Source organism: Treponema parvum (genome assembly GCF_017893965.1).
Taxonomy (GTDB): domain Bacteria; phylum Spirochaetota; class Spirochaetia; order Treponematales; family Treponemataceae; genus Treponema_D; species Treponema_D parvum.
Genome location: NZ_CP054142.1, coordinates 2421260 through 2651945, shown reverse-complemented (window position 1 = coordinate 2651945; position 230686 = coordinate 2421260). Strand labels below are relative to the sequence as shown.

The following is a 230686-nucleotide window of genomic DNA, read 5'->3' as shown; positions in this document are numbered from 1 at the left end:
AAAAATCATCTTCCGTAGGTTTTCAGCAGTTCTTATTATGCCAACTCTGTCAGCTTTTATATAATTGTATTGGTTTTGCAACAGTCGACGATATTTTACATCGGGAATATTTGTAATATCAATTTCTATAAGTACGGAATCCAGTACCGGAACCATATTATTGAAATTAATTGCCCCATAAATACCGTTATTTATTTTTCTGAAATCTTTTCCGTTCTTCATTTTCTTGTGCTTCGCTTTGGAGATGAGAATGGCGCATAATATTTTATGTCTTCTATCTGAAGCACAATCCCGACATAAGGACGGGATTCATTTTTATTTTCAGCGACTTTGGAATCAAACTGCCGTAAATAAGCAATAAAGATGTCCTTTATATGATAAAATTTCATAAATCCCTCAAAAACAGAAAAAGGAGCCATTTCCGACTCCTCTATAAAAACTTGCGTTTTTGGGTTTTCACTTAATGGCAGAAACTCGCCGCTTTTTTGACATTTCACTTTTATGGTAGAAATTCACCGCTTTTTTAGGGCTTCATAAATATGGTAGAAGCTCACCGCAACTTCAATATAACAAGAATTATAATTGCCGTCAAGTTTTTTTAATCTGAAATTAATTTTATTTCTTAATTCTATTATTTCTATCTTTAACAATTAGAATCTTTTCACCGTTGTTTTTTCTTCAGAATTTAAGGGTTGTCATCGCAAGATATTTGTAATTAATATAAAGTTGTAATTATTATAGTATAATCGATAGTTCTGGAACCGTAATTTTAAGAGCGGAACCGGCAGCGAGACTTACCGCAGCCGAACCCGATATTTAAATCAATTCTTCCAGATCTATCTCGCCGGCGACGCACGGAACGTTTATAGCCCAGTTTTCAAGGACGGCCGGGTGGATTTCGCCGAATACGCCTGCTTGTTTACCGTTTACGATTACGGCCGCCTGTCGGCCTTGTATAAAGCGCGGATCGCAGCTTTCTTTTACTTCATACTTATGGTCGAGATAATACAAAAGAGCGGAAACTTCGCCGGCGGCGCCGTTAAAATTGGCATTGTTCGCGGCGGTCAAAAATCCCAGGCTTTGTCTTGTCCTCGTTCCCGTGTTTTCTTTTTCACAGATATAGGCTATCTTACCGATTTCGAAAATTTTATGAGGAAAGACGGCGTTTGCTGAAATACTTTCGGCTTTAAGCAGGGACGGAATTACGGAGGATCGTATGAACTGATAGTTTTCGCTCATGGGATTGGCAATTTCTATCACATTCGAACCGTCCGTGTTCATTTTTTCAATATAGTCCTGTCTGCTGCCCACGTAGTTAAAGATCATTTCCTGATAGCCGAGTCCCACCATAAGAGTTTTGGTTTTTCTGGAAAATTCCGTAAGGGGCAAAAGGCGGCCTATCGTAAAGTCGCCCGGTTTTTCGGGTTTAAAAGTCGTAAGATCAAGCCCGATCATAACGTCTTCGATTACGTCGACTTCGTGTAAAAAATCGTTGCGGTAGGGCGGCGGATTTAATATAAATTCGGTATCTTCGTTGCCGTCTTTGTCTTTTATGTCTTTTACGTTTACGGCGTTACCCATGCGCTCAAGAGCCGCCGTAACTTCCTTTTGTGTTAATTCCAATCCCAAAAGCTTATTTATGTGTGAAAGAGAAGTCGTTGTGGGAAGCTGGAAATAATACGGCGCGACTATGTCTTTTCCCAGCCCGGTATCGTAAGGATGGCAGACTTTTACGGGCAAAATTTCATATCCACAGTCGGCAAAATCGCAGGCGACCATGTTGGCCGAAAGTATGAGATTTTCGATATTGTCGCCGGTAAGCTCTACCATTAGATCCTTTTCTCCGACTTGTACGGCGCCCAATGTGGCGCTGTTGATTATAGGCGCCATGGACAAGATTTCACCTTTGTCGTCTACCAGCAGGGGAATTTTTTTCATGTCTTTTAAAATCCAGCCGTAGTCTTTTCCCTTTGGATGATCCGTAAGGATCTGCCTGCATGTCATGGGCTCGGTAAACTGCAGTGGAACAAAAGACGTTTTATCGGGATCTACAGCCTTATAGTGAACAGGGAATTTTATTTGCGACACATTGTATATTCCCATGGAAATGGATTTTCTCTTTCTTCCGAAATTCCAGGCAAGTTTTTCCTGTGTCTGGATGATATCCAAGAGCATGGGTTCGTCGATAGCCCTGCCGGAAATTACAAAGGCTACCATGTAAGGCCGAATGTTTTTTAATTCCGGATCGACGGTCGCGATTCTGTTTCCACTGTCTTTAACGTCTCCTTTTTTTGACATAAAAGACGAATAGTCGACGCTTTTTTGTCCGCCGTAAAGGCTTATCTGCCTTGCGATTCCGTTTGTAGACCAAAGATCCGGGCGGTTGGTATCGTTTAGTTCGATTTTTATGGTGCGCAGGTCTTCCGGTAAAGATTCATCGGGTTTTTCATCAAGCTCGGCCTTTCCGCAGGTCAGTATTTTTTCAAGAGATTCATAATCATATTTTTTACCGATCTGTTTAAAAAACAAAGATTCGTTCACTTCTATTTTGGGCATATAAGACCTCGCAGATTTTCGACATTTTCGTTGTTCAATGAAATGGCGTGTTTTGAAAATGAGGTACTCAAGGCGAGGTTCAGGCAGCGTGACGCTTCGAGCGTTATGCTTACGGAATTCTACTCTAAAAGCTCGACCGCGGCTAAGCGGACGGGTTTTCGCCGAAAGTACATTTCTTATTATGTCTTGCTTTCAAAGCTCGACATTCAGACTATTGTAGTATAACAAAATAGGTTTATGCTGTCCATAATTCGGAAATTATCGGCATTCCGGCCGGAATAGATGACCTATCTATAAGACTTCAGTCAACCAACATTTCTTTTAGAATGTTTTTCACTGCCGAAATTTCTTTTTTAGTTATTTTTCCCAAATGCTTTACAAGTCTGGTATTATCAACAGTTCTTATCTGATCCAAAACAATCCACCCGTTTTTCCCCTCAAACTTCAAAGGAATTCTGGTCGGATATTGGCGGGATTTACTCGTCATGGGCGCAATGATAACGGTATCGATATGATGATTCATCTCATCGGGGGAAATGACAAGGCACGGTCTTGTTTTCTTTATCTCGTGTCCCACGGTCGGGTCAAGGCTCACGAGATAAACATTATACTGACTCGCTACCATTCCCATTCAAACGCTCCCGAAACCGGAATATCGTCCAAAATATCTTCCTTGTTTTGATGCATGGCGCAAAAGGCCTCTGCCCAACCGGAACGAGGTTGTTCTGTTACAGGCGTAAGCCATATTCCCTTTTCCGTTACTTCCATATTCATTTTGTCTTTTACGAAAAATTTATCCAGAACGGGTTTCGGAAATCTTACTCCGCGAGAATTGCCGATTGGAACTATGGAAACCAACATAAAGCACCCCTTTATTGATGTAATTATTATGTAATAACATGGTTTTGTCAAGGAGATTGTTTCTAAAGAGAACCTCTAAAAACTGCAGTTTTTAGAGCTGCCCTAAAACAACGGAATGTTCGGCAGTTTTTTATAAAAGCAACGGAGGTTTAAGAATGGTTCGCCTATAAAACAGTTCGTCATCTCATCGCATTATCAGATGCTTGGCTGCGGGATTATTATCGTTCAAACTCGACGATTTTATGCCGCGTTTTATTGATCATACAAAGTAAACTCAATAATATAGGGATCATGAATATAAACATACTTGAAGTGCCGCTTGATTTTGGGGCAAGCCGGCACGGATCGGATATGGGACCTGCAGCGATAAGGCTTGCGGGCCTTCAAAGCCGGCTGGAACGGCTCGGTCACAAAATTGTAGGTTACCGTTCGATAGTAAAAATAGAATCCGAAGATTACAAAAAAGAAGGCAATCCTAAGGCAAAATACCTATTACCCATAGTCGCCGCTTGCACACAGCTTGCAAGAGAAGTTGAAAGCATTGCAGAAAGGGAAGAATTTCCTTTGATTTTAGGAGGAGATCATTCCATTGTGCTGGGGTCTCTGGCGGGAATGGCCGCCGCCTGCAAAAAAAAGCAAAAGAGGCTCGGCGTTTTGTATGTAGACGCTCACGGGGACTTTAATACGGCGGATACTACGATTTCAGGAAATGTGCACGGCGAATGCCTTGCGGCTTCCTGCGGATACGGATTAAAAGATTTGACGGATTTGTATTTTGCCGGAAGAAAAGTGGATCCTGCAAACGTATGCTTTGTAGGAACCCGCGATCTTGATCCCGGTGAAAAAGCTCTTATGAAAAAAGCCGGGGTTACGGTCTTTAGCATGAGCGACATAGACAAGCAGGGTTTTCCGGTGATATTGAAAAAGATAATGGAGTTTTTTAGAGAAAGAGCGGACGCGGTACACCTGAGTTTCGATATGGACGTTCTTGATCCCATGTTCGCTCCGGGCACGGGAATCCCGCTGCAAGCTGGTCTTTCAAACAGAGAAGGTCTTCTCATAATGGAAGAGATGTGTAATACGGGAATGGTAAAATCGGCGGAAATCGTAGAAGTGAATCCCGTATTGGATATAAGGAATATGACGGCGGCGTTAGCCGTAGATCTCATAGCAAGATTATTGGGAGATAAGATCTATTAAACGGCTTTGCTTTTTGTTCGCCGGAATATTCATTTTTATTTTTTCCTTACCGGCGTTGCAGATACAGACAAAATCTTCTCTTATGAATATGAGCTGGACTATTGAAAAGACGGCGGGAACTCTGAGCATAATAAATGAAATAAAAGGCAATTCGGGAGAAGCGGACAGGACTTTTGAAAAATTCATGAATTATTCCGGAGCCTTAATCGTAGTAGAAATAAACGATTTTTTTCTTATAAAGTCGTTGACAAATTTCGGAGTGCTTTATCACCCGCAGGGAATCGCCTGGTCGGACATAATGAATAAGACAAACGACATATATTCGGTCTTTACACAGGAAACTATAGGAATCCCGATCCGCATAGATTACGGGATAACCGCATATCCGTTCGTGGGGTATTCTTATTTAAAACTTGATTATAAAAACGGCTATGAGTTTTTACCGCGGAATTTTTACGGACATACGATATATCACGATTTTTTATTTGGAGTTGAACATAGGTTTTATTTAAAAAAATGGTTTCAGATGGATATAAAAGGCATGTTTACTCCTTTTTCTTATTATTATCCTTTGCAAAACACTTATTCTTTTTGTTTTGAATGGGGTGTCGATTTGTTTTTTGAATATGAATATTTCGGTTTGCATCTTTATGTTTCACGCCGCAATACGCTGGAAAAGGGGGACTATTACGAACGCTATTTTTCTTCCATAGGCGATATTGGAATTACATTCCGCATCGGAGCGAAACGAAGCGATCAACGCGGTGCGAAATTGGCGCAGCTCGGACTTTGAAAAATCTTGCCGCCGAAAGCGGTTTTTTATTATATTTTTATAAGTGGTCAAAGTTCGACCGGTTTGTAAAAAATCAATATATGCGGTAAAAAGCACGTAAAGAAAAATTGTGCGCGCAAACGCGCACTAATTGCACGAGGAAAAATTATGGCAAAACACCAATTTCAGACAGAGGTTAATCAACTCTTAAAACTCATAATACATTCCATGTATTCGAACAAAGATATTTTTTTAAGGGAAATAGTTTCGAATGCGTCCGACGCCATCGATAAACTTAAGTATTTGACGGTTTCGGATGATTTATATAAGTCTATAAAATTCGATCCGAGGATAGATATTTCTTTCGATGAAAAAGAAAACGTACTGACAGTGCAGGATTCGGGACTTGGAATGGATGAAAAAGATCTCACCGAAAATCTCGGCACAATCGCCCGCTCGGGAACAAAGGCCTTCCTTGAAAAACTGGGTAGTGACGCGGCAAAAAATTCATCGTTAATAGGGCAGTTCGGAGTAGGTTTTTATTCGGCGTTTATGGCTGCAAAAAAAATAGACGTCTATACGCGCAAGGCCGGCGATAAATCTGGAAAAATATGGCATTGGTCTAGCGACGGAGTCAATTCTTATGAAATAGAAGAAACGGACGCCGCCAGTGAAATTTCAAAAAAATTCGGATTCGACGATAAAGAAAAAGTCGGTTCGGTAATAGAAATGCATCTTAACGACGAAAGCAAAGAATATGCGAGCCGTTGGAAAATAGAAGAACTTATCAAACGATACAGCGATCACATAGCCTTTCCCATCTTTTTGCACTATGTTCAAAATAAATACGACGACAAAGGAAAGATAACCGGTTCCGAAAATAAGGTCGATCAGGTAAACAGCGCGAGCGCTTTATGGAAGCGTTCCAAGTCCGAACTGAAAGAAGAAGACTATAACGACTTTTATAAGACTTTAAGTCATGACACCCTTGATCCTTTGATGTATGTGCACACGCATGCCGAAGGGACACAGGAATACACGACGCTGTTTTACGTTCCTCAGCAGGCTCCGTTCGATATGTATCAGGCGGACTATAAGAGCGGAGTAAAGCTTTATGTAAAGCGCGTTTTTATTACGGACGACGACAGGGAACTGTTACCGGCATATTTAAGATTTGTCCGCGGTATTATCGATAGTGAAGATCTGCCGTTGAACGTAAGCCGTGAAATTCTCCAAAAAAACAGAATTTTGGAAAATATCCGTACCGCATCCGTAAAAAAATTACTCGGCGAATTTAAAAAGATGGGAGACACCGCCGACAAGGCGCGAAAGGCGGAAAAACCCGGCGATGACGAAAAAAAGGCTGTTGAAAACTGGAATAAATTCGTTTCCGCTTTTAATCGTCCCATAAAAGAGGGGCTTTATTCCGATTATGCGAACCGCGAAGAACTTGCGGATATAGTACGGTTTAAAAGCACGGATGAGAGCGGAACAGGAGACGATAAGTGGACGAGCTTTGCGGACTATGTGCAACGCATGAAACCAGAGCAAAAAGCTATTTACTATATAACCGGAACGGATGAAAAAAATCTGCGTTTAAGTCCGCTGCTTGAAGCCTACAGAAAAAAAGGCTTTGAAGTTCTTATTATGTTTGACGAAATCGACGATATTGTAATTCCCGCCTTCGGCAAATATAAGGATTTTGAATTAAAAGCCGTAAACCGCGCAGGAAGCGACGAAGAGTTGGGCGTAGATAAAAAAGAAGCCGAAAAAAAAGACAAGGAATTCAAACCCGTCGTTGAAAAAATAAAAAAAGCTTTGGGAGACAGGGTAAAAGACGTGCGCTTAAGCAAGCGGCTTTCCGACAGTCCGGCGTGCATCGTAGTTGATGAAAACGATCCTTCTTTGCAGATGGAACGCATGATGAAAGCGATGGGACAAAAAAGTTTTGCGGAGGTCAAACCTATTCTGGAAGTAAACGCCGACCATGCGATACTCGCAAAGATCCGTGAATCCGAGGACGAACAATACATTGAAAAGATTTCTACGGTACTGCTGGATCAAGCCATGCTGATGGACGGAGCTGAGATAAAAAATCCTGCTGATTTCGTTAAAAAACTCAACGATCTGCTTAGCGTTTGATTTTTTCGATGAGACGTCCGGAACAAGTAAAGTTCTTATGACCGGACTTAACGGCGATAAAAAGGCGGCTTGAAAATTTTCGGCTGCCTTTTTTTGTATATTTGACAACAGAGTAAACTCAAAGGTATAATTTTCTGAAATGAATGTTTTTACCGGTATTTCGGCCTCCGGCGGCATAGGCTTGGGGACGGCCTTTATTATTCCCGAAACTGAAAAAAGAATTGTTCCAAAAAGATCGATAAAACCCGAAGAAATAGAAATCGGATGGGGCCGTTTTAAAGCGGCCGTCGAAACGGTTTCCGCGCGCCTTAAGACACAGATAACCGAGACTGCGGCAAATAAGGTACAAAAAGAAATATTTGAAACATATCTTGCCATGTTGGCGGATTCTGTCTTTATAAAAGAAATTAAAACTTCTTATGAAAAAGAGCTTTACAATATCGAATACGTTCTTGACAAAAAGACCGACGAATACGCTCAGCGCTTGCGCGACTCCAAAAACGAATATTTGATCGAAAGAGCCAAAGATATCCGCGATGTGTTCGATCAGGTTTTAAACGAACTTTTGGATTATCATCCGTTTAACCCAGATTCCGTGCCCGACGGAGCCGTCATAATTGCAAGACTCATGAATCCTACCGATGCCATAGTCCTTTCAAAAAGAAAAATAGCGGCTCTTGCTTTGACGGAGGGAGGAAAATCAAGCCACGTTACGATCCTTGCAAGGAATTACGGAATACCTAGTGTTTTTGCCGTTGCAGGAATTACCTCAGGAATACGGTCGGGAAGTAAGGTTATTGTCGACGGTGAAAAAGGAAAGGTGATTGCTGACCCGGATGAAAAAACGCTTTCGCTTTATCGCCAAAGAATAAAAGACGAAGAGGAGCGCAAAAAAGTCTTGAACGTATTTAGGGCAAAAGAAGCTTTGACGAAGGACGGCGTAAAGTTTTTTGTTTTTGCGAATATCGGAACGCCGGAAGAAGCCCGAAGCGTATTAAAAGAAGGCGCCGACGGAATAGGCCTGTTCAGAACGGAATTTCTCTTTATGACCGAAAATCAAAGCTTTTCGGAAGAAGCCCAGTTTGAAGCATACAAAGATGTTTTGGAAATAATGGGCGACAAACCTGTGACTATACGAACGCTCGATGCCGGAGGCGATAAACTGATAAAAGGTTTGAACGATGTGACGTTTGCAAAAACTTTTGCGCCGACTTCCGTATCGGACGCAAAAATTTCCGACGGATCCGATCAGTCAGATCGATCCGATCAACCCGCTCAATCCTGTTTTAAAGAAAAAAATCCTCTGATGGGATTGAGGGCTATACGGTTCAGCCTGGCGCATCCTGAAATTTTAAAAACGCAGCTCCGCGCTTTGTATAGGGCCGGAGTGTACGGCAATCTAAAAATAATGCTGCCGCTTATTTCGAGCGCGGAACAGATCGAAAAAGCAAAAATTATAGCAGATACGGCGCAGAAAGAACTTGCCGCCGAAGGCGTGCCTTTTAAGAAGAATGTTCCTTTGGGAATCATGGTTGAAACGGCAGCAGCAGCTCTTATTTCAGACAGACTTGCAAAGACGGCGGATTTTTTTTCGATAGGGACAAACGATCTTACGCAATATACGATAGGTATAGACAGAGAAAATCCTTTTGTGGCGGAGCTTTACGATGAATGTCATCCTGCCGTCTTGCGTATGATACAAAACACGCTGCAAAATGCGGCTGAAGCCGGTATATCCGTTTCCGTGTGCGGTGAAATGGCGAGCCGGCAAAACGGAGTTCTTGTTCTTGGCGGAATGGGAATAAGAAATTTGAGCATGACGGCCAAGCAGATATCGACGGTAAAAGAGATACTTTCAAAATTTACGATAAAAGAAATGCAGGATATTTCATCAAAGGCCTTAAACAATTTAATTTAAATGCGGAAAAACATGTATAAAAAAACCGGAAAAACCGGACGAAATTCTTTTAAATCCTCAAAAAGAAAAAATGAAGGCATTGCGGAAAATGCGATTTTAAATCCTGAATTTCCGGCGCAGAAAGAAAAAAGCGGTTTGAATTTCGATCCGGAAAAAACATATCACAATCTTCCTCTCATAGTAATAGCCGGACGGCCCAACGTGGGAAAATCCACCTTATTTAACAGGTTTATGAAAAAAAGAATTTCCATCACGGATCCTACGCCGGGAGTTACCAGAGATCCCGTTGACGGAACCGCCTTTATATGCGGAAAACCCGTTCATCTGACAGATACGGGCGGATACAAGCTTGATCATGCCGAAGGAACAAAGGAAGCTCTTTTAGATAAACTTGTCGTAAGCAAAATGCTTGAAACGCTTAAAAAAGCCGACCGCATTTTACTTTTGCTTGAAGCCGGGCAGATAACGGGCGAAGATGAGGAATTCATAGCCTTGCTGCGGCAATATTGGGACAAAGTCATAGCTGCGGTAAATAAGACAGAAGGCGGCAGAAACGAAGGTTCCGCATGGAATTATATGAAATACGGATTTAAAGAAATTATCTTTATATCCGCGGAACACGGGGACCGCATACCGGAACTTTCCGAAGCTATAGTCAAAGGTCTTGATTTTTCCAAGGTTACGGAAGGAGAAGAAAGAAACCCGATAAGGATTGCGGTTTTGGGAAAACCGAACACGGGGAAATCCACATTGACCAACCGGCTCACCCATACGGAAGCATCGATTGTAAGCGATTATGCGGGAACTACCCGCGATGTTGTTGAAGGTTCGTTCAGGTACAGCGGCCGTGATTTTCAAATTCTCGACACTGCGGGTATAAGGCGTAAAGCGCGAGTGACGGAGGACATAGAATATTATTCCGTGAACAGGGCTATAAAAACGCTTGATGATTGCGACATCGTTTTTTTAGTGATCGACGTTCGCACCGGCCTTGCGGAACAGGATAAAAAAATTTGCTCTTTAGCCTATGAGAGGGGACGCGCTATTATTTTTGTTATGAACAAATGGGACGCCGTAGACAAAAAAGAGACGAAATTCAAAGACATTGAAAAAGACATCAGAATAATGTTCGCTCATATGAATTTTGCGCCCATACTTCCTCTTTCCGCGAAGGAAGGAGACGGCATAAAACTTCTTATGGACACAGCCATTGAATTATACGGACAGCTTTCCAGAAAAATAGACACTTCCGCTTTGAATACGGCTCTTAAAGATTGGCTTTTCAAATATCCTCCGCCGGCTTCAAAAACCTTACATTTTCACATAAGGTACATGACGCAAAAAAGCGTAAATCCCGTAGGATTTATTATATTTGCAACTCGGCCGGAAGTTGTTCCTCAAACTTATATAGCTTATCTTAAAAACCGGATCAGGGAAGACTTGGGGTTCTCTAAAATTCCCGTTCAGCTGGAAATGAAGGCCAGCCGAGTCAAATGGGAAAAACGGGAAAAAAACTGATGGCACAGTATACGATCGGGGATGTTGAAGAGTTAACGGGATTAAAAGCTCATGTTCTTCGTTACTGGGAAGAAGTCATTCCGGGCATAAGACCCAAAAAAGATTTGGGCGGAAGACGCGTTTATACGCAGAGAGAAATAGACGTCATACAGCGCTTAAAATATCTGATATATGAAAAAAAATTTACGATAGAAGGCGCAAGAGATAATATTATCGCCGACATGAATGTGGAAAGTGAAAATGCGGAGCTTATGCAAAACATTCGCGAAGCGAGAAAAGAACTTACGGATATTTTTTTGACAGTAAGGAAATACCGTGTTGACGACAGGGCGGACGGTAAAGATGAAACGCAATAAAGCGCAGACGCCTGGCGGAAGTGAAAAATGGTACGATAAATTTTCAAAGAAAAAACCGTCGGATCGCTGTAAAACTTTAAAAGAAGAAAAATCCGGTAAAATTTATAAAAAAACTCTCAAAAATAAAAATACCGAAAACGCCGAAAGTGTGAAAAACCCGATTTCCGGCAGTCAAAGGAAAATAAGAGTTTCCGTGTCGGCAAGAACAAAAATGTTTTCCGACGAAAATATTCCTGAGGATGCGAAAAAAATACTTACGGAATTTTTATCCGTGATACAAAACATACGGCCTTTAAACAGCCGTCAGCTTGCGAAGATTCCCATGCAGATAAGAGAACTGTCTCATGAATTGACAGATGAAAGACCCGACAGGCGAAAAAGCTATATGAACGAAACGGTTAAACTTTCTTCATACGTGCGGTATTTTATGTGGTGGAACCTTATAAGGCTTACAAAACTGTTTTCAGGCTTTTCTCCCGAAAATTTTTGCCTTGAAGACGGAGACGTTTGTCTTGATGCGGGAAGCGGACCTTTGACGGTAGTGATCGCTTTGTGGCTTTCAAAACCGGAGCTCCGTAAAAAAAAATTGACATGGTATTGTCTTGATATTTCTCAAGCGGCTCTTACGCTTGGCGAAGAAATTTTTTTGTCGATTGCCGCGAAAACCTTACCCGAAACGGATTCTTTTCCGTGGAAAATCATCCGCTTAAAAGGCGAAATGGGATTGCCGGTAAAACAGAGGGTCTCGTTTATAACTTGCGCCAATATGCTCAACGAATTGCTTCAATATACGGCGCTGAGCGCAAGATCGAAATTTGACTTTTTTGCGAAAAAATTCTGTGAAGACTTGCTAAGCTACGCGGATGAAAAGGCAAGCATTCTCTTGATAGAACCCGGCGTTCCGCAGTCCGCCCGATTGATAAGTTCAATGAGAAAAAATTTTATTGATAAAGGGTATGAACCCGTTTTACCTTGTCCGCATACGGGCGAATGCCCTATGACGGGAAAAGGCGGCCAAAAATGGTGTAATTTCGCATTTACGACAGAGGATTCACCTTTGCCGCTTTTAAAACTCTCGGCTGACGCGGGCTTACCCAAGGACAGGGCTGTTTTAAGTTTTGTATTGGTTTCTAACCGTCTTAAAAAACAAGAAGGCTCCGAGACGGACATTTTAAGGATAGTATCGGATCCTATAAGGCTTCCTAGCGCAAAGAAAGGATATTACGCCTGTTCTGAAAGAGGAATGCTGCTTGCTATAAATGAAGAGGGGCGCGACATAAATTCCGGAGACAAAATATCAGTGGAAAAACTGCCGCAAAACGGCGTGTACAGCCGCGATAAAAAAACAGGAGCCGCCGAAATATTTTTAAAAAAGTAAGCGAACCCGGACAATGCCCTCCCGTTGAAAGCCTGAATGTTGCAAATGCCGCTTCCGTAACACTTTATGAAATTAAATTTCTACGTTGCCTTCGTATACCAGTTCCGTCGCGCCCGTAAGGAAGACAGTCTTTCCCGTGTATTTTACTATCAATTCGCCGCCGCGAACTTTTACCGTAATATTTTCGTTTAATTTGCAGTATCCGTTAAGAACGGCCGCTACGACCGCCGCGCAGGCTCCCGTTCCGCAGGCTGGGGTTTCGCCGTTTCCTCTTTCCCATGTACGCATTTTTAATTCGTTCGGGCCTGCGACGCGCACAAATTCGGTGTTTACCCTCTGCGGGAAGGCTTTGTTGTTTTCAAACAAGGGGCCGACTTTAAAAATGTCTACCTTATCGACGAAGTCGCAAAAAACCACGCAGTGAGGAACTCCTACGGAAACACAGGAAACTTTATACTTTTCATCGCCTACAAAAAGGCTTTCGTTGACGACGGCCCTCTTGGGCAAAAGTGGATTATTCTGGGTTTCGTTTGACGGAGGAGAAAACGGCGCGTCTTTCAGCGTTGTCGGTAAAGAATCCGGTGAAAATTCCGGTTTTCCCATATCTACGGTTACGGACGATATTTTTCCGTTTTGTTTGTATAAAACCAAAGATTTTATTCCGCTCGCTGTTTCTATGGTTATCGTCGCCGTAGGATCCGTAACGAGCGCATGCCGCGCGGCAATACCGTTTATGTTGTTGTCGAAAAGATACTTTGCCACGCTGCGTATTGCGTTTCCCGCAAGCCTTCCTTCGGAGCCGTCCTGGTTAAAAAATTTCATGTAAGCGTCGGCCTTATCGCTCCTTTCTATGAGGACTAAAGAATCCGCTCCTATTCCCGTGCGGCGGTTGCAAAGTCTTACGCTCAGACCGGCGGGATTGTTGATTACCTGAGCCATCGCGTTGATGACGATAAAATCGTTACCTGTGCTGTGCATCTTGCTGAATCTTATTTTTTGTTTTGAAGATCTTAAGTCGTTTATGTTTACAAGTTCTACGTTTTCGGCCGAATAATGGCTCATAAGGCAATTGGCAATGGCGTTGGCGGTGTCTATGGATGTCAGACACGGAATATCGCGCTCTATGGCGTGCCTTCGCATTTTTACGCTGTCGGCGGCCGGATTTCGTCCCTTTGCGCTTGTGGAAACGACGTAGTCGATCTTTTCCGAATCCAAAAGTGTAAGAAAATTATTTTCGGAATTTTCATGAATCTTGTTTACGGTTATCACTTCCATTCCGAAATCGCGTATAACCTTTGCGGTTCCTTCCGTTGCATATAGGGTAAAGCCCATGTCGTAAAATTTGCGCGCCAGATCGGGAATTTCGTATTGATCGGTTTTGCGTACAGTAAACAGAACCCCGCCGCCTCTTTTCATTTTGTAGCCGGCTGCGATGAGTCCCTTAAAAATTGCTTCTTCCATAGTGGAAGCCAAGCCTAAAACTTCTCCCGTAGATTTCATTTCCGGGCCCAAGTGGGTATCCACATCCATGAGTTTTTCAAAGCTGAATACGGGAACTTTTACAGCGAAATACGGAGGAATTTTATAAAGTCCTTTGCCGTAGCCCATTTCTTTTATGCTTTTACCCAGCATGGCCTGTGTGGCAAGTTCTACCATGGGAACGCCCGTGACTTTGCTGATGTAGGGAACAGTACGGCTTGAACGGGGATTTACTTCTATGATGTAAAGAGAATTGTTGTAAACCAGGTACTGAATATTGATAAGGCCCCGCGTTTTAAGGGCGAGAGCGAGTTCGCGGGATTGATTTATGATTTTTTCACGGAGAATATCGTTTAAGTTCCAAGAAGGATAAACGGCTATGGAATCTCCGGAATGAATGCCCGTCCTTTCTATGTGTTCCATTATTCCCGGAATAAGAATGTCTTTTCCGTCACAGATAGCGTCGACTTCAAGTTCCGTACCCATCATGTATTTGTCTATTAAAACAGGGTTTTCAATTTCTTGAGCGAGTATAATGGACATGTACTCTTTTATGTCCGCCGGTGTAAAGGCGATGATCATGTTCTGTCCGCCGAGAACATATGAAGGGCGAAGTAAAACCGGATATCCTATCCGTTCCGCCGAAAGAAGAGCCTGTTCGGTCGTAAAAACGGTTTCTCCTTTGGGTCTGTTTATCTTTAGTTTTTCACAAAGCTGTTCAAAACGTTCGCGGTCTTCGGCAATGTCTATCGAATCGGCGCTGGTTCCCAGAATTTTAATTCCCTGCCTATCAAGAAATTTTGTAAGTTTTATTGCGGTTTGTCCGCCGAAGGCGACGACAACCCCGAAGGGCTTTTCCGTGTGTATCACGTTCATAACGTCTTCCGGCGTAAGAGGTTCGAAATAAAGCCTGTCGGCAGTGTCGAAATCGGTAGAAACGGTTTCGGGGTTATTGTTTATAATCGCTACTTCATAGCCCAGTTTTTTCAGCGACCAAACGCATTGAACGGAGGCGTAGTCGAATTCTATTCCCTGACCGATCCTTATAGGGCCGGAACCTAAAACAATAATAGTACCTTTTTTGCTTTCCGTATTTTTCCTGTTTTTAAGGAATTCGGCGGCTTCGTTTTGCTCGTCGTAGCCTGCGTAAAAATACGGAGTTTCCGCGTTGAATTCTCCGGCGCAGGTGTCGACCATTTTATATGTTGCGGGAATGTGCGCCAGCTTGCCTTCTTTCCGCAGTTTTTCCGCCGCTTTGGAGTCTTGTAAAATTCCCGAGCCGCCTGGAATTTTCACTTTCGACAAAGATTCTATCACCTTGTCCGGAAAGCCTGATTTTTTTGCTTTTAAATAAAGTTCGTTTGAAAGCGTCGAATTTTTGTTTTTTACGCTTTCAAGTTCATCTTCAAGGGCTGCTATATTTTCCAACTTGGAAATAAACCATGCGTCTATCTTTGTAATTTCACTTATCTGTCTTACAGATAAGATTTTGCGTCTCAGGGCCTCGTAAACGGCAAAGATGCGTAAATCCGTTATTTCACCGACTCTTTTTTTTATTTGCTCGTCGGTTTCTTGGGAAAAAGCTTTTAGGCGCAAAGAAAAAACGCCTATTTCCGCCCCGCGGACGGCTTTCATCAAGGCTTCTTCGAAAGAGCGGCCGATCGACATTACTTCTCCGGTCGCCTTCATCTGAGTGCCTAAGGTTCTTTTGGCATAGACGAATTTATCGAACGGCCATTTCGGGAATTTTACGACAATGTAATCCACTACCGGTTCGAAACATGCCGCCGTTTTTTGAGTGACGGCGTTAGGAATTTCGTCCAAATTGTACCCGATTGCGATGAGGGTTGCGACTTTTGCTATAGGATATCCAGTCGCTTTTGACGCAAGAGCCGAAGACCTTGAAACGCGGGGATTTACTTCTATAACTGCATATTCAAAAGAATCGGGTTTTAGGGCGAACTGACAGTTACAACCGCCTTCGATCTTGAGAGCTGAAATTATATTCAGCGCGGAAGAACGCAACATTTGATATTCTTTGTCCGCCAGAGTGACGGCCGGCGCTACTACGATGGAATCTCCCGTGTGAATTCCTACAGGATCGAAGTTTTCCATGGAACAGACGGTTATGACATTGCCCGAATGATCCCGTATGACTTCAAATTCTATTTCTTTCCAGCCGGAGATGCATTTTTCAACTAAAATTTGATGTATGGGAGAGCGATGAAGACCGTTGTGTGCGATTTCTTCCAGTTCTTTGCGGTCGTTTGCTATTCCTCCGCCCGTTCCGCCTAAGGTAAACGCAGGTCTTACGATCACCGGATATCCGATTTCGTTATCGGCAAAATCCAAAGCTCCTTCGAGGGTTGTGACCACTTTGGAAGGGATGCAAGGCTCTCCGATGGAAAGCATGGTGTCTTTGAACATCTGGCGGTCTTCGGCCTTGTCTATAGTTTCGGGATTCGCTCCGAGCAGTCGTACGTTGTGTTCTTTTAAAAATCCGGACTTTGCCAATTCCATGCTTAAAGTGAGCCCTGTCTGTCCGCCGAGCGTTGAAAGCAGGCTGTCGGGCTTTTCTTTTTCAATTATGCGCTTGACGGTTTCAGGTATCAGAGGTTCTATGTAAATTGAATCCGCCATGGAATGGTCGGTCATGAGGGTTGCCGGATTTGAATTTACCAAAACTACGTTTATGCCCTGTTCTTTTAAAACCTTGCAAGCCTGTGTTCCTGCATAATCGAATTCCGCAGCCTGTCCTATGACGATGGGGCCGGAACCTATGACCATAATCTTTTTTATTGATGTGTTTAGCGGCATTAAAGACTCCCGGATTGTTCGGATATACGAGCGTTTTCTTTTATAGCGTCGGCAAAATATGAAATTGAATCGATGAGGGCGTAAGGCGTTTTAAAATTCTTAAAATGATCGGGATTGTTTATAAGAGAAATAAATTCGTCAAATAAGAAATTCGTATCCAAGGGACCTCCGGCAGCTTCCGGATGAAATTGAACGGAAAAAGCGGGAATATCGGTATAGGTAATCCCTTCGCACGTTCCGTCGTTTGTATTTGCAAAACTCAGTAAGGCACCTTTAGGCAAAGAAGCGTTTTCTACGGCATAGCCGTGATTTTGGCTTGAAATATAAACGCGGCCGGTTGAAAGATCTTTTACCGGATGATTTGATCCGCGGTGTCCGTATTTTAACTTTGAAGTTTTAGCTCCGCGGGCAAGGGCAAGGATTTGGTGTCCCAAACAGATACCGAAAACGGGAATACGTTTTTCACACAGTTTTTTAAGCTGGTCGATGATTTCTTGATTATCCTTAGGATCTCCGGGGCCGTTTGAAAGCATCAATCCGTCCGGCTTAAGATCGATAATTTCTTTTGCGGTGGATTTTGACGGAACGGAAATAACGGAAACTCCGCGTTTTAAAAGCTCCCGTCGGATATTGGCTTTTGCGCCGAAATCCCAGAGAACGACTTTTTTATTTTTTCCGTTTTTCATGGCTATTGAAGCGTCGTTTATTTTAAGTCCGTCTTTTGTTACGGGAAGCGCACGATATTTTGCGGCTTCGGCGAACACAATGTCCGCAGGATCTTCGATTTTAACGGCGTCGCAGCTTACCGATTCGACGGCTTTTTCAATTTTGTGAGCGCGGATTTTTTCAAGCAGTTTTTTCTTTTCTTCCGGAATATCGAGGGCGTCGAATTCCTTTTTTGCCTCCGGAGAATCGCCTGAAATTAACATGGCGTTCATGACGCCCGCTTCTCTTAAAATTTTTGTGAGCGCGCGGGTATCAATGTCGTACAAGCCTACAATGTTATTTGATTTTAAAAAAGAATCTATAGAACCCTGGCTTCGGAAATTGGAAGGAGAATCACAATACGAGCGAACGACGTATCCTCTCAAGTGAGGCCGCGAGCTTTCAAAATCCTGCCGAATCAAACCGTAATTTCCGATTAAAGGAAAAGTCTGCATGACGATTTGACCGTAGTAGCTGGGATCGGAAAGCGTTTCAATGTATCCGGTCATTCCCGTTGTAAAAACCGCTTCGCCTGTCACGCAGCCGGAAGCGCCGAAACTTTTTCCTTCAAAAACTTGTCCGTTTTCAAGTACAATACAGGCTCTAATACTCATTCTAAAGCCTCATTATACATTTTTTTAAAGAGAATGACTAGACAGCCTGAAATGTTGAGTTTCAAAAGTATTTCTAGATAAAGCTTTGCTTTCGGCGAGAACGTCGTTTGGCTTCGCCTCACTACGAGTTTGCTCTACAAACTCGTAGTACATGCCGCGGTCGAGCTTTTAGGATTGTATATTGCTCAGTCAATAAAACACATTGCTTTTTCATTACTTTTGTATTATATTATAAACATGGAGGTTCATATGAAAACAGCAGTAGTTCAAACAAGAGTTGATGCAGCTCTAAAAAATGATGCAGATGCATTTTTTGAGTCTATCGGAATGGATACGACTACGGCAATACGTATATTTTTGAAACAAACCTTAATTCAGCGTAAAATTCCGTTTGAAATTATTCAAGACGACTCTTTTTATTCTGAAAAAAATATGAAAGCATTGGAACATTCGAAAAAACAAATGGAAAACGGGCAGCATTCAATACATGAACTTGTTGAGGCATAAAAGTGCATAAGGATTTTTCAGATGATGCATGGTCGGATTATACATATTGGATAATGCAAGACAAAAAAACGCTGAAGAAAATTAATCGACTGCTTACTGATATTGAACGAAACGGCAATGACGGCATAGGACATCCTGAACCATTAAAAGAAAATTTAAGCGGATATTGGTCACGGACAATAGACGAGAAAAACAGACCTGTATATAAAATAGAGGATGGACTCATAAAAATTATTCAATGCAAAAATCATTATGATGATAAATAGGAAAACAATTCAGAAAAAATTCATACAACTGAAATGGGTATTGACCGAATAAAACGTAATTTTGAGAAAAAGACTCTATGACAATAACAGAATTCGAGAATAAATATTGGTACATGAGTGAACTCAAAGCATTGGCTAAATCGCTTGAAATTCCCTTTGGTACAAAAATACGAAAGGATCAGCTTGAAGACATTATTATTCAATTTTTGAAAACCGGAACGGTGAATAAAAAGAATAGTTATCGGAGTAAAAGCCGGAATATAGACACGTTGAATAGTCATACTTATTTTGAAAATTTTAGCAACAAAAAAGAAACATGGGAATTCATACATAGTGAAATGGATAAACGGATTTCGGGACTAAAACCGAAATCAGGCGCAAAATATTGGCTTAATCGCTGGATTGAAAATAAACTTTCTGATGGTGAAAAAATAACTTATAATGATGTCATTTGTGAATATATTTGTTTAAATAAAACTGAAGGAAAGCTTCCGCAAATTCCATCCTGTAAATTTAATAACTTTATCAGTGATTATCTGGCAAATGAAAAAAATGCAACAAGAGAAGCGGCTTTGGAAGCATGGAATAAGCTAAAAGCTATGAAGGCAAAAAAAGATTATATAACTTGGAAAAAGAATAAACATATATAGCAAATTTCATCTAAAATTGCTTTAATCGGACAACAGTGGTACGCTCCGTTATAGGTTCAGCGAATATTAGACGGATTACCCAGCATGCAACTTTTTTCCTTTTAACATTTGATTTGTGCGGTTTACTATCCGTGATGTTTTTGTTGTTTGGGGGGGACTGATTCAGACTGAAAATAAATTTAGGAGGTTTTTATGTTTATTGAAATTAAGCCTTATGAACAAGAAACTTTAGCGGTACGTTTTAAAGCAGGCAGAGAAGATTTTTCTAAAATCTTGCAAGCGATAAAAAAAGTACCAAACAGAGCTTGGGTTCCGGATCGGTGCATTTGGACTATCCCCGCTGATCGTAATTCTTGTGATATTTTATTGAATAGTATTTATAGTGAGGGTTTTTGCCGTGCGGATTCCGATTTTATCGAGAAAATTTGTGAAGGCGCTGATAGCGATCCTCATGATGCTATAGGCTTGAATACAGGAATGATTGAGGAAAGTAATCTGCCTACTGCATCGGATATTCAGGATATTTTAAGAAAACTGGATGCAGTGATTACTGCAAAACACTACAGCAAACGTACACGGGAAGCATACAGCTATTGGATAAGTCGCTTTATACGAGAACATCAAAATAAAAATTTTAAAACATTTTCCGCTGCAGAGATAAATTCCTTTGTGAGCCGTCTTGCAATAAAAGAAAAGGTTGCCGCTTCAAGTCAAAATCAAGCCCTTGCCGCTCTTTTGTTTCTGTATAAAAACATATTAGGCTTAACTATACAAAGTCCCGAGAATATCATCCGTGCTAAAAAGTCTCAAAAGTTGCCCGTTGTATTGAGCCGTGAGGAAACGGCAAAGATATTTTCGCTTTTACCAGATAATGATTACGGTCTTTGTATCCGCTTGCTCTATGGAACGGGAATGAGGCTGATGGAAGGCTTGCAATTACGGGTACAAGATATTGATTTTGATAAAAATGAAATTACGGTACACTGCGGAAAGGGCGCAAAAGACCGTAAAACGATGCTGCCGGTATCTCTGAAATTTCCGCTGCAAAAACATTTGGAAAATGTTCGCCGCATCCATGAGGTAGACTGCAAAGACGGTTTCGGTTTAGTGTCGCTGCCGTCTGCCCTTGCGAAAAAATATCCCAATGCCGGTAAAACTTGGGCATGGCAGTGGGTGTTTCCCCAAGTACGCCGATGGCAAAATAATAAGACAGGCGAGCAGGGGCGGTACCATATTGATCCTTCGGTTATTCAGCGCACCCTGCATGAAGCTGTTTTACGGTCGGGTATTCCGAAACCGATCGGCTGCCACACGTTCCGCCACTCATTTGCAACACATCTACTGGAATCCGGTTACGATATCCGCACCATCCAAGAACTTCTCGGTCACAGCGATGTTTCAACCACTATGGTTTACACCCACGTCCTCAACCGCGGCGGTCTCGGCGTTCAAAGCCCTATCGACCGAATGTGATTCGTTTTAGCTTGTTTAGTGAAGATAGGCCTAATCTGACTATTGATGATGTGTTCCGGGTAGTATTATGGTAGAAAGATGTAATTTCTTGTCTTGTAGTAGTTTAGATTGCAAACGAGTAGTTTTATGGTATTATGAGGAAAGGTCGAAAAGATGTTATGCTGACACCCGCACTGGGATACCTAGTAAGAAAAAGAGGAAAAAATGTTAATTGGAAGAATTTTGTTTGCACTTGCTGCTATTTTTGTAATTCTATTTTTTGTATTCATTATAGTCGCAATTGTAAGACTTATAAAAAAGAAAACGGTAAAAATCTATTTTTTATTATCCATAGTAAGCTTATTAGCTTGTATCGTATCCATTTATTTAGGAATTACACTTCTAGAACAAGCGTATCAGGATGACTGTGATGTAGTAAGGCTTCAACATCTAAGTTATTATGGAAATTTAATTGAAGAATATAAATTAAAAGTCGGAAAATATCCATTTGAAGGTGAAAATCAACAAGTTTATGCATTTATATACAATAATGAGCAAAAAGAATATTGCGATGATACAAATCCATATTCTCACATACAAAAAACTCCTAAAGAATTCTTTTCACAATTGGAAAAAGGATTAGGTCGTCAAATTGATCAATTATTTGATCCTCAATATGTTCCAAGTGGAAGACCTGTTTTTTATATCTACATGACTGATGGAAATCAATATTTCTTTGCAGTTCACCTTTCTAAAAAATATCCATTTTCAAAAAAAGTAGCTTCAAAATATTATAAAGCAGAAATTTCAAATATTTCTGATGAAGAATATCAGTTTTATAAAATAGAAGAGTTAGAAAAAAATGAAGATTTTAAAAAAGCTACAAATAAGAATTTCGGCGGATATTTTGAATTAAGAAAAAATCAACATATACGAGAGTATGAATAAATAGCCTAACAAAGGTTCGTAGCCGACAGCGGGTCGAGCCCGCTGCGGTACAACCCATTGTTAGGTTGCCCCTACGGACTCAATAAGAAGGAGAAAAGATGTCACCTTTAGAATTATTACAAAAAATTTTGGAAACTTCTGAAAATGATAGTAAAAAACTAGTAACATATTTTACAGTATTAATCTGTGTAACTTTAATATCTGTAATAGTGAATCTAATGGTTCAGGTATATATTAATAATCGTGTTTTACGAAATGATATAAAGAAAATGAAATATGAAAGAAAACTGAAATATATTGAAAATGTTTATAGTTGGTTGTTTTACATATCGAACCTGATGTTTTCTGCTCAAGATCAGAGTATACAAAAAAAGATTAGTCAATTACGAACTCAAATAAGTAATAATCGCATACTCTTAGGAAAAGCCATTTTTGATATTTCAAATGAAATCCTTGATTACTATGTTATTGTTATATCAAATCCTAGATCAAGAGATATAACAAAAGAAAACAAGCTATTTGCAGATTATATTAAGGAATATGAGCAGTTATGACTATAGTTTTTCCAAAGAACTTTGGCATTGAAAGTGTGGATGAGTTCCTTAAGATTTCAGAGATTATTTTTTCTTTAAAACATAAACACGAACAAGATTTCGAATTAAATCTATCAAAAATAAATAGTATTTGTTTACTCGGACAATTGCTTATTTACAAATTTATAAGCTACACATCAGAAAATGAATGTTTTATAAAACCTCGATTAACTTTTAATCTTAATCATGAACTTGAAAAAACACTCATTCAGTATGGATTTTATCCAATTATTAAAACATATATTGTTTCACCAACCAATGAAGGAGAAATTTTAAAAGCATATAAAAAGTTAAAATACTTTGAACGGGATAATGTTTTAATCACTCCACAACGTCTGCTTCGCTCAGAAATTCATCTAAAAAGTATTTTTGAAGAAGAACTATTTAATCGAATTTTCTTGTTTTATCAGTGTAACGATAAATCACGATTAGTATGTACTGCAATAAGTGAATTGTTATCAAATTTTTGGTCTCATGCGACAGATGACAGCGGAACTGTTATGGTAGCCATGGGGAATAAGCATTATATGGAAATTTGTTTTGCTGATAATGGTTGTGGAATAATTACAAATTTACAATCATCAAATGAAAAATATAAAAAAATGTCAAAAGAAATGATTTTAAGACAATCTCTTATGCAAGGAGTTACATCAAAAGCAAATAGCAATCACTTAGGAATGGGGTTATATTTAATAGATATGATTGCTAAAAAAAATAATGGTTATTTTCGTGTGATTTCAGAAGGCTATGAATATATTTCTGGCCGAAACAAAGAAAAAGTTAGGAAGTCTGGTTTTTGGAAAGGTACAATTGTTTATTTGCGTCTTGAATTAGATAAAATTGTTTGTATCAAAGATATTAAAGAATTACTTGTGGTCAATAAATTACCGATTACTTGGAGGTAGATATATGGAATATCAAATGGATAAATACGGAACTAATATTACAAATGAAGAAGTTACATCAAAACTTTCAAACGATATAATGAAGATTATTAATGATACTAAAGATGAAATAATTACATTGAACTTCGGTAATATTAAGTTGCTTTCTACTATTGCGGCAAGAAGCATTTTTAAACCTATTGCAGATAAATATAATTTAGAAAAAATGTTTCAACGAATTGAAATGCTAAATGTTGAAAAGGATTTGAGGGTAATACTTAATCATGCACTTAATAGTCTTGTGTCAGAAACCTAACACCGTTTTCAAAGCCGACAACGCAGACAAGCTGCGTTGCGGTTTAAAACCATGTTATGTGGACGCCCGCACTGGGGCGCAGGAGGTAATGATGAAAAAAGCATTTTTAATTATTCCATGGTTTATATTTTTTACTTTTATTGCTCATGCTCAAGGTGATACAAAAAGAGAAACTTTTACAACATTTCCTGAAAATGGTAAATATGAAATTATAACAAGCCCTATTACAATGCGTGATACTTATATGCTAAATCGAGAAACTGGAGATACTTGGCAATTGGTTAGCACAAGTTACGGATATGCTTGGCAAAGAATTTATCGAAATAAAAACTCAGATGATAAAATTCCAGATGGTTACAAAGGTGCTGTATATCAAATTACTATGTCAGGAATAGCTGCAAAAGGAATATATTTAACAAACACATTAACAGGTGCATCTTGGACTTTATATTCTGATAGCGATACAGGAGAATTGTTTTGGGGTGTAATAAGCTCCCCTGAATGAAAAAGGCTGTTTCTTAGAACAATATGAGTATTTTTCCTATTGTAATATACGCAATTATTGGTATATGTTTTTTCGCAGTAATAGTTTATCTCGGTCTTAATGCAACCAAAATAAAGGGTTGGTTTGGTGAGAAGAATATATCAAATCGTTTAGAAAAACTTGTTGGGAATTTAGACGGATTTTATTCAATCAGAATAAATGATCAATGGAGAATTGTCTTTAAGTTTGAAAATGGAGGTGCAGAAAATGTTAGAATCACAGATTATCACTGATGAAGATGAAAAATTACCCAATATTCATCCTGGAGAAATTCTCAAAGAAGATTTTTTAGATGCGATGAATGTTTCTGCATATCGTCTGGCAAAAGAAATCAATGTTCCTGAAACAAGAATCTCAGAAATAATTCACGGAAAGCGTTCAATTACTGCGGATACCGCTATCAGGTTTTCAAAATTCTTTGGAACGACAGCTGAATTTTGGCTCAATCTTCAGAATCTGTATGATTTAGAAGAAGAAAACAATAATCACTCCCGAGAATTTGAAACAATAAAAATGTACGCATATGCCTAAATTGTCTAACACCCGATTTAACGCTGACATTTGTTTTGTCACGAAAGTTGCTTGACGGTCGCCTCATTAAGAATGAACATCCGTGTTCATTCTTAATGGACGAGTTTTCCTACGAAAACTCGCTACTGCTTATACCACGGACATCCGTGTCCGTTTTTGTGCAACTTTCGCGCCAACTTTGCCTTACGCTTCGGCAAAGGCACAACTGCAGGTTAAGCGAATGTTGAACGGACGCTGCTAACGCGCATGTTAAATAAGACTAATGTATGTTTTCTAAATTTTATACCTCAAGGAAAGAAGGTAAGGAGGCTTGTAAGATGAAAAAAATAATATTAACTATTCTAATCATTTTTATCGTCTTTTCTGGAAATATATTTGCAGAGGACTTAGATAATCAGGAAAAAATCATAAGCATCGATTTTGATTTTACCAGAAAATTCGGCTTAGCAAGTAATCAATTTGCTGTATGGGTTGAAAACGAAAAAGGTATTCTCGTAAAAAATTTATTTGTTACGGATTTTACAGCAGGGAATGGTTGGGAAAAAAGAGCGGAAAGCCTACCTTTATGGAGAAAAGCGGTAAAAGATACCGGCATAGACGGAATAAGCAGTGCGACTCCTAAATCCGGAAAGGTTCAATTGGAATGGGATATCAAAAATGAAAATGGAGAATTTGTAGAAAAGGGAACCTATAAAATATGTATTGAAGCAAATATAAAATGGGAAAATACCGTATTATTTACATGTGAGATAAAAATAGATGATAAGATTACAATAGGTGAAATTACCGAAAAAATATCGGGCAAAGGTTATGATAAACAAAACCTAATAAGTAATGTAAAGATAAAATAAATTTTACTTTCATGAGGTAATTATGAACAAAATTGCCATCATCTACGCTTCGATCCATCATAAAAATACCGAAAAATTGGTAACAGGAATTTCAAAAGAGATAGAAATCGATATCTTTAATATTAATAAAGTAAAAGAAGTAGATTTTTCAAAATATGAAACAATAGGTTTTGCCTCAGGAATATATATGGGGAAATTCCATCAATCAATTTATAAATTTTTAGAAAAGCAAGAAGCAGATATACCGAAGAAAACTTTTGTACTCTGTACCAGCGGAATTGGAAAAGGACGATACGCAAAAAAATTCTATTCTTATTTACAAGACAGAGGTTTTGAAGTTTTAGGAGCTTTTGAATGCAAGGGATTCGATACCTACGGCTTATTTAAATTCTTTGGAGGTCTAGCCAAAGGACATCCCAATACTAAGGATATTGAAAATGTAGTTACATTTATGAAAAGTATTGGAGCAAAAATACTGCTGTAAGTGGAAAATTTCTCAATGATTATTTATACACACTAGCTTATTAGAACTTTAATATAAGCAATGTAAAGAAAAAAGTAGTTATTATAATGTATCTATTTTATGCGAAACATGATTATGGAAAATTATTATAAGCATCTAACACCCGCTTTAACGCTGACATTTGTTTTGTTACGAAAGTTGCTTGATGGTCGCTGCAAAAGCAGACCCCGCATATCCTAAAAGCCGTAACATTGCACTTCTCTCATCCAACATCTACCATTCTGAAACGAGCCAGTTCTCCTCATCCATACCTGGAACAGTGGAGTTACGGACTATTAACCGACCTTCCATCCTGAAACCAACAGGTTCATGAATCAAATCATCTTTGTTGCGATCCATCAGAGAGAACAGAAGGTTTGCAGCCTTAACGCCAGCACTCACCTTAGGAACATGGATAGTGGAAATGGAAGGTTCCGTAATGGTTGAAACGAATGAATCGTCATAACCTATTATCTTCACATCTTCAGGGATATGCTTCCCTTTTTGCTTCAGAGCTTTTAGAGCCTATATATCTCCCCGGTCATCTCACGCATTACGTTATTGTCAATCCCGGGGATTTCATTTTCGGAGATGATGACGGTTTGCAAATTATTCCTGAGCCGTATGTTGACTCTGTTTTATTAAAAGCAGAAGAAATATTAAGCTTTGAAAATGAGGAACGGAAGATGATAGCAGATGGTTTGCCGATAGAAGAGGTATACAAGAAATTCGGCGATCTGTAATAGATTTTTGCTTGTCGGTTTTATGGCAACCATTGCCACTGCTGGCGAGTAGGCGGTTTAACTTTTATTTCTAAAATGCGAAATATAAGCCGATGGATCTCTAGGTACATCGGCTTATGGCGAATTTTGTCAGGACCGAAATATAGCTTTTAAGATTTTGCCGCGATATGCAGGCAGTACTTAAGAGCCTAAATTTGGGGAACGTTGAAACGTTGTTGGTTATATTTCCGGTTATATGCAAGAGCTCATAGCCACTGTGTTATAGCACTTATAAAGCCGGATATCCTGTAAAATCTTGTAAGCTAACGACAACAATAAAATATGTATGTAAGCTTATAATCGCAATCCCCGCCCGGCAAAAATCAATCGTCCTGCTCGGAAGGCGTAGCTTCGGCGGGGCGGTAGACTATAGCCGTATTGCCTATGATTCTGACAAGGGATGCGGAGAGCGCTTCACAAAGTTTTTGAGACAGAATTTCTTTTTCGTCTTTAAAACTTATGAATTTAATTTTTATAAGCTCGTGGCAGATGAGAGACAGATCTATCTTTTTGATTACGGCGTCCGTCAGCCCGTTTTGCCCTATTTGTACGACAGGCTTTACGGTTTGAGCCATGCGGCTTAAAATTTTTCTTTGATTACTGCTCAGTTCGCTCATAAAAATCCTATAGTAAATGTATGCCGGCTTTTTTGCATTCTTTTCGCATAGTTTCCGGCCAAATGCTTACCTGCGTTTCTCCTATGTGCGCCTTTCGCAAAAAATACATGCAAAGGCGCGACTGACCTATTCCGCCGCCGACGGTTTGAGAAAGGGTTCTTTTGAGGAGTTTTTTGTGAAAATCAAGTTTTGTTTTTTCCAAGCAACCGCGCTCTTGCAGTTGAAGAAAAAGACTTTCAGGGGAAACGCGAATACCCATAGAGGACAGCTCAAACGCAGAGCCTAAAACGTGATTCCATACGATGATGTCTCCGTTTAATCCGGTGTGCCCGCTTTCGTCTTTAGTGATCCAATCGTCATAATCGGGCGCCCTGCCGTCATGTACGGTTCCGTCGGGAAGTTTTCCTCCGATTCCAGTTATAAAAACGGCGCCGTATTTTTTTGCAGCGTTTAATTCCCGCTGTTTCGGAGTGAGCGAAGGAAATTCTCTTTGCAAGTCATCCGCATATAGAATTTTGATTTCTTCAGGCAGCACGGGTTTGATTTTAGGATAATGATCGTAAATATAAAATTCGGTTCTTTTCAAACATCGGTATATCTTTGACACTATACCGTGCAAAAACGATAAATTTCTGTCGGCTTCGTTCATCGCCATACACCAGTCCCACTGATCAACGTATAAAGAATGTATTGCGTCAAGGTCTTCATCGGGGCGAATGGCGTTCATGTCCGTATAAATTCCGAATCCCGAAGACAATTTCATTTCCGTTACCTTGAGGCGTTTCCATTTTGCAAGGGATTGAACGATTTCAAGTTTTTCGTCGTTCATGTCTTTAACGGGAAAAGAAACGGGCCTCTCGACACCGTTAAGATCGTCGTTAAGGCCTTTTCCCGATTTTACAAAAAGAGGAGCCGTAACGCGTTTTAAATTCAATTCGGTAGAGAGCGCAATTTGAAAAAAGTTTTTTATTGTGATAATGGCGTGTTCGGTTTCCGCAACGGAAAGAAGAGCTTTATAGTTTTTCGGCAATGTAAGATTTGACATAGATACCTCGTAAATGTTTTTTTATTTTAACGACAGAATGTTTATTCGTCCATAGAGGTTTTGCTTTTCTTCAGGGCAATTGCGGCGTCTTTTTCAGGATGGACGCGGCGCCTGCAGTGAGCGCGAAGAGTGAAGTTTTCGGCATACATAGTAAGGCGAAACTCGAGGGTTTCCGCACAGCGGCAGCCTTCTGCCTCGCTTTTCGCCGCCTTTTTCGCGCCGAATTTACTTGTCTGAGAAAAAGATGTTGAGTAAATTTCAATATATAAGGTGAATTTTATGGGACAAAAAGAAAATATGCTCGATGCGGCTGTTATAGGAACGGGTCCGGCAGGAGTTTCTGCGGCGTTGACTTTAGCCGCCCGCGGAAAGAAGTTTAAAATTTTCGGAAGTCCTGAGCTTAGTCCGAAAATTTCAAAGGCTCATGCGATAAATAATTACCCGGGACTGTACGGAAAAACCGGCGCCCAAGTTGCCGAAGAATTTAGAAAGCATTTGGAATTTCTGAAAATCGAAATAACGGACGCGCGCATAACAAATATTTACGATATGACGGATCACTTTACTCTTTTGTCCGGACAGGAACAGTTTGAAGCAAGGACGATTATAATTGCTACCGGTGTGGATTTCGGCAAAGCGCTCCCCGGCGAAGAAAATTTTTTGGGACGGGGAGTGAGCTATTGCGCAACTTGCGACGGAATGCTTTACAAGGGAAAGACGACGGCCGTTATCGCTTATGCAAAATCGGAGGAAGCGGAAGCTGAGTTTTTGGCTTCGATATGCAAAAAGGTTTACTTTATACCTATGTATAAAGAAGACGTTTCTCTTGCCTTAAATTCCGTAATTGATATAATTAAAGACGTTCCCGAAGAAATAAAAGGACAATTAAAAGCGCAAAAACTTATTTTAAAAAAACAGGAACTGGAAACGGACTGTATTTTTATACTGAGGGAGAGCATTTCTCCTTCGGCGCTGTTGCAAGGCCTTAAATTGGACGGTACGCATATAGCCGTTGACAGAAATTGCAGAACGAACATACCGGGCTGTTTTGCCGCCGGAGACATTACGGGAATTCCGTATCAATACGCAAAGTCCGCCGGTGAAGGAAATGTAGCGGCTTTGGCGGCCGTATCTTATTTAAATGCAAAGGATAAATTATGAAAAAGTTAAAAATAATCGCAGCAATTTGTTTATCGGTTTTGTCGGTTTCATGCTCGAAGAATCGTAAAACTGCCGGTGAAATTCAAAATACAAGCGTAAGAAAAATATACGTAGCGCATTCGCAGTCTTATATTCCCTACGCCTTTGTAAACGAAAAAAACGAATCCGACGGATTTGAAGTTGCGCTTTGGAAAGAAATAGACAAGCGTCTCGATCAGTATGAGGTGGAATTTGTTCCCACTTCAAGCGAAGACCTTCTCATAGGCGTGGAAACGGGAAAGTACAATGTGGGCATAAAAGGAATTTGGTCTACGGAACAGCGCCGTCAAAAATACTTGTTTCCGAAAAATTATCTAGGCGCGAGCGTCATAGGTTTGACATTCAGAAAAGAAAACGCAAATGTCATACACGACTTGGAAAGTTTTGCGGCTTTCAGCGGAAAACTTGTTCCCATATCTCCGCAATCTGCGCAATATGCGATCATTACCGATTTTAACAATAGACATCCCGACAAACCTATTAAACTTATTCCGGCGGACGTCTTTGACATCCCCGAATCTTATTCGTGGGTTTTGGAAGGAAGATATGACGGTTTTTTCGACCTTCAAGTGGCTTATAAACGCAATATAGAAGCCGAAAACGGCTCTTATCATAAATACGCGGATAAGCTTTCGTATGTAGTATACGAAGCTGTTCCCACGTGGCCGCTGTTTTCTAAAAATGAAACGCAACTTGCCGACGACTATGACAAAACAATAGTTCAAGTTTTTGCCGACGGTACGTATGCCATGCTTTCGAAAAGTTTTTTTGGAGAAGACGTATCAAAATACGTAAAAAAATAGTATCTTCTATTTATGCGGCCCTTTGATGTAAGTTATATTTGGAAATACATGGTGATCCTTTTGCCGTTTATAAGGATCACCTTACAGGTAACGTTTCTTTCAACTTTGTTCGGGGCCCTGTTCGGATCTTTTTTGGCCTTGGGAAGGCTTTCTCCTTCAAAGACGGCGCGTTTTTTTTCCGTTTTATACATACATGTTATAAGATGCACACCTTCAATCGTTTTATTGTTTATTGTTTTTTACGGACTTCCTGCAGTTTATAAAGCTTTTACGGGTATTACGCTCCACGCCGGCAATACGGAAAGATTTTTTTCCGTGGTTACGGTTCTTTCGTTATTGTCCGCCGCATCCATGTGCGAGCTTATAAGATCGGCAGTTTTATCGGTAGACGACGGACAAAGGGAAGCGGCTTTTTGCTGCGGTATGTCCAAGCTACAAACTGCTTTTCTCATAGTGATTCCCCAAGCCGTTCCCGCCGCCATTCCGAATTTTTGTAATACCGTTACCGGCATCTTAAAACAGGGAGCCCTCGCTTTTACCATAGGGTTTATAGACATAATGGGACAAACGCAGATCGTGATAAACCGCGCCTACGGAGCGCACGGGCTTGAAGCGTATATTGCGCTGGCTGTCATATATTGGTCTGTAACGCTTGTAATCGAAAAATTGCTGAACATTGCGGAAAAATATTCTTCTAAGGGAAAAAATTCTTTGGAAACGGCGGCCGAACGGGAGGATTCGTGGAACTGAATTTTCCCTTTTTAAAAAATACTTTCTTTGCCGTTCTTCACGGAATTCCGACTGCGTTGGCAATAACATTTTTTTCTTTAACGCTTGCGGCCGTTCCCGCTTTTTTTATGGCGCTGGCAAGAATTTATAAAATAAAGCTGTTTTCAAATCTCGTAAAAATTTACGTATCGTTTATACGCGGAACGCCGATGGTGATTCAGATCCTTATCATATACAGTTTGCTGCCCAGCCTGATAAATCGGACGATATTGGCCTTAGGTCTTCCTGTGAGTGTGTTTGACATAGATCCGCTTTTTTATGCGATCGTCGTTTTTACGCTGCATTCGGCGGCGGCCTTTTCGGAAATTATAAGGTCTGCGATTTTGACGGTTGACCGCGGCCAAATGGACGCCTGCCTTGCGCTGGGAATGAAGCCGCTTAAAGCGTTCCGTCTGGTGGTAATTCCGCAGGCAGCGGTAAACGCTGTAGCAAACGTGGGAAACTTAACCGTGAATCTGTTTAAAGAGACGTCTCTTGCTTTTTTGATGACCGTAAAAGATATTACGGCTATAGCCAAAATAGAAGCGTCCTTCGGCTATAATTATATTGAAGCGTATCTTGACATATTTGCCGTTTATTTAGTGATCTGCTCGCTTTTTCAGTTCGCTTTTTATTTGCTGGAAAAAAAGGTCTTTGTGAGGAAATGACCGATTGCGAACATAAATTAAGGAATGGTTTGCTGCCGCGGCCGCTCGGCATTATTGCAAGGTTTTATCGTCGCTGTCGCTAAATAGGCACGGCGTCTTTACGTGTTTTTACTGCCCGAAACATGATATTAAGCGAATGTCTTAAAGCGTGAAAATCATTTTAAGTCGGATCGTCTTCAGTCCATATTTCAAGAAGCCTTTTATCAAGAGAAGATATAATCGATCCCGGCTTAAATGAAATATTTTTTTCAGTCAATCTGTCAAAGTATATGAATACACGGCTTAAAAAAAAGCCGATCCTTCCGGGAAGGTGCAGCTTAGGCGAAACGGCGAATTGGGACAAAAACACCATACCGCAAAGAAGCCCCGATCTGTGAAGACCGTTTTGCAGAGCGCCGTCCGTCACTGAAAATCCGCCTATTGAAAACATAACCCTGCCTGCAGGTGATAAAAGCGAAAAGAAAACTATTCCCGCAGTGATAATAACGGAAGGGAAAACAAGAATTTTTCCTTTTTTTAAAAGATTCAAGACAAAGAATAAAAAAACAAACGCCCACAGAATCTTTGAAGAGGGTAAAAATATAAAAAAAAGCAAAAGACACATCGAAAGAATGAAGAGAATTTCAGGGCGGCAAACTTTGTTAAAAAAATATCCAGTGCGGCGAAAGACGGGATCAGGAAGCTTCATATCGGCCTCGTATAAGTGAAAACCACTTTGATTTTGACGTAAAAAATTCGGCAAAAATTCCTATAAGAACGCCGGTGACCAGTCCGCTTGCGAGCAGCACAGGAGCTATAAAACGCGTGTTTTTTCCGAAGATTATGAGCCGCGCAAGAGCGATTTGCGAAAGATTGTTTGCAAGGGATCCGGCGAGCGACAAGCCGATTACGGAAATATATTTTGATTTTTTTAAAACCGTATACAGGGCCAGCATGGTAATTCCGCTTGCAAAAGAACCCGCCGCTGAAAAAAGAAATATATATGAAAACAAGGTGCCCGAAACAAATCCCTGCGCAAGGATCTTAAGAAGGATCAAGAGCAGGACGTCCCGTTTTTTTAGCACGGAAAGCGATAGTAAAACGGGCAAATTTGTGAGTCCCAACCGCAAAAACGGCAAAGGCTTGGGAATTGCGTATTCTACGGCGGAAAGGAACATGCACAGCGCCGTAAAAAAAGAAATGAGCCGGACTTTATCATCGCGGGAATTGTAAGCCGTATCGGTCTGCATGAAAAACAGTCTAGCATAAAACGGCACGATTGTCTTGATAAGCGTAGTTCCTTAAACTGTCGTTTTATGGTAAAGTCTTGTCTATGTTAAAAACTTTCAATAGAAACAGAACCATTACCGGAATAGTTTTAGCCTTGATAAGCATATTTTTTTGGGGCATAACTTTCGTTTGCACGAAGTATTTATTGAGAACCTTTTCTTCTTTGGAAGTGCTGATTTTTCGTTTCTTTTTAGCTTACTGTATTTTATGGTGTATATATCCGCATCCTTATCCCTCTCAGAAAAAAAAACATGAGCTTTTGTTTGCTTTTGCGGGGCTTTTCGGCGTAACGGTCTATCAATTTATGGAAAACATCGCCATAGAATACACGTCCGCTTCAAATGTGAGCATAATAGTTTCGATTTGTCCGATTTTCACGGCGGTGATAGCGCAGATATTTTTACATGAAAAGCATCTGTCTTTTAAATTTTTTGCAGGCTTCGCTTTGGCGATCTGGGGAATTGCCCTTGTAAGCTTTAACGGAAAAATCACGTCGGGCCTCAATCCTAAGGGGGACGTCCTTGCTCTTATAGCATCGGTTTCATGGGGTTTTTATTCTCTGTTTATGTCAAAGATAAACGAATTGGGGTACTCTTCCGTTCCTGCTACAAGAAAGATATTTTTTTACGCGCTGCTTTTTATGCTGCCCATCGCCTTCGCACGGTTTTTTGGAATCGGTACGGCGAGCATGGACGTTTCGCTTTCTCTTAAATTGAACGCCTTAAGGTTTTCCGATCCGCTCAACTGGTTCGGTCTTTTATTTTTAGGCATCCTTGCTTCGGGATTTTGTTTTGTCGCATGGAGTATCGCCTGCCGGTTTTTAGGCACGGTGAGAACTACGGTCGGACTGTATCTCATACCCGTCGTAACCATAACGGTTGCGTTTTTTGCTCTGCATGAGCCTATTACGGTTATGGGTTCGATCGGCGCGGCGCTTACCATAACGGGACTTTTCGTTTCCGAGTGGAAGGCAAAGACTAAGAGCAGTTAAGTTTCAATTGGCCGGTAGAACTCGCTTGAAATCTTGAAAAAATGGCTAACGGCGAGTTTCGGACAAAGCCGAAACATCGCTTATTAACTGTGCGCCGCTCGAAACTTCGCGCTTACGCGCTCGTTGCGGGGCACGCGCACGAAAACGGCATTAAAATTATTTCCGAAAGCTTTACCATTACAGGCAGGGTGGAAACACATACTGCAGAAGATATTGCAACCAAAAGACTGCTGTAAGATTCTTCTTTTCCGTAAAGGACGGAAAAGCTGGCAACGGTCATTCCTACGGGGCAGCTTGCCGCTATAAAGACTATTAAAATTATTTCTTTTTGTAAGTCCGAAAAGTCAAAAAAGTTGATTGTCAACTTGAGCAGGATCAGAAGAAAAACGGGAATGATGATCAGCCTGAAAACGACAACCCTTGCGATGCGGAAAAAAGGAGTTTTTTCGCCTTTTACCGGTCTTTTAAAATTTGCAAATAAAATACCCAAAATAATCATGGAAATCGCAGTGTTAAGATCTCCGAAGAATTTTATTGTTTGGCTCAGCATTGACGGCAGCTGAAACGGTATCACAAAAAGCAGAAAACCTAAAAGAATCGCAATAATGTTGGGATTAAAAAAAATCTGCCTTATGCTTATCTTACGGGAAATCGTATAGACGCCGTTTGTCCATAAAAATAAGTTAAACATGACTATGTATCCCATAAGAAAAAAAATTCCTTGGACGCCGAGAATACCGTTTATAAGAGGAATGCCTATAAAACCTGCGTTGGAATAAACGAACGACATTTTATCAAGCCCGTCGCGGCTTTTTCCTATTTCGGTTTTCGAGTGAATAAAAATTTCTGCGATTACTGTCATAAAAAGTAAAACCGCAAAGCTTATCGCCATAGAAAACCCGAAGGATTTTATTTTTTCCGAACCGTAAGGAATATTGAAGGTATTTAAAATAAGGCACGGCGTAATTACAAAAAGCAATAAATTGCTTAGATAGCAAGACTCCGCTTCGCCGTATTTGTATTTTTTCGAGAATACAAAGCTTACGACAGATATCAGCGTCATAATGATAAGCTGCTTAGCTACTAAAAGGTACATATAAAATCCTTACAAAAGAGCGATATATTCCCAATAAGATTATACATTTTCTGAATATCAGTGTCAAAAAAAGAGCCGTCTAAAAATTTAAACGGCTCTTTTGTGTTTTAAACGCTCTCCTGCTCGGCCGGCGATTTTTTCACCTGCTATCCGGATCGGATTTTGCATACGCGCACGGCGCGCCTTTTTAGTAAGAAATGACGCTCGGAAGCCATGTTGTAAGAACGGGGAACAAGCTTATTGCAAGTAAAACAATTACGTTGCAGATGATAAACGGCAGGGCGCCTTTAAAAATTTCAATGATAGGCATGCGGTTAATCTTATTACAGGCGTTTAGACACATACCTACGGGCGGCGTAACCAAACCTATCGCAAGACCTGTAATAATCATCGCGCCGAACTGTAAATCGCTTATACCTATTTCCTGCATAATAGGAAGCAAAATAGGCGTTAATAATAAGATGGCCGGTGAAACGTCGATGAACGTTCCGATCAAAAGGATAAGTACGTCAAAAAGCAAAGCATAACCCCAAACCGGAAGGTGCATGCTTAAGAAAAAACTTGCGATTGTAGACGGTACGTTTGCCATCGTTAAAAGCCATGTAAAGATTGTGGTAAAGCCGATGATGATCATCACGGAACTCGAAGAAATCAATGTCTTTTTTAAGGCGACTATGACGTCTTTTACCGTAAGTTCGTGATAAACGAAGAACCCTAAGACAAGAGAATACAAAACGGCGATACCGGCGGATTCGCTTGCAGTACAAATTCCGAAACTTACAAACAGGACAATAACCAGCGGCATCAGTATTGCAGGAAGACCGAAAATTACGCTATGAACAAAATCTCTAAAGTTAAAAGGTTCTTTTTTGGGGTGATAGCCGTGTTTGACCGAAAGGACGTAAACCGTTGTCAGTTGCGAAAGCCCTATGAGAACTCCGGGAACCAGACCTGCGATAAACAGCTTTCCGACGGAAGCACCCGAAATCATTGCGTAAACAAGCATCGGCACGCTGGGCGGGATTATCATTCCCATCGTGGACGACGCAACCGTAACGCCCGCCGCAAATTTCGGAGGATAGCCGCGCTGTTCCATAGCCGGAATTTCAATGGATCCTAGGGCGGAAGTATCCGCGACGGAAGATCCTGAAATTCCGCCGAAGATCATGCTTGCGATGACATTTACTTCGCCGAAACCGCCGTTAATGGGGCGTACCAAATACATGCTGAAATCCACGATTCTCTTTGTAATTCCGCCCGTGTTCATGAGCTCTCCTGCAAGCATGAATAAAGGCATCGCTACCATAACAAAGCTGAAAACTCCGCCCCAAACTCTCTGAGGCAGCATTTGAAGAAAGTTCGGGTTAAACGAATTGATATATGTTAAACACGAAGCCCCGATTGAAAACGCAAGCGGCGTACCGAGAATGGCAAAAATGATCAGAAAAACTAAAAGAAATATCATTGCCATAGTAATCAGGCCTCCTTAGTTTTTTTACGGAATAAGGATTTTATAAATTCGATAAATTGCAAAATTACGACAATTAATGAAGTAAAACATCCGACGGGAATAATTCCATACAGCCATACGTACGGAATTTCCATTCCCGAAGAAATTTGATGACCGAATTTTATTGCATATCTGTAACCGAATTTCATCATTATAAATAAAACACAGATAGTAATTATAAAACTGATAAATTTGGATATTTTTTTTATAGAAGACGGAAACAGATTATAGAATGAATCGATCCAGACGTGTTCGTTTTCAACGAAGCAAACAGTCATTCCCCAAAATGTGGTAAACGCAAAAACCGTTGTTGTAAATTCTTCAAGTTCTTTAAACGAAAGGCTGAAAATGTAGCGGGCAAAAACGGAAAAAATAACACAGCCCGCCATCAAGGCGACGGAAAAAATTCCTATGCCTATAAAAACTTTATATACGGCAAAACGAATCTTTGTAAACATCTGTGCGCTCTCCTGATTTATTACGTTAAAATCCAACCCTGCGCCGTCCAAAAGCTGAAGCTCTGGACAGGCTCAGGTTTGGAAAATCAATTTATTTTCCCGCAACAATGGCACGCATTTTATCAAGTTCGCTTTGCGTCAGCATTCCGGACGAAAGGTACTGCTTGTAGACGACTTCCGTCGCTTTTTTGAATTCGGCCATTTCTTCCGCAGTAGGAAAGTAAACTTCCGCATTCGCTTTGACCGTGTCGAGCGCGGATTGCTGCATATCGGCGATTGCTTTGTTGTTTACCTTAAAGCTTTCGTTAGCCGCTTCCTGAATTACTTTTTGATAATCGGCCGGAAGAGAATTCCACCATTCGAGGTTTACGTAAAAAGGATCCGGATGGAATTGATAGTTAATGACAGTAAAATATTTTTGTACTTCATAAAATTTCATGCCCTTTACGTTTACCCACGGATTTTCCTGTCCGTCGGCGACGCCCGTTTTAAGAGCCATGTAAAGATCCGCATAGGGAACGGCGACGGTTGAAGCTCCCATAGCTTTAAATGTCTTGTCGATCGTGTCCATGCCGTTTGTGCGCATTTTTAACCCTACGAGGTCTTTGGGGCTTTTAATCGGGCGCTTATTGTTTGAAAACTGGCGGAACCCGCCGGCGTCGCAAAGGCCTAAGATAAGAACGCCGTCTTTTTGTGAACCTTTGCACATTTCACGCGCAAGGTCGGAAGACATAAGGCGCGTAATCTGATCGGAATTTTCACAAAGGAAGGGAAGAGAGAAAACGAGCAGCTTGGGCAAAAAGTCCATCTGTCCGCCGCGGAAGCCCTGAATTACGCCCGAGCAGGCTTGTTCGAGCATTTCTTTTTCCGTTCCAAGCTGTCCTGCCGGATAAAGTTCTACTTTAACGCCTCCGTTTGTTTTTTCTTCAACGATTTTTTTGAAAGCCGTAAGGGAAACATGGCGGGGGTTTTCTACCGGCTGCGCATGTCCGATCTGCATAGTGTAAACTTTGTTTTTTGTCGTTTTTTCCGACTTTGCGGAATCGCTCGATCCGCTCGAGAAAACAAGAGAAGTCATAGCTGCGGCAAAAAGCGTAAACCATAAAATTTTTTTCATAGATTCCTCCTAAATAAAAGCTTTTATGAATTTTATGGTACAACGGAAATTTCAATTTCACACTATAAGATATTGCGGAAAGTCTATAATTTTTTGCTTAAAAAGCGCAGGGTGGTTGAGGCGGGACAAAAATCTCAGCTTTCGGCGAAGACACGTCAGCTTTTGGACAGTTTGATCGCTCTGTATTGCATGGGAGAAACGCCTTCCAGTTTTTTAAATGTCCACGTAAAATAGTTCGGATCGGAAAATCCGACTTGAGCGCTTATCTGTTTAACGCTGTCGTTTGTGTCTAACAATAACTTTTTTGAAATTTGTATGCGTTGAGAAATAAGATAATCTATGACGGTAATATCTTTGTTGGCTTTAAATATTCTGGACAGATGAAATTTACTGTAGCCGCAATGATCGGCGATATCATTTAAACTTATCTTTTTTGAATAGTTGGTTTCTATATATGCGCAGACCTTTTTTACCATATCCGGTTCGTTTATTGTGGCGCCGTCCGTGTTGTCTTTTGTGTTTTTTGCCGTGCTTAAGTTTTTTTCATCGTTCAGGGTTTCTATTGTCTTTTTTAGACTTTCAATAAAGATTTGCTGCGATACGGGCTTGATCAGAAAATCCACTACGCCGAGATGAATGGCGTCGATGGCGTTGTCGATTTTGCTGAAAGCGGTTGAAACGATTACTTTTGAATGATTTTTTTGTTCGCGGATTATTTTTAAAGCTTCAAGCCCTGTCTTTCCCGGCATGTTTATATCAAGAATAATGATGTCGGGCTTTTCATTTAAAGCTTTGTCTACTATCATGTTTCCGTTTTCAGCTTCGATGATCTTGTTTATAGGAAGCTTTGCTTCTTCTATAAAAAGCTTCAGTGCTTCGCGTTCAAGTTCTTCATCGTCCGCCAAAAGAATACTGTACGTCATTTTTCTTCCTGCATAATTTTAAGTCTGATTTGGATCATTGTCCAAGATTCTTTTTCAGTTTTGCGGGTAAAAATGTCAAAAACTCTGTTCCCGCCTTTTTGCTCTGCAAATATTTCCAAACGTTTTTTTGTGTTTGCAAGGCCTATCCGTTTGGAGCTTACGGGATTTGCGTTAAGGGCTTCGTTAAGTTTTTCTTTCGACATTCCTATTCCGTTGTCAAAGATCCGCAGCAAAGCATAGCCTTTTCGTTTTGAAACGGAAATAACGATCTTTCCTCCTTTTTCTTTAGGTTCAAGGCCGTGGATGATCGCGTTTTCTACGAGCGGCTGTAATGTTAATTTGGGCAGCAGAAGATTGTAAGCGATTTCTTTAGAAACATTTGATTTATATGTTATACGGCCGCCGAAACGAAGTTTTTGAATTTTTATGTACTCTTCCGTAATTTCAAGCTCTTCCTGAAAAGATACGGGTGTTCCGCTTTCCGAAAGGCTGTATCTTAGCAAAAGCGAAAGAGATTCTATCATTTGTAAAGCGATTTCTTTTTTGTTTAAAGAAATTGTTCTGCTTATGCTGTTCAGCGTATTGAATAAAAAATGAGGATTGGTTTGCGCTTGTAAAGCTAAAAAAGTTGCCTGGCTGAGAAGTTTTTGATATTCGACGTTCTTTTTTACATCGCTGACCATATTGTTAAAGGCCGTTATCAAAACTCCGACGGAATTTTTAGGATTTTTAACAGGAACCTGAATATCGAAATTGCCGGACGAAACCCCTTGCGCCTGTTTTACAAGTAAAGACAGCGGTTTTGTCAAAGCTGAAGAAACATACCAATGAAATAGAATGTCCACGGCGATAATTATAAAAATAAAAAACATTGTGTAAATTTTAAGAACTTTTATGTTGCGGATAATAGTTTCGGTTTTTTCCGAAGTGTTTGTGAGAGACAGTTTTAAAAGTTCGTCCGCATAGGACTGCAGATAAGCCTGTATTTTTTCCGAATAATACAGTCTGCCGTAGTAGTCGTAGTTTCCCATGTTATAAAAAAAAGACGCCCGGCAGCCTTCGCTGAAATAAATATTGTGAACCTTCCTCATGCTTTGCAGCAAAAAGTAAGATTCGTCGTCCTGAGATCTGTCGCTTAATTCAAGAATTATTTTATTTGTCAGCGTTATCGAATCGTTGTATTCCGAAAGCTGAGAGCGGTTTCCCGTTTTTAAATAATTTGAAAGGGAGCGTCTGCTTTTTGAAAAACACTCTTTCATTTCTTGGATAGAATAAAAATAAGAAAGCTGATTATCGTATGAATTTGAATATGAGTCGAAATAATATTGATTTATTACGGTTGAAATAAAATAAAAGACCATGATCCCTGCGAGGATAATGTTTATTTTTAAACCTACTGAAAAAACAAGTCTTTTGAAGATTTTTTTAACATTCATTTTATAAAGTCCTCATAAACGGTTTTTTCTTTTTCCAACGCGGGAAGTTTGTTTTCTAAAAATTGTTTTTGTCGATAAACATAGTACTTACCCGCATCTTCGGCGCATTTAATTAAAAGATCTTTGTCCGTGCTTGAAAAATCCGAAAAAACTTCGGCGCTCATTATAAAAAGATCCGGAAGCGAAATATACGGCGTTATAAGAACATAGTTAATAAACGGATATTCGTCGCCGATCAAAAAATCGCAAAGGGCGGCTTCCCTTGCGTCCATATAGCCGTTTATGAGAGAGCCGTATATGTCCGCCGATATTATATTTACGGGAACGGCTTCAAGTTTTTTTATTGCAAAAGTTAAAATCCTGTTTTCAAAAATGCCTATTCGTCTTTTCTTTAATTCCGAAACCGAAGGAATAAGCGTAGAATCGCTGTAAAAACATCTTAAATCCGGATGCAGTGTTCCCAAGGGGATCAGTTTTTCGGTTTGACACTCGAAAGTCAGAAAAGTTTGATTTTCCTGAAAATAAGAAGCGATTTCCTTCGGCGACGCATACATAAGCTCTTGAAATTTTAATGAAAAAGATTGAACTTTTTCAAGTAAAAAAGAAATATTAACGCGCCCTATGTCAATTCCCGCAAATTGTATTTGATCCAAAACTTCTTCTTGAGTACCGAGCTGACCGTTAAAATAAATTTTTATGTTTATTCTTTGGCCGCTTCTTTGTTTTACGATGTCCGCAAAATATGAGCTTGCTGCGGCGCTTGGGTGCTCGGAAGGCATGGGTTCTGAAAATCTAAGCACAATCTGTTTGCCGTTTTCAACTGTTTCTTTTTTACAGGAAATAAATCCCGTTAAGGTAAAAACGAATATTATATAAAAGAAGAGTTTTTGCATTGTTTCAGTATATCATTCAAAAAGCCGCATTGACAAATGTCAAGTAAAATGTAATATTTATCATAATTGGTACTATATCCTCAATACTAAGTACCGCGGCAAATTACTGCTTGTAAAAGCAACGATAAAAGGACTTATAACTATGGCAACACGAAGAGGCCCTCGTTTTAAGGAATGTCGCCGATTGGGCGTAAACACATGCGGTCACCCTAAAGCTCTTGACAGAGCAAAAGATCCCGCTTTTCAGAAAAGACACAAGGAATCGGAATACGGCAGACAACTTATTGAAAAACAGAAGGTAAAAGCTTATTACGGAATTTTTGAAAAACAATTGCGTAACTATTATGACAAGGCAAAAATAAAAAAAGGACAAAGGACGGGCGACCTGCTTTTGATTACTCTGGAATGCCGTCTTGACAACCTTGTTTACCGCATAGGTTTTGCCAATTCCATCCGCATGGCTCGTCAGGTGGTAAACCACGGACACGTTCTTGTAAACGGGAAAAAAGTGGACATCCCTTCTTATTTGGTAAAAGAAGGAGACGTGATCTCTTTGCGGGAAAAATCGCAGAAGATCGAAACTTTTAAAACCAACTTTTTGGGAACGGCGCGTTTTAATCTTCCGTACATCGAAAGAGACGAAGAAAAGCTCAGCGGAAAATTGGCAAGAATGCCGCTGAGAGCGGAATTGCCGGTAGAAATAAACGATCAGCTGGTCATAGAATACTATTCCCGCTAATTATTATTTCTTATTTGAGCTTGAAAAGGCTGTCTTGAAGACAAAAGAGTTCTTCAAAGACGGCCTTTTTTTGTTGCGTTATATCTAAAACCGTGTGATAATAATTTCAGAAATACTTGCAATCGAATTCAGGAAAAATATGTCGGAAGTGACGATCTATAAAATTGCAAAAATGGCGGAAGTTTCGGCCTCGACGGTATCAAGAGTAATAAATAATTACCCTTTTGTTAAAAAAGGAACAAGGGCAAAGGTATTAAGAGTCCTCAGCGAATGTAATTATGTGCCTAATGAAACGGCCAGAAACTTGGTAAATCAGGCTACAAAGATGATAGGCATTCTTATAGCGGATATAAGGACTACCCATCACACTGACGGAGTATATTATGTGGAACAGGAATTTTCTAAAAACGGCTATTCCTGTTTAATATACAATACCGGCACCGATCCTGAAAATCAGGCTGAATATATCCGCCTTTTAGGTCAAAAAAAAGTTGAAGCCGTAGTGTTAATGGGATCGATTTATCAAAATGAAACGGTTCAAAATGCAATAATGGTAAACATTCCTCATGTTCCCGTTGCGATATGCAACGGTTATCTTGACGGGCAAAACATATACGGAGTTATAGCTGACGAGCGTTCGGGGGTCTGTGATTGTGTAAAACTTTTTGCGGATAAAGGGTGCAAAAACATAGCCTTTATAACCAACCATTATACTCCAAGCAATTATAATAAACTTGCAGGATTTAACGAAGGTTTTGATAAATTTATCGGTAACGGCAGTAAGACGGTCATAGAAGCGGGAGATGCCATAGAGGATATTTTTAAAGCGACCGTAAAACTTCTTAAGGAAAAACCCGAAACGGATGCGCTGCTTTATGCGGAAGATTTTCTTGCCCTAATAGGATTGCACGCGCTTTATGATATGAAAGTGGAAATCCCGAAAGATGTAGCCGTTGTAGGGATCAATAACTCAAGGCACGCGGAGATAAGCAATCCGGCCCTCACTTCTTTGGATAATATGCTTTATGACACAAGTCTTATAGCCGTGCGTAATCTTATTGAAGTTTTAAAAGGCGAAAGAGTAAATAAAAAAATAATGATCTGTCCTGCGATCGTAGAACGAAGCACAACTTGATATTTTGTCTTTGCGGCTTGAGAATTTTTACCGGGCAATTAGTGTGTTCTTTGCGCGCAGCTGATAAGCGGCGTTTGTGCAGCAAACTCGAAATTCAAGCACCGCCATGGACGGCGGCAAAATATATAAAAGCGACTATTTAGCGGCGGCTTTTAAACCTTGACATCGCTTATTTGTGGGTCATAATAGTACTAATGAAATCATATCTGGAGGATATATGAAAGTCATAAAAAACACGGGGAAGGTGTTTGCCGTATTTGCGGCGGCGGCGCTGTTTTTTACCGGCTGCGCAAGCTCAAAGATCTCTTCCGGGGCCGAGCAAAAGCTGGTTATACTTCACACTAACGACCATCACGGATCCGTTTTGTCGCGTAAAGACAAAGAGGGAATAGGACAAGGCGGTCTTGCAGAACGCGCTACTTTTATTAAAATGCAGCGCGCCGAAGCTCAAAAAACGGGAAGCGACATCCTTGTTTTGGATGCGGGCGACGTGAATACGGGAATGGCAGTTTCAAATATGTTTGCCGCTGAACCCGACATAATGGCCTATAACGCTATGGGCTACGACGCGGTAGCTTTGGGAAACCACGAGTTCGACGGAACGCTTGAAAAACTCTTAAAGCAGATAAAAATATCCAAATTCCCGTGGCTGAGCGCAAATATAAAGCAGGGTAAAAACTATCTCGTTAAACCTTACATAATAAAAAATTTTAACGGCCTTAAAGTAGGTATTTTCGGGCTGACGACGCTGCGGACAAAGGTAATTGCAAGTCCCGATAAGTCGCTTACGTTCTATGATGAAATAAACACCGCAAAAGAGATGGTTTCTCTCCTCAGGGACAAGAAAAAAGCGGATATCGTTATTCTCGTTGGACATTTAGGAGATGTTTTGGAAACATCGGATCAGGAAACTTCAGTTAGAGTAGCCGAAGCCGTTTCGGGAATAGATCTGATCGTTGACGGGCATTCGCACAGTTATTTTGCCGAGCCTAAGTACGCAGGAGGAACGCCCATTGTTACTTCCAACGAATGGGGAAAATACATGGGCAAGGCCGTGCTTACGATTAAAGACAAAAAAGTTACCAAGCTGGAGTGGACGCCCGTAAAGATTAACGATAAGGACTTCCCTCCCGATGCTGAAATGGTTGCTCTGCTTAAACCGTATGTGGATAAGGCTGTTGCGTCCTTAAAAGAAGTGGTAATGAAAACGACTGCGGAATTCGAATTCGGAAGAAAATGGCCGCGCTATAAAGAGATGGCAAGCGGCGATCTCTTGTGCGACGCGACGGTCGGCTATGTGAAATCCACGGGAGTTGACGTTGATTTTGCCATTCATAACGGCGGTAACATAAGAACTTCCTTGCCCAAGGGAGATGTCACTAAAGAAAACATTGTTACCATGCTTCCGTTTGAAAACTATGTTTATGTTCTTACCTTAAAGGGAGCGGATGTAAAAGCTCTGTTTAATTTTATTCAAACGCAAAATCAGGGCGCAGGCGGATTCCCGCAGGTTTCGAAAGAAGTAAGATATACTTTGACCTATGACAGCGACGGAACCAACGGCAGAATTTCAGATATTACGATAGGCGGTAAGCCTATCGACAACAATAAGCTGTACCGCATTGCTACAAACGACTATATGGCCGGCGGCGGAGACGGTTATGTTGTGATGAAAAATTCCGTGGACACATACAATACTTCAATGCTGGTCAACGATGTGTTTATAGAATATGTAAAATCACTGCCTCAGCCTATTACGCCGATGACGGACGGACGTATTACGATTGTAGGAGGAGCGCCTCTTCCGTAAAGGCTAAGCGGCTTAAGCAATGCCGGAGCCGCTTTAAATGAATTTAATCTCCGAAGTTTATCCCGAGCGAACGTCCCGTAATAAGAAGAGGATCGTCGTTCGGGATCTTTTTTATTTTATCCGCTATATCTTCCAGGGGAACGCCGACGATCTGCCCGTTTTGAATAGCTACGAGTTTGCCGAATTTTCCCTTTGCAAGAAAATCAGCCGCTGCAACTCCGAACTGTGTTGCAAGAACTCTGTCGTAAGGAGAAGGCGTTCCTCCGCGCTGTAAATAGCCCAAGACCGTGACGCGGGATTCCAACTGGGTCAAAGATTTCAGTTCCCGTGCAACCCGGTAAGCTATGGAATATGTCATAGCTTCCCTTTTGCTTTTTAATTCTTTTTTAGACAACAGCGCCTCTTCTTTGGATAGAGCGCCTTCCGCTACGACGATGATGGAAAACTGTTTACCTTCATCGCTTCGACGTTTAACTTCTTTTGCGACGGATTTTATATTGTACGGAATTTCAGGAATTAAGATAACATCCGCACCGCCTGCTACTCCGGAGTAAAGAGCAAGCCAGCCGGCTTTGTGACCCATAACTTCTATGAGCATTACGCGGTTATGGCTGTGCGCGGTTGTATGTATGCGGTCTACAGCTTCGGTTGCCACCTCAAGCGCGGTATGAAAACCGAAAGTTATATCCGTATGAACTATGTCGTTGTCTATTGTTTTGGGAAGGCCGATAATGTTGACGCCTTCTTTTGCAAGCAAACTTGCCGTCGTGTTTGTTCCGTTTCCGCCCAACACGACAAGAGCGTCAAGATCCCACTTTTTTATATTTGCTTTTATAGCTTCAAGCGGCAAAAGTCCCGTTTTGGGATCTTTTACGGGATTTTTCAAAGGCTTGTCGCGCGATGTCCCTAAGATAGTTCCTCCCCTTGTTAAAATCCCTGAAAAATTATTTACGTGAAGTTCTTCGGCGTCACCCTCTACAAGACCTCTGTATCCATTGTGTATACCCATAATCTTCATGCCGTATTGGGTTATGGCCGCTCTGCACACTCCTCTGATGGCGGCGTTAAGACCCGGTGCGTCGCCGCCGGATGTCAAAATACCGAACTTCTTCACTTTTATTTTTTTCATGGTGTAAGTATATCAGACGGAAATACAAAAGTCAGTAACGCATACAACCTTTAAGAGTTTTATTTTTTTGCCGATATTATAAGGAGCGGTGAAATTTTTGCTGTGAGAAAGTATAAGATGAAAAAAAATGAGATAATAAATATTTGTTCTTCGATACTGCTGGTTTTGCTGGCAGCCTTTTTTTCCGTAAGCCTTTTGTTTCGATTTTTAAATTTCGGAAGCGGCTTTTCGGAAAAGACGATTTTATTTTTTAAACTCGGCCATATATTAGTCTCCGTTTACGGACTTACCAGCATTTTTATTCCGGTTTTTTTACTTTTCAGTGCTATTTTGTCTTTGTCGTCAGGATGGAATTTAAAAAAAGGAATATCGCTGTTGCTCAGTTTTTTTCCGTTTTTTACGGCCGTCATCATAGAGCGGATATGCCGTTTAATTGCACAATATGAAGAAGGCCCCGTGCTTACCGTAAAAGTTTTATTTACGATTTTAATGGGAATATGCATCATCATAATAGAATATTTGTTTTTCGGAATTATCGGGCAAAAATATATTTCTTCGTTGCAAGGAAGGCAAAAAAACTTCGGAAAAAAATTTGACAGTAAAGACGCCGGAGAAAAAAGGCCTGCTAAAAGAGAACCGGAACGGGAAGTCGGCGACTTTGTGGGCGTAAACAGTTCGGTCGGCAGCGGCTTGGCTGACGGCAACGGGGGCGCTGTCGGCAGTTTGTCCGCCGGCGGTTTAACTCCGGACGGGCGCTCCGCCGATGACAGTAATTCGGCTGTCAATAGGATCGCCGATACAAACTTGGCTTTTGACAGCGGCTTTGCTTATGACAGTGGTTCGGTCGCTAACGGCGGTTTAATCGGCAACAGGATCGCCGATACAGACGCAGATGCGGACACAAAAATCAGTAAAGAAGTCACAGACGAAAGTACGAAGGATTCCTATGAAAAAGACCCTGCGTCCAATGAAGGATGCGAGCCCGGTGCCGAATTTGAGTCCGGCGCAAGTTCCGAATCCGTCACAAATTCCGAGCCCGACGCAACATCCGATTTGCTTGAAACAAGGGACGTGTCGGCGGTCATCACTCCGGAAGAATTTGATGCGCTCATTCAGCCGTTGCCGGAGGAAACTGAAGACGCCGGAGATAAAGAGAAAATGTTGGATCCCGACTTTTTTGACATGGATCCCAACGACGAAACGGAAGATGAAAATGACGAAGTTGAAATAAGGGCGAAAACTTCGAATTTCGAGGGGATAACTGATGTCTTTGCGGAAATGGAAGAAGACGCCCGCCGCAATATTGAAGACGATGAAAGCGACGATTTGACTTCTTACGATATTGACGATCCCGAAGATCAGGAAAATACGGTCGCCTCCGATGTCGGCACTGAAGACCTTGATATAGTAAAACAGGAAAATGCGGAAAAAACGAAAAAATCATTATTCGCCGGACGCAGAGCGGGCAAAGCATACAGTATACCGGTAAAAAACTTGCTTACGGAATATGACGACGAGCCTTACTGGGTGATAGACGATGAAACAAAGGCCGCTTCCATTCAATTAAAAGAAACTTTAAGCGAGTTTAAGATCGATGCTGAAATAATCGGCATAAGAAAGGGGCCTGTCGTCACAATGTTTGAAATACTTCCCGCTCCCGGCGTAAAGTTAAGCAAGGTTGTCGCTCTGCAGGATAATATCGCTTTACGGCTTGCTGCGAGCAGCGTGCGCATTGTGGCTCCGATTCCGGGAAAGCAGGCCGTAGGTATTGAAGTTCCCAACAAGGACAGATCCATTGTCAGTTTTCGGGAAATAGTAGAACAGGATATTCCTCCTTTTAAAAAAATGCAGGTACCGGTTATTTTGGGAAAAGACATAGAAGGAGACCCTCAGATAATCGATTTGGTAACTACGCCGCATCTTTTGATAGCGGGAGCTACGGGATCGGGCAAATCCGTCTGCGTAAACAGTATGATTCTGTCCATATTATACAAGCGTGCTCCCCAGGATGTAAAACTCATCCTTATCGACCCCAAAATAGTGGAACTGAAACTTTATAACGACATACCGCACTTGTTAACGCCTGTGATAACGGAATCTAAAAAAGCTTTTCAGGCTTTGCAATATTGTCTTTGCGAAATGGAAAGACGTTACGCTTTGCTGGACGGAATGGGTGTTCGCGACATTGCAAACTATAACAGGCGTATTGTCGACAGACACATCGCTACGGAAAAACTTCCGTACATAGTCGTCATAATCGACGAATTTGCGGATCTCATGGCGACAACGGGAAAGGAACTGGAATCCACCGTAGCGCGGCTTGCCGCAATGAGCCGAGCCATAGGAATTCACATCGTTCTTGCGACGCAGCGGCCGTCCATAGACGTTATTACCGGTTTAATAAAGGCGAATATTCCTACAAGGATTGCTTTTATGGTTGCATCGAAAATGGACAGCCGAATCATCATAGACCAGGTAGGAGCTGAAAAACTTCTAGGACGCGGCGACATGCTCTATGCCAGCGCGGTAGACCCTTTCCCCATCCGCATACAGGGAACCTTTGTAAGCGACAATGAAGTTGAAAACGTAGTGGAATACGTAAAACGCTACGGTCCGCCGGAATACATAGACGATGAAATTTTTGTGGATACGGACGAAGATTCGGACGGATCGCCGGATTTATTCGGCGACGGGGCGGATCCCATGTATGATCAGGCCTTGGATATAGTCCTTCAAGCGGGAAAGGCCAGTGCTTCGTATATTCAGCGGCGTTTGAAGATAGGATATAACAGGGCTGCAAGATTGGTAGAAGAAATGGAAGCGCGGGGAATCGTAGGTCCTCAAAACGGCAGCAAACCCAGAGAGATAATACACATGCCGTAAAATAATCGGCTAATTAAACGCAAGTAAAAAGGCAAGGAGAAAGGCTGTCATTTTTAAAGTCTTTAGCGCGCTTAAAAAGCCGATGTATGCTACTTGGATGTTACTACTACGGAGTTATCGGAATTCGAATAGGGGGCCGGTACGTATTTGTCGGCTTTCCAATCGTTTTCCCATTTTTGCCCGTCGATCAAGTAACGGAATTGATATTCTTGATTTGCTTCGAGGGTAACTTTTACCGAAAAGGAACCGTCGGCAGCCTTTTTAAGCGGGGTGTCGGTGCTGCTCCAGCTGTTAAAATCGCCTGCAAGATTGATGGTTTTTGCATTCTGAGCCGCATCTGCCGTCACTATAAAAGTAACGACGCAGGTTTTCTTGTCCTTAGAAAAACTCTTCTTTAAAGCCATAAACATTCTCCTTTGATTTTATCTTGGGCAATAAATTCTCATTTATTGCTCATAATAAACTTTTACTGTACTATAAATATATTATCATATGGAATTCTAAAAATCAAATTTTTGGTTATATAAGGCGGCGGGATTTTGAATGCAGCTGAACGATACCGCGCTTTTCAACTGACGCTTATAAAAGCGCCTAAAAGTTTTAATAGGGGAATTTATGAAAAAAGAGAAATATTTGTTTACTTCCGAATCGGTCGGTGAAGGACACCCGGATAAACTGTGTGATCAGGTTTCCGACGCTATATTGGACGCTTGTTTAAAAGACGATCCTGAAAGCCATGTCGCTTGTGAAACATTCGCTTCAACAGGGCTCGTATTGGTAGGCGGCGAAATTACTACGTCAACATATGTTGACGTTCAAAGCGTCGTCAGGGATATAGCTCAAATGATCGGCTATACGGACGCGGATTACGGACTTGACTGCAATTCCATGGCCGTCATGAACGCCATACACGCCCAGTCTCCGGATATAAACCAGGGCGTCGTGGGTAAGGGGCTTAACGAATATGCGGGACAGCAGGGAGCCGGAGACCAGGGAATTATGTTCGGTTTTGCCTGCGATGAAACGCCGGAACTTATGCCCGCCCCGATCATGTATGCCCATACTCTGCTGCGGCGTGCGGCGAAACTCCGCAAAGATAAAATCCTTGATTGGCTTCGCCCCGACTCAAAAAGCCAAGTTACGGTTGAATATGAAGGTTACAGACCCGTGCGTATCGATACGGTTGTAATCTCTCATCAGCACAGCCCCGACGTTCCTTATGACGTGATAAAAGACAGCGTCATCAAAAACATTATAGAACCTGTTTTGGAACCCACAGGCCTGCTGGATAAAAACACAAAGTATTTTGTAAATCCCACGGGGCGGTTTGTCGTCGGGGGCCCTTCCGGAGACACAGGGCTTACCGGCAGAAAGATAATTGTAGATACCTACGGCGGAATGGGGCGGCACGGCGGCGGAGCTTTCAGCGGTAAAGATCCTTCAAAAGTAGACCGCTCGGCGTCATATATGGCGCGCTACATTGCAAAAAACATCGTAGCTGCGGAACTTGCTTCCCGCTGTGAAGTCCAGCTTGCTTATGCGATCGGAGTGCCGTTTCCCGTTTCCATAATGATAGATACTTTTGATACCGGAAAAGTGCCTAATCATATCATTTCCGCCGCAGTAAAGAAGCTGTTCGACTGTTCTCCTGCGGGAATCATAAAAACGCTTGATTTGAAAAAACCGATATACCTTCCGACAGCGGCCTACGGTCATTTCGGACGAAAAGAATTCAGCTGGGAAAGAACCGATAAGGCGGAAGCCTTAAAAAAGGCAGTTGGCGAAGCCCTATGATTTTGCTTTCGCCTGAGGAAATAGACGAAGTTTTTGCGCGCTTCGAGCGGCAAAATCCCAGTCCCAAATCGGAACTTAAATGGAAAAATCCGTACACTATGCTGGTTTCTACGGTTCTTTCCGCTCAGGCGACCGATAAAAGCGTTAATAAGGCAACGGAGCCTTTATACCAAATTGCCGACACGCCTGAAAAAATGCTTGCCCTCGGAGAAGAGAGGTTAATACCTTACATAAAAACCATAGGTCTTTACAGGAACAAGGCAAAAAATATTATACGCCTTAGCAGGATGCTCATCGACAATTTCGGCGGAAAGGTTCCCGAAACGCGGGAAGAAATACAAAAACTTCCCGGAGCGGGCAGAAAGACAGCGAACGTGGTTTTAAATGTGGTTTTCGGGCAGCCGACTATGCCGGTAGACACGCATTTGCTTCGCATCTGCCCCAAAATCGGACTGGCGGAAGGCGACACGCCCGTTGAAGTTGAAGAGAGCCTTGTTTCGCGTATTCCCGCAAAGTATATGCAAAACGCGCACCATTGGCTTATATTGCACGGGCGCTATGTGTGTACGGCGCGTAAACCCGATTGCGAAAATTGTATTATTTCGGATATATGTAAACATAATATTAAAGAAGGCGGTTAAAGTATGAACGAAGAGATCGACGTTGAAACTGCACAGGCTGCTGCGCAGAGCATAGCGGCAAATAATTTCGATCCCACAAAGATAATAACGCATCATACGGAACCTATCGTCAACGCGATAAAGCAGTATTTGAACGTTCCATTTTTGATGAAATTGGCGGGAACTGTAATTATGCTGCTGATAATCTATATAATCTATCGTATTTGCCGTTCTATGATTCTTCGCTTGCCGGAAAACAAGCTTAAAGCGCAGCATTCGATGATGATCCAAAAGACGCTAAAGTATATTTATTACGTTTGCGCGGCTATGTATGTGCTGGGTCTATTCGGTATAAAATTTTCGGCCATTTGGGGAGCTGCCGGCGTTGCGGGCGTCGCCATAGGATTTGCGGCTCAAACGTCCGTAAGCAATATAATAAGCGGGTTGTTCGTTTTGAGTGAGAAGGCCATGAAGATCGGCGACTTGGTTACGATAGACGGTGTTACCGGAGTCGTAGACTCTACGGATTTACTTTCCGTTAAAATACATACTTTGGACAACCAGCTTGTGCGCGTGCCTAATTCCACGATCATAAATAAAAATTTTTTGAATACGTCTTATTTTCCTCAAAGGCGCATGACGATAGGCGTTTCGGTCAGTTACGACACGGACATGACGCTTGCGCTTGAAACTTTGAAAAAGGCGCCGGCTTTTTGCCCTACCGTTCTACGCGAGCCCGAACCGGCTGCGTGGTTTGACAAATTCGGTGAAAAAGGGATAGATCTTGTTCTTGCAGTCTGGTTTAAAAGCGAGGATTTTTTACAAACAAAAAACTCCGCTTTTATCGCCATAAAAAAAGTGTATGACGAGGCCGGTATAGAAATCCCGTATTATAAGCTGAACGTTAAAATGCTGTCCGGCGGAACGGAATAAAAAAGATCTTAGCACAAAACTTCGGGTTTTATGCTAAGATTATAAGGAATTTTTAATTTTCCAAACCCGACAGATCCAGTTTATCAAAACCGGCCGTAAGGTCTTTTACGACTTCTTTTATTCTGTTTAGATCGCCTTTTCTTGCGCCTTCGATATTAAGCGGCATTACAGGATCGTGCAGAGAAAGCCTTAAAAGCGCCCAGCCTTGAATTTTATCGTCATTGAACGAAATTCGGATGCCTTCGAAAGATTCGGGCAATTTGTAACCGGCTTCGGCTGCGTTTTTTTTGAATTGATCCAAGACGCGGTTTCCGTATGTTTTAAAATCTTCCGTGAGAATTTTAAAGCGGTATTCTTTTGCTTCGACGGGGGAGGGAAGTTTTTCGATCAAAAAAGAAAGTTCTTTCCCGTTTTGCTTTGCATTCGCCAAGGCGATTACAAGCTTAACCGCTAAAAAAGCGCCGTCGTCCAAATAATAATTTTCTTTTAAAGCGCCGTGCCCCGACGTTTCCATTGCAAGAGGAGAAACAATGCCTTTTTTATTGAGTTCTTTGCATTTGTTTATGACGTTTTTGTAGCCTCTCATATAGCGCAGATGTTTCAATTTCAGCACGTCCTCTAAAAAATAAGTGAGCCGGTCTGAGGTGACCGAGTCGGTTACTATAGTACTTCCGGGATATTCCGGGGCTAAAATCGCCGCCGTAATTGCGATTATCGCGTCGCGGTTTACTTCCGTTCCGTCGGAAAGGACGGCTGACATTCTGTCGACATCGGTATCGAAAATCAGTCCCAGATCGGCGCGGTTTTTTATGACGGCGGATCTTATGGCGTCCATCGCCTCAGGGTTTTCAGGATTGGGAATATGGTTCGGAAAATTTCCGTCCGGCTCAAGGAATTGACTGCCTGTAGTATCGGCGCCCAGCGGCTTTAGAATTTTTTCGGCAAAAAAGCCTCCCGCTCCGTTTCCCGCATCTATTACTATTTTAAGGCCGGAAAGCGGCTTTTCATTTTTACAATTTATTGCCGATTTTATCGCGTTTTTAAGGTGTTCCGAATAAAGGCTTAAGAGGTCAAAGGATTTACATTTTAAAACGCCCGGCCGCCCGGGCTCACAGGATGATGCGAGCGAAAGGATTTCGGTTATATCGCCGCGATCGAGCCCTCCGTCCGCGTCAAAAAATTTCAGACCGTTTCTGTTAAACGGCAAATGGCTTGCGGTTATCATTACGGCTCCGTCAAAGCGCGTTCGGTCGAATATGAGGGACATGAACATTGCCGGTGTTGTTGCAAGTCCGCAGTGCACGGACAAAGCGCTTTTGAAATTTATTCCTTCGATAACGGCGTCTTCAAGTTTCGGCCCCGAGATCCTTGAATCGCGGCCTACACCTATTTTTAGATCGCCGGCTTTTTTTCCGGTTTTTTGCGAAAGCCATAGGACAAAAGCCTGCCCTATTTTATTGCAAATATCGTCCGTAAGATTTATATCTTCTCCGGAAACACCTTCAAGGGCGATCCCGCGAATATCGCTTCCGTTTTGAAGTTTCATCAGTTTAGGATCCGGCATAAATATTCTCCTATAAAAATTCAGCAGTCGAACAAAATATCAATTTTAAAAGACTTCTGAATTTGTGCGTGTGCCCCGCAGCGAGCGCGTCAGCGCGAAGTTTCGGACAATGCGCGCAACTGGTAACAATCATTATACACCAAACGTTTTTAGTCGGCAAATGTCCAAGGCGAACTGTCTTGGCAGCCTTAATTTAAACCTTCCTTAAAATTCAACAGTCGAACAAAATATCAATTTTGGAGACTGTTGAATTCGTGCGCTCTTTGCGCACAGTTATAATCAGCGACGTTTGCCGAAAGGCAAACTCGACAGTGTTTTTCAGCGGCTGAAAATAAACCTTAGGTTGAATTTGCGATATAATCAGGTTATACTGAAAAATATCTGTGCGTCATAAATTTTTATAATAACGGGAAATCCTATGGAACAGACACTGGTCAAGATGATCCGCAATACGGTGCGCTTATATCCTGAAGTGCCGGTACAATATTCGCGCAATTTGTCCGGGAATTTTGAGCCTGTTACATATAAAGACCTTTTTGAAAAGGCGATGAATTTTGCCGGAGCCCTTTTGTCTTTGGGATCTAAAAGAGGCGACCGTATAGGAATAATTTCCGACAACCGCAAAGAATGGCAGCTGTGCGACATCGGTATAATGGCGATCGGCGCGATCGACGTTCCGCGCGGCTGCGACGCCACTATTAAAGATCTGGAATATATACTTTCTTTTACCGAATGCAGCATAGTTATAGCTGAAAATCAGGCTCAAATAAAAAAGATTCTTTCCATAAAAGCGAATTTGCCGAACCTTCAAAAACTTATTTGTTTCGAACGCGTTCCCGAAGCTGAAATTTCGGAAGCGCAAAAAGGCAACATCGAAATTCTGAATTTTGAAAGCGTTTTAAGCGAGGGAAAGATTTTTTGCCAAAACAATGAGAATTTGATTGAGACGGAAATAGAAAAAGGCGTTTGGGACGAGACGGTTTCCATCATCTTTACTTCAGGAACGACGGGTACGCCCAAGGGCGTAATGCTTTCCAACGGGAATTTTTTGGCACAGCTTGACGAACTTCCCGAAAGAATTTATTTGAATCCGGGCGACCGCGCTCTATGCGTGCTTCCGATATGGCACGCGTTTCAGCGCCTTTGCGAATATGTGGTTTTTATTCAGGCGGCCGCTATATGCTATTCAAAACCGCTGGGAAGCATTCTTATTGAAGATTTTAAAAAGCTCAATCCTCACATCATGCCTGCCGTTCCGCGCATATTTGAAGCCGTTTACGAAGGAATCACAAGGAAGATGCGCAAAACAGGCGGATTTGTGTACGTTCTTTTTAAATTTTTTACGGCAGTCGCCGTCATTCACAGCCGCATTGACAGGAAACTTTTTCGTAAGACTGCCCGCTTTACAAAAGACAACTTAGGTTTTTGGTGGGCGGTTTTGGTTTTGCCGTGGCTTATTTTGTATCCCGTAAAGCTTCTGGGAGCCGGGCTTATATTTTCAAAAATCAAAGCCATGCTCGGTAAAAATTTTCGTGCGGGGGTTGCAGGCGGCGCCGCTTATCCCGTTGCCGTAGATGAGTTCTTTTGGGCTATAGGAGTAAACATAGTTGAAGGCTACGGTCTTACGGAAACGGCTCCCGTTGTGGCGGTCAGACCCATGGCGGATCCTGTTTTTAGGACGATAGGGCGCGCAATACGCGGGGTTCAAGTGCGCATTGTCGATCCGAACGGAATGATTTTGGGGCGCTGCCAAAAAGGCGTTCTTCAAGTGAAGGGCAAGACCGTGATGAAAGGCTATTATAAACGCGGCGATCTGACTGAAAAGGTGATCTCGAAAGACGGTTGGCTTGACACCGGCGACATAGCGATATTTACGCTCGACGATGAAATTCAGCTTCGCGGACGTATGAAAGATACAATCGTTTTGCGCGGCGGCGAAAATATAGAACCGCTGCCTATTGAGATGAAATTAACGGAATCACGCTTTATAACTTCTGCCGTTGTCGTAGGGCAAGATCAGCGTTTTCTTGCGGCTCTTATTGTTCCTAATAAAACGGAATTAAAAGAGTGGACGGAGGAGAACGGAATACAGTACGATACTTTCGAGAATTTTATGAATTCCGAAGAAGTTAAAAAACTTTTTGAAACGGAAATAGCCAATGCGATAAACGCTCAGAACGGTTTTAGGCTGTTTGAAAAAGTAAACAAATTCACACTTTTAAATAAGGAATTTGAAGTCGGCGTAGAATTATCCGCCAAACAGGAAATCATGCGTTACAGACTTAATGAAATTTATGCAAAAGAAATCAACGCGATGTTTAAATAATGTTTTGTTCTTTTTAATGATCTTTTTATTGGTTTCGTGTGCGACTACGCAAAAAAACATAAACGCCGATCGGTCGATTAAGGTGAATGTGTCGTATTTTAAAAACGTACCGCTATTACCGACGGAAAATTTATTCCGCCCGGTTCACGACGTATATGAGCTGAACGTAAACCTAAAAGAAAAAAGACATTCTTACATTATTTCCTTAAAAGCAGATAAGACTCTCGTCCATATAATGTTTTTAAACAAGGAAAAGGGTGCGATGCCTGAAATAAGATACGATGATAAGGGAATAAAGCTTTCAGATATTGATTTTCCGGCGGGAATTACAAGCCAAGAAATCATCGCTCAATTTCAGTGGTGTTTTTACAAAGTGGGCGATGTTGCTAAAGTCTTTTCCGAAAACGGCTTACGCTTGGCTATAGAGACGGAGCATACTTCCAATAAAGAGATAAGACGCATATATGACAAAGAAAAATGCATTATTGAAATTTCAAACAGTCCGTCGCTTATTCGGTTTATCGATCATAAAAAGCGTCATTCTTACGTATTGATACCTATAAGGTGATAAAAAATGCGGAGCGTTCTTTTTTTGCACGCTCCGCACCGTTTACGATCGGAAATATCCCGATTGATGCGAATTATTTACCTGCGTTTTTTGCAGCGCTTTCACCGGCTATGCGTCCCGAACCGATCGCCCATGAATTCATCATTGCAGTCATCGAGTCTCGGCCGTTTGCATATTCCATTCATTTTCATCAATAATATCTATATCTATATATTTTTTATAATTACAAAAATCCTTGTCTAAGGAAAGTATAGAAAAGTTGTTATTCGCCGCTACACTGCAAATTAAATAATCAATATGAGAACCTTGTATCCCATGCTTTCGACAAAGATTAAAATATTCAGCGGCTGTTTCATAATCTCTTGTCGTTATTTCAAAGTCTGAAAATGTTTCAAGCTTCTGCCTTAGGGTTGTATACGTATTCAAATCAGAAATACCACTTAAAATTTCTTGACGTATCGGACCAATCATTATCACACGTCTCTTCCGTATCAGATTTATCAAATATGACTCAAGTTTTTTTTCTTTTTGACAAAGCTCTCTTTTCCTGAGAATCAATGACCACACAGATGTATCTACAAGTATAAAATTCATCTGCTTCTCATTTTTTTGTAATCATAGTCCGAATCATATTCTATCTGACCGAACATTTGGATCAGTTCTTCTGATTGCCGCCTTTGGATAAATTCCTTTAAGGCTGTATTCACAGTTTCTTTTTTTGAATTATAACCGCCTATTTTATAGGCCGTTTCGAGAAGCGCTTCGCTTATTGCAAGATTCGTAGCCATAACAAACCTCCACACATACAATATACACATAATAATGTGTAATCGCAAGAAAAACGCTGCATTAAGGAAGTGCTGATTAAAGCGAGGAACACATTTAATCAGCACTTCCTCTTGTTTATAATCAAATGTTGTGGATTGCCTGAACAGGTTTGTATTTACCTGCTCTCAAACAGTTCTTTCATCCGGAGAAAGTTATCGTACATTTTTTGCCAGCGGGGATTGTTTTTATGCGGAACGCAGTCTTCCTGCCAATTCCACCAAAAATATCCGCCCACATAGCGATCGTTATACGGCGTCATAAGATAATACGCATCCGCCTGTGCGTCAAAAGAGCGCCCTGCTTTATGCGGAGAGGCAAAGCCGCATTCACCGAAGCCTAAAGCCGAATTAGGAAACAGAGAATACAGGTTTTCAAACATTGTGTGCCAGTCTTCGTGTTTGCCCTCGTTATCTTCATCATAGTAGCTTACAAGCACGTAATCGAGGGCGTCTTTCATATCGGAAGGTATATACTCCGTAAGCCAGTTTTCCATAGATATGTCCTGGTCGCCCGGCTTAAACATGTATGCCGTCAGTGCCGTTTTAAATCCGCTCTCATGTGCGTAAATCCACGCGGCGTACGCTTTTTGGCCGTTTAACGCATCTGTTCCGCCCGTCCAGCCCTTGCCGTTAATTTCGTTTCCGACTTCCCAAATATCTACATATCGGGCAAGGTGTAAGGCGCATTCGACAAAACGTTTTTTATATGACTCTACCGTTTTATAGAGCTTCATATCGTAAGAATCGCATGGGCAGAGCATTATGTGTGCGACATCGTGCAGACGGGAAAGCAGGGGAATAAAATCAGACGGTTCGATATCGGCGTCGATTACTATGCGGGCGGTAGGCTTTACCGGAAGCGCTCGTATTGCGGCGATAATGCCGTCTATCGAAGACGGCGAGAGGTCGTCAAGGGTTATGCCGTACATAGGCGACGTATGCGCGTAACAGACCGGAAGCAGAATGATAAAAAACAGAATTTTTCGTATCATAGATTTTTTAAAACAGTATACAGAAAGACACGTATCGAATAAAGCCGTTTGCAGACTGTTGCTGTCGCCCGTGCGTCAATGCGGAATTTTAGGTTAGAGGTTTACGTGATTCGCCGCATTTTTCGAATCCTTGACTTTTCCTATGCATATTTATACAATCGACTGCATACAAACTTTTAGGAAGGCGTATGCCGAAATCGACCGAGGCTGCCGTCGCGCAGCGATTGCTTGAAGACAAGGACACCGACTCCCGCACCAGAGTATATACCGGTCCGACGGAAAAAATCATTACGGTTTTGCTCTGCGTTTGGGCTGTCTTTCAGCTGTATTTCAATACCGTCGGGGTTATGAGCGCCGTAAACCTGCGCGCGTTTCACAGCGTCTTTTTGCTTTTGTTCGCTTTTTTATTGTATCCTGCGACGAAAAAAGAAAACAGAAAGCGCCGCTTTCCACCCGTTGTCGATTTTTTTCTCATCGCGTTTGCTCTTTTTACGTTCGGCTATTTTATACTTCACTATACGGCGGTCGCTCGGGGCGGCGGCCGCGTTACGCCTTTTCAAATCGCAGTTGCGGCGATTGCGCTTGCCGTCGTTTTTGAAGCGGCCCGCCGCACATCGGGAAACCTTGCTTTTCTTGCGGCGCTCTTCCTTGCGTATAATTTTTTCGGAAAATATATTCCGGGACAGCTCGGACACAACGGCTTTACGATAAAGCGAGTCCTTGTCACGCAGTTTTGGGGTACGCAGGGAATTTTGGGCGTCGGCGTCGGAGTGTCGGCGACGTATATCTTTTTGTTCGTCGTTTTCGGCTCTTTTTTAAAGCACAGCGGTTTTTCAAAGTTTATCAACGATTTTTCTCTGACGCTTGTCGGGCGCACGCCGGGAGGACCTGCAAAGGTCGCCGTCTTAGCATCCGCCCTCATGGGCATGATAAACGGATCGGCCGTCGCAAATGTCGCGACGACCGGTACGATCACGATCCCGCTTATGAAGCGGACAGGATACAAAAAAGAATTCGCCGCGGCGGTCGAAGCGACGGCGAGTACCGGCGGTCAATTTTGTCCCCCGATAATGGGCGCCGTCGGTTTTGTCATGGCCGAGTTTTTGAACATAAGCTATACTGCCGTCATGCTCGCAGCGATAGTGCCGGCGTTTTTGTATTATTTGGGAATTCTGCTTGCCGTCCACTTTGAAGCTAAGCGCATGGGGCTTCCCGGCCTTTCTAAAGAGAACATCCCTGATGCTTTGAAAGTGCTGAAAGAGCAGGGACATCTTGTGCTCCCGCTCGTGCTGCTTATCGCTATGATGGCGAAAGGATTTACTCCTCTTCTTTCTGCGGTTGCTTCTATTTTTGCCGCCGTCGGCGCGAGCTGGCTCCGAAAAGACACTCGCATGACACCGGATAAGATAATCGCCGCCTGTGCGGAAGGCACGAAGGGTGCCGTCGGGGTGGGTGTGTCGTGCATTATCATAGGCGTCATCATCGGAACCGTGACGCTGACGAGCCTCGGCCTAAACATGGGCTACGTGATTTTAAACGTCGTGCCGAACAAGAGCATCTATTTAACGGGACTCCTTGTCATGGTTATGTCGACGATATTGGGAATGGGTGTTCCGGGCGTGGCGGCCTACGTCATCGTGCAGGCTGTCGCCGTTCCCGTTTTAATAAAAACAGGCGTGATTCCGATAGCAGCGCACTTGTTCTGCCTCATCTACGCATGCCTTTCGAATATCACGCCGCCGGTCGCGATCAGCTGCTACGTTGCAGCCGGCATTGCGGACTCGGATCAGCTTAAAACGGGACTGCTTGCCGTGCGGATAGGGCTCGTCGGATTTTTGATTCCGTTTTTCTTTTTGGCAAATCCGGTACTGCTCATCGGAAGCGGAAGCGCTCCTCTCGCGATGAGCCTCTGGTCGATGTTTACGGCATCGGTCGGCACGGTGACGCTTGTCGCAGGTCTTGAAGGATGGCTTTTGCGCCGTGCAACCCTTCCGGGACGGGCGGCTCTCATCGCAATTGCGCCTCTTTTGCTCTATGCGGGCGTAGTCTCCGATGCGATCGGTTTTGCGCTCCTTGCAGCGGTGTGCGTTTATCAATACGCAAAAAACCGAGTGCAGGCGAAAAAGATTTCCGATTCGGAAAAGCGCACATAAGCGGAGGCTCAAAGAATATGGTTACACGAATGATAGTGCGCTTGCATGTGTTCTGCAAAGCGCGCGGTTGAATTTTTTGAAAATGGAAGTTTTAATAAAAGCTGCTTTTAAAAGCTCTGTCGGTTTTTAGAGGTTTGCAAAAGTTTTTATAGGGGTGAATATGAAAAACGTATCGATTAGGATTATCTTTGCCGCACTTGTTGCGGCTGCCATACTTGCAGGCTGCAGCGGAAAAAAGACTGCGGCGGGCGGACACGAAAAAGTGACGATTAAATTTCCGACGGCGTCCGCTTCGGGCGCGCTCTATGCGGTAGGAGCCGCGATCACAAACGTGTGGGACACGAAGATCGATTTTGTGAGCGCGTCGAGTCAAGCGTCGAACGGCGGAATCGACAACCTTAATCAGATCGCCGACGGAGAGTCGCAAGTGTCTATTGCCGTCAGTTCGAACTGCTATCAAAGCTATAACGGCACCGACAGCTTCGATGGCGCTGCGAATAAAAATCTCCGCATCATAGCGGGTTTGTATTTTAATCCGAACCAGGTCGTCGTTACAAAAAAGTCCGGCATAACTTCTCTTTCCGGCATCAAAGGCAAACATTTTGCCGTCGCCGCTGCGGGATCGAGCGTTGAAGGCGAGTGCAAAAACCACTTTACCGCGGCGGGCTTGAATTATCCATCCGACATTCAAACCGAATACATCGCGTTCGGGGACGCGGCCGACATGCTCCAAAACGGCGCGCTCGACGGCGCATGGATTATGAGCGGTATTCCCGCAGCCGCCGTTTCTCAGGCGTGTTCGTCGGGATGCGGTCTTGTCGGGATCGGAGACGATATCCTAGAAAAACTACGTTCATCCTATCCGTGGTATGCGCGCTATACGATTCCTGCGGGAACCTATCCCGGACAAAATGCGGATATTGCAACGACGGCTATTAAGATGACGATGTTTTGCAATTCGACGCTCGACGATGAAACGGTGTATATGCTCACAAAAACCTTTTGGGAAAACGTCGACGAACTCGGAAATGCGCAGCGCAATTTAAAAGGCTTGACGGCGCAGGATGCGGTAAAGGATATTGCAGGCTTGCCGCTGCACGAAGGCGCAAAGCGCTATTACCGAGAAATCGGTGTTTCCGTCGATTAACGGGCGGCGTCCGATTTCTCCGGTACGGTAGAGGTTTTGTGCTGCGCGGTATGGCGACACTGTAATACTCACACGCTGCGGACGGGAGGGGGCGCATCTGTGCTCACAAACAATGAATAATTATTCGTGTTTTGCTAAAATACAAACGGTATGATATATAAAGACGACCGCATTGTCTTTTTGGCGCGCTACGACGACCCGCAAGCGCATAAGCATTTTGCAAAGCATGTGCTCATTTCTTCCCTGCCTTTTACCTGCATTGTGGAAGAAGCAAGTGAAAATCTGCGCTCGATCGTCATTCAATCGAACGTCATGCATCGCATAAAGCGGAACAAGGATGCGCCTATGGCGGTGTTTTTGATCGATACGACATCCGAGCTTTCACGTATAATCGACGATGAACTGCTAAAAGGGAAAAACTTCGGTGCGCTTCCGAGTGAAATTGAAAAGCATCTCATATGTATGCTTGAGAACAGGGATCCCTTAGAAGCCGTAGATGAATATCTTGTCGGCACTCTCGCCATGCATGCAAAGCAAAAGAAGCGGAAAGCGAACGGTGCATACGTATTCGGTGATCTTTGCAAGCGAGAGAGAGCGCGAAATATGGACTGCCGTATCACCGAAGCGATCCGCCTTATAGAGCAATGCGAAAGTATCGAAAGCGACGCATACGATACGTTTCCCCGTACGCTGTGTTTGAGCAAAAGCCGATTTTTACATTTGTTTAAAGAAGAAGTCGGCATCGATTTTAAAAACTATCTTCTCTTAAAAAAACTCGAAAAGACCTGCCGCTGCGTTATCGAAAAAGGCATGAGCATAACGAACGCCGCAATCCTTGCAGGCTTTTCAAGTTCCTCTCATTTTGCGACCGCCTGCAAAAAATACTGCGGCATATCGTTTACGGACTTTCTCAAAAGCGGAAGCTGATACCGGCAACATCGCTTAAAAAAATCTTGCCGAAACTCTTCGCGTTCTCCAAATTACTTCACTTCGACGAAAAAAATCGAGGGGTTGAAAAACAGCGTCCTGGTGGAAGTATTTTCCTATCCGATCCGTTATTCTATAAGGGCTGTCTCAAAAGTCGGTTACTTTTTCGACAGCCCGTCGAGTTTAAAATTAAGTCTCTATATTGTAATGACTTAATTTTAAACATCGCATAGTACATTAAGAAAACTGTCCAAAAACTTCAGTTTTTGGACAGCCCCGCTTGAAGCTGTACTGTCGCTTCCTGCAAAAATTTTTATGGGAGGAACTATGATTCAATTTAAAGTCGGTTTATATAATTTAAATGACAATGCAAACTATAATTTTCAGCTTAATAGGCTTATCAATTGGGACGGAGGCGACTTGGATGAAACGGCCGCCGTGTCGCGCGGTATTCGCACGCATGACGACTGGAAGCATACGCTCATCCGCTTGGGAGACAATGCGCTCAAAGAAAGCAGAACCGAAAACGCGATCGCTTATTATCGCATGAGCGAGTTTTTTATGGCGGACGGCGACGGCGACAAACTTGCTTATTATAAAAAAGCCGTCGATCTATTTTACACGTACTATGCCGATTATTTTTCGTCGGGCACGGTTGAACTCTTCGACGTTCCGTTCGGCTCGATCCGTCTTCCGGTTATGCACGCAAAAGCCGGCATGAGCGCTTCGCATAAAACGCCGAAAGGAACGATACTCTTGCACGGCGGGAACGACAGTTATTTTGAAGAGCTGTTTTTCCCCATGTTGTATTTCGCTGAAAACGGCTACGATGTGTATCTTTTTGAAGGGCCGGGACAGGGCGGCGTTTTGCGCGTGCAGGGAGCGACTTTTACGCACGAATGGGAAAAACCGGTTACGGCGATCATTAATCATTTCGGCCTGGACGACGTTGTTATCGTTGGCGCTTCGTTGGGCGGAATGCTTGCGCCCAGAGCCGCCGCATTCGAAAAGCGCATTACGCGGGTTATCGCATGGTCGGTGTTTCCGAATTTCTTGCACGTAGCCCTCTCTGATTTACCCGGTGCGGTGCAAAACTTTTTTAAAACGCTGCTGCGTCTTCGCTTAAAAGGCATTATAAACGCCGTGTTGTATAGTCAAGTAAAAAAAGATCCTGCTTTCCAATGGGCGCTCAATCACGGCATGCACGCATACGGCGCAAAAAGCCCGTACGAATGGATGCAAAAAATGAACGATTTTCAAATGCTCGATATTGCGGACAAAATTGATCAGGACGTGTTGATTTTGCAGGGCGCAAAAGATCACTTTATCGATTGGCATTTATACCGCGAAGAAATCGATGCGCTCACCGGCGCAAAATCGGTAACGTTCAGGCTGTTCACCGACAAAGAAGCGGCGTCGAACCACTGTCAATGCGGAAACAGCCGCCTCGTGCTGGACACTATGCTGGGCTGGCTGGAAACAGTACGCACTCCGCAGTGAGCATGAACTGCCGTTAATCATGAGAATTGCGAATGTCGGTCTTTTTTCTACACTTTAAATTTCTTCACTTCTTCCGCCAAGTTTTGAATGCTCGCCTTGTTCTTTTGAGTGATCTCGTTTACTTCCTGTACTGCGTTGTTTATCTGAATGGCTCCAGCAGCCATCTCGTTCATGCTATCGGTAATAATTCTTGTAAGGCCGTCAAGTTTTTCCATCTCCCTAGCGACGCCTTCGCCTCCCTTAAGCATCTCTTCGGAACCGTCTTTTACTTCTACCGTTACGGTATTTATGTCTTTGATCGCGGCGAGCATTTCCTTGCTGCCTTTTTCCTGTTCCTGCATGGCTTCCGTCAAGCGGTCGCTCATTGTTTTTACCTGTTCGGTTAAGCTGAAAATGACGTTGAACTTTTCTTCTGCAGTTTTAGAAGAGGCCGAAAGATCTTCAATTTCACCTGAGAGTGTTTTAAGAGTGTTGGTTATCGTTTTACCCTGTTCGGCGGAATCTTCGGCAAGCTTTCGTATTTCGTCCGCGACGACGGCAAAACCCTTACCCGCTTCGCCTGCGTGAGCGGCTTCGATCGCAGCGTTCATTGCAAGCAAATTCGTCTGTGAAGCTATGTGCTGAATAACCGCGCTCGCTTCAATTAAACTGCCTGATTCTTCTGCGATCTTTTGAGTTACACTGTTCGAGTTAACGATTGTGGTTTTACCGTCGACCGTTGCGTCGGCGAGAGTTTTAATCACGCCGTCGGTTTTTTCAAGAGTCTGTCCTATGGACGCAATGTTGCCGACCATCTGTTCGATCGCAGAAGAAGACTCCGCGACGCTCGCCGACTGGTTTTCGATGCTTGCGTTCAATTTATTTATCGTGTTAACGATTTCTTCGATCGTAGCGGCGGTTTCGGTGACGCTCGCCGCCTGTGTCAGGGCCTGCTGCTTAATGCTGTCTATGTTTGCGCTGATTTCGTGTACCGCGCTTGCAGTTTGGGTCATATTGCTTGCAAGTTCGCTTCCGATTTCTTCCATGACGCTGCTGTTTTCGCCTACCGCTTTAATTGACGAGCCGATTTTAGCTATAGTCTGATTAAAGTATTCGGACAAGTCGGTTACTTCGTCGTTACCCGTTATCGGAAGACGTACCGTAAGGTCGCCTTCGCCCTGCGCAATGTCTTTTAAAGCTTTGACGACGATTCTTACTGGCCTTACCATTTCGCGGGCAAGGAAGTAAACAATAATAAGGACGACGATCAATATGATCAGTCCCGTAACGTTCATCGATATGCTCAGCTTATTTACCGTTCCCATAAATTCATTAACCGGTGCGCGGACAATAATCGACCAATCGGTAGTCTGCATCGTAGCAAAAGAGGCTATGTACGATACGCCTTCGTATGTATAGTAGCCTATTTCGCTTTCGTCGGTATCTAAAACGTGTTCCAAAAAAGCGGCGGTTGAAGCAAGCGTTTCGTCCGTTTTTGCCTGTTCGATAATGTTCAGTTGAGTTTTAACCAGTTCGTCGTCTTTATCGGCAATAATAGTACCGCTGTTACCCATTATATAACAATTGCCCGTTTTACCGACGACTATGTCTTTAATATAACCGGAAAGTCTTTGTGCTTCTATAATGGCATTTAACGTTCCTACGATATTGTGGTCATTGTTATAAATAGGTACGGCGAAAATAATTAAAAAAGTTGTGTGGTCGAATGCCGAAAGAAACGGTTCAGTTATTCCTCTTCCGCCTGCTACGGTTGTCTTGTACCATTCTTTATGACCCTCTTTGAGCGATCCACTTAAGGTATATGTCGTTCCTTGAGTATCGCTGACTTGTAAATCCAATATGATCGGATTAAAGGCCGCTTCTTTTTTGAGAAGATCAAGCTTTACAGAATATGATATGTTGGGATCTTGTAATTGAGGCATTCTGGCAATTCCTTCCAGCAGTTGAAAAAATGCATTTACTCTTCCGTCGACAATGCTGGCAACGTCGGTAGCTTTGTCGATAAGATGCGTTTCAACTTTTTCTATGACCGCTTTTCGTGACGCAAGGACGGCGAATACGATTTCAACTGCCGAAGTTATAGCGATTAAAAGTCCGAAAATAATGATAAGTTTATAACTTATAGAAAAACGCTTTTTCATTTAAAGCCTCCAAACTATTGTAAATAAATCTTCATTCTTGATTTAATAGGAAGAAACCGCCGCCCGTCGACGGTAAATAAATTGACGTGTAATTTTAAGGAACGCAATCTCCTTACGTCATAAAGAATAGTATATCACTGAATATATGATATGAAAAGAACGCGCATTGCATGTGCACATTGCATGTACGTGAATTTGCATAGCTTTTTGCGTTTTGTGCCGAAACGCAAAGAGCGTGGCGAAATAGCACGAAACGCAAAACATTGACAAACGGATAAAAACATATTAGCGTTGCTTACATTCGATATGAAAGCAACGGATATAAAACCCGAACGCGGGAAAAATAATGCTCATACAAAATTCCCGTCGCAATCGGAGCAATCAGCGGAACACGTAAAGACAAAGGCGCCGAATTCCAAAGAGCGCATTTTAGAGTGCGCCGCTTCCGAATTTTTGCAAAAAGGCTGGGCGAAAAGCTCGATGCGGGAGATCGCAAAACTTGCCGGCGTTACGACCGGCTCTCTGTATTTTCATTTTAAAAACAAAGAAGCGCTTTTTGACGCGCTTGTAAAAGACGTGTATGATTCTCTTTTGGCAAACCACCGCGCAATGTACGACACCTTTTTTAATATGCCGCCGGACACGAAAAAGCGGCGCGCCTTTCGTTTTGAAGGCCGCAAAAAAACAGTGGACTTCGTATATGCACATTACCGCGCGGTAAAGCTGCTCGTGTGCGGTTCGGCCGGCACGCGCTATGCCGATTTTTTTTCGCTCATGATGGAAGATACATACAAAGCCGACGTGCGCGTTTTGGCGTCGCTCAAAGAGTTCGGCGGCGTACTGCGCTCCGGCATAGACCTGCGCCTGTATTCGGCGGTCGACAAAAGCTTTTGGAACTGCCTGTTCGAAACCGTCCGCTTGGACATCCTATACGAAGAAGCGCTCCGGTACGTTGCCCTGCTCGACGAATTTTACGAAGCAGGCTGGCGGAAAATTCTGTGCGAAACAGAATAAAAAAGGCTTTCGGTTACGGTACGGCAAACGTTTTTTATCATTTACAATCGTTTCATTCATAGTGTAATTCAGCGCCGTATATTCTAACTGATTTGCGATTATACACTTTCATCGGTTTGCCGCTTTTTTCTTGACAAATTTCTTCGTGCTTTATATCATAACAGTGTTATGTTAGCGTCGGCTAACATAATATTCTAGATAGTACGGGGCTTTATCAATCTTCGTATTTTGATAAAGGCCGTGGTTGATGAATTAGGGGAAATTATGCTGCAAAGATTTTTCGCGTTGTCTGACGCGGGGACGCGGAACTTGCGTTCGGCGATTACGTTCGGCACTATTATCAATTTGTTTTTGATGGTTCCATTGGGGCTTTCGCTGTATGTGCTGCGCTATTTTTTGGCGCGTATTATGCAGCTGGGCTTTCAAGCGCCGAATGTATGGGCGGTGTCGGCGGCCGCTCTCGCGATGATTGCCGTGTTGTTCATCCTCGAAAAGCTGAAGTACGGCAAGACATATAACAGTGCGTATGAAGAAGCGGCAAATGTGCGTATTTCGCTTGCCGAATCGCTTCGAAAGCTCCCGCTGTCGTATTTCGGCAGGCGGGATTTATCGTATTTGACTTCGACGCTTTTGAACGACGTTACTCTGATTGAAGAATCGCTTTCGCACGCCGTGCCGGAGCTGTTCGGCGGCATCATTTCGATTTTGATTGCCGCGGCTCTTTTGGCGTTTTTGGATTGGCGGATGACGATTGCGCTTTTTATCTTCGCCTTTGCAGGATTTTTTATCATCGTCGCTGCCCGATCAGTGCTGGATAAAAAAGCAAAGCAAGCGTTTGCGCAAAAAGATTTGATCTACGATTCCCTTCAGCAGATGATCGACAATATCAAAGTGCTGAAATCTTCCGATAAAAAAGCGGTGTATGTGCAAAAGCTCAAAAACGATATTACCGAGTCAACGTACATAACGCTCAAAGCGGAAGCGGTGGGCGGAGCGTTTATTTTCGGTTCGGCGGCGATTGTCCGCTTCGGCTTTCCGCTGGTGATTTCATACGGAGCGTACTTGCTGGCGCATGGGAGAATCGAACTGTTGACATATATCGTCTTTTTGCTGGTCGCCTGCCGCATTTTCGATCCGCTGACGACGGTGTTTATGATGCTCGGTGAATTCTTTTTAATGATGATTGCCGTTGAACGCAAACAGGCGATTGTCAACTATCCTAAACAGACGGGAAGCGAAACCTTCAAGCCGAACGGTTACGATATTCGCTATGATAACGTATCGTTTTCGTATAATGAATCGAATGGCGGGGAAAGTGCAGGCGGCGGCGCAAATATACCTGACGGCGCAGACGAGAATACGGTAAGCGGAATCAGTTTTACCGCAAAACAGGGTGAAATTACCGCCCTCGTGGGGCACTCGGGCTGCGGTAAATCCACGATTGCACGCTTGGCTGCACGCTTTTGGGACGCTTCATCGGGTACAGTGAGCGTCGGCGGCGTCGATGTTTCCACCGTAGATCCGGAAACTTTGCTTGCAGCCTTTTCGATTGTGTTTCAGGACGTAGTGCTTTTTAACGACACGGTATACAACAATATCTTAATCGGCAACCGAAACGCTACAAGGGAACAAGTGCTTGCCGCCGCAAAAGCCGCACAGTGCGATTCGTTTATCGAAAAACTGCCGCAAGGCTATGACACGGAAATCGGCGAAAACGGTTATACCCTTTCGGGCGGAGAACGCCAGCGGCTTTCCATCGCCCGTGCTCTTTTAAAAGACGCGCCGATCATCCTCTTGGACGAAGCAACTGCCGCCCTCGACCCCGAAAACGAAACGCTCATCCAACATGCTATCGGCACACTTATAAAGGGCAAAACCGTTATCGTCATCGCTCACCGCCTGCGCACCGTCGAAAACGCCGACAAGATTATCGTACTGAACAAGGGTATGATTGCCGAAACCGGCACCCACTCCGAGTTGATGGAAAAGGACGGCATTTATCGACAGATGTATCGGTTACAGCGGGAAAGCGAGCAGTGGTCGGCTTAATAATTGTTAATGAATAATGGGCAGTTGATAATGGATAATCGGTAAGCGGCGGTTTGTAAAAAACTGTGCCGATAAAAATGCTGCATGCTGTTCAAATAAATTAAAATCCGCTGCCGTGGTTTTATGCAGACAAATTATCAAGACATCGGTTTTGAACTCAAGTTTATTGAAGAGGACGGTGCTTGGGCGGAATTCGATTTAGGAGAAACGTCGTTCGCCCTATTGCAACGACCTGCGGAAAAAGGTGCGGTACAGCCTGCAAAAACACGGATTATGTTCGAGGTAAATGATATTGAAAAAATGCGGCGGCATTTGATTTCTCTCGGCGTCAAACTGATCGGAGATATCAGGGAAGAAGCCTACGGGAAATTGCTCACCTTTGAAGACCCCGACGGGCATTGGCTGAAGTTTTTTGAAAACAAGCGGGCTTGAAGAAACGATCGTATCGTTTATAAATAAAACAGTGTAGGAGAGTCTGAATGGACACATATAAAAGATTGTTTAAATATACGCCGGAAAAAATACATTGCGTGTATATTTCGGTGGTGTGCGCCGTACTGGGAGTTGCTTCTCAGATGGGGGCATTTTGGTTTTTATGGAAGTTTTTGTACGCGCTTTTGGTTACAAAAAACGTTACGGACGGCTCGATGTACGCGACGGTGATCGTTTCGCTGTTGGCGGGCTATTCGGTTGTATACTTTGCCGCTTTGTGGGCGTCGCACGTACTCGGTTTTCGGCTTGAATCGAATTTGCGCAAAACCGCAATCAAACATTTGATGAACGCATCCTTTGCGTTTTTCGATATGAACCCGTCGGGAAAAATTCGCAAGCTCATAGACGACAACGCGCAGGAAACGCATATGCTGGTTGCGCATTTAATTCCCGACAATATTTCCGCGCTGTTTACGCCGATTTTTATGTTTATCATCGTGTTTGCGGTCGATGTAAAGCTCGGTTTTTTGCTCCTCGGCGTTGCGCTTATCGGCGGTGCGCAGATGATGTTTATGATGGGCAATAAAAACTTTATGCAGAAGTATCAAGCGGCATTGGAACGGATGAATGCCGAAGCGGTCGAATATGTGCGCGGTATGCAGATTGTAAAAATCTTTAAAAGCACCGTCGAATCCTTTAAGGCGTTTTACGAAGCGATTACCGGTTATTCGGATTTGGCATACAAGTACACGCTCAGCTGCCGTTCTCCGTATGTGATGTTTCAAGTGCTGTTTAACCTGTTTGCCGTCTTTACCATTCCTGCCGCCATTTATTTTATGAATAAGGGCACCGACGGAAATCTCATCATTGCAAAAATCGTCTTTTTTGTGTGCATTGCCGGCATTCTTTTTTCGGCGTTTATGCGCGTGATGTATGTCGGAATGTACAACTTTCAGGCAAAAAGCGTTGTGGATAAGCTCGAAAATCTTTTTGCGGACATGGAAAAAGACAATCTCGAACACGGCACGGAAGAAAAGTTTGACAACTTCGGAATCGAATTTAAAAACGTTTCGTTCGGCTATACCGACGAAAAGATTTTAAAAGACGTGAGCTTTACGTTGGAGCCGAACAAAACCTACGCGCTGGTCGGTTCGTCCGGAGGCGGGAAATCAACCATTGCAAAACTTATTTCCGGTTTTTATAAAATAAATTCAGGCAACGTTTTAATCGGCGGAAAGGATATTTCGTCATATTCACGGAATGCGCTTATGCACAGTATCGCCTTTGTGTTCCAAACGTCGAAGCTTTTTAAAACGAGCATTTTTGAAAACGTCAAAATGGGTAATAAAAATGCAAGCGATGAAGAAGTGATGAACGCGCTCCGGCTCGCCCGCTGCGAAGACATTTTGGCAAAATTCCCCGAACGTGAAAAAACGGTTATCGGTTCAAAAGGCGTGCACTTATCCGGCGGAGAAATTCAGCGCGTTGCGATCGCCCGCGCTATTTTGAAAAACGCGGACATTATCATTTTGGACGAAGCCTCCGCGGCCGCCGACCCCGAAAACGAATACGAAATTCAGCAGGCATTTTCCAATTTGATGAAAAACAAAACGGTTATTATGATTGCGCACCGCCTCAGCTCGATTAAAAATGTCGACGAGATTTTAGTTGTCGAAGACGGAAACATCATCGAGCGCGGCAGCGACGCCGAGCTTATGCAAAAATGCGGAAAGTATAGCCGGCTGCAAAAGCTATATTCTCAAGCAAATGAGTGGAGAGTCTAAGAATGAATAAATTACAAAAATGGTTCGGGGTTACCGAATCGGGAGCAAAAGGAATAGTTACCGCGTCAATATGGTCGATGCTTGCGGATATCTCGTTTATTTTACCGATGTTTTTGACAATGTTTTTCCTGCAAAGTTATTTTGACGGAACGCTGCGGCCGGCGGGATTTTATATCGGTATTATTGCTGCCCTTGCGCTTGTGATGTATGTGCTCGTGCATATCAATTACAATACGCTCTACACCGCGACGTTCAAAGAATGTACGGAACTGCGCGTCAATATTGCCGACCGGCTCAAGGCGCTGCCGCTTGCGTATTTTTCGAAGCACGATGTTTCCGATTTATCGCAAACGGTGATGACCGATGTCGCCGCAATCGAACATGCGCTCAGCCACGCAATTCCGCAAACAATCGGTCTTGTGCTGTATTTGATTATAATCGGCGCGATGATGATTGCCGCTCATCCGGGATTGGGTTTATGCGTATTTGTCCCGATTATCATCAGCTTTATTTTATTGATCCTGTCGAAAAAAATTCAAATACGGGAAACAACGCGGGACTTTCATAAACAGCGTGAGCGCACGGAATTTTTTCAAGAAGCGATAGAACTGCAACAGGAAATTAAAAGCTATGGTCTTACGGAAGACACGGCTGAAAAACTGAATCGCAATGTCGATGAAGCGGAAAAACTACACTTAACTGTGGAAGCACATCAAGCGATTCCTCTCAACATCGCACTGCTGTTTTTAAAGTTTTCTATCGGCGTTACCGTATTTTTCGGACTAAAAATGTATCTGGCAGGCACGGCACCGCTTTTGTATCTTATCGGCTATATTATCGCAGCCTCGCGCGTTACCGACGCGGTTGCGGGCGTCGAAGCGAATCTTGCGGAGATGATGTATATCGATTCGCGCGTTAAACGCATTAACGAGCTGCGTGAAACAAAAACGCAGGAAGGCGAACCCGCTTCTTTGCGGCATTACGGCATTCAATTTGAAAACGTCGAATTTTCGTATAACGACGGGCAAAAGGTTATCGACGGCATTTCGTTTACTGCCGAACAAAACCGCGTTACCGCCCTTGTCGGCCCTTCAGGCTGCGGAAAGACAACCGTGCTCCGCCTTGCATCCCGCCTCTACGATTACAACAAGGGACAAATCCTTATCGACAGCAAAGACATTGCAAAGATCGACACCGACAGCCTTTTCGATAAAATTTCGATTGTGTTTCAGGATGTCGGACTTTTTAATACGTCGATTATGGAAAATATCCGCGTCGGAAATAAAAACGCAAGCGACGACGAAGTAAAAAAAGCCGCCCGTCTTGCAAACTGCACCGAATTTATCGAAGCGCTTCCGGACGGCTACGATACGGTTATCGGCGAAAACGGCAGCAGGCTTTCAGGCGGAGAGCGTCAGCGTCTTTCCATTGCACGTGCCCTTTTGAAAAACGCGCCGATTATCATCCTCGACGAAATCAGCGCTTCGCTCGATGTGGAAAACGAAATGAAAATTCAGGAAAGCCTCAACACGCTCATAAAGGGCAAAACCGTGATTATCATTTCGCACCGGCTCAAGTCGATCGAAAACGCCGACAAAATCATCGTAATGAATAAGGGCAAAATCGATGCGGAAGGTACGCACGCTGAACTCCTAAAAGCTTCACCGCTCTACCGCAGCATGATTGAAAAATCGGGTTTGACGGAGACGTATGTTTATTAAACGGGAGGTTTAATTTCGACCGCTGAAATAGCGCGGTCTCATTAAACGGCGAGTTTGCTGTGCAAACGTCGCTAATTAACGTATGCGCCGCTCGAAATTTCGCGCTTACGCGCTCGTTGCGGGGCACGCGCACGAAAACGTCATTCTCGGAAATTGAAATTTCTTCGAATGCCGTTTTTTTAAGGAAGGATAAAATTTTACCGTCTGCTCCGCAAGAGCATCTTCCGGTGATGGCATCGGACCGGTATGTATCGGCTGCAGCTGGAAAGCGAGCAGTGGTCGGCATAATAATTGTTAATGAATAATTGGTAATGCGTAATTGATAAGTAGGGGGATTTCTCTATGAATAATAAACAAAACCGGCCGGCGGAAAATCCGGCAAAAGAACAGCCGGCACAGCAAACGGCGGAACGCAATCCTGCAAAGCAGCAGACTATCAAGCGGCTTTTAAGCTATGCGGGAAAGAGCAGATCTCTTTTGTCGCTGTCGCTTGTGCTTTCCGGCTTGAGCGCTCTCGTCGGTTTTGTGCCGTACATTATGGTATTCTTTGTAATGCGCGATGTGATTTCCTCAGTTGCGGCAAAAGAGGCGGTAAACGCCGCCGCCCTTGCACGCTACGGACTGTGGGCCGTCGGTTCGGCTGCGGCGGGCTTTGTGCTCTATTATGCGGCGCTTATGCTTTCGCACGCGACCGCGTTTACGATTCAGGAAAACCTTTCGATTCGGATGACCGAAACGCTTGCGGAACTTCCGATAGGTTGGCATATCACGCATGTGAGCGGTAAAGTGCGCAAGGTGTTTGAAAAAAACGTCAATCAGCTTGAAACGCTGATCGCTCATAGCCTGCCCGATACCGCGCAAAATACGGTTTCTCCCTTTGCGATACTCGTTCTCATGCTCGCTTTCGATTGGCGGCTGGGGCTGGTGTCCCTGCTGCCAATCGTGCTTGCGTTCGTGCTGCAAATGCTTTTAATGCGCATCAGTTCAAGCTCGGGCTTTATGCAAAAATATGAAGACGCGCTCGAACAGATGAATAATGCCGGCACCGAATACGTGCGCGGTATTTCGGTTATTAAAACCTTTAATCAGTCCGTCTACTATTTTAAAAACTTCTACACCTCGATTATGAATTACAAAGAGTTCGTGCACAAATATTCGATATCTTGGGAAAACGGGTATTCGATTTTTCTCGCGCTCATTAAAGCGGGCTTTTTATTCCTGCTGCCTGCCGCGCTTTTGATAGCGGGAACGGCAACGCTCGATGCGCGTTTTTTTTACAGCTTTGTGTTTTACCTTGCCTTTGCACCGGTTACTTACACCATGCTGATAAAAATCATGTACTCAAATACCTTTCATCAGCGGTCGAACGATGCACTCAACCGTATTGAAGATATTTTGCAGGCGTCGCTGACCGAAGAACCGGAAAAATCCGTGCTGCCCGAAAAATACGATATAGAATTTAAGGATGTGGTGTTTTCCTATAAAACGGAAACGGCGGGATCTGCGGAAACGGACACGGGGAACTCAAACCCCGACGGCGATAAAATGCCGCAAGCCGCCGGCCGCCCCGCAGTGAACGGCATCAGCTTGCACATCCCCGAGCATTCGCTTACCGCGCTCGTCGGTCCCTCAGGCGGCGGAAAAACCACCCTCGTCAATTTGCTCGGCCGCTTTTGGGAAATAGATTCGGGTTCAATCAGTATCGGCGGTGTCGACGTCCGCGACATTAAAACAAGCGACCTTTTGCACACCGTCGGCTTTGTGTTTCAGGAAAATAAGCTTTTTAAAGAAAGCATTTTCGAAAATATCCGCTACGGCAAAAAAGACGCAAGCCGCGAAGAAGTGACGGAAGCGCTCCGCAAAGCCGAGTGCATGGACATCATCGAAAAACTGCCTGCCGGTATCGACACCGTCTACGGCACCAAGGGCACATACGTATCAGGCGGAGAAGCTCAGCGGCTTGCCATTGCCCGCGCGCTTTTGCAGGACGCACCGATTATTGTACTTGACGAAGCGACCGCCTTTGCCGACGCCGAAAACGAATACAAAATCAAAAAAACATTCGACGTACTGCTCAAAGACAAAACCGTCATTATGATCGCTCACCGCCTCTCTTCGGTCGTAAACGCCGATACAATCTGCGTTATCAATGAGGGCAGGCTTGTCGAAACGGGAACGCATGCCGAGCTGCTCGAACGCAAAGGCCTCTATGCCGGCATGTGGGAAAACTTCCAAAAAGGTATCGAGTGGAAGGTGTAAAAAAGGTTTGTAGTATTGTAGATGTTTTTTGCTTTCTACGAATAAACTTGAAAGAACTTGTCGTTGGGCAAACATACATGGATATGCGTCGTTTCATGTATGCGTTAGGGATTGGAGGGGCGGCAAAACCGTTCCTGACCGAGCGGTGCGCGAGAGAAGGAATGGAGCGTAAGCGGAACCCCGTAAAGCCCGACGGTTTACGCAGTAGGCGTAAACCGGAGCGCCCAAAATAATTACCAAATTTAAACTGCACTGTAATCCGTATATTGATTATTTCAAGGAATATCGGCTGTCTTAGCGCTGATTCTCAAGCCGCGGATGGATATTGGAATTACCTTGTAGTACTTTCAAAATTTTGAAGAAACGTACAAATATTAATTAATAAGTATTGAAGAAATGCACAAAAACCGATAAATAAATCTTGAAGAAACGCATAAAGTTTGATATTATACCTAATATATGATTTTCAAAAGAAAGGCATATAATAAACTTCTGGATTGGAAAAAGCATTATGCCGATCGTTATGCGGTATTGCTCGAAGGTGCACGACGGGTCGGCAAATCAACACTTGCGGAAAATTTTGCCAAAAATGAATACAAATCGTATATTCTTATCGATTTCTCAAAAAATGCGGATAACATCATAAAATGCTTTGATGACATAGGAAACCTCCCTCTCTTTTTTTTACGATTGCAGGCAGAAACGGGTATAACACTGTATGAACAAGAATCCCTGATTATATTTGATGAAGTGCAGCTTTTTCCGAAAGCACGGCAGGCAATCAAGCATCTCGTGAAGGATGGGCGGTATCATTATCTGGAAACGGGCTCGCTGATTTCAATCAAGAAAAATGTGAAAGATATTCTCATCCCGTCGGAAGAAATGAAAATACAGGTTCACCCGATGGACTATGAGGAGTTTTGCGGAGCTGCAGGCTATGACTACGCATTGTTACAGCAAATTTATGAAACAGAAAACGCAATCGGTCAAGCGACAAATAGAAAATTGATGAGAGATTTCAGACTGTATATGGCAGTAGGCGGTATGCCGCAGGCAGTAGATGCATATATTCGCGGCAAGAATTTCACTGAAATTGATCAGATAAAACGCCAAATTATTACGTTATACGAAGATGATTTTAGAAAGCTCGATCCGTCAGGAAGAATATCGGCAATGTATCATGCCATACCGGCACAGTTGGCGAAAGGGGCAAGAAAATATAGAGTAACATCGGCCATCGGTAAAAGAAATAATACGAAGTCTGAAGAGCTTCTTTATGAACTGATTGATTCGAAAACCGTACTGCCATGTTATAATACAACCGATCCGATGGTAAGCCTGGCGGACACAAAAGACTTTGACAGCTACAAACTCTATCTTTCCGACACAGGCTTGTTTATCACCTTGATGTTTATTGACAGACCTGCAGTAGAAAACGAACTTTATAAAAAGCTGCTTTCGGATAAATTGCCTGCCAATTTGGGATATCTCTATGAAAATACGGTTGCTCAAATGATTACTGGAGCAGGCCGTGAACTGTATTATCACACATGGGAAAAAAGCGGAAGCACCCATTATTACGAAGTTGATTTTTTGATTTCAGACGGCAGTAAAATTACGGCCTTTGAAGTAAAGTCATCCGGAACCGGAAAGCACGAATCGATCATTGAATTTGCAAAAAAGTTTTCAGCAAATATCGGCGCTCTGTATGTATTGTCTCAAAAAGATGCGGTAACAAAGGGAGCGTTGCAAAAGAAACCGGTATATTTGACGCCGTTTCTTGTTGAATATCGGATTTAAACAATGCAATCAAATACGTCAGGCACACTTTGTATGGTATCATAAACATGCTATAGTATCGGTAAACAAGGGATGCTCATGAAAACGATCAGATTATTATATCCCGATTATGTAAGCGGCGGACTGGAAACGTACTATTTCGGCTCGAATTTGCTTGCGCGTATTTTACCGCAAAACAACGCGCATCCGCTCATAAAAGTCGCAATCCTACCGCCCGACGGAACGCGAAAACCGATAACGGACGGCATCTACGGAAAAGATGAAGTACTCGGCTGTATCAAAGACGCGGCGGAAATAAAAACTGCCGCGCAAAAATACGGCGTAACGCCCGCGCAGCTGTGCATCCGCTATACGCTTGAGCGCGGTTTCGTTTTGCTTCCGAAAACCGCAAACGCCGATCACATGAAAAGCAACGCCGAACTCGACTTCGAAATTACAAAAGAAAAGATGGCATCGTTTTCCGCGTTAAAAAACTTTGTCGATTACGGCGACGACAGTCGCTTCCCCGTATTCAGCGGAAAGTAAGAAGTATGTAAGCGATGAAGAAAAAAACTTATAAGTATGATTCTCATCGTGCTGTGTATCGCTGCTGCTTGTGCACTTGATATGGGAGACGGAAAGAATACGCAAGATTCAAAGACAAATATAATATAATGTGGAAAATATCGATGAAGCCGTTAAGGAGTGTAGCGCACAGTGGCAAACGAAACAAGGGACAAAAAAATACTCAGCGAACTGAAAGCGATAACAAAAGACAAAACGAATTGGCGCACTGCGATTGATGATGTCGCGGCAAAACTCGGCGACGGGTATTCAGTGAACGTAAAAGCAAAAGCGTTGTGGCTTCTCGGTGAAATGGGATTACGGTATCCGTTACAGATGCAGCCGTATATTAAACAAATTGCCGGCTATTTGAAAGACGATAATCCGAAACTGCGAGGGCGCTCGGTAAACGCACTGGGGCGGATAGGCAGGGCGGATAAAAGGTTGATACTTCCCTTTTTTGATGCATTGATGAACATGCGCTCCGACACGGCGGAGACGGTACGGCTGGCGTTTGTGTGGGCTTGCGAAAATATTGCAACGAATGCGACGGAACTGTTTTGCGATAAATTAGACTTGTTCTATGAACTGATGACGGACAGGGGAGAGCGAGTACGAATTGAAGCACCGGAAATGTTTCGGGTGATGGGAAAACGGCTGCCGCATTCGGTTGAACCGTATTTAAAAAAATTAGAATGGTTTGCGGAACATGATCCGCAAACCGTTGTCCGCATTCATGCGAACGGTGCAATCCGCATAACGAAAAAAACATTGGAGAAAAATAAGTATGCCGCAGATGAGTAAAGGTGGAAAATATATTTTCGGTTCTTTAAAATTCGGCAAGCGAAAAGATTATCAAATCTTGAAGGTTGCCGAATTTTCTGTTTCGTAACGGAGTGAGAAACAGCATATTATAAGCGATGTTTGCGCTTGCGCAAACTCGGCATTTAACGAGAGCGCGCTATTCCAGCGCTCGAAGTTAAACCTTGGGCCGTGATACGCGAAAACGGAAAAACAACTTTTCCGACACCAGCGGTAGAAGAATATAAGCTGCAAAAAGAACAGCATATTTACATCGTTTCCGGCAGCAAGCAAACAGGAGGATTTTGTGTGATGAGCGAACCGCTGCTTTTCCGCTCAAAGCTGAATCACATCCTAAAAGAAAATCCCAATTTGGCGGATAGGACACTAAAAGAGGGCGAATTAATTTCATATAAAGGGATAAAATACGGCTGGCTTACACTGAAAGATAATGGAGTGCGCCTTTCAAACTCTTTAATGCAAACGCTGGATATAAAAGTCGGGGACAAATTGTTGGCAATTCGAAGCAGCGATATCGCTTTTACTATGGGTGCAAAGGGCACGTTGATACAAAAAGCGCATCAATACAAGGGAGAGATAGAAGTTTTTTAATTACAAATTATTTTGCAAAGTATTTTTTACTTACTTGACTTAACCTGAACTTTCTTATATTGCCGGCCGTCCGCTCGTTGATGCGTATAACAAATCTGTTCGATAGCTCCGTTGTCGAACAGATTGACGAGTTCTAAATCGCGCAAATAGCACGATTTAGAACATCGCATTTTAAGGTACCCTATTCCGAAACTGAAGTTTCCGAACAGGTTTAATGAATGGCTGAAAACACGGGGCAAGCGAAAAAACAATAAACTTTTATGGGAGTATACGATGACGGAACTTGAAGAATTGGACTCGGGACTCGACTATTGTTTTTTTGACGATGAAGTGGTTCAGCGTAAAGAGCGGGCGCTGAAAGGCTGTCAAAAATACAATGCGATCGATCCTGCCGATTATAAAAGTCAATATGCGGCGCTCAAAGAGTTGCTCGGCTCGGTCGGCAAAGCCGCTTACATACAGCCCTCTTTTAATTGCGATAACGGCAAAAACATCAGCGTCGGTGAAGATTTTATCGCCAATTACAATGTAACCATTCTCGACATCGCTCCCGTGCATATCGACGATTACTGTATGGTATGGCAGAATACGCTTATTTCGACGGCGGGGCATCCGCTTTCGCCGAAAGGCCGCCGTGCAAAAATGGCAAACTCAAAACCGGTAACTATAGGAAACGACGTATGGATCGGCGGCAACTGCACGATTTTACCGGGCGTAACGATCGGCAACAATGTCATCATCGCGGTGGGCGCGGTAGTAAAAAAAGACATTCCCGACAACTGCATTGCCGCCGGCGTTCCCGCAAAAGTGATAAAACAATTGGAAAACGATATTGAAGACTAATATTTTACAAGGAGAGCAGATACGAGTGAATATGTTAGGAAGTCGGTAGGAAATGCTCTAAGGGATATTAGTAAAAAATTTCCGGAGTTAATTAAAGCTGAATTCAATAACTGGAAGTTAGAAAGCAAAGAAATAAATCAAGTTTATAAGTTGGCGAGTAAATTTATCAGCTGACAAATTTGAATTTTCCGGTTTGGTAAATTTTTATTTTCTGCTCGTTTGGACTAATAAATACGGAATTGATGAATAGTTAATATTTAAAGGAGAATGCTGAAGATGATAATAAAAAATGAAATTCCTATACTTGAATATGATAATTTTTCTATAGAGGTAATTAAACCAAATCATGGTTGCGAAGAGTTGAAACTTCCAGAAAAGTGCGTGTTTGCTTTCTTAGGAAACTGCGTAGATGAATTCGCAATGAATAACAATGCAATAATTGCCGAAGAATTTGAAAATTGCTGTAGAATTATAAATATATATGTGGTTGAGTATAAAGGGCAAAGAATATGTCTTGTTCGTCCTAATATTGGTGCACCTGCGTCCGTTCTGCTTTTGGACAGGCTGATTGCTTGTGGTTGTAAGAAAATAATTGCAACAGGTTCTTGTGGGGTTCTGAGGGATATAAAAGAAAATACATTCCTTATTCCTACAAAAGCATTGAGAGATGAGGGAACATCATTCCATTATTTACCACCATCCCGATATAAGGAAAAATTGTAATTTTATCTATGTAAAGACTACGACAAATTTCAGTTTGCCTAACTCAAACAATCCGCATACAAAAGGGCTCGCTATACGTTTTTGATATAGCGCTATGCAAAACTTTTATTTATTATAAAAAAGTGTATGAAGCCCCTTTTGCTCAGTTTGCAATCATGGAAGACAACGCGCACCGTCCGAGGGAGGGCGAAGCGGAAGTCGCATGGAATTTTTTCAGGAATTTTAAACGCAGCCGAACCGGAAAAATCGATCCCGTATTTGAAGAAGAAAAAAACATGGAAAAGGTCAGAGCTTTTTTGCATACGCACTTGAAATAATCAAATCAAGAGGTTACGCTGAATACGGCTTGAACTTGCGCTCCCGCGGCGGATGCGTTTTTTTGCAGCTCTCTATGGGGAACCGGATGAATATTGAAGCGATCATTATCGGCGTTGCGTCTCTTGCAATTATCGGACTTTTTCATCCCGTCGTTGTAAAGTGCGAATATTATTTTTCTGCTAAAGTGTGGCCGGTTTTTCTTGTTGCAGGCATTGCGTTTTTGGCGGCGGCGCTGTTTTTGGACGGTATCGCCGCATATGTTCTTGCGCTTATCGGCACGGCGTGCCTGTGGAGCATAGTCGAATTGAAAGAGCAGGAAAAACGCGTCGAGCGCGGTTGGTTTCCGAAAAACCCAAAAGGAAAACATTGATCGAACGGCAACCTGCAAACGGAATTTGCAAGTTTTTGAAAATAATCCTGTTTGAATTTAAGAATGGGAATTAGTAGAGTATGTGGAAACTTTTTGCATTTCTTTCAGCGATATGCGCTGCCTTAACTTCGATTTTTGCAAAATACGGTATGAAGGATATCAATTCAACGCTTGCAACGGCGGTGCGGACGGTTATCGTGCTGCTGCTGGCATGGAGCATCGTTTTTATCAACGGCAATATAAGGGCCATAAAAGATTTAACGAGGATGAATTGGCTGTTTCTTATCCTTTCGGGGCTTGCGACGGGAGCGTCGTGGCTTTGTTATTTTAAAGCGATACAGATGAGCGAAGTTTCAAAAGTCGCTCCGATCGATAAGCTGAGTATCGTGTTTACGCTCATTCTTTCGGCACTGATTTTACACGAGCGGCTGACACTAAAGACGATGTTGGGCGGCGTTCTCATAACGGCGGGAACGCTGTTGTTTTTATGAACGGCGGAAGGGATTGTAACTGTGCGCTCCCGCGCACAAAAACGGCATTCTCGGAAATTGAAATTTCCTCGCATGTCGTTTTTTTACGAACCTTTGTTATCTTCCACGTCAGGGACGGATAAAATTTGCGCGATAAGGAGTTTTATTTATGAGAAGGATCGACAGAGCTGTAACGGATAACAGGCAAATACAATCGATTATAGAGAAGTCAAAGGTTGTACATCTCGGGATGATCGACGACGGCCGGCCGTATGTGGTGCCGATGCAATACGGTTTTGTGTTTACCGGCGGACAGCTGACCTTATACCTGCACAGCGCAAAGGAAGGGCGGAAACTCGACGTTATCAAAAAAAATCCGCGCGTTTTTATCGAACTTGAAACAGATGTCGCGCTTGTTTCAGGAGGCGAAGTTCCGTGTAAATACAGTTCGGAATATGCGAGCGTTATGGGAGACGGCACGGCAGTTCTTGTTGACGACGTAAAAGAAAAGATTTTCGGCTTAAAGCTCATGATGAAAACGCAGACCGGCAGAGATTTCGAAATATCCGAACAGATGACAAAATCGGTTGCGGTCCTACGCATAGACGTTCCGTGCGTAACGGCAAAAAGCAGAGCTAAGGGTTAATTATGATGAATTCATTTTTAGAAGCTCTTTTTTTGCCGGTTGGGTAAAAAGGAGGAGGAACCTATTTGTGCATGAATGATAAATCAATGGATAAAACATCCGCAAAAAAATCGACGGAAAACAAACAGGCGCATCTTCCGGTGATGGGCGTAGGGCCGATGTGCGTTGCGGTTATGGTTGCGTTCACCGCCATAGGCATTGCGCTCGTAAAATTCGGTGCGCTTGCAGGCGGCAATGTAAGCGGTATGCCCGCGGCCGTTCTTTTTACAATTGCAGGAATATTGTGCATTTCCGGCGGCATTGCATTGTGGTGCGCTGCGGTATTCGGAGCGCGGATCGACGCCAAAATAAAATCGAACCGGCTTGCGACGGACGGCGTGTATGCCCTTGTGCGAAATCCCATTTATTCCGCTTTTTTATTCATCTGTACCGGAACGCTGCTGTTCTGCCGGAATCGGTATTTGTTGATTTTGCCGCCGCTCCTTTGGCTGTATCTCACCGTTTTTATGAAGCTGACGGAAGAAAAATGGCTTTCAAAACGCTTCGGCGACGAATATTCGGAGTATTGTAAACGCGTCAATCGATTTATTCCGTGGAAAAGATCGGGGGTGAATTTGTAACCGGTAATGTGTTCCTCATGAAGGACTTGGCTATTGCGGAAAATCGGAACAGGATAATATGTAATTAAAGTTTCGCTTATCTTGAAAGTCGCTTTACATTGTAAACGGCAAGGTTTCATTATGCTTCTGCAAGCTGCGATAATTTTCACGACGTCTTGACATCGTTGTTTTTTTGTATTAATATAATCGGACACGACGCAGGGTAGAGCAGTTGGCAGCTCGTCGGGCTCATAACCCGGAGGCCGTTGGTTCAAGTCCAACCCCTGCTAAAAATGTAAATCTTTGTGTTACAAGGATTTACGACACCACCAATCCCAATAAAGTAAGGCTTGGCGTGACATCAAATTACTAATTTAAGTAAACAGTTTAAGTAAAATTCAAACACTTGTTTACGGTCTTAGTGAGGTGTCTATGGCTAAGCCTTATTCATTAGGATGCATCCCCATTGAAAATTTTTTGGAAAATTGCCAAGAACGCTCAAACTCAAGATATTGCAGATCGGCTTAAGGGAAGGCGCAGTCGACTGACCTGAGCGAAGCGAACGACGCTCATGCCGAAAGCATGGCATTATTGTCTGATATTTCGAAACCGGCACGGCTATTTACCCCCGATGCGCCGACATTATTCTCGGATACAGAATAATTGATGTCAATAAAGAATTTATCGACGCCCAGAACATAAAAAAGGCTATGTCTTTCGGAAATCCGGTTAACGGCGAAAAAAGTATTGGCGCGGCGCCGAGAATTGTTGTTATTGTTGTTGATAATATGCTTCTAATTCTTTCGTTCAGGATTTTACTTGTTTGAATTCCGGACATCGATAAATAAATCGAGTTGTTTATTACGATTCCGCTTGAAATTGTAAGACCTATCAAGTCTCCCGGATGAAGAGGACTTTTGGTTATGAATTTAATTAAAAACGGGATGAAGGCGGAAGCCGGAATTATTGAAATCATTAAAAGCGTTTTTTTGAAATTTTGAGCGGCTGCAGTTAAATATAAGAATATTATTGCAACTGAAAAAAACGTTAAAACAATCAACCTAAGATATTGCTCTTTCAGCTTTTCTATTTCCTTTGAAAAGTGATAATCGTATCCTTTGGGAAAACCGATATGTCTCATCTGTTTTTTCAACTCGTTAACATTTTTTGTAGTGCTCGTTCCCGCCCGCTTTATTGTAAAAAAAGCGCATCGTCTGCCGTTTAATCGATAAATCTTTCCGTTTCCTTCTTTTACCGTAATTTCACCTAAGGCTGACAATTTTACATTGCTTGTTTTTGTCGGAATCGGAAGATTTTTGAAATCCTGCAGTTCAAGGTTTCTTTTTGCGGAGGACAGAATTCTTATGTCATATTCATTGCTGTTGCGAATCCATTTGTCAACAACGGGGCCGAACAGCATCCAATGTAATGTGTTTGCAATATCTTGCGTGCTAAGCCCCAAACGGGCATTTTTCCGAGCATCGATTTTAAGTTCAATTTCTTTCGGATTTTGCTTGAAATTCAGTACGGTTTCAATATTTTGCGGGTCTCTTGAAATGAATTCGGAAGCTTTTGAAGCCAATTCGCGGCATTTTCGGTTTTCTTCGCCCGTAACTGCAATTTCGAATTCCTGTGTCCTGCGGTTGTTTAATTGATTCAAATTTTGAATAAAAATCATTCCGTCTTCTGCAAGGGAAGAAAACGAAAGAATTTTTTCAGCCAGCGTTTCTTTTGAAACATTTTCCGAATTAAAACCGATTTCGATTTGAGCGTTCCCCTGCCTGCATTCGCTTATAATAAAATTCGGTCGAACGCTTTTTTCAATTTGATCTGAAATATTTTTTACATAGCCGTCGATAAAAGAAACTTTTTTTTCAGGCGGATATTCTATCGAAACATACAAAATATCGCTTTCCGCCTCTTGGGTAATGTTTTTACCGGAAAAAAGCAGAAAAAAGAAAGGCAAAACACACATCAGCGCATAAATTATCGAAACCGGCTTTGAATTGTTTTTTTCAGGCGGTAAAAGGATTTTCAAAAACGCTTCGGCCCGTTTTTTAATCGGCTTGAGCAGACTTATCGAAAGAAAATTGCGCTTTTTTTGTACAAAGATAAAGCAAGGGAAAAAAACTGTCGCTATAACAGTTGAGTTGCAAAGCATTAAAACAATTACGGTTAAAATCGAGCGGATTCCCTGGACGATGTAATTTGCGTTGTACAGCGGGATTATTGCCAGAAGCGACGTTATTGTTGAAGAAAACAGCGAAGGAAGCAGAAATCTACACTGCGACGCAAAATGTTTTTTGCTTCGGCAAAGTTCCGCCTGTTCCGAAATTACAAGCATAGGATCTGCGATCAGACCGATTGAAATTGACAAACCTGAAAGACAGTTTGCATCAAGACTTATACCAATGGTTGAAAGCTGAAGAATTGTCCAGAAAATCGTAAACGGAATTGAAAGCAAAATCAGAAAAATTGTTTTGAATTCCGAATAAAACAGCGGAACAACTAAAATTAAAAAAAAGTAGCTTTGCAGAATTGCCAAAATCAATCGCTTTATAAGTTTTTTTTGAATCGCGCCCTCGTCGGTAATTATCGCGTAGTTTTCTTTCGGAATGCCTGATTTTTCAAGGATTTCATTACATTGCTTAGCGGTTTTTATGATATTTGCATCGGAAGAAGCCTTTATTTGAATGGAAACAGCTTCTTCTCCGTTAATTCTGACGATTTCTTCCTGCTCGCGGTTTGAAAAATCAATATCCGCAATCGTGTCGATCGTAATATATCGTTCGTTGAGCTTTACCGGCAATTTTCGGATCTGTTCTATAGTTTGAAGTTTTGTGTCGAATTGAATTTTATGATCATTTTGCGGAAGATGCAAAACGCTTCCCGAATAAACTACATTTGCATCCTGAACGATTTGGGCAAAAACCTGAGGATTTAAATTTTTTGAAACAAGAATATCCGGATCAAATTTTACGGTAAGTTCTTTTACCGCGCCGCCGGCAACAATTACGTCCGCAACGCCTTGAATAGATTCAAATTGCTTTTTAATAGTTGAATCTATAAATTGTCGAAGCGAGGAAAGGTCTTTTCGGGAAGAAACCGTAAAAGAAAAAATCGCTTTGGAATCGTTTTGGGCGGAATAAATTCTGGGTTTTTGAACTGCGGAAGGCAGTTCCGCATATAAATTATCAACAAGGTTTCGCAAGTTCAAATATATTTTTTTTGAGCTTATGGATTTGTCAAACCAAGTCGTAACGGCTGTTTTACCGTTTTCGGAAACCGAACGCATTTCGGCAAGACCTGTAATCTCTGTTATTTTCTCTTCCAGCGGAAGCGTAATTGTTTTTTCAAGTTCTCCTGCGTCCATGCCGAAATATTCAAACTCAATTGTAAAAACATTATACCGGCTGTCTGAGGCCTTGCCGAAATTTATTCCCCGCCCCGTAAAAGAAAAAATCAGGCAGATTATTGCAAAAATGAACAGCGGCAGCTTTTGTTTTGCATACCATGAATTCATTTTAAATCCTCCCGTTTTGATAAGTTTTTACGCTTCAAGACGGGAAGCAGCAGAAGCGGAAAAATAAAAAGCGATAGGGCAAGTGAAAAAATCATTCCGCCGATGATCGTCAGCGCGACCGTTGATTGTGTTGAAGTATTTTTCAAATCAACGGCAAACGGAATCAACGAAATGATAGTCGTAAGATTTGTGAGAAGCAGCGCCTGAAGTTTTGAAACGCAGCATTTTATAATATCCTGTTCGGTTGAAACTTTTTCCTGCGAACATTTTTCATACAGAATGATCGAATTGTTTACGACGCTTCCGAAAAGCACGACCATAGCAATAACCGTGTTGATATCGGGATTTTTTTGAAAAATCGTAAGAAAAATGAACGCGCCGGACAAAGCCGCCGGCAAGGCTGCAAGAAGCAAAAGCGGAATTAAAAACGATTCGAATTGCGAGCCTAGTACAAGGTAGAGCAGAACAAAAACTACGATCAAAAGGAAGGCGCTGTCGCCCCAAAGTTCTTTTATTTCCTGCTTTTTAAGATTTTCACATTCAAAACCATTAATTTTAAGCTGTGAAAGTTTCTGATCCTGCGGCGCTAAAATTTTTGCCGCTCTGCGATTATACCGATAAAGTATCTTTTCATTTTGCTGTTGTGAAAAACCGCCCAAAACATGAAGCGGAACGGAAGTTTGCCCGATTTTTACAATCAGATTTTCCACATCCCTAAGCGAAGATATATCGTCTTTTTTGTATTTTACGACAATAGGAATATTCTTTCCGTCCTGATAAAATATTGAGGATTCAACGCCTTCTATCGCGCTTCGGGTGATTGAAGCGCTGTACAGCGCGGTGAGTGAAAAACGTGAAAGCGCAATTCTGTCCGGTGTAAAAACATATTCGCTGTCAAAACTGTCCGGGAAGATCTTGAAATCGGCTTTCCCTACGTTTTGCATGGAAGCTTTTAACGAAGAGCGGTTTTCCGAAGTGAATAAAAATTCATTTCGGCTGGTCTTTATTACTTCGGAAAGTAAATCCGAAGTGGAAATTGAAAAAGAATCAAATCCTGCCGAAGCGAATACGTTTGAAATATGATTTTTGTAATTGAGATCCGGTTTATTAAGAAAAATATCAAAATGAATTCTTTCGCGATTGATTTTAGGCGATGAAAGCAGGACAGTATCGCTGTCTTCGATTCCGCCTGAAACCGCAACCGCTTTTATCGATTTTTGCTCAAAAAGTTTGTTTGTAATAAAAACGGCTTTGCTCCTGAGGTTTTCAAGCGTTATTCCGGATGGAAACGTTAAGTCCGCAGAAACAGTATCGGAAGCAAGCGAAGGCAAAAGCGAAAATTTTTGTGTTTGAACGCATATTGCGCCGGAAAAAAGACAGAAAACGCACAAGAGGACGGCTTTTATTTTTTTGTGAAAGAGAGAAGTCAGCTGATCCCCATAAAGTTTTTTTGCTTTTAAGATAAACCCTTGCTCTGCAAAACAAGCGAACCCGTTTTTACTCATAAGCATGTAAATCGCCGGAACAAGCGTAAAAGAAAGCAGCCATGAAGCTGTGATTGACGAAGTAATTGCGATCGCCATCGATGTAAAAAGCTCGCCCGAAAGACCTTTTATAAAAAAGAACGGAACAAAAACGATAATTGTAGTAAGGCAGGATCCCGTATTTGAAGAGCTGATTTCCGCTACAGCTTGAACGACGGTTTCGGCCTCTGCCTCTTTGTCGGAAGTATTTTTTGATTGAATGTTTTCTATTGCGACCGCGCTGCAGTCTATTACCATGCCTATTCCGATTGCAATTCCTGAAAGCGACATTACGTTTATCGTTTGACCGGAAATCGTCAACACGATTATCGCAAAAATTGAAGTCAGCGGAATAACGGAAGCGAGCAGAAACGAAAGTGTAAACGATTTGAAGAAAAAGAAAACCACTGCGACCGTTACGATAAAGCTGAAAAATGCGGAAATGCAGAGTTGTTTTAAAGAAGAAGAAAGATATTCCGCGCGGTCTTCGATTATTTCAAATTTAAAATATTCTCCGAGCGTTGCGTTTAAGTTGTTTATTTGCTTTTTTACCTGTCTTGAAACCGAAAGCGGGCTTGCATCGCTTCGCTTTTGTATCGATATGCAGATACATTCTTTGCCGTTCAGCAAAAAAAATGTTTTTTTCTCTTTAGTGCCTTTTTGTACGGAAGCGATAGACGACAGGTTTAAAACTCCGCCGTTATTGTATTGCAGCGGAGTTTCGAGAATATTCTTAAGGCTCGTAAATAAACCGTTTGTCTTTACGGAAAGTTCTTTTTCGCCGTCGGTTAAAGTTCCCGCAGGATATTCAAAATTGTAAGATGCAAGAATCCCGGCGATTTCTTCAAGCGTAAGGCTTTTGCTCTGGCTTAATTCTTTGCCGACGAGCACGTCAATCTGTTCTTCTTCGCCCCCGCTTACGTTCACGGAACTTACGCCCGTAATTCGCTGCAAAAAAGGTTTTATGTGATTTATACAGGAATAACGCGCATATTTTAAATCTTCGTCTAAAGGAATTACGGCGATCGTCATCGTACTTTTTTGCAGATCCGCTTCTCTTACTTCCGGCTTGCCGCATCCTGAAGGAAGGCTTTGGAAGCACGCGTCGATTATTTCACGGCTTTGGACAAGAGCCATGTCTATATCGCTTCCCCATTTCAATTCAATTGAAACAACGGAAAGACCGTCGCGTGAAACGCTTTCCGTTTTCTTCAATCCTTTAAGCGAAGCGAAGGCTTCTTCTACGGGAATTGTAACCATTTCTTCAATTTCGGCGGCGGAAATTCCTTTATATTCGGTTGAAACGATCATGTTCCTTCCGCTTATGACGGGAAGAAAATCCGTTGTAAGTGAAAAAACGCAAAGAATTCCCGTAAGAACGGCGGCGAGCGTAAGCATTAAAACCGAAATAGGATGATAAACGCAAAAACCGATCAATTTTTTCATTTGTTAAAACTTAAGGAAATTCCTTCCTTAGCAGGATTGCCCAGATTGTCCTGAATTGTCGATGAAAGATTTAAACTTACAATTCCGCTTGAATCTTTATTTGTAATTTCCATCGTGTATTTTACGATACTTAATTTTCCGGGCGTCGAACCGACAGCTTGAATTTGAGTTGCGATCGGAAGACTTGAAAAATCGCTTTGCGGAACAAGGCTTGCGTTTTTGAGAACTATGGAAAAGCAGCCGTTCACAGTTGAAATTGTAAAGCCGTCCATCACGGTAAAAAGATTTACGTTCTGCGCATTGGCTGAAATTCTGAAAACCAGATAAAGAGTGCCGTTGGTTTCCGTGTTTTTGGGATAAAAAACGGGATCCAGCGGAAGAAATGAATATTCGGTTTGTTTGGACAAAGTTTTGTAGGCGGAAGAAGAACTTTGGAAAAAAGCGCTTTCAAATAAAACCGGCCTGTTGTTTTCATTGTCGTATGTAAACGAAAAATTATGATCGGAAGGAATTTTATTTCCGTAATAATCCGAAATTCCTTTCTTTACATGAAGCGTGTATGTTTTTCCCCATTCGGCATCGGACGGAACCAACGTAACTTTTTGACGCGTTTCCTTGTTGATTCGAATTGAATAGGATAGCGGAGGATCAATTGAAATAAATCCTGAAACGGAGTCTGTCCGTACAGGCTTTGTAAAATTGAGTTGTATTTTAGAATTTAGCGGGACGTCGTTTGTCGAAGAATTTTCAGTAAATTCTATGGCGGCGCCGCCTTCGGAAACGCTTTGCACCGATAAAACCGCTTCCGTTCGATCAAGGTCGTAATAAAATATTGAAACATAATCTTCTCTCGGCGAATTACGATTTTTATCTTCGAGCGAAGTTGAAACTGTTAGCGTATAGCGCTTTTGCTTTTCAAGACTCTGAGTAGGAATCACATGCGCTTTTGTGTCATTGTCTGAAAAATCAATCAGGTAATTAAACGCGGGAGAAACGCTGAACGCGCTGTGGAAAGTTTGAGTGTTTATCGGAACGGAAAAAGTAAACGTCAGTTCAGAAAGCGTTCCCGTAATTTCCGCTTCTTTTGCAGGAAATTGCGAAACGATAAAGGGAATTTCCGAAGAGCTTCTTGTTGAAAAAAAATACGAAAAATCATGCATTAAAGAGCGTCCTTCGATATCTTCTATCTGTGTTGAAAGAATAACCCGATAGTCGTAATTTTGACGGATTCCGTTTACAGGGAAAAAGTGAACCGTCGTTCCTGAAAAAACATAGGTTCCGTTTAACGAAGCTTTGTCTTCGGTAATCGAAAAACCTCTTTGAAAAGACGATTCGTCGGGGCGCTCCGAAAACGAAACGGAAACTTTTTGTAAGTCGTAAGTTACGGATTCCACTTTAAGTTCAGGAAGAAGCCTGTCCGCGCAGCCTGAAATCGCCGGCAAAATCAAAATGGGTAATAAAAGAGAAAAAATTCCGGGAATAAAACTAATAAAGCGCTTTAAGTTTGGGGTTTTAGAATTACGCATAAATCTTTCTCCATAAATTGTCCGCATCCGGTATTGATTCCGTTTGCTCCGCCTGTAATTTGAAGCTTGTAAAAAGTTTCCACGCTTGCGGTGCAGGGAGTAAAGTTTTCCCAGGTAAGGCTCAGTAAGGTTCCTGCCGAATTCCATAGGATTTGAGTTTGAACCGGTGTCTCCGATGAAAGAGGAAAAAGCAGTCCAAGGCTTACTTGTTTTACGGCGGAAGATCGTTTTGAACTTTCTATCCGGGCGGAAAACAAAATGCTTACCGTAAGTTCATATTTGTTGTTTAAGTTTTTTGTAATCGTGAACGGAACTGCGTCCTGAGTTGAAAAATCAATTTGAGCCGAATCGAGAGATATCTGCCTAACTTCAAGATAATCTCCGTACGGCGTAAAATACAAAATTTTATCTTCGTATAATGAAACGGAATGAGTATCGCGGACGGAAGAATTAACCGTAAGTTCATACTTTTGTTTTATCGAATACATCTGAGTCGGAATAAAGGCGAAGCAAAAACCTTCGTCGTCCGTTTGCTTAAAGTAGCCTGCCGCCGGCGGACTTAGCGAAATTCCCGATTTTACGGAATCGAATTCCATCGGTTTTGAAAAGACAAAACCGATCGCTTCTTTTTCCCGTATATTCAAATCAAGTTCCTGTTCCAAAAGAAACGTTTCTTGGCCTCCGATCAGCCTGACAGGGCAGATTTTTTGCAAGACGGGAATTTCCGTATCGCTGAAAGGTGAAAAGCTCGCCGACTCGGATGTTTTGTAAAAATAGCCGTCGGCGGATTTTAAGTTTTTAAAACTCCACGTATAAAGCGTGTTGTAAGCCCATGGGGCTTTCGGTTTTATTGAAACGCTTTTGTTATCGGAAGAAAATACAGTTTCCGTTTCAAGGCTCGGCGAAAGCGTAAAATTTTCCGTAAAAGAAGCCTGATCGAGAGCTTTGTTGAAACAAAAAAGCAGGCTGTCCGTTTGATTTATGGGCGACAGCGTCGAAGAGCTTTTTAGAAAAATCAGCTGCTCGGAAATCGATCCGTACATAAAAGTTCGTTCAATCGAAACGGAAACCCGACTCGTGTTTATCGTAATCGTTCCGCTGCACGAAAGATGATAGTTTTTGCCGTTTTGCCACGAAAGTGCAGGCTTTATGCTGAGCGTCTTCCCGTTCCAGGAATAAATCAATTCAACGGCCCTTGAGTCTACCTGAAGCGAAACGCACTTTTCCGCCTGGTACTTGTCCGGTTTTGATGTAAAAACGAATTCAATCGTCTGGCCTGAAAAAGTATTTTCGGTTGAACTTAAAGAGCAGCTTACGCCTTCTTCATCGAACGTAATCAGTTTGCAGGAGCTTAAAAATGCGGAAAAAAGCAAAAACAGAATGAGGGTTTTAGTTCGTAACGACATTTTCACCTTCCTTAAGAAACGGAGACGGCTTGTCGATAACAACAGTTCCTTCTTTTATGCCGCTTTTAATCCAAGCCTTGCCGTTTTCAATTGAATCGATTTCTACGTTCTGTAAAACGACACAGCCGTTTTTTACCGTATAAACGATGTTCCGATTTTTATCTTGATTGCTTTGAATTACCGCCGTTTCGGGCAGCACGACAAATACAGGATTGTCCGTCTGTAAAATCGTGCTTTTTACGAAAATTCCGGGCTTAATCGAGCGGTCAAAATTATTTAAAAGCGCTTTTACCGTAAAGTTTCCGCTTTGAGGGTCTGCAAACGGAGATATTTCCGAAATTACGGACGAAAGAGATTTATTAATGGAAGGAAGCTCTATATTTACGGGAGTTTCTTCATGATATTTTAAAATGTCTTTTTCCTGGATCGAAAAAACCGCATAAACCGACGACGTGTTTAAAATCGTAAAAACGGCGGCGTTCGCAGCGACATATTCGCCTTCTTCAAAATTGCGCGCGCCTATAATTCCTTCGACGCCGGCTTTTACAGTCAACTCTTCGATTAAGCGGTTAATCGATTGCAGGCTCTTTTCCGCATTGCTCACGCTCGCTTTTGCAGACTGAATTTGCGCCTGAACGGACCGAGTGTTAAGTTTTACCAGCAGTTTGTTTTTTTCCTCTATGGAATCGGGAATTGCATAACCCATCAAAACTATGTCACTGTCCGTAAGACCGAGCGAAGAAATTTGCTTTTCCTTTTTTGCAATATCGATTGAAGTTTTTTGCGATTGAAGCGACAATTCTTCGCTTTTAAATGAAACGTCGGTTATGCCGCCCAGTTTGTGAAGTTCTTCGTTATTCCGGTGAATCTGACATGCGTTTTCGTATTCGATTTCTTTTTGCCGAATCGAAAGCTCCTGTTTTTCGAGTGAAAGAAGCCGGCTTTGCACCGAAAGTTCTTCTTCGCGCAACTTGGAAAGTGCAACGGAAAGAGAGGCCTCGGCTGAACAAAGCGCGTTTTCGTACTGTTCTTTCTGGTTTTCCATCTGGACGTTTCGCAGAACGGCAAGTTTCTGGCCCTTCCGTACAAAATCGCCTTCTTTTGCAAAAAGATTTTGTACGGAACCTTCGACAAGAGACGAAACGTCGTGTTTTGTCTTATACGAAACCGTTCCGAACGTAGAAATTTTCGTATCCTTCGCTTCTTCTTTTGCAATGACCGTGTTTACGCTTGCAGCTCTGAAAGTCTGTGCAGAATCGTTTTTTTTAGAAAAACATGAAGTGAAAATAAAAAAAATCGGCGGCACGACGAACAAAAATTTACCGGCACGCATTTATCAACTCCTTAAAACTCATTCCGGTCATAACCGAAATTGAACGCTCGCTTGCAACGGCGGCGACTGTTGTCCGAATCAAAGAAATTTTTGTGTTGGAAAGCTCGATCAACTGCTCAACATAGTCAATCGGCTTTAACATACCCTGATCCGTCTGCAGCTTTGAAAATTCAAGCCGCTCCTGCTGCAATTCAAGCGTCCTCTGAAGGATTTGTATTGAACGTAAATAATCATCGTGGGTTACAAGCAGTTCGTATAATGCTGAAAAAAGCTGTTTTTCATAATTCTGTCGTTTAATCTGTTGCTGCAAAAGCGTAAGGTCTGAAATTTTTTGATCGGTAAAATATGTCGTTCCGGAAGGAAATGAAGAATCCGCGCTGTTTGAAACGCCTGTGAGTTTTTTTCTTGTATACGTGTAATTGTTTGAAACGGAAAGCGGCGCAAACGGAATATTTTGAAAGCTGAAGCTCATCTGTACCGAATACCTCGGATTTGAAAGAGGATAATCTTCGCCTGAAAAACTGACGGAAGGTTTTACGGTAAAAACGGGCAAATACCACGCGTCCTGAACTTGCTGTCGCTTTCGCGAAAAAGAGATCATGACGTCCTCTTTTTGAAGTTCAATGCTCGAGTTTTTTACAATGTTCCAGATCTTGTCCGTAAAAGGTTCGAGTTCCGTTTGAAGCGCTTCAGGATTAAGCTCGTCGGCCAGTTTCAGTTCCGTCGTTTCTTCAATTCCGGTCGCAAGTTTTAAAATTCTTTCTTGAACTTTGCAGGAACGGCGCGCGCTTTCCATCTCATTTTGAATCTTTAAAGCCGAAGTTAAAAACTCAAGATAATCGGTTTGTAAAAGCATTCCGAGAAAAGCCCTTGCTTCCATTATTTTTAATTCGTCCTGAGTTTTTTCATAAAGTTCGGTCTTTATGAGAAGCTGCCTTGAAGCGATGAGACAGTTGTAATAATCGTTTATAATTTCCGACTCAAAGGTTTTTGCCGATTGAAGATTTTCTTTGTAGGCGTAAACGGCCTGAATGTTTGCAAGTTCGTAGTTCATTTTGCGCGCCGGGTTAAAAACATTCTGGTTCAGGCTGAATTGAAGACTTTTTGTACGCGAATCGCTTGCGTTAAACGAAACGGAATTCGATTCGGAAAGAGAAACGCTCAGTTGGGGAATATATTCCTGAATGTTGATCTTCGTCTTTTTCATGTTTGCAAGAACCATTTCTTTTTCGATAATTCTTTCGCGCGAGTTTTGCTTTGCAAAAACAACTGCGTCTTCGGCCGAGTTAAAAACAATCTGACTTCGGATTTTTATAGAACAGCACATAAAGCAGATGAAAAATCCTGTAAAAGCAACATTTTTCATTTTTGTTTTTTTGTTTTTTCCTTAAAATATGTGTTTAAAGCCCTGTTTAAATATCTGTGCTGAACAGCAGCCGAAAAAACGGTGTCCATGCCGGATGTGTATTCGGAAATAACGGATACTTGCTCTCCTGTTTGCTTTTCCGTAAAGATAAAATTGAAGAAAATCGCATTTTTAATTGAAGCGTTTTGCAAAAACGAACGCTGATTTACAAAAATGCTAAGGTAAACCGTATTTTCAGCCGATTGAGTTGACTGCGCCGATTGCGTTGACTGAATTGACTGATCCGATTGATTAAAAATGCTTGACTGCAGGTAGTTTTTTGCAAGCGTCGAAAGCTGTTCGCTTACGGCTTTGTCCGGCACCTGATCGATTACAACCTGAGCGTCAAAAAAATCAACTTCACAAGTGCGAATGATTTGCCTATCCAAAAATGCAATACTTTTTCCGGTTGTACAGGAGGTGAACAGAAAGTCTGAAACACAGAAAAGCAAAAGTAAAAAACTCAAACCGAATCGATTCAATCTGAAATGTTTTTTCATAATATGTCGTCTCCGTTTTTTAAATGAGCTATCGCCCTGTCGATGCTCTCTTCGTCGCTTGAAAGATTTTTTGCTTTTTCAAGATAGTCGATCGCACGGTCCCGCAGGCCGAGCTGAAGCCAGACGGCCGCAAGATCTATGTAGACTTTGTTTCCGTCCTGCAAAAACCGTTCCGCATGTTTTTGCATGGAAAGACGCAGGTTAAAATTGTTCTGTTTTTGGGCAAGGAGCGCATAAAGGTAATAAACGCGCCAGTCCGTGTTGTTAAAGGAAAGTTCCGTGTCCAAAAGCTTTTTCGCTTCGTCATATTCCTGCGCTTGAAGCAGAATCCTTATTTTCCAGATACGCGCTTCCGTGTATTCGGGATATTGTTTTACGAGCTTTTTAATTGTTTTTTGCGCAAGAGAGTTTCTATCCTGAAAATAAAAAACTTTTGCCTGTAAAAGTCTTGCCTGATAAAAATCGCGTTTCAGTGAAATCGATTTTTCCGCAAAATCAAGACAGGAATCAAACTTTTGATCTCCGTACTCGTCTACCGCCTGGACGTAGATTTTTTGAGCAAGTTCTTCTTTTTCCCGATTCTGTGCGCAGCCGAAAAACAAAAGAGAAATTAAAAGCAAAGCGGGTAAAATCGCCTTCGGCGAGTTTTTCAAGCTGCCTAAATCATTAAAAAACAATTTTGTTGCCATAAAAACCTGCTAGTTTAAAATGAATGAGAGCCTGTCTTTTAAACGTCCGGAACTTTGCAAAAACTGTTCTCTCAAAACCGCGTCGAGCGGAATTTTTGTGCGGAAATCTTTGAGCTGGGCGACGGCGGAATAAACGTAAGAGCAGTCCGGCAAGTCAAGCAATTCGTAGACGGGCGACAAAAGTTTGCGATCGCTTGAAGCATGAAAGCCTGCGAGGAGCGAATAAACTTCTGCGGAAGTTAAAAGTTTTTGGGCTGCCTCTTTGGGAATATTGTTTAATTCTGCAAGCTCAAGTTTTGCGAGCCTGGAATATTCGGTTGAATAGCCCGTATTGATCGCCTTTTCGAGCACAGGAGAAAAGTTTTTAAGGTTTTCCGTTCCCTGCGCTTTTATTGCGCAATATATGTTCCAATAATACGACGGAAATGCGGAAAAATATTTTTCAAGTTTCAAATATTCCGTAACGGCGTCTACAGTGCAATTCCCTTCAAGAATTTGCTTTTTTTGCGCAATAAATTTATAGAGGAAAAAATCCGATTCAACTTGAGGAAGGTCAACGTCGGTTTTATATAAAAACTCTATGCACCGGACGGCTTTTAAGGTCTCATCCTCTTTTTTTGTTCCCTTAACGGAAGCGACAAGTTTTTCCATATTGGAAAGAAATGCGTCGATTGAAATGTCATTCCTGCCGATTGAATTTGCAAAGCAGGAAACGTATTCAAAATCCCAGAATGCGAACAAAACGGATTTAAAATAGTCGCCTGTGTTTTCGTAAACGATCGAAGCAAATTGTCCTAGTCCCTCAAAATATCCGAACCGGTCAATATAAAGATCAAGCTTTCGGCGGCAATCGTCAAAACGGCCGGAATCCGCAAGCAAAAACATGTAGGTGCGTAAATCATCCTGTGTGATATCCTGCGGAACGGCCTTAAAAGAGCTCTCCATCAGTTTCAAAGCTTCTTCGTCTTTTTTTTGTCCTAAAAGAATGCGCGCCTTTAAATAGCCGAACTTTTTGCCGCGGCGTTTATCCTTTAAGGCTTTATCTGCGTAAGAAAGAGCCGTTTCCAAATCTCCTTCGTAGAAGCTTTGAAGAGAGAGCCGGCCGAAAGCGTCCGCGGCTGCGGCGTCCGACTGTGCCGTTGCCTTTTGCGCTTCGACAGTTGAAGCGGTTTTTTGAGCGGAATTTTCGGCGCAGCCGAAAAGCAAAACGGATACGAAGATGATAAAAAGACATTTGTTTTTCATGCTTTTAAATAGTTGGTGTGATCGTTAAAAAGGCGCAATTTATTCAAGAAAAAAATTTTTGAGAAAATTCTAAAAAAAATTGCAGAATTTTTCCAATCGCTCCAATTAATAGATCGGAGGAAAGTATGAAAAATTTTTTAAATAGATTCATCGCAAGCTTTTTTATCTTGATATACAGCGGGGCGTTCGGTTTTGCTGAAGAACTGAACCGAAGTCTTGAACGCGGAAAAATTCGGCTTGAACACTACCTTGACCGCGCAAGCCTTGAGCGGAGCAAAGAAAAATGGGAAGAATCTGCCCGGAAAGGGATAGAAGAAGCGCTCAGTCTGTGGGAAAATGAAAACCTTCAGATAAAAGAAAGCGATACTAAAGCTTATGAAGAAGGAAGACAAGGCGCACAAAAATATTTTAACAGCGTAGCGGGCTTATCTTACGTAAAATGGCTTTGCAAAAAACTTGAAGAAGAACAGAAAGCCGGAACGGACGGCCGATTAAAAGCGCTTATAACGGCTGCGGCAAAAGAGCGGATAGAAGAAAACCGTGATCCTGAAAGCGCCGCTCGGGAAGAAGAAGCGTGGCGGGCAAAGTGCGCGCGAATTATTGAAGAATACGGCGCCGAATGGGAAGCGAATAGCGGACTTATGTATACGGAGCTTGCGCTTCAAAACAATCGGTTCGGCTTGAGCGAAGGGGAAATCTTAGAGAAAGTTAAAAACGAAAAAAGTCAAATAAAAAATCGAATTGCAGTTGAAAGCAGCCTGATAGCGCAAAAAGAAGGGCGAGAGTTACTTTTAGAGCTTATGTATGACCGAAAGTCGGCAAAGAATGCTGCGGCTAAGGAAGCGGCGGGAGCCGTAGTTAGAGAGCTTTCCGATGAGGTTACAAAAAAGACGGAAGAAGACATGAACCGCCTTTTTCAGTCTCTTGAAACGCAGCTGTCGGAGCAGGAAGCGGACGCCGTAGGGCGCAGTCAGGACGAATGGCTTGAAAAGTTTAAGGCGGCTTTTAACAAGGGACTTTCGCTGTGGGAAAACGCGGAAACGAGGTTTCTTGAAGAGCGCAGCGAATGGGAGAAGAATGCGCAGGGAGTATATGCCAAAAGCGAAGAAAGCTGGCTTACGGCTTACCGGAGTTTAAAAGAAAAGAGAAAAGAGTGGGAAAAAAATATTGAAGAGAAGATAAAGAGCGCGGAAGAAAAGCTTAGTAAAGAAAGCCGCGATTATTTTGCGGAAATTCAAAAAACGCTCGATGAATATAAGGCGGTCCTAAGCGAAACGTCCGAAAAAAACGGATACCTTGCAGAGATGGAAGCTGAATTTTACAACAAGACGCGAGATTTGACGGTAGTTGCAAAGGAAGGAATAGAAGCGTGGGGCGGACTTTGGAGCAACAGATATCGGGGGCTTTACAGTTACTGGAAGACGGCCGTGCCGCAAGAGCTTGAAGAAATATTAGCGGAAAACAGGAATTCGAATTTAAAAAACTATGACGTCAGAAATTTAAGTCAGGAAAAAATCGATAAAATCAAGTCGGAACTTGACGACTGGAAACAAAAGATAGTCAACAGATCAATTGCGATATATAATAACACAGTGAATTTCGTGATAAACGACTGGAACAGACAGATAAGTATTTTAAATAATTACATGATTCGTTATGTCAAAGACAATCAATATGATGATGAAGGTCGTCTTTTTACTGAATCTACGAGATTTAGATTTGCTTATGATACATCCGACGATGTAATAAATCAAAAAATATACGAATTGAAAAATTTGATTTACAAAGATTGTGAGTCTTATGATGACGATACTTCTCACTATTACTTTGATAAACGATATTACGATAAGTGCTGCGCCGAAATCGATAATGCTTTAGCGACATTTCGAAGTCGAAGAAGTCAATTAACGGATCTTAACCGCTACAGCGCAATTTCGTCAAAATTAAACGAACTTCTATCACAGGAAAAATATTCGGAAATAGAAGCGTACATGGATGAAGTTTGCGATAAGACAATATTAAGCCGGGAAGCGCATACTGCAAAGAGCGACTACACAAGCTGTTCGGAACTTATTTCATGGCTTAAAGAGTGCCTTGCCGCGAAGAAACAGGGAGAAGAAGCGCAGAAAGCGCTTTACCGTCTTACGGGCGTTGCGGAAATCGGAGGAGAGAACTTTTACAACGAGCTTGATACGGAAGTCGTTAAGGCAAAGGCGATTTTACAGGCAAGGCGCGAAGAAAAAGAGATTGCAGACGCAGTCAACGAGTACGCCGAGACTACGGATTGGAGCCGGGAAAGCGCAGAGCAGACGGAAGCAAAGCTTATAAGTGCAAAAAATGCGTATAACACAGCTTATGACGAATACGAAAAAGCCGCTAAAACGCTTGAAGGCTTTGAGAGAAACGCTGCCACGGCGGAAAGTGAAATGGCTTCGGCAATGGCCGTCTTAAAAGAAAAGGAAAAAGCGGTAAAAGAAGCAAAGGAAGCGTACGATGCGGCAATGGCTGTTACGCTTGGGGTAAGCAGGGAAGTTGTATCGCTTGAGCTCTTGTCGCTTGTAAAGGCGTTTAAGGAAAAACAGGCAAAAACAGCCGCCGCAGAAAAAAAGTATTTTCAGAACCTGAACAAGGCTGCCATGGAAACGGAGGCGGCCGTTTTCATAAAAGAGCGGAACAAATACGTAACTCCTCTTGAAGAAAAGATACAAGACTGCGACAAACTTTTACAGCTGGAGTTGACCGACGGGAAGGCCTTTGAAAAGACTTCTTCGATTACGAATGACGAGCGGATTCTTAGCTTTGCAAGCGAACTTGATTCGCTTTACAGGCTTAATGTGAACAATGAAAAGACATTTGAAATTGTACAGACAAAAAAATGCCTTGAAGAGTATATCGAATATTTAAAAAAGATAGCGGAGTTTAAAAAAGAAATCGTTAAAAACGGCATTACGGGCGAAAATACACAGAACAACCCGAACGGTCAGCAGAACCAGAGCGAAAACGAACTGAAAAATTATCTTAAAGTATTGGGCGAAGCGCTTGAAGAAAGCAATTCGGACAGTACGGCTTTGACTCTCATAAAAGACGCGCTTGAAAAAACGGATGAAGAATTTGAGAGGGAGATGGAAAGCTGGAAAGAAGGAAATCCGGCTGATATGCATAGCGATTTAAAAAAAGCTTTACAGAAAATGGCATACGAGGCGGATGAAAAAACACAGTCCGTCCGTAAAATAATTCTTAACAGAAACAAGTTCATCGCAGAGCTTAAAAATGCATTTGAAAGAGATAAAGAAGCTTACGCACAGGAAGCGCTCGTTTATAACAGCGATGAACAAAAAGCAAATAACGAAAAGACAAAAAAGAAAGTTGAAAAGCTGATTTTTGAAAATGAAAAGAGCCGCATAAAATCGTCTGCCGCTTCTTACAATCAGGTCGTGGACTTTGTTTTCAGCCTTAAAAAAGAAGGACTTACATTTTCAAGCGGCATGGGAATAAAACTTGACAATTATATCGATTCATATATAGAAGCGGAAAGCGCGCGCTACGTTTTACTCTGTGGCGACAGTTTCGATCAAAACGCATTAAAAGAGCGGCTTTCACAGCTCTATCGGCTTTATGAAAAATACGGACCTGAAAAAAATCTTTCGGACCAGGAAGTTGTGGAGTATGTAAAGCTTAATCTTGAAATGAATATGGTTCAGCATATTTTAAACCGGTACGACGCTCTAAAACACAGATGGTACGAGCATCTTATAAAGGCGGGCTTTGCTTCAGACGAGTTCTTAAGCGGAAGCGACAGGGCTCAGATGAAGGAAATACTTGAATCGGTTCAAAATCTGATTCTTGAAAATTATGAAGAGAGCATGGATGTTCAAAAAGAGCTTTTGTTTGCAGAAGAAATTGAAACTCTTAACATCGACGCCGATAAAAATTATGCGGAGGTAAAATCGGCTCTGGACGAAACCTTAGAAGGCCTTAAGTCGTACGCTGTGCAGTACGAGCAGTTTTCAACAGGGGACGGCGTGAAAACGGTTAGCGCAAAGCAAAAAGATCTGAATGCGGCGCAGGCGGAAGCGGCCGAGGCTGAAAAAGAATATTTAAAGGCAGCGCAAAAAGTGCGCGAAGAATGTGAAAAATATAATCGGAAGGCGGCGGAAATAGGAGATTTGTACAAGGCGTTGGATGAAAAGAGGCTTCAAAAACGCATAGCGCAAGGGGTATACGACTGGGCGCAGAGCGTTTACCTTGAAAATATAGGAAACGCGGAAGACAACGATTATGAAACTCCGAAGGAAAGAGCCGCCGCCGCGGATTATGCATATAAAAAGGCGGAAATTTCACTTAAAGTCTTGGAAGAAGTTCTTCAAGGAAAAACAAATGAAGATAATCCTTCTGAAATTGAAAAAGAATTTAAGTCATATGTCGAAGCGGACAAAAAATATTACAGAAGCCTCGTATTAAATTATGAAGCGAACGTAACTCTTAATTCAAAAAGACAAGAGCTAAAAGCTTGTGAAATCGAAGCCCAGACAAGAAGACTTGCAGTTGTTCGCGGAACATTCTTTAAAGAAAATTCTGAAAACCGTCTTGTTTACGTAACTAAAAATGATGACGGAAGTTATAATGTCAGACTTCGCCGCGGAGAAGACGGCAATGCGGAAGTTCAAAGAAAATACCTTACAAAAAAAGCCGTAACGGTATTTAACCGCGAAATTAACAACGAGGAATATACCAAGGCAGAAGATGATTTATACAAGTGGTATAGTTCGATGGTATCTAACAGAGAGGTCTTTGAAAACGTAGCCATTGCCGCCATGTGCGTAATGGCACAAAACGGCTGGTTAAGCCCCAACCCGTTCAACGAAGAAGGAGAATACATTACGGGAATCGGCGATCCGCATGGAATCGACGCTGAAGGAATCTACAGGGGATCCCGTACGGAAATTCTTTGGAACACATACAACTCTGTGATGTCATGGGGAGGAGAAAGCGACATTGCAAAATGTATTTTATTTGCAACAAATTCCGACAGTGTGTTTAAGGGCAAGATATTTGATTATCAGAAGACGGTGTTAAAAGAGCGCGCTTTGGATCGGCTTGAAGACAAGATGGAAGATATTAAAGATGATAATACCTTCTTAAAGAAGATTTTGGGGGGTAGAATCCGAAACGCAAAAGGAAAAGCTGCGGCGGCTGCAGAAGACAAAGCTCACGATTTAAAGATAGGACAGAGGTATTTAAAGAACGAGTATTTTTCACAGATGTTTGGCGTTATGGGAAAATCGTGGAACGCCTACAGCGCAAAGAGCGCAAGAACGGATGAACTTAACGTGATGATGTACGGAACCGCCTCCGTTCCAAGTGAAAAAGTTTCTAAAGAAGTCTTAATTGAAAAGATAAAATCCATGACGCAAAATTCCAAGACGGGAATCCAGAGCGAGATAAATGAACTTGCAAAAGAGCTTACCGAAGAGGTCTATACGGATGCGCTTAAAGCGCTTGAAGCCTTGAACGCAAGCCTTCTTGCAAAAAAGAGAGAAGCATATTCTTCTCTTCAGAAAAAATACATAACGGCAAAAACCTCTCAGGCGAAAAAAGAGGCGGAGTATCAGGCAAAAGTAAGCGAAGAATGCAAGATCGATGAAGATACTTCAAAAAAACTTAAAGCGCTCGCTCAAAGAGCATCCGACAAGAGCTTAAGCATTGAGCAAAGAAAAGCCGCTTCCGACGAATACGACGCTCTTTATTCAAAAACGGCGGAAAGCGCTAAAAAGATTGAAAAAGGTTTGTTAAAAAAGGCCAAAGAAATCTTTGGAAATAAGACGGTAAACACGGAAAGTTTATACAAAAAGCTGCTAGGCCACTACTCAGATTATATAAATCCTGAAAAACGAGAAAACTTTTTTGTAAACGAAAACCGTGTTACTGAAAATTATTACGCAAGCGCAGTCACAAGCTTTATACGGATGGTAAAGGAAGCGGAAACGGCCAAAAATGAAAGCCTTTCAAACGTGTATGCCGCAGAACTTGAAGCCAGCTACCACAAGTTTATGGCTGAAAAAAGCGGCACGGTAAAACTCATGAAAGAAATCGCTAAGGCAGCTTCAAACGAGTGGAACAAGGCCGAAGAAAAGCTGAGGGTCAAATACAACAGCTGGAAAAAAGACTTCTTAAAAGAGTATAAAGAAAAGAGCTCTAAATGGTATGACGGTTATGAAAAATTCCTGGCGTCAAAACAGGCATGGATAGATAAAAGCTACATGAACGCAGCGGCCGGCGCAAACGAGAAAACCCTTAACCAGGCGGGCGTAAGCGTAGAAGAAACGATTGAAAAAGCTATGGAAAGCGCCAAATCCATGCGCGCTATGGAAGAAATAAAGATTGACGCCGAAGCTACAATAAGCGAAATATTAGGACTTACCGGCCTTGAAAAGCTTACAAGCGCCATGAAAAGCCTTGAAGAGCGTCTTAACGAAAAAGGCATGGGCTTATACAAAAAAAAGATGCTTTCAGGCGACACAAGCGTAAACCTTTCAAAAATTCAGCTTGCCGTAAACGGCATGGAAAAGAAGCTGGAAGCTTCTTCGGCAAAGCTGGCCGCTTATCAAGCTCAGCGCACGATTGATGAAACAATCAAAGGCTACATGGAACGCATAGATTCCACAAACCAAGGCATGATCGATTGGGAAAAAGAGCTGGCGCTCGGAGCCGGCTATCAGTGGAGTCCCAACGGCATCCGCAGAAGCGTCGTAGACGGCGCTACCGTGTGGAAAGTAACTTATACCGATCAGAGCATGCGCATGTATCAGAATTATACGACTTCTTCTCCTACAATCGAGCTTAATATCGAAGGCCTTTTGAACTTAGGTTCGGCGCAGGTTATGGCAGTAGTCGCACAGGCACAGCTTGAACTTTCCAAATGGGGAGAAAAGATATTCGGAGTACAAAAAGAATATGTGCCGGATTCAGACGACGAGAGAGGACAAAAAAGGCTTTCCGAAGCAAAAGAGAAAATAAAGAGTTTTAAAGGGAAAAATTTCGAAGATCTTTCCGAAGCGGAAAGGCAATATTACAACGAAGCCTTAGCAAGCCTTTATACAGTCGAAGGCGGAGAAATATACGAGCACATAGGGGAAGCCTCCGACGGCAAAAACGATACAAAGATCGCTAAGGCTTCGATCCGCAGCGAATACGGTTCAGGCCAGATAGGTTTAATTTTACTTGACTTTAACGAAAACCAGAGAGAAGAAGCCAAAGGCTGGGCAGAAGTTGCATTACCCCTGTGGGAACAAAAGCTCTGGGACGGCGATAACGCGCCTAATATAAGGATAGTCGCAGAACTTGCGACAGATGTTGCAGGGTGTATTGTAAGCACTGCAGCCCCTGGAATTGGTGCTGTTGCAGCAGCCGGAATGCAGGTGCAAACGGCGTTAATATTTGCGAGTCTTGATTATGGCCTCGGTTACAAGAGTGCACCGGAAATAGGTAACGAACTCGGAAAGAAAATAGCTATGACTACAATAGAGACAGCTATTTCACTGGGTGCCTCAGGGTATACCAAAACGGCGAACAGACTGGCAAGAATTGCATTGGACACAGGTGTCAGTGCAGCAAATACTACGGCAAGAACAGCTGTGGTAAATACGGACTTTTCAAATTTAAGTTTTGACAATTCAAGTTTCAAAAGTAGCATGGGGAGCTGGAGTACGTGGCAGGGGACGGCAGCTGCAGGGATTGGAAGTGCTGTCGGAAACGGAATAGAACAGGTAGCATTAGGCTCAAGGAGTTATCAGAGCGGAACATTGCTGTTTTCCAAAGGAGCAGGACTTACAGGTAGTCAGATAGAAAATTTAATGAGTATGTCTGAGTTTATGGGAAATGTTGCAAAAAGCTATGGAGAATATAAGTTAACAGGAAGAACGACTATAAATGTGCTTGATATCGCAGATTTGGGATTAAACATCGATGGACAGAAGGTACATGCAGGACTTCTTGAATACACGATTGGAGGAGAAAATTCCGGTTTACGCTTAGGATCAGGTGGAACAAACTTCAGTTATGGAAAATTGGCCGGTGCATTTAAAGGAATAAATACAGCTGCAGAAATCGTAAACAAGTATTTAAAGACAGATAAAAAGGTAGCGCTATCTGAAAACAAAGCGAATAATATTTATGAAGCTGAGAAAAAGGGAGAAGAAACCTCTGAAAAAGAACTGACGGGCAAGGAAGAGACTGAAGAATCTTCAATTGAAGAGATGGAGAAAGAGGGGTTGAACCCTGAGCCTGTAAAAGATGAGAATGCAGAAAAGAAAACTGAAGGGCAAAAAGCGGTGGAAGAGATAACAGGAACTATTGAACAGCAAAAAGAAGATTCCGAAGAGCAAAAAGAAGTAGAAAAAAAAGTTCAAGAAGCGAAAAAAGAAAATACAGAAGAACGGAAAGAATCAGAAGCAAATGAACCAAAGAACACGATGGATATGCTAAAAGAATTCTTTGAACAAAATGAAATGATTAGAGATCTTTTAGAAAAAACAGAAAAACTATTTGTTAAATCCAATATGTTAGATAAATCTGTAAGCGATCAAAATGAATTATTACAGAAAAAAGAGAAAAATGTTATTTCCAAAGAACATCCAAGTAATCAAAAAGATTTTGATGATAGATTTAACTTTAAAGGTGAAAGAAATTCTGAAAGTTGTCAGACGAATGTTTTGATAAATGCATTTGCACAAATAACAGATATTTCTGATGAAGTTTTGGAAAGAGCTGTAACAGAATGGAAAAAAAATGATTGGATAACAAAAGAAGGAGTCCCCCGTGATTTAAATAAAATGAGTATGCGTCTTGCAAAGTTATTGAATCTTGATAAGCATTATGGGAATCCAGGTAAATACGATGTAAATGGAAATTGGAAAAGAGAAGAATATGAAATAAATAATATCATGCCTAAAGAATTCGATGGGACTATAAAGTCTGATACACTGAATAAAGATTTTAGTATTGGCGTACTACAATTATATAATAAGAAATTTAATTCTACTCATTATGTGTTTTGGTCAAAAAAAAGTGGGATAATTGATTCATTGGATCCAAAACGGGTAGAAGCACAAGGTTATAAGGTTGTTAACTTTAAGCCCTTGAAACTTTATAATAATTGGCAGGAGTAGATAAATGAATAAAAGTTCTTTTGTAATTTATTTTATTATTTTCTTATGCACGTCATTAGGTGCAAAAGATTTGATTTATGTGAAAGGCAGCAAATTTACTCGTGAAGTGTTTATAGATGATGATATTCATTTTTCACAAGAAATTGAAATTAGTGATTTTCAGATAGATGCAACGGAACTTACAGTAAAGGAATATAAGGAATATTTAGATACTATCGGAGAATTACTCCCCAAAGAAATAACATACGATATTAAAGATTTTTCTATTTATGCAATGAGTGAAATAAGTTTTTATGATGCAATTGAATATTGTAACTGGCTAAGTGAAAGAGAAGGTCTTGAAAAATGCTATAAGCTTGTAGAAAGAAAAGAAAAGCCGAATATCGACTGGAAAGTGGTTCAAAATGGCATAGATTATAAAAAATATAAAGAGGTAATATGGAATCGAAAAGCAAACGGATACAGGTTACCAACTGAAGCGGAATGGGAATATGCAGCATCAGCTGGAGGGACGGATAAAGAAATACTTTCAAAGGATATAAATATTTTATCAAAATATGGAGTTATTTTTGATCATCCTAACAGATTTAAGTTAAGAGAGATAAAGAAATATATAGCAAATAAGTTAGGTTTATATGATTTAATAGATAATGTTTCAGAATGGTGTTTTGATTATTATGATGAAAAGTATTATGAAAATAAAGAGAAGCTAAAGGACCCGATAGGTCCTAAAATTGGAAGTTCGGTTGAGACTGATTATAATTATTTCCCGATGTATCGAAGAGTAGAAAAATCAGGAAAATTTCTTTTATATGAATTAGATTATTACACACCTATAAAACGTACGCGGGGATTTAATCCTTTACGTACTGATGATTGTGGTTTACGTTTAGCCAGAAATGCAGATAATGAAAAGCTATGATAAATATTCCAGCATAGTTTATAAACAATTTTGTTTAGCCCGTCATGAGCATTCTGCAAAATCTGCATTGACAAACTTTACAACGGCAGGGTTCACTTCTATTGCAAAAGGTACTAAAACGGCAACACAGGTTGCCTTGGCTGCAACAAGCTCTACAATCACTACAGTCGGGAACAAGGCGATTGACAACTACACGTTAGGCGGAAGTTTTGACAAATCATCCTTTATGATAAGCCTTGGAAGTATACAAACATGGGGAGGGGTAGCATCATCTGCTTTAACCACAGGAATAAATTTGAAGACTGCGGAGAAATTAAAGAGACTTGGTGAAAAAGGCGCCGCCATCAGTAAGTTCTACGGGGGAGCGATAAATCTTGGAACAAGCTTTGCAGGAAAGGGAGCGGAGTTCGGAACGTACGCAATCGACGCTTTAGCTAACGGAAAAGGATTATATTCGGCTTATGACAACATGGGCGGAATCAGCATGAACGTAGCGAGCCTCGGAGCAATGATGGACTTTGCAGGAACGATGATGAGCCGTAATAACAAAAGCGGTCAGAGCGCGATGAGCGTCCTTGCCGAAGCATTCAGCGGACAAGGAATATATGAAATCAATATAGGGACAAACGGAATAACAGGCAAGTTCGGTAACGGAGGAATAGACGTGGGAGGCAACGTCTACGATTTGGCAAAGCGCATGAGCGACAAGAGTAACCTTGCAAAATATGCAAGTAGCAACGGACAAGCCAAAGGAGAAGCGGCTTATTACGCTTACGTATACGGAGACTGGACGCAGGAGAATACCGCTGCAAGGATAGCAAACGGGAAAGATACTCTGATATTTGACAATACGAATGACTTTATTGCCCGGACGGAACGGGACGCCAAAGGCGGCAGAACCATTACGATGAAGAATAGCGGCGATAAGTATGTTAATGCAATACAGCTGGGACATGAGAGCTATAGAAACGGGACAATCGGAACAACAGCTGAACAGAACGCAGAAACAATAGCGGCGGTTATAGGACATACGGAAATGGCTGTAAGGATGGAAGACTACCAAAGCTATAAAGCACAAGGATTGCTTGGATCTGAGGTGGAAGCATATAGAAGAGGCGACATGACCTCGCTATTTATGAACGCTATGGCTAATTATGATTCAAGCGGGGATTATTGGAAGTTCAAATTAGATGGAACGATAGAAGACGACGGTAAAGATTATTTTTCTAGAGAAATAATAAAAGAGAATGGAGAATTCGGTTCAGAAAAAATAGAAGGTTCCGATTTTACGGGTTCAAGAGTTGCTGCTTTAATAAAGGCAATCGGCTTTGAAAACGCAGAAAAAATGCTTGGAAAAGATTGGAACAACTCTGATTTATATTCTACAGCAGTGCTAAAAGAGATTGGCCTCACAGATGATCAGATAACAAAAGTACAGCATTCAGGAAAGTTTAATATTTCTCTTACAGATGAGCAAAAATCAAAGCTTTTAGGCGAAGCTTTGATAACCTCAAACGGCGGTTCATGGAATGATAAAACCGGAACATGGAATACCGGAAGTTTGAAAATCCCAGGGCTCGAACACAACGACAGTCTTGGAGTATTTAGAGAGAACAAGACTGGAAAGTATACATTCTTTACGGCGGGGCTTGATTTTACAAGAGAAGATGATGCGTTCAGCGTGTATGAAGGTGGAAAGAAGGCGACAGATATAACATATGAGCAAAGAGATAATACGGATGTAAGATTTTGGATGAAGGATGTATTTACAGGTGAATATATAGCAAATGAAACTTTTAATAATGCGTTTACCAGTGTTGATAATACCAATAATCCTAGCCAAACTCTGGTTTCCGAGTATTTTAAGATGTATTTAGTTAATTCTAATCCATGGAGAAAAGCAAATTATGGTGTCAATAAAGTAGGTGTATTCAATGGCGCTGTAACTATGCAGGGACTTACTCTTGATATGACAGGGAAAGACAGATCCGGGGCAAAATCAACTTTATATCATCCTATGAGTCAATATGCCGGCTCTGAAAACTGTTTTGGTCCTATGAGCGATAATAATGTAACAGGTTGGAATAAATCTTCGGTAACAGGTTCTGGTGCATATTATTTTAATCAACAACTTGCGTTATATGAAAATTTCCATATTTATAATGGGTATCAGTTCAACATACACTTAAAAGGAAGATTAAAACCATGAAAAAATTGCTTTTAATTAGTGTATTTATTTTGATGAAAGTAATGGTTTTTTCACAGAAAATTAATATAGATATAACATATTTTACAAATATTTATAATAAAGAACTAATTTTATATTATTTAAGTGAAAATAAATTTGCAGTTATTACAACTGGAGATAGAGAAGATTTTGTAAAAAGAGGCTTAGTTCTTCAATATTCATATGATGTGAAAAAAGAACTTCATGGACATTTTGTTAGAAATTCTTTAGCAAAGGGAAGTGCATATGGTATAGATGAAATTGAGTATTACATAGAGGGAAAAGGAATAATAATTCCTATCACTGTTTCATCGAAATATATATTGCTTATGCCAAATCAAATGCTTCGTGATATTAAAGATAATAAAAGTTTTGATTATAAAAAATGGCAAGAATACAAAAAGCAATCAGAAAAACTCTATATAGAAACATATAGGGAATCTGCTCGAGTTACAAATTATGATTCCGGTATAACTTCAATCAAAGCGTCATCTTTTTTATCGGAAAATACTAGGAACGGTTTTGTAGAGTATTTGGCGGATAATATTCTTGAAAAAATTTATTATATGGATATAGATGACTACGATAAAACCCTCTACGATTCTCTTACACCCCCATGGGTAGAAGGGGTTAAAGGCTATGGCATAGGGGAATACCTGGATATGGAATTCAAGTGGAAGTCGGATGAAATGCAGATACTAAACGGTTTTGTAGACTTTACACGAATGGATTTGTATGAAAAGAACAGTAGAGTAAAAACGGTACTGATAGAAAGTGAAAATCCGAAATTTGCACAAGAGTACGAGCTTGATGATATTGTAAGATATACTGTCGTAAAATTACCGGCAAAGACAGACAAAATAAGAATGACAATAAAAGATGTGTATAAGGGCAGTAAATATGACGATACTTGTATATCTTCAATACTCGTAACAAATCCAAATTTGCCAAGTTATGAAGAGATGGAGGAAAAAATATTAAAAGCGATAGAAAAAAGTGGAATAAAACTACAATAAATACAAATTAGGGGGTAGTCATACAAATCCAATTTCTGCCCCATAAGAAAGTATTTGGAAAAAGAATAAATCAAAAGTGCGACAACAAAATGTCGGTTTGAATAAAACAGAAAAGAGAATAATTGAGCTTTTAATAGAAAATCCGGGTTACATATCAGTTGAACTTGCAAAACAGATAGGTGTAACAAAAAGAACAATCGAAAGATCATTTAAAACATTACAAGAAAAGAAAATGATAGAGCGAATCGGTTCAAAGCGTGATGGTAATTGGATTGTGATTAGGTAATATAAAATGGAATAATGTGATAAATCGTTCAAAAACAGCCGGAAAAATGTGATTTTTCACTCAAAATTCAATAGAAAAATGTGATAAATAATGCTACTCTAGATTTATGGAATATAAGCTTCGTCGTAAAATAGACGATTTTCTTATAAACTGGAAACAAAATCCGGATAGGATGCCGCTTATAATAAAAGGCGCCCGTCAGGTTGGTAAAACATCATCCATTGAGCATTTCGCAAAAAGCTATAATCACTTTATAGAAATCAACTTTATCAGCGAACCTCAGTACGCAAAGATTTTTATTTCAGGTTATTCTCCGGATAATATCATAAAGGAAATCACTTTCATAAATCCCGCCTTCAAATTTGTTCCTAATGAAACCCTCATTTTTTTTGATGAAATGCAAGCCTGCCCGGATTGCGCAACCTGTCTCAAGTTTTTTAAGATTGACGGCCAATATGATGTAATTTGTTCAGGTTCGTTTCTTGGTATAAACTATGAAGAAGTTACTTCCGTAAGCGTCGGCTATAAGCAGGATTATGAAATGCATTCCCTTGATTTTGAAGAATTCCTTTGGGCAAAAGGTTATTCGCAAAATCAAATTGAAGGAATCTATGAACACATAAAAAACACAACGCCTTTTTCTGAAAATGAATTTGATGTCTGGATGAACTGTTTCAAGGAATACGTGATTACAGGCGGAATGCCGCGAGTTGTAAACAAGTTCATTGAACAGAATAATTTTTCAGGAATACTTCAGGAACAGACTCAGATTCTTAAAGCTTATGAAGAAGATATCCTCAAATATGCGAAGGGACTTGAGAAATCAAAGATTAAAAATATCTACACACACATTCCGGTCTTTCTTGCAAAAGAAAATAAACGCTACCAGATAACAAAAATCGCCGCTGGCGCACGTAACAGGGAATACATTGGAACTGTAGATTGGCTAAAGGACGCTGGGATAGTAAATGTATGCTACAATCTTGAACAGCCGGAATTGCCGCTCAAAGGCAATTACAATCCAACAGAATATAAAATCTACTACCGTGATACGGGACTTTTGATTGCAGCCCTTGATGAAGAAGCTCAGGCTGATTTACGCCAAAACAGAAACTTCAACACATACAAAGGCGCGATCTTTGAAAATATAGTCGGCGATATACTTGTAAAACAGGGATATGAACTCTTCTATTACAGAAATGAAAAATCAACGATAGAAATGGATTTCTTTATTCGTGATGCCGAATCTCTTGTCCCTGTAGAAGTAAAAGCAAGCGACAATCCTTCTTCCTCGCTTAAAAATCTTATTGAAAAAGATAAATATGCAGATATTCATTACGGAATAAAACTCTGCGCTAAGAATACGGGCTTTAATGGCAAGTTTTATACATTCCCGTATTTTTGCACATTCCTGCTCAAACGCTATATGATGGAAAAGATCAGTTCAGAGAAAAAATAAGATATAACAGGAGACATTGTAATGACATCAGAAAAATTTACCCTTCAACAATATTCAATTAGTGCGATTCTTGGACTTATCGAAGCGAATGATTTTGTTATTCCGGAAATTCAACGTCCTTTTGTTTGGAAAAAAACACAAGTTAGAGATTTAATAGATTCACTTTATAATGGTTATCCTACAGGATATATTATTGTTTGGAAGAATCCTGATGTCCAGACTAAAGATGGAACAAAAGCAAATGGAAAAAAAGTTCTCATTGATGGGCAGCAGCGTATTACTGCACTTATGGCTTCCATTGCCGGTAAAGAAGTTCTTGATTCTGATTTTAACAAGGATAGGATAAAAATTGCATTTAATCCATTCCCTGAAGATGAAACAAAACGATTTGCAGTTCAGGATGCCTCACATTTAAGAGATAAACGTTGGATACCCGATATTGCTGAAATTTTTAAATCTGATTTTAAGCAGATGAAGTTTCTTTATGATTATGTAAAAGATAATCCATCGGCCGATATGGACGACGTTGCAGAAATCATTACAAATCTCAAGGGGATCGCTAATCGTCAGATTGGTGTCATAGAACTTGATCATAAACTGGATATGGATGAAGTAACGGAAATATTTATCCGAATCAATTCCAAAGGAACCGTTCTTGGGCAAGCAGATTTTGTTATGTCTAAATTGGCTAGTGATGGTGATTTTACTACTGGACATGGCGGTTCATTAATTCGAAAGACGGTAGATTATTTCTGTCATCTTGCTGTAAAACCGGATTTCTATTCAAAGATGATAAATGATACTGAATTTGCTAAGTCCAAATATGCAGATAAAATCAAATGGCTTGCAAAAGATAATGATTATATTTATGACCCTGATTATGATGATATGATTCGCGTTTCATTTATGCATCAATTTGGAAGAGGAAAAATGGCAGATTTGGTAAGCTTGCTTTCCGGTCGAGATTTTGTAACACGACAATTCCTAGCTTCAGTTGTAGACGACTCATATAAGAAGCTTGATACTGGAATCATAAACTTCATTAATCAGTATAATTTTGAGCAATTTGTTATGGCCATCAAAGGGGCCGGTTATATTTCGCCTAAATTGCTAGGGTCCAAAATGACACTGAATTTTGCTTACAATTTATATCTACTCTTGTTGGCTGACAAAACAATTCCAAATGCACAAATAAAACGATATATACAGAAATGGTTTGTGCTTTCGTATATTACCGGCAGATATACCGGTTCTTCAGAATCGGTAATGGATCGCGATATGCGAAATATCTCTGATAAAGGGTTCTTAAAATACCTTCAAGAAATGGAAAATTCTTCTTTATCGGACACTTTCTGGAACGTTACATTGCCACAGGGGTTGGAAACTTCATCGGTAAACAGTCCTGTATTTAATGTCTTTTTGGCTGCCCAAATAAATCATAAATGTAATTCATTCTTGATGAAAGGAACAATGATTTCAGACCTTATTACAATTTCTGGTGATGTTCATCATATTTTTCCTAAAGCTTATCTGAAGAAGAACGGAATTAATATAAAAATAAAATATAATCAGGTAGCAAATTTTATCTATCTTGATACGCAGGTAAATAAAGCCGTAGGAGAAGATGCACCAAATGTTTATTTGGGGAAAGTATTGAGTCAGTGTAAGTCTGGAAACATTGAAATAGGAAACATAAACTCAGAAGAAGATTTATATAAGAATTTAGAGGAAAACTGTGTTCCGAAAGAAATTGTGCGCATGACTATTAAGGATTATGATAAATATCTTATTGAACGCCGAAAATTGATGGCTAAGCTTATTGAAAAGTATTATAAGGGATTATAATCCTATTTCACGCTTCAAATGCCGCGATCAAACCGTCCGAACTTATTATTGTTGCACACATAGCCGTATTGTGCTACTAATTCCTTATGGTGCATGCGGAAGCCGAAACTCCGTTTTCAAGAACTCTCATGCTGCTCGGCGAAAGAAAAATGTTAAAACTTTCGCAGTCAAGAGTATGCGTCTTAGGCTTGGGCGGAGTAGGAAGCTACACGGCGGAAGCCCTTGTCCGGTCGGGACTGGGCGCAATAGATATTGTCGACGACGACAGCGTTTCCGTTTCAAACCTGAACAGGCAGCTTTATGCGCTGCATTCGACTATAGGGCAAAATAAGGTCGATATTGCTGAAAACCGCATATTGGATATAAACCCGCTTTGCCGCGTAAAAAAACACAAAATCTTTTTTTTACCGGAAAATGCAAAACAATTTAATTTTTCGGATTACGATTATGTAGCCGACTGTACTGATACCGTAACTGCAAAAATTTGCATTATACGGACGGCAAAGGCGGCGGATGTTCCGGTAATAAGCTGTATGGGAACCGGAAACAAGATGAATCCTCTTCTTTTTGAAATCGCCGATATAAGCGAAACAAGCGTTTGCCCCGTAGCCCGAATAATGCGGAGGGAATTGAAAAAGCGCGGGATCGAAAATGTCAAAGTCTTATATTCAAAAGAGCCGCCGATTTCTCTTATGCCCGAAACGAAAACGGCCGCAGATAATGAAGAACCGTTTGATTTTGAAGGCGAGAACTCGAAGCAAGTTGACGTTTCCGCTGAAAACCGCATAAATAAACCGATTCCGGGCAGCACGGCTTTTTGTCCGTCCGTGGCGGGGCTTATAATTGCGTCCGAAATAATAAAAGATCTGTGTTCATAAAATTTACTGCGACGACGCCCCGTCTGCAAAAGCTGCGCCGTATAGCCCGCTCAAGCCGTATAGAAGTTAAACCTTCTTCCCGAGCATCGATCATAGATCTTCAATCCGCGAATCGGCGATCATTTTATGTCAATCATTTTATTGAAGTTGTAGACGGCTTTTGATACAATATTCCGATATGGTAAATTCGCCGGCGAATCCTCTTATCATACAAAGCGACAGAACCTTGCTGCTGGACGTGCACGCGTCTCGCGCACAGGAATGCCGAAATGCGCTTATACCTTTTGCGGAACTTGAACGCTCTCCCGAACACCTTCACACATACCGCCTTACCCCTCTTTCTCTCTGGAACGCCTCAAGCGCAGGTTTTACGCCGGACGACGCCGTAAAAGTTTTGCGCGATTTTGCGCGCTATGACGTTCCTCCGTCAGTTGAAGAATGGATAAAGGAAACGGCCGGACGCTTTGGAAAGCTGCGCCTCATATCGGTTCCCGAAGACATGTATTCAAAAGAGGACGAGTTTTATTCCGGCGGAAAACAATTAAAAAAAGAGTATCTTTGCCTGGTAACGGACAGCGCCGCGGTGTACAAAGAGATATTAAATAACGCTTCGCTGAAAAAATATTTGGAGCCGCAGACTTCGCCTTCATTTCCGCACGATTACGGTTTTTTGCTGAAACTGACCGACCGCGGCACGGTAAAGCAGAATTTATTACAGGCCGGATGGCCTGTAAAAGACGACGTGCCGCTTAAAGACGGAGAAGCCCTTGATATAAGCCTTCGAAAAACTACGCTTTCGGGAAAAGAACTTGTTATTCGTGATTATCAAAAGGAATCGGCGGAAGCGTTGGTAGGCGACAAAGGAGCCGGAACGGGATTCGGCACTATAGTTCTTCCGTGCGGATCGGGTAAAACCGTAATAGGCATGTACATCATGGAAATGCTTAAAACCTGCACGCTTATCGTCACAACGAATATTTCGGCCGTCCATCAATGGATGGATGAACTTATCGATAAAACGAATTTGACAAAACGGCAGATTGCCGAATATACCGGAAGCAAAAAAGACATAAAACCCGTAACCATAGCCACATATCAGATTCTTACATGGAGGCCCGAAAAGGACGGTCCATATCCGCATTTTTCGATATTCCGCGAGCGTCCCTGGGGACTTATAATTTACGATGAAGTGCATATGCTTCCGGCTCCCGTCTTTAGAGTTGTCGCAGAGCTGCAAGCCGTAAGGCGTGTGGGACTTACGGCAACCCTTGTGCGCGAAGACGGCTGTGAAGGACACGTGTTCAGCCTTGTAGGGCCTAAGCGTTATGATGTTCCGTGGAAAGAGCTTGAGCACTCCGGTTGGATTGCCGCGGCCGAATGCGTTGAAGTAAGGATAAATCTTGACGAATCAAAGGAAATCGAATATGCGGTTTCCGATATACGTAAAAAACACCGCATAGCAGGTGAAAATCCCCAAAAAATAAATATAGTGCGGCAGATAATATCCGGACATTCCGAAGATAAAATCCTTGTCATAGGTCAATATATAGACCAGCTTGAACGGCTGTCAGAGGTATTGGGCGCTCCGATTATAACCGGTAAAACGCCGGCGGAGGAAAGAGACAGGCTGTACGCCGATTTTCGTAAAAACAAAATACGCGTTATGGTCGTTTCAAAAGTTGCAAATTTCGCCATTGACCTGCCGGACGCGTCCCTTGCAATACAGGTTTCCGGAACCTTCGGCAGCAGGCAGGAAGAAGCGCAAAGGCTTGGAAGGATTTTGAGACCTAAAAACAAAACAGCCCGTTTTTTTACGCTTATAACGAGGAATACGGTAGAAGAGGACTTCGGCGCAAACCGGCAGAAGTTTTTAGCCGAGCAGGGATATTCGTACAGGATCATAAGATACGTGGATTCTTCGTCTTTTGATGAATTGGACTCGCGCTTTATAGCGCAGGAATCGAATGATGCGTAGTTTAAGCTCGGCTTCCGACAAACACATTAAAGACGTTCTTGAATGGCGGGAAAGCCTCACCCTTATGCCGGACAGTCTTTTTTTTGAACTTATGAGAATGTATATCGGAGAAATAAAAACTCCGTACAACAAACAAAAACTCATAGAAGACTTGGGAGCCTTTTTACGAAAGGAAGAAAACAGAAAAAAGCTTATAACCCTTTTAAGCGACACGGATGTCCGGATAATCAGCGCGGTACATTTTATTCCTTCGTCCACACGGGAAAAACTTGCGGCCTTTTTTTCAGGCGTTTTTTCTTTTGCGGCCCTGCATGACAGGCTTTTTAACCTTGAAGAGCGCCTTATTTTATACTGCATCGCAGACAAAGATACGGGAAAAACCGTTATCAAAATAAATCCTCTTCTCAAAGACATACTTTTGCCGCTTCTCGGGTTGAAAATTCTTTTGCCTGAAGCTGTCCCTGCGTCGATTGCGCAGTCCGTGCGGCCGGAAATCAACAACTTAGCCGCGGATTCGCAGCTAAGTTTCAAGCGGCGTCGGGATATTGAACCTTCCGCTCGAACAAAGCTTACGCCGCTCTTGCTGTCTTCGTTTTTATCGTTTATCGCGGCGAACGGCGACGTATGCAAAGCCGACGGAAGCTTTAAAAAAAAGGTTCAGGAAACGTTGGATGGAATTTTTCCCGGCCGCACGGAGACGTTAAAATATCTCATCCGCTCCTGTATTAATCTGTCGCTCGTAAGCGAAGGGAAAAAAGGTTTTTCGGTTGATTTTACGCGCTGCAAAGCCTTCGCCGAATTAAGTGAAATCGAACAAACCGTTTGTCTTTGCGTAGCCGCTTCCGGGCTTTTCGGCCGAGGCGATTTTAAAAAACAGGCGCAGCTGTTGTTCGATATTTTTTCATCGTTGCCGGAAGCGGGCTTTACAAGGGGCGTTCTCGTAAGAAGCGGCGTTTTTATTCTTATGTCCGCTGAAGAAGATGAGACGGGATCTTCGAAGGGACGTTTTTCAAAAATGCTTGAAAACAGCGGTATGCAGGGGGTAGGCGACGGCGAGCGTAGTGAAAACGAAGATCTTCCGGAATATTTGTCCTCGTCCGGGATTGAAAGACTCGTAGACGCGGCTCTTGCGTTCGGACTTTTTTATGTTCGGAGCAAAACAAGCGCCGGAGAAGACATTGTTTCAGCCGGACTGAAATCCGAAATTATTTCAGGCAACAAAGAGAACGAACCGTCCGATACGCTGCTTATCGGTTCGGATTTTTCCGTAACGGTTATGAACGGGCTTACTTTAGCTCGTCTTTTGCCGCTCATAAAATTTTTGGATATTCAGAAATTCGATTCCGTCGCCGTATTTTCGATAAACCGCCGTTCCGTGCTGCGCGCTTTGGACAACGGACTTTCCGCAAACGATATAATTTCGGAAATAAAAAAGAACACTTCATACGATATTCCTCAAAATCTTCGGTTTTCTATAGAAGACTGGAATGCGGTGTTTTCTTCGGCGGTTTTATACGGCGGATATGTTTTAAAAGTAAACGGCGACAATAAGATTCTGAATGAAAAAAATCCGATCTTAAAGCCCCATATAAAGGAGACGCTCGCTCCGGGAGTGTTTTTGCTGGATGCAAAAAACGCCGATGAAGTGCAAGCCCTCATGGATAAATGCGGAGTCGATTTTATAGGCCGCATAAGAGAGGCGGAACAATCCTCTCTCTCAGCAGTTTTTCCGACTCTCTCCGCCGGCGTGAATATTTTCAAAAAAGAAGGCGAAAAAGACATAAAAAATGAGGCCGGTTTTAAGTGCGGAACGGAAGAAGAACGAGCTTCCTTTTTTATAAAAATGCGCTCGGAGTTGAATGCGCTAAGTCTCGAAAATGAGCAAAGAGAAGGCCTTGAAGAAAGGATAAGACGCAAGATAGTATTGAATTCTTCACAGCTTAGGGCTAATTCCGTCCGTATCGAAAAAAAAGAAGCCCGTGGCATGGATTTTACCGGAAAAATAAGGATAGTGGAAAGAGCGATGTCCGCTCGCTGCATGCTTGAGATCGGTACGAATAAAGAAAACATGCAAGGAATACACGACACTGTTCCTCCAAGAATATTGGGAATTCCGTTATCGCTTGAAAAGCAATCCCACGACGCCTTTGTGCGCCTTAAACTTGAGCCTGACGGCAATGAAGCTGTTTTTTCCGTAGGACAGGCGGAATTTATAAAACTCATACGGGGTTCGATTTTTATGGGAGAAGTATGCTAGAGGCAACGGCTGAACGGCCGCCGCTGAAGGCTGGAGAAGTATGAAAAATTTTATAAAAGATATTCGAGGAATAATATTCGACTGCGACGGCGTTATAATCGATTCCGCGGCGGACATGGCGGAAGCCGTAAACGTGACGCTTGAACACTTCGGGTTAAAGCGCATAGACGAGCAAACGGCGGTTTCTTTTGTAGGCAACGGCGCAAAAAAACTTATAGAGCGTTCGCTCGCCTGTTCTTTAGAGACGAAGTCCTCCTTGGAACCTGAAAGAATAGACGCTGTCCTCCGCTGGTACGTTTCGTATTATGCGGAACACGCTTTGGAAAGAACCGTTTTGTATCCTGGTTTTGCGTACCTTATCGAGCGTCTTATGATAAAAGGAATAAAAATGGCCGTCGTTTCAAACAAACCTCAGAATATTACGCACGATATTCTTTCTTATTTCGACATAGACGAATATTTTGATGCGATCATCGGTCCCGAACAGCTTAAGAATATGAAACCCGACCCCGAAGGACTTCAACAGGCCCTTGAGGCGATGAATAAAAGCGTCGGAAATTTAAAGCATATTTCCAAAGACGAAACCTTGATGGTGGGAGATTCCGCCGTCGACGTGCAGGCGGGGCATAATTTCGGTTGTCGCACCTGCGCCGTCACCAAAGGTTTGGGCGATAAAGAAAAGCTTCTTGCCGAAAAAGCCGATATTATCGTAGGCTATGCCGGAGAATTGATATCTTTTTTTTGAATTTGCGGTTGTGTTCGCTTTTGTGCGTTTTCGGGCGAGGGCGAACCCTTGCAAAAGTTTTTTTTGGAGAAAAATATGGATCAGAATGCAGTTATCATCTTGTACATAGTAAAATTCGTGCTCGGAGGTCTGGCGGCCTTTCTCGCCATTATGCTGTGGTCCAAAACGCGTGATCCTGCCTGGATGTCTCTTGTCGCGGGCGCCGTTACAGGCTACACGGGCATAATGTTTAATATGATGCTGGATCTTGGAATAATCACTGCCGGGGGCATAGAAGTTTTCGGCATTCCTCTTTCCGTGCTCGTTTTTACAGCCGTTCCGTCATTGTTTTTTATACTTGCTTTTGTCCTCATGCTCATAAGAAGCCGCTAGCCTTCCTTAAAAATTCGCGGGTTTTCTTTGTTTTCATTAATAAAACCTCTGTCTTAAAGACGACCGCTGCCTGATTTTAAAAAAATCGGGCTGTGCCGAAGAAATTTCTCTTTTGTTTATGTTAAATTCATAAAAAATATAAAAAGTTTATAAAAAATGAATATTTTGCTTTACATTTTCTAAAATTAGTTGTTTAATTAAGTAGTTAATTTTATAAATTACGGAGGCAAAAAATGAAAATAGGATTTATAGGTCTTGGAATAATGGGTAAGCCTATGGCTAAAAACCTTATTAAAGCTGGTCACGAATTGGTGATCTGTGAATTGAAAAAAGAAACCGTTGAAGAGTTCAAAGGTTTGGGCGCGGAAGTTGCCGCAAATCCTGCGGGGGTTGCCAAGGCTTGTTCCCTGTTTATCACTATGGTTCCGAATTCTCCTCAAGTGCGCACCGTAGCGTTGGGTGAAAACGGTCTTATTGAAACTGCAAAACCCGGTTCCGTTTTGATTGACATGAGCTCTATCGATCCTATGGAATCCAAGGCGATCGGAGAAGAACTTGCAAAGAAAGGCATAGAGATGATGGACGCTCCCGTTTCAGGCGGCGAACCTAAGGCTATAGACGGAACCCTGTCCATAATGTGCGGCGGCAAAAAAGACTTGTTTGAAAAATACAAAGATCTTCTTTCCATAATGGGCTCGTCCGTTACGCACATAGGAGACCTCGGCGCAGGCAATACGTGCAAACTTGCAAACCAGATAATCGTCGCCTGCAATATTGCAGCCCTTTCCGAAGCGCTCATGCTTGCAAAAAAAGCCGGAACCGATCCTGAAAAGGTCTTTGAAGGAATAAAGGGCGGCCTTGCCGGTTCTACCGTAATGAACGCAAAGACTCCGATGATTCTTGCGCACAACTATAAACCCGGTTTTAGAATTGAACTTCACATAAAGGACCTTACGAACGCTCTTAACGCCGGACACAAGGTTTCAAGTCCGCTGCCTCTTACGGGTCAGGTAATGGAAATGATGCAAGCTCTCAAAGCCGACGGCTTTGAAAAAGACGATCACAGCGCGCTTGCAAAATACTACGAAAAACTTTCAAACGAAAAGATCGGAAAATAATCGAAAGATCAAAGGCGCCGTTTTTGTTTGAAAGGACGGCGCGCTTTTAGGAGGGCTTTGAATGGTTCCCGTAATAAAAAAGATGACAGTTTATCCGGTTGCGGGCAAGGACTGCATGGAACTGAATTTAAGCGGAGCGCACGCTCCGTTTTTTACAAGAAACATTGTGATCCTTGAAGACGGCAGCGGACGCGTAGGTTGCGGTGAAGTCCCCGGCGGACAAAAGATCACCGATGCACTGGAAAAATGCCGGACGATCGTGGAAGGCAGTTCTGTCGGCGCCTATAAAAACACACTCAAGGCCGTTTCCGATTATATGAAAAAGACATGTGCAAACGATGTTCGCGGTCTTCAAACTTTTGATCTTCGCACCGGCGTCCACGTAGTGACGGCCGTTGAAGCGGCTCTTCTTGACCTTGCCGGACAGTTTTTGGAAGTTCCCGCCGCCGCATTGCTTGGCGACGGCATAGTCCGAAACAAGGTGCGGATGCTGGGTTATCTTTTTTTTGTCGGGGATCGTACAAAGACCGATTTGCCCTATGACTCCGAAGAAAATTCTTCATGCGACTGGTACAAGCTCCGCCATAACAAGGCTATGACGCCCGAAGCTGTCGTCGCTCTGGCCGTTGCCGCTCAAAAAAAATACGGCTTTGCGGATTTCAAACTTAAAGGCGGCGTCCTTGAAGGTAAAGAAGAAATGAGGTCGATCCGCGCTTTAAAAGAAAGGTTCCCGGAGGCAAGAATTACGCTTGATCCTAACGGAGCGTGGAGTTTAAAAGAAGCCGTAGATCTGTGCAAGGGAATGAGCGGGACTCTCACTTATTGCGAAGATCCTTGCGGCGCCGAAGACGACTATTCCGGGCGGGAAATTCTTGCGGAATTCCGCCGCGCTACGGGCATGCGCACGGCCACAAACATGATCGCTACCGACTGGCGGCAGATGAGCCATTCGGTTGTGCTTCAGTCCGTGGACATTCCGCTTGCCGATTGCCACTTTTGGACTATGGCGGGAGCCGTGCGCGTAGGCCAATTATGCGACGAATTCGGGCTTACTTGGGGTTCGCATTCGAACAATCACTTCGACATTTCTTTAGCGATGATCACGCAGACGGCGGCCGCCGTTCCCGGAAACGTAAACGCCATAGATACGCATTGGATCTGGCAGGAAGGGCTTGAACGCCTTACAAAGAAGCCTTTGCAGATAGTAGAAGGCTGTGTCGATCTGCCTAAAAAACCCGGACTCGGCGTTGAACCCGACATCGAACAAATAAAAAAAGCAAACGAATTGTATAAAGAGCATTGTCTGGGAGCCCGCGACGATTCTATCGGGATGCAATATTTGATTCCCGGTTGGAAATTCGATCCTAAAAAGCCGTGCCTTGTGCGTTAAGCAGGGCAGATAAAAATAAACAGGGAGAGGAGAAAATATGTTTAAGCCTTACGGCATTATTCCGCCGGTTATAACTCCGTTTACCGAAGACGGAAAATTCAACGAAAGCGTTTTCAGAAAGGTGATAAATTTTCTTATAAAAGAAGGAGTCCACGGTATTTTTCCCATGGGAACTACGGGAGAATTTTATGCCTTTTCAAAGGATGAAGTAAAGCACATCTTTGAAGTGGCAGTAGACGAAGTTAAGGGGCGGGTTCCCGTTTACGGCGGCACAAGCCAAATTTCAACGAGAGGAACCATAGAGCTTGTTCATATTGCGGAAGAGGCAAAGGTCGACGCCGTTTCCGTTTTAACTCCGATGTTCGTAAGTCAAACGCAGGACGAGCTGTATGATTTTTATAAGACGGTCGCCTCGAATACGAAACTTCCTGTGATCATGTACAACAACAAACCCAAGACAAATGTGACTATCGCGCCCGAAACAGTTGCAAAACTTTCCGAAATTGAAAACATCGTAGGCGTTAAAGACAGCACCGGCGATTTTACCAATTCCGCCGAATACATCCGCCTTACGCGCGGGAATAAAAATTTTACCGTCTTGGTGGGGCGCGACACCTTGATATATGCCGGACTATGCTACGGCGCCGGCGGAGCTATCGCCAGCTGCGCAAACGTCGCTCCGCGCATCGTTGCGGACATCTACGACAAATTTAAAGCCGGAGATCTAAAAGGCGCTCTCGAAGCGCAGTTTGTGTTAAATCCGCTTCGCATAGCTTCGAACATGGGAACCTTCCCTGAGGTAATAAAAGAAGGCCTTGAGCTCCAAGGTTTTCCCGTAGGCAAGTGCCTCTCTCCCATTAAACCGTTGTGCACTCAGGACCGTGAAAAATTACAGGCAGTCCTTAAAAACATGGGACTCGTCGATTAAATTTCATAAGGGATCGAGAATATGAAAAAGAATAGAAAAAACGCCGCTTTGTCATGGCTGGATAATAACCTGGAAAGCGCCGTGCTTATCGCCTGCCTTTTTATTATGACCGCGTTGATATCCGTAAACGTGGTTTTGCGCTATGTTTTCAGCAAATCGCTTACTTGGAGCGAAGAAATATGTAAATTTTGTCTTGTCACTTCCGGGTTTTACAGCTTGGGATATTGCATACGCTTTAATAAGATGATCCGCGTAGACGCTCTGATTCAGTTTTTAGGCAAAAAAGCTGCGACAGTTTTCAACTGCGTCGCTTGGGCTTTTATGGCGGTATTTTTGGCCGTCCTTGCATATGGAAGCGTTTTTGTGCTCATAAGGGCAAAGGCGTCCGGACAGGTAAATCCGGCCTTGGATGTTCCGATGTATGTGCTGTATCTGATACCGCTGTCAGGTTGTGCGGTTGCCGTCTTTAGGATAATCCAGCTTTTTTATTTTTCGGTTCGAAAGACGCTCGGCAAAAGAGGTGCTTGAATATGCCTGTATTAGTATTTTTTGTAATCTTAATCGTTCTGTTCGTTTTTACAATCCCTGTTGCGGGAGTTTTCGGCGGAATGGCGTTTTTGCCTTCTTTTCTGGATCCGTCTTTTCCGTATACGGTCGAAGCGGCTATCCGCAGTATGGTAAACGGACTTGACAGTTTTACGCTCCTTGCAGTCCCTCTATTTATCCTTTCGGGAATAATAATGGCGAGGGGAGGAATCTCGGAAAAGATATTCGATTTTTTTGCTTATTTTATAGGCAACAAGACCGGCGGATTTCCGTGCGCCGTCATAGGCACGTGCATGTTTTATTCGGCGATTTCGGGCTCCTCTCCGGCGACGGTGGCCGCGGTCGGAAGTATGAGTATTCCGTTCCTTGTGAACATGGGCTACGACAAGCTTTTTTCCACAGCGCTTGTAACCGTGAGCGGCGGTTTGGGAGTAATTATTCCGCCCAGCATTTCATACATCGTATACGCTTCTTCGTCCAGCGCATCGCCGTCAAAGCTGTTCATAGGCGGAATCATACCGGGACTTCTGATCACTTTTTGCCTTATGGTCTACGCTTATTTTTACTGCAGAAAGCATAAAGGCAATAAAGAGCTGCTCGCAAAATCTTACGATGCGATTAGAAGCAAGGGATTTTTGTGCGTCTTTAGGGAAAGTTTTTGGGCGCTCGTTTGTCCCATAATAATACTCGGCAGCATTTATACGGGGATCACTACTCCTACGGAAGCGGCCGCCATTTCCGTAATATATGCGCTTTTTATAAGCATCTTTGTGTACAAAAAGATCGGTATAAAAGAAATTGTCGACATGTTTTTCGAAGGCGTAAAGTCCTACGTCCCGATTCTGTTTATAATTTCCGCCGCTACCGCGTTCGGCCGCGTAGTCGCCATGTTAAGATATTCTCATGAAATCGGCAGTTTTGTAACCGAAGTCATAAGCAATAAATATGCGGTTCTCATTTTTGTCAATTTGGTTATGCTCGTGTTCGGCATGTTCCTTGACAACATACCGAACATAATGCTTTTGACGCCCATCTTTTTGCCCATCGTAAAATCCGTAGGGGTTGATCCCGTTCATTTCGGCATAATGATGACCGTGAACCTTGCAGTAGGCATGGTGACGCCGCCGATGGGAATAAATCTTTATATTGCCAACAGCTTGACGGGAGAGCCTGTGCTCAAGATCGCAAAGGCTACGGTTCCGTTTCTTATTGCATTCTTAGCGGCGCTTTGTTTTATAATTTTTGTTCCGAGCCTCAGCTTGTGGCTCCCGTCAATAATCAAATGATCGAGTGACCAAACAATAATAAAACGGTCGAATTTTTTAGGAGGATAGGATGAAAAAGGGTTTTGTGAAATCGGTTTTGCCGTTCGTGTGCGTGCTTGCGCTTTTGGGATGTGCAAAAGAAAAGAAAACGGGTGCCGATACTGCCGGAAAGGCGGCAAAAAAGTATACGTGGACGGCAGCGCTCAATGTGGCTGAAACGACGATCAACTATAAGATCGTCGCAAAGTTCAAAGAAAATATTGAACGCGAGAGCAACGGAGCCGTTGTCGTAAATATTTATCCCAACGGGCAGTTGGGCGGCGACAGGGAAATGTTGGAAGGCCTTGTAAACGGTTCGATCAATTTTTCTTCGACAATGACGTCGGGAATGGTCGGCTTCGTTCCACAATATGCGATCTTTGATATGCCGTCCGTTTTTTCAGACATAACAAATATGCGCAAAGTTTTGAACGATAAAGAATTTATCGACAAGATGAACAGTTACAGCAAGGCGAACGGAATATATGTTTTGGGATACTCCGACGCGGGATTTAGACAGATGACGAGCAACAAACTTGCCGAATCCGTCGCCGGCATGAAGGGAATAAAAATCCGCGTAATTCAAAATCCGTATCATATCGAATATTGGAAACTTTTAGGCGCGAATCCTCTTCCCATGGACTTTAGCGAAGTCTATATCGGCTTGCAGCAAGGAGAAATCGACGCACAGGAAAATCCGTACATGAACATCGTAGGAAACAAGTTTTATGAAGCTCAAAAATACGCGATCGAAACGAACCATTTGGGTCATACGATCACGTTCCTCATGAACAATGCGCTGTACGAGGGCTTGAGCGAAGATATGAAACGCCTTGTGGACAAATGTGCTGCGGACGCTAATAATTACGGTAACGGGATCGCCGACGACAGCATAATTGCGGATAAAAAAGTGTGTACCGACGCCGGTATGAAGATAATCGAATTGTCCGCCGCCGAGCATGAAAAGATGAAAGCCATGTCGCAGCCCGTTTACAACATGGTCACCGAAAAAGTAGGAAGCGAGCTGGTTTCTTTCTTCTTGAAAAAAATAGAAGATAATAAATAAGTCGATTCCTTAGAAATGCAACAACTGAACAAAGTATAAACTTTGGAAGTTGTTGCATTTATGTGCACAGTTGATAAAGTTCACAGCTGATATAGGATGTCCGGATGGCTAAGATTTTAATTAAAAACGGAAAAGTTTATGAGCCCTTGTTTGGAACGGAAGAGATAAGGGACGTTTGTGTTTGCGGCGGACGCATTGTAAGCGAATTCGATAAGGACGACGCCGATATAGTCATCGACGCAAAAGACTGTATGGTAGTTCCGGGTCTTATAGATCACCACATACATTTGTATCAGGGTACCGACGGAGGCGTAAATGCGGATCTTTCCTGTCTGCCGAGCGGAGTAACCACGGCGGTTGACGGCGGGTCCTGCGGTATGTGCAATTATACACAGTTCCGTAATTTTTCAATAGTTAATTCCATAGTAACCGTAAAAAGCTATTTGAATATTGCGCCCATAGGCCTTGGAACGGGTTTTTATCCTGAAAACCTGGATGTCAATTTATTCCCGAAATACGATGACAGAATAAAAGAACTTTTCGCCCGATATAAGGGAGAACTTGTGTCGATAAAGCTTCGTCTGACCAAGGATATTACGTCGTCAATAGATCCTCTCGTTTACTGCATAAAGCTGGCGGACGAAATAGGTTGCAATGTCGTAGTACATGTTACAAGGCCTTCCGTGCCGTGCGAAGAGATAGCTTCCGTATTGAGACCGGGAGACGTTTTTTGCCATGTATATCAGGGCGTTGAAAACACTATCCTTGATGAAAACGGAAAGATAAAAAAACAGGTTCTGGAGGCCAGAAAGCGGGGCGTAATATTTGACGCTTGCAACGGCAAAAAGAATTTTGCGTTTTCCGTTGCAAAAGGTGCGATAAAGCAAGGATTTTTTCCCGATATAATAAGTTCGGACATGTCGCCGCTAACGTTTTATGCGGATCCTGTGGTGTCTTTGCCGCACTTGATGTCCAAATATCTGGCGTTCGGTCTTTCATGCATGGATGTTTTTAAAATGACTACGACAACCCCTGCGAAAGTTATCGGTATTAAAGATTACGGCTCTTTGACGGCGGGAAACCGTGCCGACATAGCTTTGTTCAAAATAAAAAAGCAAGGCGTAAGATTTTACGATTGCAATAATGAGTTCATTGAAGGAGATCAGGTTATTGTGCCTCAGATGACTATAAAAAAAGGAAATATCGTTTACAGGCAGACGGATTTTACTTCGGTGAAGTACACGTTTTAACAAGGCCGCTGAGATAGCGCGGCCTTGTTAAACGGCGAGTTTCGGGCAAAGCCGAAACGTCGCAGATTATATGTGCGCAAAGAGCGCACCGATGCGCCGTCCTCGAAAGCTGAATGCTTTCTGCGGTGACGCATTTAGGAGGAAGTTTTAACTTCGGATATTGAAATATCCTGCAAAAGTTTTTTTAGGAGGAAGGTATGAAAAAATTAATTGCAATGGCTGCAATTTTGGCGGCGGCGGGTGTCGTTTTCGCAAACGGCACAAAAGATTCTGCAAATTCAGGGGGGATTGACTGGCCTAAAAAATCGATCAATCTTATAGTTCCTTTTGCGGCCGGAGGAAATTCCGATGTAAACGCAAGAACGCTCGCAAAGTATTTGACGCAGGAATTAAAACAACCCGTGGTAATTACAAACGTAGCCGGTTCGGGAGGAACTATCGGCGCAGCCCAGGCGAAGGACGCTCCGAACGACGGATATACGGTGCTCGTTCATCAGATTTCAATGCACATGGCGCAGGTTTCGGGCATGGTCAACTTCGGCTATAAGGATTTCGAGCCCGTATGCGTGTTTTCACGCGCTTCGGATGAAGTTCTTCTTATAAACGCAAAGCAGCATCCGGACTGGCATACGTATCAGGATGTGGTGAACGCCACAAAAAAAGATCCCGGAAAATACCGCTTTACGGCTAACACGGGCGCTTCTACGCAGTGGATAGGCATTGCGGTTCAAGCGGCCGGCGCTAAGTTCAACGTGGTAAGTTCCGGCGGTTCGGGAGAACGTCTTCAGCTCATCCTCGGCAATCACGTCGACGTAACCGAATTGAATTACAGTCAGGTCGTAGACTATGTAAAAAACGATACTCTCAGAATGATCGCCAACGTCAGCTCGGAACGCTCGGCAACGCTCAAAGATCTTCCCACGCTCAGAGAGCTCGGCGTGGATTGCGGTTACAGCTATGACAACACTTTCTTTATGCCCAAGGGCACCGATAAAGCTATAGTTGAAAAATTTGCCGCCGCATGTGAAAAAGTGATCAAGACGAACAATTCATATAAGGCGGATATAGAAAAGATGTATCAGGTTCCCACATATATGAATCCGGCTGATACCGAAGCCCTGTATAAATCACAATACGACGCTTTGATGAAAATTCAGGATCAGATCAAAGCGGGAAAAAAATAAATTTTTGACTTATTATAGACGGCGGATTGAGGACAGGTTTGATCCGCCGCTCCGTAATCGGGTTTTAAAGGTGCAGGAGCAGTAAAATTATGACAAATAAAACAAAAAGCGGTTTGGGCGTAGGATTGTTTTTCTTTATCCTGGCCGTATTTTACTTTATAGGATCCGTCTCGATAGAATCCTATAATCCGTTCGGAAAAACAGGGCTGTCGTCCAGAGCGGTTCCGCAGACTTTTGCAATACTAATGGCCGTCTTAAGCTTGACGATAATAGTCGACTCGATTCTAAAAGCGAAAAAGGAAAAAGGATCTTCCGCAGAAAAGGCGAAGGTAAATCGAAAGACTACCGGGAAACTCCTTTTGGCGATTTTTTTGCTGCTTGTTTATATTTTCCTTTTTAACCGGCTCGGATTTATAATTTCTACAATTCTGTATCTTTTTGCTATGATATATCTGCTGCTTCCGAACAAGACTTCAAGAAACATCGTTCTTACGGCGCTGTTTTCGATAGCGGTCTCATTTTTAATTTATACGATTTTCAACAAGGCACTCGGTTTGATTTTGCCGGCCGGAATTTTCGGATACTGACGGAGGAAGATACATGCTGTTTTCAAGTTTTATAAATCTTTTCGCAAACCCGCTCGCACTTGTTTTGATTGTCTTCGGAGTCATGTTCGGGATTGTTTTCGGCGCATTGCCGGGACTCACGACGGTTGCCGGTATTTCCATGATGCTTCCCGTAACTTACGTTTTAACAAAGGAAGCCGGTCTTTCCATGCTTACGGCAATTTACATAGGCGGCACTTCGGGAGGCCTTGTTTCCGCCATATTGCTTAATATGCCCGGAACGCCCGCGTCGATTGCGACTTGTTTTGACGGCCGACCTATGGCTCTTAAGGGCGAAGCCGGAAAAGCCTTGGGCATCGGAATTTTCGCTTCATTTTTCGGAACGATATTCAGCATTGCGGCGATGGTTGTTATTTCAAAACCTCTTGCCGCTCTTACGATAAAATTCGGCCCGTGGGAATATTTCGGCGTAACGCTTTTTGCGCTCACGCTGATTGCAAGCCTTGCCGGAAAATCCATGATCAAAGGCCTTTTAAGCGCTCTGTTCGGGATGATGTTCGCTACCGTAGGGCTTGCGCCCATCGATTCGGCTAAGCGCTTTACATTCGACACGCTGGAACTAACTTCAGGATTTGCCCTGCTGCCGGTTTTGGTAGGCCTTTATGCGGTGAGCGAAGTCCTTGAAACGGTAATTGAAGAGCATAAAGACGCGACTATGACCGAATATCGTCTTAAAGGTTTGGGCTTCGGATGGAACGACATAAAAGACCAAATAGGAAATCTTGTTCGCTCGGCTGTCGTAGGGCTTGGCATAGGAGTTCTTCCCGGAATAGGAGGATCTACGAGCAATCTCATAGCGTATTCCGTTGCAAAAAATTCTTCAAAACATCCTGAAAAATTCGGAACGGGAATAGTCGACGGCATTATCGCAAGCGAAACGTCAAACAACGCCAGCATAGGAGGAGCTATGATACCGCTGCTTACGCTCGGCATTCCCGGCGACGGCGTTACTGCAATTCTTTTAGGCGGCTTTATGCTTCACGGACTTACTCCCGGTCCTCTGCTTTTTCAGACAAATGCGGATACGGTCTACGCTATTTACGCGGCAATGATTCTTTCTTCCGCCGTTATGGCTATCGTCATGTTTACGGGGCTGCGCGGATTTGTAAAGATATTGAAGATACCGTCTTATATTTTGTTGCCGGTTATTATAGTATTATGCGGCATAGGCTCCTACGCGCTTAATTACAGAGTGTTTGACATATTCAGTTTGCTTTTGTTCGGAATTATGGGTTATGTGATGAAAAAGGTAAGCGTTCCGCTTCCGCCGTTCATACTGGGCTTTATTTTGGCAAAGGATTTTGAAACCAATCTTCGTCGCGGTCTTCAGTACGCCAACGGCAATACTATGGAAATTTTTTCTCATCCGATTGCCATTCTGTTTATCGCGCTTGCAGTGTTTTCGATTGTGCGCGCCGTAATAAAGGGTGTAAAAAACCGGAGCGGAACGGCCGCTTAACAATGAAGGTTCGTGGGGCGCAGCATGCGGGTAACTTGCAACTGGCGCCATAGTATGAAGTTTTGCAGGGTGCAAATGATGTGCAACGCGCATGATCTGAGATACGCATTATTTGCGGTAAATGAAAATTTTAACGAGGGATTATATGACAAACGACAATACTCCTGTGATAACCGAAATGAGAGTATATCCGGTTGCAGGATATGACAGCATGCTCCTTTCATTGAGCGGGGCTCACGCTCCTTTTTTTACGAGGAACATTGTTATAATAAAAGATAACGCCGGGCACACGGGGATAGGCGAAGTTCACGGAGGAGAAGCTATCACAAAGTACCTTGAAGACGCCGTTTCTCTGGTTGAAGGACAGCCCGTATGCAAGTATAAAACCGTAATCGGCAGGCTTAAAAACATTCACAACGAACGAGCAAAAAACAGCGACGGCATACAGAACCTCGATCTTACGAAGCTTAAAGACGTTGTCCACGCGGAATCGGCGGTTGAGGCGGCTCTTTTGGATCTTTGGGGGCAGTTTTTGGGGCTTCCGGTATGCGAATTGCTGGGCGAAGGCAAGCAGCGCGACGACGTCGTAGTGCTCGGTTACCTGTTTTATCAAGCCGACGGAAGAAAATTTGACGCGGATTACATCACCGAGGATAACGCTCCGAATGTGTGGTTTCGCCAGCGCCGTAAACCCGCTATGGATACTCAAGGAATACTTCGGCAGGCTCACGCCGCAAAAGAGTACTACGGATTTAAAGATTTTAAACTTAAAGGCGGAGTTCTTTCAGGCGAAAAGGAAATGGAAGCGATTGCGGCTCTGGGAAAAGAATTCCCCGATGCGCGCATAAACATCGATCCGAACGGAGCTTGGAAACTTGAAGAAGCCGTACGGCTTTGCAAGGGCAGCTGCCTGACGTATGCGGAAGATCCCTGCGGCACGGAAAGCGGATATTCCGGGCGCGAGACTATGGCGGAATTTAAAATGCGGACGGGAATTCCGACTGCAACGAACATGATCGCTACGGACTGGCGGCAATTTTATCATGCCGTCGTGGAAAAATCCGTAGACATAGTTTTGGCGGATCCTCATTTTTGGACTATGGCCGATTCCGTCCGTATAGGGCAAGTACTCCACGACTGGGGTCTTACGTGGGGTTGCCATTCGAACAACCATTTCGATATTTCGCTTGCGATCTTTGCACAAACGGCGGCAGCTTGTCCGAGCGTTACCGCAATGGACACTCACTGGATCTGGCAGGACGGTCAGCACCTCACAAAAAATCCTTATAAGATCGCGAACGGTAAAATTCACATACCCGAAGCGAGCGGTTTCGGACTTGAACTTGACATGGATGCGGTTTTAAAAGCGCATGCGTTGTATAAAAAGCTGCCTTACGGCGACAGGCGAGACGGAGTGGGAATGCAGTATCTCATACCCGGCTGGAAATTCGATTCCAAAATGCCTTGTATGGTACGCTAGTTTAAGCGGCCTAAGGCGGAAAATACTTTAATATTCGGTAATTTATGGCTAACAGAAAAGACGATAACAGTAAATACAATGTAAAAATAGTTTCTAGATGTCTTTCGATTTTTGACTTTGCGGCGCAGAACGACGGCCCGTTTTCAGTTCAGCAGATAATGACGGCGTTGGATCTTAATACCAACATGGCGTACAGACTTCTTACCACTATGACGACGGCCGGTTATTTGGAAAAGGATGAAAACACAAGCCTGTACACCGCGTCGCTCAAATTCGTTCATCTGTTCAACAGGGCGCTGTCTTCTCTGGATATAAGGAAGATCGCTCTGCCTTATATGGAAATGCTGAGCAAGCATTTTCCCAAGGCGAATATAAATTTGGCGCTTTTGTTTAATTACGAAGTTCTTCAGACTGACAGAATAGACAGTCAGTCCGATTTGCGCACTTATTTTACTCCGGGAAAGAAAATTCCGTTTTACGCTTCGGGGCTTGGTAAGGTTTTAGCTTCGGAATTATATCCTGAAGAGATAGAAAAGATGATAGACAAAGTCGGCGGCTTTAAGGATCTTACGGTACACACTATCGTCGACCATAGTTTACTTATGGCGGAATTGAAAAAGGTTCGCGAACAGGGGTACGCGATCGACAGGCAGGAGCTCATTCTTCACGACAACTGCAACGCGGCTCCCATAAGAAATTCCGCAGGAAAGATAATAGCTGCGGTAAGCATGAGCGCGTTCGACAACGCCATAACAAGCGAAGAAATGGACGCAAACATTCATTTTGTGTGCGACACGGCGCGCCAGATTTCTTATTTTTTAGGTTATACCGGAGTATAGTTTACGGATTTTCCGCCGCTTGCCCGAAAGGGCTTGTTTTAATATAATTAAAAAAAAAGCGCTCCATTAGCTCATCTGGATAGAGCAGTTGCCTCCTAAGCAGCAGGTAGTGCGTTCGAATCGCATATGGGGCAAATTCAAACTTACCGTAACGGGTTGAAACAGGCCGGACGGCGATACGCCGTCCGGCCTTAATTATGGTTCATAAGCCCGCGAAAATCTTTAGTTTTTGCGGCTGCTTTTTTCTATCGCTTCCCATAGACCTTCTATATAAGAAGCTCCCAAAGCTCTGTCGTAAAGACCGTAGCCCGGCATAGCCTTTTCTCCCCATATCATGCGGCCGTGATCCGGACGGATCGGGCCTTTGAAGTTTATGTCGTAAAGGGCCTTGCACATTTCATACAGGTCAAAAGAACCGTCGCAGGAAAGGTGAGCCGCTTCTTCGAAAACTCCGGGGCCGAAGTGGTGAAGGTTACGCACGTGCGCAAAATGGATGCGTCCGGGAAGAGCGCGGATAATGGCGGGAAGGTCGTTTTTAGGATTGGAACCTAAAGAGCCTGCGCAGAAAGTCAATCCGTTAAATGGAGCGTCCACAGCCTTCATCACCCTTTGGATTTTTTCAAGGCCTGTGATAATGCGCGGCAGTCCGAATACGGGCCATGCGGGATCGTCCGGGTGGATAGCCATTTTAATTCCGTATTTTTCGCACACGGGCCGTATGGCTTTTAAAAAGTAAACAAGGTTGTTAAACAATTTTTCTTCGTCGACCGATTTGTACGCTTCAAAAAGCTCTTTTACATGAGCAAGCCGCTCCGGTTCCCAGCCCGGCATTGCAAATCCGCCGGACGATGCGTTTGTCTGGTCGAAGAATGTTTGAGGATCGATTTCGTCGACTTTTTTTTGGTCGTAAGCTAAAACGGTAGAACCGTCGGGGCGTACCTTTGCCAAATCCGTGCGAGTCCAGTCGAAGACCGGCATAAAGTTATAGCACACAATGTCGATTCCATGTTTGCCCAAATTTTCCAAGGTCTTGATGTAATTGTCGATGTATTTATCGCGCTTGTCGTTCCCGATCTTTATGGCGTCGTGAATATTTACGCTTTCAATTCCTTCGATTTTAAGTCCGGAAGCTTCTACTTCGGCCTTTATAGACTTTATTCTGTCTTCAGGCCATAATTCGCCGGCCGGCATGTCGTATAAGGTTGTGATAACTCCGGAAACGCCGGGTATCTGCCTGATTTGCTGTAAGGTAACGGTGTCGAATTTTGAACCGTACCAGCGCAGTGTCATTTTCATGATTTAAGTTCCTCCTAAAAGTTTTCAGCATAATCCGATAATCGGATCGATAACTTAATCCATAATAACATACTAATATATTAGGCGCAAGTTAAAATTCGGTTTTACGAAATTCTCCCTTTAGCGCGGAGAAATTCGATCCCTCGTGCGGCTGGCAAGGCGGAATTTCAGCGATATGTATCGGCGGACAGAATATCCGAAAGCCGGTACACGTCGTTTACGCTTTCGACGGTAATGCCGCCCATACCGAGTTCCAAAGGAAGAGCTACGTCGATGTCGTAACGGTCGCCTACGGCAAGACAGTTTTGAGGGTTTGCATTTGTCTTTTCGGCTGCAAGCAAAAACGGCTCTTTTGCCGGCTTTGAAACTCCGCATATGTCAATACCTATGACTTCGGGGATAAAAGAAGAAATTCCCAGAATATCCAATGTCTTACGGGCGCAGACGACAGGGTTATTTGTAACACATATAAGAGAAAAACGTTCGTTCAATTCTTTGACGACGGTTTGTAATTTTTTGTCTTCCGAAAGAAAATTTTCAGGACGGATCAAATTTTTTCGCCATTCGATCGTACGCGAAATAGGGATTCCCAACGCGGCTAAGGTGTTTCCCAAGCTGATCTTTTGACCGTGATTTTGTTCGGCAAATTTTTTACGGTAGTGTGCAATACGCTTTTGCGCTTCTTCTTGTGAAATTCCTGCTTCTTGCCCGTATTTTATTATTATTACGTCCTGCTGATTTTTTTCATAAGCGGGATTTGTGTACAGCGTGGAATCAATGTCGAAGATCACGGTTTTAAGTTCTTTAGGAATTTTATAAATTTTCACGACTTCCCTCTCGGATAATATCTTTCTCCGCCTTTTACGATTGAAGAAGCGGCTTCCTGAATTGTTTTATAAAGCCCCAGCCCCTTATAGGCAAGGGCGGCGTCGCCTAAAAGTTCCGCATCGGGAATCGAGCACGTTTCAAATGTTTTTTCGACGATGTTTGCTTTCATCTGAAGCCACGCGGGGTTTTTCGCTTGTCCGCCGGTAATCCTGATTTCGTCGGCGATTTTTATTCCTTCTTTTTTTGCCGCTGCAAAAAGAATTTCATATCCGTTTCGAACTTCTTTTGCAAGAGCTTCCATTATTTTATAACCTTCGCAGGAAGGATTTTTGATGCAGCGCTCCGTCAGTTCCGCATAAGTCGCTTGCCTTTTTTCCGATATTTCAAACCGCTTTTTGTATTCGGAAAAGCGCCGTCCGCTTTTTGTAAACAATACTCCCGCATTCCAAAGTCCGCCGATTACGGACGGAAGAGTTCTTATATCGTCGCCGTATAAAGGAATTCCGGTGCAAAGATTTAAACCTTCGCTTGAACCGGCGCAGTCGCAGATTTTTCCGGGCGACAAGGTATCGGTTCCTATGAGCGCAACTATAAAATCCGGCGCTCCGCAAAAGACCGGGACAGGGCGTGGCAGGCCCAGCATGAGGTTCGCCTCTGAAAGGGTGTTGCCTGCAAGATAGGACGGCGGCACAAAGTCAGGCAGTTTTTCAGGCTCGATTTTAAAACGCCGCAGTTCCGCCTCGTCCCAATACGCCTCAACATAGCGTTTTTCGGGCAGTATGGAAAAAGCGTTGCCTGTCAAAACGTAGATTAAGTATTCGGGGCCTGAGAAAATTCTTTCGGAATTTTCCCACGCGAGTTTGAATTTACTACGGAAAGCTAAAAGCCTGGGGATAAAAAGCGATTTCGTTCCCAGCCGTTCCCTGCCGTATTCTTCAGGAATTTCGTCGTTCCACAAAAGCGTAGTTGAGTCCTGTGATACGACGGTAGGCCCGTTCCCCGAAACGCAGATTCCCGCAACCGTCTTTATTTTATCGCCGAAACTTTTTACCGCTTCCGACAGGGCGGGGAGCCATAAAGAAGAAATTTTAGAGCTGTTTGAATGATTTAAACTTCGGCGGGAAAAAGCCTTTGTACGGCCTTTTTCGGTAATAAGGGCGGCTTTGAGCGACGATGTTCCGATGTCTACGCACAATACCGTTTTATTTCGGTCTGAAAAGTTAAGAATGTTTTGTCCGCCCTGCAATGATTTATTTGAGCAGTTTTTCAATAATTCCACGGTTATCGAGCAAGCCGCTTATAGACTGGTTATGATAGACTCTCATAATTACATTGGCGAACAAACCGCTTACGTCCGTGCTTATGTACCATTCGCGCTTTAAAAGATCTTCATGATAAACCGCGTTCGTGCCTATGATTCTGTAAAAAAGTCCGTTTTTGTAAGCTTCGTCAAACTGTTCGATAGCGTTTCCCGTAAAAAAAGGCAGGCTTATGGCTGCGATAACCTTCGTCGCTCCTTGGGTTCTTAAATATTCCATCGCCTTGAGCAATGTGCCTCCGGTGCCGAGCATGTCGTCCGCCATAAACGCAACTTTTCCGTTTACGTCGCCGAGCAGTTTTATCGATTTTATATTTGTGCTGTGTGCGTCTTGGGTGACTATCGAATAATCGCGTTCCTTATATATCATGGCAAGGGGAAGTTTAAGCCCTGCGGCGTAAAACTTGTTGCGGTCTATAGCCCCGGTATCCGGCGAAACGACTATAAGATCTTCGGTTTTATTGTTCAAATCCACGCATTTTCCGAGCTCCCTTATTATCTGGTAGCTTGCGTGCAGGTTTTCAAGCTGCGTGAGACTGAAGGAATTTATAATTTCGCGGGAATGCAGGTCGAGAGTGATGATACGGGTAACTCCCATGTTTTCGTAAATATGACCGAGCATTCTTGCGGTAAGTCCTTCGCGGCCTTTCTTTTTATGCTGGCGGCTGTAGGGATAGACGGGAAGAACCAGAGTTATGGTTTTTGCGCCTGCTTCCTGAACGGCGTCTATGGTAACCAGCATGGAAATTACATGGTCATTTACGGAAAGCGATATTAAATTATTCCCTTCGTTTAAGGGAAGTTTTTCATGGTTTTCACAGTCTTGAAAGATGTAAACGTCTTTTCCGCGAATGGAGTCAAGAAGCTCCGTCTTAAATTCGCCGTTCATAAAATATGTAAAACGCGCTTTTACTTTAAAGATCGGAGGTCTGTAACCGTCGACGGAACCTCGCATGCAGACGTCGGACATCTGCACGTCGCTGTCAAGGTTTATTCTTCTGATGAGGTCGTTTTTTGTCAGTTGATAACGTTTGGAAATGACATCGGTTTTTAGTGCAAAGCGATGTTTGTACATATTGCGAAGATGTACTATGACGGCGTTAGCAAACGCTTCTCCGCCGGGACATGCTACAATCGCAAGATTGGTCGGTTCGGAATACGGCATTATTCAGACCTCACTTTATGCAGATAGTCAATAGTATCATATTATAAACTTCGCGGTCAATGAGTGCAGTAAATTGTGTGCACTCCGTATTTCCTCATGTAAAGATCTAACCCAAATGCGGTCCAAATGTGCCTATTCTAAAATTCTCTAATTTATATTATAATACATAGGGTTTGATTTTGCCTTGCAGCAAATATTGCCTGCAGGAATATAGAAATAGAGGGCTTGGTATGAGCACGGTAAACAGAAAATACAAGGCTTCTCCGACGGCGCGCTTCAAGCGAAAATTGAAACTGCCAAGCTGATGCGTGCGCATAATTACCCGGTCGCTGAAATTTGTGCGATGACAGGTCTTCCCGTTGAAGAAATTGAAAAGCTTTAGAAATGAACGGAAACTGCTATGTTACTAGCGGAATGTGACTACATCAATACGGACTTTGCAGTACAAAAATAACGGTGCCGCTGCGAGTATGACGGTTTTTTGAGAGAGGGGTTCCCTTGCCGCTTATGGAAAAGAAAAAGGAATTTGAAAATGCGTAAATTTATCACGATAATGATCGGGGCCGCTTCGCTAGCGGCGTTGCTGACTATAACCGCCTGCAAAGAACTCTTTGCAGACATAGAAGAGGATTTTTCGTATTGGGCGTCGGAACCCGTCATCACCGGTTTCAGATCCGCATCTCCGGCATCCGTGAGCGCGGCGGGCGTTCAGTGCGTACCGTCTGCAAGTCCTGCGGTGCTTACCTTTACCGTGCGCAATCCCCAAAGCTTTTCGTTTGTAATGCCGGGTACAGGGGCGCCTTCGGATATCGTAACTTTCGGAAGCGGTATACACGATGCTTTGGGAACGAATCCGCCCGCAGTTACCGCCGATTATACGCTTGTGCAAAGCGCTCGCGATACTTTGACGCTTACATATACATCGGCTTTTTTACAACGGTACGAGTACGGCGCCAGCAACATAGGAGCTGCGATCAAGCTTTACAGTACCGACGGCAGAAAGTTCAATCAAATTTATAAGTTTGATTTGTACGCGAACACCGCCCCTGCTTTGGAGTACGCGGGAATCGGAAAAACGCAGGTAGGAAGCGAATGGTTCTATGTGCTTATATTCCGCGCAAAAGATATGGGCACAATGATAGGCGGTCAGAGTGTCCATAAAGACATCGACACTATGAACGTTACGGCAGGCGGCGTTCCGTCTGAGATTCCGCTGAGCTTTAACGCAACCAAGACGGATTTTGCAACGGGCGGAGATCTTTTAGCGGCAGGCACGGTAGCCTCGTTGGACGGTTCCTCGCTTCCGTCGCCGACCGCGCAGGATTGGATTCTCCGCTTAAAGACCGATGTAAAAGTCGGCGGCCCTGAAAAAGTGTACGATGTCAGCATAAAAGACACGCAAGGCTTAAGTTCCGCAGTGATACGGGCAAGCACCCAAAGAAGCAAGCTGGCCGATGTGAAATTATTTGACGGCTCAACCCCAATAACGGGAACAACGGAGAGCAATCTGGAAGAATTCTCCGGCATAAGCGGCAAAACCTTAACGGCAACGGCAACGGCCGCTCCCGCCGGAACGACCATAACGGGAAGTATCGCAAAGTTCGACGGCAGCACGTGGACACAGATAAGCGGCGGAACGGTAAGCGGCACAACGCCTGTTACGGTAAACTTACCGGCGCTTGGGACGGGCATATACGAAGAGCGTTACAAAATTACCCTAAAAGCCCAATTAAGCGGTTATGACGACAGCGACCCAAAAGAGTTTTTTATTAAACTGGTACGGTATGAAGTTCCCGTCCTTAAAATAAAGCAGGACTTTCACCAAAGCGGCGATAACTCTTTGTACTGTATCAGTGCAGCCGCTAAAGCCTATGTTACAGAAGACGTCATTCCCGATGAGACTCAGTATAATAGCTCTGCAAACCCGCTGGTTATTTACAGTATGCTCAACCAAGGCTGCAAACTTGAACTGAGCGCGGACGCAGGTGCAACGGTAAAGTATAAACTGAACAGCGGCGCCGAACAGTCGGCACCGGCGCCGGCGGAAATAACGCTATCCGGCGGTGCACACACACTTGAAGTATGGACTGTAAGGGGCGCAATAGAAGGGCCGCACACTACCGTACATATTAAGGTGGTAGACGCCGTAAACGCCTACGGCGAGCTTAAAAACGTTGTACAAAACACTCCCGAACAGGGTACGGGGCCCGGCCAGCATGATTATAACACTTTCTTCATAAACATTAAAATCGGCGCCAACCTGACCGCCGATACCGAAATAGCCGTAACCGGCGGCAAACGCCTGATGCTGTCAAGTTCGTCAAGCGGTACCGTCCACACCGTAGACGCAAATAACAGTAGGCGCATCTTCAAAGTAAGCGGCACCGGCACGGGGCTTATACTGGAGAACATAAAGCTTGAAGGAGGCTATGCCGCCGACGGCAAAGGCGGGGCGGTTTATGTCGAAGCCGGAGGTACGCTTGGGCTGACAGAGAAAACCGTCATTACGCCGTCAACCGCACCTGACACAAACACGAAGGGCAAAAACGACGTGTATCTTGCAAACGGCACTTTGATTAAAGTAGACGGTGCTTTGACGAGTGCCAATCCTATTGTTGCCCGCATTACACCCGAACAGTACACAGACGGGATTGCATTACTTCACGGCGGTAATTTATTGAATACCTACACCAAGTTCAGCGTAACACAGCCTGCAGATGCAGCGAACCTATGGAAAATAAAGAGCGACGGAAGACTGCAGGCAATACCCACAATCATAAACGGCGGTTCCGGCTCCGGCGCATGGCAAAGGCTCAAAGAAGCCGTGCAAGCACTCCCCGAAGGCAGCACTATCACCGTAAACGGCACAATTACAGCGACAAACGATAGCGGCGACGACGACAGAGGCGTAATAGACATCGACAAAAACCTGACGATAAAGGGAAAAACCGGAGCAAGCTCGGACATACTTAACGCAGACCGCGACAGCCTCGGCTCGAATGCGCACCGTATATTCACCGTTCAGTCCGGCAAAACGCTTACCCTTGAAAATCTGACGCTTAAAAACGGCCATGCAGCAGGATGGTCCGAAGCCGGGTGCGGCGGGGCAATTTATACAAAGGGCGGTACCGTCACGATGAAAAACTGCACGGTTACCGGCAACAAGGCAAAGATAATAGGAGGGGCTGTTTATGCGGAATCGGATGGAAGTACTCCAGCTATCGTAAAAGTCAGCGGCGGCACCATCGGCGGAGATACGACTATGGCGCAAAACCTATCGTATCTAGGCGGCGGCGGAAAGGGCGGTGGCGTCTATATAAAAGGCACGGGCAGCTCTTTAACTTTATCCGATAATGCCTCCATTACCGGCAACAGAGCTTCTAACGGCGAAGGCGGAGGCGTGTATGTAGGAAGCGGAGCAACGTTTATGCTGGAAAGCGGTGCAATCACGAACTGCACCGGAAATCAAAAAAGCGGTGCCGGCGTGTATGTAGAAACAGGAGCGGTTTTTAAGATGAAAGGCTCCTCATGCGTTACTCCCACGACGGACGACAACGATGTGTATTTGGCCAACAACTGTAAGATAGAGCTTGTCGGCTCCTTGACAAGTACGGCTCCCGTTGCCCGTATTACGGTACCGGATGCGAACTACGCTGCGACTACGCAGGTGCTTGACGGCGATATAACAAGCGGCACACCGGCGAACTACACCAAGTTCACCGTAACGCCGCAAACTTTACCTGCTAAAAAATGGATAGTAGATGAGCACGGCAAGCTTGCAGAGGTGATAGGAGGAGGCTCCGCTTCCATTCCTACCGCTAAATGGACAGCCTTAAAAAACGCAGTAGAAAGTGCATCAGACGGTGATGTTTTTTACATTGAAGGAGAGTATACTATGCCGGTCGGCAGTGATACCATGGTGCCGGCTGCCAACTGTACAATAAGGGGTACAAATAACGCCGTATTGAATGCTGATAACAAAGGTACAATGATTAGTGTTCATGTCGCCGGTATACAAAATATGACTCTTGAAAATTTGACAATAAAAAACGGTAAGGATGATAAGTTTGCCTTATCGGCATCTTGGGGTTTCGAATTTTACTTAAAAAATGTAACGGTAGAAGATACTAAAAAGATAATAGAGTCAAATTCAGGCGATGTTATTTTTGAAAATGTAAAAGCCCATGATACCGATTCTATAATAGAGCTTGGAGGGCTAGGTCATACTAATGGTAATATTCTCTATTCTTATTTGACGCTACAAGGAGATACGGATATAAAAGGAACTGTTAAGCTTATTTTTCCACACACTGGTGTTAATTATAGCGGTGCTATCAAGATATGTGATAAAAAATCGTATACACTAACACTTGATTTCGCTGGGTATTATAATACGGCTAAAGACGAACAAGTAGTCTTTTTGGATAATTCTGTTACAGGTTTTTCATTGGCACAGGCGGTACGAAACATAACCGTAAAACCCGATGGAACTGATCAGTATTATATTGATAATAACGGTTGTCTTAAAAAAAGGCCGTAGAAAATTGGTAATTGCCTTAATTACAAATTACCCATTGATAAAACTTTGACGAGGAGGAATATATGACAAAATCTAAAACTCACAACAAGAAGGGAGCCGCGGCAATCGTTACAGTCGCAGTTTTGGCGCTCATTGCGCTGTTTGGTATGGCCGCGTGCTCGAATGCGGCGCAATCCGGTACGGGAACAGGCGGAAGTACGGCACTGCCCGAAGCCCCCTTTGTCGAAGGCGGCGCCTCCCTCATCTTAAGTCCCGACAAGCTCGACATCAAAGTTAAGGTAACAACCTCAGACGGTTCCTCCGTAACGGTAGAAGGCTGCGAAGAAACAACGCTTACAAGCGGTGCCAGAACCGTGCTGCATGCAAAAGGCAGATTGGTAATTCTCAAAGGCAATATCAAAGAGCTGGATTTCTACAAGAATCAGCTGACTGCCCTTAATGTGCAGGGCTTAACCGATTTGCGAACGCTGGACTGCTGGGGCAATCAGCTTACCGAACTTAACGTGCAGGGCTGCACCGCTTTACAAGAGCTGAAATGCGGCTTCAATAAACTAACCGCTCTTGACGTGCAGGGCTTAACTACTTTGCAAAATCTGTTCTGCCCTTTCAATCAGCTTACCGTTCTTAATGTGCAGGACTTAACCGCTTTGAAAGAGCTGACGTGCCACGGCAATCGGCTTAATGCAGAAGCCTTTACCAAGCTCTTTACCGATTTACCGCAGAGGGCGGATAGTGATCGTGCAAATTGCGTTCTTTATATCGAAAAGCCCGGCTTTACTGACGACAACCATATTGATTTTACCGCTCCGCCGGATTTAGCAGCGGCCTTTAATAATGTAAAAACAAAAAAAAGGTGGGTTATGCTTAAAATGACTGTAGATAATATTGGGAAACTACATTGGATTGGGCTTTAATAAACCGCGGAATTACTCTCCGTCCCTAGAGGCGAGCTCAAAATCTGTCAGCGGATTTTGAGCTGTAGGCTTGCCCAGCGGCAAATGCTGTCCTGTTCGAACCTCTCGTATCGGGCGGAACGAAGGTGCCTTGAAAGGTCTAATTAAGCATTACAAATTTTTCAATCTCTCTTTCTGGAAGGCCTGTTATCTCTTTAATTAAAGCTATATAAAAGTTTTTTAGCTTCATAAGTTTGGATGTTTGCTTTAAGCCTTCGGAAAAATCTTTATACCTAGCGTCCATGCGGTCTTTGCGGTCAATGTGTGCTTGCGCTGAAACGTCCGTCTTTTTATACTGTTTTATATGATTTTTACTTTTATGGGAACGGGAACCAGTCACGGAGTTCCCGTCATAGCATGCAAATGTGCGGTATGTCGCTCCCGCGACAGAAAGGATAAACGGCTCAGATGCAGCGCGTATATCAGGTCTTCAGATACATCGGGAAAAACGACGCATATCTTAATAGACACCGGTCCCGAATTCCGCATACAGGCGCTGAAATATAAAATTCCTTCGCTGGACGCTTTGTTTATTACGCATTCCCACGCGGATCATTTAAACGGACTTGACGATCTTCGCATATTCAGCCATACAAAGTATTCCGACCATTGCCGCTCGAAGCAGGGCGATTACCCTCAGACAGGCGGACAGGGGCTGCCCGTGTATACAAACGCCGAAACCGTTTCGGAAATAAAAACCAGATTCAATTATATTTTTAAACGTACCCAAATTGCCGGCGGCAAACCTAAATTGTGCCTTATCGACAGCGGCGGGTTTGATTCCGCGCATCCGATCAGCGTAGGAAATATTTCGGTTATTCCCGTTCCCATGATGCACGGAGAACTTGCTTCTACGGGATGGCTTTTGTCCTGTAAGGGCAAGGATCTTAAAAAACATTCCATTGCATATCTTACCGACTGTAATTTTATAAGCGACGAATCTTTAAAACTTATAGAAAAAAACTGCGGTGTTCTCGATCATGTCGTCATTGACGCGCTGCGGAAAAAAGAACATACGACGCATTTGAATTTTGACTCTGCAATGAAGTATGCCGGCCTCTTAAAGGCAAAACACACATGGTTTACGCACATCTGTCACGACATGTCGCACACGGATATTTGCAATTACATACTTGACCGTGTGCACCTTTTTCCGGAACTGCAGGAGGCGGTTTTTAACGGCGCGACCGTTAAGCCTTCTTACGACGGCCTTGTGATCAGATCGGGAGAATAAAAGATTTTATGAAAATCCGGACTTTGCGCCGATAGGCGGCATGCGGGTGCGGGCGACAGCCTTATTGCCGCTGTTTTAAGTCGATCGGCGGCATTTACGGCGTTTAAAAATAAAAAAGCCGTCTCAGGATCCAAACAGAACCAAGACAGCCTTTCAACTTTTGCAGGAAAGATCTTCCTTAAAAAACGACATGCAAGGAAATTTCAATTTCCGAGAATGTCGCTTTCGTGCGCATTTTGCGCATACCTTCCTTAAGATTCAACAGCCGGATTTTCTTTAGGAATTCTTACCTTTTTTACGATAAATTCGCTTCGCAGACAGCGCGCGCAGACATTAAAAGTAGCGGTTCTGCCTTCGAATTCCGTTTTTACTTTCATCAGATTAGGCTTCCAGGTACGGTGAGAATGATTAAAGGATTTACTTACTTTATTACCATACATCGGAGATTTTCCGCAAATATCGCATGATCTGGACATATCATTACCTACCTTAACTAATTACACGTGAGTTTTATCATATTATTGAAACTTCAAAATTATGTCAATAGGAAATAAAATTCGTAAAAAAACCGCACAAGCTCCTATTGTGAAAGATTTCTGCCTCTGCGCTGCATGAGAACTTACATTTGTTAGCGTGTTTTACCATTTACAGACAGAGATTTCTTCTGTATAGTTTTTACATGGCCAAAACATTTGACGATAAAAAGATAATATACACGATGAACGACGTAAGCCGCGCTTACGGTACGAAGGTCGTTTTAAAAAACATAAGTATTTCCTATTATTACGGCGCTAAGATCGGCGTTATAGGAGCAAACGGTTCCGGAAAATCGAGCCTTTTTAAAATTCTTGCGGGAGAAGACAAGGATTTTACCGGAGCGACGATCCTTGCTCCTGGGTATACCATAGGTTATTTGGAGCAGGAGCCGCAGCTTGAAGCCGGTAAGACCGTAAAAGAGATTGTGAGCGAAGGCGTAAAGCACATTACCGATCTGTTGGCCGAATTCGATAAGGTAAACGAAGCCTTCGGCGAAGAAAACGCGGATTTCGATAAGCTTTGCGCGCGTCAGGCGGAAATTCAGGAAAAACTGGACACAGCCGACGCATGGAACCTTGATTCCAACCTTGAGCTTGCAATGAACGCGCTGCGCTGTCCTCCTCAGGATCAAGTCGTAGACACTTTAAGCGGCGGCGAGAGGCGCCGTGTCGCTCTGTGCCGGCTGCTTTTAAAACGCCCCGACATACTTCTTCTTGACGAACCCACAAACCATTTGGACGCGGAAACGGTCGCCTGGCTTGAAAAATATTTGCATGATTATGAAGGGACTGTGATAGCGATAACGCACGACCGTTATTTTCTTGACGACGTGGCCGGCTGGATTTTGGAACTGGATCGCGGCGAAGGATATCCGTTTAAAGGGAACTATTCAAGTTGGCTTGAACAAAAAGAGGCCAGACTCGCTATGGAAGAAAAAGGCGAAAGTCAGCGGCGCAGGGAAATACAAAAGGAACTTGAATGGATTCACACAAGCGCAAAGGGGCGGCAGGCAAAACACAAGGAACATATTACAAAATACGAAGAGCTTCTTTCAAAGGGCGCAAAGGTAAAACTTAAAGACACACAGATTTCAATTCCTGCAGGTCCGCGCTTGGGCAACGTGGTTATCGAAGCGCACGATTTGACAAAGAGCTTCGGCGACAAACTCTTGTTTGAAAAACTGAATTTTATAATACCGGCAGGAGCCGTAGTAGGCATAGTAGGGCCGAACGGCGCGGGTAAAACCACGTTGTTTAAATTGATTGCGGGCGCGGCAAAACAAGTAGAGGCGGAAAGCGGAGCAAATTCCAATTCGGAAGAAAAGCCCGATTCGGGGTCAATAAAGGTCGGTTCCAGCGTAAAGCTTGTCTATGTAGATCAGCTCCGCTCAAGGCTGGACGAAGATAAAACCGTCTATGAAACGCTCACCGACAACCTTGATATTGTAAAATTGGGAGCCGTAGATGAAAAAGGAAGAGCTCTTGAGGGCGGCGTTCGTGAAGTAAACGGACACGCTTATTGCGCCTGGTTCAATTTTAACGGCGCCGACCAGAATAAAAAGATAAAGGTTTTATCCGGCGGAGAAAAAAATCGGCTGAATCTCGGAATGATGTTAAAAGAATCCGGGAACGTTTTGCTTTTGGACGAACCCACGAACGATCTGGACGTTCAAACGGTGCGGGCGCTGGAAGAAGCTCTGGAAGATTTTGCAGGCTGCGCCCTTGTGGTAAGCCATGACCGCTGGTTTTTGGACAGGATCTGCACGCACATACTTGCGTTTGAAAACAACAGCGAAGTCAGATGGTTTGAAGGCAACTGGTCGGAATATGCCGCATGGAAAAAAGAACAGTTCGGAGAAGACGCCGGAGTTCCCAAGCGGACTGTTTACCGCAAAATGACAAGGGCTTGAATGCCGCGTTTTGCCGGCGGTCAATTCATCAATCGATTGAAAGTCGGAGATGTTGTTTTTCGAGCGCGCTTAGGATCCGTTAGCGGCTAAGCGGAGTCGAACCGCCCTATCAACCTTGGGAAGGTCGTGTAATACCGATATACGATAGCCGCAAGTGCGCTAATAATATCCTTTTTAAATAATTTTGGCAATATTCCGCATTGAATCACGTTAAATCTAACCGAACCCAAAGCGATGCCTCACGTACATTTTACAGGTACGGAAAAAAATTATCTATTTTTGAGTTCGGAAATGCGTTCATTAATAACAGGTTCCCATACAGTTCCTTTGTGTTTTTTCAATAGTGTATTAAGAGATTTTAATTCATATTTATTTATGGCAGCTTTATACTCTTCCTCTGTTTTGGGTATTCCAAAAACCAGCGTTCCCGGCTTATTTGCCAATGCTTTTAAAGATTCCCATTCCATAATATTTTGCTGTTGAAGTGAGTGGAGTCCCATAAAATACAATGACTTATCTTTAGGAACATTTACAGTCCATTCATCATTTTGAACTTCATATAATTTGATGTATTGAGTATGTAAAATCATATTTCCTAGAAATGCTGTAGTTGTAATTGATTTTTGCCAGCTTGAACCTTTTACAACAAGTTTTCCGCCTTTGTGGGCTGGCGGTAAAGAAAAATATCTGTTTCCTGTCGAAATTAATGCTTCCCAATTATTATTCTCATCAACATAATAAAGTTGAATATCAGGTTCTGAAGACATTCCATAAACCAAAACTGAATTTTCTGGAGTTGCATTTTCTATCATTCCTATATTATTAGCTCCATCAACAGGGGATGAAACGCAAGAAGAAAATAGTAACACAATCATTATAGAAAATACTGAAATAAATATTTTTTTCATAAAATCCCCCACGGTTTCTTTATATTAATAATATTGATTGATTTTTACAAGGATTACTATTTAGCCTGCACGACAAGAGCATGAAAAAAAATATAAAGCGGAGAGGGGAAACGGCATGGCGGAGAGCCGAACGGTGTGAAATCGTTTTTAAAGACAAATCGGACAAACTTATATGCGTGCGACGCCCGTTTTTTTCGCCGCTTCGGCTACGGCTTTCGCTACTGCAGGGCCTACGCGCGGATCTAAAGCGGCGGGAATTACGTAATCGGCGTTTAATTCTTTGTCGGAAATTAAAGACGCTATCGCGTCGGCTGCGGCGACCTTCATCCGTTCATTGATCTCGGAGGCGCGTACGTCAAACGCTCCACGGAAAATGCCGGGGAAGGCCAAGACATTGTTTATCTGGTTGGGGTAGTCGCTTCTCCCCGTGGCTACGACGACGGCTCCTGAAGATTTCGCATCTTCCGGAAAAATTTCAGGCGTAGGATTCGCACAGGCAAAAACTATCGGCGAACAGGCCATCTTTCGGACGGTTTCCGGTTTTAATACTCCCGGAGCGGACACTCCTATAAACACGTCTGCGTCTTCCATGGCGTCCGACAAGGATCCCTTTATATCGCAGGGGTTTGTAACGAGGGAGATCTCTTCCTTGATCCGGTTCATCCTTTCTTTTCTGTTTTTGTAGATCACGCCTACGCTGTCGCACAGAATTATGTTTTTTGCGCCTGCGCTTAAAAGAAGTTTCGCGATGGCGACGGCCGCCGCCCCCGCGCCGTTTACGACAATCTTTACGTCGGAAAGGTTTTTCTTAGCGACTTTAAGAGCGTTTGTCAAACCTGCGAGAGTGACAACGGCCGTACCGTGCTGATCGTCATGAAAAATCGGGATGTCGCACTTTTCTTTTAATTTTTGTTCGATTTCAAAACACCGCGGGGCGGCTATGTCTTCAAGGTTTATACCGCCGAATGAGCCTGACAAAAGATAAACAGTGTTTACAAATTCGTCCACGTCTTTTGTTTTTATGCAAAGAGGAAAGGCGTTGACTCCGCCGAAGGTTTTGAATAAAACGCATTTTCCTTCCATGACGGGCATTCCCGCTTCCGGGCCGATATCGCCTAGTCCCAAGACGGCGGAACCGTCGGTGATTACCGCGCACAGGTTATGGCGCGCAGTAAGGGTATAGCTTTTGCTTATATCTTTTTGGATTTCAAGACACGGTTGAGCTACGCCCGGCGTATAGGCCAGCGACAGATCTTCCTTTGTGGCGACAGGCACCTTTGAAACGATTTCAATTTTTCCTTTCCACTGCCCGTGAAGGCGAAGCGATTCCTTAGCATAGTCCATAAAAACTCCTTGAAGTTGCGCGAGGGAGAAAATTCCAATTTTCGCCGCGTGCAATTAGTGCGCTCGTTGCGCACAGTAAAATAAATGCCGCCGCTTGTGCGCGATAAACCAACTATACAGCGAAAACGTAAAAATTTCATCCGGTCGAAAAAATATTATCGCGGTTTTATTCGGCAGATTGCTGTTTTTTAATTTTGACGCATAATTCGATAGTATTAGGCTTGTTAAATGTTTGGAGCGAAGGCGAATAAAGCAGAAAGAAAGAGGCAGACTGCAAGGACGGTTTCGGTTTGGTGCCGCTTTCGTTTGCTCTTGCAAAAAATATCCCAACGCAGGCAAAACTCAGGTCTGGCAATGGGTCTTTCCTCAAGCACGCCGATGTCAGAACAAAAAAACCGGAGAGCAGGGGCGGCGCCATATCGATCCTTCGGTTATTCAACGCACCCTGCATGAAGCTGTTTTACGGTCAGGTATTCCGAAGGCAATCGGCTGCCACGCTTTCCGGCATTCATTTGCAACGCACCTGCTTGAAGTCGGTTACGATATCCGCACTATCCAAGAGCTTCTCGGTCACAGCGATGTTTCAACCACTATGGTTTACACCCACGTCCTCAACCGCGGCGGTCTCGGCGTTCAAAGCCCTATCGACCGAATGTGATTCGCCTTTATCCCATTTAGTGAAGATAGGCCTAATCTGGCTGTTGATGATGTGTTACGACAGACATTATGGTAGAAAGATGAAGCTGCTTGGTGAGGTGCCAGTTTAGATTGAAAATGCGTAGTTTGCGTGATATAATGAGGAAAGGTCGAAACAATGTTAGATGGACATGCTGTTGCAGGCAAAATAAAATAATATGCGGATATAAAATCATTATGGAACACAATTCTGAAATTCTGTATAAAAATTCATACAACTGAAATGGGTATTGAGCGAATAAAACGTAATCTTGATTTAGATACCAAAGATGTTATTGAGCGGTGTAAAAATAAAATTCTTGATAAGAGAAGTTCAATAATCAGAAAAGGAAAAAATTGGTATATAAGTATCGAGGATATTATGAGAACTGTTAAGGCATACAGTTACACAATAGGGCATCTCTAAAAACTCGGTTAGATTTTTAGAGATGCCCGACGAGTTTTGCTTAAGTCTTTATGTCATAATAACTTAAACAAAACATCGCAAATTAAATCTAAGGAAACTGTCCAAAACTGAAGTTTTTAGAGGTTCCCAATAATCACGGCACATAAGAAAAAAGCTCTATGACAATAAAAGAATTCGAGAATAAATATTGGTACATGAGTGAACTCAAAGCATTAGCAAAATCGATTGAAATTCCTTTTGATTCAAAAATACGAAAGGATCAGCTGGAAGAGATGATTATTCATTTTTTGGAAACCGGAACAGTGAATAAAAAGAATAGTTATCGGAGTAAAAACCGGAATAAAGATATATTGAATAATCATACTTATGTTGAAAATTTCAGCAACAAAAAAGAAACATGGGCATTCATACACAGTGAGATGGATAAACGGATTCCGGGATTAAAACCAAAATCAGGGGCAAAATATTGGCTTAATCGATGGATTGAAAATAAACTGTCCCATGGCGAAAAAATAACTTATAATGATGTCATTTGTGAATATATTCAGCTAAACAAAACAGAAGAAAAGCTTCCCCAAATTCCATCCTGTAAATTTAATAACTTCATCAGTGATTATCTCGCAAATGAAAAAAATGCAACAAGAGAAGAGGCTTTAGACGCATGGAATAAGCTAAAAGATATGAAAGCAAAAAAAGATTATATAACGTGGAAAAAGAATAAAAATACAATTTAATCTAAAATCCGCTTTAACTTGTATTTTAGAAAGTATCGAGCATTGAGAAAATAAGAAATTTGCCATTAAGGAACCATTTTGATATTCCGTCTACCTAATACCTTTTTGTGATAAGAAAATCATATTGACAAATATAGGATATAACCAATACAATCAGATTTAGATATGGCAAATAATTGGATCGTTGAATTCTATGAAACAAAAGCAGGTGAAAAACCGAGTTTAGATTTCATAAATACGCTTGAAGTCAAGCTTAAGGCTAAAGTGTTCCGTGATTTAGGATTACTAGAAAATAAAGGAAATGAATTAAGATTGCCATATTCCCAGCACCTTGATGACGGTATATTTGAGTTAAGAACAATTCAAGGTAACAATATAGTAAGGCATTTGTATTTTTTTATCATAGAAAAGAAGATAGTCATAACGCATGGTTTTCGAAAGAAAACTCAAAAAACACCACCTTCAGAAATACAAAGGGAAAAAGATTATCGAACTGACTACTTGAATAGAAATCTGGAGGCAGGAGGAAAGAAATGACATTAACAGAGGCATTAAAAGAACAAACGAAAGATGAAACTTTCAGAAAGGAATATGAATCTCTTGAACCGGAATATGACCTTATCAGTTCATTAATTGATGCCAGAAAATTGAATCATGTTACGCAAAAACAACTTGCCGATGCAACCGGAATTGCGCAATCAGATATAAGCAAAATAGAGAATGGTTCTGGAAATCCGACAATAAAGATTTTGAAAAGGCTTGCAGACGGACTGGGGATGAATTTGAAGATAGAATTTATTGCTAAAACTAAAATATCGATGTAGATAAAGCATCTAACACCCGCTTCAACCTGACATTGCGGACAAGCCGCAAATGCAGGTCAATCAAATGTTAGGACGACACGCCGCTGGCGTGCGATGTTTTGGAGGGAATCTATGAAATTAGATGGATTTGGTGTTTTTGTAAAAGATATGCCGACGATGGTGCGTTTTTACAGGGATATATTGGGATTTGAAATCAAAGAGGCAGAAGATGCATCGAATATATTTCTTGAAAAGGACGGCACTCTGTTTCTATTTTACAGACGCTCGGATTTTGAAAAGATGACTTCTACAAAATTCAATTATGCAGAAAAGATAAATGGACATTTTGAAATTGCCTTAGGCGTAGAAAATTTTGCGGCAGTGGATAAAGCATATAATGAAATAATCGCAAAGGGTGGAGAATCTGTAATGCCGCCTACAACAGAGCCTTGGGGACAGCGAACTTGCTACATTGCCGACCCCGAAGGGAATCTTGTAGAAATCGGTTCTTTCGTGAAAGACTAAGGTGCATTTTTATCAAGATCATATTACTAAAAAAGTAAATTGAACTTTTAGGCGAAGTTAAGGCTGCATAGATTTTTACACTTTAAACCTGTAAAAAATTTGTGTTGACTAAATAGCGCAGTTGATTATGCAAGAAAAAAGTTCTCCATTTCTTATAGCCAAAATATTTAAATCTGTGGTAAAATAATCCCACAAGGAGACATGATAAAAAGTGTCGTCTGAAATATCGCCGACACTTTTTATCTCGAGTTTGCTCGGATGTTTGCAGAAATCGTGTATACGTGCCGTTTCGATAAAATCGAATGAATACGATATACGTTATTTCGCAAACTCGACTATTGAACGTGTGCGCTGGCGCGCACGGTTAAAAACTTTTTCGGAAATTGATATTTCCTGCAAAAGTTTTTATGGGAGATATAAATGCCAAGAATAGTTCCGATAAGAGATTTAAAAAATACTACAGCAATTTCACAAATATGCCATGAGGATAAAGAGCCTATTTTTGTTACAAAAAACGGTTATGGAGACATGGTAATTATGAGTATGGAAACCTATGAAAAAAATCTTTTTCTTTCCAATGTTTATGGTAAGCTTGAAGAAGCAAAGCAAGACATGAAAAACGGCAGATATTCTTCTGTCGAGGATACAGTTTCCCGTATAAGGGAGAAACATGGCCTATAATGTTCGGATCATGGAAAAAGCAGAACAAGATTTGTCGGAAATAGTAACATATCTTTCTGATATGCTCTGCAATCCTAAGGCTGCTGACAGTTTGCTGGAAGAATTTTTGGAGGTAAAAACAAACCTTGAAGATAATCCGTATATGTATCCTTTAAGTAATGATTTGGTACTGCAAATGGAAGGATATCATAGGTTTCTTTTTAAGAAAAATTATATTGCGTTGTATCTGATTGATGATGACAAAAAAGAAGTTTCAATAATGCGTATTTTTTACGCAAAAAGAGATTATAATAATTTAATATAAATAAAATCTAGCACCCGCTTCAACCTGACATTGCGGCAAAGCCGCAAATGCAGATTAAGCGGATGTACAGACCACCGAGCAGGTCATTTATTTACAATAAAAACGTGCGATATACGAACTCGTGATATTTCAAGCATTCTATAGATTGAAAATTATTCCATAAACAGGTTTCAATATAAAAAGTAATGTATCGATAAAAATTCTACCTGCTTTTTCCTTTTTGCATTTTATTTAATTCGGCGATATAATTCAAACCGAAAATCTCAATCTCGTCTAATACTTTTTGAAACTGAGTTCCCAATTTACTCAAAGAGTATTCAACATGAGGCGGGACTTCGGCAAAGACTTTGCGGTCGATTAGTTTATCTTTTTCAAGCTGACGGAGTTGCCTTGTTAAAACAGTTCGAGTTGTTGTAGGCATTAATCTTTGAAGTTCATTAAACCTTTTTGTGCCCGTGCTCAGATGATATAAAATTATAATCGCCCATTTCCCTTGCAATACTCTTTGAGTAGTAGCGAAGGGACACTTATCATAAATCGACATCATGAAAAATCCCTTATTAGTATTATTTTTGATACTATGTATTATAAATGTTCGTACTTACAAAATCAAGATTAAAGACTATAATGATACTTAAAGAAGGGAGACCCACTTCTAAATATTTACCGGAGGAATTTTATGAAAAATGAAACAATGAAGGTCTTTGATGCTTACCGAGATGCACTGGAAAAAGGTGATTTTGCGGGAGTTTTTGCAACACTGTCCGATACTATTGTATGGCACATGGGAGGCGAAAGTTCGCTTTCAGGTACGATTACAGGGAAACAAGCATTGGGTGAGCGTTTAGGAGAATTTGCAAAAAGGAGCGGCAGCACATTTAAAGTTATTACCAATTGGGCTGCGAGCAACGAATGTTTTGTTGCTGCAAGTGTTGTTTCCGTAGCGGAGAGAGGAACTTATAAGCTAAATGATCCGGGCATTGATCTATTCAAAATAGAAAACGGCAAGATACAAGAAGTATGGACTTTTGCCGAACAACAATCGGCAGAAGATAAATTTTGGGGCTAAGTATAGAATTTTTCCGTGTTACAGATAATTCATCATAGTAAACCAACAACCCCGACGCGAGCGTCGGGGTATTAAACCCGCCGCTTTAGCAAGGCATTGTCTTTGGCATTTATTTTTTTGTTTTCCATCCGTTTCTTGATAATACGCGGCGGATAAATTATACTAGTTTTATGTCTGAAAACAATAAAAAAAGATCGGGATTGATCCTTTCCTGTTGGATAGTAGCAGCCCTCATAGTCTTAATAGCCTTTATGGTAAACGGCAATAAGATCATAGGAAATTTAAAATCGACGGGTTTTTTTGAGCGGATATTCGGAACCACTCCGGAATTTGTAAAAAATTATACTGAAAAAAAACCGCCGAAATCCAACGGACTTTTGGAAATAGAGATAGAAAAACCTTCCGTGCAGGGGTCGGACGCACCTTTGGTTTCCGGCACTCCTCTTGCCCCCGGCACACATAACAGTTCGCAAACACCGTCCGAAGGAACATCCGAAAAAACTCAAGGAACCGCCGAAAGCACTTCCGCAGTTACGAGCGAAGCAAAAAACACCGCTTTGAATGCGGCGGGTGAAAGCCTGACCAATGTCGCTTCAGCCGGACAAAACAATAAACAGGACGTCGCACGTAACACGAACGTATCTTCAACTTCCGTAAATCAGTCGGGAACGACGCCTTCGACTCGCCCGCAATCCAATCAGGCATCTCCTTCACCTTCTGCGATAAATTTGCGCATGTTTTTCGTTTCGATCGATACCGACGGCACGATAAGCAAAAAAGAAGTGCAGCGCACATCTTTGAGAAGAGACGCTCCTTTAACGGCGGCCTTAGAAGCGCTGCTTTCAGGCCCATCTCTCCAAGAGCGCAACGCAAATTACATGTCTTTGATTCCCTCAGGAACGCGCCTTTTGGGCGCTTCCGTAAAAAACGGAATTGCCTTTCTCAATTTCAGCGAAGAATTCGAATACAATCCTTACGGCGTGGAAGGATATTTGGGTCAGCTTATGCAGATCGTGTACACAGCCACTTCTTTTTCGACGGTCGACAGCGTTCAATTTTTAATTGAAGGGCAAAAAAAAGACTATCTGGGAAGCGAAGGCGTTTGGATAGGCTCCCCTTTGGCAAGGTCGTCTTTTTCCAAATAAAGCGATAAGAGGTCGGTTTTAGATCGGCTTGTCGCGGCAGGGTTCGCCGTAGCAGCAGGACTTGTTACGGCAGGGGGCGCTCGTCGACCACTTTCGTCGCGGCAACTCGGGAGGCTGCGCTAATTTCACCGGCTGAGTTTATCGTGCTGACTGCGGCATTTTGCCGATGGTGCTCACGGCGTCGGCCACGCCGGTTGTATCGATTTTGCGAACGGCTCACCGCGCCGAGAGTGCTAATTTTGCCGATGGCGTTCACGGCGCCTGCTGTGCGGAATTCACAATCGTATAGGTCTTAAGCGTTTGATTGAAATAAGCGCGGTTTTTTACGTACGAATCGTCAAAGACGGTCATGGAAACATATCCGAATTTGTCTTCGCTTATCTTTGTGATGATCTTAAAATCTCTTAGGACGACGCCCGTTTTGTTTTGATAGTAATAACTCGACAAGCTCATCCTTGTCCGAGATGAGGACGAAGCGGAAAAATCAAGTTTTTCCCAAGCGGAGTAAGAATTTTGAGCGCTTAAAATCATATTTCGCTGTAACACATCCGAAAATGTTTCCTTTATGTCTTCAGGGATAAAAATGACGTTTACGGACAAAACCGCGTCGTCGCCGAGAGCCCATACGTTTCCCGAAGATTGAGTCCACAAGGAATCCAAAGTGATTTCCTGCACCGTGTCCGAAATATTTACCGTATATTTTTTCTTTTCAGCGGGAACGGAAAGTTTTTGCTTGTCGCTTGAATCTTTTAAAACCTCGGGAAAGCCCGTAAAATCGTAAAATGAATTGTCTTCGGAAGAGACGAGACGCCCCGCCGTAACCGCTTCCAACAAGACTTCTCCGTTTGAGGCGGAGATGCGCTTTAAATTGAAAAGAGGAACGGCGTAGTCGTAAAGCATGGAGACGTATCCTCCGAACTGCATAAAATCGTCTTTAACGACGGCTCCTTGTTCGCTGAAGTTCTTTTCCAAAGCGACTTCAGCCGGAGAAATATTTCCCGCCTTCTGTCTGCGTGCGTTGAATTCGTACACCATATCGTGAAGGTAGTTCACTATATCCGTATCGTCCGGCGTGATAGTGTCTAAGAATCTTTCGCCCGTCATTTCCATGTGATCCGACAGGGGATCCACGCTGAATAATATTCCCACGGACTTTTCAGGAAGCTGTTTTTCCCTGTCTCCGGGAGCGTAATAGCGGGCGGCGTAAGTTGCCTCGTCGTAATATAAAAAACCTATATAGGATTTACGGCTGAAGGTATTGTCCCTGTAATAGACATATTCACCTGAAACGTCCGGAATATACGGATCTATGCCCGGAAGAGCCGCTGCAAAGAGGATACAAAAAACGGCTTGGGCGGCGGCAAAAATCAGCTTACGCATTGAGCTTTGCAAGTTCCGCGTGAACTGTTGCGGCGGCTATTTTTGATGCGTCTTTTAAGGACACCAGGCGGGATTCACTTTCGGATCTAAGTTTTATTTCAACTTCGGGAAGATTTTTTTCACCTACGACTATTCTTATCGGAATTCCTATGAGATCCATGTCTTTGAATTTGACCCCGGGTCGTTCGTTTCTGTCGTCCAATAAAACTTCCACCTTTGCGGCGACAAGGTCGTCGTATATCCTGTCTGCGGCTTCTTTCATGTCGCCTTCGTATTTTATAGGGACTATGACTACTTGATATGGAGCCGTACTCATTGTCCAAATTATCCCGTCTTTATCGTGATGTTCTTCTATGATCGAAGCGAGAGTTCGGTCAAGGCCTATGCCGTAACAACCCATGAGCATGGTCTGCTGCTTCCCGTTTATGTCAAGATAGACTGCGTTCATAGCTTTAGTATACTTCGTACCCAGCTTAAATATGTGTCCCAGCTCGTTGCCTTTTTTAGTATACAATTTTTGTCCGCATTCAGGGCAACAGTCTCCTTCTTTTACGATACGCACGTCTGCGGTCATAAAAGGAATAAAGTCGCGGCCGGGTTCAACGTGCATATTGTCAAAGTCTTTTTCGCCGCCGCCTGTTACCGTGTCGTGTATGCAGACGTCGAATTTACCGTCGTCCCGCATGATCATAACGCTTTCGTCGGCCAAGAGAGGAAGTTTTGTGAGCCCTACCGGGCCTACGAAGCCGTGCGGCGCACCGGAATATTCGATCACTTCATTTTCGGAAGCAAGTTCGGCTCCGCTTGCTTTAAGAACGGAAGCCAGCTTTGTTTCGCTTACATCCAAATCGCCGCGGATGGCAACCGCAAAAAAACTGACGGGATAATAGGGCCGTGCGGTATTTTCCATTTCTCGTTTAAATGTTTTTCCGCCGGGCGCATTTTGCAGATCGAGCGAAGAGTTGAACACCTTATAGATCAGAACTTTTATAAACTGCCTTCCCGGCATTTTAAAAAACGTTTCCATGAGTTTGATAGTCTCAACTCCGGGGCAAAAAACCTTCTCGATCGGTTTTTCAGTCTTTATTTGCGGCTCTCCGTTAACATCGGTTGCGATATCCGGTTTGCAGGAAGCTTTTTCCACATTAGCCGCATAACCGCATTTGGGGCATAAGATGAGCGTGTTGTCCCCGACAGTGCTTTCCACCATGAATTCTTCGGAACCCGAGCCGCCCATAGCGCCGGTGTCGGCCTTTACGGGAATCGTAGTAAGCCCGAGCCGCTTGAAAATCCTGCGATACGCTTTGGAAAGTTTTTCATACGATTCGTCAAGAGACTTTTGATCCGCATCGAAGGAATAGGCGTCCATCATAACGAATTCTCTTCCTCTCATAACTCCGTAGCGTGGGCGGATTTCATCGCGGTATTTTGTGTTTATCTGGTAGGGAATTACGGGCAGCTGCTTGTAACTTGTAATGCTGTCTTTAAATAGATATGTAAAGGCTTCTTCGGCCGTGGGGCTTACTACCATGTCTTGGCCGCCTCGCGTTTTTACGCGGAGCATTTCGCCGCCCATGGTTTCCCACCTGCCGCTTTCCTTCCACAAATCGCCGGGAACAATTACAGTGGGTTTTATTTCAAAGCAGCCTGCACGGTCCAGCTCTTCGCGTATTATGTTTTCAACCTTTCTGAATGAGCGCAGCCCGAACGGCATGTATGCGTAAAGTCCGTTGGCAAGTTTTTTGATGAGCCCTGCACGCATCATGAGCTGATGGCTTGCGATCACTGCGTCGGCAGGGGGATCGCGCAGCGTGTATAATACGGTCTGTGAAGTTTTCATAATTGCAGATGATACAGCAAAAAGCCCTGAGTATTCAAGCAAACGAAGAAGAACAGGGACACCGTTTAGCCGACGGTCGGCTTGGCTGACTTGGCTTCGGCGTCGCTTCTGTTTGCGGCACGCAACCGGAACCTCGCCCTGAGCATTTCGTTTTAAAAAACCGCCTGTTTTTGATGCAAAACTTACATTCAGTTGACACTGATAAAAATTATGTGTATATTTTTTACATGTTACCGAATGATCGGTAACATGTGCAGCGGTATCCCGAAAAACGCTAAACGCTAAATTCGAGTTTTTTCCAGACGACCGCAAATATTTTTGATCGGAGTGAAAATCCTGTGGCGGTAAAAACGGCCTGCAAGAGCTGTCAAAAAAGACAGTCAGCAAAAGAAAGAATTTTAGATATCGCGTTTTCTTTTTTTAAAACTCCGCTCTACGAACAGGTTTCTCTTAACGACATTGCAAAAAAAGCCGGAATATCAAAGGCCGCCATATTCAGGCATTTTAAAAATAAGGCGGATCTTGTTTGCGCAATGCAGAACAGGTTTTTTAACGACGTGGCGGATTATATAATTTCAATAAAGCAGGATCTTACCGCTGCCATATGGTCAAAAGACGTTTCGCTGTATCGGATTGTGCTTCGAAACACGGTAAAGACTTATTTTGAATATCCGGAGTATTTATTTTACATGCTCTCTCACAGCGCAGTTTCTATAAAAGACTATAGGGAACAGACGCTCCTTTTGAGCAAAAAACTCGAAGAAAAAGGACTTTCGCTTAAGATGCTGGGAGGTATGTTCGGGGTAAATTATTCGCCCGAAAATTTTTCCGTGTTTAATCTGAAAAATTACGCCGCCATTTCATATGCGTTTATTTCCGTAGCATATTTTTTAATATTATCGCTTTCAGGCCAAAAAAAATCGTCCGCCTCCGATCAGGCGGAATCAGGTTGTCTTGAAAAATATGTTTTGCAAGAGCCAGCTTTTGATTCTGAGACGATAGCGGACTTACTTGATTTCGGAATATACAGCCCGCAGCGATACCTGTCTTACGAGCGCATGAAGGAACTTGACGAAAAAGCCCATATCGATCTTTCAAAGATTCCTCCGGCCAATAAAATTTTTTGCGCGCTGTCGCAAGTGATAGACAAATACGGCTTTCCCGGCGTCACTGTGAAGCGCTTGGCGGATACGCTGAACATGGCGAAGAGCAGTTTGTATTCATATTTCGATTCTAAAAAGACTTTGATACATAAATTATTGACAGAAGAGATTTATTTAATGATAAGCAGTCTGGACGAGGTGTGCGGCGAAATTACGGACAGCACGGAACTAGCTTACGTATTTTTCCGCGCACTCACAGAATATTTTCTTGCACGGCAGGATATTCTTACGGTATTCAGATGGACACGAATGTCAGGATCGATAATTCCGGAGCAGTACGAGCATGAAGATTTTTCTTTGCAAAATTTCAAATTGTCCGCCGACGTAGACGAGGCGGAACAGCTTGACAAACTGCCGTTTAAAATGACTAGGAGAATATTTTTTACGTGGATCAGCGTCGTGTCTTCTTCGATCGTCATGCGAAAAAACATTCACAATCTTAGCGACGAAAACTGTTATGAAATAGTAAAACTGTGTTTTGATTTTATGCAGAGAGGGTTAACAAGTGATACGAATTGAAAATTATCTTGAAGGAGACAGTAGACTTATGTCAATGGCGATAAAAAAATCAGGAAAAAGATTTTTGCTCTGCTGCATTTTTCCGGCAGCCGTGCTGATCTTAAGCCTTTTTCCGGCAGCGGCTCAGAGCGCAGTAAAAGAAGCTAAAACGCAGCCGGTGATTCTTACGATCGAACAGGCGGTGGATTACGCAAATAAAAACAGCAGGACTTTAAAAAGCGCAAGGATCGACTTGGAAATGTCCGAGCGCGCCAGTAAGTATTCGTGGAACGTTTTTTTGCCTGCGCTTACGGTGTCGGGAACCGCGAGTCGTGCGAATGATTATGTTCCGGGCGCAGGCGATATTATCGCAAATGCAATATATCACGTTCCCATTCCCAGCAGTTACGAAAGTGAAAAAGACCGCTGGACGGGAATAGGCAACATAAGCGTTTCGCTAAATTTAAGCCTTGCTCTCATACAGCGGATAAGAGCTGCGCACGCGAATTTTGAAAGCGGAAAGATAACGTGGACGCAGGCTTCAAAGCAAAACGAACTCAATATCAGAAAACTTTTTTACGCCCTGCTTTTGCAGCAGGAAAATTTAAAAGTTCAAGAGACCAGTTTAAAAAATGCGCGCCAGAGAGCTCTGCAGGCGGAAGTAAATTATAAAAACGGTATGGTTCCGGAACTTTCGATGCTGCAGGCACAGGTTACCTATGAAAACCAAAGGCCGAATGTGGATAAAGAGCGGCAAGCTTTATCGCAGCAGCTCGATTCCTTTGCCTTTCTTTTGGGAATGCCTGTAGGCACAAAGATCGAGCTCGTAGGCGAAATAACTCCCAAATTTATTAACATTGATGCCGAAGAGGTTTATCCCAAATACGGAATGAATAATCTTGACGTCCTCAACATAAAAAGAAACATAGATGTTTTAAAACTCAATCTCAACGCTCTCAATTTGAGCTCTTTTACGCCGGCGCTTTCATTAGGATGGAACTATCAGCCGATTTTGATGACGGGCGGAAAGTGGACTGACAGCGATTCGCGCTATGATAACGGAAATTTTTCCATTACGCTCGCGTGGACTATATCCGACATTCTTCCTTTTTCCGCTAACAGACAGAGCGCTAAGGACATAGAAGATAACATCCGTAAGCTAGAAGTTTCACTCGACACTCTCATTCAAAATAACGAACTTATCGTGCGTAAAACCGCAGACAGCCTTGCTCAGGCTAAGGAAGCTATAGAATCAAACGAACGGAATATAAAACTTGCTCAGCGCTCATACGATATGACGGCGATCGCTTATCGCAACGGGACCACGGAACTGCTTGACCTGCGCGATGCGGAAACCCAGTTAAATCAGGCAAAGCTCGGTATGCTGAACGAGCAGTACAACTATATTTCATACCGGCTTGACCTTGAATACATATTGAACACACAACTTACAGGAGAAATAAAATGAAAAAGATAAATCAATCAAGATTAAAGATTATTTTATCCGTAGTTCTTGCGGCGGTTTTTTTCGGCGCATTTGCCGGCTGCAAAAAGGCCGCCGAAGAAAAAAAAGAAAATGCGACCGCGTCTTTTGCCGTAAATACTTACAAGATCACCGAAGGCCGCTTGGACGATTATCTGGAATTCGGCGGAGACATCGTGGCGTCTTCGTTAGTGAACATAATGCCGGACACTAACGGAAAAATTTCGCGCATTATGGTCAGGGTCGGGGATCTTGTTAAAAAAGATCAGATTGTAGCGTACATCGATCCCAGCCGGCCCGGCATGACTTACAGCGAAAATCCTGTAAAAGCGCCCACTACGGGAACAATCACACTGTTTCCCTATTCCGTTGGAGAAATGGTTGGATCTTCGGTTTCCATCGGGCAGATAAGCAGCATAGGAAATCTTGAAATCCATACGGATATTGCCGAACGCTTTGTTTCGCGCATAAAAAAAGGACAAACGGCCGCAATAAGCTTTGACGCTTTTCCGGGCGAAGCGTTTTCAGCGCACGTGTTTGAAGTAAGTCCCGTGCTTGACACGACTACGCGCACAATGAAGGTAAAACTCAGCTTGGACAAACCGGATCCCCGCGTAAAGGTGGGAATGTATTCTCGTATAAAACTCATAACCGAAGAACTTGAAAACGTCATAATCATGCCTTTTGACGCGATAATCGCCCGGGACAATAAATCTTATGTTTTTGTGGTTAACAGAGAAGAAGGTAAACGGCCGGAAAACCAAATAGGGATTCCCGCCGTAGTGCACATGCAGGAAATAACCCAAGGGATCCACGTGGATGAAAGAGTTGAAATTACAGCGGGCTTAAAATCAGGAGACGAAATAGTTGTACGCGGACAGACTGTCTTGGTGGACGGAGCGAGCGTGAACATTTTAAACGAATAGCTTTTACCGTTCGGTTTTCAACTTAATTTATAAAGAGGAATCAATATGTCTATATCAGAGGCGTCCGTTAAAAAACCTGTAACGGCATTATTAGTATTCATAATACTTTCGGCATTGGGAGTTTATTCCATATTTAACCTCAATGTGGATATGTATCCGGAGATAGACATTCCGTATCTTATCGTCTATACCGGATATAAAAACGCAGGTCCTGAAGAAGTGGAAGCTTCCATAACGAGAACCCTCGAAAGTTCTCTTTCGGGCTTAAGCGGACTTAAAAAAATGCGGTCGCAGTCGTCTACGGGCCTAAGTCTCATAATTCTTGAAATGGAATACGGAACGAATCTGGACGCGGCGGCGAACGATATGCGTGATAAAATCGATATGGTAAGAAGCTATCTTCCTTCCGACGCCGATACTCCGCTTACGATAAAACTTGATCCGTCAATGATTCCTATAATGCATTTGGTCTTAAAAGGGCAGCGCTCTTCCGACGAACTTTATGACTACGCGTCGGATATTATTTCTCCGCGGCTTGAACAGATAGACGGAGTCGCTTCCGCAATGATCATGGGCGGCCGCAAAAAAACGATTAACGTAGATATTCCGCGCGACAGACTTGACGCTTACGGACTTACCGTTTCGCAAGTGGCTCAAATGATAGGCGCGCAAAACATTCAAGCTACGGGCGGGAACATAAAGTCCGAACAGTTAAGTTATTCCGTCAAGACGGACGGAAAATTCAAATCCATAGAAGACGTGCGTAATACGGTAATATCTTATGCGATGGCTTCCTCCGCCGGCGGCGCTGCGTCAGGCGGCATAAAAAAGATATTGCTGCGCGACATTGCCGATGTGTATGAAGGACACGAAGACGGCTCCACAGCCGCATATCTTGACGGAGAATCGAGCATAATGCTTTTGGTGCAAAAGCAGAGCGGTAAAAACGCCGTAAAAACCGCGGCGAACGTGCGAGCGGCTCTTAAAAACATAACGGAATCCCTTCCCGGTGACGTTGAAGTCATCGAATCGTCGAATACTACCGACCAAATAAAACGGACTATAATTGAAGTGTTTAAATCCATAACGGAAGGAATGATTCTTTCCATCATAGTCCTGCTTATTTTCTTAAGGAGCATAAAAAGTACTGTCATAATAGGACTTGCAATTCCCATTTCATTTTTAATTACGCTTTTTCTCATGTTCCTTCGCGGAATGACCATAAACATGGTTTCCTTAGGCGGAATGCTCATAGGCGTGGGTATGCTTGTAGACAATTCCATTGTCGTTCTTGAAAACATCTTTGTTTACAGGGAACGCGATGCAAAGCCGTCGGTCGCCGCGACGCTGGGCGCTCAGGAAATGATAACTTCCGTCGTCGCAAGCACTTTAACCTCCATCTGTATATTCCTCCCCATGATAATGCTGAGTTCGAGGCTCGGTTTTATGGGACAGCTTTTTAACGATCTTGCGTTTACGATCGTTTTTTCGCTATTGGGTTCTCTTTTCGTTGCCATCGCTCTTGTTCCCGTTTTAAGCGCAAAATACCTTGTTTTAGGTAAAAGCTCGCATATCAACACGCACACACTTTTCGGTAAGTTGAATCGTGCGCTCGGCATCTTTTTTGAAAAAATGGACGGAGCGTATGCTTCTTCGGTCAGAAGAATATTGAGACATAAGGCGGCTACTGTCGTAGTGATGATCTTTATTTTTCTAGGTGCGATCTTTGGAGCGGCAAAAGTCGGATTCATATACATGCCTGAAATTTCTTCCGATACGGTGACTGTAAAATTCGAGCTTCCTAAAGGCACCAGGCTGGAAGTTACGGAAGCGTACGTACAGCAGATGGAATCCATTGCCCGCCAGGAAATCAAGGGAATTAAATTTTCAACCGTTACGGCGGGAGGCGACTCTATGCTTTCTTCGAGCGCGACGACGAACGAAGGTTCTTTGACGCTTACCTTATACCCTAAAGCCGAACGCCAAAAGGGCTGGGATACGGACAAAACGGCAAAAGACAAGCTCCGCCCGTATTTTACGAAATTCCCCGGAGCTACGATTACATTCGGAACGAATAACAACGATACGGCCAACAGCGGTATAAGCATTGACATAAAAAGCAACGATTTAAGCCTTGTGGCAAAGACGGCCAATCAGGTTATGAATTTGATAAAGACGCAGGCCGCCGACGTTGTTAATGAAGTGACATGCGATCTTGAAGAAGGGCTTCCGCAGCTGGAAATAAAGCTTGACAGAAATCGCATGTACGAGTTGGGACTGAACGTAGCTTCAATCGGAAGCGAAATAAGCGGCGCCATAAACGGGCTTAGAGCCAGCCGGTATGACGACGGAGGAAAAGAGATTAACATCGTCGTTCGCCTGCCCGAAAAAGACCGTGCAAAGGTTACGGATCTTGACCTGATATACGTAAGAAACAACAGCGGAACAAGAATACCTCTGTCGAACTTTGCTCACACGGTAAAGAATACCGCGCCGGTAACGATCTTCAGGGAAAATCAGTCGCGCATAGCGCATGTAACCGTAAAACAGGTTGACGGACTTTCTTTGGGAGACGTGCAGAACCGAATAAAAGACCTTATAGATAAAAACATTCTTATGGAAGACGATTTGAACATAACGTATTCGGGAGACTTGGCTGATATGCGGGAAGCGATTATGAATTTCCTTGCGATCATCATAATGGCGATTGTGCTTGTGTTTGCCGTCATGGCAAGTCAATTCGAATCGTTTAAAAGTCCGTTCATAATAATGTTTACAATCCCTCTGTCCTTTATAGGAGTTACCGCTATTTACGGAATTACGCGACAGAGGTTCAGCATAATGACGATCATGGGCGTTTTAACCCTTGTAGGCACGATAGTAAACAACGGTATAGTGCTTATCGATCAGATCAATATTCTGCGCAAAAGAGGCAGAGCCCTTGACGACGCCTGTGTTGAAGCTGCCGGAAACCGCCTCAGACCCATACTCATGAGCACGCTCACAACAGTGTTTTCTTTGATACCTATGGCATTTTTTCCCGGCGAAGGTTCGGAATCCATGCAGCCCATCGGTCTTACGATTTTCGGAGGAATGACATTCGGTTCGATGATGACGCTGTTTTTGATGCCCGTAGTTTACAACCTTTTTAACAGAAAAAATGAAAGGGCTCGTGTTAAAGAATTAAAGCGCATTGAGGAAGAAAACGCATAGCTGCGTTTGGGCGCGGCAAAATGCACCGTCCGGTGATGGACACGCGGCGCAAGGAGACAAACTTCTATGAAAGAAAAGAAAGAAAAAAAGAAAAAGAATGACATAAAGAGCGAAGCCGTTTTACACGACATACCGGACACCGGAGAAGAGAAGATAAAACGATACCGGCTTGAAATTATCTGTTCTCAATCGATAGCGGAAGATATGCTCGAAGGATTTAAATATAAAAAGATCAAATGTTATACGCAGTTTCCTTCCGTTATGGGGTCGGGCTACAGCGTTCCAAAGCTCGGAGATTCCATCTGGCCGCAGCTGAATACTATGTTTATCGTTTACTGCACTAAGGACGATGCTAAAAAAATACGGGAGCTTATCGGAGATCTCAGAAAACAGTATGTAGGAGAAGGCCTTGCATGCTATGCAAGCAAGGCAAAAGAATGGTAGAACTTCGCGCGGAAACGCTCCCGGCGGTTTCGTGACGGTTTCGGGTGAAACCGCCCGAGGAGCGGTCAAATTATGACTCTTGCAGGTCGTCTTTGCCGGCAGAAACGTAGGGTTTTATTAACGTCGTCGCCGTTTTGGGATTCATTATCACGGACGGCCCTCCTACGCAGCCTCCTTCACAGGACATGACTTCGATAAGATTCGGACATTCAGCAGGATAAGGAACAACACCTTCGTTTATCTTTCCGTACATGGAAAGAGTTTGCATTCCTTTTTTATCCAATCCGTTTATTACGGTAGAGCGCAATATGGACTTATCCTTCAGCCTTACCCTTATCGATTGCGCTACACCGCCTGAAACCGCAAAATTTCTGGCGCTTGCCGTAGGAATTTTTTCGGCGGGAACGACGGGCATCTCTTCGAAATTGATGCTCTTGGCAATAAAAAGGGCGTGAATTTCTTCTGCGGAAAGAACGTAGTCGACCTTTTTATCGTCGAAACCTTCCCGTCTTTTTGCAAGGCAAGGTCCTATAAAAACGGTTATACATCCTGGATACTTTTTTTTAGCTATTTCGGCGGTGTAGTGCATAGGACTTCTCGTCTTTGAAACGCAGGGTTTTAAGGCGGGGACGTGGATCTGCACTGCACGGAAATACGCCGAACAACATGAAGTCGTCATCATTTTATCGCCGCGTTCCATGCGCTCGGCAAATTCCTTCGCTTCTTTATCTGCGCAAATGTCGGCGCCTAGAGCTACTTCAAGGACTTCACTGAAGCCCGCTTTTAAAAGGGCCGCTTCAAGCTGACCCGGCTTTGACTTGAACTGAGCTGCTATCGACGGCGCATACAGCGCTACGACCTTTTTTTTATTTTTTATGATATGTTTTATGACGTCCACAAGCTGGCTTTTGTCCATCATCGCGCCGAAGGGGCATTCGCGCATACAGTTGCCGCAGAAAATGCACTTATCGTAATCGATCCGCTCTTTACCCGACTCGTCTTTTGTGATCGCCCCCACGGGACAGGACTCTTCGCAGGGTACGGGAATCTTTATTATTGCATGGTACGGGCAGTTTTGCATGCATAGTCCGCAGTTTATGCATTTGTCAGGATCGATGTGCGCGTGACGTTCAACGTGAATGGCGTCTTTGGGACAGTTTACCATGCACGGCCTGGCAAAACAGCCTTGACAGGCGTTTGTGACCATGTAATGAGATCTGACGCACGCGTTACAGGCTTCGTCAAGAACGGTCAACATAGGCCATGAAGGTGATTTTCTTTTTAGAGCTTCCTTTGCATATTCGGCAAGAGGTTTATCGTCGCTGTAGTCTTCTACCGACCAGCCTAGCCTTGCCAAAACTCTCATGCGAAGAATTTCTCTGTCGTGAAATATACAGCAGCGTATGGATCTCCCGCCGACCGGCGCCATTTTTCTTGGAATAAAGTGTACGGCTTCGGCAAGTTTTCCTTCAAGCTGTGCCTTTGCGATTTGAACAAGAATATCCCGCTTTACGTTTGCGGCGTTGTTGTTGATATTCAGCATTTTTTGTTTCCCCTTCGTTTTGAATTTTCCGCATTTTACAGCGGTATGTCTTGTCTCCTAATATCCAACACACCGCCCGATTTTCATCTTAAATGCATTTTAATATATTTTGCGATTTTTGTATGCTCGGCGGCGCCGGTGTCGGACGAGCGCAGACCGCTGCCCGCAGCGCAAACCTGAATTTAATTGCAAATTCACTTTTATAACGTATAATTAAATCAGCATGGCGAGGATTGAAAACATTGTTGAATATTACGATGAATTATTTCCCGTAACGGAAAGTCAAAAAAAATTTTATGCTGAAGAAACGGAAAATTTAAAAAAACCTGTAAAATATTTAAGAATCGGGTGCGGTACGGGCATTTTTGAAAATTATCTTGCAAGGGAAGGGGAGGACGTTACCGGCATCGAGCCGTTTAAGGAACTGGCGGATTGCGCCAATCGGCAAAGGAGAACGCCTTTAATGTCCATACGTTTTTTTCAGATGACTACGCTTGAGATGAGCCGCTTTTTGGGAAAGTCGTTTTACAACGTGATTTCATGCCTTGACGACAGGATAGAGATGATAAGCGACGCCGTTCTTTTGCGGAAATTTTTTTTCGATGTAAAAGGGCTCCTTTCGAAGGACGGAAAATTCATTATCAAAATGATCAATTTCGATCATTTTAAAGAAACCGTAGAACAGCTGCCTGAGATAAGCAATATCAGGGTGAAACTTAAAACAAAAATAACTACTCAAGCCGACGGTTCGAAATCTTTTTCGCAAGAAATAGAAACCGGCAACGGCCGCATGTGTTCTGTCTTTGAAAACGTAAAGATATACCCTTTAAAAAAAGCTGAAATAATAGAATTCGGAAAGGAGGCGGGATTCAGCGATTTTACATTCTATGGCGATTATGACAGAAAGGAATTCGATTCGGAATCTTTGAATCTGATCGCAGTTCTCAGTTAATCTTCCAGTAATTGTTTTCGCGGCTGAACCTGTTTGCGTTTATTTCGATTATTCGGCCGTCTTCGCCGCTCATTTTTATCATCGATGAAATAAAATTGATTTCTATGATTTTAAATTTTGTTCCGTCATAGTGTACTGTTACGCCTTCGGACGGCAGTTTTTTTCTGGCTTCAGCGTACCAATTGTACTCATAAGACAGGCAGCACAAAAGCCTTCCGCACAAACCCGATATCTTTACCGAATTGAGAGACAGATTTTGATCTTTTGCCATACGGATTGAAACGGGGCGCAATTTATCCGATATGGCATGGCAGCAATAGGGTCTGCCGCATACGCCCAAGCCCCCCGTTATCCTTGATTCGTCACGCACGCCGACTTGTCTGAGCTCTATTCTCATTTTAAAGATCGAGCCCAAATCCTTTACCAGTTCGCGGAAGTCTACTCTGTTGTCCGAGCTGAAAAAGAACAGAGCCTTTTGTTCGTCCGCTAAAAAATGCGTCGATATGAGTTTCATGCTCAAGTTATGAGCTTTTACTCTGTCTTTAAATATCGTGCGGGCTTCGCTTTCTTTTTGTTTTAAAACTTTTACATGTTCCAGGTCTTCTACCGTCGCAACGCGGTCTATAGCTACAATATCCGAAGGTTTTATTCCCATGGGCACAAAAACCTGTCCCATAACGCATGCCATGTCTTTGCCGTAACGGGTGGGAATTATGACAAAGTCTCCCTCTTTAAGCTGAGGAAGATCTTTAGTCATCGCATAAACGCCTTCGCATGAATATTCGAGCTTCAGTTTGTACAAGGGTTGGGGATAAACAAAATTTTCATTTTCCTGAGCCGGCGCATAAGATTCGGAAGGATCTTCCAGAGCGTTTATGTCAAGAGATTCTTTATCTATATCGCTTTCAAAAATATCACTCATTATTTTACTCACTGTGTTAAGTTTATACTGCCCACATGTCTACAAGCAGTCCGTTAATTTCGCCTATTTTTGCCAAAATTTTAAGCTTATCCATATGATTATATAATAGGTCGGAAGCAAGCGTGTCAAGTTTTCGGTTTATCAGCTGTATCTGCACGGCGGGATCGCGTTTTTTACCCTTGCGATTAAATCCGGCTCGCGGGTGTTTTATCACATCGAAATTTTGCTTTACGACAAAATTCATAAACTGTTTTATCGCGGTTCTATATTTTGAAAAAGAGTCCGCCGTCATTCTTTCGGCAAAAGCGTCTCCCGCCGAATCTACGGCGTCCTTTAAAAAGACGATCGCTTCTTCCTGTGAAAGCCCCGCTATTTCAGGCGGCAGCCCTTCCGCTTCTAAAATAATTTTTTTTTCGTCCGTGTCCTGCGACAGAATTTTTGAAAAGGCCGGTCTTGTCGCCGAAGCCGTTTTTTCTTTGCGTTTCGCTTCCGCTGCCGCCTGCTGCGCCGCGTTAAAATACAGAGAAGGATTATTGACGGACTCTATCGGGTTCATTAATGTATGACCTTGCTCCTGACGGCTTTTTCATCTAAGAATCTTTCCGTTTTTTCGTTAAACGACGATTCGTCGTCAACGGCTATGCAGTGTCCCTGAAATATTACCTTATCTTCGATTTGTATGCGCCGTGTCACAATGTCGCCTATGACGGCTGAAGACGTCAGGAGCCGTACGCTTTCGCTTGCACAAACGTCGCCGATAACTATGCCGCCTATTATCGCCGCTTTTGAAGTTACATTACCGCGGATACGGGCTTTTTCGCTTATGATTATGCTGCCGTTTGTTTCAAGATTGCCGTCTATGTCGCCGTCCACACGCATAAATCCGTTTCCTCTTATATCGCCGGATATTACGGATCCGGGGCCTATAAAAGTATTTATGGAAATGTCGTCGGCATGTAAATTCATAATATTTTAATTTGAAAGTTTTACGTTTATGTGCTTCATAGGATCGACCACGTCGGATCCGATGTGCACTTCGTAGTGAAGATGCGGTCCGGTGGTTACGCCGGTATTGCCTATCAGCCCTATGACGTCTTTTTGAGAAACCATCTGCCCTTTACGCACGCGAATGGTGGACATATGGGCGTAGCGGGTATAAATACTGTATTTGTGCTTGATGATCACATAGTTGCCTAGGCTTGAGTTGTAACCTACCGTCACAACCTGCCCGTTTGCGGGGGCGATAATGGGATCTCCCGACCTCCATGTGGAAAAGTCTATTCCCTTGTGTATATACCACTGTCCGGTTATGGGATGTATCGCCGGCCCGAACGCCATTGAAATGTGGGCGTTTTTTGCCTGCACCGGCCAAATGCTCGGAATATCCGTAAACAGTGAATTCTGACTTTCCAGCATTTTCCCGATCTGCTCCAGCGGCTGAACGGCGTTGTCAAGATATGTGGTAAGCTGACGTATGTCGGACGCTTCTCTTAAACTTCCCGACGCAGTGCCCTGAGAATCGAAGAGCGAAGACAGGTCTCCGTCCTTTATGGCGGCTTTTGAAATAGGATCGGACTGATCCATTCCTAAAATTGAAAGAGATTGCGAAAGCGATTCTTGAAAACGCTTGGCTGTTTGAAGCAGATTGTTGTTTTCATCCCTAAGTTCGTCAAGGCTGGCGATCGTTTGCCGATTTTCGTTCATAAGCCTTGAAATTTCGCTGTTTGTGGTTGCAGCTTGTTTGTTAAAGTAAAAAAACGATAACACGATTCCCGTAACGACGGTAAGCCCTAAAATAACGGCAAAAACATTGGTTTGAAAATTAATAACCTTTCCCTGAGAATGAGGAACGATCATAACGGTCAGTTTATTATCGAATATGTGAAAGACGGAAACAAAAAAGTTACCTATCGCCTTTATTCCTCTTCCTACGATGGAAAAAAACGACAGGGAAAATCTTTTTTCGTGCGTTCTGAATTTGCGTGATCTCGGCAAAATTCTTCTCCAAAAAAATACGGAATTATCTAGCATAGAGTATACATAGAAATAATCGCCTTGTCAAAGGCAAATATTTGACAGTATAGGGAACCTGTGTTATCTTTATCGGCAGGAGTACAGGATAAAAGTATATAAATCTGCGGATTTGCTTTTATGGCTCCAGAGGCAATTCGCCTTCTAATTCAATATTTCCGGAAGAAAAGCCATGCAGTTTTTTGATACACATGCCCATATAGGGTTAATTTATGATGATCCCATTGAACAGCTCCGCGTGATTCAGAAAGCAAAAAACGCCGGGGTTACCAGAATAGTAAGCATAAACAACAGTCTTCACGATTTTGATACAGTATACAACAGTCTTAAATCCGTTTCTGGAATCTATCATGCGGTAGGAGTAGCTCCATCCGAAGTTACGAATCCCGGCAACGACTGGGTCCGTAAGCTTGAGGACTCTCTAAAATTGCCGAATGTCGTCGCCGTAGGCGAAACGGGGCTCGATTATTTTAAACAGTTCGGAGACAAGCGCTCTCAGATAGAACTGTTTATCACTCAGCTTGAATTGGCGCAAAAACACAATATGCCCGTGGTCGTTCATAACCGCGACGCCGGTAAAGACGTCTTTGCCGTCCTTTCCGAACGCATCCCTGACGCCGGCGCTATCCTTCATTGTTATTCGGAAAACGCCGAGTATGCAAAGCAGTGCCTTGGCATGAACGTCTATTTTTCGTTTGCAGGGAACCTTACGTACCGAAACGCGCGTAACCTGCACGAGACGGTTTTAAATATTCCTCTTGACAGGATCCTGTTGGAAACGGAAAGCCCCTTTATGGTGCCCGCCCAATACAGAGAAAAAAAGCGTAGTATGCCCGAATATCTTCCGTCCACAGCGCGGTTCCTTGCGGAAATGCTGGAAATGGACTTGGAAGAATTGAGCGCCCAGCTGTGGAAAAACAGCTGCAAGATTTTCCGTTTGCCTGAGTAATGCTTTATCATCCTGTAAAGATAGGTTCTCTGACGCTTCCGGGAAATTTGTTTTTAGCCCCCGTGGCCGGATACAGCGACATGGCATTCCGTTCCGTCTGTGTGGACGGGGGTGCGGATTTTACTTACACGGAAATGGTTTCATCCGAAGCGTTGACGCGGGGTTCTTCTAAGACGGAAATTCTTATGCGCAAAGCTCCGAATGAAAAGGCCTATGCCGTGCAGCTTTTCGGCTCAAACCCCGCGATGATGGCTTTGGCCGCTCGCTTAGTGCTTGAAAAAACGGGCGCCGATTGCATAGATATAAACGCAGGCTGTCCCGTACCCAAGATAATAAAAACCGGAGCCGGTTCTGCGCTCATAAGGGATCCTGAAAAGCTTTTTGCTCTCGTGAGCGCAGTGGTAAAAGCCGTAGACAAAAAAGTTCCCGTTACAGTAAAAATCCGTTCCGGATGGGACGCGGAGCATATCACTTGGAAAGAATCTGCACAGGCTGTAATCGATGCGGGTGCGTCGGCCGTAACGCTTCATGCGCGCACAAGAGCGCAAGGATACGAGGGCCGATCCGATTGGAACATTTTGCGTTCGTTAGCGGAATTTGCCGGACAAAAGATTCCCGTGTTCGGTTCGGGGGATGTTTTTTCGCCGGAGGACGCCAAGTCTATGCTGGAGACTACCGGATGTTCGGGCGTAATGTTTGCAAGGGGCGCGATGGGACATCCGTTTATTTTCAGGCAGACAAGACAGCTGCTTGAAAAGAATTTTTATGAAGAGATCGGTTTTGACGAAAGAATCAAAGCGGGTTTTAAAGAATTGGGTTTGTTGATAAGCGATAAGGGGGAAAACGCCGCCTGCCGCGAAATGAGAAAACGTTTTTGCGCTTATTCAAAAGGTGCGGCAGGCGGCGCCGAGCTTCGACGGCGAATCGTCAGCGCGTCTACGGAACAGGATTATAAAAATATTTTCGCGCTTTAACGTTTGGGCTTTGACTTTAAATGAAAAAGGCGTATACCATAGAGTATGGGAATCTTTAAATTTATTAAAGAACTGTTTGAAGCTGTTTTTTCAAGTCCTTCTCCCGAAGCGCAAAAGCGGCGTCAGCTTAAGAAGCTGGAAAGCGAATTGTGCGCTCTTCAGCCGGTCATTTACAAGGGCGGACTCTTACAGCCTAATTTTGCAGAAGCCGTAAGGCAGTTGTATGTTCATGCAAAGCCGCTGGACGATCTGTTTGCCGTAACCATAAACAGCGAAGACGTAAGACGCAACGAAAATTTTATGGACAAACTGGTCATAAGCGGATTTTCCGCCGACGAGCAAGCGGAACTGGAATCTTTGTCCTATGAAAACCGTAAAAAAGAAGTAAAAGAAAACGACGCATCCGCTTCTAAAATATTTGACGCTCAGCGCCGAACCGTTAACAAATTGCTTTCAAAGCTGAATACGCAGGATTTTTTAAAAATGGATGTGGTTTTAGCCGATCTCATGCAGCTTGCGGATTTTTGCCACTTTAACTTTATTTCAATATTGAAAGTATTCGACAGGAATTTTACCGGGCTTGATCCTAATTATGAGACGGGATTTTTGCCTGCGGAACCTAAAATGATGGACAGGCCTCTGCAGGATCTGTTTTTTTTAAGCGGAAACCTTAAGATAACTCAATCCACCGTAAATGCTATCTTTGCGCTTGTCAGAATAAAAGAAGGCGACATGCTGTCGGACGATATAAAAAACGGTGTTTTGACGCATCTTAAAACTATTCGCTATATTTTAAATCACATAGTTACGGCACAGGCTTTAAAAATGCTTATAGCCGTAGCTCAGGAAAATCCTTCCGCTAATCCCGATTTAGCTTCTTATAAAAATTCCGCAAGGCAAAAATTTTCCACTCATTTGCAGGAATATTTCGACGCGGACGAAAGGCGCATAAAACAGGAAATAAAGGATGAAACGACTAACAGCGAAATAGACTCCTTGTTTGCCAATCACCCGATTGAACGACTTGAAGGTTATAACGGCGAATTGAATGCCTACCTTCAGGATAATTCGGCTCTCGCGCTGCAGTGGATAAGACCCTTGGAAATAGTAAAGACTTTTCTTACGATATATTTAAGCGATTCCATAAAGTCTCTTTTAAACGGCATAGTTATAGAAGGATTTTTTAACAATCCCAACTACAAAACTCAGTTTTCGTCTACGGTTTATACATGCTCGGACAGTCTTGAAAGAATAAAGGCCTTTGAAGCGAAATTCGAGACTAACGGAGAATACGCTACGTCAAAGATCAGGGGATTTGTACAGGACAGCTATAAAAATGCGGATTTTTTAAAACAGTTGACATCGTTGATAAGCCGGATAAACGATGAAGCCAAGGGGCTTATGACGCATGAAGTGAGTTCTCTGTTCGCCCTGTCTTCGGAAATAGGAGACCTTTTAATAGACGCTAAAAAAGCCAAAAGCGAAATAATCGATAACCTTAAAGTTCTGCTTTTATCGTCGCGGAACAGGGATAATTCCGATCTTCTTGAAAGACAGTATCCGTCATGGAAAATATTTTTTGACGTGATGAAAAATTATACCATAATCAATGTAAAAAGCGCATAATCCGGCAATATGATGGAAGTTTCGTTAAAAAAGTTTTTTTGTTTTTGTATAGAACGCTCTCGTCATTTAGAGTTTGGTCGTTACGTTAAATTTATTTGTCGCGATCGGAATTACGGTCGGCGCGATTGCCGTACGATCGAAAAGTGTCGTCGTTTTAAGGTCTTGCCGTTTTTGTATATCATTTTTTTTGTGTTTTTACGGCAGGCCTTGCCGCCGCTTTTTTCACAGGAAATAAACCAAGACAGATCCATACAATTGCATCTTTGGGCGGAGCTCGACGCTTATCCTGAAAATTATGATGACGAAAAAAAAAGGTATTCGCTTGAAGATTCTCTCTTGTATCCCATAAAACGAATAAAAGAGCTTGCCCCGTATTTACTTGAAGGGATGGTTTACGGCTGGGATTTTGTGTACGTACCTTACGATAAAACGCGGGGCGTCCAAGAATATTTTGAAAAAAACGTTATAAAACCTTTGGATGCGAGAAGCGGAATACTGTACAAGTATCCTGAAGTTTACGACGGCAAATTGAGAGTTTGGGTGGAATTTAACAGGACGCCGGAAATGCTTTCGTATCTTCGCTACTGGGAAGCGGCGGAACACGATAAAATGCACGGCAGCGGAAGAGCTCCTTTGAAAAACGGATTTGACGGTATCGGCGAAGCCTGCGATAACGCGTTAAAAAACGCCGTAAGGGAATATTTTAGATCTAAGATAAAAAACAAGCCTAAAGAAATCTGCGGCAGGGTTCTCATACAAAGGCAGCCCCGCATCACTACCGGATCCGGACAGTACGTTGTTGACCTTGATTTTTTTGTAGAAACTATTAGAATAATTCCATACAGCCGATTTTAGCAAACCCTTGCCTGAAATTCCGGTTTATTGGAAAACGAGCTATGCGCCCGGATCCCAGGATCGCGCGCGTGCCCTGAGATTTTCCTTGCATTTATAACTTGACAGGAGTTTATATGAAAAAAGCAGCTTTGATATTGGTATCTTTTTTATTTGTGTTATGTGCATCTTTTGCGCAAGAACAAAACGATGTTCCTGAAACGAAAGCCGCAGATACGACCATAGAAGTGATTACGCCAAAAAACATTCATTCGGATGTAAGGTCCGCTTCCGTAAAAATAGAATACATACGCATTGCGGACGAGGTAAGGATCTATTATTCCTGCTTGGACGTGCAGTTTGATCAAGGCAGCGCAATGGTTTCTCTTCTTGCCTGTCTTAAGGATTTTCAGGTTGAAAACCAGTATTACAGCTATACGTATTTGGCAAAGGATAGAACGCGCTACTATACCGATCCGCGAACAAAGATGAAGATGGCGCAGTATTCGTCATATGTAAAATTCAATCGGTAAGGCTTTTTTGATCAAAAAATGGATATAGCGACAATAATAAAAAACCTGCACCCGCTTGAAATAAAAGTTCTTCTGGCGTATTCGGACAAAGACGATCTGACGGCCGAAAAATTAAAGAACGAACTTTCTTATAAAGAAGGGCATGCCAATCAAGCCTTTTCTTGGCTCGGCGGCAAGGGACTCGTAGAGGTAACAAAAAAAATTCCTCATACATACTATGAAATAACGGATCTCGGACGCACTTTTGCCAAAGAAGGAACCGTCGAACAAAGGGTTGTTTCTTTTTTAAAAGAGAACGGAGATAAGTCTTTGCCTGAAATTTCTTCGGCATTGAAGATAGAAAATAAGGACGTGGGAAGCGCCTTCGGGCAGCTTTCAAAAGAAGGCGTCCTTAAAATGAATGAAGAAAAGAAAGCCATATACACGGGAAAAGAACTTCCCGATCGTTTTGCGACGATTTCAGGTCTTTTAAAAAAGGCCGAAGGAGCAAACTCGGGCTGTCTTGATCTGGAGGAGCTTTCCAAAGAAGAAGCAAAAACCATTCAAGACCTTGCTAAAAAACGCGGCGCGGCGGACAGTCCGTTTAAGATAATCGAGCGCGAGACGGTTGTTTACAGACTTTCGGGCAATTATAAAGAAGTTGCCGCCGCTCTTAAAAGTTCCGGCGTTACCGGCAATGAAATCGGAGAGCTTACTCCCAAAATGCTTGAAAGCGGGGAATGGAAAAATGCTTCGTTCCGCGGGTACAATATTTCGATTCCTCCGGCGCGCGTAGTTCCGGGCAGAGTAAATCCTTATGTTTCCTTTCTTGAGTCGGTAAAAGACAAGCTTGCTTCTTTAGGGTTTCAAGAATTTGACGGTCCTCTTGTAGAGACGGAATTCTGGAACGGAGACGCTCTTTTTATGCCCCAGTTTCATGCCGCCCGCGACATACACGACGTATATCGGCTTAAGGTTCCTACGCACGCAAAATCCATAGAAGAACCGTATTTGACGAATGTCGCAAACGTTCATAAAAACGGAGGAAACACGGGAAGCCGGGGCTGGAATTACGAATTCGACCGTGATTTTACAAAACGCCTCATACTGCGCAGTCAGGGAACCGTCTTGTCGGCTCACCAGCTTCACAAGGCTGAAATTCCCGGAAGATATTTCGGTATCGTGCGCTGTTTCCGCTACGACAAAGTCGACGCCACTCATTTAAGCGATTTTTATCAGACCGAAGGAATAGTTTTAGGGGAACAGGTAAATTTAAAGACGCTTTTAGGGTTTCTTGAAATATTTGCCAAAGAGATCGCAGGCGCTACGGAAGTAAAATACGTTCCCGGCTATTTTCCGTTTACGGAACCGTCGGTGGAAGTGCACATAAAACATCCTGTCTTGGGCTGGTTCGAACTCGGCGGTTCGGGGATTTTTAGGCCGGAGGTTACAAGGTCTATGGGAGTGAACGTGCCCGTCCTCGCATGGGGAATAGGAATCGACCGCATGGCTCTTATGGCCTTGGGGCTTAACGACCTCAGAGAGCTTTTTTGTGAAGATATCGAGAGAGTCCGGCTGCGCAAGGCCAAATTTTAATCGGTTAAAATTTCGCTTAAATCACAGTGAGCGCAGCGAGGACGCTGAGCGTGAGCGAACTGTGTGAGGTGAGCGCAGCGAACTGCGAGCGGTAAGATTTCGGCAGCGTTATGCTTACAGAATTCGGCCTAAAGAATTTACTTTTTATAAAGCTCAAGATATTTTTGGAATTTCTTAATATACGTTTTGTGGACTTCCATATTCGGCTCTACCGTTTTGCCGAGCTCCGGCCTCACGCATAAAAATCCGCCCGTCCGTTTTTCGTTCCAGCCGGGGCATCTTTCGCCGAACAGAAACGGCAGAAAAACGGGCGTGTCCCGCGTATGCGACAGGCGGCTTTCTATTTCTTTATATGTCGTTCCTTCCGGAAAGAATTTTTGTTTAAACCAGTCCTGGCAGTTACACGCTCCCGACGTTGCGCCTCCCAAGAGGTGAGACGAAAGCACAAATTAGCTCCAGAGGCTTGGAGCCGCCGGAAGAAGTTTTTTTGCGCGGTTATGCGGATGGCCGTGCTTGTTCCTACTGAAAAACTCATGATTCCCTGTTCGAGAGCTCCCGATCCTATCTGATTCAGGGCACCGTCAGGATATGCCGGAACGACAGGAATTCCTTCTTTTTGACCGAGCAAGGCGGCCCCTTCCTTTTTTTTCATGAGCTTAAAATAAGGATAAGAGGAATTTACAAGGCAGCCGGTGGTTTTATAATAGTTTTTTGCAAATCCCGGAACGGCGTTGAGTTTTGCGCGAACCCGTACGGTCTTGAAACGATCTTTTGCTCCGCGGTTTCGCTGTCAAAAAGCATGGCTTTGGCGGACGTAGTGCTCGTTTCAAGAATAAGCAGCTTCATATATTGTACGTCGTGGAAGAAGTGTTGCCGCCGTGTCCCGTCCAGTCGGTATGAAAAAATTCTCCTCTTTTTTTATCCTTGCGCTCGTATGTGTGGGCGCCGAAGTAATCCCGCTGCGCTTGCAAGAGGTTTGCGGGAAGGTCGTTACAGCGTATCCCGTCGAACCAGGAAAGAGCTGCCGACAATGACGGAACGGGGATTCCGCTCATCGCCGCGGAAGAAACCGTTTCTCTTAAAGACATGTGGGCTTTGTTTAAAATATCACTGAAATACGGATCCATGACGAGGTTTTTAAGATCCTCTTTTCTTTCATAAGCGTCTTTTATCTTTTGTAAAAAGACGGAGCGAATTATGCAGCCTCCTCTCCAGAGCATGGCTATGTTGCCTAAGTCCAGCTGCCAATCGTATTGTACGCCGGCTTTTTGCATTAGTTCAAACCCTTGAGCGTAGGATATTATCTTTGCGGCATAAAGCGCGTCGTGCAGTTTTTTGATCGCGGCGGCATTGAAGCCGTCGTTGCCCGCCGTTTTATCGACTGCCTGCTTTGCGACCTCCTGTACCGCAAAAGCCGATCCTGCCTTTTCTAGAGCCGTTTGGCCGGCGCCAATATTTGAAGAGAAAATCTTTTCGCATTCTTCTCTTTTTTCTTTATCTGCGCTTAAGCATCTGGCGAACACCGATTCCGTTACAAGCGTAAGAGGAACGCCAGCTTCAAGAGCGTTTATCATGCTGTCTACGGCGGATCCGGCTTTTATCATAAGCATTACGCATCGCGGACGCTCTATGTAAGCCACGAATTCTTCAAGGCTGTGTGCGGGAATGATATTTTTGTTTTTTTCCCTGCCTTGCGCAAAATTATCTACGCTCGAAACGGTTCTGTTAAAAACCGCAACTGTGAAACCGTTCCTCTCCATGTTCAACACAAGATTTTCGCCCATGACGGTAAGACCGACGACGCCTATAGAGGCTTTTTTATTTTCTATTATGGTAATTCCAATAATATTATGAAACATTTACTTGTGCAATGAATATTTTACCGTGCCGGAGGTTTTTTGCATGCTATCGCCATATAGGCCGAAGTTAAATCGTCTATTGACAGACTGAAAATGAACTACTAAGATCTCACTGTGAGGATTAGCTGAAAATGAGAAAAGTCTATTTTATTTTCATCTCTTTTTGTATTTCATGTTTAATCGGTTGTACTTCTGTAAAACCGGATATAGAGGCGGATAGGTCCGCTTTAAATTCTAAAGCTGCAGGGCAATCGGAGAGGTATCAAGGTTTAAAACGAAAAGTAGCTATCGCGCGTTTTTCAAATGAAACGGAATATGCAAAAGGCGCTTTTTATGACAAAGAAAACGATCCTCTCGGTAAACAAGCGGTAGATATCCTTTCTACAAAACTTGCAGCTTCGGGAAAATTTATTTTGCTTGAACGTTCCGATATGGACAAGATTCTCAGCGAAATTAACATTGAAGAGGATAAAAGCAAGTTTCAAAAAATCGGAGCCGATTATCTTATCGTCGGATCCATTACGGAATACGGACGCAAGAATATAGGTGAAAGAAATGTTTTTTCACGGACAAAAAGGCAAATTGTTGAAGCAGGAGTAAGTCTTCGTCTTATAGATGTTTCAACCGGAGAAATAATTTATTCGGAAGAAGGGAAAGGCGAAGCGGAAACGGAAGCTTCTACCGTTTTAGGTTTCGGCGCTTCTGCGGGCTTTGATGCGACTTTGAGCGATAAGGCAATCAGCGCGGCTATTTCCAAACTGGTAGAAAACGTAATCAACAATTGTATGGATCGTCCTTGGAAGTCATATTTTCTTTCAGCTGACGACAATGCAGTGATTATTTCCGGTGGAAAATCACAGGGAATAAAGACCGGCGATATTTATGCCGTTTATGAAAAAGGCAAAAGTGTAAAGAACCCCCAGACAGGTATGCTTATTGAACTTCCCGGAAAAAAAATAGGGGCCGTTAAAGTTCTTTCAACACAAGGCTCTACGGCGACAAATGAATATTCATTTGTCGAACTTGAAAATGTAAAAATTGATACTTCCAAATTAAATCAATATGAAATAAGGGAAGAAGACAAATGAAAAAAATCAGTATCTTTGCAATAGCTTTATTCAGCTTTTTGATCGGTTTTTCCGGTTGCAGAAGCGCGCAATCCTTTTCGGCAGACAGACCTAACGAGGCTTTTGTTCAATTTGTCAGTGCAACCAAACATGGGGTTGTGACTGTTGTTATAGACAAATCCATTACTATAACAGCCGGCGTTAATGATATTAATCAGAGAAAAACAAAAAATGACAAAACCTATGCTATCCTTCCTGGAAAACATAGTCTGGAAATATTGAATTCAAAAGGTGAAAAACTTTTAGTTAAAGATATATTCGTTTCATCTCAGGAAATAAGAATAGTGGAGGTACCATGAAAAAAAATTATTACAGAAAGGCTGTATTACTGCTGCCTATCCTGTTGGTTATTACTAGTATTTCTTGCGCCAGTAATAAGCCGTTGTATGATTGGTATGATTATCAGGAAGATTCATATCATTACTTAAAAAATGCTGATGAAAAATCCGTAAAAACTCTTATTGAAACGTATGAAAAGATTATCTCAAAGCAGAATGCTTCTCGTGCCGCCGTTCCACCCGGAATTTATGCAGATTACGGTTATTTGTTGATCAGATCGGGTAAAACTAAAGAAGGAACGGAAATGCTCAAAAAAGAAGTTGAGTTATATCCGGAATCGGAAGTGTTTGTATCACAGATTATTAAGAGGCTTGGGAAAAAATGAAAGCAAAATTTAGTTTTATCGTATTGACGGTAACGTCACTTTTAATGCTTGCTTCTTGTGCGACTTCTACAAAGTTAGCATCTTTTGGAAAAATGTATGAAGAAGATCCTCTTGTATTTATTATTATGCCCCCGATTAATAATAGTACAAATGTAGATGCAAAGGATTATTTCTACACAACAATGAACGTACCTGTAGCGGAAGCGGGTTATTATGTTCTTCCTCCTTATCTTGCACTTGAAACGCTTCAAAAAGAAAGCGCATATGATTCGGAAAATTTCTTAGAGGCAGATCTTTCCAAATTTAACAAGCTTTTCGGCGCAGATGTAGCGGTTTTTACTGTTATTAAAAAATGGGAAAAATCAATGATCGGTTCTTCCGTAACGGTTGAAATTGAGTATATCTTCAGATCGACAAAAACGAATGAAACCGTATATCATCGCGATGCGACAATTGTTGTTGATACAAGATCTCAGACAAAAGTCGGCGGATTCGGATTATTAGGCGCTATTGCCAATTTAGCAACTGATGCCATTTCAACCGCAGCAACGGATTATGTTTCCGTTGCACGCAGATGCAACAGCAGCGCTCTTTCCGATATGCCTGCAGGTAAATACAGTGAAAAACATACTCTTGATAAGGCTGAAGGCGCTATGGGCGAAGTAATAAGAATTTCTGCTACTAAATAGCGTTCCAATAAACGTTTAATTATTTGTATTTTCTTAAAAGATCAGGTCGTCCAAAACTTGGACGGCCTGTTTTTTTGATGCGAGCTGTCGGAGCGTATTTGATTTTTTCATTTTACCTTAAGTCTTTACAGCTTTTTTAATTTTTCGTAAAATTACGCACTATGGAATTTACACAAGAATCGATTGACGCTTTGGCTGTCAATGAAGTTGAAATCATGAAAAAAATTGCCGAAGAGCTTAGCATAACCGTACGGCAAGTGGGCGCAGTTATAGGTCTTATAAACGAAGGATGCACTATTCCGTTCATCTCGCGCTATCGAAAAGAACAGCACGGATCCCTTGATGAAGTTCAGGTGAGAGACTGCGACCGTTCATTTAAAACATATAAAAATCTTGAAGAAAGGCGGCTTGAGATTGTAAAGGGAATTTTTTCTCAAGGGAAACTCACGGAATCTTTGTATGCGGCGGCTATGGGAGCGAAGACGCTTACGGAACTTGAAGATCTGTGGGCGCCGTTCAAAAAAAAGAAAAAAACGCGCGGAATGCTTGCGATAGAAAAAGGTTTGGATCCTTTAGCCGATGCTATGCTTAGCCTTGACGACGCCGAACTTGAACTTAAAGCCGAAGAATTTGTTAAAGAAAATACGGAAAATCCGGAGCTTTCGGTTTTGACGCCGGAGGACGCTTTGTCCGGCGCAAAGGATATAATAGCGGAGCGCGTTTCGCAGGACACCGAAAACAGAGCGGCCGTACATGCTTTTTATTTAAAAAGCGGAAGGATTATTACAAAGGGAATCGTTCCTGAAGGAGGCGACGCTGAAAACGCCGCAAAGGCTTCCACCTATCAAATGTATTGGGATTATTCGGAACCGCTAAATCAGATTAAGCCTCATCGCATTCTTGCGATAAACAGGGGAGAGCGTGAAGGCCAACTTGAAGTTACGATAGACGTTGACGTAGATGAAGCGGTTAAGCTGCTTAAATCCAAGGTAAAGATAAACAACCGCTATCATGCGGAGGCGATGGAAGACGGGCTTGTGCGTCTTTTGTCTCCGGCTGTAGTCCGTGAAATAAGAAGCGATGAAACCGACGAAGCGGACGGGCACGGCATAGGAATTTTCAGTGAAAACCTTAAAAATCTTTTGATGACGCAGCCCATTAAGGGAAGCCGGGTATTAGGTGTGGATCCTGGAATAAGGACGGGAACTAAATGCGCCGCCCTCGACGAGACGGGAAAATATTTGGGATATTTTCTTATAAAGCAGGCGGCCGATCCCGACGGTTCTTACAATGCCGTAAAAGAAGCGATAAAAAAATACGACATTCAGGTTGTGGCTGTCGGCAACGGAACAGGAAGCCAGGAAGTTCAGGCGATAGTGTCCAAGGTCATAAGCGAAAATTATCCCGACGTGCGCTACACGGTAGTGGACGAATCGGGCGCGTCGGTGTACAGTGCGAGCGATATCGCGAGGGAAGAATTTCCCGAACTTGATCTGACTATAAGAGGAGCCATAAGTATGGGGAGGCGCTTACAGGACCCGCTTGCGGAACTTGTAAAGATCGACCCTAAGGCCATCGGAGTGGGGCTTTATCAGCACGATGTAAACCAAAAACGGCTTTCGGAAATGCTCGATGAGGTGGTAGGCTCTGTGGTAAACCAAGTGGGAGTAAACTTAAATACGGCAAGCGCTTCACTGCTTAAGTATGTTTCGGGTATTAATTCCGCATTGGCAAAAAAAATAGTTGCCTACCGAGATTCCAACGGAAAAATCACGAGCCGCGAAGATTTAAAAAAGGTAAGCGGGCTGGGCCCCAAAGCGTTTGAACAGTGCGCGGGGTTTTTAAAGATACCGGAAAGTTCCAATCCTTTAGACAATACGTGGGTGCACCCTGAAAACTATGAAGTTGCAGGCGAAGTGCTGCCGCTTATCAGAAAAAATGAAAAGATAAGCGACGATTTTATAGGACAGCTTAAAATAAAATATTCTTTGGGAAGCACGACTATAAACGACATAATCGAAGAGCTTAAAAAACCCAATCGGGATCCGAGAGACGGCTATCCCGCGCCTATCATGCAGCAAGGCGTCGTAGCGTTTGAGGATTTAAAAGAAGGAATGAAAGTTACCGGAAAGATAAAGAATGTGGTGGACTTCGGAGCCTTTGTGGACATAGGCATACATGAAACGGGCCTCATACACATAAGCGAATTGAGCGACACTTTTGTAAAAGATCCCATGGACGTTATAAAAGTCGGAGACGTAAAGGAGTTTATAATCATAGCTTTGGACACCGTGCGCCGCCGAATAAGCCTGTCTTTAAAAAGCGACGCTGTAAGCCGTATAGGAAGCGCCTCCAAGCAGGATTCAGGCAATTCTGCAAAAAAGGCGGTCGTAATAAAGCGGTCGGGATCGGCACCGGCCGAAAAAGGCGAGCATAAAAAGACCGGCGAAGGAAGAAAACATGCCGGTGGCTATACGCAAAAGGGCGCAAACGGCCGCAATTACGGCGCAAACGACGACGGCACTACATATAATCCTTTTGCAGCTTTGCTGAAACGATGAGCTTACGGGGCGGGCGTATAAAATCCTCTGCTTCCCCGGCTTTGTGCGCCGTGTATGTCGCGCGCCGCTTCATTGAACAACGAATTCAATCAAATACGTACAGATACGTTCATGTTTATACATAATAAAATTGACCGCAGCAAATCTTTGTAGTATCATTAAAATTAAACTGAAACTGTATAAGAGGGAAACATATGTTCAAAATCATTGAAAAGCGGCAGCTTTCTGCCGATGTGTTTTATTTAAAACTGGAAGCGCCGAACATCGCAAGGAACAGAAAAGCGGGTCAATTCGTTTTAGTGCAGATCGATATCGACTTCGGCGAACGTATTCCGCTTACTATTGCCGACGCAAACGCGCAGGAAGACTGGATCGTGCTTGTGTTCCAAGTGGTAGGCGCGACGACTTATAAACTGGCGGAACTTGAAGTAGGAGACGAGATAGGTTCCGTACTAGGCCCGTTGGGTAATCCTTCCATAGTTGAAAAACAGGACAAACCCGTAGTTATCATGGGAGGCGGAATAGGGGTGGCTCCTTGTTATCCGATCGTGCAGGCGCACAAGGCCATAGGAAACAAGGTTATCATGATAATCGGAGCGCGCAACAAGGATTTGCTTATCTTTGTAGACGAAATGAAGGCTATCGCGGACACGGTGATCATTATGACCGATGACGGAAGCGCAGGGCGTAAGGGTGTTATTACCGTTCCGCTTGAAGAGATATGCAAATCGCCGAATCCTCCTGCAGAAGTTATCGCCATAGGCCCGCCGATAATGATGAAGTTTTCATGCAAGACAACGGAACCGTATAAGATTCCCACGACGGTTTCTTTAAATACGATCATGATCGACGGTACGGGAATGTGCGGCGGATGCCGAGTCAGCGTAGGAGATGAAACTAAATTCGTATGTGTGGACGGCCCCGAATTTGACGGTCATAAGGTGGACTTTGACAACATGATTATGCGGATGAAGGCTTTTAAAAGTCAGGAAACGGAAGCCTTTCATAAGTGTAAGCTTCAGGCGCAGGCAGACGCGCTTGAAATATCAAAATAACTGCGCGTAATGAGCGCACGAATGCGGCATTTTGGGGAATAGATGTTTTTGCAATGCCGTATTTTAAGGGAGATTTTATATGTCACACATATCCGCAGAAAAACTTACTGAAATCGGAAAAACAGAATACGATAAAATAAAAGAAAAACTTAAAGCAAGCGCATTGACGCCTAAAGACAGAATGGCGATACCTCAACAGGATATGCCTTCAAGAGAACCTATAATCCGCGCAAGGCAGATGTCGGAAGTTGCGCTAGGTTACACAAAGGAACAGGCCGTAGTTGAAGCGGCAAGATGCCTTCAGTGTAAAAACCAACCGTGCGTTTCAGGGTGCCCTGTAAATATTCCTATACCGCAGTTTATTGCGGAAGTTGCAAAGGGAGAATTTAAAGCAGCCGTAGATATAATAAAGACGACAAATCTTCTTCCCGCCATATGCGGACGTGTTTGTCCTCAGGAAACGCAGTGCCAAGGCGTATGTACGGTCGGAAAGATTTTTAAGTCCACGGACAAGGCTGTTTCTATCGGGCGTCTGGAACGCTTTGTAGCCGATTTTGAACGCGAAAACAACCTTACTACGGCTCCTGCAGTTGCGAAGTCTACGGGCAAAAAAGTTGCTGTCATCGGTTCGGGGCCTGCGGGGCTTACGGTCGCTGCGGACACACGCCGTGCAGGGCATGACGTTACGGTGTTTGAAGCTTTTCACAAGGAAGGCGGCGTTATGGTTTACGGTATTCCCGAATTCCGTTTGCCTAAGTCCATTGTGGCAAAAGAAGTTGAAAACCTTAAAAACATGGGCGTTCACTTTGAAACGAATTTTCTTGTGGGACGAACATATACGCTCGGGCAGCTTTTGGATGAAAAGGGCTTTGACGCCGCCTTTGTGGGAACGGGCGCGGGACTTCCCAAATTCCTTGGAATTCCCGGTGAAAACCTTATAGGCGTTATAAGCGCGAACGAGTATCTTACAAGGGCCAATCTTATGAAGGCCTATATGAGGGAAAAGTCCGATACGCCGACTTACGAGTCGAAGATTGTGTGCGTGTCAGGAGGCGGAAACGTTGCAATGGACGCCGCCCGCATGGCTTACCGCTTGGGAGCTGAAAAGGTTTACATATTGTACCGCCGTACACGAGAAGAACTTCCTGCGCGTAAAGAAGAAGTCGCTCATGCGGAAGAAGAAGGCGTTGAGTTCAAATTTCTTGAAAGCCCGGTTGAAGTCATAGGCGACGAGAGCGGCCACATAAGGGCCGTAAAGCTCATAAGATTTGAGCTTGGAGAGCCCGACGCGTCGGGACGCAGAAGACCCATAAAAATAAACGGAAGCGAACATGAAATCGCCTGCGACGCTCTCATAGTTGCGTTGGGGAACGGAAGCAATCCTCTTATGGTAAAGACCACTCCCGGCCTTGACGCCGACGAGCACGGCCATATCATTGTAGATGAAAACCAGCTTACTTCTCATGCGAAGGTTTGGGCCGGAGGAGACATCGTCCTTGGAGCGGCAACCGTTATACTTGCGATGGGCGAAGGCCGTAAGGCTGCAGCGTCGATCAACGAATATTTGGCAAAGAATTAAAAAATATTCTGAACGGTTAAACGCGCTTTTATAAGACTATACGGCGGCGGCCGGCCGAAAACGTTCATTTAAGTTCAACAGTCGAACAAAATATCAATTTTGGAGACTGTTGAATTAGTGCGCTTTTGCGTACAGTTAATAAGCGTTTTTGGCCGGTTTTTGCTTTATGAGCAGAGGCTTGCAAACATGCCCAGCCCGCCGTGTCGCGGCTTGGCGACCGCAGCGCAGCGAGGACGCTGAGCGTGAGCGAACCGCAAAACGGCGGTTTTCCGATAAGGGCTGCTCCTAAACTTAAAAAACATTTGGCATAATTGACAATACGTACTTTGGATAATTGACAATACGCGTAATTTGCATATAATTTGCAAATTATAAATGGTTAAGAATTCGAAATGTCAGCTGATATGTAAAAATCTTACTTTAGGATACGACAGAAAAGTCGTTGCGGAAAATATTAGTTTTTCCATACATCAGGGTGATTATCTTTGCATTGTCGGCGAAAACGGGTCGGGCAAAACGACTTTGATAAAAACTCTTTTGCATCTTATGCCGCCGCTCGGCGGTGAAATCATATTCAACGAAGGCTTTCGTGCGGGCGAAATCGGCTATATTCCTCAGCAGACGGTAGTTCAAAGAGATTTTCCTGCTTCGGTAAAGGAGATAGTGCTTTCAGGCTGTCTTAACCGGTGCCGTTTCCGCCCTTTTTACAACAAAAATGAAAAACTTCTTGCACAAAAAAACATGCAGCGGCTCGGCATAAGCGGGCTTGAAAATTCGTGCTACCGTGAACTTTCCGGCGGTCAGCAGCAAAGGGTTTTGCTGGCAAGGGCGCTTTGCGCTGCGGGGAAGGTGCTTTTTCTTGACGAGCCTGTAACGGGGCTTGATCCTAAGGCGAGCCTTGAAATGTATGAGATCGTAAAGGATTTGAACGACGAAGGTATTACCGTAATCATGATTTCTCATGACATCGCCGCGGCTGTAAAATATGCCGATCATATATTGCACATTGCCGACTATGTATTTTTCGGGACAACGGAGGAATATTTAAAAAGCGCCGCGGGCAAAATGTTTGCGTCGCTATGATGAATTTTATGGCGGATATATTACAGACATTAAAGCTTTATTTTACTTTTCCCTTTGTGCAATATGCGATGATCGCGGGCGTTTTGATAGCTCTGTGTTCTTCGCTTTTGGGAGTTACGCTCGTTTTAAAACGCTTTTCATACATAGGCGACGGGCTTTCGCATGTGGCGTTCGGAGCGCTTTCCGTCGCTACGGTATTGAAGCTTTCAAACAATATGTTTTTAATATTGCCTGCTACGGTGATATGCGCGATTATTTTGCTGAGCACCGGGCGAAATGCGAAGATCAAGGGAGATGCGGCCGTCGCCATGCTTTCAGTTTCGGCTTTGGCGGTGGGGTATTTTTTGGTCAACATGTTCTCTGCGTCGGCAAATATTTCCGGAGACGTATGCACTACGCTTTTCGGTTCGACGTCGATACTGACTTTAACAAAAACTGATGTTTACCTTTGCGTCGTTCTTTCTATGCTGGTAATCGCTGTGTTTTTGCTGTTTTATCATAAGATTTTTTCCGTCACCTTTGATGAAAATTTTGCACGCGCAACAGGAATCAAAACTAATGTATATAATCTTATAATTGCGATAATAATTGCCGTTGTTATTGTTCTTGCGATGAATCTTGTAGGCTCGCTGCTTATTTCCGCGCTCATAGTTTTTCCGTCGCTGTCTTCGATGCGTTTGTTCAAGAATTTTAAGTCGGTGATAATTTTTTCCGCTCTCGTGTCCGTTTTATGCTCGGTATTCGGGATAGTGTTTTCAATTCTGCTTGAAACGCCGGTCGGCGCCACTATTGTAATCACGGATTTGCTTGTGTTTTTGATTTGCCGCCTTGTAGAAAAACTTAAAGCAGCTAAAAAAATTTGATTTTTAAATAGGAACTTTGTAATTTATAGTATGAAAAGACAAAATAAATATTTTTTTACAGTTATTTTTGCGATGGTTTTTTTAGCCGTAACCGCTTCGGCTCAGTCCGTAAAAAAAGGAACGCCAGCTCCTGATTTTTCATTGACGCTTCCCGACGGAAAGGCTGTGAACCTTGCCTCCTACCGCGGAAAGGCGCTGCTTTTGCACTTCTGGGCTACATGGTGTCCTCCGTGCAGAGCGGAACTTCCTGAAATGAATAAACTTGCGGAAAAGCTCGCATCAGAAACGGATTCCAAACTCGCTTTTCTTGCCGTTTGCGTTTCCGACAGCGAAAAATCCCGATCCGCTTTTATGAAAAAAAACAATTATACTTTTACCGGCGGTCTTGACGCTTCCGGCGCCATAGCGAAAAAATACGGAGTATTCGGTATTCCGGCAAGTTTTTTGATTTCTCCCGACGGAAAAATCGAAGATGTGTTTGTGGGCGCTATGACGCCTGAAAAACTTGCTTCGTTCGTAAGCGCTTATGAAAAGTGAGCCGCCGAAATTTCTGCGTGTTTTTTTGATCGCTTCTTCTCTGGCTTTGATTTTTGCGGGCGTTTTGCTCGGCGAAAATGCGGCTATTTTTCAAAAAGCGGTTTTCGTCTGCATGGAGTGCATAGGTCTTGGTTAGGCAGAATAAAATACGAAGAAAGCTCATTCAGTTTACGGCCATGCTCGTTTACAACGCGGACGTCACAAATTGGTTTTCAGGGGGAATATCCCGTTCCGTCATCAAAAATGTCTGTGTTCCGGGATTGAACTGTTATTCTTGCCCGGGAGCGATTTCTTCTTGCCCTCTGGGATCTATTCAAAACATCATCGCAAACGGTAAATTTCCGTTTTTTGTGACGGGCTTTCTTATGCTTACAGGAACTCTTATCGGCCGCATGGTGTGTGGTTTTTTATGTCCCGCAGGCTTGATTCAGGAATTGCTTTATAAAATTCCGTCTAAAAAAATAAGAAAGACGCAAAGATCCGTAAAAATAACAAGGAAAATCGCTTTGTTTAAATATTTATTGCTCGGCGTTTTATGCATACTTTTGCCGCTTATTTTTTTTCTGAGGGACGGGCTGGGTTCTCCGTTTTTTTGTAAATCCCTGTGTCCTGCGGGAACTTTGGGAGCAGGTCTTCCTCTCATGCTAATGAACGAAACTCTAAGGAGCGCGCTGGGGCTGCTTTTTTCATGGAAGATGTCCGTGGCTATTGTGTTTGTCGTATGGAGCGTTTTTATGTTCCGGCCTTTTTGCCGTTTTTTTTGTCCGCTTGGAGCTGCCTATTCGTTTTTTAATAAGATTGCGGTTTTCGGAATAAAACGCGACGATACCAAATGCACGCATTGCAATGCCTGCACGCTCGGGTGTCAGATGGATACCTTGAATGTAAACGACAGGGAATGCATAAGATGCAATGAGTGCATAGCCCGATGCAGGTTCGGCGCTTTAAATATAGTAACCTTAGGGCAAAATAAAATTTTCCAAAGCAAAAAATGAACTCAGATGCATGTCTGAGCTTATGAGGCGCCGGAAGGAGAAGACGCTTACTTGTCGCTTCCGGCAAGAATTTTTGCCCTTAGCGTAGGCCGCCGGCTAGCCTTTAATGCCAGTAAGCGCTATTCCTTCAACAAAATACCGCTGCGCCGAAAGGTAAACCACTACGATGGGCGCGATGCTGAATATTGTGGCCGCCATAACCTGATTCCATTTTATGTCAAAGTCGCCCCGCAAAAGAGCAAGCCCCAGAGTTAACGTGCGGGTGTGGTCGCTTTGCAGGAATACGAGAGCATACAGGTATTCGTTCCAAATGTTGAGCAGCGTGATTATAAGAAGCGTTGTCAGAGCGGGCTTTGCCAATGGAATTATTATCCGCACGAATCTGGAAAAATATCCGTATCCGTCGACGACGGCGGCTTCTTCAAGTTCCCGCGGAATGGTAAGAAAAAACTGACGCAAAAGGAATGTTCCGTATGCGGTGAACGTGCCCGACAGTATTAGTGCCCAGTGGGTGTCAAGAAGACCGAGACGTCTGAACAAAAGAAAATTCGGTATGAGAATAACCTGCCGTGGGATCATCAGCGTAGCAAGATAGATGTAAAACAGCATGTCGCGTCCCGGAAAACAGAGCCTTGAAAACGCATAGGCCGCCATTCCCGATGTTACGAGGGTTCCGAGACACACAAAGACCGAAATTTTTATTGTGTTCCAAAGGTAATTGAAAAACGGCATAGATTTAAGCACGTCCGGATAGTTTTGCCAGTGAAAGCTTGTAAACATTAGCGAATAAGGTTTTGAGTATACTTCGGAATAAGTTTTAAAACTTGTTACGACCATCCACCAAAAAGGCATGAATAAGTACAAAAAGAGGATAAAAAGCACGATATACCATATTAGATTTTCTATTTTTCTCTTTGCAATGTTATTCATTATTCCACCGCTCCGTTGTTTACGATTTTATTCTGTATCATTGTAACCGCAAATATTATCAAGAACAGAATTAGAGCTATCGCCGACGCATAGCCCATCCTGAACCATTTAAATCCGTTTTGGTATATATACATAACAAGGGTATTCGTGGCGTTTGCGGGACCGCCGTTGGTCAGCACGGAAGTTAAGTCGAATATTTGGAATGAACCTATGAGCGACGTTACAAAGGCGAAAAATGTTGTGGGCGCCAAAAGCGGAAGCGTTATCTTAAAGAACGTATTTACGGCCCCTGAACCGTCTATGGCCGCCGCCTCGTAGTATGTTTTGGGCAAACCTTGAAGACCCGCCAGATAAATTACCATAAAATAGCCGAGTTCTTTCCAGATTCCTACAAAGATAACCGACGGCATTGCCCACGCGGTGGAAGAAAGGAAGGGTATGGGACTTATTCCTACGAAGCCTAGGATATGGTTTACAAGCCCGTTGCCGCTGGATTCAAGGAGCGGCTGCCATATAACGCCGACCGCTACGGAAGAGCATACTGCGGGAAGAAAGGCCACCGTACGGAAAAAATTTCTGGCCCTTAAAGCCTTGTTTAAAAGTATGGCGAGCAGTAAAGAAAAGAACAGATTTAAAGGAACTTTTATAAAGGAATATAAGGCCGTATTGCGTAAGCATATCCAGAAATTGCCGTCCTTAGCGATGTCTATGTAATTGTTGACCCCTATAAAAGTAGGCTTGTTAAGGATTCCCCAGTCCATAAAACTGAGTATCAGAGAGTAGATTAACGGCCAAACGGTAAAGACCAAAAAGCCGCTCAGATTAGGCAAAAGAAAAATAGCAGCCGCTATGTATTCTGGTTTTATTGATTTTTTTTTGCCGGAAATAATACTGCTCATTTTACACTCCCGTAAAAGATTCTGAAACCGCTTTTTGATTATCAGACGGCTTTTTTATTTTCACAATTAACAATTTTTGCCTATCGTTGTAAAATTTTTTACCGGAGGATTAAAAAATTAAAAAAATAATTGCAAATTATCAAAATTCAATAAACAATATATTAAGCCTAAAGCGTCGTTTTTACGGGAGGGAATATGCCGCATTTAAAAGTCGATTTTATTTCATATACTTTAAAAAGGAATGTAGCGATTAACGTTATGATTCCCGGCCTTATAGCCGACGAGATCATTGCAGGCGAGCGCACTCACAGACCCAAGGCTCCCTATCCTGTGCTTTACCTGCTGCACGGTTACTGGGGCGATTCAGGCTCGTGGGAACGTTATACCAGCGTTGAGCGATATGCGGAAGAATACGGTATCGCGATAGTGACTATGTCTGCGGAAAACAATTTTTATGTAGACATGGCCGATCTTGATTTGGGCTATACGGCGACGAGAATTTTCGGCCCGAACTATTGGGACTTTCTTGAAAAAGAATTGCCGGATTTTTTAAGCGCGTTTTTTCCGCTTTCCAAAAAAGCTCAAGATACCTATATCGCGGGCTTGTCTATGGGAGGCTACGGAGCTTTGATCCACGGATTTTCGAACCCTGCCAAATTCCGTGCGGTGGGAGCCTTTTCTCCTCCCACCACTCTTACAACCGATGTGCTCGGAAAATACGATACGCTTGACAAAAAGATTGTTGAAAAATATGAACCGATAAATATAATTAAACGACAGATGGCCAAAGGGAAAAAACTTCCCGCTTTATATTATTCTTACGGATCAAAGGACTTTTTGGTTCCCTGCCAGGATTGGTTTGAAAACGAACTTGTAAAAGCCAAGTTTGAGCATACATATAAAAAAGCGGATGAATATGCCCACGAATGGCCGCTTTGGGATAAGGAACTTGACGGTTTTTTGGCGTGGCTCCCGCGGACGGATATTTATCATACGCCGGGGAAGAAGAGGAAGGTTTAACTTCGACCGCTGAGACATCGCGGTCTCGTTAAACGACGAGTTTCGGATAAAGCCGAAACGTCGCTGATTATAGCTGTGCGCAAAGAGCGCACTAATTCAACAGTCTCCAAAATTGACATTTTGTTCGACTGTTGAATTTTAAGGAAGGTTTAAAAGCTGCCGCTAAATAAGCGCGGCATCTTTTAACTTCGAGTTTTCTTAGAAAACTCGTGTTATCAACTGTGCGCAAAAAGCGCACGAAAACGGCATTCTCGGAAATTGAAATTTCCTCGCATGTCGTTTTTTAACGAAGGTTTAACTTCGACCGCTGAGACATCGCGGTCTCGTTAAACGACGAGTTTCGGATAAAGCCGAAACGTCGCTGATTATAGCTGTGCGCAAAGAGCGCACGAAAACGGCATTCTCGAAAACTCGAAGTTAAGGATAAGTTGTGGATATTAAACTGCTTGTAGTGGAAGATGAACCGCGCGCTCTTGCCAGATACCGTAACTATATAGAACTCTATAAAGGCGGATTTGAAATCGTTGCAACCGCTTCAACCTATGAGGAAGCGATAAAAGCTTTTAATACATGCAAAATCGATTGTATATTTACGGATATTATTATTCCCGGCGGAACAGGGCTGGACCTGCTTGAATATGTGCGTTCAAAAAAATGGGACGGAATTTGCGTAATAATTTCCGGATACGATAAATTTTCTTATGCCCAAAAAGCCATAAGGCTCGGAGCGTTGGATTATCTTCTTAAGCCCATCTTTGAAAATACGTTTTTTAAAATGCTGGATAAAGTACGGTTAAAGATGGGTATAATATCGCCTGTAACAAATAAATATTACGATCAGTTGCTGCCCAGATACATCAAAAAGGCGATGGAATATGTCGAACACAACTATGACAGTGAAATTCAGCTTAGCAGCGCTGCCGAACAGGCGAGTGTATCGGCGGCGTATCTTTCAAGCAGGTTTACAAAGTATTTAGGGATTACGTTCATTGATTTTGTAAAATATTATAGAGTACAGGTGGTTAAATCGCTTTTGGAAAAATCATCAATAGACTGTTCTTTAGATGAGATTGCGGATAAAACGGGATTTTGCGATTCTTCTTATCTAAATCATTGTTTTAAAAAGTTACAGGGAGTTACGCCGAGAAAATATCAGCTGGATTATCATGCAAAAGAAAAACAAAATCATCAAAGTAGCGCGACTTAAAATATCCGAAAGCAACACGATAGTGATCTTATTTATCATAATCGGATTGCTGTGCGCTTCCATGTTCACTTCCATAATTTTGGAAAGAAAGAGCACAAAAATACTCAGCTCATATATCATGCAGATCCTTGCCAAATATACGCTTGGCATTAACGATGAAATTTCAGATTCGATAAAGATAGTAGTGGCGCAAATAAATTCTATCCAATACATACTTCAAACTTCTTCAAATGAAACTATACGCGACGAACTTATGCGTATAACCCGAAGCAACAATATCATAAGAAATGCCGTCGCCGTAAAGAAAAAAAGTAAAGAGGCAAGAGCAGGCGGAACGCCAAACCGTACCGGCGATGCGCGTTCGGATGCCGCAGTACCCGCCGTAAATTCTACGGAATATGTCTGCATATCGACTATTTCCGTAAATGATGAAAATGCGTTTGTAAGATACCGTCCGTTCGTTTCGGCGATGACCGATCCCATGTTGCCGAACGGCTATCCCGTTCTTCTTAGTCCGTACATAGAAACCATGGGCTTTACAACCGTCCTTCCCTGCCTTGTAAAAGATAAATTGAACGATACCTATGTGTTTTTTGAAGTAAACACTCTTTACATGCTGCAAAATATGAAAAATTTCAGACGGTCGGCTTTGCTTAAGAATTATCTGCCTGAAAGCATAAACATTTACAACAATGACGGCGTTTTGATTGAAACTACGGACAATATAAAGCGAAAAAAAGTTCCTACGCTGCAAACGGACGATATTTTTTCTCAGTTTAATTCCTATGACAGCAGCTTGGAGCTTTTTACTTATAAGACAAAAAATTCTATTTGGATGATGGAAAAGGGATCCGACATAGGCCTGTCTGCGGCGGTATGTATTCCTGCGGACTTTATTTCCAGAAATACGGTTACAATAAGATTTGCGATTTTTTTCATTACATTGTTGAGCAATATTGCTATTTTTCTCACGCTTTTTACCACGTTCAAGGTCGCCAAAAACAATCAGCGTTTTGCGGTCATGCAGACGGAAACGCGTTTTAATGCCTTGCAGAATAAGATGCGACCTCATCTTTTTTTCAATACGCTGGACAACATCGTATGTGCGATAGAAGAAAACGACAGTCAAGGCGCGCTTGATTGCATAAGGGCTCTTGCCTATATCCTGCAAATAGACTTGAGGGATAACGAAGACGAGATTGTCATGGCAAAACAGGTGCGGTACATACACAGCTATGTAAATCTTCAGGAAGTAAGATATAAGGGGAAATTCGGTTTTACGATGGACATAGGTCTGGGTAAATACGACATGGATAATTTGAAACTGCTGAAATTTTGCGTGCAGCCGCTTGTGGAAAACTGTTTTGTGCATTCGGTTCATCAGGGACGGCAGTTTACGAATATTTCGGTAACTTACAAGGTTACGGATAAGGTAAGCGTAATTGTTTTTAACGACGGAGATCCGCTGCCTGAAAAAAAGCGGAACGAGCTGCGAAAATCGCTTAAGACGGCTGCAAAACTCGACGCTTCTCACATAGGTTTGGTCAGCATAAACGAGCGTATAAAGCTTAAATACGGAAAAAAATACGGACTTGACGTGCTGCCTGTTCCTTCGGGATTTAAGGTGAGGGTGCGGCTGCCTGTTTTGACGCAGCAATAAAATATTTTACAATTAATGCAAAAAATCACACATTGCAAATTTATAAAAACAATTTGACTATATACTTATTACTTATCCGGCAACAAAGAATAGCTTTAACAGGAGATAAATTTATTATGGACACGGTCAGAGTTGCTATTATCGGAACGGGAGGTATTTCGCATTCCCATTTAAAAGGCTATCTGTCGCAGGGCGGCAGGTGTAAAATAGTCGCGCTTTGTGATATCTTTCCAGAAAAATGCGCCAAGCTCTTGGACGACCTTGGCGTAAAGATGTCCCAAGACATAACCGTTACCGAAGATTATAAAACGCTCTTAAACAGAGACGATATAGATCTTGTTTCGATTTGTCTTCCGCCGAGCCTTCACTGTGAAGTGAGCTGCGCTTTTTTACTTGCCGGAAAAAATGTTCTATGTGAAAAGCCTATGGCTTCAAGCCTTGAAGAAGCGGACAAAATGATTGCCGCTGAAAAAAAGAGCGGCAAGGTTCTGGGAATAATTTCTCAAAACCGCTTTTATCAGGATGCGTGGACTGTAAAAAAAATGCTCGACAGCGGCGTATTCGGCAAGGTTTTGCTCGCCAGAGCAAATTCAATGTGGTACCGCGGTTCAAATTATTACGATTTATGGTGGCGCGGCACTTGGGAAAAAGAAGGCGGAGGATGTGTTCTAAACCATGCGGTACATCAGATAGATATGTTGTCTTGGTTTGTAGGCAAACTTCCCGATCAGGTAACCGCGATCTTCGGCAATCACGCCCATAAAAACAGCGAAGTGGAAGACGTAGGTATGGCTTTGCTTTCGTATCCGGGCGCGTTTGCGGAAATAAACGTTTCTTTAAACGATATGGATGAAAGGCAGTATCTTCAGTTCCAGTGTGAAAAAGCTTCCGTAGCCGTGCCCTGGTCGGTAAAATGCATGAAGCAGATGCCGAACGGATTTCCTGAAGCCGATCCCGAATCCGAAAAAAAATTCAACGATCTGTTTAAAACTTATGAAAAGCTCAGCTTTACGGGGCATGACGGTGAAATTGCAAATGTGCTCGACTGTTTACAAGGGAAAAGCGCTCTTGAAGTCACAAGCCGGCACGGAAGGAATGCGCTTGAGCTTATTTATTCCATTTATAAGTCTGCGACGACGGGAAAGACCGTGCATTTGCCTATAAAACAAAACGATCCGTTTTATACGAAAGAAGGGACGCTTTCTTCGGTTCCGCGCTTTTATAAAAAACTGAAAAGCATAGACAATGCGGAAGGCGAGATAACGCTTGGCAGTGCGTCAAAATCATAAAACAGACTACAAGGAGAATTTATGGCGGCAGATTATGATAAAAAAGACGGAGCTAATTACGCTCCCAAAGGCGAAAAGAACATCGTATGTAAACCGGGAGAATTCATAGTAGGAGCGTGCGGTTTGGCGCACGGGCACATAAGCGGCATGTGTAACGGACTCAGCGAAGCCGGCGCTACGATCGGCTACGTATATGATCCCGATCCTGAAAAAGTTAAGGAATTTATAAAAATGTTTCCGTCTGCAAAGGCTCTCCCTTCTCAGGGAGCTCTTATGAACACAAAGGAGATAAAGCTTGTTGCGAGCGCGGGTATAGCAAACGAGAGGTGCGGCATAGGGCTTGACGCTCTCGATCACGGAAAGTTTTATTTTTCGGACAAGCCGCCGATGACAACGCAGGCTCAGGTTGAAGAAGCCAGAACGAAGGTAAGAAAAACAGGGCTGAAATGGTTCGTCTACTATGCCGAGCGTCTGCATGTTGAATCGGCCATTTATGCCGAACAGCTCATAAAAGAAGGAAGGATCGGCGAGATTGTTTCAATAAAAGGCTGGGGGCCTCATCGTACCGGGCTTTCAAAACGTCCCGAATGGTTTTTTAAAAAAGAACAGTACGGCGGAATTATTACCGACATAGGTTCTCATCAGCTTGAGCAAGTTCTGTACTATGCGGACGCAAAGGATGCGCGCCTTATTTCCAGCCGAGTAGGAAACTTAAAGCATCCCCAATACCCTGAATTGGAAGATTACGGCGATGCGACTTTTATAACCGACAACGGCATTCCGTGTTATATAAGCGTAGACTGGTTCACTCCCGACGGCCTTTCCACATGGGGAGACGGGCGTCTGTGGATCTGCGGTACGAAGGGCTATATTGAGATAAGAAAATATGTAGACGTCGCCGCGTCCAAGGAAGCCGACCATGTTATTGTCGTCGATGAAAAGGGCGAATACCACTACAACGTACACGGGAAAATAGGATTTCCGTATTTCGGTAAACTCATACTGGATTGTTTGAATAATACCGAAACCGCGATGTCCCAAGAGCACACTTTCCGCGCTATAGAACTTGCCATAGAAGCGGAAAGAAAGGCCGTCATAATAAAATGAGATACGCGTTAGTCGGCTGCGGCAGAATAGCCCCGAGCCATATTCAGAGCGCAATAGACACAGGCCTTGAAATAGCGGGACTTTGCGACACGGATATTGCTAAGGCACAGGCGTTGGCCGAACGCTATAACCTTAAAAAAGACATATGTTACGCAGATTTTAAAACAATGATAAGCGACGTAAAGCCAATTGACTTTGTTTCCGTCGCGACCGACAGCGGAAGTCATCATGACGTTGTCATGGCGGCTTTTTCTATGGGATTGAATGTCTTATGTGAAAAACCCATGGCCATGAGCCTTAAAGATGCCGATGAAATGATCGGCACGGCAGAGAAAAAAGGGCTCGTTTTGGGCATCTGTCAGCAAAATCGGCTGAACAATACGACTGTTTTGGTAAAAAAAGCTGTGGACAAAGGCGCATTCGGCACAATATCGAACGCCGCCGTATGTGTCCGCTGGTCGCGCGAGCGCTCGTATTACGCAGGCGACGATTGGAGAGGCAAGTGGGCGAGCGACGGCGGCGCACTGATGAACCAGTGCATACACGGATTCGACCTTCTTCGCTATTTGCTAGGGCCGGATATAGATTATCTGTATGCCGTGCTAGGCAACAGGGAACATCCGTATCTGGAAGTTGAAGATATCGGCATCGGGCTTATAAAGTTCAAAAACGGCGTCATTGCGACGGCCGAAGGCACGGTGAACACGTACAAAAATAATCTGGAAGAAACTTTAACGATCATAGGCGAAAACGGAACGGTCAAACTGGGAGGTCAGGCTGCCGAACGTATTGATTTTTGGGAATTTAAAGATCCTGAAGTAAACGGATGGAAGACAGAAACACAGAACTTTTCTTCCGTGTACGGAGACGGGCACGCGCGTATTTTTGAAGATTTTATACGAACCTTGAAGCAAGGCGGAAAACCCTTTGTCGACGGATCTGCGGGACGCAATGCGCTTGAGACGGTTCTGGCCTTTTACGAAAGCTGGAGAACAAAAAAAGCCGTTTCATTCCCGCTTAAAGACGGCGCGACAATTTCGATGGAAAGAATATCGTTAAGATAAAATACTATGAAAATACACAATCCTATTTTGAGCGGATTTCATCCGGATCCGAGCATATGCAAAGTAAAAGACACTTATTATCTGGCAAATTCTACGTTTGAATGGTTTCCCGGCGTAGAACTTTCTTATTCGAAGGACTTGTGCACTTGGCGCCCGCTGCCTTCTCCTCTGCAACGGAAAACACAGCTAGACATGACAGGATGCGAGCCTTCCTGCGGCATTTGGGCGCCGTGCCTTTCTTATGACGGAAAGCTTTTTTATCTCATATACACCAATGTGAGAACATGGAACCGCGGCCCGTGGAAAGACACTCCCAATTTTCTTGTGACGGCAGAAAAAATCGAAGGACCTTGGTCGGAGCCGGTATATTTAAATTCTTCGGGATTCGATCCTTCACTGTTTCACGACACGGACGGTAAAAAATATCTTGTAAACATGGAATGGGATTACCGGTGGGAAAAAGAACGTAATTTTTCAGGTATACTTTTGCAGGAATACGATCCTGTAAAAAAACGGCCGGTCGGAGCTGTAAAAAAGATATTCACTGGTACGGATATAGGGTTTGTGGAAGGTCCGCACATTTTCAAGCGCAACGGATATTACTATCTTCTTACTGCGGAGGGCTGTACTTTTTACAATCACGCGGCAAGCATCGCCCGGTCAAAAAACATCGAAGGTCCCTATGAAATACATCCTTGCAATCCGCTGATCTCCAGCAGAGGCGATGATATGCTGGCGATACAAAAAGCCGGTCACGCAAGTTTGTGCGATTACAAGGACGGCCTTTGGGCGTTGGTATTCCTTTGTGGCAGGCCCTTGCCTGGAACGACAAGATGCGTTTTAGGAAGGGAAACTTCGCTTGCACTTGTAAAGTGGCAGGATGATTGGCCCTATGTAGTTCACTGCGACGGAAGCGTCGCCAATACTCCCGAACCTTGCGTTATAACCGATAACGACGAATCGGAAGTTTTGCATAACGGTTCCAGACACTATGATTTTAAAGACGAAAGTTTTTACGAGGATTTTAAATATCTTCGCACCGTCGACAACAGAGATTTTTTTAAGCTTAAAAGCGGTGGCGGACTTGAAATTCGCGGCGGAGAATCGCCGTGTTCTACGTTTCACAAGGCGCTTTTGGCCAGAAGACAGACGGATTTTTCGTTTACGGCCGTAACAAAGCTGCATTTTGAACCCGAATCGTTCCAACACATGGCCGGTTTGGCATATTATTATGATGAAAATCTTCACTATTACTTTGCCGTGACAAAGGACGAAAAAAAAGGACGCTGCCTTGTAATAACGAGCATGGATGCGGGCGTGTTTTCAAAAACTCCCGCATTGTCGATCCCCGAAAAAGACGTATATCTGAAACTTGAAGTTGAGTATGCTAAGGGCTCTTTTTCATATTCCTTGGATAACAAAGAATGGGTTACCGTGCTGAAAGATTTTGACGCTTCGATCCTCAGCGACGATTATTTTAAAGACAGCTTTACGGGCGCTTTTATAGGAATGATGTGTACCGATACGGCGGCTAGGACCAAACGCGCCGATTTTTTATTTTTTGACTATGCGGTATAGTTTTTTTATGATATCCGAGACCGTGATGTCTTTAAAACCTTGAATGATAAGATCCGCTTCAAAAAGAATTTTTTCAGAGCCTATGCCTACGGCCTTCATTCCCGCGTTGTGAGCGGCTTTTATTCCCGCCGCAGCGTCTTCAAAAACTATGCACTGTTCAGACGGAAGGTTTAACTCTTTGGCGCCTTGTTCAAAGACTTCGGGAGCGGGTTTAGCTTTTGACACCTTTGTACCGTCAACGACGGCATCGAATAGATCGTTTATTTCAAGCTTATCAAGGATGAGTTTTGAGTTTTTGCTTGCGGAACCGAGCGCGGTATGAAATCCTTTTTTGCGCGCGTCGACTAAAAATTCTTTTACGCCCGGTAAAATTTCGTCTTTTTTTAACTTCTCTATGTATGACACATAAAGTCGGTTTTTTTTGTCGCAGCAGGAATTTTTTTCTTCATCGCTCATTGTCCTGCCGCCTATTTCAAGTATGATCTCTAGGCTTGCCATACGGCTTACGCCTTTAAGACGCTCGTTATCCTGTTCGTTAAAGGGAATATTCAATTCTTCCGCCAATTTTTTCCACGCTAAAAAGTGATATTTAGCCGTGTCGACGATCACTCCGTCCAGATCAAATAAAAGGCCTGATATTTTATCCATACTGACGCTCCCTTCTGACGAACATTCCTATAAAAAACGGTGTAAAAATTCACCGTATGGACGGATTATATCATATTTAGCTTGAATGTCGATATTACTTGTAAGTTACTTGTAAGTTACTTGTAAGTCGCACGTTCTTCTCGATAACTCCATTCAGATATTTTTAAATATTTGATAAAATGAAAGAATATGAGCCCAAAACACAGAGTTCTCTTAATAAAGCCTGCCTCTTGCAACTGTAATATGATATGCAAATACTGTTTTTACATCGACGAAAGTGAAAATAGAAATTTCGCTAACTACGGCGTAATGACAAAGGAGACGGCTCATAAAATCATTGACAGGGCTCTTGAAGAAAACGATGAGATAACTTTTTCATTTCAGGGCGGAGAGCCTACTTGTGCGGGTTTTTCTTTTTTTGAAGATTTTGTTTCTTATTCTTTTTCCCAAAAAAAAGATAAGACGATACATTTTGCGCTGCAAACTAACGGCTTTATCGTAGACAGAAAATGGGCCGAGTTTTTCAAAAAAAATAATTTTCTTATCGGATTGTCGATGGACGGAAATAAAAAGACTCACGACATATATCGGCATGACAAGGCCGGTAACGGCACGTTTAAAAATGTTTTTAAAGCCAGCCAGATATTAAAAGCTTTTGAGGTTGATTTTAACATTCTCATAACCGTTACCAGGGATATAGCTAAGAACATAAAAGAAATATATGAGTTTTTTAAAAGGAACGGTTACAGATACCAGCAGTACATCGCTTGTTTGGATCCCATTGCCGAAGGACACGGCGGGCGAGATTATTCGTTAACGCCTGAAATTTACGGGAAATTTTTAATAGACTTGTTTGAATTGTATTTTAAAGATTGGCGCCGCCGCGATTTTGTTTCCATCCGGTATTTCGACAATCTTGTCATAAGACTTGCCGGAGGACAATGCGAATCTTGCGGAATGCTTGGTTTTTGCCCCAGCAATTATGTTCTTGAAGCCGACGGTTCGGTGTTCCCTTGTGATTTTTATGTTTTGGACGGATTTTGTTTGGGGAATCTTACGCGCGATACGTTTGAGAGGATAGACCTTAAACGCAAGGAAATTCGGTTTACGGAAAAGTCCTGCGTCGTTGACGAAGCATGCAAAACTTGTCGATACTTTCCGCTTTGCCGAGGCGGCTGCAGACGGGATCGCGAGGATTTTAAAACGGGGAAATTGGGACGCTCATATTTATGTGAGGCGTATAAAATTTTTTTTGAAAAAGAGGTCGATAAGCTGGATTATATGGGCGCTATGGAAAGACAATTTACATTGGGCAGAAACATGTGAGTCTTTTTGCCGTTTAAATTTTTTTTCGCAAAATCCGCAGATCTCTTACAGCTCGAAGCAGCCCCGTGTTATGCGGTATAGGCGTCGCATATATCGTCTACGACCATAAAGCATAAAGGATCTATGGTTCTGGCAAGTGTAAATACTTTTTTACGTTTCGTCTTTTTACTTGGACAAACACCATTTTTACCGGCCCGTTTCTGCCCCTGCCTTCAAAGACGGTTACTCTAAACCCTTGGCTTCTAAGACATTCGGATATGTCGTCGCCTTTTAAGCTGAAAATTCTTATAGCCTGTTCGCCTATTTTAAATAAGCCTTCGATAGTTATGCCCGTAAACGTTCCTGTGGCAAAGCCTAAAGCGAAGGCTACGGAAGTGATCGGATCTGTAAGATCCGTAATCACTCTGGAGACGGCATATATCCAAATCAGGCATTCGAAAAACGATGCAATAAAGGCATACAGTCTCTTTCTTCTGATGACCAGTACGTTGCGAAAGGTTCCGAGAGACACATCCATTACACGGGCGACAAATATGATGACAGCCGTAATAATCTGTTCTTGCGTGAACATGTATACCTCAAAATTTTATTTTTTTAGCTCAAACTTCGATTTTTTTTAACTTTAGGGCGGCGCATAGGCCGCACGGAACGTGCGGCCTACAAGAAATGCAAAATCGGCAAAACTAGCGCTGTACGCGTCCCGATGCGTTTCCTCCGGCGAGTTTTTCAACTTCGCTTACGGAAACAGCGTTGAAGTCGCCTTCGATCGTGTGCTTTAAGCAGCTTGCCGCAACTGCAAAGTCAACGGCTTCCTGCGTCGATTTTCCTTTTAAAAGCGCATAGATGAGACCTCCGCCGAAGCTGTCGCCGCCGCCTACGCGGTCTACGATGAACATCTCGTATTCTCTACTGAAACAGAAATCTTTTCCGTCATAGAGAAGTCCCGCCCAGTTATTAAACGTTGCGCTGATGGATGTGCGGAGCGTTATTGCAACTTTTTTAAAGCCGAATTTGTCCGCAAGCTGTTTTGCTACGCTCTTGTATCCTTCTTTATTCAATTTTCCGCTGTTTATATCCGTGTTTTCAGCTTCAATTCCGAAGACGTCTTTTGCATCTTCTTCATTGCTTATGCACACGTCCACGTATTTGCAAATTTCGGTCATAGCTTTACGCGCCTGATCGCGTGTCCACAGTTTGCCGCGATAGTTAAGGTCGCAGGAAACCGTAACGCCAGCCTTTTTTGCAGCCTTGCATGCTTCAACGGTTATGTCTACGATATTCTGTCCGAGCGCGGGAGTAATGCCGGTAACGTGGAACCACTTTGCCCCCTTGAAAATATTGTCCCAATCAAAATCGGACGCTTTTGCTTCCTGAATGGAAGAATGCGCGCGATCATAAACGCATACCGATCCGCGCTGAGAAGCGCCTTTTTCAAGATAGTAAATGCCAACCCTGTCGCCTCCGCGGGCTATGTAGCTTGTGTTTACTCCGAAGCGGCGAAGACTGTTGATTGCAGACTGCCCGATCGGATTGTCCGGCAGTTTTGTGACGAAGCACGCGTCAAATCCGTAATTTGCCAAAGAAACGGCAACGTTCGCTTCGCCGCCGCCGAAAGTAGCGCCGAATTTATCTACCTGTGTAAAACGATACCAGCCCTCAGGCGCCAAACGCAGCATGATTTCACCGAATGTTACAACCTTATCCATAATTAATAGCCTCCGTAAAGAAAATGAAAGTTCTTACAATAATATATTATTATCCATCTATTAGCAAGTTAAATGCCGGCGGTTAAGTGTGCCTCGGGAGCTTCATTAATCCTGCAATTTCATGTATCATACCTGTATGGCTTATGAGATTACGGCGACCAGACGCAGGCCGCAGCATTTTGAAGATCTTGTCGGACAGGAATTTGTCGCAGCTACGTTAAAAAATTCTATTAAATCGGGAAAAATCGCGCACGCATATTTGTTTTCAGGCCCGCGCGGCTGCGGAAAAACTTCTACCGCCCGCATACTTGCAAAAGCCTTAAACTGCCAAAGCAGCGATAGGGCCGTAGAGTCTCCGTGCTGCACCTGTACGGCTTGCACCGAAATCACAAAAGGCTCAAGCATGGATGTGATTGAAATTGACGGCGCTTCAAACACAAGCGTAAACGACGTGCGGCAGATCAAAGACGAAGTACAATTTCCTCCGAACTCATGCAGATATAAAATATACATAATCGATGAAGTTCACATGCTTTCCGTAAGCGCTTTTAACGCGCTTTTAAAGACCATAGAAGAGCCGCCGCCCTATGTCGTATTTATTTTTGCGACTACGGAGCTTCAAAAGGTTCCGGCGACAATAAAAAGCCGGTGTCAGCAATTTAATTTTCGTCTGGTTTCCGTAGAACAGATAAAAGAACTGTTGGCAGAGACCGCTTCGGAACTAGGAGTAAGGGCCGAAGAAGAGGCTCTTTATTGGATTGCACGCGAATCGACCGGAAGCGTAAGAGACGCTTACACGCTTTTTGATCAGGTTGCGGCGTTCAGCGATTCCTTTATCACTTACGAAAAAATTCTTGACAAGCTGGGATTGGTAGGCATCGACCGCCTGAACAAACTCTTTGAAAAATGCGTACAGGGCGACAATGCCGATGTTATAAATACTCTTGATGAATATTTGCAGTCGGGAATTTCGATCGAACAGCTTATTTCAAACAGCGCGGATTATTTGAGAAGCGTTTTGCTTTTAAAAAACGGAATAAAAAAAGAAGCCCTGCTCGGACAGTCTCCCGAACGTTACAGCAAGGATGTGATTGAGGCGTGGACTTGCATCCAGATTGAAAGAGCGCTTTCTCTTTTTTTGCAGCTTTATCGCGACATACGTTATTCTCTTTCTCCGCGTTACGAGACGGAACTTGCATTTTCAAGGCTGTGCTGGCTGAAAGAATATGTTTCTCAGGCGGAAGTAAAAAAATCGATTGATGCTGCGAGAACGGTCTTGTTGGGAAACAATGCGGGAAGCGTAACCGGGACGGAGGAAAATTCGACGCAACAGGGCAACGGCAATGGTAACGGCCGTCCCGACAGCGGCTCTCCGGATTCCGGCGGAGCGGCCCTTGAAGGCGTGACTACTTTTTCCGCTTTAAGCAAAGCAAATTTGCAGCGGAGCGTGCAGACGGAAACGAAAACCGCAGAAACCGCTTATTCCCCGCAGGAGCCTTCTTTTGAAACATATTCCGATCCGTATCCCGACATTTCCCCCGACGTGCCTTACGAAGAGGAGGATAGCGCAGACCCTTTTGAATTAGGCGGAGCCCTGCCGCCTCAACAAACAGCGGCGACCTCTCCGGTAGAAAAATCGGAAGATATAAAGAATGCGATTATCCGGGAATTGACTAAGAACGACGACGGCTTTACGGCGTCGGCCGTGATGCAGGCGGATTTCAAACTTTCAAACGGAAACGAAATATCGGCTGAAGTTGATTCGGAATTCAAAAAAGGGCAGCTTGAGCGTCAGAGCAAAGTTATTTCGGAACTCGTAAACAAAATCTGCGGCATGCCCGTGGTGTTTCGTGTCAAAATAAAAGCGGACGATCGACAAACCGTCGTAAAACAGGAAATTCCGCAAAAGGTGGACATGATTTGTAAAGTATTTAGAGGGACTATAGTTGGAGGAAAAATATGAACCCTTTCGATCTGTTAAAAAATCCTCAGGTTATTCAAGAACAATTGGAAAAAGCGCAGGCGCAGTTGGAAGGAATTTCTGCGACGGGTTCTTCAGGGGGAAACATGGTTCAGATTACCGTAAACGGCAAAATGCAGATCACAGGCATAAAACTTGATCCCCTTTGCGTAGACAACAGGGATATACCAATGCTGCAGGATCTTATCATAGCCGCTCATCACGATGCTATGGAACGCATTCAGCAGGAAATAAAAAACAGACTCGGGCCTATGCTAGGCGGTTTGCAGCTTCCGGGGATGGGCGCGTAAAATGAATGCACTTGAAGAATTGACGGAATCCTTTTCCAGACTTCCCGGCATAGGTAAAAAAAGTGCGGGAAGGATAGCGAATTATCTTTTAAGAGCCGACCGATCGTTTAACCAATCCTTTTCTCACCAAATTTTGACTTTGCAGGACAGAATAAAACCTTGTTCGATCTGCGGCGCGTGGACGGAAAAGGATCCTTGCCCTATATGCTCGGATATCCTGCGGGATAAAAGCCTTATCTGTGTGGTAGAGCAGCCGCAAGACGTTCAGACAATAGAAAATTCCCGTGAATATAACGGACTGTTCCATGTTTTAGGCGGAGTTATAGCTCCTCTTGAAGGAATAGGACCTGATAAACTTTCCATCGCCGCTTTAATTTCCCGCGTTCAGGAAGGTTATGTAAAAGAAGTTATAATTGCGACAAATCCCACAGTGGAAGGCGATACGACGGCCTTATATCTGCACAGACTTTTGACGGACAGAACGGGCGTAAAAGTTACAAGGCTAGCTTCAGGACTTCCTGTAGGAGGAGACTTGGAATATGCGGATAAGCTTACGCTCGCCCGCAGCTTTAGAGGGCGCACGGGTTTTTAAAATTCCCTACGCTGAAATTTCGCCGAAGGACAGCGGCTGGAAAATCGTTAATTGGACGCGATGCGTCCAGTCTTAACAAACAACCGCCAATAGGACGGAACGTCCGGTTTTATACAAAAAAACGCCCGTAAGTTAAACCGTTAACTTACGGGCGTCGCTTGCCAAGTTCGATAAAACCTGTGAACTGCCGTTTTCCGATGCAAAGACCGGAATTTTACCGGCAGTATTTTTACTATCTGAGCAGGCTCAAGACGTTTTGACTTGTCTGGTTCGCCTGTGCGATCATAGCCGTGCCCGCCTGAGAGAGGACTTGGTTCTTCGTAAAGTCGACCATTTCCTTTGCCATGTCGGTGTCGCGTATGCGGCTTTCCGACGCCTGAAGGTTTTCGGCGCTTATATTAAGACCTACGACTGTCTTTTCAAGACGATTCTGGTAGGCGCCGAGATCCGCACGCTGCTTGTTGATCTTTTTAATGGCCTCGTCCAAGGTTCCGATCGCGCGGTTCGCATCGTCGGGCGATTCCAACGTCATGATAGATTCGTCTCCGATATTGCGAAGACCGAGAGACGTCGCGGTCATTGTTCCTATGTATACCTGCGTGCGCTGATCCATATTTGCGCCGATATGCAGCCACATGGAAGCCGTAACGTTGTTTTCTCCGGTAGGACGCGCAAAGCGGCCTGTGAGCATGTTCATGCCGTTAAATTGCGCTGCGCTTGCGATTCTGTCGACTTCAGCGATCAAAGACGAAACTTCAACCTGGATCTGCATGCGGTCTTCGTCCGTGTAAATACCGTTGGAAGACTGAACCGCCAGTTCGCGTATGCGCTGAATGATATCGGTCGTTTCCTGCAAATAGCCTTCGGTTGTCTGGATGAAGGAAATACCGTTCTGCGCGTTCAATGCGGCCTGATTTAAACCGCGGATCTGTGAGCGCATTTTTTCGGAAACCGCAAGACCGGAAGCATCGTCGCCTGCGCGGTTGATTTTTTCCCCGGAAGAAAGCTTTTCGATGTTTTTCTGGTTGCTTAAATTCGTGTTACCCTGTACACGCTGAGCGAACATAGCGCTCATATTGTGATTAATAACCATAAAGAATCTCCTATAAAGACTTGAAATTTGGTTTTTCTGGTACAAACCCTTGCAGGTCGTGTACCGGGTTTTACCACCCTATACCATAATGATCGGAGATTAAAAAAAAGAATTAAGCGAATTTATAAAAATCATGTATTTTTTTTTGCGTTTTTAAAACATTCCGTGCAGCCCAAGACGTGGACGTGTTTTTTGCCGTCGGGCTTGTTGAACAGGCGGGCGATTAAATAACCGTCCGACGGGACGGCTTTATGGCAGACGGGACAGATTCGTTTTAAATTAGGAGCGCATTTAGGATAGCAGTAAGGACAGCCTGATACAGTACAGCGTTGATCGGGGACGGTCATAGGTCTGTATACTTTTGAATACAGATTTTCACCTGTGAGAAGGGACGTTTGGCATAGAGGACATACGGATATTATTTTGCGCGGAATATTTTTAGAAGAAGAGCGGAATTTCGGTTTTTTGTAGATATTTCCAAAATACATCAGGGCTGCAATGATGACGGCGGAGGAAATTCCCATTACAATGTATTCCATAAGAGCAATAATAACAGGGCTGATCGGCGAGGGCAATATGAAAAAGATAAGCCTGAACGAACCTGATGAAATGAAAAAACTTACGGGAGGCGAGTCTTGTCAAATTTAATCACAGGTAAAGGCAGATCGCGTTTTTTAAGAATATTTATTCCCGTTACCGCTTTGACGACGGTTTGCGTATTGATAATAACTTTTTTGATTTCCGTTACATATATATCCAACAGAGAAAAAAGCATTGCCGAACAATATGAATTGTCGCTGACTATGGTGAGTTCTTTGTATCAGCAGATGCGCATGAACACGATGCCCACGTTAAATGCGCTTTTTGAAACCAAAGAAATACAGGATTACCTTTTTTGCAATTCCGGGCATGATCAAGACGGAAAATATGAAACATTCGTAAAAGTGGGAGCTCTGATCGACCGTACGGTTGCAAGAAACGGTTATATCCATTCGATATATCTTTATAACGGAGTTTTCGGATATTTTTCGTCCTATGCGGGCTACGAAGGCGTTACGTGCTACAGCGATAAAAATCTTGATTCGTTTTTGGAGCAGACGGGACAACGGCCCATGACTTTTACGATGAGAACCACAAGTTTTTTTTCAAGAGCCGACTACACGAATACCGACGAATCCAAAGAAGAAAATTTGTACACCATGACGATTTCTCACAAAACAAACAACGCCGCCAAAAGCTACGCCTTAGTTGTAAACCTTTCCGAATCAAATGCGAGGGAATTATTCACCCAGAAGACGGGGGAAATGAAACCGTCATTTTTTATTACCGATTATCGCAGGTATTTTTTATCGCATCCAGATCCGTCGTTCTTTAACACACCGGTAAAACAGTCTTCCATTTACGACAGAATTTGCTCCCTTCCCATAAGCCAAGAAAAAAGCGGGGGATATGTAAAGCTGTCGAGCGAAGGAGAAAAATATTTTATCTGTTACGAAGATCAGCCGACTATGGGATGGCGGCTTTTTTATATTATTCCCTATTCACAGCTTATGCACGGGTTTTACACTTTTATTAAAAATATCGTCTTTGTAACGATAGCCGTTTTTTTTGCGGCAATCATTGCGATAATAATCGTGTCGCAAAAAGTCGACCTTTCATTGAGCTATGAAAGAAGGCTTTTGTCGTACGTGCAGGGCAAATTGAGCAAGGTTGAACTTCCGATCTCCAAGGTGTACGAGTACGGAGTTTCTATTTTTAGAGTAACGCCTAAAAAACTTAAATTAATGTCGACTGTAGATCGCGGCGAACTTCAAAAAAACGTATATCTTTCGGCCGCGGGTTATTTACAAAAAAAAGGGCAGCTCATAAGCCTTGACGATCTGTTGTTTTTATGGATTTCGTCGCTGAGTCCGAACGGAATTTATGTAAAACTTTGCGGATTCAAAGACGTCGTAAAGCAAAGGTTTGACGCGGATCTTACTGCCGTCGTAGCCGAAGAAACGGTAAACATGAGCGACTTGCCGCAGGAAGCGTCCCATTTAAAAGAGATGATGAAAGAGCGGTATCTGATAAACAGGGGCAGTGTGGATTACGCTTCAAGACGATATCCGGAAATGACGGTCATAAATATTCACGAATTTGAAACGGCTCTCGTAAATAAAGACGACAAACAGTTTATGCTTTATATGGAAAAGGCGATCGCTGCGATGAAGGAGAATCCTTCCTGGTTCAGTTTTAACCTGTTTATTACAAATCTGGTGTATATTTTAAATCAATATCTGCATAATGAAATAAACTTGTACTTATCAGGAGGCATGACCGCTCTGTCGGAAGATATTTCCACGCTTGAAGAAATTCAGGGTTTGACTGAAATTTCGGAGCGCATAAGACGGGTATTGCTGCAAAGCCGGGAGGCCGGTAAAAGCTCAAAAAACCTCGAAATCGTTACCGTTATAAACAGGTATATTAAAGACAACATTAAAAATACCATGCTCAATTCCGATATGATAGCCGATTACGTGGGGTTGTCGCTGAATTATACCCGTTCCATATACCGTCAGACTACGGGGAAATCTTTTAACGATGTTATAGGCGAAGAAAGGCTTGCCCTTGCCATAGATCTGCTCACCCGTACCGACAAAACGATAGACGAAGTTAGGCGCGAAGCGGGTTTTGCAAACTACTCGTATTTTTGCACGTATTTTAAAAATAAATTCGGCGTTTCTCCAACATATTACAGAATTTTTCGTAATAAAACTAAAAAATAGTTAAATTTCAAAATTGTTTAGTGTTGTTTTTCAAAATTGAAAATTAAAATTTAAATCAAGACAAATCGAAAAATCCGGCTGATAATAAGTTATCTGATTTACTGTGCGCTTGTGCGCCGAAAAAACTTTTTCGAAAGTTGAAACTTTGCTGGAAGCTCCGCTGCAGGTAGCTGGAAGCTCCGCTATAGGTTCTTCAAAAGTTTTTAATAGGAGGTCATTATGAAAAAACATTACAAATCGTTTCTAAAGGTGTTGTTTTTGACATCTTTTGTCGTTCAAAGCGTGTTTGCAGCAGGCGGTAAAGACGCTCCCGCCGGTTCCGCTCAATCCTCCGGCCCTGTTGTGATAACCTATTATACGTGGGATGACGCCGCCCATAAATCCTTGATAGAAAAATTTAACGAAACTCACACAAACATCAAGGTAGACGCTAAAATACTTCCCGCCGCCGATTATGAAACAAAACTTCTTACGTTGCTTTCAGGACGCGCAGAAATGGACTGCTACATGGAAAAACGTCAGACCGATGCGTTTTCCCGCATGGATAACGGTTTTTCTGAACCGCTTAACAGCTTTATAAGCAAGGCGGGTAAGCCGAATGCGGCCGTTGAAGCGAATAAATCGTCCGTAACCTATAACGGCAATATTATCGGAATTCCGTGGAGAGGCGGATCCTATTTTACGTATTTTAACAAAAACGTGTTTAAAAAGGCCGGTCTCAACACTCCCGACTATTACGTTGAAAAAGGCGAATGGACATGGGACAAATTCGAAGAGACTGCGCGTGCTATCCACGCTGCGGATCCTTCCCTCATAGGCGCGTCCATTTATTTTTGGGGCTCCAATGCCGCATACATATCGAACCAGACCGGAGAAGTTTTTATAAGCAACGACGGTAAAATCGGCGCTATGGACAACCTTTTAAGGCAGATCGCCATTCGAAAAAGGCTTGAAGCTGAAGGCGCAATGTGGTCTCTTATCGACATGAAGGTTACAAAGACGCACTATTCCAAGCAGTTCTACGACGGAAAACTCGGAATGCTTTTGATAGGCGAATGGTTCCCCGGACAGATGACTACCGGCGAACGCGACGGATTGCTTGCCGCAGGTTTCAAAAAAGCCGATTACGGTATTACAAGGCTCCCCTGCGATACGCCAAAGTATTCTACGATGGGACTTCCCACCTTTAACAGCATGACGTCTTATTCCAAGAAAAAAGACGCAGCCTTTGAATTTATTTCATGGATGGGCGGAGAAGAAGCCGCAGCGGTCGCAGCTTCTTTCGGAGTGCTTCCAGCCGTAAGTTCTCCCGAAGTGGAAAAAATACTCAGCGCAAATCTGCCGGACGCGTCTTCACTTAAGTACTATCTTGAACCGAAAGTTTCTAATAACGGCGCTACGTTTACAAAATACGGTTCACGCGTTCAGGCCGTAATAGAAACCATGCAGGAAGCCTATCTTTTGAACAAGCTTACCGACGCGCAGTTTAAAGAGCAGTGGAATAAAGAGATGAAGAATATCGTAGATACTTCATACTAATCTCGCTTTCGAAACGCACCGTTTCATGACCGGCGAAAAAGTTGGAAAAGGGGCTGCCTCAAAAGTCTGTTACTTTTTCGGCAGCCTATTTAAATATTAGGGATACTTGTTCCCTGCGCTTTTTTTTGCGGACTTTTCACGGTATTGTATTTTAGGAGGTGAAACATGGACAAAAAGCACGACGGTATACGGCGGCTGACTATAATGTCGTTTCTTTTTCCGAGTTTTATAGGTTTTATCATATTCATATTTATTCCTTTGGTTATGGCCGTTTTCTTTTCACTTACCAATTATTCCGGCGGCGCAAAGTTTAAATTTATCGGCATAAAAAATTACGTGGTAGCGTTTGCGGATGCAAAATTTTTAAATAGTCTTTTTCTTACTTTCAAATACATGGCGGTTACCGTGTTTTTTCAGATAGTAATCGGCTTGGTATTTGCGCTTTTTCTTGCCCGTCCGTTCAGGGGCAGCACCTTTTTCAGAAGCGCTTTTTATATTCCGAATATTCTTTCTTCCGTTGCCGTTGGGTTGGCCTTTATGTTTATTTTCGAGCCGTCTTCCGGCCTTATGAACGGATTTTTAAAGTTTTTTAATTTGCCTACTTCCAGATGGCTTGCAAGCGAAAAGACTTCTTTGCTCGTCATTATGATGGTTTCCATATGGCAAAGCGTAGGCTACTATATGGTTTTGCTGATAGGGGCTCTTCAGAACGTTAATTCTTCGCTGTATGAAGCCGCAGAAATTGACGGAGCCGGAAAAATCCAGCAGTTTATCGCCGTCACCTTGCCGGGCATTTCTCCCGTGTTGTTTTATGCGATTACGCTTGCGGTTATAAGGGGTTTTCAAGCGTTTGATTACATCTACGTCATGACGGGCGGCCAGCAGGGAGGAGGCCCTGCCGGAAGCACGAACGTGCTTGCGTTTGACATCTATAGAAACGCTTTTATGTATTACAGGTTCGGGTTTGCATCTGCGGAATCCGTAGTTCTTCTCATCATAATTCTTACGGTTACGCTGATCCAAAATTACGGTCAAAAAAAGTGGGTGGTTTATGATATCGTATAATACAAAGAAAACGATCGGTAAGTTCGTAAAATATGTTTTTTTGTTGTTTATAACGGTAATTTCGCTTTTGCCCATCGTCATAGTTTTGTCTTCTTCTTTTAAAAATGAAAGTGAAATTTTCGATTTTCCGTTTCATTTGATTCCGCGCAAGTTAATCTTTTCAAATTTTGCTCAGCTGAGTGAAAATTTTCCGCTGTACATATGGAATTCGATCAAACTGACGTCGATCATAACGATTTTGCAGTTGTTTTCGGCTTCTACGGGCGGATACGTGTTTTCCAAAATGCAATGGAAGGGACGCAATTTCATATTCGGTTTGTACCTTGCTTCCATGATGATCCCGTCGCAGGCTGTTACTATTCCTCAGTTTGTGATAATGCGCACGCTGAATTTGTACGACACCCATTTGGCTATCATACTCTTGTGCACTTTTACGGCCTTCGGAACGTTTCTTATACGACAGTATTTTTTGTCCATTCCGGATACGTATATAGAAGCGGCAAGGATCGACGGCGCGCGCGAATGGATAATTTTCTTTAAGATAATGCTGCCCATGGCAAAGCCCGTCCTGGTAACTCAGGCCATATTGTCATTCCGTTTTTTCTGGAACGATTTTTTTACGCCGTTGATCTACATCACTACTCCCGAACTAAAAACTCTGCCGCTGGGAATGACGGACTTTGTCCGCGAACAGTATGTTTATTGGGGGCCGCAGATGGCTGCTGCCTTGATTTCTATTATTCCCGTCCTGATAATTTTTATGTTCGGGCAAAGATATTTTATTGAGGGAGTTTCTTCCTCGGGTATTAAGGGGTGAAATTATGGAAAAGAAGAGCGGTAATTTTGAGTCAAGCATTCATGAAAAAGATTATCGGTCAAAATTCCTTCCGTTTGTAAAGACGGCCAAAGATGCGCTGTGCATAGACGGGAGAGATTTGGAATCCCTCAACGGAGAGTGGAATTTTACGGCGGATCCCTATGAGTCGGCTTTGCGCGGGCAGTGGTATGAGGAAAAACGTTTTTCGGAAGACGGACGGGAGCTTCCGTGCGACTTTGATTTTCAGGTTTGGCCTCTCATAGACGTTCCTTCCTGTTGGAACATGACGTCTCCGGAATTGTTTTATTACGAAGGCATGGGCGTGTATTACAGGGAATTTACTTATGCCGAAAAAAAGGCGGGCGAAAGAACGTTTATTCAGTTTGAGGGCGCTCAATACAGAACCTATGTCTTTTTGAACAATAAACCTGTCGCGCTCCACGACGGAGGTTCCACTCCGTTTACGGTAGAAACGACAGGACTCTTGCAGCGTTTCAATAAGATAATGGTCTTTGTAGACGCGGCCAGAGACGACTCGCGAGTTCCCATGAGCAATACGGACTGGTTTAATTACGGGGGATTGTACCGCGACGTATACTTTGTAAGGACTCCTAAGGTTTTGATCAAAGACTGGTTCGTAAGGCTTGTTCCCGGTTCCGGCTATAAAAAGATCGCGCTCGATTTCCAAATAGACGGGGCTAAGACGGGCAAGGCTGTGTTTTGCATTCCCGAATTGGACATAAAAAAAGAAGTAAGCGTTTCAAACGGCAAGGGAAGTCTTGAGATTTCAGCCTCTCCTGAGCTGTGGAGCCCGGAAAATCCCAAACTGTACGATGTTTCGCTTTCTTTTGACGACGATGAAATTTCGGATAAGATCGGATTTAGGGAAATCAAAGTTGAAAAAATGAAGGTTTACCTTAACGGCAAGGCGCGCTATTTAAAGGGCGTCTGTGTTCACGAAGACCACGAAACGCTTGGAAAAACCACGAACGACGATGAAATTCGTGCGACAATACAAAATCTCAAAGATATGAACGGCGTGTTTTTGCGATTGGCGCACTATCCTCACACAAGGCGTTTTGCGAAGATCGCCGACGAAACGGGTGTTATGCTTTGGGAGGAAGTTCCCGTCTATTGGGCGATCGATTTTACAAATCCCGCTACCTACAAGGACGCAGAAAATCAATTGACGGAACTGATCGTGCGCGATAAAAACCGCGCTTCCGTTATCATATGGTCTGTGGGAAACGAAAATGCGGATACCGACGACAGGCTTAAGTTTATGAGCGATCTTGCGCGCACTGCAAAACGGCTTGATAATACAAGGCTCGTTAGCGCGGCCTGTCTCGTAAACCATGTAAAGATGCGCCTTGAAGACCGGCTTATGGACGAGCTTGATATTATCGGAAACAACGAATACTACGGCTGGTACGAACCGAATTTTGACGATTTGATCACTGTTTTAAATAACACAAAGCTGACAAAACCGGTAGTCATTACGGAGTTCGGAGCGGGTGCAAAATACGGAAATCATGGAACCGCAGACACTATGTGGACTGAGGAATATCAGGAGGAACTCTACAAAAAGCAGTTTGAAACGATGAAAAAAATTCCTTTTATTCAGGGAACTACGCCGTGGATCTTTTATGATTTTCGTGCCGTGCGCCGGCAGAACAGGTATCAGCAAGGTTTTAACCGGAAGGGGCTGATAGACGCCGACCACAAAAGAAGAAAGCTTGCTTTTAAAGTGGTTGCAGATTATTACGCCGAGCTTGATTGAGAGGTTTTATTTTATGGAACAGATAAAAAAGAAAGATGATTTTTTAAATCACAAGCCCAAAGGAATTCCTTTTTGGCAAAAAGCCATGGATTACGCGGTGAGCAAAACCGCGGAGAATATCAAAACTTTTACCGACGGGTACCCGACTCCCGCCAGCGTAAATTTGATATATCCTAAAATTGCAAATACCGAATGGACAAGCAGCTTTTGGAACGGAATGCTCTGGCAGGCATACAACAGCACCGGCGATAAAAAGTTCCGTTCCGCCGCAGAATCGACTTTGACTGATTATGAAAACAGACTTGAAAAGCGCATAAATACGGCGACTCACGATTTGGGCTTTTTGTACATACTTTCGGCAAAGGCGGAATATTTGACTACGGGAAATAAAAAGGCGCGCGAAGTTGCAATAAAGGCGGCAGACCTTCTTATGGAGCGGTACGGCGCAAAAACAGGAGTGCTTCAGGCTTGGGGAAGCGCCGACGACGTGAACAACATGGGTAGGATAATAATCGACTGTCTCATGAATACGCCGCTTTTGTTTTGGGCGTCGGAAGCCACGCAAAAAGACCTGTATGCGAATGCTGCAAAGTCCCATGTGGAAAAATCAAAGCGTTTTCTCATAAGAGACGACGACACGACTTTCCACACATATTATTTTGACGTTAAAACAGGAGATCCTCTTCGCGGAAAAACCGCTCAAGGCTACAGCGATTCGTCCTGCTGGGCAAGGGGACAGGCTTGGGGAATTTACGGGTTCTGTCTTAATTACAGATATACGGGAGATTTTTCTCTTTTGGAAGCGGCAAAGCGGCTTGCCAATCACTTCCTTAATTGCCTGCCTGAAGACAACGTCTGTTATTGGGATCTCATATTCACTTCCGGGAACGAAGAGCGGGACAGTTCCGCCGCAGCTATAGGCGCCTGCGGTTTGATGGAACTCGCTTCGCTTCTTCCCGTTGCGGACAAAGACAGATGCGTTTATGAGGCAGCCGCTCTTTCTATCATGGAATCTCTGGCGGCGTCTTATACTACGGAAGGATTGAAATCCAACGGCATTTTGCAGCATGCGGTGTACAGCAAGCCGGGCAACAAGGGAATCGACGAATGCAATATTTGGGGCGATTACTTTTACATGGAAGCCTTGGACCGTATTTTATATCATCACAGATTGTTTTGGTAGGCAGATAAAATGAAAACTTATGAATTTGAAATAACAAAAAATCCTTTAAAAGACAGAAACGATGTCGTTAAAAGTCTTGTTCAAATGCTGGAGCCGTGTATGGATAAATTCGTTATGGGGAACACGGGCTTGTTCAACTATAACGGAAGCACGACTTATTGCGACCGAGTGGGGCTTTTTGAGGGCTGGAGCAGACTTTTATGGGGGATCGGCCCGCTGCTTGCAGGCGGTTACAAGTGGAGCGGCCTGTCTGTGTATAAAGAAGGACTTTCCAACGGAACCGATCCTTCTTCTCCTTATTATTGGGGCGACGTTCATGATTTTGACCAGCGCATCGTAGAAATGGCGGCGATATCATTGGCCGTCATGCTGAATAAAAAAGAACTTTGGGACGGATATTCAAAAGCTGAGCAGGATAGAATTTATAAATGGCTGGATATGGTAAACGGCCGTTCGTTCAGCGAAAACAACTGGAAATTCTTTCGCATTTTGGTAAATCTTCTTTTTGAACAGGTCGGGCGTCCCGTAAATGAAGAGAGACTTGAAAACGATCTTGCGCTGATTGAAAGTTTTTACATTGACGACGGCTGGTACAGGGATGCGGTACCGTTTGATAACTATAATCCCTTTGCGATACAGTTTTATTCGATGATCTATTACTACTTTAGAAAAGACAAGGACAAGGAACGCTGCAAGCGATATGAAGAGAGGGTAAAACTTTTTGCAAAACAACACATTCACTATTTAACCGAAGACGGACTTTTTGTACCTTACGGACGAAGCCTCACATACCGCTTTGCGGTAGTGAGCTTTTATTCGGCCTGCGCTTTTGCCGGAATCGAAGTTTTGCCGTGGGGCGTAATGAAGGGCATCATTCTTAGAAATTTAAGGTGGTGGTTCAAGCAGCCCATATTCGATCGCGAAGGCATGCTCACCGTAGGTTACCGCTATCCGGATCTTACCATCGCTGACCAGTATAACTCTCCGGGTTCTCCATACTGGGCGTTTAAAACTTATCTAATGCTGGCGCTGCCTGCTGATCATCCGTTTTGGACAAGCAAAGAAGAAGAATTGCCAAAGCTGCCTGATGTAAAGTGCTTGAAAGTTCCGCGCATAATTTTTTCACGTACGAAAGAAGACGTTGTGCTTCTTAACGGCGGACAGTATCCTGAATATCAGATGAATCATGCGGCCGATAAATACGCCAAGTTTGCATACAGCGCGAAATTCGGTTTTTCATGCTCGATAAGCAATTACGGATTTGAAAAAACAGGGTGCGATTCCATGCTTTATGTGGGGACGGGAGACGGCTATTGGCGGCAGCGGCGGAAGTGCGAGTCCGTCGAAATGTGCGAAGATTACAGCAAAACCGTATGGAAGCCGTATGACGACACAGAGATATGCACGTATCTTATTCCTGCCGGATGCTTTCACATAAGGATTCATATAATAACTTCGCAAAGAGATCTTTTAACCAAAGAAGGCGGATTTGGTCTTGCCAGGTATAAAGACTTCGATCTTGAACTGCCCGTAAACGCCAAGTCCAAGGCAAAATCGGACGTTTCGCTGATCTTTCCGTGGGGATTTTCTTACATAGCCGATCCGTCTAACGAGCGCGAAGCTTCGTACATCATGCCGGCTCCGAATTTGAACAACATGGCGTCCTGCGTTTTGGTTCCCGTATTGTCTGGAGAAATTAAAAAAGGCAAAAAAAATTATCACATATGCGTAACCGGCGCGTCTCCAAACACAGGTTATATGGATAAAATTCCTGCCGTACATTACGATGTGACTTCCGGAATTTTGACGATTGACGGTAAGAAACTTGAATTAAAATAGGGTTTGCGGAAAGAGGTTAGGCATTGCGTCTAACCTCTTTTGTACCGTGCGCGGCCGGGCATTGGAACAGTATTAAAAATTTCCCGCGCTCATTGCAATTCGCCGCGGCTGATCGTAATACGTATAGGACTGTGCGTTCAAATGCCTATCATTGAAAAAATGCTTTTTTTCGATTAAATTAAGAACATGAAGATTATCGTTGTCGGTTCAGGCGGCCGTGAACACGCCATAAGTTGGAAACTTGCGCAAAGTTCGCTTGTTTCACAGGTCATATGCGTTCCCGGCAACGGCGGAACGGCGCATGAAAAAAAATGTAAAAACATTGATCCGGCCGATTGTTCCTATTTAGACGGGGATAAATCCTTGGCCGCCTACGTAGCTATTGCAAAACATGAAAACTGCGATCTGGCTGTGATCGGACCCGAAGAACCTCTGGCAAAAGGAGCTGCAGATCTGTTTTGGGCGGAAGGAATCCCTTGCGTAGGCCCTAAAAAAGACGGAGCGCAGCTTGAAGCGAGCAAAGATTTTGCAAAAGCTTTTATGCATAAATACGATGTTGCCTGCGCTGTGAGTAAGACCTTTACCGATCCTAAAGAAGCTCATTCTTATATTGAAGATCACGGCTCTCCGGTCGTGATAAAGGCCGACGGACTTGCTGCGGGAAAGGGAGTCGTTGTCGCGGCGACGGTGCAAGAAGCTCATGAAGCGGTTACAAACCTTATGGAATTGGGTAAGGTCGGAGAAGCCGGAGAAAAAATAGTCATAGAAGATTATCTTGAAGGCATAGAAATCTCCGTTCTTGCCGCAGTATGCGTTACTGAAAAAACTTCCGCTTTGAAAACGGCAGTCATAGTTCCATTCCTTCCGGCACGGGATCATAAACGCCTTTTGGACGGGGCGAAGGGACCGAATACCGGCGGAATGGGCGCCGTTTGCCCGCTTTCCGATGTTACCGACGAAGTGTTTTCCGCCTTTGACAAGAATATCCTTAAGCCGACGCTGCGCGGCTTAATTGCCGAAAAGACGGATTACCGCGGGTTTATTTTTTTCGGTCTCATGCTTACGGCAAACGGACCTAAACTTTTGGAATATAATGTGCGGCTCGGCGATCCTGAGACACAGGCGGTACTTCCCATGGCGGATTTTGATTTTGCCGCTCTTTGCCGTGCGATCACGGATGAAACCCTTTCTTCTTTTTCATGTAAATGGAAAGACGGTTTTGTCGTGGCGCCGGTTGCGGTTTCTTCAGGATACCCTGAAGCGTATGAAAAGGGAAAAACCGTTACCGTGAATGAAGACTTTATAGCGGCTGCGGACGCAAAGCTTTTTGCAGCCGGCGCAGTAGAAAAGGACGGCCGGCTCATTACGAACGGAGGACGAGTTCTTTCGTGCAGCGCTTTCGGCAAAACATTTGACGAAGCAAGGGAAAATTCATATAAGGCGCTAAAGGCCGTTTCCTTTGAGGGAATGTTTTACCGGAAAGACATAGGGCTTGACGGCGCGGCCGAAAGCGTAAAATTGTAACGCTTTTTTGCTATATGTGAAAAAGCAGATCTTCATAGCTCGGGAAGGGCTTGAATTCTTCAGCAATCAAAGGTTCGATCTTGTCTGCCGCAGCCCGAGCCTCCGTCATCGCAGGAATAACCTTAGCCGCATAAAATTTGGCGCTTTCTATTCCCGTAAGCTTTTTTGCTTCAAGGTGAACGGCGTCAAGATTCTCCGCTTTTTCCATAAGATCGTCCGTAAGGATGTCGAGAGCTTTTATAAGAGCGGTTTCCGCCTTGCATTCGGCGCTTTTAACAAGATTTTTTACCGCGGCGGCGGCCGTGCTGATTTCTTTCATGTACTTAAAGGCAGCCGGAAGAATATCCTTCCTGATCATTTCAAGCATGGTTTCGGTTTCTATGTTCAAGACCTGACAGTATTTTTCAATTTTCACTTCATAATGGCCGCGCATTTCTATTTCACTGTAAACGCCCGTTCGCGTATAAAGTTTGATGTTCTTAGGCTTTAGATATTCGGCTATGGCGTCCGGAAGCGACTTTAAATTCATAAGCCCGCGCCTGTTTGCTTCTTTTAACCAATTTGCATCATATCCGTTGCCGTTAAATATGATTTTCCAATGGGCGGTAATTTCCCTCTTTATTAAATTTTGAAGGTCAGCGTTGAAATTTTTTGAACCTTCAAGTTCGTCCGCAAAGGTTTTAAGGCTGTCCGTAACGATGGCATTTAAAGTCGTCGCCGGGCCGGAAATTGAAAGAGAAGAACCTACAGAGCGAAATTCGAACTTGTTGCCGGTAAATGCGAACGGGGACGTCCTGTTTCTGTCCGTCGTATCCTTAGGTATGGCGGGAAGCACGTCTACGCCTATCGTCATTTTTTGATTTGAAGCTTCATTATACGGCGTTCCGTCCTTAATTGACTCTAGCACGGCTTCCAATTCTTCGCCGAGATAGATCGAGATTATTGCCGGAGGAGCTTCGCTTGCGCCGAGCCTTAAGTCGTTGCCTGCGCTTGCGACGCTGATACGAAGCAAATCCTGATTTTCATCGACAGCTTTTATGACGGCCGTCAAAAAAAGTAAAAACTGCGCGTTTTTTCTCGGAGTTTTACCGGGATCCATGAGGTTTTCGCCTTCGTTAGTCTGTATCGACCAGTTGTTGTGTTTACCGCTTCCGTTTACACCGGCAAAAGGTTTTTCATGCAACAGACATACGAGCTTGTGCCGCGCCGCAACTTTTTTCATGATTTCCATGGTAAGCTGATTTTGATCTGCGGCGACGTTGCTTAATGTGTAGATCGGAGCCATTTCGTGCTGCGCGGGAGCCGCTTCATTGTGTTCGGTTTTTGCAGGTATTCCAAGTTTCCACAGTTCCGTGTTCAGATCTTCCATATAAGCGCTTACCCTTGTTTTAAGGGCGCCGTAGTATTGATCGTCCATTTCCTGCCCTTTCGGCGGCTTGGAACCGAACAGCGTCCTGCCGCATACCTTTAAGTCTTTTCTCCGTTCGTAAAGAGCTTCGTCAATAAGAAAGTATTCCTGCTCCGCCCCTATAGAAGACGCCACGCGTTTTACGGTTCTGTTTCCGAACATGCGCAGTATGCGTACCGATTGTTTGCTTATGGATTCCATTGAGCGCAGAAGAGGCGTTTTTTTATCAAGCGCTTCGCCCGTGTATGAACAGAAGGCCGTAGGAATACAAAGAGAATGTTCTTTTACAAAGGCGTAAGCGGTAGGATCCCAGACCGTGTATCCTCTCGCTTCAAAAGTCGCACGGCGGCCGCCAGACGGAAACGAAGAGGCATCCGGTTCCCCGCGGATCAATTCCTTGCCGCTGAGGCTCATTATTACGCCGCCGTCGTCCGTAGGCACGATAAAACTTTCATGTTTTTCGGCCGTAATCCCCGTTAAAGGCTGAAACCAATGGGTATAGTGTGTGGCCCCTTTTTCGATAGCCCATTCTTTCATTGCGTGTGCAACCTGATTTGCCACGTCCAGTTCGAGCGGAGTTCCGTCCTCAATGGTCTTTTTTAGGGTTTTAAACGTGTCCTTCGGCAGTTTTTCCTGCATGACTTTGAGGTTGAAAACCATACTGCCGAAAATTTCTTGTACATTCTGCATAAAATCCTCCCTGCAATCTTAAACCCGCGCAAACATTTAAATGCAAAAATGCAAGAAGCCGCTGTTTGTCGACGATATTTCCCGATATTTACGAAATTCGTTATAATGATTTGCAGTAAGACTGTCAAGTATTTTGAGAATTTTAATGAAAAATCATGCAATTTACCGTAAAAGAGTTGATTTTTTGTGTTTTTTTTAAAATTTTAAGCATGTTTACCGCAATAGATCTTTTGCGATACAGAATGTGTCGCGTAACCGCAATACCTGGCAACAACACGCGATCACGGCACAAGATCCGGTACGCAGCCGCAATACCAGAACGTGTCGCGCATAGTCCTGCACGGCGATAAGACTTCCGCCGGCGTTTGGGATTTTATAGGGATCTTACTTTTTCTATAAGCATAAAAGGCGTAAGTCCGTATGCGGTGCATTTTGCAGCTTTTTTTGAGGCAAACGCGTGCGCCAAAGACGCGCTTACTGCGGCGTCTACCGCCGTATAGCCCTGCGCCAATAAAGCCGCCGTCATTCCGGCAAGGACGTCGCCCGATCCGCCTTTTGCAAGACAAGGGTTCCCGTTGGAATTTATCATTGTAAAAATTTCACCGTTTTCCGTCGAACACGAAATACAGACGTTTGCTCCTTTTAAAAGAAGAACGGCTCCGGGGTATTTTTTTAAGAATTGCTTTGAAAGGCTTATCCTGTTTTTGACGACTTCGTCCACGGACAAAGGCGGTTGCGCTTCTTTTTCTAAAAGCTCGCAGTCGCCGTATATTCCGCATATATTCAGCAAAGACAAAAATTCTTTAGGGTGCGGCGTAAGCACAAGCCGTCTTTCTTTTTCGGAAAGAGCGAAGGCTTCAAGAAAATCCTTTACTTGGGGCATAGAAAACATATCCGCGTCCAGCACGCAATATATGTTTTTATTTTTCAGCAGCAAATTTTGTACGGAAGTTAAAATGTCTTTAGCGGCTTTTTCGTCGGTACCGAGCCCCATTCCGAGCGCTATTGACTTTGTATTTAAAGGAATGACAGAAGACTGCATCAGTTCCGGCGGGCAGTAAAAGCAAAGATTTTTGTTCAAACCGCTCGGGCTGTCCGATATGCCGCCTTTTTCAAAGGAGTTGTTACAGGTTGCCGATCTGTCATATGACTTGACTGCCGTTCCGTCGCCGGACTCGGCTGCCGTTTTTTCCGGCCGGCAGGCGTTTGCATGCACCAGCGTGACTAAGCCGGCTCCGAAGGCAAAGGCCGCGCTTCCCGCAATTAAAGCCGCTCCCGGTTTTTCTCCGCAGATCACGGCCGTATGGCCGAAGGTTCCCTTGTTTACATTTTGCAGCGTGCGATACGGAAGTTTCATGTCGCTTTTTTCAAGAAGGAACGCTTCGGGCGGGACTTTTTCTTTAGGCGCGCCTGCCGTGTCAGGCGCCCCAGCCGCCGCGCTTGGCACGACGGGTGCGGTTTCAAATTTTTTATTGCCGATTCCAAGAGGGGCGAGTACAATATCTTTGCCGCAAAAATCCTTTGCCGCATCGCTAAAAAAAGCCGTCTTTAAAGCTCCCATAGCTATGGTCTTATCCGCGCGAAAAGCGAGAAGGTTCCCGTCCGAATCCTTTGTTTCTATGATACCGTTTGCGTCTATTCCGCTGGGAATATCACAAGCTATTTTGTATGCCTTTGAAAGGTTTATCCGCTTTACAAGGGTTGCGGTTTTTTTATCGAATTTTCCATGAAAACCGCTGCCGTAAATACAATCGACTATTACGTCGGCATAAAGGATATTTTTTCCTATTTCTCTTTCAGTTAAAAAAGCGACGCCGGCTTTTTTAGCCCTCTCGCACTGTAAGACGCACATTTTGCTTTTTGGCGGCGCTGCAGGATACACAGATACCCGGCTCTCGCCGTTCATCCGCCTTGCTAGGGTTATGCCGTCCGCGCCGTTGTTGCCGCCGCCCGTTACTATGAGTACGTTGCAAGCCGCCGCGTTTATATCGCCCAGTCTATGCCTTACGGCAAATTCAAGAGCTGCTGCGGCGTTTTCCATCATAATATCTTCGGTGAGAGCGAAGGCATCCATCGCAGCTTGATCCAGAAGTCTTGTATCGGCAAAAAGCGGTTTCATACCAAAATCTTACCTTAATCCGAATTTTTAAAAAACACGGCAGAATTTGAAAAATCATAACCGCCGTAATCGTCGGGAATTTCGGAACAGGTAATCTGCATACTCTTGTCGTTCACCAGATTGTATTTCAATTCCCATGTTTTACCGGAATCGCTTCCTTCCGAGATTGCAAAAGAAATTGTCTTTCCGATCGCATTAAAACTTCCCTTCCAGGTTCTCTTATTCAGTAAAGCTTTTTGAGTAATCTCCATTGTCTCGTCGCTATTTAAAACGATTACCGTATAATTTGTCCCGTTTGAAAAAGTCCACGTGCCTATAAGCTTTTCTGCCGCCTTAATTCTTGCCTTTGAGGCGCCTTTATTTACTTCAGCCTCTATAGAAGAACTGATGTTTTTTAATGCGCTTCCTATATCCGCAAGCATCTGCTTTCCTTCCTCTTTTGCGCTTTTTAAGTTTGAGTTATCGGTTTGTGCAAAGGTAAAATTCGCTCCTCTTAAAAAAAACAAAAGAATGCCTAATGTAAAAAATTTAAAAGTAAACATATTTTGAAGTTTTTTCATACTCATAATATACACTATTTTTTTTTAAATTTGCAACGCTTCAATGACACGTTTTACCGGCAACGCACCGCAGTGTTTTAACGACGGTTTTTTGCCGGCAAAGAGCTGCAATTTTTTATTGTTACGGGCGCAGTGTTTTATTGCCGCGGTTTTACTTATCACGGTCGCAAAGTTTTATGCAATCTCGCTCAATTGCGGAATAAAACCGTTTAAGCTACAATGGCAAAATGAAGATGACTTACAATCCTTTGTCCCCTCCGGATTCCAGACATGTTCCGGCATCGAATATAAAATATTTTTTATCGTTTTTCGTACCGCATATTCGTCTTTTCCTTTTGGACATGCTGTGCGCCGTGTTTATTTCAGCGGTAGATCTGTTTTTTCCCATAATTTCAAGATATATTTTGAACGACCTTTTAAAGCAGTTTGATTTGGCGTCGTATGAAACGGTAAGAGCTTTTGCAATACTGCTCGCCGTAATTCTGCTCTGCTATTTTATGCGTTTTGCCGCACAGTGGTTCGTTACATATTTCGGACACATGTTCGGCGTTTACGTAGAAGCCGACATGCGGCGAGATATATTTGCGCACCTTGAAAAGCAGACCTTTTCATTTTTCGATACGCACCGCACGGGAAAGATAATGTCGCGGGCTACATACGACCTTTTTGAAGTGAGCGAACTGTCTCACCACGGCCCGGAAGACCTTTTTATTTCCATTACAACCTTAACCGGCGCAATATGCTTTTTGTTTTATATAAGATGGGAAATTGCGCTCGTGATCACGGTTCTTTTGCCAATCTTAATCTTGCGGGTATATTTTTCAAAAAAGAATATGATGGGCTCTTCCAAAACGGTAAAAGAAAAAACCGCCGATATGAACGCCGAAATAGAATCCGCAGTCAGCGGCGTAAGGGTTACGAAGGCTTTTACGAACGAAGAATATGAAAACAGGCGTTTCGGCGAAATAAACAAGCGTTTTTTTTATGCGAAATCCGGATATTACCGCACTATGGCGACCTTTCACAGCCAGATAGACTTTATGATGAATCTTCTAAACGTTATAGTCCTTGCGACGGGCGGAATTTTTATAATGAAAGGTAAGATGACCTTCGGCGACTATGTGGCGGTAAATTTATTTGTGGCCGCTTTCGTTCAGCCCATAAAAAAACTTTCAAATTTTATGGAACAGTATTCAAGCGGAATATCGGGGTTCCAACGCTTTGCCGAAATTATGCGCAGCGATAACGAAACTCCTGAAAAACAGGATGCGAAAGAATTGACAAACGTTTTAGGCAATGTCGAATATGAAAACGTGGATTTTGCATATAAAAACGGAGTACAGGTTTTAAAAAATGTAAACATAAGCGTAAGATCCGGACAAAAACTTGCGCTGGTAGGACCAAGCGGCAGCGGAAAGACTACTTTATGCAATCTTTTGCCTAGGTTTTATGAACTGCAGGGCGGAAGCATAAAAATTGACGGGCATGACATAAGGGATGTTACCGTAAGATCTTTGCGTTCCTGCATAGGAATCGTTCAGCAGGATGTGTTTTTGTTCGCCGATACTATAAGGGCAAACATAGCTTACGGAAAGCCCGATGCGAGCGAGCAGGAAATAATCGAAGCCGCAAAGCGCGCTGAAATTCACGACGATATTATGAACATGACAG

At 43.2% G+C, this 230686-nt stretch carries 197 protein-coding genes, 3 tRNA genes and 2 pseudogenes (2 of these 202 cut by a window edge); 140 read left to right on the top strand and 62 right to left on the bottom strand.

All coding sequences use genetic code 11. From position 1 onward, the window contains the following. The 4 genes and pseudogenes from HRQ91_RS11690 to HRQ91_RS11670 form a co-directional block, all read right to left on the bottom strand. A pseudogene (locus tag HRQ91_RS11690) lies at positions 1–389 on the bottom strand (type III toxin-antitoxin system ToxN/AbiQ family toxin) (it extends 96 nt beyond the left edge of the window). A 427-nt stretch (positions 390–816) separates the two neighbouring features. Further along, positions 817–2556: a phenylalanine--tRNA ligase subunit beta gene (gene pheT, locus HRQ91_RS11680; RefSeq protein ID WP_210119693.1), complete on the bottom strand. Its 1740-nt coding sequence runs from the start codon at positions 2554–2556 to the stop codon at positions 817–819. Between the two features lie 301 nt (positions 2557–2857). Next, positions 2858–3187 (bottom strand): type II toxin-antitoxin system PemK/MazF family toxin, encoded by a 330-nt coding sequence (locus tag HRQ91_RS11675; RefSeq protein ID WP_210119692.1) that lies wholly within the window; start codon positions 3185–3187, stop codon positions 2858–2860. Next, the gene (locus tag HRQ91_RS11670) at positions 3175–3417 is read right to left on the bottom strand and encodes an AbrB/MazE/SpoVT family DNA-binding domain-containing protein (RefSeq protein WP_210117525.1); all 243 of its coding nucleotides are present in this window, start codon (positions 3415–3417) and stop codon (positions 3175–3177) included. Before HRQ91_RS11670 ends, HRQ91_RS11675 begins: the two co-directional genes overlap by 13 nt. A gap of 291 nt (positions 3418–3708) precedes the next feature. On the opposite strand from HRQ91_RS11670, the gene rocF reads away from it, so the two are divergent. The 7 genes from rocF to HRQ91_RS11635 all read left to right on the top strand — a co-directional run bounded on the left by rocF (position 3709) and on the right by HRQ91_RS11635 (position 12701). Then, the gene (gene rocF, locus HRQ91_RS11665; RefSeq protein WP_210119691.1) at positions 3709–4617 is read left to right on the top strand and encodes an arginase; all 909 of its coding nucleotides are present in this window, start codon (positions 3709–3711) and stop codon (positions 4615–4617) included. A gap of 82 nt (positions 4618–4699) precedes the next feature. Beyond that, positions 4700–5410, top strand: coding sequence for a hypothetical protein (locus tag HRQ91_RS11660; protein ID WP_210119690.1), 711 nt, complete (start codon positions 4700–4702; stop codon positions 5408–5410). A 147-nt stretch (positions 5411–5557) separates the two neighbouring features. After that, entirely contained in the window at positions 5558–7531 is a 1974-nt protein-coding gene (gene htpG / locus HRQ91_RS11655) for a molecular chaperone HtpG (protein WP_210119689.1), read from the top strand. A gap of 139 nt (positions 7532–7670) precedes the next feature. Continuing rightward, positions 7671–9449: a phosphoenolpyruvate--protein phosphotransferase gene (locus tag HRQ91_RS11650; protein WP_210119688.1), complete on the top strand. Its 1779-nt coding sequence runs from the start codon at positions 7671–7673 to the stop codon at positions 9447–9449. Positions 9450–9461: 12 nt separating this feature from the next. Next, on the top strand, positions 9462–10967 hold the full coding sequence (der, locus tag HRQ91_RS11645) for a ribosome biogenesis GTPase Der (protein WP_210119687.1): 1506 nt from the start codon (positions 9462–9464) through the stop codon (positions 10965–10967). Then, complete coding sequence (locus HRQ91_RS11640; protein WP_210119686.1) at positions 10967–11323, top strand: MerR family transcriptional regulator; 357 nt, start codon at positions 10967–10969, stop codon at positions 11321–11323. The genes der and HRQ91_RS11640 overlap by 1 nt, the downstream gene beginning before the upstream one ends. After that, entirely contained in the window at positions 11310–12701 is a 1392-nt protein-coding gene (locus HRQ91_RS11635) for a small ribosomal subunit Rsm22 family protein (RefSeq protein WP_210119685.1), read from the top strand. The genes HRQ91_RS11640 and HRQ91_RS11635 overlap by 14 nt, the downstream gene beginning before the upstream one ends. Before the next feature lie 72 nt (positions 12702–12773). Here the strand turns inward: HRQ91_RS11635 and carB are convergent, their stop codons facing one another. Then, entirely contained in the window at positions 12774–16997 is a 4224-nt protein-coding gene (gene carB / locus HRQ91_RS11630; protein WP_210119684.1) for a carbamoyl-phosphate synthase large subunit, read from the bottom strand. Beyond that, positions 16997–18316, bottom strand: a complete 1320-nt coding sequence (locus tag HRQ91_RS11625) for a carbamoyl phosphate synthase small subunit (protein WP_210119683.1) — start codon at positions 18314–18316, stop codon at positions 16997–16999. Before HRQ91_RS11625 ends, carB begins: the two co-directional genes overlap by 1 nt. A 249-nt stretch (positions 18317–18565) precedes the next feature. Between HRQ91_RS11625 and HRQ91_RS11620 the strand changes: the two genes are divergently transcribed. The 13 genes from HRQ91_RS11620 to HRQ91_RS11560 all read left to right on the top strand — a co-directional run bounded on the left by HRQ91_RS11620 (position 18566) and on the right by HRQ91_RS11560 (position 26342). Further along, the gene (locus HRQ91_RS11620; RefSeq protein ID WP_210119682.1) at positions 18566–18823 is read left to right on the top strand and encodes a type II toxin-antitoxin system RelB/DinJ family antitoxin; all 258 of its coding nucleotides are present in this window, start codon (positions 18566–18568) and stop codon (positions 18821–18823) included. Between the two features lie 2 nt (positions 18824–18825). Further along, entirely contained in the window at positions 18826–19089 is a 264-nt protein-coding gene (locus HRQ91_RS11615) for a Txe/YoeB family addiction module toxin (RefSeq protein ID WP_210119681.1), read from the top strand. 77 nt (positions 19090–19166) lie between these two features. After that, complete coding sequence (locus tag HRQ91_RS11610; RefSeq protein WP_210119680.1) at positions 19167–19739, top strand: hypothetical protein; 573 nt, start codon at positions 19167–19169, stop codon at positions 19737–19739. 192 nt (positions 19740–19931) lie between these two features. Then, positions 19932–21212 carry an integron integrase gene (locus tag HRQ91_RS11605; RefSeq protein WP_210119679.1) on the top strand — a complete coding sequence of 427 codons (1281 nt, stop codon included), beginning with the start codon at positions 19932–19934 and terminating at the stop codon, positions 21210–21212. 204 nt (positions 21213–21416) lie between these two features. Beyond that, entirely contained in the window at positions 21417–22139 is a 723-nt protein-coding gene (locus HRQ91_RS11600) for a hypothetical protein (protein ID WP_210119678.1), read from the top strand. A gap of 98 nt (positions 22140–22237) precedes the next feature. Continuing rightward, positions 22238–22693 carry a hypothetical protein gene (locus HRQ91_RS11595; RefSeq protein WP_210119677.1) on the top strand — a complete coding sequence of 152 codons (456 nt, stop codon included), beginning with the start codon at positions 22238–22240 and terminating at the stop codon, positions 22691–22693. Beyond that, positions 22690–23637 carry an ATP-binding protein gene (locus HRQ91_RS11590; protein WP_210119676.1) on the top strand — a complete coding sequence of 316 codons (948 nt, stop codon included), beginning with the start codon at positions 22690–22692 and terminating at the stop codon, positions 23635–23637. Before HRQ91_RS11595 ends, HRQ91_RS11590 begins: the two co-directional genes overlap by 4 nt. A gap of 4 nt (positions 23638–23641) precedes the next feature. After that, entirely contained in the window at positions 23642–23932 is a 291-nt protein-coding gene (locus HRQ91_RS11585) for a hypothetical protein (protein ID WP_210119675.1), read from the top strand. 91 nt (positions 23933–24023) lie between these two features. Next, positions 24024–24437 (top strand): hypothetical protein, encoded by a 414-nt coding sequence (locus tag HRQ91_RS11580; RefSeq protein WP_210119674.1) that lies wholly within the window; start codon positions 24024–24026, stop codon positions 24435–24437. A 23-nt stretch (positions 24438–24460) separates the two neighbouring features. Beyond that, the gene (locus HRQ91_RS11575) at positions 24461–24709 is read left to right on the top strand and encodes a type II toxin-antitoxin system RelE/ParE family toxin (protein ID WP_246473233.1); all 249 of its coding nucleotides are present in this window, start codon (positions 24461–24463) and stop codon (positions 24707–24709) included. Beyond that, positions 24684–25007 carry a HigA family addiction module antitoxin gene (locus HRQ91_RS11570; protein WP_210119673.1) on the top strand — a complete coding sequence of 108 codons (324 nt, stop codon included), beginning with the start codon at positions 24684–24686 and terminating at the stop codon, positions 25005–25007. Before HRQ91_RS11575 ends, HRQ91_RS11570 begins: the two co-directional genes overlap by 26 nt. Positions 25008–25324: 317 nt before the next feature. Continuing rightward, complete coding sequence (locus HRQ91_RS11565) at positions 25325–25858, top strand: DUF2271 domain-containing protein (protein ID WP_210119672.1); 534 nt, start codon at positions 25325–25327, stop codon at positions 25856–25858. 22 nt (positions 25859–25880) lie between these two features. Beyond that, complete coding sequence (locus HRQ91_RS11560; protein WP_210119671.1) at positions 25881–26342, top strand: flavodoxin domain-containing protein; 462 nt, start codon at positions 25881–25883, stop codon at positions 26340–26342. Positions 26343–26594: 252 nt separating this feature from the next. Here HRQ91_RS11560 and HRQ91_RS11870 read toward each other — a convergent pair whose 3' ends face one another. After that, positions 26595–26840 carry a substrate-binding domain-containing protein gene (locus HRQ91_RS11870; protein WP_420832840.1) on the bottom strand — a complete coding sequence of 82 codons (246 nt, stop codon included), beginning with the start codon at positions 26838–26840 and terminating at the stop codon, positions 26595–26597. Here HRQ91_RS11870 and HRQ91_RS11550 point away from each other — a divergent pair. Continuing rightward, complete coding sequence (locus HRQ91_RS11550) at positions 26813–27103, top strand: RraA family protein (protein WP_210119670.1); 291 nt, start codon at positions 26813–26815, stop codon at positions 27101–27103. The genes HRQ91_RS11870 and HRQ91_RS11550 overlap by 28 nt on opposite strands. Positions 27104–27465: 362 nt before the next feature. Here the strand turns inward: HRQ91_RS11550 and HRQ91_RS11545 are convergent, their stop codons facing one another. After that, positions 27466–27759: a YhbY family RNA-binding protein gene (locus tag HRQ91_RS11545; RefSeq protein WP_210119669.1), complete on the bottom strand. Its 294-nt coding sequence runs from the start codon at positions 27757–27759 to the stop codon at positions 27466–27468. 7 nt (positions 27760–27766) lie between these two features. Next, positions 27767–28804, bottom strand: coding sequence for an aspartate--ammonia ligase (asnA, locus tag HRQ91_RS11540; protein WP_210119668.1), 1038 nt, complete (start codon positions 28802–28804; stop codon positions 27767–27769). Positions 28805–29083: 279 nt separating this feature from the next. Between asnA and HRQ91_RS11535 the strand changes: the two genes are divergently transcribed. Genes HRQ91_RS11535 through HRQ91_RS11520 form a run of 4 tightly spaced genes read left to right on the top strand, consistent with a single transcriptional unit; the run spans position 29084 to position 32243 of the window. Then, positions 29084–29965, top strand: coding sequence for an NAD(P)/FAD-dependent oxidoreductase (locus HRQ91_RS11535; RefSeq protein WP_246473232.1), 882 nt, complete (start codon positions 29084–29086; stop codon positions 29963–29965). After that, positions 29962–30807 (top strand): transporter substrate-binding domain-containing protein, encoded by an 846-nt coding sequence (locus tag HRQ91_RS11530; RefSeq protein ID WP_210119667.1) that lies wholly within the window; start codon positions 29962–29964, stop codon positions 30805–30807. Before HRQ91_RS11535 ends, HRQ91_RS11530 begins: the two co-directional genes overlap by 4 nt. Positions 30808–30819: 12 nt before the next feature. After that, on the top strand, positions 30820–31557 hold the full coding sequence (locus HRQ91_RS11525; protein ID WP_210119666.1) for an amino acid ABC transporter permease: 738 nt from the start codon (positions 30820–30822) through the stop codon (positions 31555–31557). Further along, positions 31548–32243, top strand: a complete 696-nt coding sequence (locus HRQ91_RS11520) for an amino acid ABC transporter permease (RefSeq protein WP_210119665.1) — start codon at positions 31548–31550, stop codon at positions 32241–32243. Before HRQ91_RS11525 ends, HRQ91_RS11520 begins: the two co-directional genes overlap by 10 nt. A 160-nt stretch (positions 32244–32403) precedes the next feature. On the opposite strand, the gene HRQ91_RS11515 is transcribed toward HRQ91_RS11520, so the two are convergent. After that, positions 32404–32931 carry a hypothetical protein gene (locus HRQ91_RS11515; protein WP_210119664.1) on the bottom strand — a complete coding sequence of 176 codons (528 nt, stop codon included), beginning with the start codon at positions 32929–32931 and terminating at the stop codon, positions 32404–32406. Beyond that, a complete protein-coding gene (locus tag HRQ91_RS11510) occupies positions 32918–33472 on the bottom strand; it encodes a Gx transporter family protein (RefSeq protein ID WP_210117565.1) in 555 nt (184 codons plus the stop codon). The genes HRQ91_RS11515 and HRQ91_RS11510 overlap by 14 nt, the downstream gene beginning before the upstream one ends. Before the next feature lie 83 nt (positions 33473–33555). Here HRQ91_RS11510 and HRQ91_RS11505 point away from each other — a divergent pair, with 83 nt between their 5' ends. Further along, positions 33556–34503, top strand: coding sequence for a DMT family transporter (locus tag HRQ91_RS11505; RefSeq protein WP_210119663.1), 948 nt, complete (start codon positions 33556–33558; stop codon positions 34501–34503). A 112-nt stretch (positions 34504–34615) separates the two neighbouring features. On the opposite strand, the gene HRQ91_RS11500 is transcribed toward HRQ91_RS11505, so the two are convergent. The 7 genes from HRQ91_RS11500 to dctP all read right to left on the bottom strand — a co-directional run bounded on the left by HRQ91_RS11500 (position 34616) and on the right by dctP (position 41936). Continuing rightward, positions 34616–35599 carry an AEC family transporter gene (locus tag HRQ91_RS11500; protein WP_210119662.1) on the bottom strand — a complete coding sequence of 328 codons (984 nt, stop codon included), beginning with the start codon at positions 35597–35599 and terminating at the stop codon, positions 34616–34618. A gap of 187 nt (positions 35600–35786) precedes the next feature. Continuing rightward, positions 35787–37070 (bottom strand): TRAP transporter large permease, encoded by a 1284-nt coding sequence (locus HRQ91_RS11495; protein ID WP_210119661.1) that lies wholly within the window; start codon positions 37068–37070, stop codon positions 35787–35789. Positions 37071–37075: 5 nt separating this feature from the next. After that, positions 37076–37567 carry a TRAP transporter small permease gene (locus HRQ91_RS11490; RefSeq protein WP_210119660.1) on the bottom strand — a complete coding sequence of 164 codons (492 nt, stop codon included), beginning with the start codon at positions 37565–37567 and terminating at the stop codon, positions 37076–37078. A gap of 91 nt (positions 37568–37658) precedes the next feature. Beyond that, positions 37659–38684 carry a TRAP transporter substrate-binding protein gene (locus HRQ91_RS11485; RefSeq protein ID WP_210119659.1) on the bottom strand — a complete coding sequence of 342 codons (1026 nt, stop codon included), beginning with the start codon at positions 38682–38684 and terminating at the stop codon, positions 37659–37661. A 155-nt stretch (positions 38685–38839) separates the two neighbouring features. Further along, the gene (locus HRQ91_RS11480) at positions 38840–39607 is read right to left on the bottom strand and encodes a response regulator transcription factor (RefSeq protein WP_210119658.1); all 768 of its coding nucleotides are present in this window, start codon (positions 39605–39607) and stop codon (positions 38840–38842) included. Further along, positions 39604–41043, bottom strand: a complete 1440-nt coding sequence (locus HRQ91_RS11475) for a sensor histidine kinase (protein WP_210119657.1) — start codon at positions 41041–41043, stop codon at positions 39604–39606. The genes HRQ91_RS11480 and HRQ91_RS11475 overlap by 4 nt, the downstream gene beginning before the upstream one ends. Continuing rightward, complete coding sequence (dctP, locus tag HRQ91_RS11470; protein WP_210119656.1) at positions 41040–41936, bottom strand: TRAP transporter substrate-binding protein DctP; 897 nt, start codon at positions 41934–41936, stop codon at positions 41040–41042. The genes HRQ91_RS11475 and dctP overlap by 4 nt, the downstream gene beginning before the upstream one ends. A gap of 142 nt (positions 41937–42078) precedes the next feature. Between dctP and rpsD the strand changes: the two genes are divergently transcribed. From rpsD to HRQ91_RS11455, 3 genes are all read left to right on the top strand, one after another. Further along, positions 42079–42675 carry a 30S ribosomal protein S4 gene (gene rpsD / locus HRQ91_RS11465; protein ID WP_210117574.1) on the top strand — a complete coding sequence of 199 codons (597 nt, stop codon included), beginning with the start codon at positions 42079–42081 and terminating at the stop codon, positions 42673–42675. Positions 42676–42769: 94 nt separating this feature from the next. Next, positions 42770–43810, top strand: a complete 1041-nt coding sequence (locus HRQ91_RS11460) for a LacI family DNA-binding transcriptional regulator (RefSeq protein ID WP_210119655.1) — start codon at positions 42770–42772, stop codon at positions 43808–43810. Between the two features lie 217 nt (positions 43811–44027). Continuing rightward, the gene (locus HRQ91_RS11455) at positions 44028–45620 is read left to right on the top strand and encodes a bifunctional metallophosphatase/5'-nucleotidase (RefSeq protein ID WP_210119654.1); all 1593 of its coding nucleotides are present in this window, start codon (positions 44028–44030) and stop codon (positions 45618–45620) included. Between the two features lie 43 nt (positions 45621–45663). Here HRQ91_RS11455 and HRQ91_RS11450 read toward each other — a convergent pair whose 3' ends face one another. Further along, positions 45664–46749 (bottom strand): 6-phosphofructokinase, encoded by a 1086-nt coding sequence (locus HRQ91_RS11450; RefSeq protein ID WP_210119653.1) that lies wholly within the window; start codon positions 46747–46749, stop codon positions 45664–45666. 117 nt (positions 46750–46866) lie between these two features. Here HRQ91_RS11450 and HRQ91_RS11445 point away from each other — a divergent pair, with 117 nt between their 5' ends. After that, positions 46867–49632 carry a DNA translocase FtsK gene (locus HRQ91_RS11445; protein ID WP_210119652.1) on the top strand — a complete coding sequence of 922 codons (2766 nt, stop codon included), beginning with the start codon at positions 46867–46869 and terminating at the stop codon, positions 49630–49632. An 89-nt stretch (positions 49633–49721) separates the two neighbouring features. On the opposite strand, the gene HRQ91_RS11440 is transcribed toward HRQ91_RS11445, so the two are convergent. Further along, a complete protein-coding gene (locus HRQ91_RS11440; protein ID WP_210117578.1) occupies positions 49722–50036 on the bottom strand; it encodes an isoamylase early set domain-containing protein in 315 nt (104 codons plus the stop codon). Positions 50037–50247: 211 nt separating this feature from the next. On the opposite strand from HRQ91_RS11440, the gene metK reads away from it, so the two are divergent. From metK to HRQ91_RS11425, 3 genes are read left to right on the top strand one after another with little or no spacing between them, the layout of a single operon-like run. Continuing rightward, entirely contained in the window at positions 50248–51426 is a 1179-nt protein-coding gene (gene metK, locus HRQ91_RS11435; RefSeq protein WP_210119651.1) for a methionine adenosyltransferase, read from the top strand. Continuing rightward, on the top strand, positions 51423–52067 hold the full coding sequence (nth, locus tag HRQ91_RS11430; RefSeq protein ID WP_210119650.1) for an endonuclease III: 645 nt from the start codon (positions 51423–51425) through the stop codon (positions 52065–52067). Before metK ends, nth begins: the two co-directional genes overlap by 4 nt. Before the next feature lie 3 nt (positions 52068–52070). Then, the gene (locus HRQ91_RS11425; RefSeq protein ID WP_210119649.1) at positions 52071–52979 is read left to right on the top strand and encodes a mechanosensitive ion channel family protein; all 909 of its coding nucleotides are present in this window, start codon (positions 52071–52073) and stop codon (positions 52977–52979) included. Positions 52980–53031: 52 nt separating this feature from the next. Here HRQ91_RS11425 and HRQ91_RS11420 read toward each other — a convergent pair whose 3' ends face one another. Then, positions 53032–54543 (bottom strand): phosphohexomutase domain-containing protein, encoded by a 1512-nt coding sequence (locus HRQ91_RS11420; RefSeq protein ID WP_210119648.1) that lies wholly within the window; start codon positions 54541–54543, stop codon positions 53032–53034. A gap of 418 nt (positions 54544–54961) precedes the next feature. Between HRQ91_RS11420 and HRQ91_RS11415 the strand changes: the two genes are divergently transcribed. Together HRQ91_RS11415 and HRQ91_RS11410 are read left to right on the top strand one after the other, a co-directional pair. Further along, positions 54962–56869, top strand: a complete 1908-nt coding sequence (locus HRQ91_RS11415; RefSeq protein ID WP_210119647.1) for an AMP-dependent synthetase/ligase — start codon at positions 54962–54964, stop codon at positions 56867–56869. A gap of 16 nt (positions 56870–56885) precedes the next feature. After that, the gene (locus HRQ91_RS11410; protein WP_210119646.1) at positions 56886–57437 is read left to right on the top strand and encodes a DUF3261 domain-containing protein; all 552 of its coding nucleotides are present in this window, start codon (positions 56886–56888) and stop codon (positions 57435–57437) included. 150 nt (positions 57438–57587) lie between these two features. Here HRQ91_RS11410 and vapC read toward each other — a convergent pair whose 3' ends face one another. The 3 genes from vapC to HRQ91_RS11395 all read right to left on the bottom strand — a co-directional run bounded on the left by vapC (position 57588) and on the right by HRQ91_RS11395 (position 59256). Next, positions 57588–58031, bottom strand: coding sequence for a type II toxin-antitoxin system VapC family toxin (gene vapC / locus HRQ91_RS11405; RefSeq protein ID WP_210119645.1), 444 nt, complete (start codon positions 58029–58031; stop codon positions 57588–57590). Continuing rightward, on the bottom strand, positions 58028–58225 hold the full coding sequence (locus HRQ91_RS11400) for a type II toxin-antitoxin system VapB family antitoxin (RefSeq protein ID WP_210119644.1): 198 nt from the start codon (positions 58223–58225) through the stop codon (positions 58028–58030). Before HRQ91_RS11400 ends, vapC begins: the two co-directional genes overlap by 4 nt. A 155-nt stretch (positions 58226–58380) precedes the next feature. Then, positions 58381–59256, bottom strand: a complete 876-nt coding sequence (locus tag HRQ91_RS11395) for a glycoside hydrolase family 113 protein (protein ID WP_210119643.1) — start codon at positions 59254–59256, stop codon at positions 58381–58383. Positions 59257–59444: 188 nt separating this feature from the next. On the opposite strand from HRQ91_RS11395, the gene HRQ91_RS11390 reads away from it, so the two are divergent. The 4 genes from HRQ91_RS11390 (at position 59445) to HRQ91_RS11375 (ending at position 64983) form a co-directional block, all read left to right on the top strand. Next, positions 59445–61409, top strand: a complete 1965-nt coding sequence (locus HRQ91_RS11390) for a TRAP transporter permease (RefSeq protein ID WP_210119642.1) — start codon at positions 59445–59447, stop codon at positions 61407–61409. A gap of 160 nt (positions 61410–61569) precedes the next feature. Then, a complete protein-coding gene (locus tag HRQ91_RS11385) occupies positions 61570–62556 on the top strand; it encodes a TAXI family TRAP transporter solute-binding subunit (protein WP_210119641.1) in 987 nt (328 codons plus the stop codon). Between the two features lie 150 nt (positions 62557–62706). After that, positions 62707–63483 (top strand): helix-turn-helix domain-containing protein, encoded by a 777-nt coding sequence (locus HRQ91_RS11380; RefSeq protein WP_210119640.1) that lies wholly within the window; start codon positions 62707–62709, stop codon positions 63481–63483. Between the two features lie 327 nt (positions 63484–63810). Further along, positions 63811–64983, top strand: a complete 1173-nt coding sequence (locus HRQ91_RS11375) for an alpha/beta hydrolase (protein ID WP_210119639.1) — start codon at positions 63811–63813, stop codon at positions 64981–64983. A 47-nt stretch (positions 64984–65030) separates the two neighbouring features. On the opposite strand, the gene HRQ91_RS11370 is transcribed toward HRQ91_RS11375, so the two are convergent. Then, complete coding sequence (locus HRQ91_RS11370; protein WP_210117595.1) at positions 65031–67124, bottom strand: methyl-accepting chemotaxis protein; 2094 nt, start codon at positions 67122–67124, stop codon at positions 65031–65033. A 306-nt stretch (positions 67125–67430) separates the two neighbouring features. On the opposite strand from HRQ91_RS11370, the gene HRQ91_RS11365 reads away from it, so the two are divergent. The 18 genes from HRQ91_RS11365 (at position 67431) to HRQ91_RS11280 (ending at position 84398) form a co-directional block, all read left to right on the top strand. Further along, positions 67431–68138 (top strand): TetR/AcrR family transcriptional regulator, encoded by a 708-nt coding sequence (locus HRQ91_RS11365; protein ID WP_210119638.1) that lies wholly within the window; start codon positions 67431–67433, stop codon positions 68136–68138. A 264-nt stretch (positions 68139–68402) separates the two neighbouring features. Further along, positions 68403–70187 (top strand): ABC transporter ATP-binding protein, encoded by a 1785-nt coding sequence (locus HRQ91_RS11360; RefSeq protein WP_210119637.1) that lies wholly within the window; start codon positions 68403–68405, stop codon positions 70185–70187. 123 nt (positions 70188–70310) lie between these two features. Continuing rightward, positions 70311–70619 (top strand): VOC family protein, encoded by a 309-nt coding sequence (locus tag HRQ91_RS11355; RefSeq protein WP_246473231.1) that lies wholly within the window; start codon positions 70311–70313, stop codon positions 70617–70619. Between the two features lie 47 nt (positions 70620–70666). Beyond that, complete coding sequence (locus HRQ91_RS11350; protein ID WP_210119636.1) at positions 70667–72403, top strand: ABC transporter ATP-binding protein; 1737 nt, start codon at positions 70667–70669, stop codon at positions 72401–72403. Positions 72404–72405: 2 nt separating this feature from the next. Continuing rightward, positions 72406–74124, top strand: coding sequence for an ABC transporter ATP-binding protein (locus HRQ91_RS11345; RefSeq protein ID WP_210119635.1), 1719 nt, complete (start codon positions 72406–72408; stop codon positions 74122–74124). A gap of 342 nt (positions 74125–74466) precedes the next feature. Continuing rightward, a complete protein-coding gene (locus HRQ91_RS11340) occupies positions 74467–76383 on the top strand; it encodes an ABC transporter ATP-binding protein (RefSeq protein ID WP_210119634.1) in 1917 nt (638 codons plus the stop codon). Positions 76384–76842: 459 nt separating this feature from the next. Next, entirely contained in the window at positions 76843–78183 is a 1341-nt protein-coding gene (locus HRQ91_RS11335; protein ID WP_210119633.1) for an ATP-binding protein, read from the top strand. A 78-nt stretch (positions 78184–78261) separates the two neighbouring features. Next, a complete protein-coding gene (locus tag HRQ91_RS11330; RefSeq protein ID WP_210119632.1) occupies positions 78262–78708 on the top strand; it encodes an aldo/keto reductase in 447 nt (148 codons plus the stop codon). 171 nt (positions 78709–78879) lie between these two features. Continuing rightward, positions 78880–79530 (top strand): sister chromatid cohesion protein PDS5, encoded by a 651-nt coding sequence (locus HRQ91_RS11325; protein WP_210119631.1) that lies wholly within the window; start codon positions 78880–78882, stop codon positions 79528–79530. Positions 79531–79839: 309 nt separating this feature from the next. Further along, a complete protein-coding gene (locus HRQ91_RS11320; RefSeq protein WP_246473230.1) occupies positions 79840–80139 on the top strand; it encodes a hypothetical protein in 300 nt (99 codons plus the stop codon). A gap of 273 nt (positions 80140–80412) precedes the next feature. Beyond that, a complete protein-coding gene (locus tag HRQ91_RS11315; protein ID WP_210119630.1) occupies positions 80413–80982 on the top strand; it encodes a sugar O-acetyltransferase in 570 nt (189 codons plus the stop codon). A gap of 276 nt (positions 80983–81258) precedes the next feature. Beyond that, the gene (locus tag HRQ91_RS11310; RefSeq protein WP_210119629.1) at positions 81259–81705 is read left to right on the top strand and encodes a phosphorylase family protein; all 447 of its coding nucleotides are present in this window, start codon (positions 81259–81261) and stop codon (positions 81703–81705) included. 122 nt (positions 81706–81827) lie between these two features. Then, the gene (locus HRQ91_RS11305; RefSeq protein ID WP_210119628.1) at positions 81828–82022 is read left to right on the top strand and encodes a hypothetical protein; all 195 of its coding nucleotides are present in this window, start codon (positions 81828–81830) and stop codon (positions 82020–82022) included. Between the two features lie 86 nt (positions 82023–82108). Further along, a complete protein-coding gene (locus HRQ91_RS11300) occupies positions 82109–82393 on the top strand; it encodes a DUF4491 family protein (RefSeq protein WP_210119627.1) in 285 nt (94 codons plus the stop codon). Between the two features lie 80 nt (positions 82394–82473). Then, positions 82474–82884 carry an EamA family transporter gene (locus HRQ91_RS11295; protein WP_210119626.1) on the top strand — a complete coding sequence of 137 codons (411 nt, stop codon included), beginning with the start codon at positions 82474–82476 and terminating at the stop codon, positions 82882–82884. A 148-nt stretch (positions 82885–83032) separates the two neighbouring features. After that, entirely contained in the window at positions 83033–83509 is a 477-nt protein-coding gene (locus HRQ91_RS11290) for a pyridoxamine 5'-phosphate oxidase family protein (RefSeq protein WP_210119625.1), read from the top strand. Positions 83510–83580: 71 nt separating this feature from the next. Beyond that, the gene (locus tag HRQ91_RS11285; protein ID WP_246473229.1) at positions 83581–84129 is read left to right on the top strand and encodes a methyltransferase family protein; all 549 of its coding nucleotides are present in this window, start codon (positions 83581–83583) and stop codon (positions 84127–84129) included. A gap of 196 nt (positions 84130–84325) precedes the next feature. Beyond that, a tRNA-Met gene (locus HRQ91_RS11280) sits at positions 84326–84398 on the top strand. 332 nt (positions 84399–84730) lie between these two features. On the opposite strand, the gene HRQ91_RS11275 is transcribed toward HRQ91_RS11280, so the two are convergent. From HRQ91_RS11275 to HRQ91_RS11235, 9 genes are read right to left on the bottom strand one after another with little or no spacing between them, the layout of a single operon-like run. Then, a complete protein-coding gene (locus HRQ91_RS11275) occupies positions 84731–87631 on the bottom strand; it encodes an efflux RND transporter permease subunit (protein WP_210119624.1) in 2901 nt (966 codons plus the stop codon). Next, positions 87628–90600 carry an efflux RND transporter permease subunit gene (locus HRQ91_RS11270; protein WP_210119623.1) on the bottom strand — a complete coding sequence of 991 codons (2973 nt, stop codon included), beginning with the start codon at positions 90598–90600 and terminating at the stop codon, positions 87628–87630. The genes HRQ91_RS11275 and HRQ91_RS11270 overlap by 4 nt, the downstream gene beginning before the upstream one ends. Further along, entirely contained in the window at positions 90597–92126 is a 1530-nt protein-coding gene (locus HRQ91_RS11265; RefSeq protein ID WP_210119622.1) for an Ig-like domain-containing domain, read from the bottom strand. The genes HRQ91_RS11270 and HRQ91_RS11265 overlap by 4 nt, the downstream gene beginning before the upstream one ends. Next, positions 92099–93532, bottom strand: a complete 1434-nt coding sequence (locus HRQ91_RS11260) for an Ig-like domain-containing domain (protein WP_210119621.1) — start codon at positions 93530–93532, stop codon at positions 92099–92101. The genes HRQ91_RS11265 and HRQ91_RS11260 overlap by 28 nt, the downstream gene beginning before the upstream one ends. Continuing rightward, positions 93516–94865: an efflux RND transporter periplasmic adaptor subunit gene (locus HRQ91_RS11255; protein WP_210119620.1), complete on the bottom strand. Its 1350-nt coding sequence runs from the start codon at positions 94863–94865 to the stop codon at positions 93516–93518. Before HRQ91_RS11255 ends, HRQ91_RS11260 begins: the two co-directional genes overlap by 17 nt. After that, complete coding sequence (locus HRQ91_RS11250) at positions 94852–96231, bottom strand: TolC family protein (RefSeq protein ID WP_210119619.1); 1380 nt, start codon at positions 96229–96231, stop codon at positions 94852–94854. The genes HRQ91_RS11255 and HRQ91_RS11250 overlap by 14 nt, the downstream gene beginning before the upstream one ends. After that, positions 96228–96770 carry a hypothetical protein gene (locus HRQ91_RS11245; protein WP_210119618.1) on the bottom strand — a complete coding sequence of 181 codons (543 nt, stop codon included), beginning with the start codon at positions 96768–96770 and terminating at the stop codon, positions 96228–96230. The genes HRQ91_RS11250 and HRQ91_RS11245 overlap by 4 nt, the downstream gene beginning before the upstream one ends. Continuing rightward, entirely contained in the window at positions 96767–97459 is a 693-nt protein-coding gene (locus HRQ91_RS11240) for a tetratricopeptide repeat protein (protein ID WP_210119617.1), read from the bottom strand. Before HRQ91_RS11240 ends, HRQ91_RS11245 begins: the two co-directional genes overlap by 4 nt. 9 nt (positions 97460–97468) lie before the next feature. Beyond that, positions 97469–98704 (bottom strand): tetratricopeptide repeat protein, encoded by a 1236-nt coding sequence (locus tag HRQ91_RS11235; protein WP_210119616.1) that lies wholly within the window; start codon positions 98702–98704, stop codon positions 97469–97471. A gap of 125 nt (positions 98705–98829) precedes the next feature. Here HRQ91_RS11235 and HRQ91_RS11230 point away from each other — a divergent pair, with 125 nt between their 5' ends. The 25 genes from HRQ91_RS11230 (at position 98830) to HRQ91_RS11110 (ending at position 135177) form a co-directional block, all read left to right on the top strand. Then, a complete protein-coding gene (locus tag HRQ91_RS11230; RefSeq protein WP_210119615.1) occupies positions 98830–107871 on the top strand; it encodes a transcription initiation factor TFIID subunit 7 family protein in 9042 nt (3013 codons plus the stop codon). Positions 107872–107875: 4 nt separating this feature from the next. Then, positions 107876–108793: a formylglycine-generating enzyme family protein gene (locus tag HRQ91_RS11225; RefSeq protein WP_210119614.1), complete on the top strand. Its 918-nt coding sequence runs from the start codon at positions 107876–107878 to the stop codon at positions 108791–108793. After that, entirely contained in the window at positions 108780–111002 is a 2223-nt protein-coding gene (locus tag HRQ91_RS11220) for a hypothetical protein (protein ID WP_210119613.1), read from the top strand. Before HRQ91_RS11225 ends, HRQ91_RS11220 begins: the two co-directional genes overlap by 14 nt. After that, complete coding sequence (locus HRQ91_RS11215) at positions 110999–112036, top strand: NADase-type glycan-binding domain-containing protein (RefSeq protein ID WP_210119612.1); 1038 nt, start codon at positions 110999–111001, stop codon at positions 112034–112036. The genes HRQ91_RS11220 and HRQ91_RS11215 overlap by 4 nt, the downstream gene beginning before the upstream one ends. A 97-nt stretch (positions 112037–112133) precedes the next feature. Then, a complete protein-coding gene (locus HRQ91_RS11210; RefSeq protein WP_210119611.1) occupies positions 112134–112322 on the top strand; it encodes a winged helix-turn-helix transcriptional regulator in 189 nt (62 codons plus the stop codon). A 106-nt stretch (positions 112323–112428) separates the two neighbouring features. Continuing rightward, positions 112429–113781 (top strand): ATP-binding protein, encoded by a 1353-nt coding sequence (locus HRQ91_RS11205; protein WP_210119610.1) that lies wholly within the window; start codon positions 112429–112431, stop codon positions 113779–113781. Between the two features lie 21 nt (positions 113782–113802). Continuing rightward, positions 113803–115626, top strand: a complete 1824-nt coding sequence (locus tag HRQ91_RS11200; RefSeq protein WP_210119609.1) for a GmrSD restriction endonuclease domain-containing protein — start codon at positions 113803–113805, stop codon at positions 115624–115626. An 86-nt stretch (positions 115627–115712) separates the two neighbouring features. Further along, positions 115713–116504, top strand: a complete 792-nt coding sequence (locus tag HRQ91_RS11195; protein ID WP_210119608.1) for a tRNA threonylcarbamoyladenosine dehydratase — start codon at positions 115713–115715, stop codon at positions 116502–116504. A gap of 178 nt (positions 116505–116682) precedes the next feature. After that, positions 116683–118479: a DNA repair helicase XPB gene (locus HRQ91_RS11190; RefSeq protein WP_210119607.1), complete on the top strand. Its 1797-nt coding sequence runs from the start codon at positions 116683–116685 to the stop codon at positions 118477–118479. Further along, the gene (locus HRQ91_RS11185; RefSeq protein ID WP_210119606.1) at positions 118469–120736 is read left to right on the top strand and encodes a hypothetical protein; all 2268 of its coding nucleotides are present in this window, start codon (positions 118469–118471) and stop codon (positions 120734–120736) included. Before HRQ91_RS11190 ends, HRQ91_RS11185 begins: the two co-directional genes overlap by 11 nt. 40 nt (positions 120737–120776) lie before the next feature. Beyond that, positions 120777–121481: an HAD family hydrolase gene (locus HRQ91_RS11180; RefSeq protein ID WP_210119605.1), complete on the top strand. Its 705-nt coding sequence runs from the start codon at positions 120777–120779 to the stop codon at positions 121479–121481. 75 nt (positions 121482–121556) lie between these two features. Continuing rightward, the gene (locus HRQ91_RS11175) at positions 121557–121853 is read left to right on the top strand and encodes a hypothetical protein (RefSeq protein WP_210119604.1); all 297 of its coding nucleotides are present in this window, start codon (positions 121557–121559) and stop codon (positions 121851–121853) included. A gap of 233 nt (positions 121854–122086) precedes the next feature. Beyond that, positions 122087–122971, top strand: coding sequence for a 2-hydroxy-3-oxopropionate reductase (gene garR / locus HRQ91_RS11170; RefSeq protein ID WP_210119603.1), 885 nt, complete (start codon positions 122087–122089; stop codon positions 122969–122971). 61 nt (positions 122972–123032) lie between these two features. Next, complete coding sequence (locus HRQ91_RS11165; RefSeq protein ID WP_210119602.1) at positions 123033–124361, top strand: enolase C-terminal domain-like protein; 1329 nt, start codon at positions 123033–123035, stop codon at positions 124359–124361. Positions 124362–124398: 37 nt separating this feature from the next. After that, entirely contained in the window at positions 124399–125289 is an 891-nt protein-coding gene (locus HRQ91_RS11160; protein ID WP_210119601.1) for a dihydrodipicolinate synthase family protein, read from the top strand. A gap of 21 nt (positions 125290–125310) precedes the next feature. Continuing rightward, a complete protein-coding gene (locus HRQ91_RS11155) occupies positions 125311–125817 on the top strand; it encodes a TRAP transporter small permease (protein WP_210119600.1) in 507 nt (168 codons plus the stop codon). Between the two features lie 2 nt (positions 125818–125819). Continuing rightward, entirely contained in the window at positions 125820–127121 is a 1302-nt protein-coding gene (locus HRQ91_RS11150) for a TRAP transporter large permease (protein ID WP_210117667.1), read from the top strand. A 49-nt stretch (positions 127122–127170) separates the two neighbouring features. After that, positions 127171–128205, top strand: coding sequence for a TRAP transporter substrate-binding protein (locus HRQ91_RS11145; protein ID WP_210119599.1), 1035 nt, complete (start codon positions 127171–127173; stop codon positions 128203–128205). Between the two features lie 104 nt (positions 128206–128309). Beyond that, complete coding sequence (locus HRQ91_RS11140) at positions 128310–129455, top strand: amidohydrolase family protein (protein ID WP_210119598.1); 1146 nt, start codon at positions 128310–128312, stop codon at positions 129453–129455. A gap of 197 nt (positions 129456–129652) precedes the next feature. After that, complete coding sequence (locus tag HRQ91_RS11135) at positions 129653–130639, top strand: tripartite tricarboxylate transporter substrate binding protein (RefSeq protein ID WP_210117670.1); 987 nt, start codon at positions 129653–129655, stop codon at positions 130637–130639. 89 nt (positions 130640–130728) lie between these two features. Continuing rightward, positions 130729–131226, top strand: coding sequence for a tripartite tricarboxylate transporter TctB family protein (locus tag HRQ91_RS11130; RefSeq protein ID WP_210119597.1), 498 nt, complete (start codon positions 130729–130731; stop codon positions 131224–131226). A 13-nt stretch (positions 131227–131239) separates the two neighbouring features. After that, positions 131240–132724, top strand: coding sequence for a tripartite tricarboxylate transporter permease (locus HRQ91_RS11125; RefSeq protein ID WP_210119596.1), 1485 nt, complete (start codon positions 131240–131242; stop codon positions 132722–132724). Between the two features lie 145 nt (positions 132725–132869). After that, positions 132870–134204: an enolase C-terminal domain-like protein gene (locus HRQ91_RS11120; protein ID WP_210119595.1), complete on the top strand. Its 1335-nt coding sequence runs from the start codon at positions 132870–132872 to the stop codon at positions 134202–134204. A 44-nt stretch (positions 134205–134248) separates the two neighbouring features. Beyond that, positions 134249–135043, top strand: a complete 795-nt coding sequence (locus HRQ91_RS11115; RefSeq protein ID WP_210119594.1) for an IclR family transcriptional regulator — start codon at positions 134249–134251, stop codon at positions 135041–135043. A gap of 60 nt (positions 135044–135103) precedes the next feature. Further along, positions 135104–135177 (top strand) — tRNA-Arg (locus tag HRQ91_RS11110). 88 nt (positions 135178–135265) lie between these two features. Here the strand turns inward: HRQ91_RS11110 and uxuA are convergent. The 4 genes from uxuA to prs all read right to left on the bottom strand — a co-directional run bounded on the left by uxuA (position 135266) and on the right by prs (position 139650). Further along, positions 135266–136339 carry a mannonate dehydratase gene (gene uxuA, locus HRQ91_RS11105; RefSeq protein WP_210119593.1) on the bottom strand — a complete coding sequence of 358 codons (1074 nt, stop codon included), beginning with the start codon at positions 136337–136339 and terminating at the stop codon, positions 135266–135268. Positions 136340–136506: 167 nt separating this feature from the next. Next, on the bottom strand, positions 136507–137166 hold the full coding sequence (locus tag HRQ91_RS11100; protein WP_210119592.1) for an HAD family hydrolase: 660 nt from the start codon (positions 137164–137166) through the stop codon (positions 136507–136509). Beyond that, positions 137163–138446 (bottom strand): xylulokinase, encoded by a 1284-nt coding sequence (locus tag HRQ91_RS11095; protein ID WP_210119591.1) that lies wholly within the window; start codon positions 138444–138446, stop codon positions 137163–137165. Before HRQ91_RS11095 ends, HRQ91_RS11100 begins: the two co-directional genes overlap by 4 nt. Then, positions 138418–139650, bottom strand: a complete 1233-nt coding sequence (gene prs, locus HRQ91_RS11090) for a ribose-phosphate diphosphokinase (protein ID WP_210119590.1) — start codon at positions 139648–139650, stop codon at positions 138418–138420. The genes HRQ91_RS11095 and prs overlap by 29 nt, the downstream gene beginning before the upstream one ends. Before the next feature lie 532 nt (positions 139651–140182). On the opposite strand from prs, the gene HRQ91_RS11775 reads away from it, so the two are divergent. From HRQ91_RS11775 to HRQ91_RS11075, 3 genes are all read left to right on the top strand, one after another. Further along, positions 140183–144190: a hypothetical protein gene (locus tag HRQ91_RS11775; RefSeq protein WP_246473228.1), complete on the top strand. Its 4008-nt coding sequence runs from the start codon at positions 140183–140185 to the stop codon at positions 144188–144190. 62 nt (positions 144191–144252) lie between these two features. Next, positions 144253–145104: a leucine-rich repeat domain-containing protein gene (locus tag HRQ91_RS11080; protein WP_210119589.1), complete on the top strand. Its 852-nt coding sequence runs from the start codon at positions 144253–144255 to the stop codon at positions 145102–145104. Between the two features lie 343 nt (positions 145105–145447). Then, positions 145448–146377, top strand: coding sequence for an MBL fold metallo-hydrolase (locus HRQ91_RS11075; protein ID WP_210119588.1), 930 nt, complete (start codon positions 145448–145450; stop codon positions 146375–146377). 251 nt (positions 146378–146628) lie between these two features. Here the strand turns inward: HRQ91_RS11075 and rpmB are convergent, their stop codons facing one another. Continuing rightward, positions 146629–146853 carry a 50S ribosomal protein L28 gene (gene rpmB, locus HRQ91_RS11070; protein WP_210117683.1) on the bottom strand — a complete coding sequence of 75 codons (225 nt, stop codon included), beginning with the start codon at positions 146851–146853 and terminating at the stop codon, positions 146629–146631. A 203-nt stretch (positions 146854–147056) separates the two neighbouring features. Between rpmB and ettA the strand changes: the two genes are divergently transcribed. Continuing rightward, positions 147057–148823: an energy-dependent translational throttle protein EttA gene (gene ettA, locus HRQ91_RS11065; protein ID WP_210119587.1), complete on the top strand. Its 1767-nt coding sequence runs from the start codon at positions 147057–147059 to the stop codon at positions 148821–148823. 81 nt (positions 148824–148904) lie between these two features. Here ettA and HRQ91_RS11060 read toward each other — a convergent pair. The 3 genes from HRQ91_RS11060 to HRQ91_RS11050 all read right to left on the bottom strand — a co-directional run bounded on the left by HRQ91_RS11060 (position 148905) and on the right by HRQ91_RS11050 (position 151075). Then, positions 148905–148975: transfer RNA gene (locus HRQ91_RS11060), tRNA-Gly, on the bottom strand. A gap of 117 nt (positions 148976–149092) precedes the next feature. Continuing rightward, positions 149093–149731, bottom strand: a complete 639-nt coding sequence (locus tag HRQ91_RS11055) for a hypothetical protein (RefSeq protein WP_210119586.1) — start codon at positions 149729–149731, stop codon at positions 149093–149095. A 168-nt stretch (positions 149732–149899) separates the two neighbouring features. Further along, on the bottom strand, positions 149900–151075 hold the full coding sequence (locus HRQ91_RS11050; RefSeq protein WP_210119585.1) for an NAD(P)-dependent malic enzyme: 1176 nt from the start codon (positions 151073–151075) through the stop codon (positions 149900–149902). 263 nt (positions 151076–151338) lie between these two features. On the opposite strand from HRQ91_RS11050, the pseudogene HRQ91_RS11045 reads away from it, so the two are divergent. The 8 genes and pseudogenes from HRQ91_RS11045 to HRQ91_RS11010 form a co-directional block, all read left to right on the top strand. Next, positions 151339–151733 (top strand): annotated as a pseudogene (locus HRQ91_RS11045) (tyrosine-type recombinase/integrase); the annotation flags it as partial. A gap of 261 nt (positions 151734–151994) precedes the next feature. Beyond that, positions 151995–152177: a DUF3781 domain-containing protein gene (locus HRQ91_RS11040; protein WP_210121437.1), complete on the top strand. Its 183-nt coding sequence runs from the start codon at positions 151995–151997 to the stop codon at positions 152175–152177. Between the two features lie 158 nt (positions 152178–152335). Then, entirely contained in the window at positions 152336–152911 is a 576-nt protein-coding gene (locus HRQ91_RS11035; RefSeq protein WP_210119584.1) for an SAP domain-containing protein, read from the top strand. A 165-nt stretch (positions 152912–153076) separates the two neighbouring features. After that, positions 153077–153448 carry a type II toxin-antitoxin system RelE/ParE family toxin gene (locus HRQ91_RS11030; protein WP_210119583.1) on the top strand — a complete coding sequence of 124 codons (372 nt, stop codon included), beginning with the start codon at positions 153077–153079 and terminating at the stop codon, positions 153446–153448. After that, positions 153445–153735, top strand: coding sequence for a helix-turn-helix domain-containing protein (locus HRQ91_RS11025; protein WP_210119582.1), 291 nt, complete (start codon positions 153445–153447; stop codon positions 153733–153735). The genes HRQ91_RS11030 and HRQ91_RS11025 overlap by 4 nt, the downstream gene beginning before the upstream one ends. A 111-nt stretch (positions 153736–153846) precedes the next feature. Next, a complete protein-coding gene (locus tag HRQ91_RS11020; protein WP_210119581.1) occupies positions 153847–154239 on the top strand; it encodes a VOC family protein in 393 nt (130 codons plus the stop codon). A gap of 420 nt (positions 154240–154659) precedes the next feature. Continuing rightward, positions 154660–154920 carry a type II toxin-antitoxin system Phd/YefM family antitoxin gene (locus HRQ91_RS11015; protein WP_210119580.1) on the top strand — a complete coding sequence of 87 codons (261 nt, stop codon included), beginning with the start codon at positions 154660–154662 and terminating at the stop codon, positions 154918–154920. A gap of 10 nt (positions 154921–154930) precedes the next feature. Next, positions 154931–155224 (top strand): type II toxin-antitoxin system RelE/ParE family toxin, encoded by a 294-nt coding sequence (locus HRQ91_RS11010; RefSeq protein ID WP_246473225.1) that lies wholly within the window; start codon positions 154931–154933, stop codon positions 155222–155224. A gap of 202 nt (positions 155225–155426) precedes the next feature. Here the strand turns inward: HRQ91_RS11010 and HRQ91_RS11005 are convergent, their stop codons facing one another. Next, the gene (locus HRQ91_RS11005; RefSeq protein WP_210117697.1) at positions 155427–155771 is read right to left on the bottom strand and encodes a winged helix-turn-helix transcriptional regulator; all 345 of its coding nucleotides are present in this window, start codon (positions 155769–155771) and stop codon (positions 155427–155429) included. A gap of 132 nt (positions 155772–155903) precedes the next feature. On the opposite strand from HRQ91_RS11005, the gene HRQ91_RS11000 reads away from it, so the two are divergent. Together HRQ91_RS11000 and HRQ91_RS10995 are read left to right on the top strand one after the other, a co-directional pair. After that, the gene (locus HRQ91_RS11000; RefSeq protein WP_210119578.1) at positions 155904–156293 is read left to right on the top strand and encodes a nuclear transport factor 2 family protein; all 390 of its coding nucleotides are present in this window, start codon (positions 155904–155906) and stop codon (positions 156291–156293) included. A gap of 170 nt (positions 156294–156463) precedes the next feature. Next, positions 156464–157438, top strand: coding sequence for a GerMN domain-containing protein (locus tag HRQ91_RS10995; RefSeq protein ID WP_210119577.1), 975 nt, complete (start codon positions 156464–156466; stop codon positions 157436–157438). Between the two features lie 252 nt (positions 157439–157690). On the opposite strand, the gene HRQ91_RS10990 is transcribed toward HRQ91_RS10995, so the two are convergent. Further along, on the bottom strand, positions 157691–158818 hold the full coding sequence (locus tag HRQ91_RS10990) for a DUF7954 domain-containing protein (RefSeq protein WP_210119576.1): 1128 nt from the start codon (positions 158816–158818) through the stop codon (positions 157691–157693). After that, complete coding sequence (locus tag HRQ91_RS10985; RefSeq protein ID WP_210119575.1) at positions 158811–160658, bottom strand: proline--tRNA ligase; 1848 nt, start codon at positions 160656–160658, stop codon at positions 158811–158813. The genes HRQ91_RS10990 and HRQ91_RS10985 overlap by 8 nt, the downstream gene beginning before the upstream one ends. A 338-nt stretch (positions 160659–160996) precedes the next feature. Between HRQ91_RS10985 and HRQ91_RS10980 the strand changes: the two genes are divergently transcribed. The 5 genes from HRQ91_RS10980 to HRQ91_RS10960 all read left to right on the top strand — a co-directional run bounded on the left by HRQ91_RS10980 (position 160997) and on the right by HRQ91_RS10960 (position 168385). Next, positions 160997–162340, top strand: a complete 1344-nt coding sequence (locus tag HRQ91_RS10980; RefSeq protein WP_210119574.1) for a TetR/AcrR family transcriptional regulator — start codon at positions 160997–160999, stop codon at positions 162338–162340. A gap of 28 nt (positions 162341–162368) precedes the next feature. Further along, the gene (locus HRQ91_RS10975; protein WP_210119573.1) at positions 162369–163787 is read left to right on the top strand and encodes a TolC family protein; all 1419 of its coding nucleotides are present in this window, start codon (positions 162369–162371) and stop codon (positions 163785–163787) included. Beyond that, positions 163784–164728, top strand: coding sequence for an efflux RND transporter periplasmic adaptor subunit (locus tag HRQ91_RS10970; RefSeq protein ID WP_210119572.1), 945 nt, complete (start codon positions 163784–163786; stop codon positions 164726–164728). Before HRQ91_RS10975 ends, HRQ91_RS10970 begins: the two co-directional genes overlap by 4 nt. Positions 164729–164773: 45 nt before the next feature. Next, positions 164774–167941: an efflux RND transporter permease subunit gene (locus HRQ91_RS10965; protein WP_210119571.1), complete on the top strand. Its 3168-nt coding sequence runs from the start codon at positions 164774–164776 to the stop codon at positions 167939–167941. Between the two features lie 66 nt (positions 167942–168007). Then, positions 168008–168385 carry a PG0541 family transporter-associated protein gene (locus HRQ91_RS10960; protein WP_246473224.1) on the top strand — a complete coding sequence of 126 codons (378 nt, stop codon included), beginning with the start codon at positions 168008–168010 and terminating at the stop codon, positions 168383–168385. A 70-nt stretch (positions 168386–168455) separates the two neighbouring features. Here HRQ91_RS10960 and HRQ91_RS10955 read toward each other — a convergent pair whose 3' ends face one another. After that, positions 168456–169928: a monomeric [FeFe] hydrogenase gene (locus HRQ91_RS10955; protein WP_210119570.1), complete on the bottom strand. Its 1473-nt coding sequence runs from the start codon at positions 169926–169928 to the stop codon at positions 168456–168458. A gap of 223 nt (positions 169929–170151) precedes the next feature. Between HRQ91_RS10955 and HRQ91_RS10950 the strand changes: the two genes are divergently transcribed. Next, the gene (locus tag HRQ91_RS10950; protein WP_210119569.1) at positions 170152–170880 is read left to right on the top strand and encodes a class I SAM-dependent methyltransferase; all 729 of its coding nucleotides are present in this window, start codon (positions 170152–170154) and stop codon (positions 170878–170880) included. Here HRQ91_RS10950 and ricT read toward each other — a convergent pair. Genes ricT through HRQ91_RS10930 form a run of 4 tightly spaced genes read right to left on the bottom strand, consistent with a single transcriptional unit; the run spans position 170873 to position 173797 of the window. Then, complete coding sequence (ricT, locus tag HRQ91_RS10945; protein WP_210119568.1) at positions 170873–171802, bottom strand: regulatory iron-sulfur-containing complex subunit RicT; 930 nt, start codon at positions 171800–171802, stop codon at positions 170873–170875. The two genes, HRQ91_RS10950 and ricT, sit on opposite strands and share 8 nt — an antisense overlap. A 22-nt stretch (positions 171803–171824) precedes the next feature. Beyond that, positions 171825–172358 carry a YaaR family protein gene (locus HRQ91_RS10940; RefSeq protein WP_210119567.1) on the bottom strand — a complete coding sequence of 178 codons (534 nt, stop codon included), beginning with the start codon at positions 172356–172358 and terminating at the stop codon, positions 171825–171827. Next, complete coding sequence (locus tag HRQ91_RS10935; RefSeq protein WP_210119566.1) at positions 172358–172768, bottom strand: bactofilin family protein; 411 nt, start codon at positions 172766–172768, stop codon at positions 172358–172360. Before HRQ91_RS10935 ends, HRQ91_RS10940 begins: the two co-directional genes overlap by 1 nt. A 6-nt stretch (positions 172769–172774) precedes the next feature. After that, the gene (locus HRQ91_RS10930) at positions 172775–173797 is read right to left on the bottom strand and encodes a M23 family metallopeptidase (RefSeq protein WP_246473223.1); all 1023 of its coding nucleotides are present in this window, start codon (positions 173795–173797) and stop codon (positions 172775–172777) included. A gap of 208 nt (positions 173798–174005) precedes the next feature. Between HRQ91_RS10930 and HRQ91_RS10925 the strand changes: the two genes are divergently transcribed. The 6 genes from HRQ91_RS10925 (at position 174006) to pheS (ending at position 180321) form a co-directional block, all read left to right on the top strand. Then, positions 174006–174782, top strand: a complete 777-nt coding sequence (locus HRQ91_RS10925) for a TatD family hydrolase (RefSeq protein WP_210119564.1) — start codon at positions 174006–174008, stop codon at positions 174780–174782. Further along, positions 174782–175756: a tRNA dihydrouridine synthase DusB gene (gene dusB, locus HRQ91_RS10920; protein WP_210119563.1), complete on the top strand. Its 975-nt coding sequence runs from the start codon at positions 174782–174784 to the stop codon at positions 175754–175756. Before HRQ91_RS10925 ends, dusB begins: the two co-directional genes overlap by 1 nt. Before the next feature lie 45 nt (positions 175757–175801). After that, positions 175802–177382, top strand: a complete 1581-nt coding sequence (locus tag HRQ91_RS10915) for a DUF5312 family protein (protein ID WP_210119562.1) — start codon at positions 175802–175804, stop codon at positions 177380–177382. A 189-nt stretch (positions 177383–177571) separates the two neighbouring features. After that, positions 177572–178237, top strand: a complete 666-nt coding sequence (locus HRQ91_RS10910; RefSeq protein ID WP_210119561.1) for a hypothetical protein — start codon at positions 177572–177574, stop codon at positions 178235–178237. Positions 178238–178350: 113 nt separating this feature from the next. After that, the gene (locus HRQ91_RS10905) at positions 178351–178746 is read left to right on the top strand and encodes a hypothetical protein (protein ID WP_210119560.1); all 396 of its coding nucleotides are present in this window, start codon (positions 178351–178353) and stop codon (positions 178744–178746) included. 18 nt (positions 178747–178764) lie between these two features. Then, positions 178765–180321 carry a phenylalanine--tRNA ligase subunit alpha gene (pheS, locus tag HRQ91_RS10900; RefSeq protein WP_210119559.1) on the top strand — a complete coding sequence of 519 codons (1557 nt, stop codon included), beginning with the start codon at positions 178765–178767 and terminating at the stop codon, positions 180319–180321. 137 nt (positions 180322–180458) lie between these two features. Here the strand turns inward: pheS and HRQ91_RS10895 are convergent, their stop codons facing one another. Continuing rightward, positions 180459–180767 (bottom strand): hypothetical protein, encoded by a 309-nt coding sequence (locus HRQ91_RS10895; RefSeq protein WP_210119558.1) that lies wholly within the window; start codon positions 180765–180767, stop codon positions 180459–180461. A gap of 396 nt (positions 180768–181163) precedes the next feature. After that, a complete protein-coding gene (locus HRQ91_RS10890; RefSeq protein WP_210119557.1) occupies positions 181164–182180 on the bottom strand; it encodes an NAD(P)-binding domain-containing protein in 1017 nt (338 codons plus the stop codon). A gap of 131 nt (positions 182181–182311) precedes the next feature. Here HRQ91_RS10890 and HRQ91_RS10885 point away from each other — a divergent pair, with 131 nt between their 5' ends. From HRQ91_RS10885 to HRQ91_RS10830, 12 genes are all read left to right on the top strand, one after another. Beyond that, entirely contained in the window at positions 182312–183268 is a 957-nt protein-coding gene (locus tag HRQ91_RS10885; RefSeq protein ID WP_210119556.1) for a CsgG/HfaB family protein, read from the top strand. Further along, complete coding sequence (locus tag HRQ91_RS10880; RefSeq protein WP_210119555.1) at positions 183265–183606, top strand: hypothetical protein; 342 nt, start codon at positions 183265–183267, stop codon at positions 183604–183606. The genes HRQ91_RS10885 and HRQ91_RS10880 overlap by 4 nt, the downstream gene beginning before the upstream one ends. Next, entirely contained in the window at positions 183603–183971 is a 369-nt protein-coding gene (locus HRQ91_RS10875) for a DUF4810 domain-containing protein (RefSeq protein ID WP_210119554.1), read from the top strand. Before HRQ91_RS10880 ends, HRQ91_RS10875 begins: the two co-directional genes overlap by 4 nt. Beyond that, the gene (locus HRQ91_RS10870) at positions 183968–184660 is read left to right on the top strand and encodes a GNA1162 family protein (protein ID WP_210119553.1); all 693 of its coding nucleotides are present in this window, start codon (positions 183968–183970) and stop codon (positions 184658–184660) included. Before HRQ91_RS10875 ends, HRQ91_RS10870 begins: the two co-directional genes overlap by 4 nt. 161 nt (positions 184661–184821) lie before the next feature. Next, on the top strand, positions 184822–187221 hold the full coding sequence (locus HRQ91_RS10865) for a helix-hairpin-helix domain-containing protein (protein ID WP_210119552.1): 2400 nt from the start codon (positions 184822–184824) through the stop codon (positions 187219–187221). 194 nt (positions 187222–187415) lie between these two features. Next, positions 187416–188276 (top strand): sulfide/dihydroorotate dehydrogenase-like FAD/NAD-binding protein, encoded by an 861-nt coding sequence (locus HRQ91_RS10860; RefSeq protein WP_210119551.1) that lies wholly within the window; start codon positions 187416–187418, stop codon positions 188274–188276. Between the two features lie 79 nt (positions 188277–188355). Beyond that, positions 188356–189855, top strand: a complete 1500-nt coding sequence (gene gltA / locus HRQ91_RS10855) for an NADPH-dependent glutamate synthase (protein WP_210119550.1) — start codon at positions 188356–188358, stop codon at positions 189853–189855. A gap of 375 nt (positions 189856–190230) precedes the next feature. Next, a complete protein-coding gene (locus tag HRQ91_RS10850; protein ID WP_210119549.1) occupies positions 190231–190938 on the top strand; it encodes a metal ABC transporter ATP-binding protein in 708 nt (235 codons plus the stop codon). 8 nt (positions 190939–190946) lie between these two features. Beyond that, a complete protein-coding gene (locus HRQ91_RS10845) occupies positions 190947–191801 on the top strand; it encodes a metal ABC transporter permease (RefSeq protein ID WP_210117727.1) in 855 nt (284 codons plus the stop codon). Between the two features lie 30 nt (positions 191802–191831). Next, a complete protein-coding gene (locus HRQ91_RS10840) occupies positions 191832–192338 on the top strand; it encodes a TlpA family protein disulfide reductase (RefSeq protein ID WP_210119548.1) in 507 nt (168 codons plus the stop codon). Beyond that, on the top strand, positions 192328–192474 hold the full coding sequence (locus HRQ91_RS10835; protein WP_210118710.1) for a CD1871A family CXXC motif-containing protein: 147 nt from the start codon (positions 192328–192330) through the stop codon (positions 192472–192474). Before HRQ91_RS10840 ends, HRQ91_RS10835 begins: the two co-directional genes overlap by 11 nt. After that, positions 192467–193333 carry a 4Fe-4S binding protein gene (locus tag HRQ91_RS10830; RefSeq protein ID WP_246473222.1) on the top strand — a complete coding sequence of 289 codons (867 nt, stop codon included), beginning with the start codon at positions 192467–192469 and terminating at the stop codon, positions 193331–193333. Before HRQ91_RS10835 ends, HRQ91_RS10830 begins: the two co-directional genes overlap by 8 nt. Before the next feature lie 96 nt (positions 193334–193429). Here HRQ91_RS10830 and HRQ91_RS10825 read toward each other — a convergent pair whose 3' ends face one another. Together HRQ91_RS10825 and HRQ91_RS10820 are read right to left on the bottom strand one after the other, a co-directional pair. After that, positions 193430–194263: a carbohydrate ABC transporter permease gene (locus HRQ91_RS10825; RefSeq protein WP_210119547.1), complete on the bottom strand. Its 834-nt coding sequence runs from the start codon at positions 194261–194263 to the stop codon at positions 193430–193432. Beyond that, a complete protein-coding gene (locus HRQ91_RS10820) occupies positions 194263–195162 on the bottom strand; it encodes a carbohydrate ABC transporter permease (RefSeq protein ID WP_210119546.1) in 900 nt (299 codons plus the stop codon). Before HRQ91_RS10820 ends, HRQ91_RS10825 begins: the two co-directional genes overlap by 1 nt. 195 nt (positions 195163–195357) lie before the next feature. Between HRQ91_RS10820 and HRQ91_RS10815 the strand changes: the two genes are divergently transcribed. From HRQ91_RS10815 to HRQ91_RS10785, 7 genes are all read left to right on the top strand, one after another. Next, positions 195358–196182 (top strand): alpha/beta hydrolase, encoded by an 825-nt coding sequence (locus HRQ91_RS10815; protein WP_210119545.1) that lies wholly within the window; start codon positions 195358–195360, stop codon positions 196180–196182. A gap of 430 nt (positions 196183–196612) precedes the next feature. Continuing rightward, positions 196613–197389, top strand: a complete 777-nt coding sequence (locus tag HRQ91_RS10810) for a response regulator transcription factor (RefSeq protein WP_210119544.1) — start codon at positions 196613–196615, stop codon at positions 197387–197389. Then, a complete protein-coding gene (locus tag HRQ91_RS10805) occupies positions 197349–199049 on the top strand; it encodes a sensor histidine kinase (protein ID WP_210119543.1) in 1701 nt (566 codons plus the stop codon). The genes HRQ91_RS10810 and HRQ91_RS10805 overlap by 41 nt, the downstream gene beginning before the upstream one ends. Positions 199050–199165: 116 nt before the next feature. Continuing rightward, on the top strand, positions 199166–200338 hold the full coding sequence (locus HRQ91_RS10800) for a Gfo/Idh/MocA family protein (protein ID WP_210117734.1): 1173 nt from the start codon (positions 199166–199168) through the stop codon (positions 200336–200338). Positions 200339–200359: 21 nt separating this feature from the next. After that, positions 200360–201445 (top strand): Gfo/Idh/MocA family protein, encoded by a 1086-nt coding sequence (locus HRQ91_RS10795; protein ID WP_210119542.1) that lies wholly within the window; start codon positions 200360–200362, stop codon positions 201443–201445. Continuing rightward, positions 201442–202509, top strand: a complete 1068-nt coding sequence (locus HRQ91_RS10790; protein ID WP_210119541.1) for a Gfo/Idh/MocA family protein — start codon at positions 201442–201444, stop codon at positions 202507–202509. The genes HRQ91_RS10795 and HRQ91_RS10790 overlap by 4 nt, the downstream gene beginning before the upstream one ends. A gap of 6 nt (positions 202510–202515) precedes the next feature. Next, on the top strand, positions 202516–204087 hold the full coding sequence (locus tag HRQ91_RS10785) for a glycoside hydrolase family 43 protein (protein WP_210119540.1): 1572 nt from the start codon (positions 202516–202518) through the stop codon (positions 204085–204087). Here the strand turns inward: HRQ91_RS10785 and pgmB are convergent. Then, positions 204064–204735 (bottom strand): beta-phosphoglucomutase, encoded by a 672-nt coding sequence (gene pgmB, locus HRQ91_RS10780; RefSeq protein WP_210119539.1) that lies wholly within the window; start codon positions 204733–204735, stop codon positions 204064–204066. The two genes, HRQ91_RS10785 and pgmB, sit on opposite strands and share 24 nt — an antisense overlap. 189 nt (positions 204736–204924) lie before the next feature. Here pgmB and HRQ91_RS10775 point away from each other — a divergent pair, with 189 nt between their 5' ends. Further along, the gene (locus HRQ91_RS10775) at positions 204925–206061 is read left to right on the top strand and encodes an anaerobic sulfatase maturase (RefSeq protein ID WP_210119538.1); all 1137 of its coding nucleotides are present in this window, start codon (positions 204925–204927) and stop codon (positions 206059–206061) included. A gap of 121 nt (positions 206062–206182) precedes the next feature. On the opposite strand, the gene HRQ91_RS10770 is transcribed toward HRQ91_RS10775, so the two are convergent. Both HRQ91_RS10770 and HRQ91_RS10765 read right to left on the bottom strand, forming a co-directional pair. Continuing rightward, positions 206183–206632: a DUF2179 domain-containing protein gene (locus HRQ91_RS10770; RefSeq protein ID WP_210119537.1), complete on the bottom strand. Its 450-nt coding sequence runs from the start codon at positions 206630–206632 to the stop codon at positions 206183–206185. A gap of 112 nt (positions 206633–206744) precedes the next feature. Next, positions 206745–207767, bottom strand: coding sequence for a sugar kinase (locus HRQ91_RS10765; protein WP_210119536.1), 1023 nt, complete (start codon positions 207765–207767; stop codon positions 206745–206747). Positions 207768–207903: 136 nt separating this feature from the next. On the opposite strand from HRQ91_RS10765, the gene dnaX reads away from it, so the two are divergent. The 3 genes from dnaX to recR are packed head-to-tail and all read left to right on the top strand — an operon-like array spanning position 207904 to position 210630. Continuing rightward, positions 207904–209730: a DNA polymerase III subunit gamma/tau gene (dnaX, locus tag HRQ91_RS10760; protein ID WP_210119535.1), complete on the top strand. Its 1827-nt coding sequence runs from the start codon at positions 207904–207906 to the stop codon at positions 209728–209730. Next, on the top strand, positions 209727–210038 hold the full coding sequence (locus HRQ91_RS10755; protein WP_210117743.1) for a YbaB/EbfC family nucleoid-associated protein: 312 nt from the start codon (positions 209727–209729) through the stop codon (positions 210036–210038). Before dnaX ends, HRQ91_RS10755 begins: the two co-directional genes overlap by 4 nt. Position 210039: 1 nt before the next feature. After that, a complete protein-coding gene (gene recR, locus HRQ91_RS10750) occupies positions 210040–210630 on the top strand; it encodes a recombination mediator RecR (RefSeq protein WP_210119534.1) in 591 nt (196 codons plus the stop codon). A gap of 232 nt (positions 210631–210862) precedes the next feature. Here the strand turns inward: recR and HRQ91_RS10745 are convergent, their stop codons facing one another. Further along, the gene (locus tag HRQ91_RS10745) at positions 210863–211723 is read right to left on the bottom strand and encodes a flagellin N-terminal helical domain-containing protein (RefSeq protein WP_210117745.1); all 861 of its coding nucleotides are present in this window, start codon (positions 211721–211723) and stop codon (positions 210863–210865) included. 131 nt (positions 211724–211854) lie between these two features. Further along, positions 211855–212262 carry a hypothetical protein gene (locus HRQ91_RS10740; protein WP_210119533.1) on the bottom strand — a complete coding sequence of 136 codons (408 nt, stop codon included), beginning with the start codon at positions 212260–212262 and terminating at the stop codon, positions 211855–211857. A gap of 96 nt (positions 212263–212358) precedes the next feature. Here HRQ91_RS10740 and HRQ91_RS10735 point away from each other — a divergent pair, with 96 nt between their 5' ends. From HRQ91_RS10735 to purD, 8 genes are all read left to right on the top strand, one after another. Then, complete coding sequence (locus HRQ91_RS10735) at positions 212359–214491, top strand: helix-turn-helix domain-containing protein (protein ID WP_210119532.1); 2133 nt, start codon at positions 212359–212361, stop codon at positions 214489–214491. Positions 214492–214710: 219 nt separating this feature from the next. Continuing rightward, positions 214711–216030, top strand: a complete 1320-nt coding sequence (locus HRQ91_RS10730) for an extracellular solute-binding protein (protein WP_210119531.1) — start codon at positions 214711–214713, stop codon at positions 216028–216030. A 165-nt stretch (positions 216031–216195) separates the two neighbouring features. Then, positions 216196–217095, top strand: a complete 900-nt coding sequence (locus HRQ91_RS10725) for a carbohydrate ABC transporter permease (RefSeq protein WP_210117749.1) — start codon at positions 216196–216198, stop codon at positions 217093–217095. Further along, the gene (locus tag HRQ91_RS10720; RefSeq protein WP_210117750.1) at positions 217082–217912 is read left to right on the top strand and encodes a carbohydrate ABC transporter permease; all 831 of its coding nucleotides are present in this window, start codon (positions 217082–217084) and stop codon (positions 217910–217912) included. Before HRQ91_RS10725 ends, HRQ91_RS10720 begins: the two co-directional genes overlap by 14 nt. 4 nt (positions 217913–217916) lie before the next feature. Beyond that, on the top strand, positions 217917–219692 hold the full coding sequence (locus HRQ91_RS10715) for a glycoside hydrolase family 2 protein (protein ID WP_210119530.1): 1776 nt from the start codon (positions 217917–217919) through the stop codon (positions 219690–219692). A gap of 13 nt (positions 219693–219705) precedes the next feature. Further along, entirely contained in the window at positions 219706–220875 is a 1170-nt protein-coding gene (locus tag HRQ91_RS10710; RefSeq protein ID WP_210119529.1) for a glycoside hydrolase family 88 protein, read from the top strand. A 9-nt stretch (positions 220876–220884) separates the two neighbouring features. After that, positions 220885–222714 carry a DUF2264 domain-containing protein gene (locus HRQ91_RS10705; RefSeq protein ID WP_210119528.1) on the top strand — a complete coding sequence of 610 codons (1830 nt, stop codon included), beginning with the start codon at positions 220885–220887 and terminating at the stop codon, positions 222712–222714. 186 nt (positions 222715–222900) lie between these two features. Further along, positions 222901–224238 (top strand): phosphoribosylamine--glycine ligase, encoded by a 1338-nt coding sequence (gene purD, locus HRQ91_RS10700; RefSeq protein WP_210119527.1) that lies wholly within the window; start codon positions 222901–222903, stop codon positions 224236–224238. Positions 224239–224248: 10 nt separating this feature from the next. Here purD and HRQ91_RS10695 read toward each other — a convergent pair whose 3' ends face one another. The 3 genes from HRQ91_RS10695 to HRQ91_RS10685 all read right to left on the bottom strand — a co-directional run bounded on the left by HRQ91_RS10695 (position 224249) and on the right by HRQ91_RS10685 (position 229015). Continuing rightward, positions 224249–226336: a glutamine synthetase III family protein gene (locus HRQ91_RS10695; protein ID WP_210119526.1), complete on the bottom strand. Its 2088-nt coding sequence runs from the start codon at positions 226334–226336 to the stop codon at positions 224249–224251. Positions 226337–226709: 373 nt separating this feature from the next. Next, the gene (locus tag HRQ91_RS10690) at positions 226710–228455 is read right to left on the bottom strand and encodes an NAD(P)H-hydrate dehydratase (protein WP_210119525.1); all 1746 of its coding nucleotides are present in this window, start codon (positions 228453–228455) and stop codon (positions 226710–226712) included. Between the two features lie 14 nt (positions 228456–228469). Continuing rightward, positions 228470–229015, bottom strand: coding sequence for a hypothetical protein (locus tag HRQ91_RS10685; protein WP_210119524.1), 546 nt, complete (start codon positions 229013–229015; stop codon positions 228470–228472). A 227-nt stretch (positions 229016–229242) separates the two neighbouring features. Here HRQ91_RS10685 and HRQ91_RS10680 point away from each other — a divergent pair, with 227 nt between their 5' ends. Beyond that, positions 229243–230686, top strand: partial view of an ABC transporter ATP-binding protein gene (locus HRQ91_RS10680; protein WP_246473221.1) — the 5' portion only. Its footprint extends 347 nt past the window's final position; 1444 of the gene's 1791 nt are visible here — the first part of the coding sequence; it begins with the start codon at positions 229243–229245; its stop codon lies beyond the right edge, outside the window.

Bases quoted from the DNA above. Each gene is read 5' to 3' on its own strand.
- pheT (WP_210119693.1), bottom strand. From the start codon at position 2,556: ATGCCCAAAATAGAAGTGAACGAATCTTTGTTTTTTAAACAGATCGGT.
- HRQ91_RS11675 (WP_210119692.1), bottom strand. From the start codon at position 3,187: ATGGGAATGGTAGCGAGTCAGTATAATGTTTATCTCGTGAGCCTTGAC.
- HRQ91_RS11670 (WP_210117525.1), bottom strand. From the start codon at position 3,417: ATGTTGGTTTCCATAGTTCCAATCGGCAATTCTCGCGGAGTAAGATTT.
- rocF (WP_210119691.1), top strand. From the start codon at position 3,709: ATGAATATAAACATACTTGAAGTGCCGCTTGATTTTGGGGCAAGCCGG.
- HRQ91_RS11660 (WP_210119690.1), top strand. From the start codon at position 4,700: ATGAATATGAGCTGGACTATTGAAAAGACGGCGGGAACTCTGAGCATA.
- htpG (WP_210119689.1), top strand. From the start codon at position 5,558: ATGGCAAAACACCAATTTCAGACAGAGGTTAATCAACTCTTAAAACTC.
- HRQ91_RS11650 (WP_210119688.1), top strand. From the start codon at position 7,671: ATGAATGTTTTTACCGGTATTTCGGCCTCCGGCGGCATAGGCTTGGGG.
- der (WP_210119687.1), top strand. From the start codon at position 9,462: ATGTATAAAAAAACCGGAAAAACCGGACGAAATTCTTTTAAATCCTCA.
- HRQ91_RS11640 (WP_210119686.1), top strand. From the start codon at position 10,967: ATGGCACAGTATACGATCGGGGATGTTGAAGAGTTAACGGGATTAAAA.
- HRQ91_RS11635 (WP_210119685.1), top strand. From the start codon at position 11,310: ATGAAACGCAATAAAGCGCAGACGCCTGGCGGAAGTGAAAAATGGTAC.
- carB (WP_210119684.1), bottom strand. From the start codon at position 16,997: ATGCCGCTAAACACATCAATAAAAAAGATTATGGTCATAGGTTCCGGC.
- HRQ91_RS11625 (WP_210119683.1), bottom strand. From the start codon at position 18,316: ATGAGTATTAGAGCCTGTATTGTACTTGAAAACGGACAAGTTTTTGAA.
- HRQ91_RS11620 (WP_210119682.1), top strand. From the start codon at position 18,566: ATGAAAACAGCAGTAGTTCAAACAAGAGTTGATGCAGCTCTAAAAAAT.
- HRQ91_RS11610 (WP_210119680.1), top strand. From the start codon at position 19,167: ATGACAATAACAGAATTCGAGAATAAATATTGGTACATGAGTGAACTC.
- HRQ91_RS11605 (WP_210119679.1), top strand. From the start codon at position 19,932: ATGTTTATTGAAATTAAGCCTTATGAACAAGAAACTTTAGCGGTACGT.
- HRQ91_RS11600 (WP_210119678.1), top strand. From the start codon at position 21,417: ATGTTAATTGGAAGAATTTTGTTTGCACTTGCTGCTATTTTTGTAATT.
- HRQ91_RS11595 (WP_210119677.1), top strand. From the start codon at position 22,238: ATGTCACCTTTAGAATTATTACAAAAAATTTTGGAAACTTCTGAAAAT.
- HRQ91_RS11590 (WP_210119676.1), top strand. From the start codon at position 22,690: ATGACTATAGTTTTTCCAAAGAACTTTGGCATTGAAAGTGTGGATGAG.
- HRQ91_RS11585 (WP_210119675.1), top strand. From the start codon at position 23,642: ATGGAATATCAAATGGATAAATACGGAACTAATATTACAAATGAAGAA.
- HRQ91_RS11580 (WP_210119674.1), top strand. From the start codon at position 24,024: ATGAAAAAAGCATTTTTAATTATTCCATGGTTTATATTTTTTACTTTT.
- HRQ91_RS11575 (WP_246473233.1), top strand. From the start codon at position 24,461: ATGAGTATTTTTCCTATTGTAATATACGCAATTATTGGTATATGTTTT.
- HRQ91_RS11570 (WP_210119673.1), top strand. From the start codon at position 24,684: ATGTTAGAATCACAGATTATCACTGATGAAGATGAAAAATTACCCAAT.
- HRQ91_RS11565 (WP_210119672.1), top strand. From the start codon at position 25,325: ATGAAAAAAATAATATTAACTATTCTAATCATTTTTATCGTCTTTTCT.
- HRQ91_RS11560 (WP_210119671.1), top strand. From the start codon at position 25,881: ATGAACAAAATTGCCATCATCTACGCTTCGATCCATCATAAAAATACC.
- HRQ91_RS11550 (WP_210119670.1), top strand. From the start codon at position 26,813: ATGAATCGTCATAACCTATTATCTTCACATCTTCAGGGATATGCTTCC.
- HRQ91_RS11545 (WP_210119669.1), bottom strand. From the start codon at position 27,759: ATGAGCGAACTGAGCAGTAATCAAAGAAAAATTTTAAGCCGCATGGCT.
- asnA (WP_210119668.1), bottom strand. From the start codon at position 28,804: ATGTCAAATCTTACATTGCCGAAAAACTATAAAGCTCTTCTTTCCGTT.
- HRQ91_RS11535 (WP_246473232.1), top strand. From the start codon at position 29,084: ATGGGACAAAAAGAAAATATGCTCGATGCGGCTGTTATAGGAACGGGT.
- HRQ91_RS11530 (WP_210119667.1), top strand. From the start codon at position 29,962: ATGAAAAAGTTAAAAATAATCGCAGCAATTTGTTTATCGGTTTTGTCG.
- HRQ91_RS11525 (WP_210119666.1), top strand. From the start codon at position 30,820: ATGCGGCCCTTTGATGTAAGTTATATTTGGAAATACATGGTGATCCTT.
- HRQ91_RS11515 (WP_210119664.1), bottom strand. From the start codon at position 32,931: ATGAAGCTTCCTGATCCCGTCTTTCGCCGCACTGGATATTTTTTTAAC.
- HRQ91_RS11510 (WP_210117565.1), bottom strand. From the start codon at position 33,472: ATGCAGACCGATACGGCTTACAATTCCCGCGATGATAAAGTCCGGCTC.
- HRQ91_RS11505 (WP_210119663.1), top strand. From the start codon at position 33,556: ATGTTAAAAACTTTCAATAGAAACAGAACCATTACCGGAATAGTTTTA.
- HRQ91_RS11500 (WP_210119662.1), bottom strand. From the start codon at position 35,599: ATGTACCTTTTAGTAGCTAAGCAGCTTATCATTATGACGCTGATATCT.
- HRQ91_RS11495 (WP_210119661.1), bottom strand. From the start codon at position 37,070: ATGGCAATGATATTTCTTTTAGTTTTTCTGATCATTTTTGCCATTCTC.
- HRQ91_RS11490 (WP_210119660.1), bottom strand. From the start codon at position 37,567: ATGTTTACAAAGATTCGTTTTGCCGTATATAAAGTTTTTATAGGCATA.
- HRQ91_RS11485 (WP_210119659.1), bottom strand. From the start codon at position 38,684: ATGAAAAAAATTTTATGGTTTACGCTTTTTGCCGCAGCTATGACTTCT.
- HRQ91_RS11480 (WP_210119658.1), bottom strand. From the start codon at position 39,607: ATGACGTACAGTATTCTTTTGGCGGACGATGAAGAACTTGAACGCGAA.
- HRQ91_RS11475 (WP_210119657.1), bottom strand. From the start codon at position 41,043: ATGAATGTTAAAAAAATCTTCAAAAGACTTGTTTTTTCAGTAGGTTTA.
- dctP (WP_210119656.1), bottom strand. From the start codon at position 41,936: ATGCAAAAACTCTTCTTTTATATAATATTCGTTTTTACCTTAACGGGA.
- rpsD (WP_210117574.1), top strand. From the start codon at position 42,079: ATGGCAACACGAAGAGGCCCTCGTTTTAAGGAATGTCGCCGATTGGGC.
- HRQ91_RS11455 (WP_210119654.1), top strand. From the start codon at position 44,028: ATGAAAGTCATAAAAAACACGGGGAAGGTGTTTGCCGTATTTGCGGCG.
- HRQ91_RS11450 (WP_210119653.1), bottom strand. From the start codon at position 46,749: ATGAAAAAAATAAAAGTGAAGAAGTTCGGTATTTTGACATCCGGCGGC.
- HRQ91_RS11445 (WP_210119652.1), top strand. From the start codon at position 46,867: ATGAAAAAAAATGAGATAATAAATATTTGTTCTTCGATACTGCTGGTT.
- HRQ91_RS11440 (WP_210117578.1), bottom strand. From the start codon at position 50,036: ATGGCTTTAAAGAAGAGTTTTTCTAAGGACAAGAAAACCTGCGTCGTT.
- metK (WP_210119651.1), top strand. From the start codon at position 50,248: ATGAAAAAAGAGAAATATTTGTTTACTTCCGAATCGGTCGGTGAAGGA.
- nth (WP_210119650.1), top strand. From the start codon at position 51,423: ATGATTTTGCTTTCGCCTGAGGAAATAGACGAAGTTTTTGCGCGCTTC.
- HRQ91_RS11425 (WP_210119649.1), top strand. From the start codon at position 52,071: ATGAACGAAGAGATCGACGTTGAAACTGCACAGGCTGCTGCGCAGAGC.
- HRQ91_RS11420 (WP_210119648.1), bottom strand. From the start codon at position 54,543: ATGCCGGATCCTAAACTGATGAAACTTCAAAACGGAAGCGATATTCGC.
- HRQ91_RS11415 (WP_210119647.1), top strand. From the start codon at position 54,962: ATGGAACAGACACTGGTCAAGATGATCCGCAATACGGTGCGCTTATAT.
- HRQ91_RS11410 (WP_210119646.1), top strand. From the start codon at position 56,886: ATGATCTTTTTATTGGTTTCGTGTGCGACTACGCAAAAAAACATAAAC.
- vapC (WP_210119645.1), bottom strand. From the start codon at position 58,031: ATGAATTTTATACTTGTAGATACATCTGTGTGGTCATTGATTCTCAGG.
- HRQ91_RS11400 (WP_210119644.1), bottom strand. From the start codon at position 58,225: ATGGCTACGAATCTTGCAATAAGCGAAGCGCTTCTCGAAACGGCCTAT.
- HRQ91_RS11395 (WP_210119643.1), bottom strand. From the start codon at position 59,256: ATGATACGAAAAATTCTGTTTTTTATCATTCTGCTTCCGGTCTGTTAC.
- HRQ91_RS11390 (WP_210119642.1), top strand. From the start codon at position 59,445: ATGCCGAAATCGACCGAGGCTGCCGTCGCGCAGCGATTGCTTGAAGAC.
- HRQ91_RS11385 (WP_210119641.1), top strand. From the start codon at position 61,570: ATGAAAAACGTATCGATTAGGATTATCTTTGCCGCACTTGTTGCGGCT.
- HRQ91_RS11380 (WP_210119640.1), top strand. From the start codon at position 62,707: ATGATATATAAAGACGACCGCATTGTCTTTTTGGCGCGCTACGACGAC.
- HRQ91_RS11375 (WP_210119639.1), top strand. From the start codon at position 63,811: ATGATTCAATTTAAAGTCGGTTTATATAATTTAAATGACAATGCAAAC.
- HRQ91_RS11370 (WP_210117595.1), bottom strand. From the start codon at position 67,124: ATGAAAAAGCGTTTTTCTATAAGTTATAAACTTATCATTATTTTCGGA.
- HRQ91_RS11365 (WP_210119638.1), top strand. From the start codon at position 67,431: ATGAAAGCAACGGATATAAAACCCGAACGCGGGAAAAATAATGCTCAT.
- HRQ91_RS11360 (WP_210119637.1), top strand. From the start codon at position 68,403: ATGCTGCAAAGATTTTTCGCGTTGTCTGACGCGGGGACGCGGAACTTG.
- HRQ91_RS11355 (WP_246473231.1), top strand. From the start codon at position 70,311: ATGCAGACAAATTATCAAGACATCGGTTTTGAACTCAAGTTTATTGAA.
- HRQ91_RS11350 (WP_210119636.1), top strand. From the start codon at position 70,667: ATGGACACATATAAAAGATTGTTTAAATATACGCCGGAAAAAATACAT.
- HRQ91_RS11345 (WP_210119635.1), top strand. From the start codon at position 72,406: ATGAATAAATTACAAAAATGGTTCGGGGTTACCGAATCGGGAGCAAAA.
- HRQ91_RS11340 (WP_210119634.1), top strand. From the start codon at position 74,467: ATGAATAATAAACAAAACCGGCCGGCGGAAAATCCGGCAAAAGAACAG.
- HRQ91_RS11335 (WP_210119633.1), top strand. From the start codon at position 76,843: ATGATTTTCAAAAGAAAGGCATATAATAAACTTCTGGATTGGAAAAAG.
- HRQ91_RS11330 (WP_210119632.1), top strand. From the start codon at position 78,262: ATGAAAACGATCAGATTATTATATCCCGATTATGTAAGCGGCGGACTG.
- HRQ91_RS11320 (WP_246473230.1), top strand. From the start codon at position 79,840: ATGAGCGAACCGCTGCTTTTCCGCTCAAAGCTGAATCACATCCTAAAA.
- HRQ91_RS11315 (WP_210119630.1), top strand. From the start codon at position 80,413: ATGACGGAACTTGAAGAATTGGACTCGGGACTCGACTATTGTTTTTTT.
- HRQ91_RS11310 (WP_210119629.1), top strand. From the start codon at position 81,259: ATGATAATAAAAAATGAAATTCCTATACTTGAATATGATAATTTTTCT.
- HRQ91_RS11300 (WP_210119627.1), top strand. From the start codon at position 82,109: ATGAATATTGAAGCGATCATTATCGGCGTTGCGTCTCTTGCAATTATC.
- HRQ91_RS11295 (WP_210119626.1), top strand. From the start codon at position 82,474: ATGTGGAAACTTTTTGCATTTCTTTCAGCGATATGCGCTGCCTTAACT.
- HRQ91_RS11290 (WP_210119625.1), top strand. From the start codon at position 83,033: ATGAGAAGGATCGACAGAGCTGTAACGGATAACAGGCAAATACAATCG.
- HRQ91_RS11285 (WP_246473229.1), top strand. From the start codon at position 83,581: ATGAATGATAAATCAATGGATAAAACATCCGCAAAAAAATCGACGGAA.
- HRQ91_RS11275 (WP_210119624.1), bottom strand. From the start codon at position 87,631: ATGAATTCATGGTATGCAAAACAAAAGCTGCCGCTGTTCATTTTTGCA.
- HRQ91_RS11270 (WP_210119623.1), bottom strand. From the start codon at position 90,600: ATGAAAAAATTGATCGGTTTTTGCGTTTATCATCCTATTTCGGTTTTA.
- HRQ91_RS11265 (WP_210119622.1), bottom strand. From the start codon at position 92,126: ATGCGTAATTCTAAAACCCCAAACTTAAAGCGCTTTATTAGTTTTATT.
- HRQ91_RS11260 (WP_210119621.1), bottom strand. From the start codon at position 93,532: ATGTCGTTACGAACTAAAACCCTCATTCTGTTTTTGCTTTTTTCCGCA.
- HRQ91_RS11255 (WP_210119620.1), bottom strand. From the start codon at position 94,865: ATGCGTGCCGGTAAATTTTTGTTCGTCGTGCCGCCGATTTTTTTTATT.
- HRQ91_RS11250 (WP_210119619.1), bottom strand. From the start codon at position 96,231: ATGAAAAATGTTGCTTTTACAGGATTTTTCATCTGCTTTATGTGCTGT.
- HRQ91_RS11245 (WP_210119618.1), bottom strand. From the start codon at position 96,770: ATGAAAAAACATTTCAGATTGAATCGATTCGGTTTGAGTTTTTTACTT.
- HRQ91_RS11240 (WP_210119617.1), bottom strand. From the start codon at position 97,459: ATGGCAACAAAATTGTTTTTTAATGATTTAGGCAGCTTGAAAAACTCG.
- HRQ91_RS11235 (WP_210119616.1), bottom strand. From the start codon at position 98,704: ATGAAAAACAAATGTCTTTTTATCATCTTCGTATCCGTTTTGCTTTTC.
- HRQ91_RS11230 (WP_210119615.1), top strand. From the start codon at position 98,830: ATGAAAAATTTTTTAAATAGATTCATCGCAAGCTTTTTTATCTTGATA.
- HRQ91_RS11225 (WP_210119614.1), top strand. From the start codon at position 107,876: ATGAATAAAAGTTCTTTTGTAATTTATTTTATTATTTTCTTATGCACG.
- HRQ91_RS11220 (WP_210119613.1), top strand. From the start codon at position 108,780: ATGAAAAGCTATGATAAATATTCCAGCATAGTTTATAAACAATTTTGT.
- HRQ91_RS11215 (WP_210119612.1), top strand. From the start codon at position 110,999: ATGAAAAAATTGCTTTTAATTAGTGTATTTATTTTGATGAAAGTAATG.
- HRQ91_RS11205 (WP_210119610.1), top strand. From the start codon at position 112,429: ATGGAATATAAGCTTCGTCGTAAAATAGACGATTTTCTTATAAACTGG.
- HRQ91_RS11200 (WP_210119609.1), top strand. From the start codon at position 113,803: ATGACATCAGAAAAATTTACCCTTCAACAATATTCAATTAGTGCGATT.
- HRQ91_RS11195 (WP_210119608.1), top strand. From the start codon at position 115,713: ATGGTGCATGCGGAAGCCGAAACTCCGTTTTCAAGAACTCTCATGCTG.
- HRQ91_RS11190 (WP_210119607.1), top strand. From the start codon at position 116,683: ATGGTAAATTCGCCGGCGAATCCTCTTATCATACAAAGCGACAGAACC.
- HRQ91_RS11185 (WP_210119606.1), top strand. From the start codon at position 118,469: ATGATGCGTAGTTTAAGCTCGGCTTCCGACAAACACATTAAAGACGTT.
- HRQ91_RS11180 (WP_210119605.1), top strand. From the start codon at position 120,777: ATGAAAAATTTTATAAAAGATATTCGAGGAATAATATTCGACTGCGAC.
- HRQ91_RS11175 (WP_210119604.1), top strand. From the start codon at position 121,557: ATGGATCAGAATGCAGTTATCATCTTGTACATAGTAAAATTCGTGCTC.
- garR (WP_210119603.1), top strand. From the start codon at position 122,087: ATGAAAATAGGATTTATAGGTCTTGGAATAATGGGTAAGCCTATGGCT.
- HRQ91_RS11165 (WP_210119602.1), top strand. From the start codon at position 123,033: ATGGTTCCCGTAATAAAAAAGATGACAGTTTATCCGGTTGCGGGCAAG.
- HRQ91_RS11160 (WP_210119601.1), top strand. From the start codon at position 124,399: ATGTTTAAGCCTTACGGCATTATTCCGCCGGTTATAACTCCGTTTACC.
- HRQ91_RS11155 (WP_210119600.1), top strand. From the start codon at position 125,311: ATGAAAAAGAATAGAAAAAACGCCGCTTTGTCATGGCTGGATAATAAC.
- HRQ91_RS11150 (WP_210117667.1), top strand. From the start codon at position 125,820: ATGCCTGTATTAGTATTTTTTGTAATCTTAATCGTTCTGTTCGTTTTT.
- HRQ91_RS11145 (WP_210119599.1), top strand. From the start codon at position 127,171: ATGAAAAAGGGTTTTGTGAAATCGGTTTTGCCGTTCGTGTGCGTGCTT.
- HRQ91_RS11140 (WP_210119598.1), top strand. From the start codon at position 128,310: ATGGCTAAGATTTTAATTAAAAACGGAAAAGTTTATGAGCCCTTGTTT.
- HRQ91_RS11135 (WP_210117670.1), top strand. From the start codon at position 129,653: ATGAAAAAATTAATTGCAATGGCTGCAATTTTGGCGGCGGCGGGTGTC.
- HRQ91_RS11130 (WP_210119597.1), top strand. From the start codon at position 130,729: ATGACAAATAAAACAAAAAGCGGTTTGGGCGTAGGATTGTTTTTCTTT.
- HRQ91_RS11125 (WP_210119596.1), top strand. From the start codon at position 131,240: ATGCTGTTTTCAAGTTTTATAAATCTTTTCGCAAACCCGCTCGCACTT.
- HRQ91_RS11120 (WP_210119595.1), top strand. From the start codon at position 132,870: ATGACAAACGACAATACTCCTGTGATAACCGAAATGAGAGTATATCCG.
- HRQ91_RS11115 (WP_210119594.1), top strand. From the start codon at position 134,249: ATGGCTAACAGAAAAGACGATAACAGTAAATACAATGTAAAAATAGTT.
- uxuA (WP_210119593.1), bottom strand. From the start codon at position 136,339: ATGAAAATGACACTGCGCTGGTACGGTTCAAAATTCGACACCGTTACC.
- prs (WP_210119590.1), bottom strand. From the start codon at position 139,650: ATGCCGTATTCCGAACCGACCAATCTTGCGATTGTAGCATGTCCCGGC.
- HRQ91_RS11775 (WP_246473228.1), top strand. From the start codon at position 140,183: ATGCGTAAATTTATCACGATAATGATCGGGGCCGCTTCGCTAGCGGCG.
- HRQ91_RS11080 (WP_210119589.1), top strand. From the start codon at position 144,253: ATGACAAAATCTAAAACTCACAACAAGAAGGGAGCCGCGGCAATCGTT.
- HRQ91_RS11075 (WP_210119588.1), top strand. From the start codon at position 145,448: ATGATTTTTACTTTTATGGGAACGGGAACCAGTCACGGAGTTCCCGTC.
- rpmB (WP_210117683.1), bottom strand. From the start codon at position 146,853: ATGTCCAGATCATGCGATATTTGCGGAAAATCTCCGATGTATGGTAAT.
- ettA (WP_210119587.1), top strand. From the start codon at position 147,057: ATGGCCAAAACATTTGACGATAAAAAGATAATATACACGATGAACGAC.
- HRQ91_RS11055 (WP_210119586.1), bottom strand. From the start codon at position 149,731: ATGAAAAAAATATTTATTTCAGTATTTTCTATAATGATTGTGTTACTA.
- HRQ91_RS11050 (WP_210119585.1), bottom strand. From the start codon at position 151,075: ATGGACTATGCTAAGGAATCGCTTCGCCTTCACGGGCAGTGGAAAGGA.
- HRQ91_RS11040 (WP_210121437.1), top strand. From the start codon at position 151,995: ATGGGTATTGAGCGAATAAAACGTAATCTTGATTTAGATACCAAAGAT.
- HRQ91_RS11035 (WP_210119584.1), top strand. From the start codon at position 152,336: ATGACAATAAAAGAATTCGAGAATAAATATTGGTACATGAGTGAACTC.
- HRQ91_RS11030 (WP_210119583.1), top strand. From the start codon at position 153,077: ATGGCAAATAATTGGATCGTTGAATTCTATGAAACAAAAGCAGGTGAA.
- HRQ91_RS11025 (WP_210119582.1), top strand. From the start codon at position 153,445: ATGACATTAACAGAGGCATTAAAAGAACAAACGAAAGATGAAACTTTC.
- HRQ91_RS11020 (WP_210119581.1), top strand. From the start codon at position 153,847: ATGAAATTAGATGGATTTGGTGTTTTTGTAAAAGATATGCCGACGATG.
- HRQ91_RS11015 (WP_210119580.1), top strand. From the start codon at position 154,660: ATGCCAAGAATAGTTCCGATAAGAGATTTAAAAAATACTACAGCAATT.
- HRQ91_RS11010 (WP_246473225.1), top strand. From the start codon at position 154,931: ATGGAAAAAGCAGAACAAGATTTGTCGGAAATAGTAACATATCTTTCT.
- HRQ91_RS11005 (WP_210117697.1), bottom strand. From the start codon at position 155,771: ATGATGTCGATTTATGATAAGTGTCCCTTCGCTACTACTCAAAGAGTA.
- HRQ91_RS11000 (WP_210119578.1), top strand. From the start codon at position 155,904: ATGAAAAATGAAACAATGAAGGTCTTTGATGCTTACCGAGATGCACTG.
- HRQ91_RS10995 (WP_210119577.1), top strand. From the start codon at position 156,464: ATGTCTGAAAACAATAAAAAAAGATCGGGATTGATCCTTTCCTGTTGG.
- HRQ91_RS10990 (WP_210119576.1), bottom strand. From the start codon at position 158,818: ATGCGTAAGCTGATTTTTGCCGCCGCCCAAGCCGTTTTTTGTATCCTC.
- HRQ91_RS10985 (WP_210119575.1), bottom strand. From the start codon at position 160,658: ATGAAAACTTCACAGACCGTATTATACACGCTGCGCGATCCCCCTGCC.
- HRQ91_RS10975 (WP_210119573.1), top strand. From the start codon at position 162,369: ATGTCAATGGCGATAAAAAAATCAGGAAAAAGATTTTTGCTCTGCTGC.
- HRQ91_RS10970 (WP_210119572.1), top strand. From the start codon at position 163,784: ATGAAAAAGATAAATCAATCAAGATTAAAGATTATTTTATCCGTAGTT.
- HRQ91_RS10965 (WP_210119571.1), top strand. From the start codon at position 164,774: ATGTCTATATCAGAGGCGTCCGTTAAAAAACCTGTAACGGCATTATTA.
- HRQ91_RS10960 (WP_246473224.1), top strand. From the start codon at position 168,008: ATGAAAGAAAAGAAAGAAAAAAAGAAAAAGAATGACATAAAGAGCGAA.
- HRQ91_RS10955 (WP_210119570.1), bottom strand. From the start codon at position 169,928: ATGCTGAATATCAACAACAACGCCGCAAACGTAAAGCGGGATATTCTT.
- HRQ91_RS10950 (WP_210119569.1), top strand. From the start codon at position 170,152: ATGGCGAGGATTGAAAACATTGTTGAATATTACGATGAATTATTTCCC.
- ricT (WP_210119568.1), bottom strand. From the start codon at position 171,802: ATGAGTGATATTTTTGAAAGCGATATAGATAAAGAATCTCTTGACATA.
- HRQ91_RS10940 (WP_210119567.1), bottom strand. From the start codon at position 172,358: ATGAACCCGATAGAGTCCGTCAATAATCCTTCTCTGTATTTTAACGCG.
- HRQ91_RS10935 (WP_210119566.1), bottom strand. From the start codon at position 172,768: ATGAATTTACATGCCGACGACATTTCCATAAATACTTTTATAGGCCCC.
- HRQ91_RS10925 (WP_210119564.1), top strand. From the start codon at position 174,006: ATGCAGTTTTTTGATACACATGCCCATATAGGGTTAATTTATGATGAT.
- dusB (WP_210119563.1), top strand. From the start codon at position 174,782: ATGCTTTATCATCCTGTAAAGATAGGTTCTCTGACGCTTCCGGGAAAT.
- HRQ91_RS10915 (WP_210119562.1), top strand. From the start codon at position 175,802: ATGGGAATCTTTAAATTTATTAAAGAACTGTTTGAAGCTGTTTTTTCA.
- HRQ91_RS10905 (WP_210119560.1), top strand. From the start codon at position 178,351: ATGAAAAAAGCAGCTTTGATATTGGTATCTTTTTTATTTGTGTTATGT.
- pheS (WP_210119559.1), top strand. From the start codon at position 178,765: ATGGATATAGCGACAATAATAAAAAACCTGCACCCGCTTGAAATAAAA.
- HRQ91_RS10890 (WP_210119557.1), bottom strand. From the start codon at position 182,180: ATGTTTCATAATATTATTGGAATTACCATAATAGAAAATAAAAAAGCC.
- HRQ91_RS10885 (WP_210119556.1), top strand. From the start codon at position 182,312: ATGAGAAAAGTCTATTTTATTTTCATCTCTTTTTGTATTTCATGTTTA.
- HRQ91_RS10880 (WP_210119555.1), top strand. From the start codon at position 183,265: ATGAAAAAAATCAGTATCTTTGCAATAGCTTTATTCAGCTTTTTGATC.
- HRQ91_RS10875 (WP_210119554.1), top strand. From the start codon at position 183,603: ATGAAAAAAAATTATTACAGAAAGGCTGTATTACTGCTGCCTATCCTG.
- HRQ91_RS10870 (WP_210119553.1), top strand. From the start codon at position 183,968: ATGAAAGCAAAATTTAGTTTTATCGTATTGACGGTAACGTCACTTTTA.
- HRQ91_RS10865 (WP_210119552.1), top strand. From the start codon at position 184,822: ATGGAATTTACACAAGAATCGATTGACGCTTTGGCTGTCAATGAAGTT.
- HRQ91_RS10860 (WP_210119551.1), top strand. From the start codon at position 187,416: ATGTTCAAAATCATTGAAAAGCGGCAGCTTTCTGCCGATGTGTTTTAT.
- gltA (WP_210119550.1), top strand. From the start codon at position 188,356: ATGTCACACATATCCGCAGAAAAACTTACTGAAATCGGAAAAACAGAA.
- HRQ91_RS10850 (WP_210119549.1), top strand. From the start codon at position 190,231: ATGGTTAAGAATTCGAAATGTCAGCTGATATGTAAAAATCTTACTTTA.
- HRQ91_RS10845 (WP_210117727.1), top strand. From the start codon at position 190,947: ATGGCGGATATATTACAGACATTAAAGCTTTATTTTACTTTTCCCTTT.
- HRQ91_RS10840 (WP_210119548.1), top strand. From the start codon at position 191,832: ATGAAAAGACAAAATAAATATTTTTTTACAGTTATTTTTGCGATGGTT.
- HRQ91_RS10835 (WP_210118710.1), top strand. From the start codon at position 192,328: ATGAAAAGTGAGCCGCCGAAATTTCTGCGTGTTTTTTTGATCGCTTCT.
- HRQ91_RS10825 (WP_210119547.1), bottom strand. From the start codon at position 194,263: ATGAATAACATTGCAAAGAGAAAAATAGAAAATCTAATATGGTATATC.
- HRQ91_RS10820 (WP_210119546.1), bottom strand. From the start codon at position 195,162: ATGAGCAGTATTATTTCCGGCAAAAAAAAATCAATAAAACCAGAATAC.
- HRQ91_RS10815 (WP_210119545.1), top strand. From the start codon at position 195,358: ATGCCGCATTTAAAAGTCGATTTTATTTCATATACTTTAAAAAGGAAT.
- HRQ91_RS10805 (WP_210119543.1), top strand. From the start codon at position 197,349: ATGCAAAAGAAAAACAAAATCATCAAAGTAGCGCGACTTAAAATATCC.
- HRQ91_RS10800 (WP_210117734.1), top strand. From the start codon at position 199,166: ATGGACACGGTCAGAGTTGCTATTATCGGAACGGGAGGTATTTCGCAT.
- HRQ91_RS10795 (WP_210119542.1), top strand. From the start codon at position 200,360: ATGGCGGCAGATTATGATAAAAAAGACGGAGCTAATTACGCTCCCAAA.
- HRQ91_RS10790 (WP_210119541.1), top strand. From the start codon at position 201,442: ATGAGATACGCGTTAGTCGGCTGCGGCAGAATAGCCCCGAGCCATATT.
- HRQ91_RS10785 (WP_210119540.1), top strand. From the start codon at position 202,516: ATGAAAATACACAATCCTATTTTGAGCGGATTTCATCCGGATCCGAGC.
- pgmB (WP_210119539.1), bottom strand. From the start codon at position 204,735: ATGGATAAAATATCAGGCCTTTTATTTGATCTGGACGGAGTGATCGTC.
- HRQ91_RS10775 (WP_210119538.1), top strand. From the start codon at position 204,925: ATGAGCCCAAAACACAGAGTTCTCTTAATAAAGCCTGCCTCTTGCAAC.
- HRQ91_RS10770 (WP_210119537.1), bottom strand. From the start codon at position 206,632: ATGTTCACGCAAGAACAGATTATTACGGCTGTCATCATATTTGTCGCC.
- HRQ91_RS10765 (WP_210119536.1), bottom strand. From the start codon at position 207,767: ATGGATAAGGTTGTAACATTCGGTGAAATCATGCTGCGTTTGGCGCCT.
- dnaX (WP_210119535.1), top strand. From the start codon at position 207,904: ATGGCTTATGAGATTACGGCGACCAGACGCAGGCCGCAGCATTTTGAA.
- HRQ91_RS10755 (WP_210117743.1), top strand. From the start codon at position 209,727: ATGAACCCTTTCGATCTGTTAAAAAATCCTCAGGTTATTCAAGAACAA.
- recR (WP_210119534.1), top strand. From the start codon at position 210,040: ATGAATGCACTTGAAGAATTGACGGAATCCTTTTCCAGACTTCCCGGC.
- HRQ91_RS10745 (WP_210117745.1), bottom strand. From the start codon at position 211,723: ATGGTTATTAATCACAATATGAGCGCTATGTTCGCTCAGCGTGTACAG.
- HRQ91_RS10740 (WP_210119533.1), bottom strand. From the start codon at position 212,262: ATGGAATACATTGTAATGGGAATTTCCTCCGCCGTCATCATTGCAGCC.
- HRQ91_RS10730 (WP_210119531.1), top strand. From the start codon at position 214,711: ATGAAAAAACATTACAAATCGTTTCTAAAGGTGTTGTTTTTGACATCT.
- HRQ91_RS10725 (WP_210117749.1), top strand. From the start codon at position 216,196: ATGGACAAAAAGCACGACGGTATACGGCGGCTGACTATAATGTCGTTT.
- HRQ91_RS10720 (WP_210117750.1), top strand. From the start codon at position 217,082: ATGATATCGTATAATACAAAGAAAACGATCGGTAAGTTCGTAAAATAT.
- HRQ91_RS10715 (WP_210119530.1), top strand. From the start codon at position 217,917: ATGGAAAAGAAGAGCGGTAATTTTGAGTCAAGCATTCATGAAAAAGAT.
- HRQ91_RS10710 (WP_210119529.1), top strand. From the start codon at position 219,706: ATGGAACAGATAAAAAAGAAAGATGATTTTTTAAATCACAAGCCCAAA.
- HRQ91_RS10705 (WP_210119528.1), top strand. From the start codon at position 220,885: ATGAAAACTTATGAATTTGAAATAACAAAAAATCCTTTAAAAGACAGA.
- purD (WP_210119527.1), top strand. From the start codon at position 222,901: ATGAAGATTATCGTTGTCGGTTCAGGCGGCCGTGAACACGCCATAAGT.
- HRQ91_RS10695 (WP_210119526.1), bottom strand. From the start codon at position 226,336: ATGCAGAATGTACAAGAAATTTTCGGCAGTATGGTTTTCAACCTCAAA.
- HRQ91_RS10690 (WP_210119525.1), bottom strand. From the start codon at position 228,455: ATGAAACCGCTTTTTGCCGATACAAGACTTCTGGATCAAGCTGCGATG.
- HRQ91_RS10685 (WP_210119524.1), bottom strand. From the start codon at position 229,015: ATGAAAAAACTTCAAAATATGTTTACTTTTAAATTTTTTACATTAGGC.